This window comes from Kitasatospora sp. NPDC085464, from assembly GCF_044541955.1.
Classification (GTDB): Bacteria; Actinomycetota; Actinomycetes; order Streptomycetales; family Streptomycetaceae; genus Kitasatospora.
In genome coordinates this window covers 1-221,992 of record NZ_JBITTM010000008.1, presented here as the reverse complement: position 1 = coordinate 221,992, position 221,992 = coordinate 1, and the positions used below count along the sequence as shown (strand labels likewise).

Below are 221,992 nucleotides of genomic sequence, written 5' to 3'. Positions count from 1 at the left end.
GTCGAGGGCGACGACGCGGGTCTCCCCCTCCCCGTAGACCTTGTTCAGGCCGGTGGCGCGGGCGGCCGCCAGGCCGGTACGGACGGCGGTTGCGGGGAACGTCACGTGGACTCACTCCTGGGGATGAAAAACGGAAAATCGGACTCCAGTCCATCCTCCCAAGGCGTTCTTGTGCGACGTGTATGCCGAGCGGACGGTCGGCCCCCGCCGACCCGGCGGGGTGGCGGGGGCACTCTCCTCCTCTGGTATGACCCGGACCCCTCAGGGGCGGGGCCACGGCCGGAAGCCTTCGGCCGTCCCGGCCGGGCGATCCCGGCGGTCCCGACCGGGGCGCGGCCCGGGTCCGGCCCGGCGCCGGGCCGCTACTCCACCGCGACCCCGAAGGCCGTCGCCAGCCCCGCCAGACCGTTCGTCACCGCCCGGCCGGACGCGCTGAACTCCCAGCCGCCGCCCGAACGCCGGAAGGCACCCAGCACCATCGCACTGTCCGGCACCCCGCCGGTGGTGCCCGCCCAGTCCGCCGGACCGGCCGCACCCGGCCCGTACGAGGCGGCGACCGCCAGCCCGTGCACGTACCCCAGCGGCAGCACCGGCGGCTCCTCCTCCTCGGTGGAGACGGCGACCACCACCTCCTCGACCGCGGCCGGCAGCCGGTGCAGCTCCAGGGTCAGCCGGGCCGCCCGGGTCGGCTCGCCCGGCACCGAGCGGGTCGGGTGCAGCCGGACCGCACCGTCCGGGTCCTGCGGGCTGTTGAAGAACACGAAGTGCTCGTCGCTGAGCACCCGGCCCCCGGCGCACAGGAAGGCGGTGACGTCCAGCTCCACCGCGTCCCCGCCGGCCGTCCGGCTCTGCCAGCTCACCGTGAGCGCGGTCTCCCGCCCGGCCGGGTCGGCCTCCTGCGGCCGGGCGCCCGCGGCTGCCGGGGCGCCCCCGCCGAGCCGGCCGCGCAGGCCCTGCTCGGCCAGCAGCTGGACCAGCTCCGGGCCGCTCACCAGGGTCAACGGCTTGCCCTCGATGTAGCTGTACGAGCCGCGGCCGAAGCCAGCCGTGGTGACCAGGATGCCCTTGATCGCGCCGTGATGGCGCACGGTGGACTCCAGGTCGCGCACGGCCGTCGGCGGAACGGTCTTCTTGTAGCGCTTCGCCTGGATCACGATCTTGCCGCCGGTCACCTGGTCCAGGTCCTCGGCGACCACGTCCACCCCGACGTCGCCGCTGCGGGCCGTCGTCATCACCCGGAAGCCGCGCAGCCGGAACAGCTCGGCGATCAGGTCCTCGAAGTCCAGCGGATCCATCTCGAAGAGGTCCGGCTCGCCCTCGCCGCCGTGCCCGGCCAGGCTCCCGCCGACCGTCTCCGGCCGCCGGTCCGGCCGGACCTCGTCCAGCCGCTCCGGGCGCGCCGACAACCGGCCGCCCAGGCCCTGGAAGCACTCCACCGCGTCCACCCGGTCCAGCGCCAGCCCGGCGACGCCGGCCCGGGTCGCGGTCAGCGTCGACACGAAGCGCTCGGCCTCCCGGCCGGTCGCCGGGTCGATGCCGAGGACGAAGCCGTTCAGCACCACCGAGTCCAGCAGCCCGTCCCGGTCCGCCCGGAACAGCTCCGCCACCACCCGCAGTGCCGACTGCGCCAGGACCTGCCGGTACAGCGCCTTGCGCTCCGTCGCCGGGCGGGCCACCTCGGCCTCGCGGTCGTCCGACTTCACGTACCGCACCCGGCCGGCCGCCGGCACCACGTCCGCCCCCGGCAGCTCCCAGTTCACCACCAGCTGGCGGCCCGCCGCGTCGAAGGCCGCCACCAGCCGGTGCGGGAAGCCCTCCGGCCAGGCCGCCGAGGCGTACAGGCCCGCCGTGAAGTACTCCTGCACCGCCTCCGGCTCGCCCGCCCGCAGCCGGCGCAACAGCTCCTCGGTCCGGGCGCCGCGCTCCTCGTCCTCGCGGCGGAAGCGCTCCACCCGGGCCAGGTACTCCCGGTGGTACGCGGCCAGCCGCTGCTGCCGGTCCGCCTCCCGGGCCTGCGCGGCGTACCAGTCCTGCTCGAACCGCGCCCGGGCCTGCGCCAGGTACTGCTCGTACTGGCGCCGCACCCCCGGATTGCGGGCCTGCACCGGATCCGGCGGCGGGACGAAGTAGGCGGCGGACGCCTGGTCCGGCATCGGCACCGGCTCACCCAGCGGCCCCGGATCGAACGGCGGCACCGCGCTCGGCGCCAACAGCGCCTGCGGACCGAACGCCGGCGCGGCCAGCCCGGCCGCCAGCAGGCCCCTCAACTCCTCCACCCGGGCGTCCAGTTCGGCCGTCCGCCGAGCCGCCTCGGCCTCCCGCGACTGCTGGTACGCCCGCTGCGCCTCCCGCTCGTTGCGGGCAGTCGCCCGCTGCGCCTCGCGCTGCTCCCGCTCCCGCCGGCGCTCCTCCGCCGCCTCGGCACGCCACCGGGCCTCCTCCCGGCGCTGCTGCTGCCGCTGCGCCTCCGCCCAGATCGCCAGCACCCCGCTGCTCCGCCGCCCCGCCACGTCCACCCCTCCTGTCCGCGCCGCCTCCCGGCGGCGCCACCGACCGCGCCCGCCACAATAGAACGCGGACACCCCACCCGGCCAAGCGCCCGCGACCTGCGGGGTCGCAGCCGCGGCGGCGCTGCTGAACCCGGCACCACCGGCTCCTTCGACGACCCCGGCACCCGGACCTTCCCGCTGACACCGGCTGCCGGCAGCAACACGCTCACCGTCACCGACGACACGGGCGTCGCCCCGGACATCGACGGCATCACCGTCACCGACGACACGGGCGTCGCCCCGGACATCGACGGCATCACCGTCCCCGCCGATCCGCCCGGGGGAGGGACGGGTGCGATTTGTCGGTGGCGGCGGGTAACCTCGCTGCTCCGAGAGGGAAGGATGCCCGTGACGATTCCCCCACCGCAGCAGCCGGAACGGCCCGCCGGCTGGGTCTCCACCGGCCTGGGCTGGCAGGCGGGCCGCGCCGTGCTCGGCGCGGTGCGCGGCAGCCGGGTGCACGAGCGCGCCGTCACGCCCGGCGCGGAGGTCGGCTGGCTGCTCGGCGGGCCGCGCCGCTGCGTCGGGGCCTGGCTGGTCGGGGCGGCGGAGCGCACCCCGTGCCCGCACCACGCGGTGATCGATCCGGACGGCGGCGCGACGCAGTGCCCGGCATGCCAGAGCGTGGACCGCGGCCTCGCCCTGGCGCGGGACCAGATCCTCGACGACGGCCGCACCTACCTGCTCTACCTCGCCTGGTTCGGCGAGGGCCTGCTGAAGGTCGGCCTGACCGCCGAGCAGCGCGGCGACAGCCGACTGCTCGAACAGGGCGCGCTGGCCTACGCGTTCACCGCCAGGGGCGGCCTGCCCGCCGTGCGCCGCGCCGAACTCACCGTCGCCGCGTCGGGGTTGGCCCGTGAGCGGTACAAGTCCCGGCTCAAGGCCGAGCACTGGTGGTCGCACGGCGACGTCCCGCACCGCCGTACGGTGCTCACCGAGGCCCGCACCCGGGCGCACCGGCTGCTGGACGGCCACGCCGTGGAGCTGCTCGCGGACCGTCCGGTGGTGGACCACGTGGAGCGCTACGGCCTGGCGGCCGGCGCCCCGGAGTCCTACCGGGAGATCGCCGGTCTGGCCGACGGCGCCGTGATCGCGGGCCGGCTCCGGCCGCCGATCGGCAAGCACCTCTTCCTCGACCAGGCCGACGGCTCCGGCCCGCTGCTGCTGGACACCCGGCGGCTCACCGGCTGGACGCTGACGCCGGTGGCCGGGCGGGCGTCCGAGGGGCTGATCCTGCAGGAGCGCGTCCGCCCGCCGGAGCCGGACACCCAGGAAGCGCTGTTCTGAGCCGGCGGCGTCAGCCCAGCTTGCTGCGCAACCCGCCCGGCCCCGAGCGGGCCCGGCGCGACAGCGGCGGCCGGGACGGGCGGACGTCGCCGCGCACGACCTGGTCGGCGGCCTCGGCGGCCCGCCGGGCGAGCGCGGCGCGGGCGGCGGCCAGGGCGACGCGGGCGAGCAGCGGGTCCTCCCGGACACCGGCCTCGCGCTTGGCGCTGTGGCAGCCCGTGCACCAGACCGGCGAGGCCGGCCCGTCCGGGTACACCATCTCCTCGGGCGGCAGGTAGTGCCCACCGCACTCGACGCACTCGAAGACCAACCTCATCCGACGATCACCGTCCCGGATCCGTGGCACCGACCGCAGGGCGACCAGAATTCGTGGACCCTGGGCACCATGCTCCCTTCCTCGTCCAGTTCGACCGTTGCCTCGGTCTTCTGGGTCCCCCCGGACCCGCCGCAGCCGGAGCAGGACTGAACCTCGGGCATATGCCGTCCCTCCGTAGCGGAGCACCACCGTAGCGCGATTTCCCGCCCACGAGCACCGCTCCCGACGATCCACCACCCGTACGGGGAGCGCGAAATGGCGCCGCACGCCCCACCGGACAGGGGCGGCCCCTCGCGCGAGCACCAGCGCGAGGGGCCGACGGTCGGTGGTCCCGACCGCGTGTGGGGGAGCGTCAGCCGCGGGCGGCCCGCAGGAACTCCCGGTTCATCGCCGCGATGCTGGGCAGCGGGATCCCCTTGGGGCAGGCGGTGGCGCACTCGCCGGTGTTGGTGCAGCCGCCGAAGCCCTCGGCGTCCATCGCCGCGACCATGTTCCGCACCCGGGAGCCCCGTTCCGGTGCGCCCTGCGGGAGCACGTTGAGGTGGACGACCTTGGCGGAGGTGAAGAGCATCGCCGAACCGTTCGGGCAGGCCGCCACGCAGGCACCGCAGCCGATGCACTCGGCGTGTTCGAAGGCGGTGTCGGCGGCCTCCTTGGGCACGGGCGTGGCGTGCGCCTCGGGGGCGCTGCCGGTCGGGGCGGTGATGTAGCCGCCGGAGCCGATGATCCGGTCGAAGGCCGAGCGGTCCACCACCAGGTCCTTGACCACCGGGAAGGCGGCGGCCCGCCACGGCTCGACGTCGATGGTGTCGCCGTCCCGGAAGTGCCGCATGTGCAGCTGGCAGGTGGTGGTCCGCTCGGGGCCGTGCGCCTGGCCGTTGATGACCATGCCGCAGGCGCCGCAGATGCCCTCGCGGCAGTCGTGGTCGAAGGCGACCGGCTGGTCGCCGCGGGTGATCAGCTCCTCGTTGAGGGTGTCGAGCATCTCCAGGAAGGACATGTCCGGGCTGATCCCGCTGACCCGGTAGGTGGTCATCGACCCGGGTGCGTCCGGGCCCGCCTGGCGCCAGATGCGCAGGGTGAGGTTCATGCGTAGCTCCGCTGGGTGGGGTGGACGTGGTCGAAGTCGAGCGCCTCGCGGTGGAGGACGGGCGCCGCGCCGGTGCCGGTGAACTCCCAGGCGGCGGCGTACGAGAACTCCTCGTCGCGCCGGGCGGCCTCGCCGTCGGGGGTCTGGCTCTCGGTGCGGAAGTGGCCGCCGCAGGACTCGGCGCGGTGCAGGGCGTCCAGGCACATCAGCTCGGCCAGCTCGAAGTAGTCGACGAGCCGGTTGGCCTTCTCCAGCGACTGGTTGAGCTCCTGCCCGGTGCCCGGCACCTTGATCCGGCGCCAGAACTCCTCGCGCAGCTGCGGGATCCGCTCCAGGGCCCGGGTCAGGCCGGCCGCGTCGCGGGCCATCCCGCACTCGTCCCAGAGCAGTTCGCCGAGTTCCCGGTGGAAGGAGTCCGGGGTGCGGTCGCCGTCCACCGCGAGGATCAGGTTGAGCCGGTCCTCGACCTCGGCCGTGGTCCCGGCGAGTACCGGGTGGTCGGCGGGCACGGCGGGCAGCGGGTTGCGGGCCAGGTAGTCGTTGAGGGTGGGCGGCAGCACGAAGTAGCCGTCGGCGAGGCCCTGCATGAGGGCGCTGGCGCCGAGCCGGTTGGCGCCGTGGTCGGAGAAGTTGGCCTCCCCGATCGCGAACAGGCCCGGGACGGTGGTCTGCAGGTCGTAGTCGACCCAGAGCCCGCCCATCGTGTAGTGGATCGCCGGGTAGATCCGCATCGGCACCCGGTACGGGTCCTCGGCGGTGATCCGCTCGTACATCTCGAAGAGGTTGCCGTACCTGGCCTCGACGGCGTCCCGGCCCATCCGGCGGATCGCGTCGGCGAAGTCCAGGTAGACGCCCTGGCCGCCGGGGCCGACGCCGCGGCCCTCGTCGCAGACGTTCTTGGCGGCCCGGGAGGCGATGTCGCGCGGCACCAGGTTGCCGAAGGACGGGTAGATCCGCTCCAGGTAGTAGTCCCGCTCCTCCTCGGGGATCTCGGCCGGCGCCCTGGTGTCGCCCTGGGCCCTGGGCACCCAGATCCGGCCGTCGTTGCGCAGCGACTCGCTCATCAGGGTGAGCTTGGACTGGTGGTCGCCGGAGCGCGGGATGCAGGTCGGGTGGATCTGGGTGAAGCACGGGTTGGCGAAGTGCGCGCCGCGCCGGTGCGCCCGCCAGATCGCGGTGGCGTTGGAGTTCTTGGCGTTGGTGGAGAGGTAGAAGACGTTGCCGTAGCCGCCGCTGGCGAGGACGACGGCGTCGGCCGTGTAGCTGCGGATGTCACCGGTGACCAGGTCGCGGGCGACGATGCCGCGGGCCCGGCCGTCGACGACCAGCAGGTCCAGCATCTCGGTGCGCGGGTGCATCTCCACGTTCCCGGCGGCGATCTGCCGGGAGAGCGCCTGGTAGGCGCCGAGCAGCAGCTGCTGGCCGGTCTGGCCGCGGGCGTAGAAGGTGCGCGAGACCTGCACGCCGCCGAAGGAGCGGGTGTCCAGCAGGCCGCCGTACTCGCGGGCGAACGGCACGCCCTGGGCCACGCACTGGTCGATGATCTCCACCGACACCTGGGCGAGCCGGTGCACGTTGGACTCCCGGGCGCGGAAGTCACCGCCCTTGACGGTGTCGTAGAACAGCCGGCGGATCGAGTCGCCGTCGTTGCGGTAGTTCTTGGCCGCGTTGATGCCGCCCTGGGCGGCGATCGAGTGGGCGCGGCGCGGGGAGTCCTGGTAGCAGAACTGGACGACGTGGTAGCCCTGTTCGGCGAGGGTCGCGCCGGCGGCGCCGCCGGCCAGGCCGGTACCCACGACGATCACGGTGTGCTTGCGCCGGTTGGCCGGGTTGACCAGCTTGGCGTCGAACCGCCGCTGGTCCCAGCGCTGTTCGATCGGCCCGGCCGGGGCCCTGGTGTCGGCGATCGGCTCGCCGACGGTGTAGTCCTGGTAGCTCACTTCACCACTCCGGTCATCACGGCCACGGGGACGGACAGGAACCCGGCCGTCAGCACGAGCGCCAGGCCGTTGGCGGTCAGCTTCAGCGCCCGGTCCCGGCGGGCGTTGTTGGCGCCGAGGGTCTGCGCGGCGCTCCAGAAGCCGTGCCGGACGTGCAGGCCGACGGCCAGCATCGCGACGACGTAGAACACGTCGACGTACCAGCGGTCGAACGAGGCGACGACGTTCTGGTACGGGTGGCCCTCCTCGGCGGCCGGGTTCACGGTCAGCGTGGTCAGGTCGAGGATGTGCCAGACGATGAACAGCGCCAGGATCACCCCGCCCCAGCGCATGGTCCGGGTCGCGTAGCTCGCGCGGCGGCGCTTGTGCGCGTACTTGCTCGGCCGGGCGGCGAGGTCGCGGCGGCTGAGCTGGTAGGCCGAGACGCCGTGCAGCACGACCGAGGCCAGCAGGCCGACCCGGGCCATCCACAGGAACCACGCGTGGCCCAGGAACGGCTGCCCGATGGTGCGCAGCCAGGCGGCGTAGCCGTTGATGTCGTCCGGGCCGAAGAAGATCTTGAGGTTGCCCAGCATGTGCGCGACCAGGTACAGCAGCATGACCAGTCCGGTGACGGCCATGACCGCCTTCTTGCCGACGGTCGACCGCCACAGCGTCGCCAGGGGGGACGGATGCCGGCCCGTCCGAGTCGCGGTTGTCATGGCTGCAACGGTAGGGACGGACATCAGGGTGCGTCCAAGACATGATGCGGCTCGCGACGATAGGCACCGGCTATCGGAGCGGCCTATCCTGGCCGGGTGCAGCTCCAGCAACTCCGCTACTTCCTGGCCGTGGCCGAGACCCGCCACTTCACCCGGGCGGCCGAGGCCGCGCACGTGGCACAGCCGTCCCTCTCGCAACAGATCCGTTCGCTGGAAAGGGAGTTGGGCGCCGAGCTGTTCCACCGCACCCGGGGCAACATCGCGCTGACCGACGCCGGGGACGCCCTGCTGCCGCTGGCCCGGCGCATCCTCGCGGACACCGAGAGCGCCCGGCTGGCCGTCCAGGAGACGGTGCAGCTGCGGCGCGGCAGGGTCCGGCTCGGCGCACCGCCGAGCCTGTGCACCAGCCTGGTGCCGGACGTCCTGCGGGTCTTCCGGGACCGCTACCCGGGCGTGGCACTGGTGGTCCGCGAGGGCGGCTCGCGCGACCTGGTCCGCTCACTGGCGGCGGGCGAGCTGGACCTCGCGCTGATCATCACCCCGCCCACCGGGGAACAGGCGCCCGCCCTGGCCGTCACCGAGCTGCTGCACGAGGAGCTGGTACTGGTCTCCGCCGAGCGGCGCGCCCGGCGCAAGGCACGGGTGGCCGAGCTGCGGGACCGGCCGCTGGTGATGTTCCGGGAGGGCTACGACGTACGGGAGGCGACCCTGGCGGCCTGCCGGGCGGCCGGGTTCGAGCCGGAGTTCGCGGTCGAGGGCGGGGAGATGGACGCGGTGCTGGGCTTCGTCCGGGCCGGGATCGGGCCCGCCGTCGTTCCCGGCATGGTGGCGGCCCGTTCGGGCCTCGCGGTCACCCCGTTCGCCGGGCCGGGCCTGGGCCGCACCATCGCCGTCGCGCACGGCCACGAGGTGCCGCCCACCCGCGCCGCCGAGGCGCTGCGCTCCACCCTGCTGGCACACCTCCACGACGCCGCCCGGGCGGGCGAACTCCCGCCGGGCACCCGGCTGTTGCTGTCGTGAGGGCGGCGTGTCAGGAGGTGGTCGGCCCGTCAGGCGGGCGTGTCGGGCGGGCGCGTCAGTCGGGGGTCGGCGCGTCGCCGGAGCGCAGGGTGAGCAGGGTGATCTCGCTCGGTGCGAAGACCCGGAAGGGCGGCCCCCAGAAGCCGGTGCCCCGGCTGGTGTAGAGCTGGGTGCGCTCCCCGTGTCGGCTGAGGCCGTGCACCACGGGCTGGTCGAGCCGGACGAGGAAGTTGAACGGCCAGATCTGGCCGCCGTGGGTGTGGCCGGAGACCTGCAGGTCGATGCCGGCGGCAGCGGCCTGCGGGACGTACTTGGGCTGGTGGGCGACGAGCAGGACCGGACGGTCGGGGTCCGCTCCCGCCAGCGCGTCGAGCAGGTCGGCGCGGTGTCCGGCCAGGCCGGAGGACTCCGCCGTCACGTCGTCCACGCCGGCGAGGACGAGGGCGTCCCCACCGCGCTCCACCACGACGTGGCGGTTGTGCAGCGGCTCCCAGCCCAGGTCCGCCATGCGGTCCAGCCAGCCCTGGGCCTCGCTGCCGTACTCGTGGTTCCCGGTGACGTAGACCCTGGCCAGCCGGGCCCGGATCGTGCCGAGCGGCGCGGACTGCTCCCGGCGCTGGGCGGGCGTGCCGTCGGCGATGTCGCCGGCGTGGACCACGACGTCCGCGTCGAGGGCGTTGACGGCCTCGGTGACCCGCGCCGACCAGCCCGCCCGGTCGATCGGCCCGTAGTGGGTGTCGGCCAGCACCACGACACGCGTCCCGTCCAGGGCCCTGCCGAGTCGGGGGAGACGGACGTCCAGCCGCTTCACCCGGGGCACGCGCATCGCCTCGTGGTGTCCCCAGCCCAGGAGCCCGGCGCAGACCACGGCGACGGTCACGGCCACGGCCCTGGCCCGGCCGACGCCGCCGACGTCGAGTCCGGCCAGCACGAGGTCCACCGAGCCGCCCAGCACCGACCAGGTGAACAGCACCCAGATCATCCCGAGGCTGGTGTCCGCGATGCGCGCGGCCCGGTCGGAGCGCCGCCGGCCGTGGCCCGCGACCATCAGGAAGGGGAAGGAGAGCAGCCAGGCGGCGAACACGGCCGTGCCGGCCAGGAAGACCGGCAACGGCCAGTCGGCGCCGGAGGCGAACAGCGTCCACCACGGCGGGAGGCACAGGACCACGAGGACGAGGACCAGGACGGCCAGCCGCCGCAGCAGCGACCTCCGCGGCCGCGCGCTCCCGCTCCGGTCCGCCGCACCCGCGGCGGGCGCGGCCGGGGCCTCGGGCCGGGTGGCGGTCGCGAGGGTGTCCGGTCCTCCGCGGTGCGACCGGAGGCCCGGCTCCGACCCGATGGATTCGCTGTCCGTCACTGCGCTTCCCCTCTCACGTCCTGTCCCCGTCCTCCATCATCCGGCACGCCGTGGGCGGGGTGACCGTCCGGGTCCGCGGGCCCGCGCGGCCGGGTCGGCCGACGGGGGACGGGCCGGTCCCCGTCGACGGACGGGCCGGCTTCCTGTGCAGGGGGCGGCGACGGCCCGGGCCGCTCGACGCGCCGGGCCGTCGCGCCCGCCGGCCTCAGGCGAGCCGGTCGGGGATCGGCGCCAGGGTGTAGTTGGCCCACACGAAGGCGTCCATCTGGTGCTGGTCGCCGGACAGGTTGTGCACCCGGTCCACCTTGCCGTCGGCGTTGAAGTGCCAGACGAGCGCCCACATGGTGTCGACCTGGCCGACCCCCTGGGTGGAGAAGCCGCGGTGGATGTCGACCACGTACTCGTCGTTGGCCTCCAGGAACAGCGGCTCGGCCTGGAACCCGGCCTTGCCCAACTGGTTGAAGAAGGCCACGACCTCCTCCACGCCGCGCTTGGTGCCGGACAGTGCGTGGTGGCCGGGGATCGTCCACTCGATGTCGTCGGTGAGGACTTCCCGCATGCCGTCGAAGTCGTAGGCGGCGTAGGCGGCGAAGAACGTGCTGATGGCCGCGATCTTCGGGTTGGTGCTGGACACGATGGCGCTTCCTTGAGGTAGTGCGGAGTGTTCCATGACGTGATCGAGGCTGCCGGTCCCCGACCGGGCGGACCCGGCGGGCCTCCGGGCCTCCTGACTCCGAGCTTCTTGCCTTCGGGCTTCGTGCCTTCGGGCTGAGGTCCCTAGGCGGCCGTGCCGGGGGCCGTGAGCCGGCCGGTCGGCACGTGCTGCGGGCCGGCGGCGCCGAGGACGGGGTCGATGCGGAGAACCGCGGTCGCGGGCGCGTGATGGAACAACCGGAAGAACCGGAATGAGTGGCACAGCCCGTCGAACATGGCAATCCCCCCGTAGAAGGCCAGGTCGGCAATGCATACGCCCACTAAAGCAACAAGCGGTTGCGTTATGCTCGGGAAGTCTTGCAGACCGGCAGAATCAAGCGCAACCGACTACCGCGACGGGGAAGTTGAGGCGATGGGGGCGGACACGGCCGGGTGGGGCGACGTCAGGCCCGGAGGCCGTACGGCCCGGACCCGGGCCGCGGTGTTCGCGGCCGCGCTGCAGGAGCTGGCCGAGCAGGGCTTCGACCGGTTCAGCGCCGAGGCCGTGGCCGACCGCGCCGGGGTGCACAAGACGACCGTCTACCGGCGCTGGGGGACCAAGGGCAACCTGGTGGCGGCCGCCCTGGAGGACGTCCTGGACCCGACGTTCCGGCTGCTGCCCGACACCGCCGACCTCGACGGGTCGATGCGCGCCGTCGCCCGGGACTTCGTCGCGGCGATGGCCGGCCGGGCCGGGATCGCGACGGTACGCGCGCTGGTCTCCGGCGGCCACGCCTCGGCGGAGATCAGGGCGCTCGTCGACCGCTTCTTCGCCGCCCGGATCGCCCGGATCGACCCCGTCGTGCAGGCCGCCGTCGGCCGTGGCGACCTCCCGCCGGGCACCGACACCGCCCTGCTCGCCAAGCACGTCGCCGGCCCGCTGTACTACCGCGCCCTGGTCATGGCCGACACCCTCACCGAGGCCGACGCGGACCTGGCCGCCGCCAGCGCCCTGGCCGGGGCGCGCCTCGGCCTGTTCGCCCCGCGGCCCGAACCGGCCTGACGGCGCCCGAACCGGCCTGACGGGGCCCGTAACGGCCCGGCGCCCGACGGGGATCGGAAGTCCCGCGCTGCTCAGCCCTTCTTCCGCAGCACCAGGTACTGGTCCGGCTTGAGCAGGTCCGTGCTGTAGTGGAGCGTGCCGTCCGACTGCATCGTGATCAGCCGGTAGATCGACCGGTCGGACATGCAGTCCGAACCGGGCGAGGAGCCGGTCGCCCGGGAGGCGTAGGAGACCCGGCTCTCGTCGGCATCGGTGAGCGTCCAGGCGCCTTCGCACCAGGTGCCGGTCTTCGGCGTCTCGGCGCGGATCCTGCTCTTCTCCTCACTCGGCGCCGACTGGACGATGGTGAGGGTGACGGAGGTGACGTCCCCGTTGGCGGCCTTGCGCTCGCCGACCCACGTCCCGAGGTACTTCGCGGGGATGATGCCCGGCCCCGGGTCGGTGGGGCTCGCGCCGGGCGAGGGGCTGTCCTCGGCCGGGTCGGTGCGGTCGCCGGTCGGCTGCTCGGGGCTCTTCGAGGCCGGGGCGGAAGGCGCCGTCGTGCCCCCGGCCTGGGCGGTCCGCCCGGCGTTCTTCGCGGCGTCCGGCCGGCCGTTCTCCAGCCACTGCTCGACCAGCAGGTATCCGCCGCCCAGCAGCAGTACGGCGACCAGCACGGACGTCAGCACGCCGTAGCTCCGCCGGCCGCGTGGCCGCTGCGGGTAGCCCGGCACCGTGGCCGGTGCGGACGGCATCGGGACCGGTGCGGGGACCGGTGCGGGGACCGGTGCCGACGGGTATGCGCCGACCGGCCTGACCGGTCCTGCGGTCGGCGGGCCGTAGCCCGGCGGAGGCGGCGGACCGAACCCGGGCGCAGCGGGCACGCCGCCCCCGCCGGGTGCCGCCTTCGCCGCCTCGGCCGTCCGGGCCGCCGCCACCCCCCGCACCGCCGCTGCCTCACGGGGTGCCCCGGCCTCCTGTTCCCCCTCCAGGTCCAGCAGCCGCACGGCACTGCGCCCGACCGCCGCCGCCAGCGCGGCCGGCAGCCAGTCCCCGTGCCCCAGGCGGGCGGCGGCCGTGCCGTCGAGGTCCAGCCGTTGCCGCAGCTGTCCGGGTGTCGGGCGGACGGACGGGTCCTTGGCCAGGCAGTCACGGACGAGGGAGTGCAGCGGGCCGGTCAGTCCGGAGAGGTCGGGCTCCTCGTGCAGCACCCGGTAGACCAGGACCGGCGCGCCGACCCCGGAGCCGAACGGCATCGTGCCGGTCGCCGCGAACGCGAGCACCGCGCCGAGCGAGAAGACGTCGCCGGCCGGTCCGGCGGGCCGCCCGCTCGCCTGCTCCGGCGACATGAAGCCCGGCGAGCCGAACACCTGGCCGGACTGGGTGAGCACGGTGGTGGCGTCCAGCGCGCGGGCGATGCCGAAGTCGATCAGCCGCGGCCCGTCCAGGGTCAGCAGCACGTTCGACGGTTTGACGTCCCGGTGCACCAGCCCGAGGCCGTGCACATGGGCGAGCGCCTCGGCGAGGCCGACGCCGAGGGTGCGGACGGCCGGCTCGGGCAGTGGTCCGAAGTCCCGTACGGCGGTGGTGAGCGGGGGCCCGGCGACGTAGCCGGTGGCCACCCAGAGCTGCCCGCCGTCGGTGTCCGCGTCGAGGACCGGTGGCGTCCAGGTGCCGCCGACCCGTCGGGCGGCCGCCACCTCCTGACGGAACCGGGCGCGGAACTCGGGGTCCTCGGCCAGGTCGCGACGGACCATCTTGACGGCGACGGTCCGCCCGCCCGCGGTCCGGCCGAGGTAGACCCGGCCCATCCCGCCCGCGCCGAGCTGCCGCAGCAGCCGGTACTCGCCCACCTGCCGCGGATCGTCCGCTGCCAGCGGCTGCATGCCCACGCTCCCCTCGACGCCCGGCGCGGCCGTCCCCACCTCACGCGTCCGGACCAGACGCTATCGGTCCGGGACCACCCGTGGGACGGAATCGCGATCACGAAATGATCGTCAGATGAGCACAGCACACCCATATGTGTCGACCCCGGGGTGTCGGCCCGCATCCGTCGCCCCCGCCGCGGACCGCGGACCGCGCCCCCGTCATCGCGGCCACGGAACGCCGGAGGCCCGGGGCTGCGGTGCCCCGGGCCTCCGGTCCGGCGGGTGATCAGGCCGGCAGAGCGGCCGCTGATCAGGCCGGCAGAACGGCCTCCAGTGCGGCGATCAGCTCCTCCGACTCCGGCTCGACGCGCGGCCGGATCCGGGCGGCGACGGTGCCGTCCGGCGAGATCAGGAACTTCTCGAAGTTCCAGGAGACGTCCCCGGCCTGGCCCTCGGCGTCGGCGACCTGGGTCAGCTGCTGGTACAGCGGGTGCCGGTCGTCGCCGTTGACCTCGATCTTCTCGAACAGCGGGAAGGTCACGCCGTACGTGGTGGAGCAGAAGGTCCCGATCTCCTCGGCGCTGCCCGGCTCCTGCCCGGCGAACTGGTTGCACGGGAAGCCCAGCACGGTGAACCCGCGCCCGGCGTAGCGCTCCTGCAGGCGCTCCAGCCCGGCGTACTGCGGGGTCAGGCCGCACTTGGAGGCGACGTTGACGATCAGCAGCGCCTTGCCCTTGTGGTCGGCCAGCGAGGTGGGCTCGCCGGTGAGGGAGCGCAGCGGGATGTCGTACAGGCTCACGGTGGTGGTCCTTTCGGCAGGTTGGCAGCGGTTTCCGCCCGGGCACACGGTAGCGGCCCCGGACGGGTCAACCGTGTCGGCGCCGCCGGTGTTCCGGACGCGAAGGGGGTGTGCGGAGCGGCTCGCACGCCCCCTTCGCGGCAGGTCAGAGCGCGAGCGGCCGGATCGCCGTCGGCGCGTGCTCGGGCAGGGTGGCGAGCTCCTCGAACTCGTTGACCTTGTCGATGTCGCTACCGCTCATCGCGATGTTGGTGACCCGCTCCAGGATCGCCTCGACCACCACCGGGACCCGGAACTCGGCGGCCAGCTTCTTGGCCTCCTCGAAGGCCGGCAGCAGGCCCTCCGGCTCGGTGACCCGGATCGCCTTGCAGCCCAGGCCCTCGGCGACCTTGACGTGGTCGACGCCGTAGACGCCCAGCTCCGGCGCGTTGATGTTCTCGAACTCCAGCTTGACCTGGAAGTCGATGTCGAAGTTGCGCTGCGCCTGGCGGATCAGGCCCAGGTACGAGTTGTTGACCAGCACGTGGACGTACGGGATCCGGTGCTGCGCGCCGACCGCCAGCTCCTCGATCATGAATTGGAAGTCGTAGTCGCCGGAGAGCGCGACGATCTGGCCCTCGGGGTCGGCGGTGGCGACGCCGAGCGCGGCCGGGATGGTCCAGCCGAGCGGGCCGGCCTGGCCGCAGTTGATCCAGTGCCGGGGCTTGTAGACGTGCAGCATCTGCGCGCCGGCGATCTGGGAGAGGCCGATGGTGGTGACGTAGCGGGTCTCCGGCCCGAAGGCCCGGTTCATCTCCTCGTAGACGCGCTGCGGCTTCAGCGGCACGTCGTCGAAGTGGGTGCGGCGCTGCAGCGTGGCCTTGCGCTCCTGGGTGGAGGCGGCCCACGCGCTGCGGTCCTTGAGCTGCCCGGCGGCCTTGAGCTCGCCGGCCACCTGGACGAAGAGCTCCAGCGCGGCCTTGGCGTCGGAGGCGATGCCGAGGTCCGGGGCGAAGATCCTGCCGATCTGGGTGGGCTCGACGTCGACGTGGACGAACTTCCGGCCGGCGGTGTAGACGTCCAGGCCGCCGGTGTGGCGGTTGGCCCAGCGGTTGCCGATGCCGAGGACGAAGTCGGAGGCGAGGAAGTTCTCGTTGCCGTAGCGGTGCGAGGTCTGCAGGCCGACCATGCCGGCGTTCAGCTCGTGGTCGTCCGGGACGATGCCCCAGCCCATCAGGGTCGGGATCACCGGGACGCCGGTCAGCTCGGCGAACTCCAGCAGCAGCGCGGAGGCGTCGGCGTTGATGACGCCGCCGCCGGCCACGATCAGCGGGCGCTCCGACTCCTGGAGCAGCGCGATGGCCTTCTCGACCTGGACCCGGTTGGCGGCCGGCTTGTGGACCGGGAGCGGCTGGTAGGCCTCGGGGTCGAAGTCGATCTCGGTCAGCTGGACGTCGATCGGCAGGTCGATCAGGACCGGGCCGGGGCGGCCGGAGCGCATCAGGTGGAAGGCCTGCTGGAACACGCCGGGGACCTGCGCGGCCTCCAGCACGGTGGTCGCGGCCTTGGTGACCGGCCTGGCGATCGAGGCGATGTCGACGGCCTGGAAGTCCTCCTTGTGCAGCCGCGCGACGGGCGCCTGGCCGGTGATGCACAGGATCGGGATCGAGTCGGCGATGGCCGAGTACAGGCCGGTGATCATGTCGGTGCCGGCCGGGCCGGAGGTGCCGATGCAGACTCCGATGTTCCCGGCCTTGGCGCGGGTGTAGCCCTCGGCCATGTGGGAGGCGCCCTCGACGTGCCGGGCCAGTGTGTGCCGGATCCCGCCGGAGGCCTTGAGGGCGGCGTAGAACGGGTTGATGGCTGCGCCCGGCACACCGAACGCGACCTCAACGCCTTCGAGCTTGAGGATCTCCACGGCCGCGCGGGCGGCTGTCATACGAGGCATCGGGTCTCTCCTGCGTCGGCCCGCAGTGGCTCGGAGGGCTCATCTCCTGAATTCCACCATACGGAAGAACGGTTTCTGTATGTGGAAACAAGGTAGGACGGGGCTCCTCGGGCGTCAAGGGGGACTTCAACAGAATGTGGAAGCCCCGGGGCGCGGGGTCGGTGCGGGCGGATTCGCACGCCAGGGCGGGATCCGCGCTGGTGTGCGCGGGGAAGCGGACGTTCCGCGCCGGGAAGCGCACCCGGTGTGCAGTGACCGTGAAGGGACGGTGCACGAGTCGGCCCGCCCCGCCGCCCTGGGTACCGTCGGTGGCACGCCGGGCCCGTGACGTCCAACTGAGGCCGCGGCAGGGGGGTTCGGGAACGCCGGGGGACGGGGGAGCTCCGTCGGCGGCCCCGTCCAGGACCAGCGCGCCCGGTCCGCCGCACCCGAGTGAGGGACGCACCCCCTGACCGCGCCGACCCCCACTCGCCGCCGTGCCGCCACCCGCCGTCGTCCCGTCACTCTCCGCCGTCCCCGCTCCCGGTCCGGCGCACATCCCCTGCCGACCGGCGACCCGTGCGCGGGCGGGCGGGTGAGTGAGCGGTACGCCGACCCCGTACGGCGACCCTCCTCGTACGGCAACCCCCGTACCGCAACGGCGTGCCCGCAGCGGCGGGCGCGCGGAAGGAACGTCCCCATGCGCTGCTGCACCCCTGCCCGACCCCCGGTGGTGACCGGGTGAACCGCCCGCCGCACGGGAGCGAGGGCCCGCCGGGCCGCCCCCGGAAGAACGCGCCGCCGGGCCCGGCCCGGTCCCCGATCGCCGCGCTGCGCGCCGTGCCCTGGCGCCGGGACCTGCCCGCCTCCCTGGTGGTCTTCCTGGTCGCCCTCCCGCTCTGCGTCGGGGTGGCCCTCGCCTCCGGCGTGCCGGCCGAACTCGGCCTGGTCACCGGCATCGTCGGCGGCCTGGTGGTCGGCGCCCTGCCCGGCAGCAGCCTCCAGGTGAGCGGACCCGCGGCCGGACTGACCGTGCTGGTCGCCGACGCCGTCCGGGAGTTCGGCGCCGGCGCCCTGGGCCTGCTGGTGCTCGCCACCGGCCTGCTCCAGCTCACGATGGGCGCCCTGCGGCTCGGCCGCTGGTTCCGCGCGATGTCCGCCTCGGTGGTGCACGGCATGCTGGCCGGCATCGGGCTGACCCTCGTCTTCGGCCAGCTCTACGCGCTCGCCGACCGCCGCGCCCCGGCCACCGGGCCGGAGAAGATCGCCGGGCTGCCCGCCCTGCTGAAGGACGTCGTCACCACTGCGGCCGACCCCGGCGCCGTTGCCCTCGGTCTCGGCACGCTGCTGGTGCTGGTCGGCTGGAAGTACCTGCCGGAGCGCGCCGCCCGCGCCCTCCCCGCGCCGCTGGCCGCCGTCGGCCTCGCCGCCGCCGTCACCTCCGCGGCCGACCTGCCCGTCGCCCGGATCCGGGTCGCCGGCCTGCTCGACGTCGTCCGGCTGCCCGATCGCGACGCGCTGGGCGCCCTCGCCGGCACCGCCGGGATCGGCACGGTCGTCGCCTTCACCCTGATCGCCTCCGCCGAGACGCTGTTCAGCGCCGCCGCCGTCGACCGGATGCACCACGGACCGCGCACCGACTACGACCGCGAGCTCACCGCCCAGGGCGTCGGCAACACCGTCTGCGGACTGCTCGGCGCGCTGCCGATGACCGCGGTGATCGTCCGCAGCGCCACCAACGTCCAGGCCGGGGCGAGGACCAAGGCCTCCCGCTTCCTGCACGGGTTCTGGCTGCTGCTGTTCACCGCTCTGCTGCCCGGGGTGCTCGGACTCGTCCCGCTCACCGCACTGGCCGCCGTCCTGGTCCACGCCGGTGCCAAGCTCGTCCCGCTGCGCCGGATCGTCGCGCTCTGCCGCGGCCACCGGGGCGAGGCGCTGGTGCTCGTGGTGACGGCGGTCGCGATCATCACCACCGACCTGTTCGAAGGGGTGCTGATCGGCGTCGGGCTGGCGGTGGTCAAGTCCGCCTGGCAGACCTCGCACCTGCAGATCGCGGTGGAGGAGCTGGTGCCGCCGAACGGCCCGGCGCTGCACCGGGTCCGGCTGAGCGGCAACGCCACCTTCCTGAGGCTGCCCAGGCTGCTGGACACCCTGGAACGGCTGCCGGACGACCGGCCGGTCGAGCTGGACTGGTCCGGGCTGCGCCACCTGGACCACGCCTGCGCCGTCGCCCTCGCCTCCTGGGCCGCCCAGCACCGGGCCCGCTCCACCGCGCCGCTGGCCGTCGAACCGCCGCTGCCTTCGGTGGTCTGACGGGGCGTCCGTCTAGCCTGGTGCCCGACCCGGGTCGGGGTGACCCGGGTCAGGTCGAGCCGATTCGGGTCGAGCCGGGCCGGCCCGGCTCGACCACCGGTGCCCCGTGGACGCGAGGAGCGTGGAACTGTGGTCGCAGCCTTTTCGGTGACCCCGCTGGGGATCGGCGAGGACGTGGGGGAGGCGGTGGCCGCCGCCGTCCGGGTGGTCCGGGCGAGCGGGCTGCCCAACCGCACGGACGCGATGTTCACCAGCATCGAGGGGGAGTGGGACGAGGTGATGCCGGTGATCAAGGAGGCGATCGAGGCGGTGAAGGCCCACAGCAACCGGGTGAGCACGGTCATCAAGATCGACGACCGGGCCGGGGTCACCGACGGCCTCACCGCCAAGGTCGCCTCGGTCGAGCGGCACCTCGCGGAGGGCTGAGCGCAGCCCGCCGAGCGCGGCCGCCGAGCGCGGTTCGCCCGGGTCGGCCCGCCGGGTTCGGGCGTGCCGCGCTCGGCGCGCCGGGGTCAGCCCGAGGTCGGCTGGGCGGCCGGTTCGGCCGGGCCGGCCACGGGCGGGCGGGTGAGCAGCCGGTCCAGGGCGTACGGGCCGGAGCCGAGCACCGCGATGGCCAGGAACGCCCAGCAGAACATGACCGAGGCCTCGCCGCCGTTCTGCAGCGGCAGCAGCGCGTGCTCCTGGTGGACGGTGAAGTAGGCGTAGGCCATCGAGCCGGAGCAGAGCAGGGCGGCCGTCCGGGTGCCGGCACCGAGCAGCACCAGGACGCCGCCGACCAGCTGGATCAGCGCGGCCCACCAGCCGGGCCACTGGCCGAGCGGGACGGTGCCGCCGGCCTTGGCGCCGCCGAGGACGCCGAAGAGCGAGGCGGCGCCGTGGCAGGCGAAGAGCAGGCCGACGACGATCCGATAGGCCGTCAGCACCAGCGGCCGGGCCGTCTCGACGGCTTCGCGGGGGGTGGTGGGGACGTGAGCGGACATGCGGAACGCCTCCTGTGGGGGAAGGAGGGATGGGGCGGTAAGGGTAGCCTTGGTCTAGTCCACTTGGCAATGCTCCGTCAGGTATCGACTGCGGTCGGCGCTCACCGTTTCTTGACTGATCGTTCTGGAAACGGCTAGCGTGTGGGACATGGCGCGAACGAAGGAATTCGACCCGGACGCGGCGCTGCAGGCGGCCCTGGAGCTGTTCTGGCGGCGCGGCTACGAGGCCACCTCGATGGCCGACCTGGTCGAGGGTCTCGGCATCGGCCGGGCCAGCATCTACGCGACCTTCGGGAGCAAGCACGAGCTGTACCTGCGGGCGCTGGAGCGGTACGCCGAGCAGACCGATCCGGTCCTGCTGGCGGAACTGTCCCAGCCCGGCCCGGTGCTGCCGGCCGTGCGGGCGATGGTCCGCCGGTACGCGGCGGAGTCGGCCGGGGACGGGCGGGAGCGCGGCTGCTTCGTCACGAACACCGCCGTCGAGCTCGCCCCGCACGACCCCTCGGCGGCCCGTCGGGTGGGCGCCAGTCTCGGCCATCTGGAGACGGTCCTCACCGCCGCCCTGGTGCGGGCCGACGCTCAGGGCGAACTGCCCGCCGGGCGTGAGCCCCGGGCGCTCGCCCGGCTGCTGATGGTGCTGATGCAGGGCATGCGGGTGATGGGCAAGACCGCCGACGGCGCGGCCCGGGTGGGGGATGCCGCCGAGCAGGCCTTGACGCTGCTGGACCGGGACTGACACCGCTTGACGGGGACTGGCGCTGCTTGACGGGGGCTGACGGTGCCCGACCGGGATCGATGCTGCCCGGGCCGGGACTGACGAGAGGTTCGAAGGCCCGGTCGGACGGACTCTGCTGCCCCGATTCTGAACCGAACGATCGTTATAGGAGGGGGCTCATGGGTGTCACAGGGGGGCGCATGCGCGGCGGTCCGGCAGGCCGGTCCGGCTTCGCGCTGCTCGGCGTCGTGCAGGCGGTGCTGATCTTCACGATCATGGTCCTCACCGTGCCGCTGCCGCTGGTGGCCCGCGAGTTCGGGCTCGGGCCGTCCGGGGTGCTGCTGCTCAGCGCCGCGTACGGGCTGACCTTCAGCTCGCTGCTGCTGCTCGGCGGCCGGCTCACCGACCGCCACGGCGGCCGCCGGATGCTCCGCTGTGGCCTGCTATTGCTCGCCGTCTCCTCCATCGCCTGTGCCCTCGCACCCGACTACCCCGTCCTGCTGGCGAGCCGCCTCGTCCAGGGCGCCGGCGCGGCCCTCACGGCGCCCGCGGCGGTGGCGGTGGTCCGTGCGCTGCACCCCGAACCCGCCGCCTACCGGCGGGCGATGGCCACCTGGGGCGGCCTGTCGGTGCTCGGCGCGACGGTCGGCAGCGTGGTGTCGGGCGCGGTCGCGGCCGCGGTCTCCTGGCGCTGGCTGTTCGCCGTGCCCGTGCTGGCCGCAGTCGCCGGACTCGTCCGCTGCGGCACACTGCCCGCCGCCGCCCCCGCCGGGCGCCGCCCGGCCCTGGACCTGCGCGGCGCGCTCCTGGCCGCCACCGCCGTCTGCGCGGTGAGCTACGCCCTGGTGGCGTCCACCGACCACGGCTGGACCAGCCCCGAGGTGTACGGGCCGCTGCCCGCCGGGCTCGCCCTGCTGCTCGCCTTCGCCGCCGCCGAACGCCGCACCGCCGACCCCCTGTTGCCGCCCGGCTTCCTGGCCGACCGGCGCCGCGGCACCGCCCTCGCCGCCGTCATGGCGACCGCCGCCGGCACCGCGCTGACCTTCGTCCTGCTCTCGCTCTACCTCCAGCAGCTGCGCGGCTGGAGCGCCGCCGCCACCTCCGCCGCCTTCCTGCCGTACGCGGCCGTCCTGCTGCTGTCCGGGCGCCTGGCGGCCCTGCTGGTCCTGCGGAACGGGCCGGTGCCGGTCACCGCCGGCGGGCTTGCCGTGGCGGGCGCCGGACTCGGCCTGCTCGCCGGGCTCACCCCGGGCAGCGGGTACGCCGCCGGGCTGCTGCCCGGACTGCTCCTGCTGCCCGCCGGAGCCGCCGCCGCCTTCGCCGGAGCGGCCGTCCTCGCCACCGGCGGGGTCGGGCCCGAGCGCACCGGCCTGGCCGCCGGCGTGTTCAACACGGCCATGGAACTCGGCCCGACCGCCGGACCGGCGGCCCTGATGTCGCTCGCCGCCACCCGCCCGAGCGTGGTCGGAGGCTACGCCGCGGCCTTCGCCGCGGGCGCCCTCGGCCTGGCGCTCACCGCCGTCGCGGTCGCCACCCTGCCCCGGTCCGCCACCGCGGCGGAACCCCTGACCACCACAGCACCAGAACCCACCAACCAGATCGAGGAGTTCACCTCATGACCACGCGTTTCGCCGACAAGTCCGTCCTGGTCACCGGCGGCGGCAGCGGCATCGGGCGGGCCATCGCGCTCGCCTTCGCCCGGGAGGGCGCCCGGGTCGCCGTCGCGGGCCGGACGGCCGCCCCGCTCACCGAGACCGTCGAGCTGATCGAGCAGGCCGGCGGCAAGGCGGTCGCGCTGACCGGCGACGTCACGAACGGCGAGGACGCCGCCCGCCTGGTCCGCGAGACCGTCGAGCAGTTCGGCGGGCTGGACGTCGCCGTCAACAACGCCGGGGTGATCGGCGCGCTCGGCCCGGTCGCCGACATCGACGAGGCCGAGTGGCAGCGGCTGATCGGCATCAACGTCACCGGCACGCTGCTCGCCATGAAGCACCAGATCGGCCACCTGCGGGCGCACGGCGGCGGCGCGATCGTCAACGTGTCGTCCAACCTGGGCGCCCACCGGCGGGTCGCGGGGGTCGGGGCCTACGCCGCCAGCAAGGCCGCCGTCACCGCGCTGACCCGCGCCGCCGCGCTCGACCACATCGCCGACGGCGTGCGGATCAACACGGTGAGCCCCGGCGCGGTGGACACCCCCATGTCGGGCCGGCCCGGCGAGAGCGCCGCCGACAAGGCCGAGCGGATGCGGAACGACATCCCGGTCGGCCGGGCCGGCGCCGTGGAGGAGGTGGCCGCCGCGGTGCTGTACCTGGCCTCGGAGGAGGCGGGCTACACCGTCGGCAGCGACCTCGTCCTGGACGGCGGCTCCAGCGCCTGAGCCGTGCGGGCGGCGGCCCCGGCCCGGCCGCACAGCGCCCGGCCGCGGCCCCTGAGCCGCGGTCGGGCGGGGCTCACTCGCCCAGCCAGTCCCCGGGCACGGCCTCGTACAGCGCCTCCAGGGCCTCCGGGGTGCGTGCCCGGGCCGTCATCCAGGCGTCCTCGACCACCGAGACCAGGACGTCCGGCCCCAGGTACCAGCGGCAGCCCCGGCCGAGCGCCGGCAACTCCAGGAAACCGTCCGGAAGTTCGTCCGGCGAATCGACGAAGTCGGTCAGCTCGTCGTCCTCCAGCAGCTTCTCCGTCATCGCCATCACCGCGGCCGCCGTCGACAGGCGCTCCTCCCAGGGCTCCCAGCGCTCCCGCGACTTGTCCGCGAGGTCCGGCCGCATCACCGTCGGCGGGTCCTCGCGCTCCACGTCGTCGAGCAGCACGCCCCAGTGCGCGCAGCCCTGGTTCTCCGCCCGGTAGACCAGCGCGCCGTCCAGCACGTACAGCTCGTCCGGCGTCAGCAGCACGTCGTGGTTGCTCGTGAGGTCCGCCCGCCGCCCGAACAACCGGTACGCCTCGCGCAGCGCCGCCGGCAGCCGCAGGCCCAGCCGCCGTTCGGCCGCGTCCAGTTCGGCCTCCGCGAAGCCGTCGTCCGGCCCCAGCGGCTCGCCCCAGTACGCGGCGAAGCCCCTGACGAGTGCCCAGGCGCCCGAGCGGCTGCGCACGCTTCCGGCCATTGCGGTGCGTATGTCGAATTCCGTTTCGTCCACCCGCGCACCGTACGGCACCCCTGCGACAACGCCGCGGAAACGCTCCGCGGCCCGTCCGGGCACGACCGGCCGAATCTGACGCGAACGCGTAATCCCGGGGACACCGGTTGATCACTACGGGGTTCCCGCCGCGTCGCGTGGGCAGGACACGGTTTCGGCCGGAACCGACTTCACGAAAGGCGGACGCGCACCGCATGCCGACCGCACTGCACACCGCGCCCCGGGCGGGCCGCCGGAGCCGCTGGGGCGAACACGGGCTCGCCTGGGCCTTCCTACTGCCCTCCCTGGCGGTCTTCGTCCTCTTCATCGGCTACCCGCTGGGGCGGACGATCTACCTGAGCGGACACGCCAACGACCTCTTCGGCGCGCCCTCCCGCTACGTCGGGACGAAGCACTACACCGACCTGCTGACCTCGGCGGACTTCCGCCGCACCCTCGTCACCACCGGGCTGTTCACGCTGCTCACCGTGGTGCCCGGGGTGCTCGGCGCGCTCGCGCTGGTGCTGCTGCTGGAGAACCGGATCCGCGGCGTACGGCTGCTGCGCTCCGCCTTCGCGCTGCCCTTCGCCTTCTCGGTCGCCAGCGCGTCCGTGGTCTTCGCGGTGTTCTTCAACCCCGCCAGCGGGGTGCTGAACGGCCTGCTCTCGCACGTCGGCCTCGGCCCGGTCGGCTGGCTGACCGACACCCGGTACGCGCTGGTCTCGGTGGCCGTCACCACGGTGTGGATGAACCTCGGCTACAACGTGCTGGTGCTCTCCGCCGGCATCGGCTCGATCCCGCAGGAGGTCGTGGAGGCGGCCCGCATCGACGGCGCGTCGGGCCTGCGACTGGCGCGCTCGATCACCGTTCCGCTGCTCGGCCCCAACCTGTTCTTCCTGACCGTGGTCTCCACCGTCCACGCGCTGCAGAGTTTCGGCCAGATCCACATCCTCACCAAGGGCGGGCCGGACGGCTCCACCCGGACCCTCGTCTACTCCGTCTACGAGAAGGCCTTCGCCTACGGCTCCAGCGACTTCGGCACCGCGAGCGCCCAGGCCGTGGTGCTGCTCGTGGTCGTCCTCGCCTGCACGGCCGTCCAGTTCGGCGTCCTGGAGCGGAAGGTGCACTACGCATGACCACCATCGCCACCACCGAGGACGTCGAGCGGCCCCGACCGCGCACCCGCGCCCTCGCCGGCCGCTCCCCGCGCGACCTGCTCGGCCGCGCCGCCGTCCACCTGCTGCTCGCCGTCGCCGTCGTCACCGTGGCCTTCCCGGTGTACTACGCGATCGCCGGCGCGTTCATGGGGCCGTCCGAACTCTCCACCTACCCGCCCGCGTTGGTGCCGCACTCGGTCACCGGGCGGAACTTCTCCGGCGCCGTGGACGCGATCCCGCTGGCCCGCCAGTACGCCAACTCGGCGGTCGTGGCCACCGTCATCACCCTCGCCCAGCTGTTCACCTCGATCCTGGCCGCCTACGCCTTCGTCTTCCTGCCGCTGAGGGCGCGGGCCGCGGTGTTCGGGGTGTTCCTGGCGACGCTGATGGTCCCGTGGGAGGCCATCATCATCCCCAACTACCTCACGCTGTCCGGCTGGGGGCTCGGCAACACCTACTTCGGCCTGGTGCTGCCCTTCCTGGCCTCCGGCTTCGGCACCTTCATGCTGCGCCAGGCCTTCCGCCAGCTGCCCGGCGAACTGCGCGACGCCGCCCGGATCGACGGGGCCGGCCACTGGCGCTTCCTGTGGCGGATCGTCGTCCCGCTCAACAAGCCCGCGCTCGCGGCGCTGTCGATCTACGTCTTCCTGTCCGCCTGGAACCAGTACTTCTGGCCGCTGATCATCACCCGCACGGCGGACATGCAGACCCTGCAGATCGGTCTCACCTCGCTGCGCGACTCCGAGATGGCCGACCCCGGGCTGATCCTGGCCGGCGTCGTGCTCTCGCTGCTGCCCACCCTCGCCCTGGTGGTCTTCGGCCAGCGCTTCATCGTCCGCGGCCTCACCGCGGGCGCGGTGCGCTGACCGCCCGTACCGTCCACGCCCGTTCCCCCGATCAGAGAGAGAACCCCCGTGAAGAAGAGTGCACGCGCGCTCGCGGCCCTGCTGGTGGCCGGCCTGTCCCTGACCGCCTGCAGCTCCTCCGGCTCCGGCTCCGGCACCGGCGGCTCCAACGACGCCGCGGCGCCCGGCGCCCAGGCGCTCGACCAGGCGTCCGGCGTCACCGGCGTCGAGTTCTGGCACTCGATGACCGGCAAGAACGCCGAGGTGCTCACCGGCCTGGTCGACCAGTTCAACGCCGCGCACCAGGGCAAGATCGAGGTCAAGGCGCAGTTCCAGGGCAAGTACGACGAACTGGTCACCAAGTACAAGGCCGCGGTGCAGCAGAAGGGCACGCCCGCCCTGGTGCAGGTCTACGACATCGGCACCCGGTTCATGATCGACTCCAAGCAGACCGTCCCCGCCCAGGCCTTCGCCGACAAGGACGGCTACGCGCTGGACGACCTGGACGCCAACATCCGCAACTACTACTCCGTCGGCGGCAAGCTGCAGTCGATGCCGTTCAACTCCTCGATGCCGCTGCTCTACCTGAACACCGACGCCTTCAAGGAGGCCGGCCTCGACCCGGCGCAGGCGCCCAAGGACCTCGACGAGCTGGGCGAGCTGGCGAAGAAGCTGACCAAGAAGGACGCCGACGGCAAGACCGTCCGGTACGGCTTCGGCGCGGCCATCTACGGCTGGTTCGTCGAGCAGCTGCTGGCCGAGTCCGGCGCCATGTACTGCGACAACGACAACGGCCGCAGCAACAAGGCCGGCAAGGTCGTGTTCGACTCCGCGCAGGGCGCCCGGATCGTCCAGTGGTGGGCCGACCTGGTCAAGGGCGGCTACGCGGCCAACACCGGCCGCACCACCGACGACGCCCAGGCCGCCTTCAAGGCCGGCACGGTCGCGATGCACCTGGAGTCCACCGGCGTGCTGCGCGGCTACACCGAGGCGGCGAAGTTCGGTGTCGGCACCGCGGCCTTCCCGAAGGTCACCGCCGCCGACCAGGGCGGCCCGGTGATCGGCGGCGCCTCGCTGTGGATCAGCGGCCCCGGCCACTCGGACGCCGAGAAGCGCGCCGCCTGGGAGTTCGAGAAGTTCGTGACGGCCCCCGAGCAGCAGGCCGTCTGGCACACCGGCACCGGCTACTTCCCGGTCAACAAGAAGTCCCTGGACGACCCCAAGGACAAGGAGTGGGTGGCCAAGTACCCGCAGTTCCAGACCGCGATCGACCAGCTGAAGAGCACCAAGCCCACCCCGGCCACCGCCGGCTGCCTGCTCGGCGTGATGCCACAGGCCCGCAAGGGCGTGGAGACCGCGATCGAGCAGACCGTCTCGGGCAGCAAGTCGGCCCAGCAGGCGCTGGCCGACGCGGCCAAGGAACTGCAGCCGGCGATCGAGAGCTACAACAGCTCGGTCGGCTGAGCCGACACCGCCGCACCACCACGGTCCGGACGACGGCCCGCCCCGCGCAGCACGCGCCGGGCGGGCCGTCGCCCGTCGGGCCCGTTGCCCGTCAGGCCAAGGAAGCGAAGCAGCGTCCGTCAGGCCGTGAGCGCCTCGCCGTGCCCGCCGTCCGACGGCAGGGCGCAGGCGGAGGCGAGCTCGTCGAGCGAGAGGTCGAGCGCGAAGGCCAGCGCCGCGATGGTGAAGAAGGACGGTGTGGGTGCCCGTCCGGTCTCGATCTTGCGTAGCGTCTCGGCCGAGACGCCGGCCACCGCCGCCACCTCGACCATGCTGCGCTCGCCACGCGCCTCGCGCAGCAGCGCGCCGAAGCGCTCCCCGCGCTCGCGCTCCCACGGGGTCAGCGGAGTCCTCACCATGGCGTCGAGTCTAGGGCCCGTCTTCAAGCCCCCGCCTGCGGGCCGACGCCGGGGCACGCACCTCGCCGCGTTGTCGTCAGTCGCCGATGGCCCCCAGTCTTCGGCCGGGAGGTGCCCCCACCGCATGGACTCCATCCTCCGCCTTGCGATGCACGCACCCCAACGCTGCCCCGCCCGCCCTCCAGGCGGACGACGGGGACTTGAAGACGGGCCCTGGCCCCGTCGCGCCCGGGGCCCGCCGTCCTACTGCTCGGGCCAGGTGGGGAGGCTCGCCGGGCCGCCCGGACGGGTGGGGTTCAGCTCCAGGCAGAGGATGACGATGCTGCTCCTGCGCTCCTCGCTGTACGAGCCGAAGACCTCGTCCGGCTCCGTGTCGCAGGCGTGCTTGGCGTCACCGTCGTGGACGACCTTGGTGACCTTGTAGTCCGCGGTGGGCTTGGCGCAGTCGACGAGCTCCATCTTCGGCTTGCCGCCGCCGCCGAGGTCGTGCACGCAGTTGCCGACCTGCGCGGCCTCCGGCTCGGACTTGCTGGCGTAGTTCGACACGATCAGGCCGCCGGCCATCAGCGCGACCAGGAGGAGCGGTCCTCCCACGCGGCGGCCGAGCTTGCGGGCCCGGGAGGGCTGCTCCGGGGTGGGGGTTCCGGCGCCCCAGGGCTGCTGGGCGGCCGGCTCGGCGGGCTGCGGGGTCTCGTCGACGGGGGTGGTCGGCGGGGTCGTCACGTGGATTCCTCATGGTCAGATCATCAGATTGCGCCGCCGAACACTAGCGGATCGCGGACCACCCCGATCACCACGTCTCCGCAGGCGGGCCGCCTGCGGCTGCCTCCCGTCCCCGCCGCCGACTCCCGGGCGGAACCGCCCAGGTGATGCTCGTGCACCATCGACCGTGATACAAATACCGGTATAAGAATTGGATCCAGGGGAGTGGTCACCATGGTCGAACTCAAGTCGGACGCCGCCCTCGACGCGATGCGCGAGGCCGGGCGGGTGGTGGCCGACGCGCTCGCCGCCGTGCGGGAGGCGGCTGCGCCCGGCGTCAGCCTGGCGGAGCTGGACGAGGCGGCCCGCGGCGTGCTCGACGCCGCCGGGGCGAGCTCCCCGTTCCTCGGCTACCGCCCGTCCTTCGCGCCCGTCCCGTTCCCCGCCGTCATCTGCGCCTCGGTCAACGACGCCGTCGTGCACGGCATCCCGAACGGCTACCGGCTGCGCGACGGCGACCTGGTGAGCATCGACTGCGGTGCCGTACTGGACGGTTGGGCCGGTGACGCCGCCGTGAGCTTCACCGTGGGCGCCGCCCGCCCCGAGGACACCGCACTGATCGAGGCCACCCAGCGCGCCCTGGACGCCGGCATCGCCGCCGCCGTGGTCGGCAACCGGACCGGCGACATCTCCCACGCCATCGGCCGCGTCGTCCGCGCCGGGCGCTACGGCACGCCGGAGGGGTACGGCGGGCACGGCATCGGCCGCCGGATGCACGAGGACCCGCACGTGTCCAACACCGGCCGCCCGGGCCGGGGTTACCCGCTGCGCCCGGGGCTGGTGCTGGCCATCGAACCGATGCTGATCGCCGGCGGCCGGGACGACTACACCACCGACCCGGACGGCTGGACGCTGCGCAGCGGTGACGGCTCCCGCGCCGCCCACATCGAGCACACCGTCGCCGTCACCGAGGACGGCCCGCGCATCCTCACGCTCCGCTGAGCGCCCGCCGGCCCGGCGAGGGCCGGCACCGGGGCCGCACCGGGCCCGCACCCGGCTCGCGCAGGCCCCTAAGCTCGACGTCATGACCAAAGGCGTGATGTTCGATTTCTCCGGCACCCTCTTCCGGGTCGTCTCCACCGCGGAGTGGCTGACGGCCCACACCGCAGCCGCCGGCCCCGGCCTGCCCGCCCGGGAACAGGCCGAACTGGTCGCCAGGCTGGAGGAGTTCGGTGCGCTGCCCGGCGGCGTCCCACCGCGCCGGATTCCGGGCGGGATCCAGGAGGCCTGGGACACCAGGGACCTGACCCCCGAACTGCACCGCACCGCCTACACCGCGCTGACCCGCGCCGCCGAGCCGCCCGCCGGCCTCGACGTCGACGCCCTCTACGAGTCCCACATGGCGCCCGAGAGTTGGCGCCCCTACCCGGACGCCGGGCCCGTCCTGCGCGAGCTGCGCCGCCGGGGCGTCCCGGTGGCCGTGGTGAGCAACATCGGCTGGGACCTGCGCCCGGTCTTCCGGGCCCACGGACTGGACGACCTGGTCGACACCTACGTCCTGTCCTACGAGATCGGCGCGCAGAAGCCCGACCCGGTGATCTTCGAGACCGCCTGCGCCCGGCTCGGGCTGGCCCCCGCCGACGTGCTGATGGTCGGTGACGACCGGGTCTGCGACGGCGGCGCGACCGCGCTCGGCTGCGGCTTCCACGCCGTCGACCACCTGCCCGTCGACCGGCGCCCGGACGCCCTCGCGCCACTGGTGGCGGCACCGCCGGAGTGACGCGACCGGGGTGACGGAGGACACGAGGTGGCGCCCCGCCGCCCGGAGTAGCGTGCGGGGCATGAACGATCAGGACTTCACCACCCGCGTCACCGTCCGCGGGTACGAGACCGACAGCCAGGGCCACCTCAACCAGGCGGTCTACCTCCAGTACGCCGAGCACGCCCGCTGGGAGTACCTGCAGGCGGCCGGGATCCGCCAGGCCGACCTCGTCGCCAAGGGCGTGGGCCCGGTCGTCCTGGAGACCACGGTCAAGTACCTGCGGGAGCTGCGCGCGGGCGACTCGGTGGACGTCAGCTGCTCGTTCACCTGGCGGGACGGCAAGACCTTCCAGGTGGTGCAGCGGCTGGTCCGCGAGGACGGCGTGCTGGCCGCCGAGATCACCGGCGTCGGCGGCATCCTCGACCTGGCCGCGCGCCGGCTGGTCGCCGACCCGCGGGAGCCGCTGCGCGCGCTCGCCTCCGACCCGGCCGTGCTCGGTCTCTGACCCGCGGTCCGATCGGCCCCGCCGGGTCCCGGCCCGGGTCCGATCGGCCGCGACCACACCGTCCGTCCTCCACCGCCGGAGGCCGCACCTCGCTGCGGCCTCCATCCGGATGCCGCCTGCCCCCGGATGCCGCCTGCATCCTGACGGGGCGTCCACCCGGATGCCGTCTGCACCCCGCAGTCGGGGGTTTGCCCCACCCCCGACCGGCCCGCTGCCCGGATGGGGCCAAGAACCCTGCCACAGCAGACTCTTGGGCATGCCGAAGAACACGATCACCGTCACCGCCGCCGCGACCGCGGCCGCCGCCCTCGCCGTCACCGCGCTGACCGCCCTGCCCGCCGCCGCCGACGCCGAGCGGTCCGGCGGGGCCCGCCTCACCTGGTCCGCCTGCCAGGGGCAGGTCGACCCGCGCCAGCAGTGCGCCACCGTCACCGTCCCGCTGGACTACCGCGATCCGCACGGCGAGCAGATCACCCTCGCGGTCTCCCGCATCCCCGCCGCCAGGCCGGACCAGCGCCACGGCGTCCTGCTGACCATCCCCGGCGGGCCGGGCGGCTCCGGCCTGAACGTCCCGAGCAACGCCGCCAAGCGCCTGCCGCAGTCCGTCCTGGACCGCTTCGACCTGGTCGGCTTCGACCCGCGCGGCGTGGGCCGCTCCACCCCGGTCAGCTGCGGCCTGGACCGCTCCGACCTGTCGATGGTCAAGCTGCACTCCTGGCCCGCCGCCGACGGCACGATCGACGGGAACGTCGCCTACGCGCGCCGCGTCGCGGAGACCTGCGCCCGCAACGGCGGCCCGGTGCTGCGCAGCATCTCCACGCCGAACGAGGCCCGGGACATCGACGCCATCCGCCGGGCGCTCGGCGAGCGCCGGATCTCCGCCTGGGGCACCTCCTACGGCACCTACGCGGGCGCGGTGTACGCCACGATGTTCCCCCAGCGGACCGACCGGATCGTGCTGGACAGCAACGACGACCCGGACCCGACCCGGGTCGAGCGCGGCTGGCTCGCCGCCTACGGCCAGGGCGTGGAGGACCGCTTCCCGGACTTCGCGGCGTGGGCGGCCTCGCCCGGCAATCCGGACCGGGTCGCGGACACTCCCGAGGAGGTCCGTCCGCTCTTCCTCGACCTCGCCGCCCGTCTGGACCGCACGCCGCTGCCCTGGCCCGGCGCCGACCCGGCGGAGCTGAACGGGAACGTGCTGCGCGAGGCGATGCTGCAGAGCATGTTCGCTGACGCGAAGTTCCCCGACCTCGCCCGGCTGATGCTGGCCGGCCTCGGCCGCCGGCCGCTGCCCGCGCCGGTGACGCCGCCGGAGCAGGCGGTGCAGAACTCGATCGCCGTCGCGGTCGGCACCCTGTGCAACGACGTCGACTGGCCCACCGACCCGGCCGCTTACGCCAAGGACGTCGCCGCGGAGCGTGCCGTCCGTCCCCTCACCGCGGGCATGCCGGTGAACGTGTCGCCCTGCGCCTTCCGCCCGTTCACGCCCGCCGAGCCGGCGGTGAAGGTGACCGACCGGGGCCCGGCGAACGTGCTGCTGACCCAGAACCTGCGCGACGTCGCGACGCCGTACCGGGGTGCGCTCAAGCTGCGTGCCGCGCTGGGGGAGCGGGCCCGGATGGTCACGGTGGACTCGGGCGGTCACGACGTGTACGTGGCCAACGGGAACGCCTGCGGCGACGCGGTGGTGACGGACTACCTGGTGACCGGGCGACGCCCGGCCGAGGACGTCTTCTGCCCGGCGGGCTGAACGGACAGCTGAGCGGGGGGCCGAGCCGAAGCCGAGCGGCCGCCGAGCCGCCGTCAGGAGCCGGCCGGGGACCGGAAAGCTGGGTATTGGCTGGGGAGTTGCCGAACGGACGCTGAACGGCGGTGACGGCACGCAGGGTCAACAGGCCGTGGACGAACGGCCCTTGTCCCTGCGTGCACGTCCGTTCGACCCTCGCGAATGAGTCGAATCTGTCACGATTTTGTGACAATCCTTCGCCTGCACCCCGCCCGCAAGGTGTGTCCACGGCCTTAATGTTCGAACTATGTCACCGAAGAGCCGCCGCCGCATACCCGCCCCGGACCCGGGCGACACCTGGGTGCCGCGCCCGAGGCGCCGTGAGACCCCGCTCGGAATCCTGGGCCACGCGGCCACGTTCCTCGGCGCCAGCGTGCTCGGCGGCGTGCTGCTGGCCGGCCTGATCCTCCCGGCGGCCGGCGCGGTGGGGCTCGGGGCGAAGAACGGCGCCGAGGGCTTCGAGAGCATCCCCGACGACTTCAAGACCCCGCCGCTCACCCAGGCCACCCAGATCTTCGACGCCAACGGCGGGCTGATCGCCAAGGTCTACGAGCGCGACCGCACCGTCCTCACCGCCGACCAGATGTCCCCGCTGATCCGCCAGGCGCAGGTCGACATCGAGGACGCCCGCTTCTACGAGCACGGCGCGGTGGACCTCAAGGGCGTCCTGCGGGCCGTCACCAAGAACGCCGAGAGCGGCGCCACCGTCCAGGGCGCCTCGACCCTGACCCAGCAGTACGTGAAGAACGTCAACGTGGAGAAGGCCGGGGACGATCCGGAGGCGGTGCGCGAGGCGCAGCGCAAGACGCTCGGCCGGAAGATCCAGGAACTCCGGTACGCCATCAAGCTGGAGGAGGACCTGAGCAAGGAACAGATCCTCACCAACTACCTGAACATCACCTTCTACGGCCACCAGGCGTACGGCATCGAGGCCGCCTCGCAGCGCTACTTCAGCAAGGCCGCCAAGGACCTGACCCTCCCCGAGGCGGCGATGCTCGCCGGGCTGGTGCAGAACCCGTCGCAGTACGACCCGAAGCTGCACCCGGTGGCCGCCCAGAAGCGCCGCGACACCGTCCTGGACAAGATGGTGGAGAACAAGCACATCACCGCGGACCAGGCCAGGGAGGCGAAGGCCGCCCCGCTGGGCCTCGACTACAAAGACCCGCAGAACGGTTGCATCACCGCCAAGGCGGGCATGGGCTTCTTCTGCGACTACGTGCGCCACGTGGTCAAGCAGGACCCGGCGTTCGGCAAGAGCGCGGCCGAGCGCAAGACGCTGTGGGACACCGGCGGCCTGAACATCTACACCACGCTGGACCCGGAGAAGCAGGCCGCCGCCCAGAACGCCGTCTCCACCAAGGTGTACGTCACCGACCCGGTCTCGGCCGCGATGACGATGGTCCAGCCCGGCACCGGCAAGATCCTGGCGATGGCGCAGACCCGCCCGTACGGGCTGGCCAAGGAGAAGAACGAGACCGTCGTCAACTACAACGTGGACGCGGCGATGGGCGGGGGCATCGGCTTCCAGCCCGGCTCCAACTTCAAGCCGATCGTGGCCGCCGCGGCCCTGGAGGCCGGCCTGTCGTCGACCCAGCGGTACGACGCGCCGAACCGGATGGACTGGCCGACGATGAAGACCTGCGACGGCACCTGGAAGAACCTCGACAAGGGCAAGAAGACCGGGACGATCCCCAACGAGTCCGAGTCCGAGAAGGGCCCGTACGAGCTGAAGCAGGCCATGGCGCTCTCGGTCAACACCTACTTCGTGCAGATGGAGCAGGAGATCGGCCTCTGCGCGGTCAAGCAGATGGCCAACAAGCTGGGCGTGGCCGGCAAGGCGGACGGCTCGCCGCTGCAGGAGGTGCCCGCGCTCGGCCTCGGCACCCAGGAGGTCAGCCCGCTGACCATGGCCAACGTGTACGCGACCTTCGCCGCCCGGGGCAGCTACTGCGCGCCGATGGCGATCAACCGGATCACCACGGTGGACGGCAAGGAGGTGCCGGTGCCGCAGGCCCAGTGCAGCCAGGCGATGTCCGAGGACACCGCGGACGTGATCAACAGCGTGCTGCTCGGGGTGACCGAGAAGGGCGGCACCGCGCGGGACCTCGGCCTGGACGACGGCCGTCAGATCGCCGGCAAGACCGGCACCACGGACGAGAAGAAGTCGGCCTGGTTCACCGGCTACACGGGCAACCTGGCCGGCTCGGTCTGGCTGGGCAGCCCGGGCACCAAGGTGCCGATGCGCAACATCCGGATCGGCGGCAAGTACCAGGCCGAGGTGTTCGGCGCGACCGGCCCGGGGCCGATCTGGCAGAAGGCGATGAGCGACGCGGTCAGGAACATGCCGGAGAAGGACTTCACCACCGTCTACATCCCGGACCCGCCCAAGCGCGACCCGAACTGCAGCACCCCCAGCGGCTCGCCGGGTTCGGTGACCTGCACCGGCGCCCCCGCCACCGGCGGCTCCGGGAACAACGGCAACAACGGGAACAGCGGCAACAACGGCAACCAGGGCAAGCCGCGCGGCACCGACCAGACCGGCCGCTCCGCGCCGTCCACCCCGGCCGACCCCGAGGACCGGTAGCCGGAGCCCGCCCCCGGCCGGCCCCGCCTGAGTACCCGTACTCATGCGGGGCCGCGCCGCGTCGGCGGACGATGGCGCCATGCCGCACAGCATCCTCGGCGTCCCCGCCGTCCTCTGCCCCGCGATCGGCTACCTGACCGGCTACCTGGTGATCGGCCTCGCCGCCGCGCACGAACTGCGCGCGGGCAGGAGCACAGCCGGCGCCGTGCGGCAGTGGACGGCGGTGGTCTGGACGATGCCGGGCTTCCTGTCCGCGATGACGCTCAACCCGTTCCCGGACGGCACCGCGGCCCGCTTCCTCTCCGCCACCGCCCTCGGCGCGGCCGGCAACGCCGCGCTGCTCGCCCTCATCGCGCACGCCCTCGGGCTGGGGTGACCGGCACCGGTGGCCCCGACGGGCGGGCGTCACCCGGTCGGCACGCCTCCCGATGGAGCCGCGAGATGGCTGCCCCCGCGGCCCCGGCCTAGCGTTGACGGCAGTGTCCGCTTCTCTCGGATTGGGAACGCCCATGCACCCGTCGGCCCGAGCCCGGACGCGATGCGTCCTCGCCTGCCTGTCAGTCCTCGCCGCTCTGGGCCTGGGCCCCGTGACGGGAGCGGAGGGAGCGGAGACGCCCCCTCCGGAAGCCTCGGCCCTGCTGGTTCCCCGTGACTTCCCCACGATCCAGGCAGCCGTGGACGCCGCCGCGTCCGGCGGCACCGTCGTCGTCCAGGGCGGCACCCACACCGAGCAGGTGGTGGTCACCGGCAAGGACCTCCGGCTCGTGGGCGTCGACGGAGCGACGGTCAAGGCGCCGACGACCCTCACCCCCTACGGCACCAACACGAACACGGGCCAGCCGATGAGCGCCGTCGTGCGGATCGCCCACGGCGCACACGTCCGGATGACCGGCTTCACCGTGTCCGGGCCGATCCCGTGCGGGCCGGAGGTCGGGGGCATCACCGTACTGCAGGCCGCCGAGCTCGACCTCACGGACTCCCGGGTCACGGACATGCAGCCCGACCCGTCCTGCCCCGCCGAGCAGGCAGGCGGCAGGGGCGTCGTCTACGGCCTGCCGCCCTTCGTCCGGGTCGACGGCGCCGAGGGCAGCACCGCCTCCGGCCGGGTGGCCCGGGTCCGCATCGCCCGCTACCTGCTCGACGGCATCAACCTGGCCGGCCCGCCCGAGGCCGTCCCGCCCACCCGGGTCACCGTGCTCGACAGCGAGATCACCGGCGGCACGCCGATCCCGGCCGAGCAGTTCGGCATCGCCATCGGACAGGCGGTGGCGACCGTGACGGGCAACACGGTGGCCGACTCCGTCTGCACCGCCCCCGGTTGCGGCCCGGACCCGATCAACGACCTGCAGTCCGGCGGCATCTTCGCCGGCTTCACCCCGGCCGGCACCACCATCACCGGCAACCGGGTCTCCGGCACCGACATCGGCATCTACCAGTACGCCGGGCCGAACTGCTGCCGGATCACCGCGAACGTCCTCAAGGACAACCGGTTCTTCGGCGTCGCCATCCAGGACGGCGACGGCGGGACCGAACAGAACGTCATCACCGGCGGCCGGGTCGGCATCGGCGTCATCGCCGACTCGGCCGACACCACGGCGACCCTGCGCGGCGACGTGATCAGCGGGACGACCGACGCACCCGTCCGCGAACTCCAGTGCTGCGGCTTCACCGCCACCGCCGTCGTCAAGCCGGACTGAGCCCACTCAGGCGCAGGAAGTCGGCCCGGCGACTTCCTGCGTCCGGCCGTTCTTCCGGACGCTCCTACCGGGCCTCGACCGGTTCGCCGCTGTCCTGGTCGAGGTTGAACACCCGCCGGTAGGAGTCGGTCACCACGGTGATCTGCTCCCGCCCGGTCCAACTCGCCTCCACCAGGCGGGCGTCGTCCGGGCTCCCGCCGATGTCGGCCAGCGACCAGCGCCGCGCCCCCCAGCCCTCGCCGGCCTCCAGCAGGATCTGCCAGTGATCGCCGGGCGCCGACCCGGAGGCGTACGAGCGGTGCACCACCACCAGCGACCGTTCCGCCCCCGCCGGTGCGGTCTCCCGGCTGCGGGTCTCGGCCGCCGACACCTTGTGCGCGGCCAGCACGCCGAGCAGGAACACCACCCCGGCGGTCACCGTGACCGTGCGGGTGGCCGTCCGCAGGGCGGCGGCGCGCAGGTCGCCCAGCCAGGCGGCCGCGATCAGCGCCGCCAGCGCCGTACCGAGCAGCAGCTCCGGCCGGTTGAGCAGGTCGGCGACCAGCATCCGGCCGCCCGAGCGGCTCTCCCACTGGCCCTCGGTGTACAGCAGTACGGCGGCCAGCCCGAAGGCCGCCAGCAGCCGGACCAGGACGCGCCTGGTCCGGGACGTCCGCTTGTCCATCGTCCCCCCGTTCACGGTGTCACAGCTCGGCGAGCAGTGTGCGGCCCTCCGGCCAGTCGCCCAGTCCGGAGTCGGAGTTGAGGTGCCCGAACGCGCCCGGCTCGACGTACCGGGCGCCCCAGGCCGCGGCGAAGGCACGGGCCCGGTCGGGGGAGACCCACGGGTCGTCGGTCGAGGAGACCACGACGGTCGGGAACGGGAACGGCGCCAGCGCCACCGGGCGGAAGCCCGTCAGCTCGGACACCTCCGCGGTGTCGACGTCGGCCGGGGCGACCAGCAGCGCGCCGCGGACGGCGGCGGTGCGGTCGGCGCCGGCCGTGGCCACCCAGTGGGCCGCGGTGATGCAGCCCAGGCTGTGGGCGACCAGCACCACCGGGCCCTCGGCGGCGGCCGCCGCCACCGCCGCGTCCACCCGGGCCACCCAGTCCGCCCGCTCCGGGAGCTCCCAGTCCGCCTGCTCGACCCGGCGGAAGGACTCCGGCTCGGCGGCCTCCCAGCGGGTCTGCCAGTGCTCGGGGCCCGAATTCTGGTAGCCGGGCAGGACGAGGTAGGTGGTGCGGTCCGGCATCGGGCTCCTCCGGAGAAGGTCGGTCGTGGGCAGCAGGAGTCTAGGACGCGGTGCGTACGGTGCCGCAGCCGGGCGGCAACCGGCGCGCACTCCTCTCAACCGGCGTGCGCACCTCCGGATGCGCCGTCATGCGCCCGGTGCGCCCTGTTGCCAACGGTGCGACGGGTGCGGCACGTTGGACCGGGCCCGGGGCCGGCGCCACCACCCGCCGCCCGCACGGGACCTGACGTCCGATCACACGGAGGGATGCCGACGATGGCACCGAAGATCCTGCTCGTCACCGGGGACGCCGCCGAATCGCTGGAGGTGTTCTACCCCTACCAGCGGCTGCGCGAGGAGGGCTACCAGGTCGACATCGCGGCACCGACCAAGAAGCGCCTGCAGTTCGTGGTGCACGACTTCGTCGAGGGCTACGACACCTACACCGAGAAGCCCGGCTACAGCTGGCCCGCCGACATCGCGCTCGCCGACGTCGACCCGGCCGACTACGCGGCCCTGGTCATCCCCGGCGGCCGCGCCCCCGAGTACCTGCGCAACAACCCCGACGTGCAGCGGATCGCGCAGCACTTCTTCACCGGCGACAAGCCGGTCGCACAGATCTGCCACGGCCCGCTGATCACCGCCGCCGCCGGGGTCCTGGACGGCCGCCGCACCTCCGCCTACCCGGCGCTGGCCCCGGACATCAAGGCCGCGGGCGCCGAGTTCGTCGAGAGCGAGGCCGTGGTGGACGGCGTGGTCGTCTCCGCGCGCGCCTGGCCCGACCACCCGGCGTGGCTGCGGGCGTTCATCGAGGTCCTGCGCAAGCACGCCCCGGTGGCCTGACGCCCCGGCCCGACGCCCCGGCCCGCCACCGTCGTCGAACCCGCGGCCGGACCCGGAGCCGTCACCCCGAGACGTCTCGGGGTGACGGCTCCGGGTCCGTTCCGGGTCGCCCTCCGCCCCGTGGCGCGGGGGCGGCCGGCCCGAACTCTGGCATGGTGTCAGGAACCCGGGCCCACAACCCGGTCGACCCTCCCGTGACCCAGACCAGGGAGACCGGCATGACCGCCGCCCCGACAGCCGTCAGGACCGCTCCGACGACCGGGCGCCACCGCCCGGCCCTGCGCACCGCCGTCGTCGCCGCCGTCGGCGCGGGCCTGCTCGCCGCACTCGCCCCGGCAGCCGTCGCCCGGCCCCTCGGCCTCCCGGCCGCCGCCGGCTGCGGCGACGCCCACGGCCGGATCGCCGTCCGCCCCTCGACCGCCGACACCCCGGAACGCCGTACCGGCTGGCAGGCCGCCGACGCGGCCCTCGCCGGGATGACCGACCCCGGCTACGCCACCTCGGCCCTCGCCGCCGTGCGCCAGGACGGCCGGCTGGTCTGGCGCAACGCCACCGGCGTCGCCGACCTCACCACCGGCGAACCCGCCGACCCCCGCGGGGCCTTCCGGATCGGCAGCGCCACCAAGACCTTCGTCGCCACCACGCTGCTCCAGCTCGTCGGCGAGCACCGCCTGGACCTCGACGACCGGCTGGAGTGCCTGCTGCCCGGCATCGTCCCGAACAGCACGGAGATCACCGTCCGGCAGCTGCTCGACCACACCAGCGGCGTCGCCGACTACACCCAGGACCCGGCCTTCGACCACCAGCGGCCGGAGTGGCTCGACGGCGGCCGCTTCACGCACTACACCCTCCGGGACCTGGTCGACGTCTCCCGCCGTTACCCGCCCGCCTTCCCGCCCGGAGCGGACTGGCAGTACTCCAACACCAACTACGTCCTGATCGGCATGATCGTCGAGAAGCTCACCGGCCGCCCCTGGACCGAGGAGGTGACCCGCAGGATCATCCGCCCGCTCGGCCTCAGGGACACCTGGATGCCCGGCGGCTCGCCCGTCATCCCCGGCCCCCACGCCGACGGCTACGACAGGACGGACACCGGACCGGTCGACGTCACCCTGCTCGACCCCACGATGGCGGGCTCCGCCGGCGCCGGCATCTCCACCACCGCCGACCTGACCGCCTTCCTCGGGGCCCTGCTCGGCGGCCGCCTGCTGCGCCCGACCGAACTCGCCGCCATGCAGCAGACCACCGCCCACGGCGGGGGCCGGTCCTACGGTCTCGGCCTGCAGCGGGTGGACACCCCCTGCGGCACCTTCTGGGGCCACGTCGGAGGTGTCCCCGGCTACGTCACGATGATGCTGGGTTCGGCGGACGGCAGGCGCCAGTTCGCCGGGAACACCACCGTCTACGACATCCGGGACCAGGACGCCGCCAACGCGGCCTGGCAGAAGGTGGTCACGACCGCGCTGTGCGGCCCGCCGACCGGAACGGCCGCACCCGCACCCGCACCCGATCCCGCTCCCGACCTCGCCCTCCCGGCACCGTGACCGACCCCCTACGCTGACGGCGACACCACGGCCGACCGTCACCAGGAGGACGAGACATGGCAGAGCCGCTGATCGCCGCAGTCGGGGGCAGGGAGCCCGCCGTCGACCCGGGCGCCTTCGTCGCGCCGAACGCCGTCGTGGTCGGGGACGTGACCGTCGCCCCGGGCGCGAGCATCTGGTACGGCGCGGTGCTGCGCGGCGACGCCGAGTCCGTCAGCGTCGGCGCGGGCAGCAACATCCAGGACAACTGCACCCTGCACGCCGACCCCGGCTTCCCGCTGGTGGTCGGCGAGCGGATCTCGGTCGGCCACAACGCGGTGCTGCACGGCTGCACCGTCGAGGACGACGTCCTGGTGGGCATGAACGCCACCGTGCTGAACGGCGCCCGGATCGGCACCGGTTCGCTGGTCGCGGCCGGCGCGGTGGTGCCGCAGGGCATGGTCGTCCCGCCCGGCTCGCTGGTCGCGGGCGTCCCGGCGAAGGTCCGCCGGGAGCTGAGCGAGGAGGAGCGGACGGGCATCAAGGCCAACGGCGAGGGCTACCGACTGCTCGCCGACGCCCACCGGGAGATCGAGATCCGCTAGCCCGTCACCACCGCGGCAGGGGCGGCGGCCGGTTCCGCGACGGCGGGGGCGGGCCGCTGCCGGTCGGCCGCCCAGGCCAGCACCGCGACCAGCGCGCCCGAGGCGGCGAGGCCAGCGCCCACCAGCGTCGGCGCGGTCCAGCCGAGCCCGGCGTCCAGGGCCAGCCCGCCGAAGTAGGCGCCCTGGGCGTTGGCCAGGTTGAAGGCGCCCTGGACGGTCGCCGAGGCCAGCGTCGGCGCGCTGCGCGCCTTCTGCAGCACCAGGGTCTGCACCGCCGGCACGATCGCGAAGCCGAACAGTCCGATCAGCACCACGGTCACGGCCGCCGACCACCGGGCGTGCGCGGTCACCGCGAACAGCGCCAGGGTGGCGGAGAGCAGCACGAACGCCGCGCAGACCGTCGGCCGCAGCGCCCGGTCCGCGGCGAACCCGCCGAGCACGTTGCCGATCGTCATCCCGACCCCGAACAGCGCCAGCACCAGGGTCACGGACCCGGTGGCGTAGCCGGAGACCTCGGTGAGCAGCGGCGCGATGTAGCTGTAGCAGGCGAAGAAGCCGCCGCAGCCGAACACCACGGTGGCCAGCGCCAGCCACAGCTGCCCGCTGCGGAAGGCCCGCAGCTCGTGCCGGAGCCCGGACTGGCCGGGGGAGGGCAGCGCGGGCACCAGCCGGGCGATGGCGAGCGTCCCGGCGGCGGCGATCAGCACGACCACCAGCATGGTCGCCCGCCAGCCCAGGTGCTGCCCGAGCAGGGTCGCGGCCGGGACGCCGACGATGTTGGCCACGGTCAGTCCCGAGAACATCACCGCCACCGCGCGGGCCCGCCGGTCGGGTGCCACCAGCTCGGCCGCGGCCACCGCGCCGGCGCCGAAGAACGCCCCGTGCGGCAGCCCGGTGACCAGCCGTGCGGCGGCCAGGGTCCAGAAGTCGGGCGCGAGCGCGCACAGCAGGTTGCCGGTGGCGAACAGCCCGGCCAGCGCCACCAGCACCGCCTTGCGCGGCCGGCCGGCCGCCAGCGCGGTGAGCAGCGGCGCGCCGACCACCACCCCGAGCGCGTACGCCGAGATCAGCCAGCCCGCCTGCGGGATCGAGACGTGGAGGCTGTCGGCGACCTGGGGGAGCAGGCCCATGGCGGCGAATTCGGTGGTGCCGATGGCGAACGCGGTGACGGCCAGCGCGAGCAGCGCGAGAGGCAAGGGGGTGACTCCGGGGTGAAGCCGACGACCTGGGGAGCGCGCGGCGGACGAATTCGTTCGTCCGGCATCCTAATCCGGTCGGATGACGCCCCCGTGAGGTGCGTGTGACGCGAGGAAGTCGCCGGTGGGGCCCGCGCGCGCGAGACTGGGTGCATGTGCCGCAACATCAAGACGCTGCGACCGCCCGTGACCCCCGACGCCGGCGAGGACGACTTCCGCGCCGCCGCCCTGCAGTACGTCCGGAAGGTCTCCGGCTTCCGCGCCCCGGCCGCGCACAACCGGGAGGCCTTCGACCGGGCCGTGGACGCGGTCGCGGAGGCCACCGCCCGGCTGCTCGCCGAGCTGGAGGTCCGCGGCTCGCACGCCCGGGCCGCCGAGGTCGCCGCCGGGTGACCGGGCCGGAGCGGCCGGAGCGGACCGCGCCGTGGATCGCAACCGGCGTCCGTGGATCGGAGCGTGCGTTCGCGGACGCACGCCGACAGGGAGCAGGATCCGGTGATGAACCCCGCCATGCGTTACGCCCTCACCTTCCCCGGCACCCCGGGCACCCAGGCCCCGCAGGACGTCGTGGTGGTCAGCCGGACCAGCGCGACGGGCCCGGGCGGGCATCCGGTGTACGAGGACGAGAGCGGCATCGTCCGGGCCGAGATCAGCGACACCGGCGAGGTCCGGATGCTCGCCAGCGGCGGCCACCAGAGCCCGCACCTGCCCGTCCACGCCCACCCGCTCCCCTGACCGGCCGACCCCTGACCGGCCGACCTCGGATCGTTCGGTCCCGGATCGCCCGGTCCAGGATCGTTCGGTCCCGGGCCGTTCGGTCCCGGGCCGTTCGGTCCCGGGCCGTTCGTCTCCGGGCCGTTCGTCTCCGGGCCGATCGGGCTGCCCTGAACGGCGCCCGCGGTGATCGCCCGTCGGGCACAATGACCTCATGACCACAGCGAGTTGGCAGGGCATCGTCATCGCCGAGAGCGAGGACACCGTCGTCGTCGAGGGAAACCACTACTTCCCGGCCGAGTCGGTCCGCACGGAGTACCTGCGGCCCTCCGGGACGACCACGGTCTGCGGCTGGAAGGGCACCGCCGGCTACTACACCCTCGACGTGGACGGGCGGACCAACCCCGATGCCGCGTGGTTCTACGCCGACCCGGAGCCCGCGGCCGAGCACGTGCGCGGCCGGGTCGCGTTCTGGCGCGGGGTCGAGGTCACCGACTCGCCGGCGAGCGCCGACTAGCGTCCTCGCCCCGCGGGTACCTGATTCCCATGGCAGTCTTCCGCAGGCCGGGCCGTTCCCGGCCGACCCCCGAGCCGGACCTGGGCGAACAGCTCGCCGAACTGGTCGAGGAGGCCGAGCGGCCCGTCGGCGAGCAGCCGGCCGCCGCGTACGAGGCGCGACAGCGCGGCCGGGGCCGGGCCGTCGTGGCGCACACCGCCCGGCTGCTCGGCACCGGCGGGCGGGCCGCCCGGGGAGCGGCCCGGAGGGCGGCGTACGGCAGCAGGGCCCTCACCGAGCAGCTGCTGCAGGCCGCCCCGCGGATCCCGGTGCGCGACCTCGCCACCCTGCGGGCGCAGCACCCCGGCGCGGCCTTCCCCGAGGAGCTGGCCGACCGCCTGGTCGCCGGAGCCGTCCGGGCCTCCGGCGCGCTCGGGGCGGGCGTCGGCGCGGCCGCGATGATGCCGGTTCCGCCCGCGATGCCGGTGGAGATCGCGGCCGAGACGATCGCGGTGGCGGCCGTGGAGATCAAACTGATCGCCGAACTGCACGAGGTCTACGGCGTCCCGGCGCAGGGCACCGTCTCCCAGCGGGCCGGAGCGTACGTCGGGGCCTGGGCCAACCGCCGCGGGATCGACGCGAACCTGCTGGTCCGGCCGGCCGGCTTCGCCGCGCTGGCGATCGGCGCGGAGGTCCGCAAGCAGCTGGGCCGTCGGCTCACCCGCAGTTCCCTGCGCCACCTGCCCGCGATGACCCCGCTGCTGGTCGGGGCTGGCATCGGCGCCACCATGAACCGGCGCGAGACCCGTCGGCTGGCCGGCGAGGTCCGGGTGGACCTGCGCGCCCGCCGGCCGGCCGACCGCGCCTACTGGACCGCGGCCGCGCCGACGCCGAAGGGCGCGACGGTGAAGGGCGCGACGGTGAAGGGCGGGAGGGTGAAGGGGACGACGGCCGGGGGCAGCACGCCGACGGGCACGCCGGCGGAGGGCGCCGCGACGGAGGGCATCACGCCGCCGGAGGGCGAGGAGGCGCCGTAGGGTTCCGGAACCCCCGGCGCCTCCGCCCCCGTGGTCGGGACGTCCGACGCGGTCAGGACGCCGGCGGTGGTGGGGCCCCCGCGCCCCGGCCCGTCTTGACGCCGTTCACCATCGCCTGGTGTATTGCCCGGGCGGTGGTCTCGTCGGCGGCCGGCACCGGGCTGCCGGACACCGTGTACCAGTCCAGCGCACCGGTGTACTGGACGGTCAGCCGCGCCTCGCCGTCCACCCAGGTGGTGTGCACGGTGAGGTCGCCGGAGATCGGGCCGACCTCGGAGGTGGTGACCCCTCCGGGGCCGCTGATGATCGACTGGGTGGTCCAGGTCGCCCACGACGCGCGCGGGTCCGCGGGCGGCCGGGCCTGCCGATTGCCTTGGTCGTGTTCGGTCATGCGCCTATCCTCCCCCGCCGGTGAGTCGCCACCCGGGCAGCGACACCTGCGGTCGCGGCGACCGCCCGGTCCCACCGGGCGGTCGAGTCGGTACGGCGGCGGACGGTCAGTCGAGCCGGCCGGGTTCGTCCAGCATGGCGTCGCCTTCCGCCTGCGAGGTGTCCTGCGCGTGCAGGTTCTGCATCGAGGTGACGCCCTCCTCGGGGTCCGCAGCGCGGACGTCCTCGTCGCGGTCGGTGCTCACCTCGGACCGGTCGCTCATGTCGGTCATCGTGGGCTCCGTTTCCTCGGCCGGTCCGGGTGCGCCGAGCCGCGGGCGCGGCCGGGCCGGGTTCTCTTGCGCCCTTCCAGCCTGCCCCCGCCCCGGCGCCGGGGCCAGCCGGATGACCGGGGAACGGGGGCCGCGGGCGCCTCGGGTCCGGATCCCGACCGGGTGGGGTCACCAGGTCACGGGCAGCGACCGCATGCCGTGGATGAACGACTCGGTGCGGAACGCCAGCTCAGCGCGCGGCACCGCGAGCCGCAGGTCGGGCAGCCGCCGGAACAGAGTGGCCAGGGCGATCTGCAGCTCGGCGCGGGCCAGCGGCTGGCCGAGGCACTGGTGCACGCCGAAGCCGAAGGCCATGTGCCGCCGGGCGTCCCGGTCCAGGTCCAGCTCGTCGGCGGGTCGCCGGTCGGCGTCGCCGAACACCGCTTCGTCCCGGTTGGCGGTGGAGATCATCGCGATCACGCCCTCGCCGGCCCTGATCGTCGTGGCGCCGAGCTGCACGTCCTCCAGGGCCACCCGGGGCAGCCCGGTGTGCACGATGGTGAGGTGGCGCAGCAGTTCCTCCACGGCGCCGGGCAGCGCGGCCGGGTCCGCCAGCCTGGCGACCTGGTCGGGCCGGTCCAGCAGCAGCGCGGTGGACAGCGAGATCATGTTCGCGGTGGTCTCGTGCCCGGCGATCAGCAGCAGCAGGCCGGTGCTCGCGACGTCGCGCGCGGTCAGGTCGTCCCGGACGGCGAGCCGGCTCAGGATGTCGTCCTCCGGCTGCTCCCGCTTGCGGGCCGCCAGCGCGCTCAGGTAGTCCAGCAGCTCCTGCTGCGCCTCGAAGAGCTTCTCCAGGGTGTTGTCGCTGCTGAGCAGGGTCCGGCTGACGGCCTGGAAGAACTCGCGGTCCTCGTAGGGGACTCCGAGCAGCAGGCAGATCACCAGCGAGGGGACGGGCAGGGCGAAGTCGGCGACCAGGTCGGCCTCGGTGCGGCCGAGCGTCATCGCGTCCAGCGCCTCGTCCACGATCCGCTGGACGGCCGGTCGCATCGCCTCGACCCGCTTGACCAGGAAGTCCCCGGTGACCATCCGGCGCAGCCGGGCGTGCTCGGGGTCGTCCAGCCGCAGGAAGCTCGGGTTCGCGGCGATGATCTTCCGGCTGCCGGGGACCAGCAGCGGGAAGCTGGGGTGGCGCGCGTCCGCGCTGAACCGGCGGTCGGACAGGACGGTGCGGACCTCGGTGTAGCCGGTGGCCAGCCAGCAGGACTCGCCCCCCGGCAGGTCGGCGCGGGTGACGGCGGCGGTGGCGGCGGCGTCGGTGTACGCGGGGGGCGGGCCGAACGGGCAGCCGGCCGAGTGCGGCGCCGGGATCCGGACGGCGGTGGTGCCGGTGGTGCCGGTGGTGCCGGTGGTCGTGGGGGCAGGGGTGGTGGGTGTGGTGGGGGTGGTGGGTGTGCTCGTCAAGGTGCGGCTCCTTGCGTGGGTGTTCTCCGGTGCAGCTCGACCGCCGTGGTCCGGCGGGCCCGCTCCTCGCGGTGGGGTCGGGGCGCGGTGGGCCTGGGGTGTGGCGGGGGCACGTCGTGGTGGGGGCGCGGGCTGGTGGGGTGGTCAGTCGCCGGTCGCGGCGGGTTCGTCCTCGGTCACGGTGATCGCGCCGCCCGGGCAGAGCTGGGCGGCGAGTCGCAGGTCGGCGAACTGGTCGGGCCGGAAGGTGGTCTGACGGAGTCTCACCAGACTGTCCTGCTCGTCCTGGTCGAAGACCTCGGGAACGTTCACGACGCACATCCCGGAGCTGCAGCAGCGGTCCCGGTCGACGTTCACCCGCATGGTCGGGCACCTTTCGCCAGTGCGCCGCCGGCTGCCCGGCGGCCGCCTCTCGTTGTCATTGCCAACCTAACCGCCGCTGCTCCGTCCACGGAGGGGGCGGTGGCGGGATCCTTGAGAATGGCCGATTCGGCCCACGTCAGAACGCCCGTGCGGCGCAGCGGGTTTGAATTGACGCAACCCCGACAAGCAGTGGTTCGGCCGCCCCCGGGGCGGGTTCACGACGACAGTCCCTCGGCGGCGGCGATCTCCCGCACGGTCGCGATGGTGTCGGCCTCGGCGGCGTCCTTGTCCGGCCGGTAGCGCACCACCCGGGCGAACCGCAGGGCGAGGCCGGCGGGGTAGCGGGGGCTGCGCTGCAGACCGTCGAAGGCGATCTCGACCACCAGCTCCGGACGGACCCGTACCGTCCAGGCGTCCCGCTCGGTCTCCCGGGCGAGCAGCTCGACGGTCTGCCGGGCGAGCGTCTCGTCGGTGAGGCCCTTGAAGGTCTTGCCGAGCATCACCCAGGGGCCGAGCCCCGGCTCGCCCGCCGCCCGGGCGCCCAGGTGCAGGTTGCTGAGGAACCCGCGCCGCCGCCCGCTGCCCCACTCGGCGGCCAGCACGACCAGGTCGAGGGTGTGCCGGGGCTTCACCTTGATCCAGCCGATGCCGCGGCGCCCGGCCGCGTACGGCGCCGACGGGTCCTTCACCAGCACGCCCTCGTGGCCGAGGGCCAGCGTGTCCCGGAAGAAGGCCAGGGCCAGGTCGCGGTCCCCGGTCTCGGTGCGCGTCACCCGCAGGTCCGCCGGTGCCGCCTCGGCCAGCGCCGCCCAGCGCTCCCGGCCCGGGCGGTCCACCAGGTCCTCGCCGTCCCGGTGCAGCAGGTCGAAGAAGAAGACACTGAGCGGGACTTCGGCGCGCAGTCGCTCCGGGTCGCGCCGGGCCGCGGTGCGCGCGGCGGTCTCCTGGAACGGGCGCGGCCGCCCGTCCGCGCCGAGTGCGATCGCCTCGCCGTCCAGCACCGCCGAGCGCAGCGGCAGCGCGAGCGCGGCCTGCGCCACCTCGGGGACGCGCGCGGTGATGTCGTCCAGGCTGCGGGTGAACACCGCGACCTCGTCGCCGTCCCGGTGAACCTGCACCCGGATCCCGTCCAGCTTCCACTCCAGCGCGGCCGGACCGGTGCGCTCCAGCGCCGAGGCGACGTCCGGCGCGGAGGCGGCCAGCATCGGCCGCACGGCCCGTCCCACCTCCAGTCGGAACGCCCTCAGCGCGGCCTCCCCGCCGGTCAGCGCCGCCTCCGCCACCGCCCGGGCCGAACCCCGGAACATCAGCGCCCGCCGCACCGCCGCCGAGGGCACCCCCGCCGCCTGCGCCACGGCCTCCCCGACCACCGCGTCCAGTGCCCCCTGCCGCAGGTCCCCGACCAGTACCGCCCGCAGGAACCCCTGCTCCTCCCCGGTCGCCCGCCCGAACAGGCCGTGCAACAGCCGCCGCCGCTCGGCCTGCGCCCCGGCGCCGTGCACCCCCGCGATCCGCTCCAGCTCGTGCTCCACCTCCCGCACCCCGAGCGACGCCTCGCCGGCCGGCTCCGGCAAACCGCGCAGCGCCGCCGGCCCGACCCCGGTCCGCAGCCGCTGCGACTCTCCGGACAGCAGGGCCACCGCCGCCGGCGCCTCCACCGGCCCCAACTCCCGCAGACACCCGGCCAGCAACCCCGTCTTCGCCCGCCGCCCCGGCTCCGTGGCCACCGCCCGCGACGCCGCCGCCAACCTCTCCAGCCCCGCCACCACACCACCTCCTCCACCCAGCATCCGCGCCCCCGGCGGCCCGCGCCTCAGCAGCCCTGCGGGCGGGGTACCCCCTTGCGGCGGCCACCGGCCGCCGGCCGCACCGCCGCTCGGCGCGGCACCCGGCTCATCCGGTGAGCGCCCTCCGTCCGGTGCGCACCCTGCGGATCCGGTGAGGACCCTCCGTCCGGTGCGCACCCTGCGCATCCGGTGAGGACCCTCCGTTGCCGCACCCGACGGGTGGCGGCCCGCCCGTGGGACCGGCCCACGGGCCCACGGGGACGACCCGGTGCGGCCCGCCTTCCCAAGTGCCGGAGTGGAGTGCCGGGCCGGTGGTCTTGGCCGGAGTGGAGATCGGATGCGGGCCGACGGGGCGTCATGCTGGGCCCGCAAGCCGCCCCGACCCCGAGGAGACCGATATGAGCGACACCCCCACCGTCCGCTGGAGCGTGGGCGCGCCCGAGGCCGACGAGTTCACCGCCTGGCGTGAACTCTTCCGCGGGTACTGCGAGTTCTACCGGTTGCCGTGCCCCGAGGAGAAGGCCGAGCTGGTGTGGTCCTGGCTCACCGACAAGGACCACGAGCTGGACGGTCTGCTGGTGCGGGACGGCGACGGGACGCCGGTCGGGCTCGCCCACTACCGGCCGTTCGCCCGTCCGCTGCACGGGGCCGTCGGCTGCTTCCTGGACGACCTCTTCGTCGCGCCGGACGTCCGGGGCGGCGGGGCGGTGGACCAGCTGCTGGCCCGGCTGCGGGAGATCGCCGCCGAGCGCGGCTGGAACACCGTCCGGTGGATCACCTCCGAGACCAACTACCGGGCCCGTGGCAAGTACGACCAGGTCGCCGTTCGGACCCAGTTCCTCACCTACGACATGGCCCCGGACGCCCCGATGCGCTGAGATGGTGACCGGATCGCCGGACATTCGTTCGGACTTTCTGTTATCCGCCCGCCGCCGGGAGGTCTCCCAGGTGTCGACACTCGACCAGCCGACCCGGAACAGGAAGCGTGACCACGTGAACAGCGACGACAGGACGACCATCCTCCCGGCGACCGGTGGTGACCGAGGCGCGGGCGACGGCGGTGAGGGCGGCCGGGGCCGGTCCGGTGGCCGGGCCGCGAGGCGGGCCGCCCAGCGGCACGCCGGCCGCGGCCGGCGGGGTCGCCGCGGCGGGTTCGTGCCGGTCACCGCGGTGGTCGCGGCCGTCGCCGGCACGGGGCTGATCGCCGCGCTGGCCGGGGCCGGCTACGCCGCGTACGGCGGCAAGCAGACCGATCGGGACGTCATGGGCCAGGCGATGGCCGCCGACGTGCTGATCGCGGCCGAGATCGGCACGCACGACGGCATCCAGGTCCCCGGTGCCGGGGGAGCGAACGCCACCGCCCCGGTGCCGCCGTCCGGGGCGGCCACGACCGGTCCGGCGGCCACCCCGAGCGCCCCGGCGACGCCGACCGAGACCGCCACCCCCACCCCGACGGCGACCGCCACCGCCACCCCGACCCCCTCCGCGACCGCCGCCAAGGCGACCGCGAGCGCGACCCGGACCGCGACCCCCGCCGGGGCGGCCGCCGCCCAGCGCAGCGCGACCGGACCGGCCACCCCGGTCGGCGGCGGCGCCGCCCCCTCGGACGCCCAGGCGGTCGTGGACCTGGTCAACGTCGAGCGCGCCAAGGCCGGTTGCGGGCCGGTCACCGCCGACCCCAAGCTGGCCACCGCGGCCCAGTCGCACAGCGACGACATGGCGAACCGCAACTACTTCGACCACGCGAGCCCCGAGGGCTACCACGCCGACCACCGGATCGAGGCCACCGGCTACCGCTGGAGCACCTGGGGCGAGAACATCGCCCGCGGCCAGAAGGACCCGGCCGCGGTGATGGACGCCTGGATGAACAGCCCGGGCCACCGCGCCAACATCCTGAACTGCGCGTTCAAGCAGCTCGGCGTGGGCGTGCGGACCGGTTCCGGCGGTCCGTGGTGGACCCAGGTGTTCGCCGCACCGGCCTGACCGGCCCCCGGCCCCGGCCCCCGGCCCCGGCCCCCGGCCCCGGCCTCGGTTACGTAACCCGGCCCCCGAACCTGACCCCGGACCCCGAAACCCCGCCCCCACGACGAAACCCGGCCCCGAGCACGAAACCGACCACGAACCGATCGGACACCACCGAACCGATCCGACGACACTCCGTTCCGGCCCGATCCGCTTCCGGGCCGGGCCGATTTTCCGATTCCGCGCACATTGTTGTTATCTGATCACTCCCCACAGGTCTCCGAGGAGGCAGCGGCGGACGGAAACACGGCAAGACGGAGTGCGGACCATGAACGCTGATGTGCAGAACAGGACCGGGAGCACCCTGGTGCTCGCGGCGCAGGCCGGCGACCGGCAGGCCCAGGAGGCGCTGGTCGCCGCCTGGCTGCCGCTCGTCTACAACGTGGCCGGACGCGCCCTCGGCGGCCACGCCGACGTCGACGACGTCGCGCAGGAGACCATGATCCGAGCTCTGGACGGTCTGGACGGGCTCCGCGACCCGGACTCGTTCCGCTCCTGGCTGGTCGCCATCACCATGAACCAGGTCCGCCGCCGTCATGCCGCCGGTCTGCAACAGGCCGTCGGCGGGCTGGACGAGACCTGGGAGGTCGCCGACCCCAGGGCCGACTTCACCGACCTGACCATCCTGCGGCTCGGCCTCTCCGGCCAGCGCCGCGAGGTCGCCGAAGCGACCCGCTGGCTCGACCCCGACGACCGCGAACTGCTCTCCCTGTGGTGGCTGGAGGCCGCGGGCGACCTCACCCGCGCCGAGCTCGCCGAAGCGCTCGACCTGAGCCCGGCGCACACGGCCGTCCGCGTCCAGCGGATGAAGAAGCAGCTGGAGGCCGGCCGGGTCGTCGTCCGCGCCCTCGGCGCCTACCCCCGCTGCCCCGAACTGACCGAGATGACCGCCGGATTCGACGGCACCCCGAACTCGGTCTGGCGCAAGCGCATAGCCCGTCACATCCGCGGCTGCGCCGGCTGCGACGGCCTCGGCCGCGACCTCTTCCCCGCCGAGGGGCTGCTGGCCGGCCTCGCCCTGGTGCCGATCCCGCACGGCTCGCCGCTCCTGCTCCACTTCCAGCACACCGCGGCCGCCGTCGCCGCCCAGAGCGCCGCCGGCTCGGGCGCCGCTTCGGGCGCAGGCGCAGGCGCAGGCGCAGGCACGGGCTCGGGCGCCGGGTCCGGTACGGGAGCGGGTGCGCATGCCGGTGCCTGCGGGCACGGCGGCTGGGCCGGCACCGCCGCCCGGAAGGCCGTCCTGGCGAGCGGCGCGGCGGCGGCCGTGGCCGTGACCACCCTCGCACTGGTGTGGCCGCAGCACAGCGAGCCCCCGGCGGCGGCCGCACCGGAGCCGACCGCCCCTGCAGCCGCCCAGGACACCGCCCTGGACCTCCCGAGCGTCGCCCCCGCGCCCGTGGCGGTCGCCCCGACGCCGTTGCCCACACCGACGCCCACGGAGACCCCCACCGCGACGGCCACCCCCACGCCGACGCCCACGCAGACCCCGTCCCGTACGGTCGCCCCCGCGCCGGTCGCCAACCCGGAACGCCAGCTGGTCGACCTGGTCAACGCCGAACGCGCCAAGGTGGGTTGTGCTCCGCTGCGGATCGATCCCCGGCTGCACTCCGCCGCGCAGAAGTACTCGGACGACATGGCCGCCCGCGGCTTCTTCGACCACGTCAACCCGGACGGTGTCCGCACGGACGCCCGGATCACCGCCGCCGGCTACCGCTGGTCCCAGTGGGGCGAGAACCTCGACCGGGGCCCCACCGCCCCGGCCACGGTCGTCGCCCACTGGATGGACGGCGGCATCCACCAGTCGAACATGCTCGACTGCGGCTTCAAGGACGTCGGCGTCGGCCTGGCCACCAGCCCGACCGGCACCACCTACTGGACCCAGGACCTCGGAGCCCCGATGTCCTGACCGGACGGGGCGGCCCTGGTACGTGGAGAGACGGCGGGCGGGCGTGACTAGGCGGGGGTGACCCCGACCAGTCCGTCCGCCGACCCGGTCACGAAGCCGGTGGCGTGCCCGACGACACCACCCGCGTCGCCGACCTGGCCGGGCACCAACTCGGGCGCGCTGCTCAGCGGCCCGGGCAGACCCTCCTGACCGCCCACGGCGCTGGCGTGCGCACTCGGCGCGGTGAGGGAGGCCACGACACCCACGGCGAGCGAGGCGACGGCGAGCATGCTGCGCTTCTTCATGGCCGGTCCAACGACGCTGCGCCGGAAGGGTTACGGGGGCGGCCCACCAGGGCCGCCCCCGTACACCCTGCGACCCGGCGTGCCGACGGAGTGTCAGGCCCGGTAGAAGGTACGCCCGGAGGAGCCGGAGGAGACCGACCACACCTCGGTTATCAGCCCGCCGTCGAGCCGCAGGATGTCCGTCCCGCTGCGCGCCACCACGCCGCCCTCGCCGTCCGAGAAGCTCGCCAGGTACGGCCGGGCCACCAGCCCCGACACCGCCCCGTCGACCGACTCCAGATCCACCACCGCGACGCCCTCGGCCGCGAACCGCAGCTCCGACCGCTTGGCGTGCCACTGCCGGATCACCTCGGCCAGCCCCGCCGGCGTCCGCACCTCGTCGAAGATCTCCGAGCCCGCCTGCGTGTACCGCAGGGTGAAATCGGGCGCCATGATCTTCTCGGCCAGCGCCAGCTCGCCGTTCCACAGCGCCGTCCAGCGGTCGTAGACCTCGACGCCGAACTCCCGCAGCTCAACACCCATGAGAAATCCCCCCGTTCGCTTCCCGACCGTTCCTCGATCGTGCAGGGAACGCTAGCACCGGGCACTGACAACCGGCCGGAGCGGGCGAGGGGGCGGGCCCGGGCGGGCGGAGCGCGGCGAGGACGCGCGCAAGCTGGACGGCCCGCGCGCCGACCGGGACTCAGGCCGGGCGGCGGGCGGGCCGTGGGAACCACCATGGCCCCGGCCGTCCCCGCCGGTCAGCGGCGCGCACGCGGCGGCCGGACGCACACCGGCGCGCCGGGGCGTGCAACAGCCGCCCCAGCGGCGCCGTCAGGGCGTTCCCGGGCCCCGGGCCACCCCCGTCCCGCCCGCCACCCCGGTCCCGCCCTTCCGGACGGCGGCACCCGCGGCCACGGGCTCCGCGGCCACCACGACCGACGCGGCCCCGGTGGCCCCGGTGTCCCCGCCCTCCGCGGCCGCGCCCGGAGCGTCCCCCGCCGGGTCCACGGTCCAGTCCGGGTGTCCCGGCATCGGCGGGGTGCGCATCCCGTACAGCCAGTCGTGGAGGAAGCCGCCCAGGTTCTCCCCGGACACCTCGGAGGCCGTGCGCACGTAGTCCTCGGTGGTCGCGCTCCCGTACCGGTGCTCGCGCAGGAAGGTGCGCTCGATCCGGTCGAAGGCGTCCTAACCGACCTTCTCGCGCAGGGCGAAGAGCACCAGCACGCCGCCCGCGTAGCGTTGGCCGTCGAAGAGGTTCGCGGCGGTCGGGGAGGCGACCGGCCCGGAGTCGTGCCGCGACCGGTCGCCGAGGCGGTAGACGTCGCGCATCCGGTCGGTCAGCGTGGTGCGGCCCCGGTCGTCCGGCCAGCCGCGGTCGAAGCGGTACAGCAGGCCGTAGAAGTCGGCGTGGCCCTCGTTCAGCCAGAGGTCGGACCACCTGGCGGGGGAGACGCTGTCGCCGAACCAGGAGTGCACCAGCTCGTGCATCATGTGCGGGCCGATCTCCGTCTCCGGCCGGCGCAGGAAGTCCGGCTTGTAGAGGGTCAGGGTCTGGGTCTCCAGGCCGGTGAAGGCGAACGCGTCCGGTGCGTCGGTGTCGACCGGCAGGATGCCGTAGGCCTCGAACGGGAAGGGTCCCAGGTGGGCCTCGGCCCAGGCCAGTTGGTCGGCGGTCAGGGCCGGCGCGGGCTCCAGTTCGGCGGCCCGCGCGGTCGGGACGACGTCGCGCAGCGGCAGGCCGTGCGGGCCGGTGCGTTCGCGGACGGTGTAGTCGCCGACCGCGACCTGGACGAGTTCGGTGGCCATCGGCTGGCGGGAGACGTACCGGTGGGTGGTCCGGCCGTCGGGGTGCGGCTCGGTCCGGGTCAACTCGCCGTTGGCGACGCCCAGGAGGGCGTTCGGTGCGGTCACCGCGATGGTGAACCGGGCCTTGTCGCCGGGGTGGTCGTCGCAGGGGAACACGGTGTGGGCACTTCGGGGCTGGCCGGCCACCGCGAAGCCGTCCGGCGTGGGCACCCAGCCCGTGTGGGGCAGCGCGGCCCGCGGGTCCGTGGTGTACTCGACCGTCAACTCGGTGGTGGCGCCCGCTCGGAACGGCCCGGCCGGGGTGACGGTCAGCTTCTCGTCGTGGGTCGCGAAGTCCGCGGGGCGGTCGCCGACCCGGACGGCGTGCACGGTCAGGCCGAGCGCGTCCAGCTCCAGGTGGGCGAGGGTGCGGTCGGGCCGGACGCTGATCACGGCGGTGCCGCCCACGGTGCGGGTGTCGGCCCGGTAGTCGAAGGCCAGGTCGTACGCGAGCGCCCGGTACACCGGTGTTCCCGAGCGAGGGGAAGACCGGATCGCCCAGCCCGGCGGCACCGGCCGACGGGACGCTCGCGGACAGCAGCGCCGCGCCGAGCACCAGCGACAGGGCGAGGCCGGCGCGGGGTTTGGACAAGGGGGTCACCGCAGTTCGCGCGTGGAGCGGGTGCGGGGGCCGCCGGGACAGGAGAGCCGCGCACGGATGCTAGTGGACGGCCGGGCCGGCGGGGGGCCGATCCGCGGGATCCGACGACACACCGTCGTCGCCCGGACGGCCCACCGTGCTGGCGCGGCCCCCGGGGGCCGTCTAACGTCGGGAGTGCTTCGTCCCCTGACGGACGGGGCCACGGCCGTCGGAACTCCTGGCCAGGTCCGGCGGCCGTACTTCCATGCCCTGGTGCACCCCGTAGGCTGGCGGGCGAGACGCCGCCCCCGTACCGGATGCCAGGAGCCGCCGTGACCAGTCCAGCCTCCCGTGTCCTGGTGATCGGCGAGTGCGTCGCGGACGTCGTCCGTGCCGACGGCGTCCCGGACCGGGTGCACCCCGGCGGGAGTCCCGCCAACGTCGCGTACGGCCTGGCGCGGCTCGGCCGCCCGGCCACGCTGCTGACCGAACTGGGGCCGGACGCCAACGGCCGGCTGATCCGGGCGCACCTGGAGTCGGCGGGCGTGCGGGTGCGGGCCGCCGAGGTGGGGCGGACGCCCTCGGCCGTGGTGCGGCTGGACGGGCAGGGCCGCGCCCGGTACACCTTCGACATCGGCTGGACGCTGCCGACGGCCGAGCCGGTGCGGACCGACCTCGCGCAGCCGCCCGCCGCGATCCACCTGGGCTCGATCGGCGCCGTCACCGAGCCGGGCGCGGCCGCCGTGCTGGCCCTGGTGGAGCGGTGGCGCGGGCGCACACAGATCAGCTACGACCCCAATGTGCGCCCCGCGTTGATGGGCGACCGGGCGGAGGCCGTCCGGCGGGTCGAGCGCTGCGTGGCGCTGAGCGACCTGGTCAAGGCGAGCGACGAGGACCTGGCCTGGCTCTACCCGGGCGAGCGGCCCGAGGCGGTCGCGGAGCGCTGGCTGGCCCTCGGCCCCGCCGTGGTGGCGGTGACGCTGGGCGCCGACGGCGCGTTCGCCCGCACCGCCGAGGGCGTCCGGGCCGAGGCGGCGGCCGTCCCGGTGCCGGTCGCGGACACCGTCGGCGCCGGGGACTCCTTCATGGCCGCCTTCCTGCACACCCGGGCCGGCGGCGCCGACCTCCGGGCCTGCCTGACCCACGCGGTGACGGCCGCGGCCCTGACCGTCTCCCGGCCGGGCGCCAACCCGCCCTCGGCGGCCGAGCTGGCGGCCGCCCTCGCGGCAGGCCCGGCGGCGGAGGTCGACGCGGTGTAGCCCCGGCCGCCCCGGCGACCGAGCCCGGTGCGGCCGGCCCCTCGGGGCGGACCCACCGCTGCCCGACACCCGCGCCCGACACCCCTGCTACGCGCGGACGGTGAGCTCCTTGGCGTACCAGACCTCGGCGTACGGCCCGCTGCTGTAGGCCGGGATCTCGTGGTACCCGTGCCGGAGGTACAGCGCGCAGGCCTCGACCAGGTCGAGGCGGGTGTCGAGCACGATCCGGTCGGCGCCGAGCGAGCGGGCGGCCTCGTCGACGGCGGCGAGCAGGCGGGCGCCGCCGCCGGTGCCGCGCAGGCCGGGGCGGACGTAGACGCGGGTCAGCTCGACGGTGGTGGTGTCGAACCGGCGCAGGCCGGCGCAGGAGTGGGCGACGCCGTCGTGGCGGCCGATCAGGAACAGGCCGTCGGGCGCGACGAGGTCGTCGCTCGGGGAGCCGGCCAGGCCGGACTCCAGCTGTTCCGGGGTGCCCTCCCGCCCGAGGTGCAGGCGGTAGTAGCGGTTGGCCACGTCGTAGTAGTACTCGCGCAGCAGCTCCAGGGCCTCGGGGGTGGTCACGTCGGCGGTGGTGACGGACCAGGGGTCGGGGCGGAGGGGCGCGGTGTCGGTCATGCGCGCATGATCCGTTCCGTGCCGTCGCCGTCGCAAGCGGTTTTCCGGGGCCCCGGCGGGCCTGACGGCCCCTGGAACGGCCTGCCACGGCGGGTGGACGGCAAAGGAACGGCAAGGCGTCCGGCGCGCCGTTGCCCCGCACGGGTGATGGAGGGATTGGCGGGGGTGCCTGGCGGGGGAGCAGTGCAGCTATGGATAGACCATCAGATTGTCTGAATAATGGGGGTTTGAGGGGGAGTCAGCGACGCCGGGGCGCAGTGCGGACCGGCTTGCTGGTCACCGTCTGCCTCGGCGCCGTCATCGCCGGCTGTGCCGGTCCGGCCGGGACCGCGCGGACTGCCGGGCCGAAGGCCGCCCCGGCCGGGGCGGACGCCGCCAAGGGGGAGCCGGTGCCCGCCGTCGAGGCCGTCGGCCACGGCGCCGCCCGCCCGGCGGCGCCCCCGGTGCTGCCCGGCCTGGCCCGTCAGGAGGAGGAGGCCGGCAGCGCGGCGGTGGCCCGCCAGGAGGCGGCCGCCCGGACCGCGCTGGAGACCGCGCAGCGCTGGGGCCTGGAGCGCCCGCCGCTGAAGGCCCTGCCGCGTCCGGCGACCAGGGCCCGGCTCACCCCCGTCCAGGGCGTCAAGCTCGCGGAGGACCGCCCGCCGGTGGTCTACCGGGTGCCGACCGACGACAAGGTGGTCTTCCTGACCGTCGACGACGGCGCGGAGAAGGACCCCGCGTTCTCCCGGATGGCCGCGGAGCTGGGGGTGCCGATCAGTGCGTTCGTGTCCGACTACCTCGCCCGCGAGGACTACGGCTACTTCCGGGACCTGCACGCCCAGGGCGTGGAGATCAACAACCACACGATCAACCACCGCAACCTGAAGGTCCTGGACTACGAGACCCAGCGCCAGGAGATCTGCAACCAGCAGGACCAGCTGGAGCAGCAGATCGGCGTCCGCCCCCGGCTGTTCCGGCCGCCGTACGGCGAGTACAACGACGACACGCTGCGCGCGGCGGCCTCCTGCGGGGTGCAGGCGGTGCCGATGTGGAACGAGGAGGCCTTCCCGGACCACATGGAGTGGCGCTACGACGACCGGCAGCTGCACCCGGGCGACATCATCCTCACCCACTTCCGGGGCACCGACATCTGGAAGGCGACCATGCCGGACCTGCTGCGCAAGGTCGTCAACGACGTCACCGCGGCCGGCTTCACACTGGGCCGGCTGGACGACTACCTGTAGGCGCGCCCCCCGAGGGTCGGCTCAGCCGAGCGAGAGGGCGTCGAGGTACACCCAGGCGCCCTCGTGCCGCACGAAGCGGCTGTTCTCGGCGAGCACGCCCTCCTCGTCGCCCTCGGTCCAGTGCGCCCGGAAGGCGACCGTGCCCGCCGCGTGGAACGCCCCGCCCTCGGTGGTGGAGAGCACCTCCAGCCGGGTCCAGCGCAGCGCCGGGTCGAAGTCGACCTCGGCGGGCCGGGTGTCCGGGTGCCAGGTCCGCAGCAGGTACACCTCGTCCTGCGCGGCGAAGGCGCTGAACCGGGAGCGCATCAGCGACTCCGCGGTGGTCGCCGCCGCCTGGCCGCGGTGCAGTCGGCCGCAGCAGTCGCCGTAGGCGGCGGGCAGGCCGCACGGGCAGGGGGAGGAGGGCAGCAGCCGCGGAGCGGCGGAGCGGGGCGCGGAGCGACGTCGGGACATGCGGTCCATTCTCCCCCACCGCGACGCGACCCCCGCAGCCCGGGGCCCGGCGGAGTGCCGGGCCCCGGAGTGCGGAAGGCCGCCCCCGACGGACCGGGGGCGGCCTTCCGCGTTACGCGGGGCGCCGGAACGTGTAGTTGAACTCGGCGCTGCCGAAGTGCCCCATCATCCGGAGCCAGAGCGGCATCATCATCTCCGTCGCCCGGGCGGCCGAGATGTCCCCGAGGTCGATGATCCACTCGGCCGGCCAGCCGAAGCCGCCGAGCAGCGCGACGGTCTCGGCCTTGGCCGCCGCGTCGTTGCCGGCGATGAACAGGTTGTGCTCGCCGTTCAGCCGGCCCGGCTCCACCATCAGCTCGCAGTTGACGGTGTTGAGCGCCTTCACCACCCGGGCCTCGGGGAACTCGCGCTGGATCTGCTCGCCGACGCTGTCGGTGCTCACCGGGTCGAGCGTCACATGGCCCTCCGGGCCGAACACCAGCGGGTTGGAGACGTCGATCAGCAGCTTGCCCGCGAGGTGCTCCGCCCCGGCGGCCCGCAGCGCCGCGAGGGAGACCGTCCCGCCGGTGGCGTTCAGCACCACCTCGCCGAAGGCGGCGGCCTCGGCGAAGGTCCCGCACCCGCCGCCGGGGCCGGCCTGCGCGGCCCAGGCCAGCCCCTTCTCGTTGTCCTTGCTGCGGGAGCCCAGCGTCACCTCGTGGCCGAGCGACACCAGCTTGCTCCCCAGGGTCTGCCCGACCATGCCGCTGCCGATGATTCCGATGCGCACTGTTTCCCCGTCTCGTCGGATGGCGGCGCGTTCCTGCCGAACGTGCCGGCGACGACCATAGTTGACCGGGGGTCAGTACCGGCGGAGCGTCCGGAACACCGGTCAGGTGTTCCCCTCGATGCCGAACATCGCGACCACGGCGACCAGCAGCGCCACCCCCGGGAGCAGCGTGACCGGCACCCGGCCCCGGGGGACCAGGTACACGACCGGCCACTGGAGAACGATCAGGGCGAGCAGCGCGAACAACCCGTAGTCCGCCACGGCCAGATGGGCGCGGGTCGACGGGCAGGACGCCGGGCCGTCGCAGGAGTCGGTCATCATCTCGGCGAGACCGCGGAGGACCCCCGCCGGGGGCAGCAGCATCAGGTACACCGCGGTGGAGTTCGTCACGGCGTTCCACCACTGCCCGCGGGCGGAGCCGGTCGCGCGGCCGGAGGTGCGGGGGAGTTCGCTCATGCGGCCCATGCTGCCGTCCGGTCCGGGCCGTCGGGCAGCGCCGGAGTACTCGGTGCGCCTGGGTGCGCGTACTCAGGTGCGGGGCTCGCCGAACCAGGTGCGCAGCGCCAGGGTGAGGCCGTCCGGGTCCGCCCCGCCGACCTCGCAGGCCCAGGCCACGTAGCCGTCCGGGCGCAGCAGCAGGGCGCCGGCCGGGGGCTCCGCGCAGTCGGCGGCGATGCCGTCGACCCGGTCCTTCCAGCCCGCCGCCTGTCCGGCGAGTTCCCCGCCGGTGAGGTCGAGCAGCAACGGGCGTCCGCTGCGCGTGAGTTCGGCGATCCGGGACGGCCCGGCGGCGGTGCTGAGGGCGAGGTCGGGGACGAAGCGTCCGGCGAGCGGGTGCGGGCAGTCCGTGTCGTAGCGGATGTCGCTGCCGGCCATCAGCGCGGCGATCCGCCCGAGGTTGTCCTCGTGCGCCAGCAGCTCGCCGAACAGGGCGCGCACCGCCGTGGTCCCCGGCCCGGGGGACATCAGCGCCATCTGGGCCTGGGAGTGCATGAAGACCCGTTCGCCGACCGGGTGCCGCTCGCGGTGGTAGCTGTCCAGCAGGCCGGACGGTGCCCAGCCCCGCAGGTGGGCGGCGAGCTTCCAGCCCAGGTTGGCGGCGTCCTGCAGACCGAGGTTGAGGCCCGGGCCGCCGGTCGCGGCGTGCACGTGCGCGGCGTCGCCGACCAGCAGGACGCGGCCCTGCCGGTAGCGCTCGGCGAGCCGGGTGTTGTGGCCGACCTGGCGGCGCGGGGTGAACGGGCCGGGCGTACGGGCCGGGGCGAGCGCGAGGTCGGCGCCGGTGACGCGGCGGACGCTGGCGCGCAGCTCGTCCAGGGTGAGCGGGCTCGACTCGTCCGCCGGCGGGCCGCCCCACTCCAGGGTGGCGACCATGGTGGCGTCCGGGCCGAAGGGGGCGAGGACGAGGACGCCGTGCTCGGTGCGGGTGTGGGTGAACGGGCGGACCGGGGTGGCGAATCCGGGCAGCAGGAACTCGCCGGTGCCGGTGGTGCGCACGTCCCCGGGGAGCAGGACGTGGGCGATGCGCGAGACCGGGTCGGGCGAGGTGACCCCGGGGAAGCCGATCCCGGCCAGCTTGCGGACGGTGCTGCGCCCGCCGTCGGCGCCGACCAGGTAGCGGGCCCGCAGCTGCCCGGAGCCGTCCGGGCCCCGGTAGTCGACGGTCACGCCGGCGCCGTCCTGGGCGAGCCCGGTGACCTCGCAGCCGTGGCGCGCGGTGATGCCGAGTTCGCGGGCGCGCACCTCCAGGACCTCCTCGATCCGGTGCTGCGGCACCGGCAGGGCGTGCAGCGGGTTGTCGTCGAGCCGGTGCAGCTCCAGCGGGAAGGCGCCGAACACGAAACGGGGCACGGGCTGCGGTGCGCCGGGGCCGCCGAGCGGCTCGTACAGGCCCCGGTGGTCGAGCAGGCGGATCACCTGGCCGACCAGGCCGTTGGCCTTCTGGACCGGGGAGCGTTCGGGCAGCCGCTCCAGCACCACCGGCCGGATCCCGGCCAGTGCCAGTTCGCAGGCCAGCATCAGCCCGTTCGGGCCGGCGCCGACGACGGCGACGTCGTGGATCATCTCAAGTCCCCCTCGGACAGGACGGTTTCATCGGGCCGACGGATCGGGCAGCCCGGCCGCCAGCAGCTGCAGCGCCGTTGTGAACAGCGGCTGGAACGGCACCGGCGGATCGGCGTTCAGGTACTGGTCGTTGGCGGCCTTGACCGCGGCCATGGCGGTCGCGGCGACCAGCTTCGGGTAGAGGTCCCGGGCCGCGTCCGTCCCGGTCCTGGCGGCCACCGCGGCGGCGAGCCCGGCCTCCGCCTCCGCCCCGCCGCGCCACAGTTCGGCCTGGAGCACCGGTTCGCGCAGCAGCAGCCGCACCGCGGCGGTCCACTGCGGATCCGGTTGCTCGACCACGGGCCCGAACGGTTCGAGCAGGGCGTGGGTCAGCGCCTCCCACAGCGGCTCGGCGGCGGGTCGTTCCCGCAGCGCCGCGGCGGCCTTCCGGACGCGCTCCTGGTGGCGGGAGACGATCGCCTCGGCCTTGCTGGAGAAGTAGTTGTTGTACGTGCGCGGGGACACGCCGGCCGCGGCCGCGATGTCCTCCACCCGGACGTTCTCCAGCCCCTGCTCCACGGCCAGGCGCAGCGCCGCCCAGCTCAGTGCCTCCCGCGTGGCGGCCTTCTTCCGTTCCCGCAAGCCGGGCTGATCCGTCGTCATGGCCCTCACTGTGGTGCAAAAGATGCGTGACGCGCAAGAGTGCGCGGCGCGCAACTTTTGGCCCGCGCCGGAGGAGGGGCGGCCCGCGGGAGTCTCGGCGCGTCGCCCACCGCCCCCATCTGGTCACTGATAGTAGTTGCTTGGTTGCGGAGCGATCCGCCACGCACAGCCCACTCCCGCGCGGCCGACCAGGCGGGACGACTCGACACGAGGAGCGGTCATGGGTGGCAGGCAGCGTCCGCCGAGAGCACGGAACCCCCGCCAGGGCAGGCCCGCCGGGGCGGGCCGCCGGGCGGACTCCCGGGTGGGGCTCGCCCGCATCGAGGGCTTCCTGGCCTGGGAGGCGGAGGTCGCGGCGGCCGAGCGGGACGCCCGCGCCTTCGCCGGACAGTTCCCCTGGCTCCCGGCCGCGGAACGGGAGGGCCTCGAACAGGCCTACACCGCCGACCGGCTGCGCTACGCCGAGGAGGTCGTGGACCGCGCGGTCGAGCGCTGCCGCCGGCTGGCCGCCCGCTACCGCAGCGAATGCCGCCGGATCTGCACCCGCTGGGCGGCGCTCTGCCTCTCCGTCACCATCGCGGCGGCGCTGTTCGCCGTCGTCCCGGCGGCCCTGCGGGGCTGAGCCCGTCCGGTCCGCACGACCGACACGCAGGGCGAGGGCCCGCCGTGCCGTTGCCGGCGCGGCGGGCCCTCGCCCTGCCCGGGAGCTGATCAGTGGTGGCCGTGGCCGCTGGTGACCTCCTCGTGCTCCTCGGCGGTGGGCTTCGGGATCTGGCTGCCCCGGCCGTAGAAGCCGCGGGACAGCTTCACCCGGGCGCGGGTCCACAGACCGGTCTTGCGGACCACCCCGTTCTCGTCCACCTCCGGCGGCAGGACCCCGGGCTGCGGCTGGTCGTGCGACGTGAGGGTGTAGAGCCGGCCCGGCGACAGCGGGTCGTGGATCTCGACGTACTCGCCGTGCTGGAGGCGCTTGATGACGCCGGTCTCCCGGCCGTGCAGCACCTTCTCCTTGTCCCGCCGCTGCAGGCCCAGGCACCAGCGCTTGACGATCACGAAGACGACGATCGGCACGACGAAGACGCCGATCCGCACCGCGTAGGTGATCGCGTTGATCGACAGGCGGAAGTGGGTGGCCAGCAGGTCGTTGCCGCCGCCGGCCAGCAGGACCAGGTAGAGGCCCATCCAGGCCGCGCCGAAGGCCGTGCGGACCGGGGCGTTCCGCGGCCGGTCGGCGATGTGGTGCTCGCCGCGGTCCCCGGCGGCCCAGGCCTCCACGAACGGGTAGGACCAGACGCCCAATAGGACGAGCGGGAAGACCATCAGTGGGATGAACACCCCGAGGTTGAGGGTGTGGCCGCCCCAGACGCTGACCTCCCAGCCGGGCATCACCCGGATCAGGCCCTCGGAGTAGCCCATGTACCAGTCCGGCTGGGCGTCGGTGGACACCTGGTCGGGCCGGTACGGGCCGTACGCCCAGATCGGGTTCACCGTGGCGATCGCCGACATGACCGAGACCACGCCGAAGACCAGGAAGAAGAAGCCGCCCGCCTTGGCCGTGTAGACCGGCAGCAGCGGCATGCCGACCACGTTGTCGTTGGTCCGGCCGGGCCCGGAGAACTGGGTGTGCTTGTGGTAGAAGACCAGGATCAGGTGTGCCGCGAGCAGGCCCACCATGATCCCCGGGATCAGCAGGATGTGGACGGTGAACAGCCGCGGGATGATGACGAAGCCCGGGAACTGGCCGCCGAAGATGAAGAACTGCAGGTAGGTGCCGACGATGGGCACGGCCAGGATCGCGCCCTCCATGAACCGGATGCCGGTGCCGGAGAGCAGGTCGTCCGGCAGCGAGTAGCCCATGAAGCCGTCGAACATGCCGAGGAACAGCAGCGCCGCGCCGAAGATCCAGTTGATCTCGCGCGGCTTGCGGAACGCGCCGGTGAAGAAGACGCGCATCATGTGCGTCAGCATCGCGGCGACGAAGACGATCGCCGACCAGTGGTGGATCTGGCGCATCAGCAGGCCGCCGCGGATGTCGAAGCTGATGTCGAGCGTCGAGGCGTAGGCCTGGGACATCTCGATGCCCCTGAGCGGGACGTACGTCCCGTCGTAGATGACCTCGCTCATGCTCGGCTGGAAGAACATGGTCAGCCAGACGCCGGTGAGGATGATGATGACGAAGGTGTAGAGCGCGATCTCGCCCAGCATGAAGGACCAGTGGTCCGGGAAGATCTTGCGCAGGTTGGCCTTGGCCAGGGAGTAGATGCCGAGCCGGCCGTCGGTCCAGTCGGCCAGGGACTCGGCCGCGTTCGCGGGCTTGGCGCGGGTGCTGGTCACCGGTCCCGGCTGCGACTGCTGGTCGGCTCTCACGACGTGCTCCCCGGCGTCCTCGACGTGCCGGACCGGAGCCCCGTCGGCGGGAACGGCGGCCGGCGAAGTGTTGTGATCATGGGACCTCTCGATACGGGCCCGCCGGTCGGACCGGCGCGCGGACCTGCGCGGCCCGCTGGACCCGTTGCTCAGGGTGATGGAGCGCTTACTCTGTCATGCTGTCGGCAGGGGGCCGACTGTGCACGTCCATCGGCCCGTCCGGCCGTGCGTGTCGGTCCGGACGGGGGTTCCTGACGCCCGATCGGCTGGCCGCCGGTCGGTCCAACGGGTGCCGATGCTGCGGTCGGGTGCCACTGGAGCCGTTCGGCGCGCGCCGTGTCCCGGGGTCGCGCGGTCCGCGGCCTACGCTGCGCCAATGGTGGATCACCGTGAACTCTTCGAGGACGTCACCGAGGCCCTGGCCCGGGCCGGGTTCGACACCGCGCCGGGCGCCTCACCGCTGTGGATCGACCACCACCCCGAGGGCGTGGTGGTCGGCTGGACGCCGGGCGCGGAGCCGGACGGACCGCCCACCCGGGAGGCGCGCGCGGCGGTGAGCGGCGCGGCCGCGCTCGTGCTGCGCGAGCGCGGCTACCTGGTCGCCGAGACGGAGGCGGGCGACCTGCTGGTGCGTTGCGCCGAACCGGTGACGGTCCCGGCCGAACCGGAGCCGGTGCCCGAGCAGTGGTGGGGGTGACGGCCGGGCGGCGACGAGGGCGCGCCCTGCGTCGTCGGCGCTGACGGCGCTGACGGCGCTGTCGGCGTTGACCGGCCCAGGGCGCCGACCGAGTCGGGAAGCGCATGGAGGTTCCCATACCGAACCCTTACCTGAAGCGGGGGTGCAGTTGACCCGCGCGCCTCTAAGGTTTGCCTAAGCTAAGCCGCAACGCCCCGGACCGCCGTGTCCGGGGCGTTCGGCCGTGCCGCCCCACCGCCACCGCGGCGGGGCGAGGACAGGTGACGGCCCGGCACGGCCCGGGGGAGGAGCCCGCTGCATGTGGGATGAGGCGTTTCCCAGCTTCCTGATCGGGCTGCGCGAGGGGCTGGAAGCCGGACTGATCGTGTCGATCCTGGTCGCCACGCTGGTCCGGGCCGGCCAGAAGGGTCGTCTGCCCCAGGTGTGGACGGGCGTCGCGGCGGCCCTGGCGCTCAGTCTGAGCTTCGGCGCCGTGCTCACCTTCACCGCCGCCAACCTCTCCGGCCGCGCCCAGGAGGCGTTCGGCGGGGTGCTCAGCCTCGTCGCGGTCGGCTTCGTCACCGCCATGGTGTTCTGGATGCGCCGCTCGGCCCGCACCCTCTCCGCCGAGCTGAAGGAGAAGGTCAGGGCCTCGCTGGCGATGGGCGCCGGCGCGCTGGTCCTCACCAGCTTCCTCGCGGTCGCCCGCGAGGGCCTGGAGACCTCGCTCTTCCTGTGGACCAACGTGCGCACCGCCGGGGAGTCCACCGGCCCGCTGATCGGCGCGGCCGTCGGCCTGCTGCTCTCCACCGGGCTGTGCTGGGGCCTGTACCGGCGGGCGCTGACGATGAACCTCACCCGGTTCTTCACCGTCACCGGAGCCGGTCTGATCGTCGTCGCGGCGGGCGTGCTCGGCTACGGCCTGCGCGACCTCCAGGAGTCCGGCCTGGTCGGCGGGCGCGGCACGTACGCCTTCGACCTGAGCGGGCACCTGGACGCCGCGTCCTGGTACGCCACGCTCGTCCAGGGCACGCTCAACCTGACCGCCACCATGACGGTCCTGCAGGTCGTCGGCTACGTCGCGTACCTGGGCATCGTGATGACGATGTTCATCGAGGGCGTCCGGGGCGGTGCGGCCACGCCGGCCGCGGCACCGGCAGCGACGCCGGCCGCGGGTTCCGCTGCCGGTTCCGCGGCGGCCGCGCCCGTCGAGGGGAAGGCGGAGCCGGCCCGTGCCGGCCGTCCGCGCTGGGTGCTGCCGTCCGCGCTGGTCGCCGTGCCGGTCGTGGTGGCCGGAGCCGTGATCGCGGTCAGCGACGGCAAGCCGGCCGGCTCCGCCACCGTCACCGTCTCCGAGCGGGACTGCGGCAAGGGCTTCGGCACACCCCGCCCCGGCCAGCAGGTGTTCCAGATGCACAACGCCGGCGACAAGGTCTCCGAGGTGTACCTGGTGAACCCGGGCACCGGTGCCGTCTACGGCGAGGTCGAGGGCCTGGCCCCCGGCACCACCAGGGCCCTGACCGCCACCATCGGCGCGGGCGACTACGCCTGGCGCTGCGTGCCCACCGGCGGGAACGCCGTCACCTCCGCCGCCGTGCACATCAGCGGCGGCAGCGAGGTCAAGGCCGTCAAGCCGGTCGCCGAGGACGACCTCCAGGGCCCGCTCGACAGCTACCGGGGCTACGTCGACCAGGGCCTCGCGACCCTCATGACGCAGACCCAGAAGCTCCAGAGCGACGTGCACTCCGGCGACCTCGCCGCCGCCAGGGCCGACTGGCTCACCGCGCACCTGCAGTACGCCTCGCTCGGCGCGGCCTACGGCACCTTCGCCGACCTCGACGGCAAGATCGACGGGCGCCCCGACGGCCTCCCCGACAAGTACCGGGACCCGGGCTTCACCGGCTTCCTGCGCCTGGAGTACGGCCTCTGGCACGGCCAGTCCGCCGCCGAGCTGACGCCCGTCGCCGACGAGCTGGCGCAGAACGTCGCCAAGCTGGTGCACGACTTCCCGGCGCAGGACTTCGACCCGGCCGACCTGCCGCTGCGCGCCCACGAGATCCTGGAGAACACCCTCCAGTTCGAGCTGACCGGCGACACCGACATGGGCAGCGGCACCAACCTGGCCACCGCCCAGGCCGACCTGGCGGGCACCCAGGAGCTGCTGACCCTGCTGCAGCCGCTGCTCGACGAGCGGGACCCGCAGCTGCTGGTCCGGGTGAACGCCGGGATGAAGCGGGTCGGCGACCTCGTCGTCGCCGCCCGCACGCCCGAGGGCTGGACCCCGGTCGACCGGCTGCCCGCCGACACCCGCCGTCAACTCGACGGCGCCACCGGCCAGCTGCTCGAAGACCTCGCTCCGATCCCCGCCCTGCTCGAAATCCGGAAGGCCGCCTGATGACCGACGACACCGCAGCCGCCGGCTCCTGCCCGTACCCGCACAGCACCGTCCGGGACGCCGCCGAGGGCGCCGCTCAGGCCACTGCTGGGGCCGGTGCCCAGGCCAGGGCCCGGACCGGTGCCCAGGTCGGGGCCCAGGCCTCCGCCGGGGCCGTGTCGGAGAGCGGTTGCCCGGCCCGTCCGGCCCGGCGCAGCGTCGTCCGGGCCGCGCTGGGCGCGGGGGCCGGAGCGGCCGCGCTCGCCGGCGGCGCCCTCACGCTCGGGGCCGGCCCGGCCTCCGCCGGGGACACCCGGCAGTCGGCGAGCGGGGCCGTCCCGTTCCACGGCGCCCACCAGGCCGGGATCACCACCACGGCCCCCGCGCACGCGGCCTTCGTCTCGTGCCAGGTGATCGCCCAGGACCGCAAGGGCCTCGAAGACCTCCTCCGGACCCTGACCGAGCGGATCCGCTTCCTCACCGCCGGGGGCACCCCGCCCGACCTCGGCGTCGGCGCGCCGCCCTCGGACAGCGGCATCCTCGGCCCGACCCTCCCCACCGACAACCTGACCGTCACGGTCGGCGTCGGGGCCTCCCTCTTCGACGACCGCTACGGGCTCGCCAAGGCCAAGCCGCTCAAGCTGACGCCGATGAAGACCTTCCCCAACGACAACCTGCAGGCCGCCGAACTGCACGGCGACCTCTCGCTGCAGATCTGCGCCGACCGCCAGGACACCGTGCTGCACGCGCTGCGCGACATCACCCGGCACACCCGGGGCGCGCTGCAGATCCTCTGGCGGATCGACGGCTTCCAGAACCAGTCCCGGCCGGACGGCGCCCAGCGCAACCTGCTCGGCTTCAAGGACGGCATCGTCAACCCCGACACCGGCTCGGCCCGGGAGACGGACCGGCTGATCTGGGTGAACGGCGCGACGGGCGAACCCGCCTGGGCCGCCGGCGGCAGCTACCAGGTGATCCGGATCATCCGGATGCTGATCGAGTTCTGGGACCGCGTCACCCTCACCGAGCAGGAGAAGATGTTCGGTCGCCGCCGCGACACCGGCGCTCCGCTCGACGGCCACCGGGAGACCGACGCACCGGACTACGCCAAGGACCCGGACGGCAAGGCGATCCCGCTCGACGCGCACATCCGCCTCGCCAATCCGCGCACCGCCGACACCGACGACTCGCGCATCCTGCGCCGCGGCTTCAACTACGACCGGGGCATCGACAAGGCGGGCAACCTGGACATGGGCCTGGTGTTCTGCTGCTACCAGCAGGACGTGGTGCGGCAGTTCGAGGCCACCCAGACCCGGCTCATCGGGGAGCCGCTGGTGGACTACATCTCGCCGACCGGCGGGGGGTACTTCTTCGTCCTGCCCGGGGTGAAGGACGAGGCCGACTGGCTCGGGCGGGGACTGCTGACGTCCGTCTGGGTCTGACGTCCGGCCGGTTCCCGGGTTCGGGGGCCGGGCTCGGCGGCGCACCGGGCCCGGCCTCGGCGTCGATCGGGGCCCGGCCTCCGGGCCCGTCAGCCGCCGAGCGTGAAGCCGATCACCGCGCCGCCGCCCTCGCGGTTGGCGGCGAAGGCGGTGCCGCCGTGCGAGCGGGCCACCTCGTGCACGATCGCCAGGCCCAGCCCCGAACCGGGCAGGCTGCGGGCGGCGGTGGCCCGGTAGAAGCGGTCGAAGACCCGGTCGAGGTCGGCCTCGTCGATGCCCGGGCCGCGGTCGCGCACCTCCACCCGCGGGCCGCGCACCACCACCTCGATCGGGCCGGCGCCGGCCGGGTCGAACTTGGCCGCGTTGTCCAGCAGATTGCCCACCGCGCGGGCCAGCGCGTCCGGGTGGGCGGTGACCACGGTGTCGTCCGCGTCCACCAGGATCTCCCGGTCGCTGCGCCGGCGGGCCTGGGCGGCGGCCCCGCGGACCACCTCGGCCAGCACCACCTCGGTCGGCGGCCCGTCCGACCTGCGCTCCGCGGCGAGCGCCACCAGCTCCTCGACCAGCTGGGTCAACTCCCGTGCCTCATCGGCCAGATCGGCCATCAGAGCAGCCTGCTCGGCGGGCGGCAGCCGGTCCAGGGCGGGCAGCACGGCGAGGTTGGTGCGCAGGCTGGTCAGCGGGGTGCGCAGCTCGTGCCCGGCGTCCTGGACGAGGCGGCGCTGGTTCTCCTTGGCGGTGGCGAGCCGGACCAGCATCCGGTCGAAGGCCCGGCCGAGCCGGCCCACCTCGTCCGATCCGGCGGCCGGCACCGGGACGTCCAACCGCCCGCTCGCGGCGACCAGCTCGGCCGCCTCGGTGAGCCGCACCAGCCGGCTGGTGATCCGTCCGGCGAGCAGCCAGCCGGCTCCGCCCGCGATCAGCGCGACGACCGCCACCAGGGCGGAGGTGCGGACCCGCAGGGCGGCCAGCAACTGCTCGGTGGGGCCGACCTGCTGGATGATCTGGACGGCGCCGCGGTGGCCGCCGAGCGACACCACGCCCACCCGGAGGGTGTCCCCGTGCAGCCGGCGCAGCCCGGTCACGGTGCGGCCGGGCTCGTCGGCCCGGGCGAGTTCGAGGTCCGTCGGCGTCGACGGCAGGTCGAGCCGGGCGGTGCCGGGGAGCAGCCGGGCGTCGGGGGCGAGCGCCTGCGAGGTCACCCGGATCGGGCGCAGCAGGTCGTCGCTCAGGCCGCTGGGGCCCGCGAAGTCGCCCGGGAAGAGGGTCTCCTGCGAGGCCTGCCGGGCGACGGAGTCGACGGCCGCGCCGAAGTCGGCCGTCTCGTCGTCCGTGATCAGCCGGGCGGCGGCGTGGTAGCCGAGCGCGCCGATCAGGACCGCCACCAGGGCGGCGATCGCGGCGAAGGCGAGCGAGAGGGTGGTGCGCAGGCCCAGGCGCGGCAGGCGCGGGCGGCGCGGCCCCGGGCCGGTCACGGCTCGCGCAGCGTGTAGCCGACGCCGCGGACGGTGTGGATGAGCGGGGTCAGGCCGGGGCGGTCGAGCTTGCGGCGCAGGTAGCCGATGAAGACGGCGAGGTTCTTCGAACCGGGGCCGAAGTCGTAGCCCCAGATCCGCTCGTACAGGGTGGCCTGGTCGAGGACGGCGCCGGAGTGCCGGGCCAGTAGTTCCAGCAGGTCGAACTCGGTGCGGGACAGCTCCAGCTCCTCGCCCGCCCGCCAGGCCCGCCGGGCGGGCGGCTCGACCCGCAGGTCGGCGACGCTCAGGACCTCGGCGGTCGGGGCGTTCCGGTCACGGCGCAGCAGGGCCCGCAGGCGGGCGAACAGCTCGTTCACGTCGAAGGGCTTGACCAGGTAGTCGTCGGCCCCGGCGTCCAGCCCGGCGATGCGGTCCGGGACCTCCACCCGGGCGGTGAGCATCAGCACCGGGGTGCGGTCGCCGGCGGCGCGCAGCCGGCGGCAGACCTCCAGGCCGTTCGGCTCGGGCATCATCACGTCGAGCACCAGGACGTCCGGGCGCTGTTCGGCGAGGACGGCCAGGGTCTGGGTGCCGTTCGCGGCGATCCGCACCCGGTAGCCCTCCAGCATCAGCGCGCGGACGAGCGAGTCGCGGATGGCCCGGTCGTCCTCGGCGATCAGCACGGTGTGGGTCATGACGGAGATTGTCCCTGGCGTGCTCACGGCGGATTCGCGCGGGTCGGAGGGGATGTCGGGCGGGTGCGACCGGCCGCCTCTTCCGCGTGCTCATTCGTGGGCGTACGGTGGCCACACGGTGGCGTGCCGCCGGGTGGGCCGCCTGGTCAGTGTCGGCACGCCCTGCCGGAGGCCGCGATGGCAGACCGGATGGCCTTCTTCACCACCCCGCGCGCGGAGCGGGCGCGGCGGGACGCGCGGGAGCGGCTGGGGGACTGGCGGGAGGTGTACCGGCCGGGTGCGCTGCTGCCGGTGGTCGGCGGGCAGGCGGAGCGTTGCATGGACTGCGGGCTGCCGTTCTGCCACAACGCCTGCCCGCTGGGGAACCTGGTGCCGGAGTGGAACCAGCTGGTGGCGGCGGAGGACTGGCGGGCGGCCGCGGCCCGGCTGCTGGCGACCAACAACTTCCCGGAGTTCACCGGGCGGCTCTGCCCGGCCCCCTGCGAGAGCGCCTGCGTACTGGCGATCGACGGGGCCGCGGTGACCATCAAGAACGTCGAGCTGGCGATCGCCGACCGGGCCCTGGACGAGGGCTGGGACGGGCCGCACCCGCCCGAGCGGGTCGGCGGACGGGGCGGCGGGCGGCGGGTCGCGGTGATCGGATCGGGCCCGGCCGGGCTGGCCGCCGCCCAGCAGCTGACCCGTGCCGGGCACGCCACCACGGTGTACGAGCGGGCCGACCGGCCGGGCGGGCTGCTGCGGTACGGCATCCCGCCGTTCCGGCTGGAGAAGCACCGGCTGGAGCGGCGGCTCGACCAGCTGCGGGCCGAGGGCACCACGTTCCGCACCGGGGTGTGGGTCGGCCGGGACGTGCCGGGCGAGGAACTGCGGGCCGAGTACGACGCGCTGGTCGTCGCGGTGGGTGCGACGGCCCGCCGGGAGCTTCCGGTGCCGGGGCGCGAACTGTCCGGGGTGCACCAGGCCATGGACTACCTGACCTGGGCGAACCGGGTGGACGAGGGCGACTGCGCGGCCTCGCCGCTCTCCGCCGAGGGCCGCCACGTGGTGATCGTCGGCGGCGGGGACACCGCGGCCGACTGCCTGGGCACGGCGCTGCGCCAGGGCGCCGCCTCGGTCACCCAGTTGGACATCAACCCGCGCCCGCCGGAGCGCCGGGCGCCCGGGCAGCCCTGGCCGGTCCATCCCAAGGTGTACCGGGAGACCACCTCGCACGAGGAGTCCGGCGCCGCCGCGGCCGGACCCCGGGTCTTCGCGGCGGTCACCGTACGCTTCGAAGCGGGCCCGGACGGCCGACTGGCCGCCGTCCACCTGGCCGAGGCCGAGCCCGCCGACCGCAGCCCACGGGCCGGCACCGAGCGGATCCTGCCGGTGCAGCTGGCCCTGCTCGCCCTCGGCTTCACCGGGCCCGAGCCGGACCAGCGGCTGTTCGCCCAACTCGGCCTCGCCACCGGGCCGGAGGGCACCCTGACCAGGGATGACGGCTTCGGCACCACAGCGGAGGGCGTGTTCGTCGCCGGGGACGCCGGGCGCGGACAGTCGCTGATCGTCTGGGCCATCGCCGAGGGGCGGGCGGCCGCTGCGGCGGTGGACCGCTACCTGCGCGGGCGGACCGAACTCCCGGCGCCGATCGCGGCGTCGACCCGGCCACTCACGGCGTGAGCGTGCCGCTGGGCCCCGCGGGCCCGGGGCGTCGGTGTCGGGAGGTGGGTCCCCGGCGGTCGGAGGGCGAGGGGTCCGCTTCATGCGCTGGTCTCCGCGGCCGGTTCGGCGGCTGGTGAGGCGGCCTGTTCGGCGGTCGGCTGCATGGCCGGTTCGGACGACGGTGGCGCGGGGTGTGCGCGCTGGTCGTAACGCCAGAGCGCGGGGAGCGCGGCGGGCAGGAGCGCGGCACTGCCGAAGCAGAGCAGGCCGCCGGTCCGCAGCGCGGTCCGGATGCCCTGCCGGGCGGCGAGGCCGCCGGCCCGGAGGTCCCCCAGGGCCGGCCCGGCGGAACCGATCAGCATCTCCAACCCGGCGGCACGGCCCCGGAGTTCGTCCGGGACGGACTGGTTCCAGATCGCGCTGCGGAAGGTGTCGCCGATCCAGTGCGCGCTGCCCGCGACGACCAGGCAGAGCAGGACGCCCCACAGGCCCGGGGCGAAGGAGGCGGCAGCCGTCGCCGCGCCGACCAGGGCGGCGGAGAGCACGACCAGTCGGCCGTGCCGGTGCACCCGCTCCGTCCAGCCGCCGGTCGCCGCGGCGATCAGGCCGCCCACCGCACTGGCCGAGTAGAGCAGGCCGAGCGCCCAGGTGGCGTCCAGGTCCTCGGCCAGGAACGGGAACAGCGCGGTGGGCAGCGCGAAGACGGTGGCCGCGAGGTCGGCCAGGTAGGTGCCGATCAGGTCGGGCCGCCGGGCGGCGTACCGGGCGCCCTCGACGAACTCGCCCAGCCGGGGCTTCTCGGCGTCCCGCTCCGAGGGGACGCGACGGGTCCGGGTGAGCAGGGCGATCGAGAGCAGGAAGGTGCCGAGGTCGACCAGGAAGGCGGCCGGGACCCCGGCCGTCGCGATCAGCAGACCGGCGGCGGCGGGGCCCACCACCCCGCCGACGCTCCAGCGCAGAGAGAGCAGTGCCCCCGCCGCCACCAGCTGATCGTGCGGCACCAGCCGCGGGATCATCGCCTCGACCGAGGGCTGCTGGATGCCCTGCATTGCCGCCGCCAGCCCGGCGGCGACGTAGAGCGGCCAGACGGCGGGGGTGCCGAGCAGGGCGTTGGCCAGCAGCAGGGCGCTGAGCACGGCCAGTGCCACCTCGGAGACCAGGGCGACCGTGCGGCGGTCCGCCCGGTCGGCGAGGACGCCGCCGTAGAGGCCGAACAGGACGGTGGGCACGAGTTCCACCACGCCGACCGCACCCACGGCCCACGGTGAGCCGGTGAGGTCGGCGATCTGCAGGGGGATCGCCGTCATGGTGAAGATCGAGCCGAACAGGGTGATCGTGCCGGAGGTCCAGACCAGGCGGAAGTCCCGGGAGGACCGCCAGGGGGCGGTGTTCGGGAGCAGCCGGAACCGGAGGCGGTCGGGCGGGTCGGGCGAGCCGTGGGCGTCGGGTGTGCCGGGCGTGTCGGGGGCGTCGCGCGCATCGGGGGCGTCGGGCGTGTCGGGGGCGTCGCGCGCATCGGGGGCGTCGGGCGCGTCGGGGGCGTCGCGCGCATCGGGGGCGTCGGGCGCGTCGGGGGCGGAGGTCATACGGGGGTCGGTCCCTTCGTGGCTGTCGCCGCGACAGCCGTCCTTATCGCTGATAAGTTCCAGCTCGGGAACTTATCGGCGATAAGGTGGACCTGGCAAGCGATTAACCCGGGAGGCGAACGGATGGCGCTGCAACGCGACGAGGTGGTGCGCACCGCGCTGCGCCTGCTCAACGAGGAGGGCATCGAAGGGCTGACCACCCGCCGGCTCGCCCGCGAACTCGGCGTCCAGTCACCGGCGCTGTACTGGCACTTCAAGAGCAAGCGGGAACTGCTCGACCTGATGGCCGAGGCGATGCTCGCCGAGGCGCTCCCGCCCGACCGCGAACCGGATCCGGAGCGCTGGCCGGAGTGGATCGCCGCCGACGCCCGCGCCAAGCGCAACGCCCTGCTCGCCTACCGCGACGGCGCCCGGGTGCACGCCGGCACCCTGCCCACCGAGGAGGAACTCCCCGCTGTCGAGGCCCAGTTGAGCGCCCTCTGTCGGGCCGGGCTGCGCCCGCGCACGGCGCTGCGGCTGCTGCTGACCGTCGACCGGTACATCATGGGCTGGGTCACCGAGGAGCAGGCGTGGCAGCAGGACGCCGCGGACCGCGAGCGGCCGCCGTTCCCGGACGACGCGCTGCGTGAGCTGCCGCTGCTGCGCGAGGCGGTCGACGTGCTGCGGATGACCGACCACGACGCCGACTTCGAGTACGGGTTGCGCGTGATGATCGAGGGGTTCCGGGCCGAGATCGCCCGGGAGTCGGCCCCGTCGGCGCCCGAGGCGCCCGAGGCACCCGAGGCACCCGAGGTGCCCGAGGCGCCCGAGGCACCCGAGGTGCCCGAGGCACCCGAGGCACCCGAGGTGCCCGATTCGGGTGCGCCGGGGAGTGGGCTAGGTTGGCGTCATGACCACCCTTGATCCCCGCAGCACGGCCCTGGTCCTGATCGACCTGATGGACCGGATCGTCGCCAACCCGCTGGCACCGCGCCCCGGTTCGGACGTGGTGGCGGCCTCGTTGGAGCTCGCCCGGTCCTTCCGCGCCGCCGGTGCCCCGGTCGTCGCCGTCCGGGTCGAGCGGCCGAACGTCGCGGAGCAGCCGCCCGGGAGCGAACTGCTCGCGGAGGTCGAGGCGGTGGCCGACGAGGTGGTGGTCAAGCGCACCATCGGCGCCTTCCAGGGCACCGGGCTGCACGAGCTGTTCCGGGAGCGGGGCGTGGAGACCCTGGTGTTCGCCGGGATCGCCACCAACCTCGGGGTGGAGTCGAGCGCCCGCGCGGCCGCCGACCACGGCTACGAGCTGGTGTTCGTCGAGGACGCGATGGCCGCGCTCACGGCGGAGGAGCACCGGGCGTCGGTGGAACTGGACTTCCCGCGCCTCGGCGCAGTCGTGACGACGGGGGACCTCCGGCTGGGCTGAAGCCCGGCGGCGGCGCTCGTTGCGGAAGGCCGCTTCCCCGCGACCGCTGCTCCGCGACTGCTTCCCCGCGACCGCTGGTCCGCGACTGCGGTCCGGCTCCGCTTGACCTTGACACGGTGACAAGGCCTTCACTGTGGCCGAGGAGGTGGTCCGGATGACCATGTCGACGGAGAATACGACCACGGACACGGCCACGAGCACGGCCACGGCCACGAGCACCGCCATGGCCATGACTCCGGCCCTCCGGGCGCTGGAGCACGACGCCCCGTCGGTCCGGTTGCAGGCGGCGCTGGCGATCGGCACGACGCCCGACCCGGGGTCCGTGGGCAGGCTGATCGAGCGGTGCGCGGTCGAACCCGACTTCTCCGTGCGCGAGATGCTCACCTGGGCACTCACCCGCCACGCGGCGGGGACGACCGTCCCGGCGCTGCTCGACGAGGTCCGCTCGGAGCGTGCGCAGGCACGGAGCCAGGCCCTGCACACGCTCTCCAAGATCGGGGACCGGCAAGCGTGGCCGGCGATCACGCCTGCGCTGCTGTCCGACGCCGACGAGGAGGTGGCCCGCAGCGCCTGGCGGGCCGCGGTCGTGCTGGTGCCCGAAGGTGCGGAGCACGGGCTGGCCGTAGGGTTGGCCACGCAGCTCGGGCGCGGCGACCGCGCGACGCAGCTGAGCCTCAGTCGGGCGCTGATCGCGCTCGGGGAAGTGATGCTGCCGGTCCTCGGCGCCGCCGGGACGGATCCCGACCCCCTCGTGCGCGCGCACGCGATCGCCACGGAAGGGTTGTGGCGGGACCCGGACGCGGGATTCGAGTTCGCGATCGAGGAGGCGAAGCGCGTCGTCGCGCTCGGCGGGGCTGACAAGGAGGGCCGGTAGGCAGTGTTGATCGGTGACGTCGCGCAGCGGTCCGGGGTCAGTGCCCGCATGCTCAGGCACTACGAATCGCTCGGTCTGGTCCGGCCGTCGGGTCGGACCGACTCCGGCTACCGGGAGTACTCCGAGGAGAACATCCGGCGGATCTTCCACATCGAGAGCCTGCGCTCACTGGGGCTGTCGCTGAGCGACGTCGGACGCGCCCTCGACGATCCCGGCTTCGCGCCCGCCGAGCTCGTCGATGACCTGATCCACCGGACGCTGGACCGCATCGCGGCGGAGACGGAGCTGCTCACCCGGCTGCGGCGGATCGGTGCCGCGGAGCCGGGCGGTTGGGAGGGCGTCCTCAGGATCGTCTCGCTCCTCCAGGCACTGGAGTCGAACAACGCGGGGGCGCGGCAGCGCGCCGCGCTGTCCGCGGTCTCCGCCGCCGAGGAGACGTCCGTACCGGTGGAGGCCCTGGCCGAGGCGGTGCTGGGCGAGTCGGACCCGAACGTCGCGGGAGCCCTCCGCTGGGCCCTGGCGCAGTCGGGCGAGGATGCGGTCGCGCCGTTGGCGAAGGGGCTGGGCTCGCCCGAGGCGGCGGTGCGCGAACGTGCCGTCCGGTCCGTCGCCGAGCTCCCGACCGACGGGGCGACCGCGGTGCTGAGGGACGCCCTCGCGCACCCCGACGTCGTGGTCCGCGGGTACGCGGCCCTGGCGCTCGGCGAACGCGGAGTGGCCGACGCGGTCCCGACGCTGATCGACATGATCGTCGGGGCGAGGAACGACGCCGACGCGGCCGACGCGCTGAGCACCTTGGCGGCTGACCCCGTGTCGGCGGACCGGATCGCCACCGGGCTCGTCGACCGCCTCGCCCTCGGCACCACCGGCACGCCGGCCCGCCGACGGCTGACCCAGGCGCTCGCGGACATCCCGGGCAGCACGGCGTCACGCGCCCTCGCGGGGCTGGCCCGGGACGACGACCGCGCCGTGGCGCTCACCGCCACCTACGTGCTCACCCTGCGCGACGACGCGCCGTAGCCGCGGTGCGCCGTAGTCGCGGTGCGGGGTGGCCGGGGAGTGGGCCAGCCGTGGAGTGGGGCAGGCGCGGCGGTACAGGGGCCGGAGACTACGCCGCCCGCGGGCTCACCAGCATGCGGATGTCGTCGGCGGCCCGGAGGACGAACCGCTCGATCGGGACCACCGGGTGGCCGGGCACGGGCCGGAAGCGGAAGCGCTTGAGCAGGACGGCCAGCAGCAACAGCGCCTCGACGGTGGCCAGTCCGGCCCCCTCGCAGCCGCGCGGGCCCAGGCCGAACGGGATCCAGGCCAGCCGGGGGCGGCCGGCCGAAGCTCCCGTTGGAGTTCGACGGGCCCGCCGGAGGGCAGGGCGGCCCAGCGGTCGGCGAGTCCGGTCGCCAGGGCCGCGAAACGGGCGAAGTGCCGTTCGTGCGAGGGCCGTCCGGCCAGGACCGTGAGCAGCAGCCGGCGCCACGGGGTGTGCTCCGCGGCCGGGAGCACCTGGAGGTTTCCCGCCTCGAACAACGGGTCCAGGAAGGAGAAGAGCCGCTCCGGCCGCTCGTCGAGGTGTGCCGTGGCCTCCAGCAGCACCGGGTCGGCGATCGACACGGCCGTCCCGGCACCGGGCAGCTGGAAGCGCGCGACCGGTCCGAACTCGGCGTGCAGCCAGAGCTGGTAGGCGTGCAGCCCGCCCGCCCGCGCGATGGCGCCCACCCCGCCGTCCGGCCGGGGTTCGGGACCGGGGATCTTCATCGGACCTCCTCCTGACGACCCGTCGGATTCTGCCCGCCACCGCGCGCCACTGCTGCGGACACCGGGGCGGCGTTCCGGGCGCGTCACCCGCAGGGGTGGTCCGGAGTGATGCGCCGGACGCGGTCCGGCCGGCGGCCTACGCTGGGACGCGCCGGAACCACCACCCGGATGCTTCAGAAGGAGTCCCGTGCCGCCCTGCGACCCCGCACACGCTCCCGTAGGCGATGTGAGTGCAGCACTGCTGGTGATCGACTCCCGGCTCAGAGCCGTCTACGACGGGAAGAGCGGGACCGACCCGGAACGGCAGCGGATGGTCGACGAGATCGTCGCGTCCTTCGGCCCCACGGAGGCCGAGGAACTGCTGGAAGGCGTCTGCACGCTCATCTACATGTACATGAAATGGCTGCGATCGGCGTTCGAGGAGCACGACGAGGACGCGGTCGACCACGTGGTGCCCAGCCTGGTGGCCACGATGCGGATGATGCCGAGGACCTTCTGTGCGGAGGTGGTCCCCACGATGGCCGCGCTGCTCATCGCGGCGGGGAGCGGCCTTAGTCCGACGCTGTGGCGCGCCCAGTACGGTCCCTGGACGGAGGCCGAGATGAACCCCCTGGAGGCCACCGCGGTCCTGCTCGCCGAGTACATCAACCGGATCTCCGGCAACGGCAACGACTTCGCCATCCGGCTGGTCGGCGACGCGCTGGCCGCGCTGGACCGGGACTGACCCGGTCGGTTCGCGCAGTCGTCGCCGCCGCAGCCACCGCCGTCGCCGGCCCGCCGAGGGGCCGGTCGGCTCAGCCGTGGGTCGGTTCGCGGGTCTGCGTGTGACCCCCCGAGGTCGAGGCGCCGCTGTCGCCGCTGTCGTCGAGCGCGACGGCGGACGTCGGGGCGTGCAGGTCGTGCGCCGTCGTGATGGGCAGCAGGGCGGCGGCGACGACCAGGAGTGCGGATATCCGACGGATCATCAGTGTCCGATCAGTTGCTGGTACCTGGCCGGTGCAGCATGGCACACGCGCCGCTCGCGGAACAGGGTTCGTGGCGGTGGCGGTGGCGGTGGCGGTGGCGGGAGCGGGGGTAGCGACGTACAGGCTGTCGGACGGCATGCCGACGGATCCGGCGGCGTGGACGGACTGGCTCGCCTGCGTACGGGAGGCTCTGGCCGAGGATCCCGCGGTGATCGGGGAGCCGCCCGCGGAGGCCTGACGGGTCCGCAGTGCCGTACGGGTTCGCCGTTCCGTATGCGGGTCCGCAGTTCCGTACGGGTCCGCCGTTCCGTTCAGGCCGGGCCACCCGGAGGGAGCAGCGTCGGTACGGGCCGGCTGTCGCGGGCTGCCCTCAGGGCCTCGCGCAGGTGGCCGTTCGCGGTGGTGAGGAGCCGGGCGGCGGTGGGGGCGTCCACGTCGGCGAGCAGGAGCAGGATGGCGTCCTTGGCCCGCCCGTCGGTCGCGCCGAGGGCGTGCCTGATGCTCAGGTCGTCGGCTCCGGTGGCCTCGGCGACGATCCGGCGGGCGCGCTCGCGCAGCTTGGTGTTGGTGGCCCGGAGGTCGACCATCAGATTTCCGTACGTCCGGCCGAGGCGGACCATCACGGCCGTCGACACCATGTTGAGCACCAGTTTCTGTGCGGTGCCCGCCTTGAGCCGGGTCGAGCCGGCCAGCACCTCGGGGCCGACTTCCACCTCGACGGCCAGCTCGGCGGCGGCAGCCAGTGCCGAGCCGCGGTTGCAGGCCAGTCCGACGGTCAGGGCGCCGACGGCCCGTGCGGCCCGGACGGCCGCCACCGCGTACGGTGTGTGCCCGGAGGCGGAGATCCCGACCAGGGCGTCGGCGGGGGTGAGGGCGATCGCGGCCACGTCGGCCTCGGCGAGGTCGGGGCGGTCCTCGGCGCCCTCGGCGGCCTGGGTCACGGCCGTACGGCCGCCTGCGATCAGGCCGACGACGAGTGCCGGGTCGGTGCCGAAGGTCGGGGGACACTCGGCGGCGTCCAGCACTCCGAGCCGGCCGGCCGTTCCCGCCCCGGCGTAGACCAGCCGTCCGCCGTGCGCCATCCGGGCGGCCACCGCGTCGACCACGGTGGCGATCCGCTCCAGCTGCCCCCCGACGACGGCGGCGACCGTGCGGTCCTCGGCGTTCATCAGGCGGAGCAGTTCGGCGGTGGGCAGTTCGTCGATCGAGGCCCACTCGGGGCGGATCGTCTCGGTCGGCGGCACGGCGGGCCGGTCATGGTGGTCGTGGTTCGTCGGGGCGTGGTCCCGGCGGCCGTGGTCGGTCGGGCCGAGGCCGGTCGAGGGCCGGTCGGTTGCGTGCTTGTCCATGCGGCCAGCGTCCCCTGGTGCGAAGGGTCCGAATCCGGGCAAGCGTGGGAGGGAGGAGGTGATGGCCGTGGAGACGACCGTTTCCGAGCTGCTGGACCGGTTCGGCCGCACCTACGCGGAGGAGGCCGGGATCACGCTGCGCGACAAGCCATCGCCGCTCTACCGGCTGCTCGTCCTGACCGTGCTGTGCTCCGTGCGGATCAGCGCCGACACCGCGACGGCGGCGGCGCGCGAACTGTCGGCCGTCGGGCTGCGGACGCCGCGCGCGATGGTCGGTGCCCGACGTGGCACGCTCATCGCCGCGCTCGGCCGGGCCCACTACGTGCGGTACGACGAGAGCACCGCCACCGCGCTCGGGGAGGGCGCCGAGCTGCTGCTCGACCGTTGGCGCGGTGACCTGCGGCGGCTGCGGGAGGAGGCCGGCGGCGAGTCGGGGCGGATCGGGGAGCTGCTGCAGGAGTTCCCCCGGATCGGGCCGGTCGGGGCCGGGATCTTCCGGCGCGAGGCGCAGGCGGTCTGGCCGTCACTGCGGCCGTACTTCGACGAGCGGGTGCTGACGGAGGCCCGGACGCTGGGGCTGCCGACGAGCCCCGCGGGGTTGGCGGCGCTCGTCGGGGCGAAGGACCTGGCCCGGTGGGCGGCGGCGCTGACGCGGGCGAGCCTCGCGCACGTCGGGGCTCCCTGAGCCGCCCGGCGGCGTGCGCCGCGGCGTAGGGCCGTCGAGCCGGCGAGCCGTCGAGCTGCCGAGCCCGGCAGGGCCGTTGCGCCGTCGGGCCGTCACACCGTCAGGCCATCCAGAAGAACACCGCCGTCATCCGGCGCTCCGCCAGCTCGTTGCCGTAGTAGCCGGTGGCGCTGTGGATCAGGTTGGCGTTGTAGAGCAGCAGTTGGTTGTAGCGGTTGGGGACGCGGACGTCTTCGACGAAGTGGTCGGCGGGCACGCGGCGGGTGCCGAGAGCCTCGACGAGGTTGTTGTGCGGGGCGTCGACCACGTTGCCGCCGAGGCGGCCGCCGGGGAACTGCTGGCGGTAGAAGCTGGTGCCGGCGTCCTTGGGGGCGCCCGGGCTGAGGTAGAGCACGGCGGCGTAGCGGCAGAGCGCGCGGGAGTCGGTGTGCGGGCGGGACTCCGACTCCCCGGCGCCGACCAGCTGGACGCAGTTGTGGTTGAGCGTGCCGCCGCCCGGGGTGCTCTGCACCCAGAGCCGGGAGGCGCCGGTGGCCTTGCGGACCAGGGCCTCGACCCGGGCCAGTTCGTCGGGCTCCAGGCCCGGCATGGTGCGCAGGCCGGGCCAGGTCTCGGGGCGGTGCGGGTATCCCTCGGTCCACTCGCCGCGGGCCAGGCAGCGCTCACGGACGGCGTCCGGATCGGGCAGGACGTCGTTCAGGACCCAGTAGTCACGGCCCCGGGTGGGCTTGCGGTACGGCAGGACCGGCAGCGTGGTGGGCCTGATGGGCTGTGAGGGCATGGGCCGACGATAGAGGCGGTGATCGTCAATCTTCTGCCGTGAGCAGGTCAACCTTTCGTCAAGGGTTCTCCGTTCCGGCCGGACCGCCGGGTTCCCGTACGGCGAAGCCGCCCAGCGCGCCCTCCAGGCGGTCGTAGGCCTGCACGGCCGAGGGGCGCACCGCGGCGGCGATCGCGGCGGGCGCCTCGTCGGCCAGGACGCGACGGAGCACCTCGGTGAACACCGCCCGGTCGACGGCGGCGAGCAGCGCGGCGGCGACCCGGCTCTCGAAGCCGACGGGTCTCTCGTGCACGGCCTCGGCGAGCGCCTCGGCGAGGGCCGTCTCGCTCTGCTCGTGCACCTCGCGCAGCCGGGCGACCAGGGCGGGGCTGTCGAAGACCGTGCGGACGAACGCCGGGCCGGAGAAGCCGAGCCGGGCGTCGTGGCGGTCGATCCCGGCCAGGCAGTCGCGGCGCAGCGCGGCGAGCGCGGACTCGCCGGGCGCGCGCTCGGCGACGGCCCGGGCGAGCCGGCCGACGAGCTCCTCGTGCAGGTCGAAGAAGAGGTCCTCCTTGCGCGGGAAGTGGTTGGTGACGGTCATCTTGGCGACGCCCGCGGCGGCCGCGACCTCGGCGATGGTCGTCCGGTCGAAGCCCTGCTCGATGAAGAGCCTGGTCGCGGCGTGCGAGATCGCCTCGCGGGTGCGGCGCTTGTTGAGCTCGCGGAGGTTCGGCGTGGTCCCTGTCTCGGTCATGGCGGGGAGCCTAGCGCAGGTCAATGGGTCGGGTACAGGAATTAGGCTTGACCCAATCACTGTGTCCGTCCTAAGTTCTTCTCGGGCGGTCGGGGTGACCGCCGGGGCGACCGCCCGCCGGAGTGACATCCGGAGGGTCGGAGGGCGGTTCGCTCAAGGGCTGCCAAGGGGAGGGCGCATGACCACATCCGTCACTGCGAAGGGCCGCGGGGGAGTCCGCGCACCGGAGCCGGAGGCGATTCCGCCGGGCCTGTGGAAGATGGCCTCGGTACTCGCGCTGGGCCCGATCCTGGCGCTGCTGGACGCCACGATCGTGAACGTCGGCATCGACTCCGTCGGCCGCGATCTGCACAGCTCGATCGCGGCGGTGCAGTGGGTGGCCACCGGGTACCTGCTGGCGATCTCGTTGACCATGCCGCTCTCGGGCTGGGCCGCCGGCCGGTTCGGGGCCCGGCGGGCGTGGCTGGCCTCGGTCGTCCTGTTCGTCCTCGGATCGGCGCTGTGCGGCCTGGCCTGGTCGACGGGCAGTCTGATCGCCTTCCGGGTGCTGCAGGGGATCGGCGGCGGGATGATCCAACCGCTCGGCCAGGCGATCATCGTACAGGCGGCCGGGCCGTCCAGGGTCGGGCGCGTGATGGGCACCCTGATGCTCCCGATCAGCCTGGCGCCCGTCCTGGGGCCGATCCTCGGCGGGCTGGTGCTGGAGCACCTCGACTGGCGGTGGATGTTCCTGCTGAACATCCCGGTCGGGTTGCTGACGCTGCTGCTGGCCGCCCGCTGGCTGCCGGCCGACGAGGCGTCCGAGGCGCCGAAGCCCCGGCTGGACGTGACCGGCCTGCTGTTGCTCTCGCCCGGCCTGACCGGACTGCTCTACGGGTTCTCGACGATCGGTGACGGCGGGTCGGTCGGCTGGGCCGTCCTCGCCACGGGGGCCGTGCTGGTGGCGGTCTACGGCGGGTACGCGCTGCGGCTGGGGCGTGGCGGTGTCCGGACGCCGCTGATCGACCTGCGGCTGTTCGCCCGGCGCGGCTTCTCCGTGGCCACGGCGAACAGCTTCCTGCAGGGCGCCGCGCTCTACAGCTCGATGTTCCTGGTGCCGCTCTACTACCAGCAGGTGCAGCACGCCGGGGCGGTGGAGGCCGGACTGCTGCTCGCACCGCAGGCCCTCGGCACGGCGGTCACCGCGATGCTGGCCGCCCGAATAACCGACCGCTTCGCGCCCCGTCCGCTGATCATGATCGGTATCGCCTGCTCGCTGGTCGGCACGCTCGCCTTCACCCGGCTGGGAAGCGGCTCCGATCCCGCTCACTGGCTGATCGCCGGCTCGCTGGCGCTGCGCGGCGCGGGCATGGGAATCATCGCGATCCCCGGCCTGGCGGCGGTGTACGGGAGCGTCGAGAAGGCCCAGGTCCCGGCGGCGGCCGGCGCGGTCAACGTGCTGAACCGGGTCGGCGGGGCGCTCGGCACGGCCGTGCTGACGCTGGTCCTCCAGCAGGCGCAGCACGGTCATCCGGAGCGGCCGGGCGCGGCCTTCGGGGAGACCTTCTGGTGGGTGCTGGCCCTGTCCGCGCTGGCGATCGCACCGGCCTGGCTCTACCCGAACACCCGTAAGAACACCGATGCCTGATTAGTCGTCAGTCACGTCCTCCCGGTCCGCGGCCCTTGAGTGGCCGCCCTGGACCGACAGTCCTTCGGTCGACTGATCGACCCCTCGATCCCATGGAGGTCCCCGTGTTCACCAAGCACCCCGGTGATCTGCGCCTGCTCACCGTGCACGCGCACCCCGACGACGAGTCGAGCAAGGGCGCGGCCACCCTCGCTCGTTACGCCGCCGAGGGGGTGGAGGTCCTGGTCGCCACCTGCACCGGCGGTGAGCGCGGCTCGGTGCTCAACCCGGCGATGGACCGCCCCGAGATCCGGGCCGACCTCGCCCGGATCCGGCGTGAGGAGATGGCGGCCGCCCGGGAGATCCTCGGGGTGCGCCAGCAGTTCCTCGGTTTCGTCGACTCCGGGATGCCGGGGCCGGACGAGCCGCTGCCCGAGGGCTGCTTCGCCGCCCAACCGCTCGACGTCGCCGCCGCGCCGCTGGTCGCGCTGATCCGCGAGTTCCGTCCGCACGTGGTGATCACCTACGACGAGACCGGCGGGTACCCGCACCCGGACCACGTGATGACCCACCGGGTCACCGTGGCGGCGTTCGAGGCCGCCGCCGATCCCGCGCGCTACCCCGGGGCGGGCGAGCCCTGGCGGGCCTCCAAGCTCTACTACCACCTGGCGCTGTCCCGGGCCTGGTTCCAGGCGCTGCACGACGGCATGACGCAGCGCGGCGTCCCGTCGGCCATGGGCGAGTTGCTCGCCGAGTGGCCCGACACCCCGCCCGCCCTGGCGACCACCACCAGGATCGCGTGCGCCGAGCAGTTCGCCGTACGGGACGCGGCGCTGCTGGCGCACGCCACCCAGGTCGCCCCGGGAGTCGCGTTCATGGCCCACCCCCGGGACATCGAGCGCGAGGTCTGGCCGACCGAGGACTACCATCTGGCCCGCAGCCTGGTGCCCGCAGCCGACGAGGCGGACGGAGCGGACGAGGCAGGCGGGGCCCTCGGGGTGGGCAGGGTCGAGAGCGACCTGTTCGCCGGTCTGCGGACGCGAGAGGGGGTGGGATGAGCCCGGAGCCGGAGCCGGAGTCGGGGTCGGAGCCGGAGCCGGAGCCGGGGTCGGAGCCGGGGTCGGAGCCGGGGTCGGGGTCGGGGTCGGGGTCGGGGTCGGAGAGCATCGCGGCGTTCGTGGGTGCCGCGTTGCTTGCCGTCAGCTCAGCACTGGCCGTCGGCGAGGACGAAGTAGCTGGGGCCGGTCTGCTTGAGGGTGTGGGTGACGAAGGTGTTCCAGAGGCCCATGCTCTCGCCCGAGCCGAGCGCGTAGGTCAGGCCGCTGCGCTGGGTGGCGCGGCCGGCCAGCACCTGGTCGTAGTTGCTCGCGGTGAAACACCGGGGAGCGCTCCCGGAGGTGGTCGCGGTGACCGCCGTCGATCGGGCGCCCACCGTGCCGGTCGCGTCGACCGCCGCCACGGCGTAGCCGTAGGTCGTGCCGGCGGCGAGACCGGTGTCGGTGAACGACGGTCCGTCGGTGCCGGCGACCTGGCTGCCGTCGCGGTAGACCCGGTACGAGGCCGCACCGCTGACGGCCTGCCAGCCGAGGGTGATCGAGTTCGCCCCGGCCGGGTTCGCGGTCAACCCGGTCGGGGCGGGCAGGCCGGGGGAGGTCGGTCCGGTGCCGCCGTCCAGGCCCCAGAACTGGGCGGTGTAGTAGCTGGAGCAGATGGTGTCGAGGAAGTAGGCGCCGGTCGCCCCGCACCGGTCGTCGCCGGAGCCCGGGTGGACGGCCAGTCCGTGGCCCATCCCGCTGACCGTGAACAGTGCCACGACGGGGCGTCCGGCCGCGTCGGCGTAGAGCTCCTGGCTGGTGCCGCCCGGGAGGCTCCGGGTGCCGGTGGGCCGGGGGTCGACGCCCTGGACGTCGGTCCACTGGTCGCGCAGTTCGGTCGCGTTCACCGGCCGGACGACGGTGTCGGTGCTGCCCTGCCAGATCGCCACCCGGGGCCACGGTCCGGTGTAACCCGGGTACGCGGCCCGGACCTTGTCACCCCACTGCGTCGGCGTGAGCCCCTGGTCGCTGTTCTGGCAGCCCGAGGCAGCGCCCTGGGTGGTGGCGCAGTGGGCGGGCAGACCGGAGTCGACCGCCCCGCCGGCGAACACGTCGGGGTAGTCGGCCAGCAGGTCGGCGGTCATCCCGCCGCCCGCGGAGAGCCCGGTCACGAACACCCGCCGGGCGTCCGAGCCGTACAGGGCCTCGGCCTTGGTGACCATCTCGACCACCGACTCGGCCTCGCCGGCGCCCCGGGCGTCCTTGCCCGCGTCGAACCAGCTGAAGCAGGACAGGCTGTTGTTGGCGCTGCCCGTCTGCGGGAACACCACGGCGAAGCCGTACCGGTCGGCGAACGTGGTCCAGCCGGAGTCGCGGTAGTAGTCGGTGGCGCTCTGCATACAGCCGTGCAGGGCGACCACCAGGGGCGCGCCGGCGGGCAGCCCGGCGGGGGTGTAGGTGTACATCGCGAGGTTGCCCGGGTTCGGACCGAACCCGGTGACCTGCTGGAAGGTCCCGCTCACGGCGGAGGCGGAGGCGGTCGTGGTCGTGGCGGGGACGGTCGCGGCGGTCGCGGTGGTGGAGGCGCCGGCGGGCGCGGCGGCGGGGACGGCGAGGGCGGCAACGGCCAACAGCGCGGCGGCGAAGGGGCGCAGGGGCATTGGGACTCCTGGGTGGGGGAGGAGCGGGGGCGGATCCCGTGCAGCGTGGCGCGCCGCGCACCCCGGAGCCATGTGGTGGTCACCCGAGGGCCGCCGCCCGCGCATGGCGCGATCCGCCATGGTTCGACCATCGCGCCGGGCGCGGGTCGGGCGGAGGTTGACCCGCCTTACACCGGAAGGCACTTGAGACGGATCACCGAACCGGGCAGGTTGATCACATGACGACTTCCGAGATCGACTCCTACGAGCAGCAGCGCCCGGACGGCCAGGAGCTGCGCACCCGGACCCACACCTGGACGGCCGGCCCGCCGATCGCCGAGTACTCCCACCTGACCGGAGAGGAGATCCTGCTGGAGTGGATCGCCGGGCGGATCCCGGAGCCCTCGATCTGCAGCACCATGGGCTTCCACCTCACCGAGGTGAAGCCGGGAACGGCCGTGTTCGAGGGCCACTTCGGCGATCATCTGCACAACCCGATGAACACCGTGCACGGCGGCTACCTGGCCACCCTGCTCGACTCGGCACTCGGCTGCGCTGTGCTGAGCAAGCTGCCCGCGGGGCTGGGTTACACGACCACCCAGCTGAACGTGCACATGCTGCGGCCGCTGTTCGCGGACTCGGCGCCGGTGCGCTGCGAGGCCGAGGTGCTGCACCTGGGCCGGACGATGGCGACCGCCGAGGCCCGGGTGATCGGCACGGAGAACGGCAAGCTCTACGCGCACGCCACCACCACGTGCGCCGTCCTGGCCCCCCGTCCGGTGGTCTGACGGGTCCGAGGAGCGGGCGGGCATCCGATGGGACGACCGTGCCCCGGCCGCAGAAGCAGCCGGGGCACGAGCCGGCGCAGCCCCACGGAGCCCTGCGCGACCCCCACGGAGCCCTGCGCGACCCCTGCGAAGCCCGACGCGACCCCGGCGGAACCAGGAACCAGGAACCAGGAACCAGGAACCCGGAGCCCGGGCCGGCTCAGAGCGCCGCGAGCACCCCGCAGAGCGCGAGGAGGCCGCAGATCCCGAAGTTGACGAGCTTGTGGGCGAGGAACACCGCCGCGAACTCGCGGATGGTCGCGGTCGGCCAGTAGTACCGGGCGGTGGGCGAACCGAGGACGTGCCCGTTGACGCCGGTCTTGCGGGCGAGCAGCGCCGCCCGGAAGGCGTGGAAGTTGTTGGTGACCACGACGCACCGGTAGTCGGGCTTGGCCCGTTCCATGACGGCCTTGCTGAGGAGCAGGTTCTCCTCGGTGGTGCGCGAGCGGTCCTCCCGTTCGATGTGCTCGGCCGGGAAGCCGCGTTCGGTCAGGTAGTCGGCCATCGCGTGGGCCTCCGGCAGCTTCTCGTCCGGTCCCTGGCCGCCCGAGGTGATCAGCACAGGAGGGTTGCCCCGCGCGGCCTGCTTCTCGTACGCCTCGCGGCCCCGGTTCAGCCGGCTGGCCAGCAGCGGGGGGACGCGCTCGCCGTCGATCAGCCCGGAGCCGAGGACGACCACGAAGTCGACGTTCCGGCGCGGTCGGTGACGGCTGTACAGGAAGGCGTAGCCGACGAAGCAGACGAACAGGAACGAGACGTAGAGCACCACCAGGACGGCGGTGCCCGCCAGGACGGCGAGCCGCCGGGAGCCGGTGGCGAGGGCGGCGAGCAGCAGCAGGGTGACGGCGATGATGCCCAGCCCGGCGAGCAGGGACAGCAGGTTGGCGGGCCGCCGGCCCTCCTTGCGGATCATGGTCATCCCGTTGGCGATCAGGAACCAGACCAGGGCCACGGTGCCGAAGGCCGGCAGCAGGATGATCGCGGCCGCCACGCCCTCCACCACCAGGCTGGGTGCTCTGCGGAGTTCGGTGAGCAGGGCGAGCGAGAGGAGCGAGACGGCGATGCCGAGGAGGACGGCGTTGCTGAACCGGCGGCGGTCGCGCAGCACCCCGACTCCGAACAACAGGAAGAACAGGGCGGCCGGGGCGTAGGCGATCATGCGTCGTATCGTAGGGGGTCATTGGTATGGGCCACTTGGGACGAACGGGTCGGCCGTGCCCTCGCGGATCGCGGCCCGCCGGCCGGGCCCCGGGGGCTCAGGCGAAGCGCTCGATCGCGGCCAGGACCGCTTCCGTCATCCGCGGGCTCCCGGTGTGCCCGGACTCGTCGACGACGGTCAGGCGGGCGTCCGGCCAGGCCTTGGCGAGCTTCCAGGCGATGCCGAGCGGTGCGCCGAGGTCCAGTCGGCCGTGGATCAGCTCGGCCGGGATCCCGGCCAGCCGCCCGGCGTCGCGCAGCAGTTGGCCGTCTTCCAGGAAGGCTCCGCGCGCGAAGTAGTGCGCGGTGATCCGGGTGAAGGCCATCAGGGCGTCGGAGGGGCGGTCGGAGTACGCGTTCGGCTTGCCCAGCGCCTCGTGCGAGATGACCGCGTCCTCCCAGGCGGCCCAGGCGTTGGCGGCGGCCCGTCGGACCGTCTCGTCGGGGCTGTCGAGCAGTCGGCTGTAGGCGGCGAGGAGGTCGCCGTCCCGGTCGGCGGCGGGCAGGAAGTCCCGGAACTCCTCCCAGGGGCCGGGGATCAGCCGGCTGACGCCCCGGTAGAGCCAGTCGAGTTCGTCGGCGTCGGTCGTGGTGACCCCGCAGAGCACGATCCCGGAGACCCGATCCGGGTGGGCCTGGGCGTACGCGAGGATCAGCGTCGAGCCCCAGGAGCCGCCGTACAGCAGCCACTTGTCGATGCCGAGGTGCTCCCGCAGCCGCTCCATGTCGGCGATCAGGTGACCGGTGGTGTTGTGCTCCATCCCGGTCGACGGATCGGCGGCGTGCGGCAGGCTCTGCCCGCAGCCGCGCTGGTCGAACTGGACGACGTGGTAGCGCTCCGGGTCGAAGTACCGCCGGGCGCGCGGGTTGTGGCCGGATCCGGGCCCGCCGTGCACCACGACGGCCGGGGTCCCGGTCGGGTCGCCGGAGGCGTTCCAGTGCATCCGCTGCCCGTCGCCGACGTCCAACAGGCCCTGGGCGTACGGTTCGTAGAGCGGGTACGGGCCGGGCATCGGTGACTCCTCCGTGGTCGTACGGGCGGGCGCCCGGCGAGCCTACCCCGCAGTCCCGGTACGGGTGGGGCGGTCGGAAGCATCGGGCCGGGCCCGCCCCGGCCAGGCCCGCCCCGGTTCGACCCGGGCCGGCCCCGTCCGATCAGCGTCGTTCCGGCGGCAGCAGCGTCGCGAGGCCGTCGAGGATGCGCTCCACGCAGAACTCGAACCGGACGTCGAGGTCGGGCTCGGTGAGGTCCCCGGCCAGCTCGACCAGGTTGGGGAAGACCTCCACGGGCAGGGCGCGGAAGCGGTCGCGAACGGCGGTGACGGCGTCGAGCCGGCTGGCGCCGCCGGCCTCGGCGGCCGAGATCGGCGACTGCTCCTGCAGGACGAAGCCCTGGACGAACGAGCTCAGCAGGTAGGTCGTCAGGGCGGCGTGCGCATCGGAGAACCCGGCCTCCCGCAGCCGGTCCAGCTGGTCCTCCAGCAGCCCGAACAGGTGGGGACCGGGGGCGAGGCGGCCGGCGACGACCTTCGCGGCGTCCCGGTTGTCGTGCAGGAGCTGTCGGTGACGCCAGCAGTAGCCACGGAGCTGCACGCGCCAGTCACCCTCGCGCGGCGGGGGCTCGGCCGAGGCCATGATCGCGTCGTTGAGCAGGTCGAGCAGCTCTTCCTTGTTGCGGACGTGCCAGTACAGCGAGGCCGCCCTGACGCCGACCTCGGCGGCGACCTTGCGCATCGACAGCCCGGCGAGACCGTCCCGTTCCAGGACGCGCAGGGCCGCCTGGGCGAGGACCTCCCGGGTCAGGGCGGGCGCCCCGGGGCTCTTCTCCGGGGCGGCGGCGTCGTTCGCCGGATCGGTCGTGCCGCTCGCTTGCGTGGTCGTGCCGCTCCCTCGTGCGGTCGCGTTGTTCCCCTGCGTGGTCGTGTCGTTCTCCGCCATGGCCGTGCGGACGCCTCCCGTGCCGTCGTGGATGTCCCACTTGCAATCTAACACCGTTAGGGGCATTCTGTGGCTGTCGAATCAGCCCCTAACACTGTTAGGGGCTCTTGCTCGGGAGGGAAACCATGGACGGGTCGAGCGCCCGCCGGAGGCGGCTCGCGCTGCTCACGCTCTGCGTCACCATGTTCATGTCCATGCTGGACAACGTCATCGTCAACAACGCCCTGCCCCGCATCGGGCAGGACCTGGACACCGGGATCAGCGGCCTGCAGTGGATCGCCGAGGGTTACAGCCTGGTCTACGCGGCCCTGGTGCTGACCGGTGGCGCGCTCGGCGACCGGTACGGCCGCACCCGGGTGTTCCGCCTCGGCCTCGCCCTGTTCACGGCGGGCTCGGCCCTCGCCGCCCTCGCCGGGACGATCGGCGTGCTGGTCGGCGCCCGGATGCTCCAGGGCGTCGGGGCGGCGCTGCTCACCCCCGGCAGCCTCGCCCTGCTGCGGCACGTCTTCACCGACGAGCGCGAGCGGGCCCGGGCCATCGCCACCTGGTCCGGGGTCTCCGCGCTCGGCCTCTCGGTCGGCCCGGTGGTCGGCGGCCCGATGGTCGAGCACCTCGGCTGGGCCAGCGTGTTCTGGATCAACGTGCCGATCGGTGCGGCCGGGCTGCTGCTCGCGGTGCGCGTCCTGCCGGACATCCCGCCGCGACCGCGCCGGATCGACCTCGGCGGTCTCGCGCTGTCCGCCACCGGCCTGGCACTGCTGGTCTACGCGCTGGTCGAAGGGCCGTCCCGGGGCTGGACCGATGACCGGGTGCTCGGCTGCGGCGCCGCGTCCGCCGTCCTGCTGATCGCCTTCCTGGTACTCGAACTGCGCCTCACCGAGCCGATGCTGGAGCTTCGGATGTTCCGTGACGGGGCACTGGGCGGCGCGCTGCTCAGCGGATTCACGGTCAGTTTCGGGATGTTCGGCGCGCTGTTCTTCCTGCCGCTGATGATGCAGGGCACCCTCGGGTGGTCCCCGGCCGCGGCCGGCTACGCCGGGCTGCCGATGACCGCGATGCTGGTGGTCGCCGCGCCGCTGTCCGGCCGGCTGACCGCGCGGTACGGCCCCCGGCCGCCGCTGGTGCTCGGCCTCGCCCTGTGCGCGGCCGGCCTCGGCGGCCTGGCGCTGTACGGCGACCACGCCCGCTACCCGCAGTACCTGTGGACGCTGTTCGCGATGGGCCTCGGAATGGGGCTGACCTTCACCCCGGTGTCGATCGCGGTGATGATGCGGGTGTCCCCGGCGCAGGCGGGGATGGCCTCGGCGACCGTCAACACGCTGCGGGAGCTCGGCGGTGTCCTCGGGATCGCCGTGCTGGGCGCCGTGCTGACCAACCGGTTGACGGACTCCCTGACGGCCGCCCTGCAGCGGCTCGGCGTCCCGCCGGAGGCGGTCGGCCCGATCGCGGACGCGCCCGCCGGCGCGCTGCACGGCGCCGGCGGCTCCGGGGCGTCGGCGCCGTCGGCTCCCCTTCCCGGCCCGGTCCGGGACGCGGTGGACGGTGCGTTCATCGACGGCATCCACCTCGCCGTGCTCTGCGGCGCGGCAGCGCTCGCCGTCACCGCCGTCCTGGTCGCCGTACTGCTCGGCCGGACCCGACCGGTCGTCCCGGGCGGTGCCGTCGCCGCCCGGCGCCCGCAGCCGGCGGACTCGGCAGAGCCGGCGGACCCGCCGGAGTCGCCGGCCTCGGCGGGTTCGGCCGGGGCCCACAGGGCCGAGGCCCACGGGGCCGGGGCCCACCGGGCCTGACCGGCCGCCGTCGTGGCGGCCGGTCAGTGGATCCCCTCGACCGCCGCCTGTGCCGCGCGGGCCAGGTCGCGGCGGGCGCCCGCGCGGGTGGGCCGCGGGGCGGGCGGCGGGATCGGCGGCAGGAAGGTCACGTCGGCGACCAGCCCGCGCGCCGCGACGACCCGCGAGAGCGAGGTGAGCAGCCCGTCGTCCCCGATGAAGGCGGGGATGCTGGTGGGCCGCCCGTCCGCCAGCCGGTAGCGGATGGTCACCGGCTGGACGCAGGCGCCGGCCTCCACCGCGGCCTGGAACAGCGCGGGCCGGAAGCGACCGCTCTCCCGCCCGCACCAGGTCGAGCCCTCCGGGAAGACGATCACCGGGTGGCCGGCGCGCAGCACCTCGGCCACCGCGGTGATGGTCTGCGGCAGCGTCCGCAGCCGGTCGCGGTCCAGGAACACGGTGCCGCCCCAGGCGACCAGCGGGCCGAGCACCGGCCACCGCCGGACCTCGGTCTTGGCCAGCGACCGGCCGGGCCGTCCGGCGGCCAGCAGCGGGATGTCCAGCCAGGACACGTGGTTGGCCACCACGAGCACCCCGTCCCCGCCACCGGGCGCGGCGCCCCCGTCCCCGCCGCCGGGCGCGGTGCTCCCGGACCACCCGTACCCGGACCCGGAAGCGGACCCGGTACCGGACCCGGACCCGGTACCGCTGCCGGGCCCGGCGAGGTGGACGGTCACCCCGAGCGTGCGCAGCACGATGCGGGCCCAGAGCCGGATCAGCCGCTCCCGCCCGCCGTGAGGGATGAGGCGGACCGGCAGGCTGAGCGCCACCCCCGCCACGACCACCGCCAGACAGGCCGTCAGCCGCAGCACCCGCCGGGCGTGGGAGACCTCCGGCGAGGGGTCGGCCAGGCAGGTCTCGGGCCGGCACGTCGCCGTGGGCAGCCAGACGCTCATGACGCGGTGCCCGTGCCGGGCATTCCGGCGAGGAAGTGCCGCAGGTAGCGCGGGTCGGTGCGCTCCAGCGAGAGCAGCACGTACAGGTCGGCGCAGTCGAAGTCCGGGTCGTACGCGGGCTCCCCGCAGACCCAGGCGCCGAGCCGCAGGTAGCCGCGGAGCAGGGCCGGCAGGGCTCCCCGCTCGGCGCGCGGCACACCGGTGGAGTCCCAGCGGCGGTGCGGGGCGACCCGGTACTCGGCGGGGGCCAGGTGCTTGGCGCTGACGGTGTCCCAGACCCGGGCCGCGGTGGCGCCGCCGTCGTCGAGGCCGATCGAGCAGCAGCCGCCGACCCAGGTGTTGCCGGTGTCGGAGAGGTAGCGGGCGATGCCGCCCCACATCAGGTTGATGACGGCGCCGTTGCCCCGGTGGTCCGGGTGGATGCAGGAGCGCCCGAGCTCGACCAGACCGGGGCGGACCGGCGCCAGGGCGGACAGGTCGAACTCGCCCTCGGAGTACAGCCCGCCGGCCCGCCGGGCCGCCTCGGGGCGCAGCAGCCGGTAGGTGCCGACGACGGTGCCCTGCTCGCCCTCGCGGACCAGGAGGTGGTCGCAGTACTCGTCGAACGGGTCGACGTCCAGGCCCGCGACCGGGCTGTGCAGGACGGCGCCCAGCTCGGCGCCGAACACCTGGTGGCGCAGTCGCTGGGCGGCGCGCACGTCGTCCTCGTCGCGGGCGAGGGAAACCGTGTAGGCGGGAGTGGCGGTGGCGGTGGCGGTGGCGGTGGCGGTGGCGGTGGCGGTGGCGGTGGCCACGGCCAGGGCGGGCCGGCGGCGGGGGGCCGGGACCGCCGGGGCGTCGTGGGTGGGGGCTACTGCGGACGGAGCGTACGTGGGGACGGTGGTCATGGCGGACCCTCCAGGGCAGCACGATCGGCGGTGCCGAGGATCACCAGGGCACCGTCCCGGTCCGCAGGTGGTTGGGCATGGACGCGAACCGGTCTCGGTATGTTTTTCCGAGTCGGTTGGCATTCACGTTGCGGCCCGGCGGAGCGCAGATGTGCACCTGTTGAATGGGACCACCCGTGGCCCGCCGGTCACCTGCTCGGCACCGGGCGCTCGCCCGCAGGGGGTGGACAACGGGGGCGTACGGCTGCCTTTCCCGTACGCCCCCGCGAACCCGGTCACCCCGGTCGTTACCCCGGTCACCCCGGTCACCCCGGTCGCCCCCGTCGTCACCCCGCTCACCCCGGAGACCAGGGCCGGCCCACCCTGCTCACCCGGTGCCGCAGGGCATCCTGGCTCACCCGGTGCCGCAGGGCATCCTGCTCACCCGGTGCCCGCAGGCATCCCGCTCACATCGCCTGCCAGCCCTCCGGCTCGACGCCGCCCGGGACGGCGTCGGCCGGGCCGTACGGCTCGCGGGTGTAGACGAAGGAGCCGACGTCGAGGTGGCTGACCGTGCCGTCGGAGCGCCGGACCACCCGCAGGGTCTCGCCCGCGTAGTAGTTGTCCAGGCCGGTCCAGGTGCCGTCCGGCTCGGGCCGGAAGCGCGAGCCCCGGGTGCCGCCCGCGAGCTGGGTGAGCTCCAGGACGCCGCCGGGCCGCAGCCGCAGGACGTTCGGGGCGGCGCCCCAGTACCAGGGGCCGGTGAGCGCCAGCAGCTCCTGGTCGACCTCGGGCAGCGGCCGCCAGGGCTCCGGCAGCCGGGGCTCGTGCTCGGCGGTGAGTGCGATCAACTGGGCGGCCAGCAAAGGGGTGCTGGGGCCGCTGGTGGCGTTGGCGAGGGCGTACGCGGCCAGTCCGTCGGCCGCGCTGACCCAGAGGCCCGCCGTGAACCCGGGCATCGAGCCGGAGTGCCCGTACAGCAACCGGCCCTCGTGGCGGTGCAGTTGCAGGCCGAGGCCGAAGGCGGTGGTCCACCCGTCGTCGAGCGGGGCGACGACGGGGCGGCGCATCTCGGCGAGTGTCCCGGTGGCGAGCACCTTGTCGTCGCCCGAGGCGAGGAAGGCCGCCCAGCGGGCCAGGTCGGCGCCGGTGGACCAGAGTTGGCCGGCCGGGCCCATCAGGCCGGTGTCGGTGAGCGGTTCGGGCCGCATGACGTCGGCCCACGGGTGGACGGCGAAGCCCCCGGCGTGCGGGTGCTCGGGCAGCAGCGTGGTGCGGTCCATGCCGAGCGGGGCCAGCACCTCGCGGCGCAACACCTCGCCCCAGGGTTCGCCGCGCAGTTTCTCCACCAGTGCGCCGAGCAGCGCGTAGCCGGGGTTGGAGTAGTGGAGGAGGCGGCCGGCCGGGTGCTTGAGCGGGCGTTCGGCCTCCAGCAGGTCGGCCAGGCCGGGGCGCAGCGAGCCCTCGGTCCGCTCCCACCACGGGCCGGGGGTCTCGGCGGCGAGGCCCGAGGAGTGCGAGAGCAGCTGGGCGACGGTCGCGTCGTCGGCCGCGGTGCCGGGCAGGTGGCGGGCGAGCGGGTCGGCGAGGTCGAGCAGTCCCTCGTCGCGCAGCCGCAGCACCAGCACGGCGACGAAGGTCTTGGTGAGCGAGCCGATCCGGAACTGGACGTCGGGGGTGGGCGCGCGCCCGTCGATCATGCTGCGGGCGCCGCTCCACACCGGCTGCCCGTCCCGCACCACCCCGGCGACCACGGCGGGCGCGCGCCCCTCGGCCTGGGCGACGGCGACCCGGTGCAGCAGGGCGCGGCGGGTGACCGGCAGCAGCTCGGCGGGCAGGTCGGTCATGTGGTCTTCGAATGTCGTCGACATTGGACGGACAGTAGCCCAGTCCGGCCGCGCCTCCGACCGGATATACCGCGCCCCCGGCCGGACCCGCCGCGCCCCCGACCGGAGCAGCCACGCCCCCGACCGGACGAGTCGCACCCCCGACCGGAGCAGCCACGCCCCCGACCGGACGAGTCGCGCCCCCGGCCGGAGCAGCCACGCCCCCGACCGGACGAGTCGCGCCCCCGGCCGGACGAGTCGCACCCCCGACCGGAGCAGCCACGCCCCCGACCGGACGAGTCGCGCCCCCGGCCGGACGAGTCGCCCGTCCGGCCGGATGGCCGGCCCGCCCCGACCCGCCCCGACGCGGGATCAGCCCGGCAGCGGCGGCAGTTCCGGCCGTTCCAGCCAGGCCTCGAAGAGCGGGCCGAGCGGGGTGGTGGTGTACCGGGAGGCGTGCGCCCGCAGGTCGGCGGTGTTCACCACGCCGTGCCGGTTGAGGCTCGTCCAGTCCCGCAGCATCGCGAAGAACGCGTCGTCGCCCAGCGTGCGCCGCAGCGCGTGCACGACGAGACCGCCGCGCTGGTACAGCCGGTCGTCGAACATCAGCTTCCGGGTCGGGTCGCCGAGGGTCAGGTCCTGCGGCTGCCCGCCGAGCAGCGTGTGCGCGACGGCCGCGCGGGTGGCCGCGGCGGGGCCGCCGGCGTGCTCGGACCAGAGCCACTCCGCGTACTTGGCGAAGCCCTCGTTGAGCCAGATGTGCCGCCAGTCGGCGATCGTGACGCTGTTGCCGAACCACTGGTGGGCCAGCTCGTGCGCGATCAGCCGCTCGCGCTCCCAGCCGCCGCCGAGGTGGTTGGTGCCGAAGGTGGCGACGCCCTGCGCCTCCACCGGGACGTCCAGTTCCTCGTCGGCGAGGACGACCGCGTACTCGCCGAACGGGTACGGCCCGAAGACCTCCCCGAAGTAGCTCAGCATCTCGGGCTGCCGGGCGAAGTCCCGGGCGAACCCGTCGGCCAGCCGCTCCGGCACGTACCCGGTCTGCGGCACGGCCGGCCGGGCGGCCAGCGGCACCGCCCGGTAGTGGCCGATCGACACCGTCACCAGGTACGTCGAGGTCGGCGCGCTCTGCTCGTACACCCAGGTCGTGCTGGACGCCCGGGTGGTGCGGGTCAGCAGCCGGCCGCTCGCCACCACGGTGAACGGGGACGGCGTGGTCACCGCGATCTGGTAGGTCGCCTTGTCGGCCGGCCGGTCGTTGCACGGGAACCAGGACGGCGCGCCGACCGGCTGGCTGGCCACCAGCGCGCCCTCGGTCAGCTCCTCCCAGCCCAGGCCGCCCCACGGGCTGCGCACCGGGCGAGGGTTGCCGGTGTAGTGCACCTCGACGGTGAACGCGGCGCCCGCCGCGAGCGCCTTCGCCGGGCGGATGCGGAGCTTGCCGGCGCGGTGGGTGTAGCGGGCGGCCCGGCCGTCGACGAGCACCCGCCCGATCCGGAAGTCGGCCAGGTCGAGCGCGAACTCCGCCAGGGCGGTGTCCGCGACCGCGCTCAGCCGGGCCGAGCCGGCCAGCCGGTTGGGGCCGGGCCGGTAGTCCAGCGTCAGCTCGTAGCGGTGCACCCGGTAGCGGTGGTCGCCGCTGTTCGGGAAGTACGGGTCCGGGGCGCCGGCGGCCGCGGGGGCGTGCTTGGACTTCACGGGGACGTGCGCTTCCTGCGGGCCGGGACGGGTGGTCGTCGAGGCGGTCATGACGTCGTCTGCCACACCTCGATGGGGTTGCCCAGCCACCGCGTGTCGGCGGGGACGGACTCGGCGCGCATCACCAGCGAGGCCGGGCCCAGCGTACTGCGCGCGCCCACCGTGCTGCCGGGCAGCACGATTCCGCCCGGGCCCAGGGTGGCGCCCTCGCGGAGGACCACAGTATCCATCCGCATGATCCGGTCGTGGAAGAGGTGGGTCTGGACGACGCAGCCCCGGTTGATGCTGACGCCGTCGCCGAGGGTGACCAGGTCCGCCTCCGGCAGCCAGTAGCTCTCGCACCAGACGCCGCGGCCGACCTTCGCGCCGAGCCCGCGCAGCCACAGGTTCAGCACCGGCGTGCCCGGCACCGCGCCGACCAGCCAGGGCACCGCCAGCATCTCCACGAAGGTGTCCGCCAGCTCGTTGCGCCACACGAATCCGCTCCACAGCGGGTGCTCCACCGCCCGGAACCGCCCGACCAGCAGCCACTTCGCGACCACCGCGACCACACAGGCCACCGCACCGGCGCCCAGCAGCACCAGGCCTGACAGCAGCGCCGCGGTCAGCGGCGAGCCCGCCGCCAGCCAGGACAGCGCCGCCACCGTCAGCAGGCCCAGCGCCCCCGAGGCCAGCACCGGAACGACCCGGGCCACCTCGACCAGCCCGCGCGCCCACAGCAGCCGGGCCGGCGGCTCGTACGTCAGGCTCTGGTCGGCCTGGTCCGCCGAGCGGGGCAGCCGCATCGGGGGCATGCCCAGGTACGAGCCGCCCTTCTTCGCCTTCGCCGGGGTCGCCGACAGCACGCCCACCAGGCCGCGCTTGGGGACCGAACGGCCCGGCGCGGTCATCCCCGAGTTGCCGAGGAAGGCCCGCTCGCCGACCTTCGCCTCGCCGAGCCGCACCCAGCCGCCGCCCAGCTCGTACGGGGCGATCAGGGTGTCGTCGGCCAGGAACGCGCCGTCGCCGACCGTGGTCAGGCTGGGCAGCGCCAGCACCGTCGAGACCTCGGCGTGCCGGCCGATCCGCATCCCGAGCGCCCGCAGCCACAGCGGCGTGACCAGCCCGGCGTACAGCGGGAAGAGCACCTCACGGGCCCTGTCCATCAGCTGGGTGACCGTCCAGGCCTGCCAGCCGACCCGCCCGTGCAGCGGGTGCGTGCCGGGCACCAGGCCGATGCTGAGCAGCCGGACCAGCGCCAGCAGCTGCCCCGCGTACACCGCGCCGTACGCGAGGGTCGCGGGAAGCAGGCCGAGCAGCGCGCCGCCGAGCGCCGGGCCGAGCGCGTCGCCCTCGTGGACGAAGCGGGAGAGCACGGCGAGGCCGGCCAGGGCGGGCAGTGCCGGGAGCAGGCCGAGCACGGCACCGCTGGCGCCGTACAGCGCGGCCCAGCGGGCCCGGCGGTGCGGGCGCTCCTTGGGCCAGGTGCGCTCGGCGCGGCCCAGCTTGGCGGCGGGCGCGCCGCCCCAGCGCTGGCCGGTCGGCACCTGGCCGGTGACGCTGGAGCCGGCCACCACCTGGGCGCGCTTGCCGATCCGGGCACCGGGCAGCAGCGTCGAACGGGTGCCGACCACGGCTCCGGAGCCGACCTTGACCTGGCCGATCAGCAGCCGGTCGCCGTCCAGCCAGTAGCCGCACAGGTCCACCTCGGCCTCGACCGCGCAGCCGCGGCCCAGCTTGAGCATCCCGGTGACGGGCGGCAGCGAGTGCAGGTCGACGTCGGACGCGACCTTGCAGCCCAGCGCGCGGGCGTAGCGCACCAGCCAGGCGCCGGACAGCGAGGTGGCGCCGCTCAGCTCGGCGAGGCGCTCGGCGGCCCAGAGCCGCAGGTGGACGGCGCCGCCGCGCGGGTGGCTGCCGGGGCGCAGGCCGCGCAGCAGCAGCCGGGCGCCGCCCGCCGAGACCGCGAGCCGCCCCGCCGGGGTGTACATGGCCAGCGCGCCCGCGCCGACCCACCACCAAGAGGCGGTGGGCGCCCACGGGTAGTCCCCGAGGTGCGTGAGCAGGTTCCCGGCGGCCAGCAGGGCGACCGTCCAGCGCAGGCCGACCACCGTGAACAGCGGGATCAGCAGGAGCAGCTGCAGCAGCTTGGCCCGGGTCGGCACCAGGGTGACGGTGCGGGCCTCGGCGCTGTCGGCGGCGGTGCGCTCCAGGTGCCGGGCGAGCTTGCGCAGCGTCGGGTTCTGGTAGATGTCGAGGACGGCCGCGCTCGGGTAGCGGGTGCGCAGCAGGGTGGTCAGCCGGGCGGCGGCCAGGCTGCCGCCGCCGATCGCGAAGAAGTCGTCGCGCGCGCCGCCGACCTTGATGCCGAGGATCTCGGACCACTGCTCGGCCAGCCACGCCTCGGTGCCGTACAGCTGCTCGCCGGGGCCGGCGGTCTCCAGGTCGGGCAGCGGCCAGGGCAGGGCGGCCCGGTCCACCTTGCCGGAGGTCCGGGTGGGCAGGGTCTCCACGGTGGCGAGCAGCGGGACGAGGGCGGCCGGCAGCTCGGCGCGCAGCCGCTCGACGGCCTGCTCGCGGTCGAAGCCGTCCTGGACCACCAGGTAGCCGACCAGCAGCTGGTTGCCGCCGCGCGCGGTCCGTACGGCGGCGGCCGCGCCCGCCACGCCGGGCAGGGCCTGCAGGGCCGCGTCGACCTCGCCGAGCTCGATCCGGCGCCCGCCCAGCTTGATCTGCTCGTCGGTGCGGCCGAGGAACAGCAGGCCGGCCGGGTCGGCCTGGACCAGGTCGCCGCTGCGGTAGGCGCGCTCCCAGCCGAGCGAGGCCAGCGGGGCGTACTTCTCGGCGTCCTTCTCCGGGTCGAGGTAGCGGGCCAGGCCGACCCCGCCGATCACCAGCTGCCCGGTGCCGCCGGGGGCGACCGGCTCCCCGGCCTCGTCCACCACGGCGAGGTCCCAGCCGTCCAGCGGCAGGCCGATGCGCACCGGGCCGTCGCCGGTGAGCAGCGCGGCGCAGGCGACCACGGTGGCCTCGGTGGGGCCGTAGGTGTTCCACACCTCGCGGCCCTCGGTGACCAGGCGCTGCACCAGCTCGGGCGGGCAGGCCTCGCCGCCGAAGATCAGCAGCCGCACCTCGTTCAGGGCCTCGGCCGGCCACAGCGCGGCCAGGGTCGGGACGGTGGAGACCACGGTGATCTCCTGCTCGGCCAGCCAGGGGCCGAGGTCGGCGCCGCTGCGCACCTGCGAGCGGGGCACGGGCACCAGGCAGGCGCCGTGCCGCCAGGCCAGCCACATCTCCTCGCAGGAGGCGTCGAAGGCCACCGACAGGCCGGCCATCACCCGGTCGCCGGGGCCGATCGGCTCGTCCTGGAGGAAGAGCGCGGCTTCGGCGTCGACGAAGGCGGCGGCGTTGCGGTGGCTGACGGCGACGCCCTTGGGCTTGCCGGTGGAGCCGGAGGTGAAGATGATCCAGGCGTCGTCGGCGGGGGTGGGGCGGCGTCCGACGGCGGGCGCGCGCTCGGCCGTGGTGGCGAGGGCACGGTCGGCGCCCAGCACGGCGGCGACGCCGGCCTCGCCGAAGACCAGCTCGGCGCGCTCGTCCGGGTCCTCCGCGTCGACCGGCACGTAGGCGGCCCCGGCGGCGAGCACCGCGAGGATCGAGACGTACAGGTCGTTGGTGCCGGAGGGCACCCGCACGCCGACCCGGTCGCCGGGGGCGATCCCGGCGGCGGCCAGGCGGCGGCGCAGCTGCTCGACCTCGGCGGCCAGCGCGCGGTAGCTGAGCACGGCACGGCCGTCGTCCAGGGCCGGCTCGTCCGGGTGGGCGCGCACGGTGGCGTCCAGGACGTCCACCAGGGTGCGCGGCGCGGCGGCCGGGCGGCCCGGGAACAGGGCGCGCGGCGGCCGGGCGGTCTGCAGCGGTCGGCCGGGTTCGTTCGACTGGCTCGGTTCAGCTGTCATGGCAGCCCGTGCGCTCCTCGTCCTCGCCCCGGTCCGATCGATGCCCGGCCCTTGGGGGCGGTGGGACCACTCGCCGTAACCGGGTGACCCCACTCCGGGGCCGGAGCGGACAACCTGACCGATGGTAGCTCCGTATCTTCGGCGCTGCAGGAGGACGTGTGTGGCCAACTCGGCCGGAGGGGCGTGAATCTGACGTGACGTCAGTTCGTAACTCGGGCTCGGTCAAACCAGTGTGACGACCGGTCAGTCGAATTGACGGTTCGTCAGATCGTATTTTCGATCGTGATCCACACCACAGCGAATGTTGCTCCCTCCGGGTGGCGGGCCCGGCGTTTCGGCCGTCCGTGGGCCCCTTTCGGCCCTGCAGCCCGGTCGGTCCGGGCGCCATTCGGCCCTGCAGCCCGGTCGGTCTGGGCCCGCCACCGGGGGCGGGAGGGTCAGCAGAAGCGGTGCAGGTGCTCCTGGAGGAAGGCTTCCAGGGTACGCGGACTGCGCCCGGTGGCGAGGGCGTAGGAGCCGTCCGGGGTCTCCCGGCGGACCACGGCGAGCCGCTGGATCTCCACTACGTGGGCGGCGAGCCAGTCCGGCATCCCGGCCCGCGCGACCAGGTGGGCGTGCAGTTCGGCCGGGGCGAGGTCGACGTAGCGGACCGGGCGGCCGAGCAGCTCGCCGAGCAGGGTGGTGAGCTCCGGGTGGCTGTAGGCCCGCCCGCCGGTGAGCGGATAGGTGCGGCCCGCCAGGTCCGGACGGGTGAGGACGTCGGCGGCGAGGTCGCCGATGTCCCGGACGTCCACGTAGTTGCAGCGCGCCGAGCCCGTCGCGCCGTGCACCACCCCGGCGGCGGCGATCCCGGGCGCCAGGAGCAGCAGCTTCTGCATGAACGCGTACGGGCGCAGGACGGTGATGGTGACGTCGGAGGACCGCAGGCGCTCCTCGATCAGGTGGTGGCCGCGGGAGACCGCGACCGGGGAGTCCGGCTCGGCGGCGGGTGCGGAGACCTTCACGATGTGCTCCACCCCGCAGTCGAGGGCCGCGTCGATCGCGTTCAGCTCGTGGCGGACCTGGTCCGGGCTGTTGGCCATGGTGAGGAAGAGCTGGTGGGCGCCGTGGAAGGCGGTGTGCAGGGAGGCCGGGTCAGCGGCGTCGGCCGGGAACGGCTCGGTGAGGGCGAGCGTGCGCTCGTCCAGTCCGGCGGCCAGGCGGGCGGGGTCGCGGCTGAGCGCCCGGCTCGGGGCGCCGAGGGCGGTGAGGCTGCGCAGGGTGGCGCCGCCGGTGGCGCCGGCGGCGCCCATGATGACGATCATGACGTCTGCCTTTCGGGTCGGGGGGCGGTGCTTTGGGGTGCGGTGTGGAGCGGGTGCTGCGGTTCGCGGGTGCGGCGGCTTCCGCGCCGGCGCCAGGTGGTGATGGTGGCGGCGATGGCGGCGGAGACCGGCAGGTCGAAGGGCAGCCGTTTCGGCCACGGGCTGTCGGCGAGGGCCGGGACGTGCGGGAGCCAGCGCGCGGCGGCCAGGCCCACGGCGAGCCCCAGTGCGGCGGCTGCCAGGCCGAGGGCGGCCGCCGCCACGGCGCGCGGGGTCCGGGCGGGCCGGGTGCGGGGCGGGCGGCGGCGCAGCACGGCGCCGAGCGCGGCGGCCACGAGGGCCGAGGTGCCGCCGATGGTGGTGAGCGCGGCGACCACCAGTTGCTGCTGCCCGGTGACGGCTCCGCCGAGGCCGGCCGTCACGGCGGGCATGAGGTAGGCGACCAGGACCTCGCGCCACAGGACGAACGGCGGGGGAGCGCCGGGGGCCTTCTTGCTCATGGGTGTCCTCACGTTCGGGGTGGTTGTTCCGGTGGATCTCATTAGGCACCTAAGTATTTGTGCTTAGGTGCCTAACTAGTGGGGCTTGAGAAAGGGCGGGCCGTCGGGCGGCCCGCCTGCGGGGTGGGTCGGACGTGCGGTCGGGGGTGCGGTTCGCGCCGGTCGGGGCCGGTTCGCGAGCGGTCCGGGGTCAGTCCGCGGTCAGTGCGTCGATGCCCGTGACCACCCGGGCCAGCAGGTCCAGGAAGGTGGTGCGCTCCTCGACGGAGAGGCCGGCGACCATCGCCTGCATCCGGGCGAAGTGCTCGGGTGCCACCTCGCGCAGCCGGTCGGCGCCGCGCGCGGTGAGGATCACCACGTTGCCGCGCCCGTCCTCGGTGGACGGCCGGCGGGCCACCAGGCCCTCCCGTTCCAGGCCGTCGACCAGGCCGGTCACGGTCGCCCGGGAGACGCCGAGGCTCGCCGCGAGCCGGGAGGGCGACTTCTCGCCGCCGTGGTCCTCCAGGTCGGCCAGCAGGCGGTAGCGGCCGGTGGAGAGCCCGAAGCGGCCGAAGTGCACCTCGCCGGCCTGGCCGAGCCGGGCGCCCGCCGCCATCAGCCGGGCCGCGACCAGGACCGCCTGCGGGTCGGCCGTGAGGCCGTAGCGGGAGATCTGGCGTCGGGCCTGGTCGAGGGTGGGAGCGCCGTGGTGGGCCTCGGGATGCTGCGTCACGAGAATTAATATGGCGCCTAATCGGATGGCCCGTCAAGTGCGGGGCCGGACCTCGCCCGGGTGGCACGGAGCCGGGCAGGGGACCTACAGGGCCCGGCCGGACGGGCCCTGGGCGGCGCGGGGCGCGATCCGGGGTGTCCCCGGGGGTGGCCCGGATCCGGGTGGGCGAGAGGTGTCCGAGTCGGTCGCCTCGGCTCCGGCCGCAGGGACCCGGCCGCCCCCGCGTTGTCCGGGACGGCCACCCGCTCGACCACGGTCACGTCCCACCCCGCCGGTCGGAGCCCGATCGCGGCCGCCTGCCTGCCGCCCCCGTCCCCGGCGGCGACCGCGCGGATCGACCTCGATTGACCAATCGTCAGGTCAACCAACCGTCAAGTCGGTTCATTCACAGAATAATCTGCGGTCAACGGAATGGTGTGCGGAGAGTTTGCGCTGCCCCGAGGTCTTCACACGGAGATCTCCGACTGACAGTCTGGGGCAGCCCTTTTCAGGACCGAGGAGGTTCCTTGTCCCGCATATCCACGATGGCCGGAGCGGTCGCCTGCGCTCTCGCACTTGTCACCGGTTCCGCCGTCGCCGCGTCGGCGGCGCCGGTCGACCAGGCCCCGGGCCTGGCCGAGGCGAAGGTCGACCCCGTTGCCTGGACCCCGTGCAACCCCGACCCGAGCAAGCCGGACCCGGGCATCTACGACTGCGCCGTCTACCCCGTGCCGCTGGACTACGACAACCCGTCGGGCGAGAAGATCGGCATCGCGATGATGCGGCGCCGGGCGAGCGACCCGTCGAAGCGGATCGGCTCGCTGTTCCTCAACCCGGGCGGCCCGGGCGGCAGCGGCTACCTGTGGGCGACGACCAGCCGCTTCGGCCCCGAGGTGCAGGCGAAGTTCGACCTGGTCGGCTTCGACCCCCGCGGCGTGGCCCGGAGCAACCCGCTCAAGTGCTTCAAGACCCAGGAGGACGCCGACGCGGTCAACAACCGCATGGTCGGCGTTCCGGTCACCAAGGCCGAGGTCAACGAGACGCTGGATGCGGACCAGGACTACACGGACGCCTGCAGCAAGAATGCCGGCCCGCTGATCGAGCACATGTCGACCATCAACGTGGTGCGCGACCTCGACCGGATGCGCCGCGCCGTCGGTGACTCCCAGCTCACCTTCGCCGGCTTCTCCTACGGCACCCTGATCGGTTCGACGTACGCGAACATGTACCCGAACAAGGTCCGCGCGGTCATCATCGACGGCAACGTCGACCCCAACCTGCGCCTGCACAACGGCCTGGAGTACGACCGCCAGCGCGCGGGCGGCTTCGAGCTGGCCCTGGACGAGTTCCTGAAGCGCTGCCAGGCGGCGGGCGCCCCGCGCTGCGCCTTCGGGGAGGGCGACACCCGGGCCAAGTTCGACGAGCTCCGCGACCACCTGCGGACCAGCCCGATCACGCTGGCGAACGGCACCAAGGTGACGCTGTCCAGCTTCACCAGCGAGGTTGCAAGCGCGCTGTACTCGCAGGCCAAGCTGGCTCCGCTGGCCAAGTCGCTGCAGGCGACGTACCAGGTGCTGCAGAAGCCGAACGCCGCCACCCTGCTGGCCCCGAAGGCGAACGTCGCGGAGGAGGACGCCAACCTCCTCACCGTGAACCTGCCGCGGGCGCTGCGGGAGGCCCCGGCGGACTCCGAGTACACCGCCGACGACTCCTACATGGGCGTCAACTGCCAGGACAAGCCGTACCCGTCGAACGACCGGGTGTTCGCCAACGTGGCCAAGACCTGGGAGCAGGAGTCGCCGACCTTCGGCCGCTACCAGGCCTTCGACGCGCCCGCCTGCGCCAGCTGGCCGGCCCCGGCCCGGGACGCCGAGCGCTTCTCCGGCCCGTGGAACAAGAAGACCTCCAACACCGTGATGGTCATCGGCAACCTCTACGACCCGGCTACGCAGTACAAGTTCGCGCAGCGGATGCAGCAGGAGCTGGGCAACGCGGTGCTGGTCAGCGTCGACTCGATCGAGCACTGCGCCGTCGGCCGGAGCAAGGCGCTGAACGACCTGGTCACCCGCTACCTGGTGGACGGCACCGCGCCGAAGCCGGGCCAGCTGCTGAAGCCGGACGCGGAGATCTTCCCGGCGGTCTGAAGGCCCGGACGTGTGAGGGCCCGAGGGCGTGAAGGCCCGAGGGCCTGAGAATCCCGGGGCCTCACGAATCGAGGTGACGGTTGTGGTGGTCGGCGGGCGCCGGCCACCACAACCGTTTTCCGGCCCGGAGCGTTCCCGGAGCGTTCCCGGAGCGCTCCCGGAGCTCCCTGGACTCCCTGGACTCCCTGAACTCCCTGAGCTTCCTGAGCTTCCGGGGAAATCAGCGGAAGATCGCCGTCGAACATCCGGAGGGGCGGGGTGACGAATCGTCACACCCTCTCCCCGCAGCTCTTCCCCGGTCGAATTGCCGGGTCGGTACACGAACCAGCCGACTGCCGATCGGATCGGATTCCCGCGATTTACGCGGCCTGCTCCGCCTCCGCCTCGACGATCCGCCCGTCCCGGAGCTCGATCACGCGGTCGGCGAGTTCCATCAGCGTCGGGTCGTGGGTGGCGACCAGCACCGTGACGCCCTCGCTGCGCACCACCGCGCGCAGCAGCTCCATGATCGAGCGGCCGGTCTCCGAGTCCAGCTGGCCGGTCGGCTCGTCGGCGATGATCAGGCCCGGCTCGTTGGCCAGCGCGCGGGCGATGGCGACGCGCTGCTGCTGGCCGCCGGAGAGTTCGCCGGGGCGCTGGTTGGCGTGGTCGGCCAGGCCGACCAGCGCCAGCAGGGTGTGTGCCCGCTCCTCGCGCTCCGCCGCCGCGACCTTGCGCAGCCGCATCGGCACGCCGACGTTCTCGGCGGCGGTGAGCATCGGGATCAGCCCGAAGGACTGGAAGACGAAGCCGATCCGTTCCCGCCGCAGGGCGAGCCGTCCGTCCTCGTTCAGCCCGCCGAGGTCGATGCCGTCGAGGGAGATGCCGCCGGCGGTGGGGGAGTCCAGGCCGCCGACCAGGTTGAGCAGGGTGGTCTTGCCGGAGCCGGAGCGGCCCTTGAGTGCGGTGAGTTCGCCGCGGCCGATCGTGAAGGAGACGCCGCGCAGGGCGTGCACGGCCCGCTCGCCGGTGCCGAAGCTGCGTCGGAGATCGGTCACGGCCACCATCGGCGCGGTGGTCGTGGTCGTGGCGGTGACGGTGGCGGCCTGGTCCTGCGTCATGCGTCGTCCCCCCAGTGGGCGTGGTTGCCCGGTTCCGTTCGGCTCTACGGGTGCGGCGGCTCCGCGGGTTCAGGATTCCGGGAGCGGAATCCGTGCGGACGGAGTGTGCGCCGGTCGAAGGAGCGTGACGGAGCCGGAGTTGTGAAGTGTGCATGGCATTTCAATGGGGCATCCCGGCCGGGATGCTATCAATGATGGAATTTGCTCACTGCTTACTTGATTCGCGCAAGTCCCTTCCGTTCCTGGACTGTTTCTGACAGCATCGTCCGCTATCCGGTGATCGAATGCCGGTGATCAATGCGCCGGTGCGCCCTCGAAGTGTCCGCCCGTGGCCGATTTGTGCCCGGAACGGATCGATGGGCGGGGCCGGTCGACGCTACCGGGGACGTAATCCGGGGGAGGAACTCGATGCTCGGCTTCGTCGTGCGCAGACTGCGCGGACGACTGCCGCTGGCTGCTGCCGTCCTGCTGACGGTACTGATCACCACGGCGGTGCTGACCGCCCTGGTGACCTTCAACAGCGGCGTCGGTCAGGCGGGTCTGCGGCAAACGCTCCAGGGGCCGGGTCATGCCCGGACCACCGTGGTGGTGACCGCCGAACACGGCCTCGAAGAACGGCAGAAGGACGAGGAGGCGCTCGCCTCCTACCGGCAGAAGCTCTTCGGCGGGCTGCCCGTCCACACCGACAGCCTGCTGCGCAGCCGCTCCTACGGCCTCCCGGGCGGCGGCGACGCCGCCCCGGCCGGAAGCGCGACGGCCGGTCAGTCCGGCGCGGCCAAGGTCGACCTGACGGTCCTCGCCGACCTCGACCGCACCCGGGTGCGGCTCACCGCCGGCGCCTGGCCCGAGGCCGTCGGCGGGCCCGTCCAGTCCGCCGCTCCGCAGGTCGCCGTCCCGCAGGCCGTGTTGGCCCGTCTCGGCCTGACGGCCCAGGCCCTGCCCACGGACGTCCGGCTCGCCGACCGGGTGGACGGCAAGCCGTTGACCGTCCGGATCACCGGCACCTACCGGGCCGCCGACCCGTTCGCCCCGTACTGGCACATCGACCCGGTCGGCGGTCACGAGATCCAGACCGGCGGGTTCACCACCTACGGCCCGATGCTGGTCGACCCGAGTGCCTTCACCGCGGGCGGCCTGCCGCAGAGCAGCCGCGGCTGGCTGCTCGACGCCGACTTCGCGGGTGTCGACCAGGGCGCGGCCGAGGCCATCGGCGGCCGGGCCCAGCTCCTGGCCGACGATCTGCGGAAGACCTCCGGTCTCGCCGCGAGCACGGAACTCCCGGATGTGGTCGGTGAGTTGAGGGCCAGTCTGATGGTCGCCAGATCGACCCTGCTGATCGGCGCCCTGCAACTCGCCGTGCTCGCCGCGGCGGCCCTGCTGCTGGTCGTCCGGCTGATCTCGGCGCGTCAGGAGCGGGAGAACGAACTGCTCGCCGCCCGCGGCGCCTCCGGCAGCCGGCTCGGCGGCTTCACCGCCCTGGAGTCGGTGCTGCTCGCCCTCCCCGCCGCGGTGCTCGCCCCCGTGCTCACACCGTTCCTGGTCCGCGTCCTGGCCGGCCTCGGCCGGTCCCACCAGGTCGCCCTGGACACCCAACTGCGGTGGACGCTCTGGCCGGTGGCCCTGGTCTGCGCCGTCGGCTGCGTCGTCCTGGCCACCGTGCCGAGCCTGCTGCGCGGCGCCGGCGCCGCCCTGCGCCGCCGGGCCGGCCGCCGCCAGGCGGTGGTCTCCGGCATCGCCCGCAACGGCGGTGACCTCGCGGTGCTCGCCCTGGCCGCGCTCGCCTACCAGCAACTCGACCAGTACGGCGGCGGGCTGTCCGCCGACTCCTCCGGCGACCTCGGCGTCGACCCGCTGCTGGTCGCCACCCCCACCCTGGCACTGTGCGCGGGCACCCTGATCGTGCTGCGGCTGCTGCCCGTGGTCGCCCGGCTGGGCGCCCGGGTCGCCGCCCGCGGCGACGGCCTCGGCCCGGCCATGGTCGGCTGGCAGCTGGCCCGTCAGCCCGCCCGGGCCACCGGACCGGTGCTGCTGCTGGTGATGGCCGTGGCCACCGGAGTGCTCGCGCTCGGCCAGCACGCCACCTGGACCGCCTCCCAGCGCGACCAGGCCTCCTTCGACACGGCCGGCGGCCTGCGCGTCTCCGCCGCGCGCACCTCGCTGATGGGCCAGGGCGGCCACTACGACGCACTGCCCGGCGGCGACCGGCTGATCCCGGTCGACCGCGAGGAGCAGACGCTGTCGAACGGCACCGGCCAGATCCTCGCGGTGGACTCCGCCGCGCTCGCCGGCCGCGTCCCGTTCCGCGCCGACCTGCTCGGCGGGGCCGACCCGGCGAAGGTGTTCGGCACGCTCGCCCAGCCCGCGCCGACCGGCGCGCAGGCCGGCGTCCCCCTGCCCGGCCGTCCGCTGCGGATCGACGCCGACCTGGCCGTCCGGCAGGTGTTCGACACCAGCAGCGCGCGCCCGCCGCTCCCGTCCCCACCGGAAGTGACGCTGCTGCTGCGGGACCGCTTCGGCTACGTCCACAAGGCCCCGTTCGTCGACCTCCCGGCCAGCGGTGAGCAGCGCGTCTCGGCCCCGCTGAGCGCGCTCGTCGACGCCCCGGTGGGCGCCGTCGCCGCGCCGCTGACCCTGGTCGGGGCGACCGTCTCCTTCGGCGACCGGGTCGTCGGAGAGGTGACCGTCGGCCGACTGGCCGTCTCGGACAGCGCGGACGGGCCCGCGACCGACGTCCCGGTGCCGGCCGGCCTCTCCTGGAAGGGGGGCGTGGTCGACGGACCGACCCTGCGGCCCGGAGCCGTGCCGCCCGTCACCGTACGGCCCGAACCGGCCGACGCCGCGCGGCTGATCACCATCGGCTACGCCTCGGAGAAGGTCCCCCTGCGGGCCGTCGTCGGCATCGCGGGAGCGGAGGCGCCGAACGTCCTGAGCGGCGTCGCCACCCGGGACTACCTGAAGCTCGTCGGCGCCTCGGTCGGCGACGTCGTCCGGGTGCCGATCGCCGGCGCCGTCGTCCAGGTCAGGATCACCGGGGCGGTCCCGGCCGTGCCGGCGACCGGGCCCGACGCCCTGGTCGTCGACCTGGCCACCACCGCGCGCCTGTTGGCCGCCCAGGGCCGCAGCCTGCCCAGCCGCGCCGAGTGGTGGCTGCCCGCCGCCGCGCCGGGCGACCGCGCCCCGGCCGAGCTGGCCGCCGCGCTGCGGGCCGCCCCGGGCTCCCAGGACGTCCGGCTGTACGACGAGGTCTCCGAGGGGATGCTCAGCGACCCGGTGGGCGCCGCCCCGCAGAACGCGCTGATGGCCATCGCGCTGGTCACCGCCCTGCTCGCCGCGATCGGCTTCGTCGCCGCCGTGGCCGGCTCCGCCCACGAGCGCGCCCGGGACTCCGCGCTGCTGCTCGCCCTGGGCGCGCCGCGCAAGCAGGTCACCCGCACCGTCGCCGCCGAACAGGCGCTGCTGGTCGGACTCGGCGGGGTCGTCGGACTGGCCCTCGGCGCCCTGCTCGTCCACCTGATCGTCCCGTTCGTCGTCCTGACGCCCGCCGCCCGCCGTCCGAGGCCCGAGGCGCTGATCACGCTGCCCGTCGGCCAGGCCCTGCTGTTCGCGGCGGCGATCGCCGTCGCCCCGCTGCTGTCGGCCTTCCTCATCGGACGTCGCCGTCGAGACGTGGCCAACCGGCTGCGCCACGTGGAGGAGATGTGACCACCCAGGCCGGCACCCGCGTGCCCACCACCGACACCGCCCACCGCCCCGCCGGCTGGGTCCGCACCAGGCTGCGGGCGAACCCGCTCGCCGCGCTGCTCATGGCGGCCCTCACGCTCGTCACCGTGTTCCTGGCCGCGGCCTTCCCCCGCATCGCGGACCGCGGCGCGGACGCGGCGCTCCAGGACTTCGTCCGCCAGAAGGGCCTCGTCCAGAGCAGCCTGCAGACCACCTCCAAGGTCCTCGCCGACGACGACGCGGGAAAGCTCGACCGGGTGCAGCAGACCCTGGTCGAGACGGTCGGCCGTGAGCTCACGCCGGCCCGGTCGGGCGAGGCCTACGGCGCCCGCGCCCTGAGCCTCCGCACCATGGGCAACCCGGGGTACGCCCGGATCGCGGAGCGGGACCTCCCGGACCTCAGCCTGCTCTACCTGCACGATCTGCCGGGCCGGGCCACCCTCACCGACGGCACCTGGCCGACCCCCGCCGCCGCCGGCAGCCCGCTGCCGATCGTGATCAGCAAGAAGGCCGCCGAGACGATCCGCATCAAGCTCGGCGACGTCATCGACAACGGCGAGGAGGGCTCGGGCGTCAAGCGGACCACCGTGGTGGTCGGCTTCTACCAGGCCAACGACCCCCTGGACCCGTTCTGGGACGACCTCGGCTGTTCGGTCCGCGCCTGCCTGAGGACCGACCCCGACCACGAGCACTGGACGACCAGCGGGTTCGTCGACGGCGGCAGCCTGCCCGCGATGGCCCACTGGGGTTCGAGCGCCGAGATCTTCTGGCGGCTGCCCGTCGACCCCGCGTCGCTGCACGCCGACCGGATCGACCGCACCCGCAGCGCCATCAGCTCCTTCCTGACCGGCCGCGACGCCACCGCCCTGGTCGGCGCGACCGGGCGCACCGACCTGCACACCAGCTCCAACCTGCCGGAAATCCTCACCCGGGCGGACGCGCGCTACCGGGCCGCGCTGCCGCTCAGCGCGATCGGCCCGGCCGGCGTGGCGGGCGTCGCCACCGTGGTGCTGTTCCTGGCCGCCGCCCTCACCACCGACCGGCGCACCGCCGAGATCAGACTGCTCCGGGCCCGCGGCGGTTCCGCCGCCGGGGTGCTGCGACGGCTGATCGGCGAGGGCGCCGTCACCGTCCTGCCGGCCGCCGTGCTCGGAACGGCCCTCGCCCTGGTGCTGCTGCCCACCCCCCGCTGGGACCGCTCGGTGCTGACGGCCCTGGTCGCGACCCTGATCGCGCTGCTCGCCTTCCCGGCCCGCACGGCCCTGCTGTGGGCGCGCCGACGGGCGGAGGGCGGCCGGCGCCGACTGGTCGGCGAACTCGCCGTCCTGGCGGTCACCGCCGCGGCCGTGGCGGAGGTCCGGCGCCGGGGCGTCGGCACCGGCGCCGACGCCGGCGTGGATCCGCTGCTGGTCGCCGCCCCGCTCCTGCTCGCCGTCACCGGCGGGCTGCTGCTGGCCCGGATCGAACCGGTGCTGGTCGGCTGGCTGGCGGCCCTGGCCGGCCGGGGCCGCAGCCTGATCGGCTTCCTCGGGCTGGCCCGCGCCGCCCGTGACAGCTCGGGCCGCCGCAAGCCGTCCGTGCTGCCGCTGCTCGCCCTGCTGATCGCCGTCACCACGACCGGCTTCGGCGCCACCGTGCTCGACACCGTCGACCACGTGCGGACCCGCGCCGCGCGCATCGCCACGGGCGGGGACATCGGCGTCTCCCTCCCGGGCTACGCCGGCCTGACCGACGAGTTCACCAAGACCGCCGGCGCCCTGCCGGGCGTCCGCGCCTCGACCGCGGTCTGGGTCGAGCCCAAGACCCGCATCCTCGGCGCCGACCAGACCTACACCGAGGCCTACCTGGTGATGGTCGTCGATCCGGCGGCGTACGCCGAGATCGCCCGGACCCTGGGAGCCGGCGAGTTCGACCCGGCGAAGCTGGCCGGGGCGGCCGGCGGCCGGGACACCCCGGTGCCCGCCCTGGTCAGCCGCGACCTGGCCAAACGCCTGGCCGAAGGGTCCTCCCAGGTGCGCACGCCCAACGGCAACGACCTGCGCCTCACCGTCGCCGCGACGGTCGGCGCCACCCCCGCGCTGCCGGACCCCGGAAAGCCCTTCGTGGTCGTTCCGGCCGGCCCCGCCTGGGAGCGACTGCCGGACGCCAGGCGGGTGAACCAGTGGTTCGCCGTCGGCGACGTCGACCCCGAAGGGGTCAGGACGGCCCTGCGGGACAACAGCGGGGCCCGGCCGGTCGGCCTGGCCAAGCTGATCGCGGACGACGCCGCGGCCGGCGGCAAGGCCACCCACGGCCTGCCCGCCGGATACACCGTGCACAGCAGCCGGGAGACCGCCGCCGCCCTCGGCGACGACCCGCTGCAGCACGCCGCCGGTCGGCTGTTCTGGTACGCGGCCGCCGCCGGAGCCGGGTACGCCCTGCTCGCCGTCCTGCTCACGCTGTTCCGGGCCGCGCCCGACCGCACGGCCGTGCTCGCCCGGCTGCGCACCATGGGCCTGCGGCCCCGTCAGGGCCTGGCACTGATCGTCATCGAGGCGCTGCCGCAGACCCTGGCGGCCGCCCTCGGCGGCGGGCTGGTCGCGGTGGCGGCGGTCGCCCTCCTGGGCGGCGGCTTCGACATCTCGACGCTGGTCGGCGCCAGGGTCGGGGAGGTCATCACCCCTGCGCTGATGCCGGTGCTGCTGCCCACCGCGGGCCTGGCCCTGCTGGTCGGCCTCGGGGTGGTGCTGGAGACGCTGGTCGCCGGCCGGCGCCAGATCGCCACCGAGCTGCGGGCGGGGGAGCAGGCGTGACGGCGGAACCCGCGGCGCGGGCCGCGGCAGTGGAGAACGCCAGGAGCCGGCCCGGGCCCGGGGGCCGACGCACCGCCGGGACCGTCCGGGCCGGCGGGACCGGCCTTGCCCGCGAAACCGGCCTTGCCCGCGAAACCGTCCGAACCGGTGAAACCGTCCGAACCGGCGGAACCGTCGGTAGCAGCCAGACCGTCGAGACAGGAGACGAGCGGTGAACAGCACCCCCCAGGGGCCGACGGCCGTCGCGGCCCCCAGCCTGCAGGAACTCCGGCAGCGGGCGCTCGCCGCCGCCTCGCCCAAGGCGTACGGCGAGGGCGCGGCCATCGTCTGCGACCGGCTGGTCCGGATCTTCAGCACCGAGGGTGTCGAGGTCCAGGCGCTCCAGGGCCTGGAACTGACCATCCGGCAGGGCGACCTGGTCGCCCTGGTCGGCGCCTCCGGCAGCGGCAAGTCCACCCTGCTCACCATCCTCGCCGGCCTGGACGTGCCGACCGCCGGCACCGCCACCGTGGCCGGCTGCGACCTGCTGGAGATGTCCGCCAAGGAGCGGCTGCGCTACCGGCGCGAGGTGGTCGGCTTCATCTGGCAGCAGACCGCCCGCAACCTGCTGCCGTTCCTCACCGCCGCCGAGAACATCGCCCTGCCCATGCAGCTCCGCGGCCGCCGGTCGGGTGCCGGCGGATCGAAGCAACAGGCCGCCCGGGTGGCCGAGTTGATGGAGGCTCTGGAGATCGGCGACCTCGCCCGCCGGCGCCCCTCCGAGCTCTCCGGCGGCCAGCAGCAGCGGGTGGCGATCGCGGTGGCGATGGCCAACAACCCGCCGGTGCTGCTCGCCGACGAGCCCACCGGTGAGCTGGACTCCGAGACCGCGGGAGTGATCTTCGAGGCCTTCCGCACCGTCAACCGCGAACTCGGCGCCACCGTCGTCATCGTCACCCACGACCCGATGGTGGCGGGCGAGGTACGCCGCACGGTCGCCATCCGGGACGGGCGGACCAGCAGCGAGGTGCTGCGCCGCACCGTGACGGACGAGCACGGCGAGGAGTCGGTCAACGAGCGCGAGTACGTGATGCTGGACCGCACCGGACGGGTCCAGCTGCCGGTCAAGTTCCTGGAGGCGCTGGGCATGGAGCACCGCGTCGCGGTCGACCTCGCGGCCGACCACATCGAGGTGCGCCCGGACGACATCGCGGGGCACTGACCGCCCTCCGGCGGGTGGGTGGCGTCAGCCGTCGCCCATCCGCCGGAAGAGGCCGCTGTCCTCGGCGTCCGTCCGGAGATCGGACGGCGCCTCCGGGGCGGCACGCTCGCCGCGGGGGGCGGCCGTGCACCGGGCGAAGACGATCAGGGCACTGGCCGCCACGGCGAGGATGCCCACTGCGGTCAGGACGCGGAGCCAGGTCAAGGTCGTGCCTCCCGGGGACGGTGCGGGGAACGTTGCCCGGGAGGTATCGGCAGGTGGGCCCGCACGGTCGAGTGCCCACGGACGGTTTTCCCGCCGGGTGCCGCGCGAGAGGTCGCCCGCGTGGGCGCTCGGAGCACTCGCGGGGCGCGTCACGCCCCTTCGCACGCCCCTGCGGTGGCGGCGGCCCGGTCGGTGTCGTCGGCGCCCGTGCGGGCGTCGTCCGCGGTGCGGGCTGCGGTGTCCGTCAGGGTGCGCAGGAGGCCGAGGTCCGGCTTCCCGAGACCGTTCAACGGGATGGCGGGCAGCAGCAGGACGGTGTCCGGCGCGCACCGCGTGCCGCCGTGCTCCCGGCTCCAGCGCCGCAGTTGGTCCGCCGTCGTCCGGGAGCCGTCCGCCAGGGCCACCGCCGCGTGGACGCGCTCCAGCCGGTCCGGGTCGGTGGTCGTGAACATCACCGCCTCCCGGACGTCCGGGTGGGCGCGCAGCGGCTCCTCCACCTCGCGGGGGAACACATTGTGCCCCTCGACGATCGCCATCGGATCCCGCCGCCCGGCCACCGTCAGATAGCCGGCCGCGTCCAGGCTGCCCAGGTCGCCGGTGTGCAGCCAGCCCTCGCGCAGCACCCGGGCGGTCGACTCCGGATCGCGCCAGTAGCCGACCATCGCGGTCGGTGTCCGGACGCAGATCTCCCCGGTCCGGCCGGGCGGCAGCGGCGCACCGTCCTCGTCCAGGATCCGCACCCCGGTGTCCGGGTACGGCCGGCCGGCGGTGGACAGCAGCCGCGGGTCCAGGTGCTCGTCCGGGCTCAGCCGGGTGACCGGCCCGCACTCCGTCAGGCTGTAGGTCTGGTGCAGGACCCGGCCCAGCCGCCGGGTCGCCTCCGCCAGCCGCCGCGGCGACGGCTGGCAGCCGGTGTAGCCGACGCGCCGCAGACTGCCGGTGTCGGTCACGGGCAGCAGCGGGTGGTCCAGCAGCCGGTAGAGCAGGTGCGGCGGCAGGTGCATCCGGGACACCCGGTACCGCTCCACCGCCGCCAGCACGGACCCGGCGTCGAACCCGTCCTGCAGCACCACCGTGCCGCCCGCGGCCAGCGCGAGGTCCGCCGTCGTCCCGCCGCCGTGGCAGAGCGGCGTGCAGAGCAGGAAGGTCGAGCCGGACAGCAGCGGTGGGCGCGGCGGCCGGGCGAAGCGGCGCAGCACGCCCTTCGGCCGGCCGGTGGTGCCGCCGGTGAAGCGCACCGCCATCACGTCCTCCGGCCGGTACCGGGGTTCGAGCGGGGCGGGGGAGCAGTCGGCGGCGAGGTCCAGCAGGTCCTCCCCGAGCCCCAGCGGCGCCGGGCCGAGGGTGAGGAGGCGGGCTCCGGGCACGGCGCGCGCGATCCCGTCGGCCGCGGCCCGGCAGCGCAGCGGATCGAAGACCAGCGCCGACGTCCCGGCGAACTCGGCCAGCGCCACCTGCTCCCGGACCGGCCCGTCGGGGTACGGCATGGCCACCCGGCAGCCCAGCAGGTTCGCGGACAGTCGGACCAACAGCGCCTCCGGCCGGTTCCCGGCCAGCACCGTCACGCCGTCCCCGCGCCCCAGCCCGACCCGTGCCAGCGCCCGGGCGCCGCGGTGGACCGCGTCCAGGCAGGCCTGCGCGGTGAGCGCGGTGCCGTCCCCGGACCGGATCGCCACCCGCCCCGGATCCCGCGCCAGCCCGTCCAGTACCACCCCGGTGTACGTCGGCCCCGTCTCGGCCACGGCCCTGCCCCCTTTCTGAGGGTGCGTCAGCTTAGTGGACCGGCGGCCCCGGAGATGCACGGCGGTCGACCGGAGCCCCACGAGCACCGCCGACCGGCCGGAGTCGGGTGCCGGGTGCTCGGGAGCCGGGCGCCGGGAGCGCGGGCGCCGCACGGGTCCGGGCCCGGCCCGGCGGCGGGTGCCGCGGGGGTGGCCGGGCGGGCCGGCCGGGATTGTTAGGGTTCCCGGTCGGACGTGAACGGGGAGACCGGTGGGCAGCGGAGTGGATGCGGTCGTGGTGCCGCGCGGGGTGGTGGACCTGCGGGGCGAGGCCGGGGCGGGCTTCGTGGTGGCCTACCCGGCCGATGCCGTGGTGGTGGTGTCGGGCCTGCCGGGCGCCGGGAAGAGCACGCTGCTGCGCCGGTGGTCCGGGGCGGCGGTGCGCGCGGTGGACCCGCGGACGGTGCACGAGGCCTGCGAGGCGGTGATGCCGGCCGGCCTGCCGTACGCGGTGTACCGGCCGTGGGCGCGTCTGGAGCACTTCCGGCTGCTGCGCGCCTCGGTGCGGCGCGGCGGTCCGCTGCTGGTGCACGACTGCGGCAGCCGCGCCTGGATGCGGCGCTGGCTCGCCCGGGAGGCGGGCCGCCGGGGACGCGAGCTGCACCTGGTGCTGCTGGACGTCGGCGCGGCCACCGCGCTGGACGGCCAGCGGGCCCGCGGCCGGCACGCCTCCGCCCGGGTGTTCGCCCGCCACCACCGGGGCCTGGAGCGGCTGTTGGCCGCCTTCCCCCGGCAGGCGCGGTCGGCCGGGCCGATGCCGACGCCCGAGGCCTCGTCCGTGCTGCTGCTGGACGCGGTCTCAAGGTCCCGGGCGGCGGCGGTGCGGTTCGGCCTGGATGACGCCGGCGCCGGCCTCGGTGGAGGCGCCGGTGCCGGCGACGGTGGTGGCGGCGGGGTGCCGGGGGCGGGCTGACCTCAGCGGTGGGCGCGGCGCTCCGCCTCCGCGTGCCACCAGCCGGGCGGGGACGGTCCGTCGACGGTGGCGGAGGGCTGCTCGGGGTGGAGCCCGAGCGGGCGCAGCGCCTCGGCGGCGACCTGGACCTCGACCCGGCACTGCCGCCGGCCGTCCGGGCCGGTCCCGCAGGTCAGGCCGTAGCGCACGGCGCCCTCGGAGAACGGCATCCAGTCGATGCCCCGGTCACGCAGTCAGGCGCGGACGACGGCCGGCAGGGTGGGACGGCCGGGCGGGCTCCGGTGGGCGGCGATGGTGATCCACTCGGTGTCGGGCCCGCTCATGGGAGCCATGGTGCCACCGGTTCGGGCCGGAACGGGAGGGGACTCCCGGGGCAGGACCGGCGGTCGCGCGGGTGTTCCCAAGCCCAGGGTGCCCTCCTAGCGTGGATCCGGTGATGGTCTATCTCCTGGGGGTGGAGGACCTCGCCGTCACCCGGTGCGGGTACTCCCCGTTGCACGAGACGGTGTGCAGCCTGCGACTGCGCGGCCGACCCGGCGGGTTCCCCGAGCAACGCGGCTGGGCGGCCTCCTGGGCGCGCGACTACGCGGGCCTGGACACCGAACTGCTGGACGCCCTGGTGACGCCGAGGGGCTTCGCGCCGGACGTGCTGACCCCGCGCCCGCGCGGCTGCCGGCCCTGCATCCAGGACGAGTTGCCGCTGCTCGCCGCCGTTCCGCCCGACCGGCTGCCCGCCGGCTTCCGGACGGCCTACGCGTGCGACGGGAGCCCGCTGCCGCCGGTGCTCGACCTGCTGCTCGACGATCCGTACGCGCTGCGCGTCCGGCTGGTCTCCGCGCTCGGCGAGTACTGGACGCGCTGCCTGGAGCCCGCCTGGTGGCCGCGCGCCCGGACGGTGCTGGAGGCCGACCTCGCCTACCGGGGGCGGCGGCTCGCCGAGTGCGGCCCGGTCGGGCTCTTCGCCGACCTGGACCCGGGGGTCTCCTGGGCGGACGGCGCGCTGCGGATCCGCGGCGGCGCGCGCGGGGCGCCCGCGCCGGCCCGGCGGGAGCCGGTGGCCGGGCGCGGGCTGGTGCTGATGCCCACGCTGTTCGCCGACCGTGCGCTGTGCGAGGCCGCGTCGGGCGGCGCGCCGGTGGTGGTCTACCCGGCCCGGGGCCGCGGCACCATGGCCGAGGGGACCGAGGGGGTCGAGGGGCCGGACACCGGCGCGGCGGCGGCGTCGGCCGCGCTCGCGGACCTCATCGGCGTGCCCCGCGCCCGCGTGCTCGGCCTGCTCGACACGCCGACGACCACCACCGCCCTGGCGCAGCGGCTCGGGGTCACGCTGGGCGCGGTCAGCCGCCACCTCGGGGCACTGGCGGCGGCCGGGCTGCTGGAGCGCACCCGCAGCGGCCGGGCGGTGCTCTACCGGCTCTCCCCGCTGGGCGAGTCGCTGGCGGCCGGACCTAGCCGCTCCGGTCCGGCACCTTGACCCCATTGCGGTGTCAACTCCCTTACTACAAGCGACAATTGACCTGTACGGTCAAAGGATTCCGATGCCGTCGGCGCCCGCCTAGGTTGGGTGCCGCTCGTCCGCGCCACCGGGCAACCGGCCCGGTCGCGGTCCCATGCATCAGGGGGAACCATGCGTATCCGCACCACTGCCGCGGTGCTGGCCTCGGCCGCCGCGCTCGCCGTGCCGCTGCTGCCCACCGCCGCCTCGGCCGCCGCTCCCGCCGCACCGGCCGACCGCCTGACGCTCGGGCAGAGCGCCGCGCGCACGCCCGGGGCGGCGCCCGCGCTCGCCAGCGGCTACATCCGCATCCACAGCCTCTACCAGGTCACCCCGGGCCAGTGTCTGGACGCGGACGCCAACGCCGGCGGCAACGGCACCAAGGTGCAGGTCTGGGGCTGCAACGGCACCACCCAGCAGGAGTGGATCTCCTGGGACGACTACAGCATCGAGAGCGTGCGCTTCCGGGGGATGTGCCTGGACGCGGACACCAACGGCGGCGGCAACAACGGCACCCGGATGCAGCTGTGGCAGTGCAACGGCAGCACCCAGCAGAAGTGGTTCATGCGCGCCAACGACCTGGCGATCTACAACCAGCGGTTCAACAACAACCTGAACACCGTGGTGGACCGCGACACCAACGTGCGCGGGGACGGTGCCCGGGCGCAGCTGTGGGCGAAGAACTTCCAGTCCCAGCAGTGGTGGCAGATCACCGGCGCCTGATCCCGGGCCCGACGGCGCCTGATCCCGGGCCGGCCCGACGGCGCCTGATCCCGGGCCGGCCCACCGGCGCCTGATCCCGGGCCGGACGGCGCCTGATCCCGGGCCGGACGGCGCCTGATCCCGGGCCGGACGAACACCGTGCCGGACGAACACCGTGCCGGACGAACACCGTGCCGGACGAACGGCGGGACACCGAACGGGTGTCCCGCCGCGTCGTCGGTCGGCGCCGCCACGCCCGGCACACGTGATCACCACAACACCCGCAGCCACCTCGCGCGCTGCCAGACTGGGGCCGGCAGATTCCGTCACGGAGAGAGGCCCCACCCCGCATGCCCAGCAGCGCCGCCGTCGACAACCCGTGGTTCCGCCGGTTCAACCCGTCCGACTCCGCGCCCGCCCGCGTCGTGGTCTTCCCGCACGCCGGCGGCTCGGCCAGCTACTACCTGGGGTACGCCAACGCGCTGGCACCGTACGCCGACGTGCTCGCCGTCCAGTACCCCGGCCGGCAGAACCGCTTCATGGAGCCGCCGATCAGCACCGTGGCGGGGCTCGCCGAGGAGCTGTACCGCGAGCTGCTGGACTGGACGGACCGGCCGCTCGTCTTCTTCGGCCACAGCATGGGCGCGGCCGTCGCGTTCGAGACCGCCCGGCGGTTCGAGCGCCACGGCGTGAAGGGCCCCGAGCGGCTGTTCGTCTCGGCCGGCCGCGCGCCCTCACTGCCCCGGGACAGCGAGATGTACAAGCTGCCGGACGACGAACTGCTCGCCAGGATCGTCGAACTCGGCGGCACGGACGAACGGATCCTCGACATCCCCGCCCTGCGGGAGCTGGTCCTGCCCGCCCTGCGGGCCGACTACACCGCCATCGAGACGTACCGCTGCGCCCCGGACGCGACCGTGTCGGTGCCGATCACCGGCCTGGTGGGGGAGAGCGACCCGAACGCCACGGCGGAACAGGTCGGGCAGTGGGACCGGCACACCACCGGCGGCTTCGACCTGCGGGTCTTCCCGGGCGGGCACTTCTACCTGGCCGACCGGACCCCCGAGGTCGTCCGGCTGCTCGTCGCCCACCTGCGCGGCTGAGCCTGCCGGACCGGTCCGTACGGGTGACCGAAGCCGCCCGCTCGGCTACTGTGCGAGGTTGACGAGTCGTCAACGGACCACCGGGAGGCCGAGTTGCGCCGGATCGCCGTCGTCGGAGCCGGTCAGGCCGGCCTGCAGTTCGCGCTCGGGCTGGTGGCGGACGGGTACGAGGTGACGCTGGTCGCCGAGCGCACCCCGGAGCAGGTGCGCGGCGGGCGGGTGCTGTCCACGCAGGCGATGTTCGGACCGGCGCTGCGACTGGAGGCGGCCGCCGGGCTGGACCTCTGGGCGGACCGGACGCCGGCCGTCTCCTCCGTCGACGCGGTGCTGGCGGCGCCGCCCGCCGTACGGGCGCTGGAGTTCACCATGACGCTCGACGAGCCCGCCCGGTCGGTGGACCAGCGGCTGAAGCTGGCCGACTGGCTGGAGCTGCTGGCCGAGCGCGGCGCCCGGGTCGAGTACCGCTCGCTGGACCGGGAGGGCCTGCACGAACTGGCCCGTCGGCACGAGCTGACCGTGGTCGCGGCCGGTCGCGGCGAGCTGGCCGGGATCTTCGGCCGCGACGCCGCCCGCTCGCCCTTCGACCGGCCGCAACGGGTGCTGTCCTGCCTCTACGCGCACGGCGTCGGCGCGCCCGACCCGGCCGCTGCTCCGACCGCGCGGATGCACGCCCTGCCCGGCCTCGGCGAGCTGTACCTGCAGCCGGCGCTCACGTTCTCCGGCCCGTGCGCGATCCTGCTCTGGGAGGCGCTGCCCGGCAGCCCGCTGGACGCGTTCGGCGACGCCCCGGCGCCCGACGTCCAACTGGCCCGGATCCGCGCGCTGTTGGGCGAGTACCTGCCGTGGGAGGCGGAGCTCTGGACGGAGGCCGAGCCGACCGACGCCGGGGCCGGGCTCTTCGGCGCCGTCACCCCGACGGTCCGGCGCGCGCTGGCCGAGCTGGGCTCGGGCGTGGACGCCGTGCACGTGCTGGGCCTCGGCGACGCCGTGGTGGTGAACGACCCGATCACCGGCCAGGGCGCCAACAGCGCCGCCCGCGCGGCCGAGGCCTACCGGCGGGCAGTCGTCGAGCACGGCGACGCCCCGTTCACGGCCGACTGGATGTGCCGGACCGCCGAGCGCTTCTGGCAGCAACACGCCCGCCACACCGTCGGGTTCACGGCCACGATGCTGACCGTGCCGGACCACGTGCAGGGCGTGTTCGCGGCCGCCGCGACACACGAGGAGGTCGCCCGCCGACTCGCCAACACCTACGCCGAGCCGAGCGACCACGCCGCCTGGCTGGCCACCCCCGAGCTGACCGCCGGCTACCTCGCCTCGTTCGGGGGCCCGCGGTAGGGGCCGTCCCCGGATCGCCCGCCCGACGTCCTCCGCGCCCCCGGTCCTGGCCTGCGGCCCCGGCGCCCGGCCCCGGCCCCGGGGGTGCCACCCCCGGCGGACGGCGGCACCCCCGGCCCCGGGGGTGCCGCCGTCCGCCGGGGACCGCCGCACTTGCCGCCGGACCGTCCGTGGGACGACGCTGGAGGGAGGACGGCAACGGGTGCGGGAGGCGTCGCTCGTGGACGGACGCGAGCCCGCCGGCCGGTCCGGGCGCGGTCACCGGAGCGTGCCGCACACGGCGGACCTGCGGGTGGAGGCCTGGGCGCCGACGGCCGAGGGCTGCATCGGCGAGCTGGTGCACGCCGTCGTGGACAGCTTCGCCGACCTGGCCGGCGCGCAGGTCGTCGGCGAGCGGGCCTGCACCGTCCTCGGGGTGAGCGACGCGGACCTGCTCGCCGGGGTCCTGGAGGAGGTCATCTACCGGATGGACGCCTACGGCGAACTGCCCGTCGCGCTGGCGATCGCGCGCATCGAGGGACTGGACGGCGCCCGGACGGTGGCGGTCCGCTTCCGGATGGCCGACGCCGCCACCGCCGTGCTGGTCGGCGCCGTGCCGAAGGCCGTTTCGCTGCACGACCTCGACCTGCGCGCCGGGCCGGACGGCTGGACCTGCCTGGTCACCGTGGACGTCTGAGCGGCTGAGCATCCGAGCGGCAGGACGTCCGAGCGGCAGGGCGTCCGAGCAGCCGATGCGGGCGCGCCCGAGCACCTGAGCACCGGGGTGCCGGAGCGTCCCAGAAGCGGGAGCGGGATGAGCGAGATGCAGATCGCACTGACCGAGGCCGGCCACCACCGCTGGCGGATCGAGCCGCGCCCGCCGATGCGGGTGCCCGGGGTGGTGTTCGCCTCCGAGGCGCTGCTGCCGCAGGCCGGCGGCGACAAGGCGCTGGAGCAGGTGGCGAACGTGGCGACGCTGCCCGGGATCGTCCGCGCCTCCTACGCGATGCCCGACGTGCACTGGGGCTACGGCTTCCCGATCGGCGGGGTCGCGGCCACCGACGTCGACGAGGGCGGGGTGGTCTCGCCCGGCGGGGTCGGCTTCGACATCTCCTGCGGGGTGCGGCTGCTGGCGGCCGGCGTCACCCGGGACGAGCTCGACCACGAGCGGATCCGCCGCCTGATGGACCTGCTGGACAAGACCGTCCCGCGCGGCCTCGGCCGGGGCGGCCTCTGGCAGCTCTCCGGACCGGAGGAGCTGGACGACCTGCTGCTCGGCGGCGCCCGGTACGCCGTCGAGCACGGCCACGGCGTGCCGCGCGACCTGGAGCGCTGCGAGGACCGCGGGGTGCTGGACGGCGCGGCCCCCGGCGAGGTGAGCACCCGGGCCGTCGAGCGCGGGCTGCAGCAGGTCGGCAGCCTCGGCTCGGCCAACCACTTCCTGGAGGTGCAGGCGGTCGACCGGTTGTACGACCAGGACACCGCGGCCGCCTTCGGACTGCGGCCCGGCCAGGTCTGCGTCATGATCCATTGCGGTTCGCGCGGCCTCGGCCACCAGATCTGCACCGACCACGTGCGCGCCATGGACCGCGAACTGCACCGCTACGCGATCGACCTCCCGGACCGCCAACTCGCCTGCACCCCCGTCGACTCGCCCCGCGGCCGCGCCTACCTGGGCGCGATGACCGCCGCCGCCAACTACGGCCGGGCCAACCGGCAACTGCTCTCCGAGGCGGCCCGCCGGGCCTTCGCCACCGCGCTCGGCATCGGGCTGGAGCTGGTCTACGACGTCTCGCACAACCTCGCCAAGCTGGAGACCCACGAGGTGGACGGCGTCCCCCGGAACCTGTGCGTCCACCGCAAGGGCGCCACCCGCGCGCTGCCGCCCGGCGACCCCGACCTGCCCGCCGACCTCGCCGACGCCGGGCAGCCCGTGCTGGTGCCGGGCACGATGGGCACCGCCTCGTACGTCATGGTCGGCCTGCCGGACAACGAGGCCTTCCGTTCGGCCTGCCACGGCGCCGGGCGGGTGCTCAGCCGGCACCAGGCGCTGCGCACGGTGCGCGGCGAACGGCTCAAGAGCGACCTGGAGGCGCGCGGCATCGCGGTGCGCCCCGCCTCGTGGCGCGCCCTGGCCGAGGAGACGCCCGAGGCCTACAAGGACGTCGACGCGGTGGCCGCCGTCACCGAGGCCGCCGGGCTGGCCCGGAGGGTCGCGTGCCTGGTGCCGCTGGGCGTGTGCAAGGGGTGAAACGGCGCGGGCCGGCCCGGAACGGGCGTCCGACCGCAGCAGGAGCCCGTCCGGAGTCGCTGCCCGTCTCGTGCCGGCGCCCATCCGGTGCCGGTGCCCGTCCGTGCCGGCGGCGCCCGTCGGCCGGTCCGGGGCCGATCCGCACCCGGTTGCCCCGGCCGGGTGTCTCGACAGGCTCCGCCGCGAGCGCTTTGATGTCCGACGCACCCGTCACTGGAGGTGGGTCATGCCGGGGAACGGAACCGGGCCGGTCATCGAACTGCGGTCGCTCACCAAGCGTTACGGCGACACCGTCGGCATCGAGCAACTGGACGTGTCGGTCGAGGCCGGCGAGGTGTTCGGCCTGCTCGGCCCCAACGGCGCCGGGAAGACCACCACCCTGCGCTGCCTGGTCGGCCTGCTCGGCCCCAGTGACGGGCAGGTGCGCGTGCTCGGCCTGGACCCGGTGGCCGACCACCGACGGGTCGCCCCCTCGATCGGCTACCTGCCCGGCGAACTGCGGCTCTACCCCGAACTCACCGGGCAGCAGACCCTCGACCTGCTCGCCGCCCTCCAGGGCGCCCCGGTGCCGCGCCGGCACGAGCTGTGCGAGCGGCTGAAGCTCTCCCGCGCCGACCTCGCGCGCCCAGTGGGGGAGTACTCGCGCGGCATGAAGCAGAAGCTCGGCCTCGTCCAGGCGCTGCAGCACCGGCCCCCGGTGGTGGTGCTGGACGAGCCGAGCGAGGGGCTGGACCCGCTGGTCCAGGAGACCTTCTACGAGCTGCTCGCCGAGGAGGCCGCGGCCGGGCGGACCGTCCTGCTCTCCAGTCACGTGCTGCCCGAGGTGCAGCGCACCTGCGGGCGGGTCGCCATCGTGCGCCGCGGTCGGCTGGTGACCGTCCGCTCGGTGGCCGAACTGCGCCAGGCGCGGGCCCGCAGGGTCCGGCTGGTCTTCGCCGACGACCTGGGCGCCCGGCCGCTGGGCGCCGCCGAGCGGTGGTCCCCGCGCTGGGACGGCCGGCGGGTCGAACTGCTGGTGCCGCCGGACGAGGTGGTCCGGGCCGTGCGCACCCTGCTGGCCGAACTGCCGGTCGCCGACCTGACCGTGGAGGAGGCCGGCCTGGACGAGGCCTTCCTCGACCTCTACCGCTCGGAGGACGACCGCGGCCACGGTACGGCGGGCGACGACCGCGGCCACGGTACGGCGGGCGACGACCACCGGCCGACAGCAGCGGGCGACGGCCACCGCCCGGAAACGGAGGACAAGCCGTGAACCCGGGTACCGTCAGTCGCCGCCTCCCCCTGGTCTGGCTCGCCCTGCACCGGCGGCGCCGGATGCTGCTCTCGCTGCTGTTCGGCATGGTCGTCTTCGAGACCCTGATCGTGGTGATCGCCGGGACCATCGCGCCCGGCGACCTGTTCGGCGCCGCCCGTCGCAACCCGCCGGGCGCGTTCCGGGCCTTCAGCGGCTCCAACGGCGACGTGTCCATCGCCAGCTACCCGGGCCTGCTCGGCGCCGGGCTCACCCACCCGTTCTGGATCGCCCTCCAGCTCACCGTGATCGGCTCGCTCGGCGCCGCCGCCGTCGCGGCCGACGTCGAGTCCGGCACCATCGAGCTGCTGATGACCCGCCCGGTCTCCCGGCGCCGGCTGCTCGCCGAACGGGCCGGCGCCATGGTCGCCGCCTCGGTGCTGCTCAACGCCGCCGCCACACTGACCATCGCGCTCGGGGTCGCGTTCTCCCCGAAGCTGCGCGCCGCCGTCCCGGAGAGCGCGGTGTTCACCGCCGGACTGCTCGGCTGCGCCCTCGCCTTCAGCCTGACCGGGCCGGTGCTGGCGGTGTCCGCGCTCAGCCGGCGGCGGGCGTACGTGATCGGCGCCGCGGTCGCCTTCGGCGCGGTCGGCTTCGCGCTGAACTTCGTCGCGTTGGCCTGGTCCCCGGCCCGGCCGCTGCGCTACCTCAGCCCGTTCCACTACTACGCCCCGGGCGACGTGCTCGGCCACGGCGGCGTGCCCTGGGTGTCGCTGGGCCTGCTGATCGGCGTCGGCCTGCTCGGGCTCCTGGCGGCGTTCCGGCTGCTGGAACGGCGCGACCTGGCGATCTGAGCGCGGCGGCGGCCGGTCCGCCGGGCCGACCGCCCTGCGTGGCATGCCCGGCTGTGCCCCGTCCGGCGCACCGAGAGCACGGACCGCACCCCGACGGACCGGCCGCCGGGCGGCTCCGGCATGCTGTACCCCCGCCGACCCGGCGGCGACGATCATCCTGCACGGACGGACCGATGGACAGCAGCGACCACAGACCCGCCCCACCCCTCGGGGGACGGGGCCCGACGGCCCGACGGACGCCCTGGACGGCGGTGGTGACCGCACTGGCGGTCGCGGCATTGGCCGGCTGGGCTGCCACCACCGCCCCGGACTGGAACGGGCCGTGCGCCCCGGGTTTCCCCGGGGTGCAGGAGCTGCAGGACGACCTCCCGTCCTTCGCCTGCTTCACCGTGGGCGAACGGACGGCCACGGGCTACCGGTTGGACGTCCGGTACTCGGGCCAGGAGCACGACCGGGACGAGGCGATGGCCCTCGCCCGCTCCGAGGCGGGGGTGTTCTGGCAGCGCTTCCCCTACCCGGTGTCGAGCGTGCACATCGACACCACCGCGGCGTTCGGCGAGTCGGCGGTCAAGCAGGTCACCCTCGACGCGGGCGAGTTGACGTCCCGGTTCGGCCCGCAGCGGGTCGCGCCGGATGCCCGCTTCCCCGAGCGACCCGTCGGGCGCACCGAGATCGTGTTGTGGTCCGCCTGCGGCCTGCTGCTCGCCGTCGCGGCGGGGCTGCTGCTCCGCCGTCCACCGCAGGGCCGTTCGCCGTGGCGCCGTCGGCCGGGGCGCCGGTCGGGAGGCCGGACGGGTGGCCGGACGGACGGGCGGCCGGGGGCTCAGTAGGCCCGGGCCGCGGCCAGCAGGCGCTCGCGGACCAGCGCGACGTGCGGGTTGGCCGAGCCGGCCGGGCGCCGGACCAGATAGGCGGTGTTGATCGGCGGGTCGGCCGGCTCGTGGAGCAACACCATTGCGCCGGAAGCGAGTTCGGCCCGGCAGAGGTAGCCGGGCAGCACGCTCCAGCCCGCGCCCGCCGTCACCGCGGCGAGCACCGCCCGAAGGTCCGGCACGGTGACCGCCGCCCGGGCGTGCAGCCGCCGGTCGAAGACGTGCCGCCAGTAGCGGCGGGCGATCGGCAGGTCCTCGGCGTAGCTGAGCAGCGGCACGTCCGCCAGGGCCTCGGGCAGCTCCCGGCCGGACAGCCGCTCGGCCCACACCGGGGCGGCGACCAGCACGAACTCCTCGTCGGCCAGCGGCTCGGCCAGCAGCGTCCGGCCGCGCGGACGGCGGGTGGCGACCACCAGATCGTGCCGCCCGGCCCGCAGCTCCTCCAGCAGCGGGTCGGTCAGCCCGCCGGTCACCCGCAGCCGGACGCCCTCGGCGACCAGCGGCGCCAGCTCCGCCAGCAGGACGGTGCCCAGGAACTCCGCCGGCCCGGCCAGGTGGACCGGCTCCGGCACGCCGGAGCCGCGCCCGTCGGCGACACCCGCCAGCCGGTCCAGCGGCTCCGCCAGGCGGGCGGCGAGGTCGTCGGCGTACGGCAGCGGGCTGACCCCGCGAGCCCGGCGTTCGAAGAGCTCCCGGCCGAGTCGCTGCTCCAGCGCGCGGATCTGCGCGGTCACCGTGGACTGGGAGAGGCCCAGCAGGTGCGCGGCCGCGGTGAAGGAGCCCGCGCGGTGCACCGCGAGGAAGGTCCGCAGTTGGTTGAGGTCCAGCGGGCCGGAGCCCGGCAGCAGCCGATCGCTCATACCGCGAGCCTACGGGATCCCGATGGCTGGGCCGCCCGTGGGAGCCATCGGAATTCCGATGCCCGGCATCGCGTGGCCCATTGGTTCCCGTGGGCTCGCCCGGTCTAGCGTCGACGACGTGAGCGCCGCGGCGGGGTCGTCGCGGCGGGGACCGCATCACCGCAGCCACTGGAGGCACCCACCATGGCCGACATCCTGTTCGTCCTGACCGGCTCGGACGTCTGGACGCTGAACGACGGCACCAAGCACCCGACCGGCTTCTGGGCGGAGGAGGCCGTCGTCCCGTACCAGGCCTTCACCGCGGCCGGCCACCGGGTCACCGTCGCCACCCCGGGCGGGGTCGTCCCGGTCGCCGACCGGGCCAGCCTGACCGACCCGGGGATCACCGGGGCGCTGGAGGCGATCGACGAGTTCCGCCGGCCGCGCGTGCTGGCCGAGGTCGACCCGGCCGACTACGACGCCGTCTTCTACCCCGGCGGCCACGGCCCGATGGAGGACCTGGCGGTCGACGCCGACTCCGGCCGGCTGCTCGCCGCCGTGCTGGCCTCCGGCCGACCGCTCGGCGTCGTCTGCCACGGCCCGGCCGCGCTGCTCGCCGCCCGCACCGAGGACGGCGGCTCGCCGTTCGCCGGGTACCGGCTGACCGGCTTCACCAACGCCGAGGAGACCCAGGCCGGCCTCGCGGAGCGCGCGCCCTGGCTGCTCCAGGACCGGCTGGTCGCGCTCGGCGCGGACTTCGAGGAGGGCGAGCCCTGGGCGCCGCACTCGGTCGTCGACCGCAACCTGGTGACCGGTCAGAACCCGGCCTCCTCCGCCCTGGTGGCCGCCGGGCTGCTGGACCGGCTCTCGGCGTAGCAGCGGCGCCCCGGACCGACCCGGACGGATGAGCGGTCGGCCGTACGTGTGCGTCGTACCGTGCGTACCCACCGATCGCCCGTCCGGGTGGTGTGTTCGGGACAGGCTCCGCAGACGCCGACGGGAACGGTGGCCGCCCGCGAGCATACGGCCATGATCACGCTACGCCGTACCACCGTCGCCGCGGTCGCCGCCTGTGCCGCACTGATCGCACCGCTGCTCCCCGCCGCCGCCCAGGCCGCGCCGCTGCCCGTCGCCAAGGTCGCGGGCGGCGGCGCCGAGCACCGGGTGGACGCCTACCTGGACAGCGTCCGCAACGACCCGGAGGCGCTGCGGCGCTTCCTCTACCAGCTGCCCAAGGGCGGCGACCTGCACAACCACCTCTCCGGAGCCGTCTCCACCGAGCTGCTGATCCGGCTCGCCACCGAGGACGGGCTCTGCATCGACACCGCGACCCTCACGGCACAGGTGGCGCCGTGTTCGGCGACCGCCCGTCCGGCCGCCGACGCGGAGTCCGACCCGGACTTCCGCCGACAGGTGATCAGGGCCTGGTCGATGCAGGACTTCGTGCCCGGCGCCGAGTCCGGCCACGACCACTTCTTCGCCACCTTCGGCAAGTTCGGCGAGGCCAGCTGGCGCCACCCCGGCCGGATGCTCGCCGAGGTCACCGACAGCATGGCGGACCAGCAGCAGAGCTACCTGGAGACCATGCTCACGCCGGCCTCGGTGAGCGGCTCGGCGCTCGCCGCCAAGGTCGGCTTCGACCCCGACTTCGAGGCGATGCGCGAGAAGCTGCTCGCCGACGGCGGCATGGCGCAGGTCGTCGCCGACGCCCGCGCCGAGGCCGACCGGATGTTCGAGGAGTACGAGGACACCCAGAACTGCGACACCGACCGGCCGGCCAAGGGCTGCTCCGTCACCGTCCGGCTCATCTCCCAGGCCGCGCGCACCTCGACGCCCGCCCGGGTGTTCACCCAGCTGATGCTCGGCATGGAACTGGCCAGCCAGGACGACCGGTTCGTCGCGGTCAACCTCGTCCAGCCGGAGGACGCCCCGGCCTCGCTGGAGAACTACGACCTGCAGATGCGGATGCTGGACTTCCTGCACCCGCTCTACCCGAAGGCCCACATCACCCTGCACGCCGGCGAGTTGGTCCCCGGCCTGGTCAAGCCCGAGGACCTGCGCTTCCACATCCGGGAGGCGGTGCTCACCGGCCACGCCGAGCGGATCGGCCACGGCGTGGACGTCGTGCACGAGGACGACTCCGCCGAGCTGCTGAACACCCTGGCCGAGCGGCACACCCTGATCGAGGTGCCGCTGACCAGCAACGAGCAGATCCTCCAGGTCTCCGGCCCGGACCACCCGTTCCCGCTCTACCGGCGGCACGGGGTGCCGACCGCCCTGGCCACCGACGACCCCGGGGTCTCGCGCGGCGACATCACCGAGGAGTACCAGAAGGCCACCACCCGCTACGCGCTGGGCTACCGGGACCTGCGGAACCTGGCCCGCACCTCGCTGGAGTACGGCTTCCTGCCCGGCCGCAGCCTCTGGCAGGACCGGGACCGCTTCGAGCCCGTGTCGGAGTGCGCGTCCGACGTGCTCGGCGGCGACCACCCGAGCGCGGGGTGCGAGGCGCTGCTGGCGGCCAGCCCCAAGGCCGAGCAGGAGTGGCAGCAGGAGTGCGCCTTCCGGGAGTTCGAGGCGGCCGTGGTGCGGCACGACATCTGACGGCCGTGGAGTGGCCGCCCGTGAACTGCCCGCCGCCGGGTGACCTCCGTCGACTGCCCGTCGCCGGGTGACCGCCGTCCGCCGGGGCGTCGCCGGACGGCGGGCCGTGTCAGCGGAGGTCGTCGGCGGTGAGGGGGTGCCCCGCCCAGATCCGGCCGGAGGCCTGTTCGGGGTACCGGACGGTCTCCGAGCGGGCGTCCAGGACCCGGGTGAGTCGCCCGTCCGGCTCGAAGGCGGGCCAGCCCGGGTCCCCGGTGGTGGCGAACCGGACCCAGGACCGCTGCAACTCCTGCGAGACCCGGACGGCCTCCGGGGAGGGCGGGTCGCCCAGGAGCCGGCGTCCCGCGGGGCTGCCCAGGGTGCCGAACGCCAGCGGGACGTCCAGGGCGTGGCAGGCGCCGAACACGCCGCCCGCCGCAGGGGCGGGGAAGGTCAGTTCGAAGAGGTACGAGGTGCCGCCGGCCGCGGCGTTGGCCTCGGCGAGCCGGAGGGACGGCATCCGGAACAGCGCGTCGGAGCTCACCGTTTCGAGGAGGTCCGCGGCGGTGGCCCCCGGGTACGCGGCGCGGTACTCGTCCGGTGCGGTCGGCCACGGGGCGTACAGCTCCAGGGCGAGGCGGGCCTCCTCCTCGGTGTAGCTGCCGTGTCGGCCGCTGAGGACGCTGAACAGCCGGAACTCGTCGCGGGTGTGACCGGCCAGGAGCTCGATGCCGTCCGTCCGTCCGGAGTCGAGGGCCGACCAGGGCGTGCCGCGCAGGACCTCGCCGTCGACCACCGGGATCGTGGCGATGCCGGCCTGCGCGAGCCGCCCCCAGCGGGCGAGGTGCTGCGGGAGCGCCGTGCCGAGGTCGGTGACCGCCGCGGCCAGGCGCCAGGGGTCGACCTCGGCCAGCGCGGCGGCCGTCGGGGTGGTGCCGAGCTGCTTCGCGAGCTCGGCGGTGACCTCGGCCGCCAGCGCCGGGGTGCAGAACCGGCCAGGGACGCTGTGGGTGACGATCCGTCGGAACAGGCCGCGCGCCCCGTCCACGGTCAGCAGCGCGGCGATCGAGCCGGCGCCCGCGGACTGGCCGGCGACGGTCACCCGGTCCGGGTCGCCGCCGAACCCGGCGACGTTGCGCCGCACCCACTCCAGCGCCGCGATCTGGTCGAGGAAGCCCCGGTTGGCCGGGGCCCCCTCCAGCAGTGCGAAACCCTCCGCGCCCACCCGGTAGTTGACGCTCACCACGACCAGTCCGGCGCGGGCGAGCTCGACCGGGTCGTACATCGGGTCGTTGGCCGTCCCCGAGATGTAGCCGCCGCCCGGGAGCCAGACCAGCACCGGCAGCCCCCCGCTGTCCGGGTGCGGGGTGCAGACGTTGAGCGTGAGCCAGTCGGTGCCCGTGGACGGTTCGCCCGCGGGCAGCGGACCGGACTGCGGCGCGACGGGGCCGAACTCGAAGGCCTCGCGGACGCCGTCCCAGGGCTCGGGCGGGGCGGGGGCGGCGAAGCGGAGCGGTCCGACCGGCGGCTGGGCGTACGGGATGCCGCGGAAGACCGCGAGCCCCCGGTCCAGGAAGCCACGGACGGTCCCCTCGGTGGTGCGGACGACGGGCTGCGTGAGCATGTGGACACTCCTCCCTCGGAGCGCCGCCCGCGGGGCGTCGCGGGCGGCGCTGTTCGAGATGCTGCCACCGTTCGCCGACGCGAGGGCGGCCGATCGGAGGAGTGTCCGGGCCGAATCGGGGCGCCGGGGTGTCGAGTCGCGGCTCGGCACCCCGGGGCCGTGGCCGGGGCCGACGTGGGCGGCGGTGGGGGCGTGGGCGGGGGCGGTGGCCGGGGATGCGGGCGGGGCGGGGAGCACGGGGCGCCGGGGGCGTGGCAGGCTGACCCGGGTAGCACCGCAGCCCGCGACCAGGAGCACCACCATGGACCGACCCGCCACCTTCCGCCTCGACGCCACCGACTTCGGACACCCGGCGGGCATCCTGGCCGCCGCCGAGCGGGCCGAACGCCGGGGCATGGACCGGCTGGTGGTCGCCGAGACCGCGTACGACCCGTTCCTCCAGCTCGCCCGCGCCGCCGACCGGACCACGTCGATCGAACTCGCCACCGGCATCGCGGTGGCCTTCGCCCGCACCCCGATGACCCTGGCCTACCAGGCCTGGGGGCTGCACGCGGCCTCCGGCGGACGGGCCGTCATCGGGCTGGGCTCGCAGGTCAAGCCGCACATCGAGAAGCGCTTCGGGATGCCCTGGGACCGTCCGGCCGCCCGGATGTGCGAGTACGTGCACGCGGTGCGGGCGATCTGGCACAGCTGGCAGACCGGTGAACGGCTGCGCTTCCGGGGCGAGTTCTACACCCACACGGTGATGACGCCGGTCTTCTCGCCGGACCCGGTCCCGGCCGGCGTGCCGCGGATCCTGCTGGCGGGCGTCGGACCGCTGATGACCCGCACCGCCGGGGCGGTGGCGGACGGCTTCCTGAGCCACCCGTTCTCCTCCACCGCGTACCTGACCGAGCAGGTGCTGCCGGGGCTGACCGAGGAGCGGGCGCGGGCCGAGGCGGAGGGCGCGGTGTGGACGCAGCGCCCGTTCGAGGTCGTCGGCAACGTGCTCACCGCGACCGGCCGCACCGAGGAGGAGTTGGCGGCCAACCGGGCCGCGACCCGCGAGCGGCTCGCCTTCTACGCCTCCACGCCCGCCTACCGTCCGGTGCTGGCGCAGCACGGCTGGGAGGGCCTGCAGGAGGAACTGCACGCCCACTCGGTGCGCGGGCGCTGGGCGGAGATGGCCGCGCTGGTCGACGACGAGGTGTTCGACACCTTCGCGGTGTCCGGGCCGGTCGAGGAGGTCGCCCGGGAGATCCGCCGGCGGTACGCGGGCCTGGTCACCCGGCTCTCGGTCAGCCAGCCCGAGAGCGCCGATCCGGAGCTGGGCCTGGACGTCCTGGCAGCGGTGCGCGCCCTGGACTGACGCGCGTGCTGCGGCCGCCTGCCGCCGACTCGCCGCCCTGCGGTTCCTTGCCGTCTCGCCGTCTCGCCGTCCCTTGCCGCCTCGCGGTCCGTCCCGTGCCGGCCCGGCTGGTTCCCGGCAGACTCCGCCCGCGGCCGAACGGAACCAGGTGTGCCGCGAACGCAATCGGCCGTCGATCGGGCAGTGGACGATCAAGTCCGGGCAGATTCGTGCAACGGGTCTCCGGTGGTGAGGGCGGGGGGCAGGATCGCGATGGCAGGCCGGACCGTGCGATGGGACGTGGAGTTCCAGGCCTGTCATGTCTTGGCCATCCGTTCCCCGGCCAGCCGCTGCCGATCGTGGGGGTGCCCGCGTGTCCTTGTCCGACGACCGCCCGGCCGACTACGACCTGGCGGACTGCTGGGACCCCGTCGAGGCCGACGAGGCCGACGAGTTGGCCGACCCGGACGAGTTCCTGCGCGTCTGCGCCGAGCTGACCGGCTTCGACGTGCCCGAGCTGCGCGCCACCGGCATGGTGGACGAGCACCACCGCACGGTGCTGGCCCACCGGGTCCGCGACGAGCACGCCCTCGTCCACCTCTGGTACGTCGGCGCCTGGCCCGGCGAGGCACCCAGCTCCACCCGCGCCCACGACCAGGGCCTGGTCTGGCGGACCTTCCGGGCCACCCCGCCCGGCGCCGCCGCGCCCGGGCACGGCAGTTGGGCCGAGGCACCCCCGGGCGGTCCACCCCCGGGCGGTCCACCCGCGGTCGAGTCCTCCCCGGCCGGGACACCCCGGGCCGAGGCGCCCCGAGGCGGCGACGGCCGATGAGCGCGCGCTGGGACGCCGTCGTGGTCGGCGCGGGCTTCGCCGGCTCACTGGTCGCCCACCGGCTCGGCGCGCAGGGCTGGCGGGTGCTCGTCCTGGAGGCCGGCCTGGCCGCGCCCACCGGCGCCGAGGCCTCCGCCGCCCACCGCGCGGCCGGGGGCGGGCCGCCCACCTCGCCCTACCCGCACAGCCCCGAGGCACCGTCACCGGACGTCACCGACCTCACCGGACTGCCGGGCGGCGGCTTCACCGCCACCGGCCACCTCCGCCAGTACGGGCCGCTGCCCTACGCCAGCGGCTACCTGCGCGCCAACGGCGGCACCGGTCTGCTCTGGACCGGACTCACCCCGCGCATGCACCCCGAGGACTTCCGCACCGGCGACCTCGGGCACGGCCGCAACTGGCCGATCGGCTACCACGACCTGGAGCCGCACTACCGCGACGCCGAGCGCGAACTCGGCGTCGCCGCCGACGCCGAGGAGCAGCGCAGCGCCGTCGGACTGCCCATCCCGGACGACTACGCCTTCCCGATGCGCGCCATCCCCGCCAGCTTCCTCGACCGGCAGCTGGCCGACGCCCTCGACGGCCGCACCGTCCGCGACCCCGCCGTGCCCGGCCCCGCCCGACTCGCCGTCACCGCGACCCCGCACGCCCGCAACGGGACACCGACCAGCCCCGGCACCGCGCGGGGACCGCTCTGCGCGGGCAGCGCCGGCTGCGTCCCGGCCTGCCCGACCGGCGCCAAGTACACCCCGCTGCGCACCCAGGCCCGCTGGGCGGCCGGGGTCGAGCTGCGCACCGGGGCCGTCGTCAGCCGGGTGCTCGCCGACCCGCGGACCGGCCGGGCCACGGCCGTCGAGTACCGCTCCGGCGACGCCACCCACCGGGTGGAGGCGGACCTGGTGGTGCTCGCCGCGCACGCGATCGAGAACGCCCGGCTGCTGCTCCTCTCCGGTCTGGCCAACGGCAGCGACCAGGTCGGGCGCAACCTCATGGACCACCCGGCCCTGCTGACCTGGGGCCTGATGCCCCGCCCGGTCGGCCCCTTCCGGGGGCCGGGTTCCACCAGCGGCCTGGAGGCCTTCCGCTTCGGCCCGGGCCGCGGCCACCGGGCGCCGTTCCGGATCGAGATCGGCAACTGGGGCTGGTCCTGGGCCGGCCGGGCGCCGGAGGCGGAGGCCGCCGCGCTGCTCGCCACCGGACTGCGCGGCAAGGAGCTGCGCGAGCGCCTCGGTGACCGGCTCGGCCGTCAGTTCTCGCTCCAGTTCGAGCTGGAGCAGCCCGCCGACCCGGCCAACCGGGTCACCCTCGACCCGGAGCGGCGCGACCCGCTCGGTCTCCCCGCCCCGGCGATCCGCTACGACCTCTCCGACTACGTCCGCGAGGGCATGGCCTCCGCCCGGGCCGTCTCGGACCAGCTCTTCGCCCTGCTGGGCGCCGAGGACCACACCGCCTATCCGGCGGTCTCCTGGCCCGGCCGGCTGGAACACCGGGGAGCCGTCCACGGCTACCGCGGCGCGGGCCACGCCGGCGGCACCCACGTCATGGGCGACTCGCCCGCCACCTCCGTGGTCGACCACGGGCAGCGCTGCTGGGAGCACCCCAACCTGTACGCCGTCGGCTGCGGCTCGATGCCCTCCCTCGGCACCTCCAACCCCTCGCTCACCATGGCCGCGCTCGCACTGCGCAGCGCCGAGCGGATGCACCGGGACCTCCTGGAACTGCACCGACCCGCCCAGGTGACGTCCCCGGCCCCCTCCTCCCGCACTCCCGAACCTCCTTCGTCCTCGGAGTCCTCATGACCGGCCTGCCGCTGCCGCCCGTCCCGGAGCCCTACCACCTGCCGTTCCACTACGGTGCGCTGCACAACATCGGCGTCGACTACCTGGTCGATCGCGAGCGGGCGCGCGAACTGCTCGGCAAGCGCCACCCCGGGCTGAACGCCGCCTCCTTCGACGGCGGGGCCTGCGTGTCGCTCAACTACCAGCTCTACTTCGCCCAGTACCCGAACGGCGGCGGCATCACCCAGGAGCTGGAGATCAACCTGATCGCCCACCCGGTGTTCGCCGAGGACCGGATCCCGGTGGTCGACTACGGCCAGTACGCCCGGGGTCACGACCAGACCAAACTGCTCGGCATCGCCCGGCTGCACGTGCTCTGTGACAACCCGCTCGCCATCGACGCCGGACGCCGGCTCTACGCCGAGCCCAAGCACCCGGGCTGGTTCGAGACCACCCTGCCCTCCCTCAACGCGCCCGCCGTGCGCGAACGCTGGTCCGTCACCTGCCGCCGCGCCACCCTCGGTCCGGACGGTCTGGACCGCCACGACGAGGAACTCCTCACCCTGGACGTGAACCTGGTCGGTCTCACCCCCGAAGCGGTCAACAACACCCCGATCACCGGCTACGGCACGGACGACGAGGGCAGGCTGCTCGCCGGTCCGCTCAACGTGTACCAGCCGTACCGCTACTACGCCCTGGACGACCGCACCGCCGAGCGCGTCCGGCTCGACCTCGGCAACCCCGCCGAGGAGTCCGCCCGCGACCTCGCCCACCTGATCGCCGACGCCCCGGCCGCCGGGGTCTGGACCTACCAGTCCCCGCCGGTGGCCGCCCACAACCAGGCCTACTACGTCCGATGACGGCCGGCCGCGTCACCGCCGGCCGCCTCACCGCCGGCAGCACCGCCGTCCGCCGGGACATCGCCCACGGCCGGGTCTGGACGGCCATGCCGTACACCGTCCTCGCCGACGACGGGGCCACCCTGACCCTGACCGCCCGCCCCGGCACCGCGATGCTGGCCCCCCGAAGCTGGACCGCCTCGCTGCGCGCCGGCGACGACGCGGCCCGCAAGCTCGGCATCAGGGACCTCGCCGCCGGCCACTGGGAACTCGACCACTGGGTCTGGCGCGACACCGTGGTCCTCAGCCGTTTCACGGCCGGGGAACACTACAGCGTGCACCGCTTCCTGACCCCCGAGGGCCGACCGCTGCACTGGTACGTCAACTTCGAGCGCCCGTACCGGCGGACGGCCATCGGGATCGACACCCTCGACCTCTTCCTCGACCTGGTGATCACCCCCGACCTGTCGACGTACGCCTGGAAGGACGAGGACGAGTACGCCCAGGCCCGACGCCTCGGCCTGATCGACACGGCCACCCACCGGGAGCTGGAACACGCCCGTGAGCTGGCACTCGCTCAAGCCCTGGAGCACAGCGGGCCGTTCGCTCCCGACCCGGACACCTGGACGCTGCCGCCCCCGGGCCCGCTGCCCGTCCTGCCGACCGCCGCGCTCAGCACCCCCACCGGGTGAGCCCGGGGCCGGCCTGCTAGGGTCACGCCTCGACATGGACGACACCGACCGGATGGATGACGTCGAGGCGCTGCGCCACCTGCACGACGGCGGGGACTACCGCCGGCTGGCCGAACGGACCTCGAACCCGGAGGTGCTGCGCGAACTGGCCGTCCGAGCCGAGTTGCCGTTCGTCTGGCACGCGATAGCGCGGAACACCGCCACGCCCGCCGAGGTGCTGGTCGCGCTCTCCACCCGGCGCCACACGACCAGCAACGACAACTGCCTGCTCCAGCTGGTCGCCGCCCACCCCGCCCTCACCGGCCCGGACCTGGACGGCCTGGTGGACGTGCTGGCCGTCCGGCTGAGGGAGGGCGACCGTCCGTACGCGGCGGTGCTGGAACTGGCCCGGCGGCCGGAGCCGGCAGTCGAGCGGCTCAACTGGCTGGGACACCTGCAGGGGGCCTCGACCTCGCTGCGCCGGGGCATCACCCGGGCGCTGGCGACGCGCCCCGACCGGTGAGCGCGGCCGGATCGGTCGGCGTCGCCGGTTCGTGTCCGCCGAGCCGGTCCGGGCCTGCTTCGGTTGCCTCCGGGCCGGCCGTCGGCTTGGCCGCTGGGGGGTCTGCCGCCGTGGCAGTCGCCCTGGACCACCGTCCGGCCAGCACAGTGCCGACGACCAGCTGGAGCTGGTGGTAGAGCATCAGCGGCAGCACCAGCAGCCCCGCCTCCGGCCCGAACAGGACGGTGGCCATCGGCAGGCCGTTGGCCAGGCTCTTCTGCGAACCACACAGCACCGCCGCGATCCGGGCCGGTCGGTCGAGCCCCAGCAGTCGCGCCCCCGCCCCGGTGGCCGCCAGGGCCGCGGCGAGCAGGGCGAGGAGCACCGCGAGCAGCCCGAGCAGGGCGGTCGGCGTGGCCAGGCCCCAGATGCCCTGGGCCACCGCCGCGCTGAACGCCGTGTAGACCACCAGCAGGATCGAACCGCGATCCACCGGCGTCAGCACCCGTTTGTGACGGGCCAGCAGGCCGCCGATCCACGGCCGCAGCACCTGCCCCAGCAGGAACGGCGCGAGGAGTTGCAGCCCGATCCGCAGCAGCCCGTCGGCGGACAGCTCGGTGTGCGAGCCCAGCAGCCAGGCTGCCAGCAGCGGGGTGAGGACCAGCCCCGCCAGACTGGAGTAGGTGCCCGCGCAGATCGCCGCCGGGACGTTGCCCCCGGCGGCGCCGGTGAGCGCCACCGAGGACTGCACCGTCGAGGGGACCAGACAGAGGAACAGCACCCCGGTCTGCAACGGCCCGGTCAGCGGAGCGGGCGTGAGCAGCGCGGTGGCCGCCCCGAGCAGCGGGAAGAGGCCGAAGGTCGTGGCGAGCACCAGTCCGTGCAGCCGCAGGTGCCGCAGCCCGGCCAGCGTCTCGCGGGTGGACAGACGAGCGCCGTAGAGGAAGAACAGCAGCGCCACCGCGAGGTCGCAGGCGGCCTCGGCGGCCCGCGCCGCTCCGCCCGAGGCGGGGAACAATGCGGCCAGGCCGACCGTCCCGGCCAATGCGACCACGTACGGATCGAGCCACCGCGGCCGCAGCCCGTGCAGCCGGTGCAGCCGGTGCAGCAGGGCCCGGTGCGGTGGCCGCGGCCGGCGCGCGCGAAGCCCGTCCGCGCGCGCCTCGGGCGGCTGCTCCGGAAGAGCCGAGCCGTCGGTCACGGGCCGCCTCCCGGGACCGGGCGCAGTGCCCGCCCGGCGGCGGGCCCCGGGCCCAGCAGACCGCCCACCAGCGAGCCCGCGCCGTCGTGGTCGCTCCCCGCCGAACCGCTGCCGTTCTGGAGGTTGGCCGTGCGGTCGACCTCCAGCCACGAGTCGGCGTGGGAGTTGTCCACGACCGTGATCAGGCTGTCGGCGGCCGCGGGTACGGCGCCGACCGCGAACAGCGCGCCGACCCCCGTCAGCCCCAGCACGCCGACCCGCAGCACGCCGGTCCGCAGCACGCCGACCCGCAGCACGCCGACCCGCAGGACGGCTGCGGTCGGGGGCGGGGCGGGCCCGCGCTGCCCGGCCCTCATACCGTCACCGCCGTCAGCCCCCGGGAGCGGGAGATGTTCCGCTCCAGCAGTTCGGTGGACTCCCGCACGCCGACCTGCCGGTCCTCCTCGGCCGACGCGGGCAGCCGTCCGTCGGCGACCTTCAACCCGGCCAGCGCCTCCTCCATGGCCCGGTGCGCGGCGAACAGGCACGGCGTGCTGTAGATGGCCACGTCCACCCCCAGCTCCGTCAGCTCCGAGAGCGACAGCCGGGGGGACTTGCCGCCGGCGATCTGGTTGAACAGCAGCGGCTTGTCGCCGACCACGGCGCGGATCCGGCGGATCCACTCCTCGCTGCGCACGCCGTCGACCAGCACCACGTCGGCGTCCGTGGCGGCCAGCGCCCGGGCGCGGCGCAGGATGTCGTCCTCCTCGGTGGCGTCCGTCCGGGCGACGACCACGAGGTCCGTCCGGTTGGCGAGGACGAGCTCCAGCTTCTCCAGGTACTCCTCCAGCGGGAGGACCTGCTTGCCGTCCGCGTGCCCGCACCGGCGCGGCCGTTTCTGGTCCTCCAGGATCACGCCCGAGGCGCCGATGCGTTCGAGCCGGCGCACCACATGGCAGGCCACCTCGGGATCGACGTAGCCGTCGTCGATGTCGACCAGGAGGTGGTGCCGGGGGAACGCGCCGCGCAGCCGCTCGACGAATCCGACCATGTCCGGCCAGGCGATGAAGCCGATGTCGGGCAGCCCGTAGTAGGAGGCCGCGAAGCCGAAGCCGGAGACGAACATGCCGTTGTAGTGCTCGGCCGCGATCGAGGCCGAGTACATGTCGTAGACGCCGATCAGGGGCGTGGTGCCGGGGCCCGCGATCTCCGCCCGGAGCCGCTGCCCGGGGGCGCCCTCCATCGTGGTTCCGTGGAACAAGGCCTTCTCCTCACCTGGGATGACTTTGCCTGAACTTGGTGTCCGCTAGACCAAACTGAGGTGTCATCACTATGCGCCCTTTAATGTTCCGTGGGCAAATATTTAAAGGAGATTCACCCGTTGGAGTGAAGGTGCGGAGGCAATAGGAACATCGCCAAATACGGCCACATGTCGAATTCCATGGGTCGAACGGGTGTGAAAGGGGCGACTCACCGGGGCCGGCGGTCGGGCGGAAGCAGCGCGCCCGCGCGCTTTACGGTGCGGATGACGGGCGCCGTCTCGATCGCCCGGATCCCGTCCAGCGCGGCGATCCGGGTGGTCAGGTAGCGTCCGAGGTGCAGCGGGTCCCGGCAGTTGACGGCTGCGAGCAGGTTGGTGGGCCCGGTCGTGTGCGCCACCAACGACACCTCCGGGTGCTCCGCCAGTGCGGCGGCCGTCGCGGCGAGCCGCGAGGGCCGTACGGACATCCACAGCCGGGCCTCGGCGCGGAAGCCGAGCACCGCGGGCGGGACGTCGACCAGGAGGGTGAGCACCCCGGCCGCGCGCAGCACGGCGAGCCGGCGTCGCACGGTGGACTCCGACCAGCCGGTCGCGGTGGCCAAATCGGCGTGGCTCGCCCGTCCGTCCCGCGCCAGCAGGTCGAGCAGCGGGCGGTCGGCGGGCCCCAGCGAGACCCCGGCGGCGTCCGAGCGGTCCAGGACGTCCGAGAGGCCCGAGGCGCCGGCGGCGTCCGCGGCGTCGGTGGCTCCGGAAGCTTCGACGGGCGGGGCGAGAAGCGCGGCCTGCTCCGGGCCCAGCCGGGCGGGCCCGGCCCAACCGTTCGGCAGCACGAGGCTTTCGAGCAGCAGGTGGGCGGAGACGGCGGTGACCCGGCCGGTCCGGGGGAGCTTGTGCAGCAGCAGCGCCTCGCTCTCGTCGGCGGTCGGGGTCTGGACCGTGCACGAGATCTCGGTGCCGCCGGAGAGCAGGTGGACGTAGGCGGTGTCGGGCCGGGCGGCGAGGGCCCCGGCGATGGCGGTGGCGGCGTCGGGCGTGCACTGCACCCGGACGGTCCAGGCGTGGTACCCGAGGCGGGTGCCGTTCAGGCCGCCCACCACCCGGAGGACCCCGGCGGATCGGAGCCGGCGGTAGCGGCGGGCGGCGGTGTTCTCGGAGACGCCGAGGGCCTTGCCGATCAGACGGAACGGGGCCCGTCCGTCGATCTGCAGCGCGTGCACCAGGGCGCGGTCGGTCTCGTCCAGGGTGACGGTATCCGTCTTCATGGGCCGCCAGTGTGGCAGGTCCCGTCGCATTCGCGGGCATGCGTGGCGTGCCGACGGCCCCGGGTCGGACGGTGGGGCGTCCGAAGTGCCGGTCCTGACAAGCTCTCTGGAGGAAAGCCCCGTGCACAAGTGGTGGCCGTTGGTGGCGGTCTGTCTGGGTACCTTCCTGTTCCTGCTCGACACGACGGTGCTGATCGTCGCCCTGCCCGACATCGCGTCGGGGCTGAACGTCCAGGCGTCCGTGCTGCCGTGGGTGGTCGACGTCTACACGCTGGTGTTGGCCGTGCTGATGCTCACCGTGGGAGCGGTGGCCGACCGGTACGGTGCGCGCACGGTGTACCTGGTCGGTCTCGCGGTGTTCGGCGCCGCCTCGCTGGCCTGTGGACTGGCCCCGAACGTGGGCGTCCTGATCACCGCCCGCGGCGTGCAGGGCGTCGGCGGCGCGGCGATGGCGGTGACCGCCCTCGCCCTGCTCGGCTCCGGCTACCGGGGGCCGGACCTCGGGCGGGCGATGGGCGTCTTCGGCGCCGTGACGGGACTGGCCGCGGCGGTGGGGCCGGTGCTCGGCGGAGTCGTCACCCAGTACGCGAGTTGGCGCGCGGTCTTCTTCCTCAATCTGCCGCTCGTCGCCGTCACGGCGGCCCTGTCCCGGCGGGTGCTGCCGGTGCCCACGGGGCGTCGGACCGCCGGCGCCCGCATCGACCTTCCGGGCGCGCTCGCCTTCGCCCTGTGCGCGGGTTCGCTGACCTACGCCCTGTCGCTGCCGGGTGAATCACACCGGACCCCGGGGGGCGTCCTCGGCCTGTCGGCCGTCGTCGGAATCGCGCTGGCCGTCTTCGTCCGGGTCGAACTGCGCAGCCCCGCACCGCTGTTGGATCTGCGCCTATTCGCCCGGGCGTCGTTCTCGGCCGTGCTGACGTGTGTGGTCGCCGCCACTGCCGCGTTCGCGGCGCTCGTCTACACCTCGATCTGGTTGCAGTCCGGCCTCCGCCTCGGGCCGGTGCGCGCCGGGCTTGCGCTGCTGCCGCTCGCGCTCGCCTCCTTCGTCACCTCGCTGGTGACCGGCCGTCGACTGCACGGCCGTTCGCCGCGTGCCGTGCTCGGCACAGGACTGCTGCTGAGCGGGACCGGCTGTGCGCTGCAGGCCGGGCTGGGCGCGGACTCCTCCGCCGCCTCGCTCGCGGCGGGGCTGGTGCTGACCGGCGTCGGCGTCGGACTGTTGGGCCCTGCGACGGGTGCGGCGGTGTTCGCGGCGCTGCCTCCGGAGCGGGCGGGTGCGGCCGCCGGCGTCATGACGACCTTCCGGCAGTTGGGGCAGACCCTGGGCGTCGCGGCCTTCGGCGTGCTGTTCCGGCGGGGCGGCGGGGAGCCGTTCGAGGGACTGGAGCGGGTGCTGGTCGCCGCCGCGGCGGCCGGGCTCCTCGGCGCGGTGCTCGCCTTCGTGTTCGCGCCGAGGGCGGTACCGCGGGCGGAACCGGTGGCGCCGGCGGAACCGGGGGCGGCACCGGCGCCGACGCCCGCCCGCCCGCGCTGAGGCACGGACCGGAGCCGGCGGCCGGGCCAGGGAAGGGGCGGGGAGAGGCGGGGGTGGCGGCCCCGCCGGGGCTCAGGTGCTCGGCACCGGCGGTGCGGCGCGCCGCTCGCGCAGCGTCCGGAGCATCCGGCGGGTCGCCTTGGTGGCGACCGGCGGCAGCAGCTCCAGCGCCAGCCGGCGCGAGGCGGAGCGGTGGACGGGTGCCTTGACCTGGTAGTTGAGGCGCAGCACGGGCGTTCCGGCGATGGTGTCCTCGTCGACCGTGTAGCCCTCGGCCCGCCAGTCCCGTTCCAGCAGGACCTGGCGGGCCGCCGCGGCGTCGCCCCAGGTGCCGTAGAACTTCATCGGGGTGAGCAGCACCGGCTGCAGTCCGCCGGTGAAGACCGCCTCCCAGACCGCCGCGGAGACGCCCGGGGTGTGCTCGGATCGGTAGTCGTCCAGGGCGACCAGGCCGTTCTCGGCGAGTGCGGCCCGGGCGACGGCGATGTCTCCGGCCACGTGCTCGTACAGGTGGGAGGCGTCGACGTGGACGAACCGGCAGCTGCCCGCCGGTATCCGGCCGTCGGCCAGCACGGAGGTGGGGGCCTGGACGATCTCGGGCAGTTCGCGGTGGAAGGCGAGGTAGTTGGACTCGAAGGCGCTGCGGGTCAGCGTCTTGCGGTAGGACATGGCCATCTCGGCGGCGTTGTCGTCGTCGTCGGCCTCGGAGTCGAACAGGTCGCAGACGGTCAGCCGTTCGCCCGCCCGCAGGTGGTCGCCGAGCAGGACGGCGCTGCGGCCCAGGTAGCTGCCGAGTTCCAGGATGTCGCCGGTGACCCCGGCGGAGCTCTGGCTGGACAGCAGGTGGCCGAAGGCGGCTCGATCGAGACTGAAGAACCATCCGGGGATGTCGTCCCGCTTGAGCGGCGCGGGGCGGGCGGCTGCGGTCTCGGCAGTGGGCACGGCGGCCTCCAGGGGGACGGCGGGGCGCGGTGGCGGATCACGCCGCGGAGGGGTCGCCGAGGACGTGAGGCGGATCATCATAGCCACGCCGGGGCCCGGTGGAGCCAGGTGTGGAACGACCCTCTTCCTGTTGTCCGCTGGGCCGTCCGGGCGACCGGGGCCACTGGGGCCACTGGGGCCACTGGGCCAGGGGGGTTGTCGGGATCGCCGGGGCTAACTGGGCCGTCCGGACTGTTCCAGCTCCGCGATGGTCTCCTCCAGCCAGGCCCGCTCGGCCGCCGTGGACGCCCGGGCGACGAGCAGCATCCCGCGCCGGAACGGGTTGGGCTCGCGTTCGGCGCTGACCGGCCGGCCGTCGCCGTCGTGGAAGAAGCTGCTCGGCTCGGTCAGGAAGGCCAGGCGGCGGCGGAGGACGGCGGCCTGCCGGGGCGGGTCGGCGAGGTGGTGCAGGAACGTGACGAGCGTGAAGAAGCGCATCTGGTCGGTGATCTCGGCCTGCTCCGGGTCCGCCAGCCGTCGCAGCAGCTCGGTCCGGCCGGCCCCGGTCGGCTCCAGGGTCTGGCGCGGTGCGGCCCCGGTGCCCGGTTCGGTGCGGCGGGACAGCAGGCCGGCCTTCTCCAGCCGCGCGATGGCGGGGTAGAGCGCACCGTCGCTGACCGGGCGGACGTGGCCGGTCAGGCCGGTGATCCGGGACTTGAGCTCGTAGCCGTGCAGCGGCTGGTCGTACAGGAAGCCGAGGATCGCGAGGGTCAGCACGGCGAAGCCCTTCCGTCGGAGTGCGCCCGGTGGAGTGCCATATTACCTCTTGCCGATGTACCTCGAAACGATGTATCTCTCATCGAGGTCGCCGTTCAGGCCTCCGCCCGGGCGGTCCGGGTCGAGGTGGCGGCGGACCAGGGGAGGAACCAATGCGCGGGCACACGTCCCGACTCACGGCGCTCGCCGTACCCGTCTACGCGGAACTGCTGTCCGGAGTGATCGCCTCGGTGATCGGCACGCTCTGGGTGGCCGGCCTCGGCGGGGCCGCGGTCGCCGCCGTGACACTGGCCGGAACCGTCGAGAACCTGCTGCTCGGGCTCGTCCTGGTGGTCAGCTCCGGAACCAGCGTCCGGCTCTCCCACGCCCTCGGCGCGGGCGACCACGTCGAGGCCGCCCGGACCACCCGCGCCGCCTGGCGGCTCTGCGCCGTCGGCAGCCTCGCGCTCGCCGTCCCCGGCTTCCTGCTGCGCGACCGGCTGGCAGGCGTCTTCCTGGACGGCGAGGCCGCCGTCCGCGCCGCCGAGTACCTCACCGTCGCGTTCCCGGCGTTCGTGCTGTTCTTCGCCCAGCGCGTCGCCGACGAACTGTTCAAGGGCGCGGGCGACACCCGCACCCCGATGCGGATCGCCCTGCTCTCCAACGCGCTGCTGCTCGCCCTCGACCCCCTGCTGATCCTCGGCGGCGGTCCGCTGCCGGCCCTCGGCGTACCGGGCGCGGCGCTGGCCCTGGCCGCCTCACGGGCGATCGCCTTCGCCGTCACGCTACGACTGCGGGGACGGCGGTCGGAGTGGCGGTCGCGACGGCGGGCGGGGCGGCCGGAGCCGCGGCCGGGTGCGGCCGGGGCCACCGGAGCCGCCGGGGGAACGCGGGCGGCGGCGGTGCGGATCGTGCGTGCGGGAGCACCGTTCGGCCTGGACTTCACCGCCCGGATGGCCGTCGGCACCGCCCAGCTCGGGCTGGTCGCGGGCTTCGGCGTCGCGGCGGTGGCCGGGTACGGGGTCGGCTACCGCGTGCTGCTCGTCGTCACCATGGCCTTCTACGCGCTGCGCCAAGCCGCCGCGATCGAGGCAGCCCGCCTCACCGGCGCGGGGGAGGACGGCGCGCTGCGCTCGCTGCGCCGCGACACCGGACGCCTCGCCGCACTCGTCGGCGCCGCGGCGGCCCTGCTCTCCGCGACGCTCGCCGCCCCGCTGACCACGCTCTTCACTGACGACCGGGCGGTGGCGGCGCAGTCCGTCGGGTTCCTGCGGATGGCGGCGCTCTACCTGCTCCCGTACGCCCTGGTGGTGGCTCTCGGCGGTGCGTACCAGGCGGCCGGCGCCGGCCGCCCGGTCGTGCTCTCCGTACTGCTCGGCCTCGGTGCCCAACTCGCCACCTCGGCAGCCCTGTCGGGGCCGTGGGGAGTGTCGGGCGTGTGGCTCGGGCCGGCGGTGGGTGCGGCTCTGCAGCTCGCCCTGCTGACGGCCCTCACCCGCGACCGGGCGCAGCCGGGTTCGACGCCGGCGTCGAACCCGAGCACCGCAGCAACGCCGGACCCGAAGCCGAAGCCGCAAGCAGCACCGCTCCCGGCGGCGGCCCACGCACCACAGGAGCTCCAGCCGCTCGAATGACGCGCGACGGCGCGGACGTTCAGGGACGACCGGCCCCGCGAGCGCCGACGGGGTCACGGGCGTGCGGCGAACTCCCTTTGCCGGTCCGCTGCTCGACCCGGCAGCCGGGCCGCGAGCAGGATGCCGACAGCCGCCACCGCGGCCATCGCCAGCGTGGAGGGCGTCAGCGCAGCGCCGGGCTGCGCACGGCCGGCCGCGGTGGTGGCGAGTGCGATGCCCAGGGCGGGGCCGATGTTCAGCGCGGTCTGTTGCAGTCCGCCCGCGACACCGGCCTCGGCGGCGGCCGCGCCCCGGACCACCAGGGCGGTGGCGGTGGCCATCACCGCGCCGAAGCCCGCGCCCAGCAGCAGGAAGCAGCCGGCGATCGCGACGGTCCCGGAACCGGGCCCGAGCCGGGCGGTCAGCAGCGCGCCCGAGGTGACCAGGGCCGTTCCCGCCAGCACCACGGCCCGCTCACCGTGACGCCGCGTCACCCGGGCCGAGGTCGCCGCCGTCACGATCATCGCCACCGCGAGCGGCGCCGCCCGCAGGGCGCTCTGCAGGGGGTCGAGCCCCAGCACGTCCTGCAGGTAGTACGTCGCCGGGAAGAGCACGCCCTGGAGCGCCGCCGAGGCTGCGAGCAGGACGCCCAGCGGCGGTGCGACCGCCGGCGAGCGGAGCAGGTCGGGCGGCAGCAGCGGACGGGGGGTGCGCCGCTCGTGCCGGGCCAGGGCCAGGGCGAGGGCGGCGGCGGCCGCGAGCCCGAGCGCCGTGCCTGCCGACCAGCCGGAGTCCGGGAGGGCGACCAGGGTCTGCACCAGGCAGGCCAGGGCCAGCGCGAGCAGGGCCGCGCCCGGCAGGTCGAGCCCGCCGCCCCGGACGGCAGCCACGGGGCGTGCCGCGGCCGGCACGGCGAGGGCCGCCAGCAGCGCGGCGCCGGCCGGCAGCAGGCCGAACAGGAAGACCGACCGCCAGCCGAAGTGCGCGGTGAGCGCCCCGCCGACCAGCGGCCCGGCCGCGGCCGCGAGCCCGATCGCCGCCGTGCGCGCCGCGATCGCGCCGGCCAGCCGGTCGGCGGGCCAGGCAGCGCGCAGCATGCCGAGGGTGGCCGGCTGCAGCAGGGCGCCCGCGACGCCCTGCACCACCCGCAGGGCGATCACCCAGCCGATGCCGGGTGCGAGGGCGATCCCGGCCGAGGCCGCGGCGAAGCCCGTCACGCCGACGGCGAAGACCCGCCGGTGCCCGTAGCGGTCGCCGAGCCGGCCCGCGAACACCAGCAGGGCGGCGACGGTGACGAGGTAGCCCGTCCCGGCCCACTGCACGGCGGCGACGGACGCGTGCAGGTCGTGCTGGAGGACGGGCCGGACGACGGTCAGCGCGGTGCCGTCGAGGGCGACCAGGACGGCACCGGTGATGCTCGCGGCCAGGGTGAGCCGTCGGTGCAGCCGCGGCGTCACCGGGCGGCCGGACCGAGATGGGCGTCCAGCGCGGCGCGCAGCAGCGGTTCGACGTCCTCGCTGCCGGTGATGAGCCGCAGGCTGCCCCAGGTGCGCAGTTGGGCGAGGCCGTGCAGGTTGGCCCAGAGGGCGGCGGTGGCGACGGCCGGATCGCCGGAGCCCGGGTGCAGCTCGGCGACCAGGCCGACGAAGGTGAGGAACAGCGGCACGGTGGTGCGGCGCAGCTCCGCACCGCTGCCCTCCAGCAGGTCGTGACGGAACATCAGCTCGAACATGCCCGGGTTGGCGGCCGCGAAGCCGAGGTAGGCGCGGGCGAGCGCGTCGAGGCGGCCGCGGGCGTCGGCGCCGCTGCCGACCGCGAGGGCGTCGGCGCCGGCCATGGCGTCGGTGAGCCTGCCGAAGCCGTTCCGGGCGATGGCGGCGAGCAGCTCGCGGTGGGTGGGGAAGTAGCGGCGGGGCGCCCCGTGCGAGACCCCGGCGTGGCGGGCGATCTCGCGCAGGCCGAGCGCCTGGACGCCCCCGGTGGTCACCAGTTCGACGCCGGCGGCCACCAGTCGGGCGCGGAGGTCACTGTCCTGATCGGTCATGGACACTGTCTACCAGGCGCTCGTAGACAGTGTCTACTCGCCCCTGCGGGCAGCCCCGGGCAGAATCGGCGGCATGGACGAAGGCGGCGAGTCGGCCTGCTGGCTGGAGCGGGTGTGCCCGGAGTGCGGGCGGCTGCGCGAGCGGCCCGGACCGGCACCGTGCGAGCACTGCGGCGCGGCCGCGGACGACGCCCCGCACACGGACGACGCCCCGCACACGGACGACACCTCGTGCACGGACGGCACCCCGCGCAGGGACGACGCGCCGCCGCGGCGTTCGACCTGACGCCCGGGCGCTCCGACGCCGCCCCCGAGAAGCCCGAACCCCGGTCCGGCCGAGGGTCGGACCGGGGCGGGGCGGAGGACACGGAGCGCCACGGCCCGGTCCGTGCGTCCGCTACGGCCTGCCTACTGCGGCGGCTCGTCGCGGAACTGGTTCTTCATCTGCTCCTGGCCGGCGTCCACCTGGCCGCTGTACTTGCCCTGCGTGCGTTCGTCGACGGCGTCACCCGCCTTGTCGACGGCCTTGTCGGCCTGTTCCTCGTGGCCCTTCAGCAGGTTCTTGAGCTTATCCATCATGGACATGTGGTCACACTCCCGGATGAGACGGCCCCACTCCTCCAATATCACCGCGCATCCCCCCGCGCGCATCCCGCCGGCTGCGCGGCGGGCTTGGCAAGGCGATTCCGGTCCTGTCAAATCTTGAGTTCACGGCCCGTCGGAAGGAGTCGCCTTGAAGCTGCGCACCCGTCGCTCGACCGCCCCGCTCGACCGTTCGCCCCGGCACGACCACGCCACCCGGCCCGACACCGCCACCCCGTTACGGCGCCCCCGCACCGCCGTCACCGGGCGTCGCGCGGGCGCCGCACTGACCGTCGCCGCCCTGGTCACCCCGCTGCTGCTGGCCGGTGCCGGGAGCGCGGCGGCCGACCCGGACCCGGCGCGCAAGGGCGCCAAGCTGGCCGCCCGGCTGGTCGACGCCGCCGATGCCGAGTCCGCCCACGACACCCTGGCCGCGCTGCAGCGGTTCGCCGACCGCAACGGCGGTACCCGGGTGGCCGGTTCGAAGGGCCACGAGCAGTCCGCGCAGTACGTCTACGAGCGGGCACGGCGTGCCGGTCTCAAGGTGTCCAAGCAGGAGTTCGAGTACACCTTCTTCGAGGCCCGCACGCAGCGCCTCGACGTGCTGTCCCCGACGGCGGAGTCCGTGCCGGTGATCGCCATGACGTACTCGGTGGGCGGACCGGAGGCGGGCCTGACCGCCGAGTTGGCGGTCGCCCCGGTCAGCGCCACCACCGGTTGCGCGCCCACCGACTACCCGGCCGGCGGGTTCACCGGCAGGATCGCCCTGATCCGGCGCGGCGGCTGCAGCTTCGCCCAGAAGCAGGCCGCCGCGGCGGCGGCGGGCGCGATCGGGGCGCTCGTCTACAACAACGCCGAGGGCGACCTCAACGGGACCCTCGGGGATCCGACGGCCGGGAAGGTCCCGACCGGCGGGATCACCAGCGCGGCGGGTGAGGCCCTGGCCGCCGCGGCGGCCGCCGGGCCCGTCCGGGTGACCCTCGACATCCGCACCGTCATGGAACCGCGCAAGACCTGGAACGTCATCGCCGAGACCCGCGGCGGGGACCCGGAGAACACCGTGATGGTCGGGGCGCACCTCGACTCCGTCCCGGCCGGGCCGGGCATCAACGACAACGGCTCCGGCTCGGCGGGCATCCTGGAGGTCGCGGAGAACCTCAACGTCCACCCGGTGAAGAACAAGGTCAGATTCGCCTGGTGGTCCGCCGAGGAGTTCGGCCTCAAGGGCTCCGAGGCGTACGTGAAGTCACTCTCCGAGGCGGATCGGAAGAAGATCCGGCTCTACCTCAACTTCGACATGATCGCATCCCCCAACCACGCGCAGTTCGTCTACAACGGCTCCGGCAGCGCCGGCGGCGGCGCCGGTCCCGAGGGCTCGGCGCAGATCGAACGGGACATCACCGGCTACCTGGACGGCCTCGGCCGGCCGCACGACCCGACCGCCTTCGACGGCCGCTCCGACTACGGTCCGTTCATCGACGCCGGCATCCCGGCCGGCGGCACCGACACCGGCGCCGAGAAGATCAAGTCCCCGGAGCAGGCGGAGCGTTACGGCGGCACGGCGGGCGCCGCGTACGACTCCTGCTACCACAAGGCCTGCGACAGCCTGGGCAACATCGACATGGAGGCCTTCGACGTCAACATCGACGTGATCGCCCACGCCGTCGGCACCTACGCCTGGGACCTCTCCTCGCTGCAACGGCCCGTACCGGCGCAGTCCCCGGCCGGCAAGGCCGCGGCCGCAGCAGCCGACGCGAGCGCCGCAGGCACCGGCGGCGTGAGCGGCTGCGCCGACGAAGTGACGGCCTGACGCCCGGGTGGGCCCGCTGCCGTCCTCGGGCGGCGGGCCCACCCGCCCGCCGTAGGCGCCGCTCGCGCGGCGAACACCCTGCGTGACCTCGGCATCCGCTCCCTCCCCTCCGTCATCGCCCCTGGTGGGCGCCGGTGCGGTCACCGTAGCGGAGACCACTGACAATTCGGCCCCCGGGCCTGTACGGTGCCGCGCGGAGCGCATCCGTCGAGACCCGATGGGTGCGCCGAGCCCGGTCCTGCCACCATGGGACCGAGATCACGACACCGTGACACCCTCGGAGGAGTCAGCAACATGAGCACGCACTACGACGTCGTCGTCCTCGGCGCGGGCCCCGGCGGCTACACCGCCGCTGTCCGCTCGGCCCAGCTGGGCCTGAAGGTCGCGGTCATCGAGGCCAAGTACTGGGGCGGCGTCTGCCTCAACGTCGGCTGCATCCCCTCCAAGGCCCTGCTGCGCAACGCCGAGCTCGCCCACATCTTCACCAAGGAGGCCAAGACCTTCGGCATCAAGGTCGAGGGCCAGGTGACCTTCGACTTCGGCGAGGCGTTCCGCCGCAGCCGCTCGGTGGCCGACGGCCGGGTCAAGGGCGTCCACTACCTGATGAAGAAGAACGGCATCACCGAGTACGACGGCTGGGGCACCTTCGTCGACGACCGCACCATCCAGGTCGCGCTCAGCGGCGGCGGCTTCGACGTCGTCACCTTCGACCACTGCGTCATCGCGGCCGGCGCCACCACCCGCCTGCTGCCCGGCACCAGCCTGAGCGACCGCGTGGTCACCTACGAGGAGCAGATCCTCACCGAGCAGCTGCCGGAGAGCATCATCATCGCGGGCGCCGGCGCGATCGGCGTCGAGTTCGCGTACGTGCTGCACAACTACGGCGTGAAGGTCACCATCGTCGAGTTCCTCGACCGCGTGGTGCCGCTGGAGGACGTCGAGGTCTCCACGGAACTCGCCAAGCAGTACCGCAAGCTGGGCATCGAGGTGCTGACCTCCACCCGCGTCGAGTCGATCGACGACAGCGACGCCAACGCCAAGGTCCGCGTCACCGTCACCAAGGACGGCGAGCAGAAGGTGCTGGAGGCCGACAAGGTGCTCCAGGCGATCGGCTTCGCGCCGCGCGTCAACGGCTACGGCCTGGAGAGCACCGGCGTCAAGCTCACCGACCGCAACGCCATCGCCGTGGACGGCCGCGGCCGCACCAGCGTCGAGCACATCTTCGCCATCGGTGACGTGACCGCCAAGCTGATGCTCGCGCACGCCGCCGAGACGATGGCCGTGATCGCCGCCGAGACCATCGGCGGGGCGGAGACGATGGAGGTCGACTTCGTCATGATCCCGCGCGCCACCTACTGCCAGCCGCAGATCGCCTCCTTCGGCTACACCGAGGCGCAGGCCCGCGAGCTGGGCTACGACGTCAAGGTCGCCAAGTTCCCGTTCACCGCCAACGGCAAGGCGCACGGCCTCGGCCACCCGATCGGCTTCGTCAAGGTCATCAGCGACAACACGCACGGCGAGCTGCTCGGCGCCCACCTGATCGGCCCCGAGGTCACCGAGCTGCTGCCCGAGCTGACGCTGGCCCAGCAGTGGGACCTGACCGTCCACGAGGTCGCCCGCAACGTGCACGCCCACCCGACCCTGGGCGAGGCGGTCAAGGAGGCCATCCACGGCCTCGCCGGCCACATGATCAACATGTGACGCAGCCGTCCTGACGGCCGTCGTGCCCGCCGTGCCCCGTCGAGCTGCTGCTCGACGGGGCACGGCGCGTCGGGGCGTGCGGTCCTCAGGCCCGGCCCGCGATCAGGCCGAGCCGGCCGTCGAAGCGCCGGTAGAGCACGCGGCCGCGCCCGTCGGCGGGCTGCGCGAAGAACAGGAACGGCAGCTCGGCGCCCTCCAGCCGCTCGACGGCCTGCGCCTCGGTCAGCCGGGGCGCGCCGTGCGGACTCAGGGTGATCGGCACGGTGCGGCGGCCGGGCGGCCCGGCGGCGACGGTCCGGGCGAGGCGGTAGCCGGTCGGCCCGACGCGGTAGACGACGGCATCGGTCTCGGTCGCCGGATCGGTGAAGAGGTGGATGTCGTAGTCCATCGCGTCCATCGTCCGGGCGGCCGCCTCCGGCGAGCACCACACCAGCGCGGGCTCCTTGCGCCGGACGATCCGGGAGCCCGCGCTCGTGTCCGCGCCGGCAGCCTCGACAACCTCGGCGGTCTCGGCGGGCACGAAGACCGGGACGGCCGGGACGGCCGGGAGGACCGGGACGGCGAGCGCGGCCGTCCGGGGGCCGGGCCACGGACGCGGCGCCCACGCGCCGGTGACGGCCCGGATCCTGCCGCGCAGCGCGTCGGCGACCCGGTCGAGCGAGTCGCCCAGCCCGGCCGCGACCTCCTGCACGCGGATCCGCCGCCCGTCCACCTCCGCGTTCACCTGCGCCAGCACACCGTCGGCCACGGACGCCAGCCTGATCCGTAGCGCCTCCACCAGCGTCCCCACCCCGGGAGCCACCGCCGCGGCGGCGACCCGGGCCCGCGCCTCGGCCAGGACCTCGCCCGTCAGCCCCTCGAACGCCCTCACCGCCACCAACTCGCCCATCACCCAGGCCCTTCCACTACCGTCCGGCGCATCCGTCGATCAGAATCCCGACCCCAGAGCCTCCCCGGCCAGGGCCCAACGACCCCACCTCATGGGCCCGCCGGGCATTGACCTGCACCGCAGTCCCGGCCACGCCGGGAAGGCCGGGGTCACCCGGGCCGTCCCTCCCTCCTGTGGTCGGTCCATCCCCTCCCGCTCGGCGCCTCCCCGACCGCACCGGAGGTTGGGCCGGGCCGCGATGGGGAGCCGCCCGACCGGGGGACCGGAGGTGGAGACGATGGACGGCCCGGCACTCTCGCGTCGGGAGCTGCGGATCCTGGCCGAGATCGAGTTCGACCTGCGTGCGGACGGCCGACCGGACCGCGCCCTGCGCACCATGCGGCGCGGTCCCCGCTGGGCGCCGGGCGGCGCGCTGAGGGCCGCCGCCCGGGTGCAGCCGTCCGTGCTGTGGGTCCTGCTCGCCCTGTCGGCGGGCCTGCTGCTGGTCAGCGCCGATGCGCGCTCAGCGGCCGTCCTTGCCGCCTTCGGCCCGGCCTGGGCGGCGACGCTCGTCCTTTCGGCCGTGCGGCCGGTCGCCCGCCGCCGGGGGAGCGGGCCGTGACCGTGAGCGCCCGCCCGGGGCACGTTCGGCCCGGATGTCGCGGAGCTCGCCGATCACCGCCCAGGCGACCGACACCACCGGTACCGCCACCACCGCGCCCAGGACACCGGCCAGGACGGCGCCGCCGGTCACCGACAGGGCGATGACCACCGGGTGGATCCGGACCGACCAGCCGAGCACCAGCGGGTGCAGCAGGTGGCCCTCGATCTGGCCGATCACCACGATCAGGGCGAGCACCAGCAGCGCGATCACCGGGCCGCGGGCCGCCAGGGCGACCACGGAGGCGACGGCCAGGGCGATCGGGGAGCCGATCAGTGGGATGAGCGCCGCGACGAACTCCAGCACGGTCAGCGGCAGGACCAGCGGCACCCCGAGGATCGACAGGGCGATGCCGACCAGCACCGCGTTGGTCGCCGCGACGATCAGCACGCCGCGGGTGTAGCCGGCGAAGGTGCGCCAGGCCGCCCGCCCGGCCCGGTCCCAGACCGTACGGCTGCCGGTGGGCAGCTGCTGCTGGGCCCAGGACCACATGCGGTCGCCGGAGTGCAGGAAGAACACCGAGCAGAACACCGCGAGCGCGACGCCGGTGAGCAGTTCGACGGCCCGACCGGCGCCGCTGAGCGCCGTGCTGACCAGCGTCGAGCGGTGGGCGGCGATGAACTCGCCGATCTTGGCCCGCAGGTCGGTGACGGTGCCGGGTCTCAGGTGGAAGGGGGAGCCGGTCAGCCAGCGGTCGATCCGGCCGAGGCCGCCGCGCAGCTCGTTGCCGAGTCGGTTCCACTCGTCGGCGACGGTGGTGCCCACCAGCGTCAGGACCCCGCCGATCACCACGATGGTGCAGAGGAAGGCGAGCAGGACGGCCAGCGAGCGGGGCGTCACCCTCGCCAGCAGGTCGACCAGCGGGCGCAGCACCGAGGTGACGACCAGGGCCAGGAACAGCGCGATCAGCGGCAGTTCGAGTCGGGTCAGGACGTCCACCAACAGGTAGGCGCCGACGCCGAGCAGTCCCAGGCGCCAGGCGTACCCGGCGGCGGTCCGCAGTCCGGCGGGCACCCGTTCGGCGGAGGGCGCCCGGCCTCCGGGCGGCGCCGTCGAGCCTTCGCGGCGCGGCGTCACCCGGGGGCGGCGGCTGCCGAGCGGCACGGCCCAGCGGCCCGGTCCGGTGGAACCGGGCGGCTCGTGCCCCGGGCGGGGGCTCACCGGCGCCTCATGCCGAGGACCCGGTCATGCGGCCCGCTCGCGGCCCGCGGTGGTGACTCTGCTGTCCATGGAAGCCTCCCGGATGGAAGTCCTGCACCCAGTCTCTCCGGCGGGGCCGTCTCGCACCTGCCGTGTGCGGGGCGCACGCGGCGTCGGTCGCCCGTGTCACGGCGGCGAGCCGGGCGCGGGCGGGGCGGCCCTCGCCGCGTCGGCCGTCGGCGGGTCGGCCGTCGTCGAACCGGCCGTCGGCGGGTCGGGCGCCCGCGGGTCGGAATCCGGCGGGTCGCGAGCGGGCGGCCCGGCTCCGGCGGGCGGTGAGGAGAGCGGCCCGTCGTGCCGGTGCAGGTGCAGGACCGGGAGGAGCAGCCAGGTGCACAGGAACCAGAGCATGACGGCTCCGGCGATCCAGCTGGAGGAGGCCGAGTCGTCGGTCGCGACCCGGAGCAGGAGCAGCAGCGCGGAGCTGATGGTCAGCGCCAGCAGCACGAGCCCGGTCGTCACCAACCGGGCCGCCGCGGTCACCAGTTGGGGCTTGAGGCGGTGCCCGGCGAAGATCCGGTGGTAGGCGACCGGGGCGGCGAGCGAGCCGGTCGCGAGTGCGCCGAGGACGACGGTGGCCACGTACAGTCCCTGGTCGAAGTCGCTGAGCCCGGGGAAGCGGGCCATGAAGACCACGCTCAGCAGGAAGCCGAAGAGCACCTGGGAGCCGGTCTGGGCGACGCGCACCTCCTGGAGCAGGTCGCTCCAGCGCCGGTCCGCCCGTTCCTCGGGTGACTCCCGGCGTCCGGTCCGGTACTCGGCGGGGCCGGTCCGGCCGGTGTCCGGCGTCGTGGTCATGGGGTCGCCTCCGAGTCCTGCTCCACCGGTGCGTGTAGCCGGGCCCGGAGCGGGCAAACGCCGAGCCGGACTCCCTTGCAGCGGCCGATCACCGCGGGCTGCCGGAACAGGCGGGCGGTCCGTGTACAACCGGCCTGGTGCGGGAGGAGAATCGATGGCGCAGGGTGGGGGGAGAAGGAGGCCGTCATGGGAAGCCTCACGCACCGCTACGCGGTGACGCTCCCCGGCCCGATCGGCGGGCACGCTCCACCGGCCGTCGTCGTCGTTTACGAGACGCAGACCGTCGGGCCCGACGGAGGCCTCGTCTGGGAGAGTACGGACGGTGGGCTCCGGGTGGAGATCAGCGGCGAGGTGGCCACGGTCCTCGCCGCCCAGGGAACCGGCAGCCGACACCCCTGTCTGCTGGCCGTGCCACTGCCGTGACGAACGAGGGCCGCGACCACGGGGCGCCGCGGCCGACGGAGGACGGAGGACGGACGCCGCGGTCGAGGCCGCGGCGTCCGCCGTGACGCGTGCCGGAAGGAGGACCGGCCCGGGCGCCGACACGGGAGCTGACACGGGAGCCGTTGCGGGCGCTGACGCGGGCACCGACGCGGGAACGGGACGGGAGCCGGGACGGGAGCTGTCGGTGACGGCCGTCGTGACGGAGCAGACGGGACCGCTACCGGGCGCTGGCCGCCAGGGCCTCACGCACGGTGACCAGGCAGGGATCGCAGTACCGGTCCGGCCCGGCCGAGTCGGTGCCGTCCCCCGCCGGGACGACGCGCTGGGACGGTTCGAGGAACCGTCCGCACAGCGAGGACGACGCGTCGTCCTTCGCCACCACGTGCCACACCACGGCGGGCGGGGACACCGCCGGGTCGTGCTCGGCCCACATCTCGTACACGGCGCTACCTCCGGATCGCTGGGGCTCGGTCAGTCCATGCTCTCCGGGGGTCTTCCGAACGGCCACCGGGCCAGACCCGGTGGGATGGTTGTGAAGGACATCCCGTGAAGGACCGCCGACGAACGACACCCTGGCCGAGTACCGCCGCCGCCGGGAGGCGTGGCTGCCCTGGTTCGGGGCCGGTCCTGGGGAGGCCAGGGCGGTGAGGACGGCGAAGGCCGCTGCCCCGACGGCGAACAGCACCAGGACGACCCGGGACAGCAGGCGGCGCAGCTCAAGGTCCGAACGCGCGGTCACGGGTTCGCTGCCCCGGCGCACCGTGTCCTGCGGGCGCAGCTGGGGCGTGGTCCGGCCGGGGCCCTGCGGGGCGTGCGGGAAGTCGTGGCGCTCGCCCGCCCGGCGTCGGGTCCCGCGGAGGAAGCCCGGTCGGCGCTGTACGGCCATGGTGGCCCCCGAACGGAGTGGTCGGTCTGGGTGACCGGTCTGCTGCCGTCCGCGTCCACCCCGGCACGGCGGTGGCACACGCGCGGCCACACCCGACGTCCGCCCCCAGCAGGCCCGCTACCCGTGCAGTCGCCCGAGGCGCAGCCGTACGGCCAGTTGGGGGCCCTGCTCCTCGCGGGACTCCTCCTCCGTCGCGCAGAGCCCGGCGAGCACGCCCAGCACCCGTCGGACGTCATCGGGCGAGCCGAGCAGGTCCGCGCCGACTCCGCCTGCCAGGGCGATCGGGTGCGCAGGCCCGTCCGGGCTCCCGGTTGCGGGCGACTCCCGGGCTTCCGGCGGATCACGCGGATCGCGCGCGTCGAAGGACTGGGAGAGGCGCACCGAGACGCCGTCGGGCTGGGCTCCGGCCACCACCCGGGTGCCCTCCGAGGTCACGGTGGCAGGGTCCTCCCACGCGTTGCCGATCCTGGTCCGCCCGCGCCCGGTGTGGGTGGGGAAGGCGGCCTCCAGCGCGTCGAGCACCGCCTCCGCCGCCTGCTGCGGGCCGTCGCCGAGCCGGACGAGCACGTGTCCGGCCGCCAGGGGCAGGCCCATGGCCGCGCCTCCTCCCGGTCGGGTTCGTTCCCTTCCGTTCTACGACCGGTGGTGCGCCTCGCGCACCCCGGCCTGCCGCGACCTCAGTCCGCGCGCAGCCGGGCCAGCAGCTCCGGCAGGTCCGCCACCGAGTCGAGCACGTGGTCGGGTTCGCCGTCCGCGCGTTCCGGCGCGCCCGGGGCCGCCTTGCCGGTGCGGACCAGCACGCCGCCGATCCCGTGACGCTGCGCCCCGAGCACGTCCGACTCGATGTCGTCCCCGACCATCACCGCCTCGGCCGCCGAGACCCCCAGGTGGGTCAGGGCCGCGGCGAAGAAGGCCCCGGCCGGTTTGCCGACCACCTCGGCCCGGACGCCGGTCGCGTACTCCAGCCCCGCGACGAAGGCGCCGCTGTCCAGCCGGAGGCCCTCCGGGGTCCGCCAGTAGGCGTTGCGGTGCATGGCGACCAGGCGTGCCCCGCCGCGGAGGGCGGCGAAGGCCCGGTCGAGCGCCCGGTACCCGAACTCGGGCCCGGCGCCGCCGACCAGCACCACCTCGGCGTCCGCCGGGTCGTCCACCAGCCGCAGCGGGGCCAGGTCGTCCTCGATGTCGCCGCTGTTGAGCAGCAGGCATCGGGTGCCTGCGAGGCGTTCGGCGGTGGCGGCGGGCGCGGTGAGCACCTGCTCGATGTCGACCGGGAAGCCGTGCGCGGCGAGCGTGTCGGCGATCGAACGACGGGTGCGGGAGGTGGTGTTGGTCAGCAGCACGTACCGGACGCCGTCGTCGTCGAGCCGCCGGAGGGCTTCCACGGCGCCGGGGAGCGGCTTCCAGCCGATCGTGAGCACGCCGTCGATGTCGAGCAGTGCCGTCTGGCCTCGTCCCATGCTCCCGACCCTAACGAGCGACACCGGCTGGCGCGCTGCCGAGCCGGTGTGCAGGTCCCGGTGCGCAGGACCCGGTGGGCGGGTTCACGGCCCCTGCCCGCCCCCCGGACGCGCGAACACCGCCGGGCCCGTCGAGGGCCCGGCGGTGTCGGGTCACCGCGCGTCACACGCATCACCGCGCGTCACACGCAATCACCGCGCGTCGCCGGCGTCACCGCAGACGGCGCGCGCGGCACGGGTCGTCAGGCGCGGCGGCCGCGCCGGCGGCGGGTGACGTACACCGCGCCGCCGCCGAGCGCCAGCAGCGCCACGGCCGTGGCCGCGATCGGCAGGGTGTTGGAGTCCGCGCCGGTCGTGGCCAGCGCGGGGCCGGACGCGCCGCTGGTGGGCGCCGCGACGGCGGTGCCGCTGCCGGAGCCGTCCGTCGGGCCGGCCGGGGCGGAGGTCGAAGCACCGCCGGTGGGCCCGCCGGTCGGGGTGGCGGTGCCGGCCGGCTGGCCGGTGGCGGGGTCGAGCAGGAGGGTCGCCGGCTGCGGGTTCTTGAAGTCGAACATGCCCTCGATGGAGGCGGCGTGCTCGTCGAAGGAGAAGTCGCCGATCCGGCCGGTCTTCCAGTTGTCCTCGACGAAGCGCAGGATCGAGGTCTGGTCGGTCTGCGTGTGGTCGACGAAGTTGGCCTTGGCGAACGGGGAGGCCACCAGCAGCGGCAGGCGCGGGCCGAAGCCGCAGCGGTCGGCGTAGCCGCCCCACCCGGCGTCCTTGCCGCACTGGCCGGGGCCGTTGAGGCCGTCGTTGGCGGCGTCCCGCGAGCCGTTGACGGGCTCGGCGAACTTGTGGTCGTACCAGCCGTCCGAGTCGTCGTAGGCGATGACGACGGCGGTGGAGGCCCAGTCCTTGGACTTCTGCAGCTTGTTCAGGGTGTCCACGACGAAGTGCTGCTCGTCCAGCGGGTCGGAGTAACCCGCGTGGCCGTCCTGGTAGTTGGCGGCCTTGAGGTAGCTGACGGCGGGCAGGTTGCCGTGCTGCAGGGCGGCGTCGAAGTCGGTCAGGTCGTACTGGTGGTTGGCCTGGCCGTTGTGGCCGATCTCGTCCACGTCCTTGGGCGCCTGGTGCTTCGGGTTCGCCGTGGACTTGTAGTACTGGAACGGCTCGTGGTGCGGGTTGTAGTCGGTCTGGGAGGCGCCCACGATGTTGTCGTGCGCGGCCCCGCATACGGCCTTGCCGTCCTTGTCGCCGGTCGGCTTGAAGCCGCCCTGGAACCAGCCCCAGCTGACGCCCTTGTCGTTGAGCAGGTCGCCTATGTTCTTGCCGGTCATGACGAGCTGGTTGTGCTGGGGGTTGGAGCACTCGTCGTAGCCCGGGTCCGGGTCGTTGATGACGGTGCCGACGCCGTTGGCGTCCGGGGAGGCGACCACGTAGGCGTCGGTGGTCTTCTGGCCGGTCTTCGGGTCGACCGGGTAACCGCCGTGCAACTGCCCGGAGATCAGGTTGAGCGCGCCGGGGGTGGACGGGCCGTAGTTGGTGCCGAAGGAGTTGTCGCTCATCGCGAAGCGCTGGGCGTAGTTCCACATGCCGGTGACGGTGTTGCCGTCGTAGTAGTCCATCACCAGGCCGGGCTGGGTGAACATCGGGGCCTTGCAGCTCTCGACGTCGGTGTGCTCGACGAACTTGTCCATCTTGCCGCCGTCGAAGGCGAGTTGTTCGTCCTTGTAGGTGTGGTCCTGGTCGCAGGTGACGGCCTGGGCCGGGCTCAGCCGCTTCGGGTTGGTCCCGTTCGGGTTGTGGTGGAGCAGGTCGTCGGAGAGGCCGTCGACCTTCGGGGTGCCGGGCTTGGCGGTGAACTTCACCTTGTCGTCGGCGGTGTTGGCCGCGTTCGGGTAGGTGCCGAAGTAGTGGTCGAAGGAGACGTTCTCCTGGAAGATCACCACCAGGTGCTTGACCGGGGTGGTGGTCTGCGGGGCGTCGGCCGCGAAGGCCGCGGGCGCGCCGCCGAAGGTCGCCAGCGAGAGTGCGCCGACCAGGCCGGCGCCGTGCCGGAGCCACCGTGAGCGGGTGGGAACTGCGTGCATGGTTGGTACCTCGAACGTCATGTCATTTTCGGAGTTGGGCCCCGCCACGTGGATCTTCGGGTGGATCTTCGTGTGGATCTTGGAGTGGCGGGGCGCCATGAAGGTAGACGGGCGAGGTGAACGCAATTTACATGTGCATGTGAACCCGGAATGAACCGGGGTGGTCCGAGGGGGAGCCTTCGGGCTTCGAATCGGTTCGGGTGCGGTCGGACGGGCGATGGTTCGTCAACCGCCTTCCGGGGGCCCGGCGGTCGACCGGCCGTCAGTCGGCGAGCAGGGACTCGGCCCCGATCAGCACCAGGGCCAGTCCCTGTTCGAAGCCCTCGTCGAAGTCCACGAACATCGCCCGGCCCGCCTCGGCGGCGAGCGGGTGGGCGGCCAGCCGGTCGGCGCGGGCCTCGACGTCGTAGCCCTCGTCGCCGTCGAACGGATTGGGAGCCATGGCCTGCTCCTCGATGACGTAGCCGATGGTGTAGCTGTACGCCGTGTACCAGGCCCGGGTGGCGGTGGTCAGGGTGAAGCCGGCGTCGATCAGCAGGCGCAGCGAGGCGTCCAGGCCGGCCGCGTACGAGGTGTCGGTGAACCGGGCGCCGCTGTACACCTTGGCGCCGTCGCGGTAGCGCAGCAGCTCGGCGCGCAGGGTGCGCATCGTCGCGAGGTAGGCGTCCCGCCAGTCGCCGGCGCGCCATCCGTCGCCCGCCTCGGCGGTCCGGGCCGTCATGCGGCGCATGATCTCGGTCGCCATCTCGTCCAGCAGTGCCTGCTTGTCCTTGAAGTGCCAGTACAGCGCGGGTGCCTTGACGTCGAGTCCGGCGGCGATGGCGCGCAGGGTGAGGCCGTCGAGGCCGACCTCGTTGAGCAGCTTCAGTGCGGCGTCGACGACCTGCTTGCGGTCGAGCTTGGGGGTCTTCTGCGGGGTCACGCTTGACAGTTTAACGCCGTTAAGTGCACGCTTCCGGCATCGGCTACTTAACAACGTTAAGGGGGTTGCCGTGACTGCTCTCGGCATGCACGCGGACGTCCTGATCATCGGCGCCGGGCCCACCGGCCTCGCCCTCGCACTCGACCTCGCCCGGCACGGCGTCACCGCGCTGCCGGTCGAGCGCGGCGCGGAACTCTTCCCCGGCTCGCGCGGCAAGGGCCTGCAGCCGCGCACGCTGGAGGTCCTCGACGACTTCGGCGTGCTCGACCGGGTCCGCGCGGTCGCGGGCCAGTACCCGCCCACCCTGTTCTGGAAGGACGGTGAGCCGCAGGACGGGCAGAGCATGTACGACCCGACCGAGCCCACCGAGCCCGAGCCGTACACCGAGACGCTGATGCTGCCCCAGTGGCGCACCCAGCAGGTCCTCCACGAGCGGCTGCGCGAACTGGGCGGCGAGGTCGCGTTCGGCCGCGAGCTGGTCGCCCTCACCCAGGACGAGGAGGGCGTGACCGCCGAGTTCGCCACCGGCGCGCCGGTCCGGGCCCGCTACCTCGTCGCGGCCGACGGCGGACGCTCGACCGTCCGGCGGCTGCTCGGCATCGGGATGACCGGGGAGACGGTCGACCCGGCCCCGATGCTGGTCGCGGACGTCCGGGTGGCCGGGCTGGACCGCGAACACTGGCACGTGTTCCGGTCCGACGACGGCCTGCTGGCGATCTGCCCGCTGGGTGGCACCGAGGACTACCAGCTGGTCGCCCAGTTCCCCGAGGGGGCGGCCGTGGAGCACACCCTCGACGGTCTGCGCGCGGTGGTCGCCGCCCGCTCCCACCTGACCGCCGACCAGGTCACCGAGCTGCGCTGGGCCTCCGAGTTCCGCCCGCGCGCGGCCCTCGCCGACCGCTTCCGCGCCGGCCGGGTCTTCCTCGCCGGCGACGCCGCGCACGTCCACTCGCCGGCCGGCGGGCAGGGCCTCAACACCAGCGTCCAGGACGCGTACAACCTGGCCTGGAAGCTCGCCGCCGTCCTGGCCGGCCGCGCGGACGCGTCGCTGCTGGACACTTACGAGGAGGAGCGCCGGGCCAACGCGGCGGCGATGCTCGACCTGTCGACCCGCGTCCACCGGGGCGAGGAGCGCCGCGGCCGGGCCACCCAGCAACTCGGCCTCGGCTACCGGGAGTCCTCGCTCGCCGTGGACACCCGCCCGGACCTCCCGGAGGACGCGCTGCGGGCCGGTGACCGCGCCCCCGACGGCCGCCGGGGCGGCACCCGCCTGTTCGACGCCTTCCGCGGGCCGCACTGGACCCTGCTCGCCGTCGGCACCGACGACCCGCTGCCCGCCGTCGCCGCTCCGGTCGTCCGCATCCCCGCCTACGAGGCGTACGGGACCGGCGTGTTCCTGGTCCGGCCCGACGGCTACCTCGGCTGGGCCGGAAGCACCCCCGACGGCCTCGCGGACTACGCGGCCCGTCACGGCCTGCTCGCCGGCTGACCGGCGCGCGACGCCTCCGGTCCGGGTCGTGGGCCGGACCGGGTGCGGCGCGGGCCGCAGCGGGCGGGGACCGTCCGACGACGGTCCCCGCCCCGCCGGGTCAGTGCTTCCCCGCGTCCTTGATCTTCTCGCCGGCCTGCTTCAGGTCGCTCGTCACCTGTTCGCCCTTGCCCTTGAGCTCGGTCGAACGGTCGCCGGTGACCTTGCCGACGGCTTCCTTGGCCTTGCCGCCGGCCTTCTCCGCCATGTTGCGCATCTTGTCGTCGGTGCCCATGGCAGGCGCTCCTCTCGTCGACGGGGCGAAGTCCGCCCCGGGCCGCGTCTGCCCCGGGGGCCGGGTTCCATGCGCCGTGGTGTGCGGTCAGTTCGTCCGCGCGCCGGCCTCGGCGGCGGCCTTCAGGTCGTGCAGCCAGCCCTCCAGGCCCTGGCGCAGGAGCGCGGTGGCGGCGGGGGCGTTCGCGTCGACCTGGGGGCCGGTGTGGGTCTCCTCGGTGCGGACCAGGACACCGCCGTCGACCTCGGCGAAGTTCCACACGTGGACGCCGTCGATGTGCAGCCCCGCGGCGTCGGCCGGGCCGGTCCAGCGGATGCAGGAGCCGGGCCGCAGCTGCCGCACGGTCGAGGTGATGTCGAGGCTGGTGGCCGTGGTGGCGGGGTTCGGCGGCAGCGGGGTGGTCCACCGGAACGCGGAGCCCGGGCGCAGCGGTCCGTGGTCGAGGCGCTCGGCGGTCGCCACGGTGGCCTGCCAGGCGGGCCAGCGCGCGACGTCGGTCTGCAGTTTCCAGACGGTGCGCAGCGGCGCGTGGACGACCGTCTCGGTCCGGTACCGGACCTGCGCGTCGGGGTCGACGCCGGCGCCGCGGCAGGTGAGGGGGGTGTCGCGGTGGGAGGCGGTGGCTCCGGCGGGCGCGGCGGCGGTGCCGAGCAGGCCGAGGACGAGCGGGACGGTGAGGAGGGCGGCGCGGCGGATCGCGGACATGGGGGTCCCCTTCGCTGACGGGCCGTCGGGACGGACGGGGCGGTTCGCGAGAGCTAGATACTCATGCGTTCGTTAGAAGTTCTAACTCCCAGGCGCCCGGGGCGTCAAGGGCTTCCGTGATAACCTCTAACGAAAGCGTGAGCATGTAGTCGGACCACCGGGAGCGGGCGGACCATGGCGAAGACGGGCGCGGACACCCCGCGCGAGCGCTACCGCGCCCAGCTACGCGAGGAGGTCAAGCAGCACGCCTGGCAGCAGATCGCCACGGCGGGCGCCTCCGCGCTCTCGCTCAACGCGATCGCCAAGCAGATGGGCCTCAGCGGCCCCGCGCTCTACCGCTACTTCGCCGGCCGCGACGAGCTGATCACCGAGCTGGTCCGGGACGCCTACCGCAGCCTCGCCGACACGCTGGCCGCCGCCGACGACGACGGCGCCGACCTGGCCGGGCTCGCCCGCGCCCTGCGCGGCTGGGCCCTGGCCGACCCCCAGCGGTACTTCCTGCTCTACGGCACCCCGGTCCCCGGCTACCACGCGCCCGAGGACACCACCGCCATCGCCGACGAGATCATGCGCACCCTGCTCGACGCCTGCGCCGCGCTCGCCCCCGCTCCCGCCGACACGCCCGGAACCCCGTTCGCCGACCACCTGGCGGCCCACCGGGGCTGGGTCGGCGACCACCCCGCCACGCCCGCGGCCCTGCACCGCTTCCTGGTCCTCTGGACCCGCCTGCACGGCGTCCTGTCCCTGGAACTCGCCGGGCACTTCACCGGCATGGGCTTCCGGCCCGAGCTGCTCTTCGAGGCCGAACTGGACGGCCTGACGGCACCCCTGGCCTGACGGCGTCGCTGTTCCGGCGGCACCCGGCGGCTCAGGCCTGTCCGGGGTGCGGCTCCGGCGGCGGCGCCGGGTCCGGGAACGGCGGGACCGGCGGCGGTACCGGGTCGGGCGGCTCGCCCGGCCGGGGCGCGGGGTACGGGTGCGGGATCGGCCCGGTGTCCGGGTCCGGGGGTGTCGGGATGGTCATCGCGCACCTCCTGGTCGGGTGGTTGCGCCGCCGCGCCTACCCGGCGCGCCCCCCGCGAATCCCCGGCGGTGCTACGAGGCCTCGCCCGGATCCGGGAAGGAGTGGTGCTCGTGCGCGACCAGCCACCGCCCGTCCTCCTTGCGCAGGCCGACGGTCAGCCGCAGCCGCTGCGCCGGGCGGTCGGCGAAGTCCTGCGGGGTGCCGCAGCGCAGCAGGGCGTGCGCGAAGGCGACGTCCGCACCGGCGGTCACCTCCAGCGATTCGATCTCGAACGCGGCGCCCTGCGCCTGCCACTCGAAGAACGGCGGCCAGGTCTCCCGGTACGCGTCGAGCCCGCGCACGCCCTCGTACGGCGGCGGCACGTCGAACATCACGATGTCCGCCGCGTGGTCGGCGACGACCCCTCGGAGGTCGCCCGCATGGACCGCGGCGGCCCAGCTCCGGACCAGGTCGGCGACCTGCTCCTCGTCACTGTCGGCCATGGTCAGGATGCTACGGCCGCTCCTCGGGCCCGCGCCTGCGCACCGGGCCGTTTGCCACGGCCCCGCCACCCGGAACCGGCCCGGCTCCGCCACCGGACGACGGCACGCCGCGCCGATGGGGCGTGTACGGCCCGTCGCGCTCCGTCGGGGAGCGCGCGCCGAGCGCCGGAGTGTTCACGAAACCATCACTCCGGGTAGTTGATCAGGTGCAAAGAGTGCCAGGGGGGTGGTTCAGGGAGTCACGATGTCGGAACACGATCCGCTCGGCACGCGTGCCGGTTCGGAAGGGCCTCCGGTGCAGTCCGGCAGGGTGCCGCCGCAGCTGCCACCGCCCGCGAGCGACGCCGGGCACGCCCCGGCCGGCCCGGCGGGCCCGGGCGGCCACGACTCCGCGGGCCCCGAGGAGGACGCGGACCCCGCGGACCCCTGGCCCGACCGGATGCTGCCGCTGCTGCGCACCCCGGCGGCCGAGCGCAGGCGGGTGGCGGAGGCCCCCGGGGCGGGGCGGCCGGGCGCGGCCGAGCCGGCCCGGGTCCTGGACCTCGCCCTGCTGGTGGGGGAGCTGCTGCTGGCCAGCGGTGAGGCGGCGGAGGACGTCGAAGCGGCCATGCTCGCCGTCGCCCGGGCCTACCGCGTCCATCCGTGCGACCCGCAGGTCACCTTCACCCGGGTGGCGATCTCCTACCAGCCGGGCGCGCCCGAGCCGTCGCTGACGGCGGAGTGCTCCGTGCGCAGCCCGGCCGGGGACTACGCGCGGCTGGCCGCCGTCTTCCGGCAGGTCACCGCGATCACGGCCGGCGGCGTCCCGGTCCACGAGGCGTACGAGCGGCTGGTGGCCGTGCACCGGCGCGGTCGCCGCTACCCCGGCTGGCTGCTCCTGCTGTGCTGCGGCCTGCTGGCCGGAGCCGCGACGCTGCTGGTCGGCGGCCGCACCGACGCCCGGGCCTGGCTGGTGTTCGCCAGCGCCGTCGTCGCGGCGCTGGCGGGCGACCGGCTCTCGGCCCTGGTGGCGCGCCACGACCTCCCGGCCTTCTACCGGTTCGTGGTGGCCGCGGCCCCGGCGGCCGTGATCGGCATCCTGCTGTCGTTCAACGGGCTGCACCTGCGCGGATCGGTGGTGATCACCGGCGGACTGTTCGCGCTGCTGCCGGGCTGGCCCATGGTGGCGGCGGCCCAGGACGGCCTGGCGGGCTTCTACCTGACCGCCGCCGCCCGCCTGCTGGAGGCGCTGTACCTGATGGCCGGCGTGGTGATCGGCGTGATGACGGTGCTCTACGTCGGCGTCAACAACGGCGCGGACCTCGCCTCCCAGGACGCCCCGGCCGGGGCCGTGAACCCGCCGCTGCAGCTCGCCGCGGCGGTGCTGCTGACCCTGACGTTCGCGGTGCTGCTGAACACCGAGCCGGGCGCAGTGCCCGCGGTCATGCTCAACAGCGCGGCCGGCTGGACCACGTACGGGGTGCTGGCCAACGCCGGTGTGGAGCCGATGCTGGCCACCGGACTCGCCGCGGGGCTGGTGGGCCTGTCCGGCCAGCTGATGGCGCGCTACCGGGGTGGCCCGGTGCTGCCGCACGTCACGGCGGCGCTGGGCCCGCTGCTGCCCGGGTCGGTGCTGTACTTCGGGATGCTCGCCTTCGTCCGGGGCCGGCCGGAGGTCGGGCTGAGCGGCATCGGGCGCGCCGTGGCGATGTCGATGGCCCTCGCGATCGGCGTGAACCTGGGCCGCGAACTGGCCCGGCTCTTCCTGCCCGCCCCGCGCGCCGCCCCGCCCGCCCGCCGCAGCGGCGGCCGCCACCGCAGGTGACGGCGGGTGCGTGCCGGCCGACCGGTTGGGCGTCCGACCGGTTCGGCGTACGAACGGTTGGGCGTCCGACCGTTTGACGTGCGGCCGGCGCGGTAGACGCGCAGCTGTGAACCGGGCCGAGGACGGGCGGCGTCGAGAGGCCGCCCGTTCGACGCCCGTCCCCCTCGTCAACCCCGGGAGGCTCCCGTGATCGTGCTCGGCGTCATCCTGCTCATCATCGGCTTCGTCACCGGCATCTCGATCCTGTGGACCATCGGCCTCGTGCTGCTCCTGGTCGGCCTCATCCTGTGGGTCGCCGGGGCGCTCGGCCACGCCGTCGGCGGACGCCGCCACTACTACTGACGAGGCCGGTGATGTGACCCCCGTTCAATGCCGTGCCGGCCGGTGCGGGCGCTCGGCGCCCCGCCGGCCGGCGTCAGCGCAGCAGTGCGGCGAGCAGCTCGGCGATGGTCGGACCGGCGTCGGCCGGGTGCCGCAGCTGCTTGCCGGTCATCACGCTGTAGTGGTTGGCGCGGCCGCGCCGCTCGTGCGCGAGGTAGCCCGCCTCCTCCAGGTCGGCGATGATCCGCTGGACGGCGCGCTCGGTGAGCAGGCACCGGGCCGCGATGTCGCGCACCCGGATGCCGGGGTCGCGAGCGATCTGCACGAGGACGCGGGCGTGGTTCGTCAGGAAGGTCCACTGCCGCGCCGTGGCCGGGCCGGTTTCCACGGCCCAAGGATATGGCCGCCGGACCCGCCCCGAAAACCGGCCGCACCTCTCAGGGGCACTCCTCGTGCAGCCCGCACAGCCAGGCCAGCGCCTGGTGGGCGCCGAGGACGTACGCGTGGTCGGTGCCCTGCACGAGGGCCCGGCGCAGGCGAACGGCAGCGGCCTGGCACTCCGCCAGCAGCTGCGCCCGGCACGGCTCGGCCGTGCCGACCGCGGCGGTGGCGGTGACCGGTGCCGCGACCTGGGCCCCGGCGGCCCACCGGTACGCCCCCAGCACGCCGTGTTCGAAGCCGGTCCACGGCCGCGGGCGCCGGTTGGCCGTGTCGATCGCGGCGAACACCTCGTCCAGCGGGCGCACCCCCACGGCCGGGATCGTCTCGTCACTGGTCATGCCCGCAACCTACGTCCGCCCGGCGCCGCCGCCCCCTCCGGCGGCCCGGCGGCCGCGTGATCCACCCGAGCGGCGCAGGGCCCGGTGGCCCGGCGTCCCGGCGGTGCGGGTCAGCAGGACCCCGCCCGGTAGTCTGACCGGGTCGTGCCCGGCCGGCGAGGTGGCCGGGCCGGATGGACGGTGCGGGCCGAGGCCCGCCGTGGAGAACCTTGATGACTCGTCGTTTTGACTGCTCGGACGCGTCCGAGCGCGCAGCCGGGCTGCGCGAGGCCGTGGCCGCGGTGCGCCGCGGTGAACTCGTCGTGCTGCCCACGGACACGGTGTACGGGGTGGGGGCGGACGCCTTCGCGCCGGAGGCGGTCGCCCGCCTGCTGGCGGCCAAGGGCCGCGGCCGCAACATGCCCTCGCCGGTGCTGGTCGGCTCCCCGGAGGGCCTGGACGGCCTGGTCGAGGTGACGGACCGCGCGCGGGCCCTGGTGGCGGCGTTCTGGCCGGGCGGGCTGACGGTGGTCGCCCGTCACCTGAAGTCGGTCGAGCTGGACCTCGGCGAGACCGGCGGAACGGTCGCGGTTCGGATGCCCGCGCACCCGGTCGCCATCGAACTCCTCAACGCCACGGGCCCGTTGGCGGTCTCCAGTGCCAACCTGACCGGGCAGGACTCCCCGCAGGACTGCGACGCCGCCCAGGGCATGCTGGGCGACTCGGTGGCCGTCTACCTCGACGGGGGCCGGACCGCGGCCGCGGTGGGGTCGTCGATCGTGGACGTCACCGGCGAGGTGCCCGTGCTGCTGCGCGCGGGCGCTATCGGCGCCGAGCGGCTGCGCGAGGTCGTCCCGGACCTGCTGGAGCGCTGAGCCGCCCGGCCTGCGAGCGCAGGGCCACTCAGGCCGCGAGCGCAGGGCCGCCCGGCCCCGGACACCGCCCGGTCGGGGCGCCGCACCGCGTGGCGCCCCGGCGGGCCGGACGGCCGCCGCTAGGGTCGGCGGTGGCGCGCGGGAGTGGGCCCTCCCGTCGAGCGGGGGAGGGGGTGGCGCCGCCGCGAGGGGGGCTCGTCGGCTCCGCTGCGGAGGTTCCATGAGCGCCACGTCCACCGCGTCGCGTCGTACCCAGGCCCGTCTCCACCAGGGCAGCACGCTGCTGCGCTGGCTGTTCACCACGGACCACAAGGTCATCGGGAACCTCTACCTGGCGACCGCGTTCGGGTTCTTCCTGGTCGGCGGTGTGCTGGCGCTGCTGATGCGCGTCCAGCTGATGGGCCCCGACACCGGGTTCCTGTCGAACGAGCGCTACAACCAGATGTTCACCATGCACGGCACGGTCATGCTGCTGCTGTTCGCCACCCCGACCTTCGCCGGGTTCGCCAACGCGATCATGCCGCTGCAGATCGGGGCGCCGGACGTCGCGTTCCCCCGGCTGAACGCCTTCACCTACTGGGCGTTCCTGCTCGGCGGGCTGATGGTGCTGAGCGGCTTCCTGACCTCCACGGGGGCGCCCGCCTTCGGCTGGTTCGCCTACGCGCCGCTGAACGGGCCGGTGTACTCCCCGGGGCAGGGCGGGGACCTCTGGGCCTTCGGCCTGGTGGTGGCCGGCCTCGGGACGATCCTCGGCTCGGTCAACTTCATCACCACCATCACCTGCCTGCGGGCGCCCGGCATGACGCTCTTCCGGATGCCGATCTTCACCTGGAACGTGCTGTTCACCTCGATCATGGTGCTGCTGGCCTTCCCGGTGCTGACGGCGGCGCTGCTCTGCCTGGAGGCGGACCGGAAGTTCGGCGCACACGCCTTCGACCCGGCGAACGGCGGGGCGATCCTGTGGCAGCACCTCTTCTGGTTCTTCGGCCACCCGGAGGTCTACATCGTCGCGGTGCCGTTCTTCGGCATCATCAGCGAGATCATCCCGGTGTTCAGCCGCAAACCGCTGTTCGGCTACTACGGCATGATCGGCGCGACCATCGCCATCACCGCCCTGTCCATGACGGTGTGGGCGCACCACATGTTCGTCACCGGCCAGGTGCTGCTGCCGTTCTTCTCGATGATGTCCTTCCTCATCGCGGTGCCCACCGGGGTGAAGTTCTTCAACTGGATCGGCACGATGTGGAACGGCTCGCTGTCCTTCGAGACCCCGATGCTGTGGTCGCTCGGCTTCCTGGTGACCTTCCTGTTCGGCGGGCTGAGCGGGGTCCTGCTGGCCGCGCCGCCGATCGACTTCCACGTCTCCGACAGCTACTTCGTGGTGGCCCACCTGCACTACGTGGTGTTCGGCACGGTGGTGTTCGCCACCTTCGGCGGCTTCTACTTCTGGTGGCCGAAGCTGACCGGGAAGCTGCTCGACGAGCGGCTGGGGAAGGTCCACTTCTGGGTCCTGTTCGTCGGGTTCCAGACCACCTTCCTGGTGATGCACTGGCTGGGGGCCCAGGGCATGCCGCGCCGCTACGCGACCTACCTGGCGGTGGACGACTTCACCGCCCTCAACGTGTGCGCCTCGATCGGCTCGTTCCTGCTCGGCGTCTCCAACCTGCCGTTCTTCTACAACGTCTGGACCACCACCCGGCACGGCACCCGGGTCACCGAGGACGACCCGTGGGGCTGGGGCCGCTCGCTGGAGTGGGCCACCTCCTGCCCGCCGCCGCACCACAACTTCGAGGCGCTGCCGCGGATCCGCTCCGAGTCGCCGGCCTTCGACCTGCACCACCCGGAGGTGCCGACGGAGGAGCCGGTGGGCGGGGCGGCCGACCGTACGGGCGGGCGGGGGAGCGGGCGATGAAGGGGGAGGGCCGGCTGTTCGCCGTCATGACGGTGTTCTTCGCGGTGACCGGGCTGATCTACGGGTTCTGGGCGCAGGAGCCGGCCGGCACGGCGATCCTGGCGGTGGCGTTCCTGATGTCGGGGCTGATCGCGCTGTTCTGGTTCGTCCAGTACCGGCGGAGTGGCGGCGGCCGGCCGCAGGACCGCGGGGACGCCGAGATCGCGGAGGCCGTCGGCCCGGTGGGCTTCTTCCCGGCCCGCAGCGGCTACCCGGTGCTGACGGCGGCCGGCCTGACGGTCCTCGCCCTCGGCCTGGTCTTCGCCCGCTGGCTGGTCGTGGTGGGGGCCGTCGTGCTGGCCCTCGCCGTGTCCGGGTTCATCTTCCAGTACGGCGACGACGACGGGTGAGCCGGCGGAGCAGCCGGCGGACCGGGCCGGCCCCGGTCGGCCCGGTGGGCGGTCCGGCGGGCGCCTCGGGGTGGGCGGGGCCGGTGAGGACACCCGCGATGAACTCCGACTCCCCTTCGGTGGCGGGGAGTTCGACCCGGTCCCGGTAGAACCAGGCGCCCGCCGCGGCCCGGGCCCGCTCGCGCCGCGGCGCGAGGTCCGGGGCCGGGAGCGGGTCCGGCGTGGCCCGCGCGAGCAGGACGAACCGCTCGTCGGCGGGCAGCGGGCGGCGGTGGCCGGTGAAGCCGCCGTCGTGGCCCTGGTCGATCCGGCCGGTCTCGTCGCCCTTCAGCAGCCGGTCGCGGTCCCTGGCCTGCAGGGCCAGGCAGAGCCGCCGGGTGAGCAGGAAGGCCGCGGGCGGCAGCAGGATCAGCGCCGCCCGCAGCACGACGGTGATCGCGTTGACCGAGAGGCCGAAGACGAAGGCGATCACGTCGTTGCCGCCGGCGATCAGCAGCACGGCGTAGACGGTGATCCCCGCGACCCCCAGCCCGGTGCGGGTGGGCTTGTTGCGCGGGCGGTCGCACAGGTGCTGTTCGCCGCGTTCGGGGTCGAGCCAGCGCTCGGCGAAGGGGTAGGCGTACAGCACCGCGAAGAGCAGGCCGGGCAGCACCAGGGCCGGGAGGAGGACGTTCCACGACACCGTGTGCCCGAACAGGGAGGTCTCCGCGGCGGGCATCAGCCGCAGCGCGCCCTCGATGAAGCCGATGTACCAGTCCGGCTGGGCGCCGGCCGCGGCCACGTCGGGCCGGTAGGAGGCGTAGCGCCAGATCGGGTTGACCTCGGCGAGGAAGGCGGACAGCGCCATGATGCCGGCCACCGCGAAGGTCAGACCGACCGTACGGGTCAGGAACTGCGGGAAGAAGGGCATCCCGACGACGTTGCGGTTGGTGCGGCCGGGGGCGGCCCACTGCGTGTGCTTCAGCACCACGACCAGCGTCAGGTGGGCCCCGACCAGGGCCAGCAGCAGACCCGGCACCAGGAGGATGTGCACGGTGAACAGGCGGGGGATGACGTCGTGGCCGGGGAACTGGCCGCCGAAGGCGAAGAACGTCAGGTAGGTGCCGACCAGCGGCACCGAGAGCAGCACGCCCTCGGCGATCCGCAGCCCGGTGCCGGAGAGGGAGTCGTCCGGCAGCGAGTAGCCGGAGAACCCTTCGAGCAGGGCCAGGTTGAACAGCGTCACCCCGATGACCCAGTTGAGCTCGCGCGGCCGGCGGAAGGCCCCGGTGAAGAACACTCGCAGCAGGTGCACGCCGATCGCCGAGACGAACAACAGCGCTGACCAGTGGTGGACCTGGCGAATCATCAGGCCACCGCGCACCTCGAAGCTGATGTCCAGCGTCGAGGCGTAGGCCTCGGAGACCAGCACCCCGCGCAGCGGCAGGTAGGCGCCGTCGTAGACGACCTCGTTCATGTTCGGGACGAAGAAGAACGTCAGGAACACGCCGGTCAGCAGCAGCACGACGAAGCTGTACAGCGCGAGCTCGCCCAGCAGGAACGACCAGTGGTCCGGGAACACCTTGCGCAGCAGCTCCCGGCCCGCCTCCATGACCGGCAACCGCCCGTCCAGCCGGGTCGTGACGCGTTCACCGGCGGACGGCTCGCGCCCGTTCGTAGCCTTGGTTGCCTCCACGCAGGCAACCTAGTGCGCGGCGCTCCGCGCGGGTCGGCCGAGCGGGGCGGGTCCCGTGGCGGCCGTCGGCAGAACACCCGGATGGCGGCACCCGGGAGCTCCTCCGGGCTGCGCCCGCGGCTCCGGGCGGCCCGCGGTCAGTCGTCGGACAGCAGCCGGGCGAGCGCGGCGTCCACGTCGAGGTGCTCGGACTCCGACCCTTCGGGCACCAGGCTGAAGCAGTCCGAGAGGAAGGCCGTGACGTCCTCCTCCGGTGCGCTGAGGACGGCGTTGCCGGCGGGCCCGCACAGGGTGATCAGCACCTCGCCCGCGGGCCCCGGGCCCACCCGGACGTCACCGCTGCCGGTGGGGGCGTGCCGGCCCTCGTTCAACAGCTCGCGACTGAAGTACCAGCACACGCGGGCGTCCGCGGTCACGCACTCGCACGGGGCGATCGGGAACGCCAGACACGCCGCGTACGGCAGGTCCGGGTCGAACCGCAGTTCCGCGACCACCGGGACGTCGGGCAGCGGACTGTCGGGGAAGGTGACGGGCATCGAGTGGACGGGCATGGGCATCGCACGACCCTCCTACGGTCGCGAGCGTCGTCCCCGGGCGGGCCGACGCTCCTGTCCGGTGCCTACCCGGTGCCGCTCCGTGCAGTCGGCCTCCGCCGAACCTCCACAACGTCCTTGCGTGCGGGGGCGCCGTCGACCGCGGTCGTGCCCCGGGCGGTCAGGATCCGCACAGCCGCCCGAGCTGGGCGCTGTCCGCGTTGATGTCCGTGATCACCTGGTTGGGATCGGCCAGCACCATGCCGTTCAGGCGGAAGCGCAACTCCGAGAACTCGGCGGCCAGTCGGCGGATCGTCGAACCGACCGCGCCCTGTGCGTCCAGTCCGGCACCCATCAGGTCCTGGTAGGCCTGGCCGGCCGCGTCCGCCTGGCTGCCGCGGGTGTCGCCGGCGTTCCGGCGGTACGCGGCCAGCGCCGCCTCGGCCTCGTCGCAGCCGCCGGGCCGGACCGCCGGGAGCGGCGGTTCCGGCGTCGGGGCGGCGGTCCGGGTCCGGATCGGCGACGGGCTCGGCTCCGGGGAGGGCGGATCGGGCTCGGGGGTCGGCGTGGGCGTCGGCGTCGGTACGGGCGACGGGACCGGCTTCGGCGTGGGATCGGGGAGCGGCTCCGGCGGCTGCGGGGCCGCGGTGGTGACCACCGGGGCGGCCGCGGGCTGCGGCGCGTCCGGTGGCACCAGGTAGGCGACCAGGGCGATCAGGGTGGCCACCGCGCCCGCGATCGCGCCGACCGCGCCCCAGTCCGGGCGCCGCGCCGGCCCGGCACCCGACGCGGGCGGCTGCGCCGATTCGTCGTCCGTCATGCACCCATCGTGGGGCGCCGCGTCGGGCCCCGTCCAGAACACCGGGTGCTGACCTTCCTGAACCCGAACCCGTGTCCGGGCGGGCCGAGTTGGAGACGCGCCGGGGCCGGCTGCGGCTCCGGCCCGACCGCCTTCGGGTCAGGCGCCGGCGATCGCGGGGCGGGCCAGCCACTCCGCCCAGGAGACCTCGTGGCCGATCAGACACGGCTGACCGAACGGCCATGCCTCGGCGATCCAGCGCGGCACCAGGGCGTCCAGCTCCCGCTCCAGCTCGGAGCCGACCTGGTCGTCCACCACCCACCAGGAGATCTCCGCGTCGGAGCCGGCCTTCTGCGGCGGGTCGATGTAGACGCAGCCGAGCAGGGCCGACTCCGCCTCGTCGAACAACGCGTAGTTGAACGACTCGTGGGCGGCGATCTCCCGCTCGTGCCGGATCAGGTCGTCGAGGTCCGCCTGGTAGGTCATGGTGGCCGCGGGCCAGCCCCAGGCCTCGCCGTAGATGGACCACAGGCGCTCCCGGGAGCCCATCACGGCGGGGTAGTCGAGCTCGGTGTCCGTCCCGGCGATGGGGCGCAGGTGGTAACCGCCACCGGGGAGCGGCACGTGGACGGGGTGGACGAAATCGGCGGGCAACCAGGTCATGGGCCTGGAGGCTAGCCGAGAACCGGCCCGCGCCGCGCGGATTATCGGTCCGGGCCCCGGACCGAGCGGCCGGGATGACGCCGACCCCGCCGCCAGGGCATGATCACCGGATGACGATGATCAGGACCAGGTGGGGGCGCCTCCGGACACCGGCGGTGGCGGCCCTGGCCGTACTGGCGGCGGGGTGCGGGACGGAGCACGTGGGCGCGGCCGGTGGCGCGGGGGCGCCCACGGCGGTCGTGACGGCGGTGCCGTCGACGGCCGCGGCGGTGCCGACCACCGAGGCGGACTACCCCTGCCCCGGCGAAACGCCGACCAGGGCCCCGACCCCGACCCCGACCGCGAGCAGCGCGGCCCCGACCGGGCCGCCCGTCGACCACTACGCCGAGAACCACGGCTTCCGGGTGCCGATCCCGCTCCACGGCCGGCGCCGCTGCGACGGCCTGGACGCCGTGAAGCGCATCGAGGGCGCCCTCGAACCCCTGCGCACCCGGGGCGACTTCGCCCCCGACAGCACCCGCGGACAGCTCGCCGGGCTGGGCTACCAGGTCGCCAAGGTGAAGGTCACCCAGAACGGCCCGACCGGCATCGCCTTCCTGGTCGACGCCACCGGGTTGTGCCTGGAGGGCACGATGAACAGCGCCGCCACCACCGCGGAGGCGTTCGCGGGCTACCCGGACGGCACCAACTGCGAGGAGCCGCGCGGCGGCCACTGACCGCGTCCGTCCGCGCGGCTGCTCAACTCGCTTGCACCGCGCCGCCGTTGTCGCCCGCACCCTTGTCGAGCGACAACGGCGGATGCGCCGCCCCGGCCGCTGCCTGCACGGCCTCTGCCTGCACGGCCCCGGTCGGTGCGTCCCCGGCGGGTGCTGCCCCGGGGTCGCTCCGCTCGATGCGGTCCAGCAGTCGGGCGACGGAGTCGGTGCGCTCGCGCAGCACCGCGACCCGGGCGGCGTCGGTCGGCTCGGCGAGCTCGTCCACGGGCAGGACCGGGATGCCGCGCTTGCGGGCGGTGGCGATCAGGCTCTCGCCGGCCCGGTCGGCCAGGACGAGCGTCGCGGCGGCGAAAGCGCCCGCGTCCAGGGTGCGTCGGCGGCCGAGCAGCCCGCGGCAGACGATGCGGGCCGGGACGGTCAGCTCGTCCAGGCGCTGGTCGTCCGAGCCGCGTTCGAGGGCGGCGAGGACGACGGTGGCCAGCGCCTCGCCCGCCTTGGTGACGACCCACTTGCGGCCGGGAACCGGCGGCAGGAACTCCCGGATCCGGTCCACCTCCTGCTCCAGCGCGGTGGTGGTCAGCACCTCGAAGGCGTTGCGGGTTCGGATCTCGACGACCTTGTCCCACTCGACCTCCTCGCCGTCGAAGCCGACCTTCGACGGCCCCAGGTGAACGGCGCCGAGACCGTCGAGCAGCCCGAGCAGCTTGTGCACCACGGCCGGCGTCAGCGGGTGGCGGCCGATCAGGGTGCCCACCGACAGTTTCCACGGCTCGGTGGCCGGTACCTCCGGCGGCATGACGGAGGTCAGGGCCGTGTACGCCCACCGCCCGCCCGCCGCCGCGCCGCGTCCGCCCCGCCGTACGGCCTGCCGCCCGGCCTCGCCCAACCCGGCCGCGGCCCCCGCCGCCGCTCCCGCCGCCGCCCCGACCAGCCGTCCCAGTCCGCCCACCAGCTCGCCCCCGCGCACGTCCCGTTCCTCTCCTCACACCGCTTGTTCCGGAAGCCGCCATGCTACGGGCAGCCTCCGCCGGCCCGCCGCGGCCGTCCCCACCGTGCCGCCGTCCAACAGGCGGCCGAACTCCCGGACGCCGTCGGGCAGTACGAGCAGCGGACGCCCGACCACGGCTCCGCCGCCATCGCCGCCGCCGTCGCCGGGAGCCCGGAGCGCCTGCCGGCCGTCGCCCCCCGCACGCCGCCGCCGGCCGTCGTCCCCCGCGTACTGGCCCGCCCGTGGGCCCGCCACCCGGGTGAACAGGCGGCGCGGCACGCCGCACCGGCCGGGGCGCCGCCGGACCGGGGGTGATGATCGCCGGGTTCCCGGCCGCCCGCACCCCGGAGGCAGACATGCGGATCCTGCTCCTCGCCAGCGCCTTCAACAGCCTCAGCCAGCGCCTCCACGCCGAACTGCGGGACCGGCGGCACACCGTGGACGTCCGACTCGCCGGGGACGACGAGGAGCTGCGGGCGTCGGTCCGCCTGCTGTCGCCGGACCTCCTGCTGGCGCCCATGCTGCGCACCGCGATCCCCGCGGACGTCTGGTCGGCGCTCACCTGTCTGGTCGTCCACCCCGGCCCGCCCGGTGACCGGGGCCCCTCGTCCCTGGACCGGGCGGTCCAGGAGGGCGTCGCCGACTGGGGCGTGACGGTGCTCCAGGCCGAGGCGGAGATGGACGCCGGACCGGTCTGGGCCTGGGAGCCCTGCCGGCTGCCGGCGCTCGGGAAGAGCGACCTGTACCGCAACGAGGTCGCCGACGCCGCCGTCCTGGCCGCGCTGCGGGCCGTCGAGCGCTTCGCCTCCGGCTCGTACGCGCCGCAGCCGCAGCACGGCCCCTCCTGGCGGGAGCCGGTGCGCGTCCGCCCCTTCCTGCGCCAGGCGGAGCGCCGGATCGACTGGGCGGCCGACTCCACCGGGACGGTCCTGCGCAGGCTCCGGGCGGCCGACTCGCAGCCCGGGGTGCTCGACACGCTGGGGACCGACGAGTGGTACCTGCACGGCGGGCACCCGGAGCCGCAGCTGCGCGGGCGCCCGGGCGAGCTGATCGCCACCCGCGCCGGTGCGGTGTGCCGGGCCACCGTGGACGGCGCGGTGTGGATCCCCGAACTCCGGCGCCGGCGCGCACCCGGCGGGCCCGCGACCTTCAAGCTCCCGGCGGTGACGGCGCTCGGCGCCCTGCTGCCCCCGGTGCCGGAGGTCCCGGCGCCGCTGACGGCGGAACGGGACGGGGACCCCGCCTGGACGGATGTCGAGTACCGCGAGGAGGGCCCGGTCGGCCTCCTGCGCTTCTCCTTCCCCGGCGGCGCGATGTCCACCGACCACTGCCGCCGCCTGCTGGCGGCGTACCGCTTCGCACTCGGCCGGCCGACCTCGGTGCTGGTGCTCGGCGGGAGCCGGGACTTCTTCTCCAACGGCATCCACCTCAACGTCATCGAGGCCGCGCCGGACCCGGCCGCGGAGTCCTGGGCCAACATCACCGCGATGGACGACCTGGTCGCCGAGGTGCTGACCACCACCGACCGCCTGGTGGTCGCCGCGGTGGCCGGGAACGCGGCGGCCGGCGGGGTGATGCTGGCCCTGGCGGCGGACGAGGTGTGGTGCCGGCGGGGCTCCGTGCTCAACCCGCACTACCGGCTGATGGGGCTGTACGGCTCGGAGTACTGGACGTACACCCTGCCGCGCCGGGTGGGCCCGGCGCAGGCCGAGCGGCTGACCCGGCAGGCCGTGCCGGTGTCCGCCGCGTCGGCGGAGCGGATCGGCCTGGTCGACCGCGTCCTCGACTGCGGGCCGCAGGAGTTCGGGCCCGCCGCGGCCCACCTGGCCGGGCTGCTCGCCGCCTCGCCGCTCGCCCGGCGGCGGATCGCGGCGAAGAAGGCCGCGCGCGAGGCCGACGAGCAGGCCAAGCCGCTCGCCGCCTACCGGGAGGAGGAGCTGGCGGTGATGCACCGGCAGTTCTTCACCCCCGAATCGCCGTACCACGCGCTGCGGTCCGCGTTCGTCCGCAAGCGCCCCGTGCCCGCCGGGCTCCTCCCCGGGACGTGACCCGAACGGCCCCGCCGGCTTGCGCCCCCCGCGCCGCTCCGACGCCCGCCCCGACCGGCGTCGGAACCGGACTGTTGCTATGACTGTGTTTGAGCCATTACGTCCGGCTCCCATCCCCGAGGAGGCATCCTCATGGGTGCTGCAACAACCGACACCGACGTGGTGCACATTCTCTGGATCAACGCCGGCCTCAGCTGTGACGGCGACTCCGTCTCGCTGACCGCCGCGATGCAGCCCAGCATCGAGGAGATCGTCACCGGCGCACTGCCAGGCCTGCCCAAGGTCGCCGTGCACTGGCCGCTGATCGACTTCGAGTGCGGCCCGGTCCAGGGCGCGGACAACTTCGTCGAGTGGTTCTTCAAGGCCGACCGCGGCGAGATCGAACCGTTCGTCCTGGTCGTCGAGGGGTCCATCCCCAACGAGAAGATCAAGAAGGAGGGCTACTGGTGCGGCTTCGGCGACGACCCGGCCACCGGCCAGCCCATCACCACCAGTGAGTGGCTGGACCGGCTCGCCCCCAAGGCGACCGCCGTGGTCGCGATCGGCACCTGCGCCACGTACGGCGGCATCCACGCGATGGCCGGCAACCCGACCGGTGCGATGGGCGTGCCGGACTACCTGGGCTGGGACTGGAAGTCCAAGGCCGGGCTGCCGATCGTCTGCGTGCCGGGCTGTCCGATCCAGCCCGACAACTTCGCCGAGACGCTCACCTACCTGCTGTACCAGCTGGCCGGCTCCGCGCCGATGATCCCGCTGGACGACAAGCTGCGGCCGGCCTGGCTGTTCGGCGCCACCGTCCACGAGGGCTGCGACCGCGGCGGCTACTACGAGCAGGGCCAGTTCGCCACCGACTACGGCACCCCCGAGTGCCTGGTGCGGCTCGGCTGCTGGGGACCGGTCGTCAAGTGCAACGTCGCCAAGCGCGGCTGGACCAACGGCATCGGCGGCTGCCCGAACGTGGGCGGCATCTGCATCGCCTGCACCATGCCGGGCTTCCCGGACAAGTTCATGCCCTTCATGGACCCGCCGCCCGGCTCCCGCGTCTCCACCGGCGCCAGCAACGCCTACGGCTCGCTGATCCGCCGGCTGCGCGCGATCACGCTGGCGACCGTCGACAAGGAACCGAAGTGGCGCCACACCGGCCGCCACCTGACCACGGGTTACCGCCCGCCCTGGTGACGCCGGAGGGCCGCACGCCCCCGCGGCGTGCGGCCCCTCGCCGCCGCCCCGCCCCCTGCCCCCGTTCAGAGAAGGACACGACAACACGATGGCGACACCGACGACGAGGGCGGCCGGCGACGGCAGCGGCCTGACCGAGATGTCCTGGGACCCGATCACCCGGATCGTGGGAAGCCTCGGCATCCACACGAAGATCGACTTCAAGCAGAAGCGCGTCGCGGAGTGCTACAGCACCTCCTCGGTCTTCCGCGGCTACAGCGTCTTCATGCGCGGCAAGGACCCGCGCGACGCACACTTCATCACCAGCCGGATCTGCGGGATCTGCGGCGACAACCACGCCACCTGTTCGGTCTACACCCAGAACATGGCGTACGGGGTGAAGCCCCCGCACCTCGGCGAGTGGATCATCAACCTCGGCGAGGCGGCCGAGTACATGTTCGACCACAACATCTTCCAGGAGAACCTGGTCGGGGTCGACTACTGCGAGAAGATGGTCCGCGAGACCAACCCGGGCGTCCTGGAGCAGGCCGAGCGCACCGAGGCGCCGCACGCCGCCGACCACGGGTACAAGACCATCGCGGACATCATGCGCTCGCTCAACCCGATCGAGGGCGAGTTCTACCGCGAGGCGCTGCAGGTCAGCCGGTACACCCGGGAGATGTTCTGCCTGATGGAGGGCCGCCACGTGCACCCCTCCACCCTCTACCCGGGCGGCGTCGGCACCGTCGCCACGGTGCAGCTGTTCACCGACTACCTGACCCGGCTGATGCGCTACGTCGAGTTCATGAAGAAGGTCGTGCCGCTGCACGACGACCTCTTCGACTTCTTCTACCAGGCCCTGCCCGGCTACGAGGAGGTCGGCCGGCGGCGGGTCCTGCTCGGCTGCTGGGGCAGCCTCAACGACCCGGACCACTGCGACTTCACGTACCGCAACATGACGGACTGGGGCCGGCGGATGTTCGTCACCCCCGGCGTCGTCGTGGACGGCAAGCTCGTCACCAACGACCTCACCGAGATCAACCTGGGCATCCGGATCCTGCTCGGCAGCTCCTACTACGAGGACTGGCAGGGCAAGGAGCTGTTCGTCACCCACGACCCGCTGGGCAACCCCGTCGACCCCCGGCACCCGTGGAACCAGCACACCATCCCGCAGCCGCAGAAGCGCAACTTCGACGACAAGTACAGCTGGGTGATGTCCCCGCGCTGGTTCGACGGCAAGGAGCACCTCGCCCTGGACACCGGCGGCGGCCCGATCGCCCGGCTGTGGTCCACCGCGCTGTCCGGGCTGGTCGACATCGGCTACATCAAGGCCACCGGGCACAGCGTGCAGATCAACCTGCCCCGCTCGATGACCAAGCCCGAGGTCACCTTCGAGTGGAAGATCCCGCAGTGGAGCAACGCCCTCGAACGCAACCGCGCCCGCACCTACTTCCAGGCGTACGCGGCCGCCGCCGCCCTGCACTTCGCCGAGAAGGCGCTCGACGAGGTCCGGGCCGGGCGCAGCCAGACCTGGGAGCGCTTCGAGGTGCCGGACGAGTCGATCGGCTGCGGCTTCACCGAAGCCGTGCGCGGCGTGCTCTCGCACCACATGGTGATCCGCGACGGCAAGATCGCCAACTACCACCCGTACCCGCCCACCCCGTGGAACGCCAGCGTGCGCGACAGCTACGGCACGCCCGGCCCGTACGAGGACGCGGTGCAGAACACCCCGATCTTCGAGGAGAACTCCCCGGAGAACTTCAAGGGCATCGACATCATGCGCGCGGTGCGCAGCTTCGACCCCTGCCTGCCGTGCGGCGTGCACATGTACGTCGGCGGGCGCACCGTCCAGACCATGCACGTGCCCACCGGCCTCAGCGGGCTCACCGCATGACGGCCGAGCAGACCGGGCTGCGCGTCCAGGAGGCCCTGGACGCCCTGGCCGGCAGCGGCGCCGAGAGCGCGGGCGAGCAACTGGTCCGCGACCTGATGGAGTTCTACGGCGAGGGGCTGGCCAGGATCGTCCCGGCGCTGCCCCCGCCCGCCCTGGAACGGATGCTGGACGACCCGGCGGTGGCCGGGCTGCTGCTGCTGCACGACCTGCACCCGGAGGACGTCACCGCCCGGATCGACCGGGCGCTCGCGGCCCTGCCCGAACGGGTCGAGCCGATCGGCTTCGAGCCTGGAACCGGCGTCCTGCGGCTGCGCCGGACCGCCTCCGGCTGCGGCTGCGCGGAAGGGGACATCGAGGCCGTCCTCGCCTGCCACGCGCCCGAGGTGACGGCCGTGGAGCTGGAGCGCGCCCCGAAGCTGCTGCAGATCGGCACCCGCCCGCCGCAGGCCGCGGAGGTGCGATGAACACCCGCCGGATCTCCCGCGACGGGACCGCCCTGCTGCACCGGCTGCGCGAGCCGGCGCCCCCGAGGCCCGAGCAGTGCGGCTTCTGCGGCCGGGACCTCCCGCCCGGCCACCGCCACCTGGTGGACGTCGAGGAACGGGCGCTGGCCTGCACCTGCACCGCCTGCGGCCTGCTGTTCCAGCAGCCGGGCGCGGCCGGCGGCCGCTTCCGCACCGTGCCGGACCGCTACCTCGCCGACCCGGACGGCGGGTTGGACGAGCGGGCCTGGTCGGTGCTGGGCATCCCGGTCGGCACCGCGTTCCTGTTCCGCAACGCCCTGCTGGACCGGCTGCTCGCCTTCTATCCCGGCCCGGCCGGCGCCACCGAGAGCGAGGTGGACGAGGAGGCCTGGGAGCGCGCCCTCGGCGGCAGCCGGCTGGCCGCCGCCCTGGAGCCCGACGTGGAGGCCCTGCTGCTGCGCCGCCACGACCACCGCGTCGAGTGCTTCCTGGTGCCGATCGACGTCTGCTACGAGCTGGTCGGCCGGCTGCGGCGGTGCTGGCACGGCTTCGACGGCGGCGCCGAGGCGCGGGCCGAACTCGACGCGTTCTTCGAGCGGTTGACCGCCCGCGCCCGCCCGCTGCCCACGGCGGTGACGGCGTGACGGCGCTCGCCTTCGCCTGCACAGGCGTGCGGTCCGACCCGTACGCGGCCGTGCCGACCCTGGTCTTCCGGCTGCGGATCACCGGGCCGGCCGACACCCGGGTGCACGCCCTGGCGCTCCGCTGCCAGCTGCGGATCGAACCGGGCCGGCGGTCGTACGCCGAGCCGGAGGGCGAGCGGCTGGCCGACCTCTTCGGCGAACGGGAGCGCTGGGCGAACACGCTCAACCCGATCCAGTTCGCCACCGTGCCGCTGCTGGTGCCCGGCTTCACCGGCGAGACCGAGACCGACCTCGTGGTGCCGTGCAGCTACGACCTGGAGGTGGCCTCCGCCCGCTACTTCCGGGCGCTCGACGGCGGCGAGGTGCCGCTGCTACTGCTCTTCTCCGGCACCGCCTTCGCCGGCCCCGGCGGCTTCCAGGTCGCCCCGGTGCCCTGGGACAAGGAGGCCGCGGTGCGGATGCCGGTGCGGGTCTGGCGCGAGGCCATCGACCAGCACTTCCCCGGCTGCGGCTGGCTGCGCCTGCCGGACGACCTGATGGACCGGTTGCTGGCCTACCGCTCCCGGCGGGCCCTGCCCTCCTGGGAGGCGACGGTGCGAGAACTGCTCGCGGCGGCCGAGATCGAGGAGGTGGCCCGGTGAGCGCCTTCCCGCCCGGGATCGAGCGCGGCTTCGCGGCCGCCCGGCAGATCGCCGACGCGGTGCTGCTGGAGGGCTACGTGCTCTACCCGTACCGCGCCTCGGCGGCCAAGAACCGGCTGCGCTGGCAGTTCGGGGTCCTGGTGCCGCCCGAGTACACCGCGCAGGGCGGCGAGCACTCGCACCAGCGCACCGAGTGCGTCATGGAGGCCCGTGCCGGGGACCGGCTGGCGGTCGAGCTGCGCTTCCTGCGGGTGCAGCGGCGGACCGTCGAACAGGCGACCGCCGCCGGCGGGTTCGAGCCGGTGGAGCGGCTGGAGCTGGCCGACCGGGTGTTCACGGAGTGGGACGAGGGCGTCGAGGAAAACATCGAACTCCTCTTCCCGGTCGAGGAGTTGACCGGAGCCGGGGTGGAGCGGGCGTTCCGGTTGCCGGGCGTCGGCGAGACCGAGCTGCTGCGCGCGCACGGCACCGCCGCCGGACGGCTGGTGCGCCGCCGCGAACAGGTCGACGGCCTGGTGCGGGTGACCGTCGAGGAACTGCCCGGCCGGTACCGGGCCCAGCGGCTGACGGTGGTGGTCGAGAACGTCTCCGCCTGGATGCCGCCCCGACGGGCGAGCCGCGAGGAGGCGCTGCCGCGCTCGCTGGTCTCCGCCCACCTGCTGCTGGGGCTGGAGCAGGGCCGCTTCGTGTCGGCCACCGACCCGCCCGAGTGGGCCCGCGCCGAGGTCGAACGGTGCCGCAGCCGGCACACCTGGCCGGTACTGGCCGGGCCGCCGGGCGAGCGCGGGGTGGTGCTGTCCTCGCCGATCATCCTGGAGGACCACCCCAAGGTCGCACCGGAGAGCCTCGGCACCCTGTACGACGCCACCGAGATCGACGAGATCCTGGCGCTGCGGACGGCCGCCCTGACCGAGGAGGAGAAGCGGGAGGCCCGGGGCACCGACGAGCGGGCCGCGGCCGTGATCGACCTCGCGGAGTCCATGCCGCCCGAGGTGCTGGAGCGGCTGCACGGCGCCATCCGCGGGCTGCGCGACCTCACCGGCGGCGCCGCCGACGGGGAACAGCCCTGGTGGGACCCGGGCGACGACCCGGCGGTCGACCCCGAGCGGGACCGGGTGCAGGTCGGCGGCCACGCCGTCGGCGCCGGCAGCCGGGTCCTACTGCGGCCCGGACGACGGCGCACCGACGCCCAGGACCTCTTCCTGGACGGGCGCACCGCCGTGGTGGAGGCGGTGCTGCACGACGTCGACGGCTCGGTGCACCTGGCCGTGACGGTGGAGGACGACCCGGGCGCCGACCTGTGGCGGGCCCAGGGGCGGTTCCGCTACTTCCAGCCCGACGAGGTCACCCCGCTGGACGGCGACGACGTGCCGGAGGGGTCGTGAACAGCCGTCAGGTGCTGGTCGCCGGGGTGGGGAACATCTTCCTCGGCGACGACGGGTTCGGCGTGGAGACCGTCCGGCGGCTCGCCGGGCACCCGCTGCCGGACGGCGTCGAGGCGGTCGACGTGGGCGTGCGCGGCGTCGACCTGGCGTACCGGCTGCTCGACGGCTACCGCACCGCCGTCCTGGTGGACGCCACCTGCCGCGGCGGGGCACCCGGCACGGTCTACCTCATCGAGGCGGCCGACGAGCCGCTGGAGGCGCCGCTGCTGGACGGGCACCGGATGGGGCCGGACGCCGTGCTCGCCCTGCTGGGCACGCTCGCGGCCGGGACCGGCGGCGAGCCGCCCGGGCGGGTGCTGGTGGTCGGCTGCGAGCCGGCGTCGTTGGAGGAGGGCATCGGGCTGAGCGCGCCCGTCGCCGCCGCCGTCGAGGAGGCGGTCCGAGTGGTCCTGCGGGTCGTGGACGAGGCCACGCAGCCGGAGAGGGAGACAACACCATGCTGAGGAAACTGTTCTGCCTGGCCCTGCTGGCCGGGATCGGCGCACTGGTCTGGCAGAGCCTGCCGGACCTCAAGCGGTACCTGCAGATCTCGCGGATGTGACCCGCGCATTGCTGCGAACGGTGCAGCCCCGGGAGCGGTGGCGGCGCGGCTTCGAGCCGTCGCCGCCACCGCGCCTTGTAATGGGGCGCGCCTCGGCATCGGGGCCCGCCCGGTCGTCGGGCCCGATGCCGCCCGCCGAGGGAAAGGGACCCATGCACGAGATGTCGATCGCCGCCGCCGTGGTCGAGCAGGTCGACGCGGCCGCGCGCGACCACGGGGCCGCCGGGGTGGCGCGGGTACGGCTGCGGGTGGGCGAGCTGGCCGGCGTCGTCGCGCAGGCCCTCGACTTCTGCTTCGAACTGGCCTGCGCCGGAACGCTGGTGGAAGGCGCGGTGCTGCACACCGAGCCGGTCACGGCGCGGGCCCGGTGCCGGCCCTGCGAGACCGAGTGGGCCGTCGGCATGCCGCCGGACCTCTGCTGCCCGAGCTGCTCCGGCGGCGGCGTCGAGCTGCTGTCCGGGCGCGAGCTCCAGATCCTCGACGTCGAGTGGGCCGAGCGCCCGGACGTCCCGGCCGAACAGAAAGGCTGATGCCGATGTGCCGCACGGTCGACCTCCGTCAGGCGGTCCTCGCCCGCAACGACGACAGCGCCCGCGAGCTGCGGGCGGCACTGGCCGCCCGGGGCACGGTCGCGGTGAACCTGCTGTCCAGCCCCGGCAGCGGCAAGACCGCCCTGCTGGAGGCCGAGCTGGGGCTGGCCCGGCGGCGCGGGGTGCCGGTCGCCGCCCTGACCGCCGACCTCGCCACCGAGAACGACGCGCGGCGGCTGGCCCGTTCGGGCGCGCCGGTCAAGCAGGTGCTCACCGACGGGCTCTGCCACCTGGAGGCGCGGATGCTCGCCGGGCACCTGGACGGCTGGCTGCCGCAGGAGTGCCGGCTGCTCTTCGTGGAGAACGTCGGCAACCTGGTGTGTCCGGCCTCCTACGACCTAGGCGAGTCGCTGCGGGTGGTGCTGGCCTCGGTGACCGAGGGCGAGGACAAGCCGCTCAAGTACCCGACCGCCTTCGGGCTGGCCAACCTCGTCCTGGTGACGAAGGCCGACCTGGCCGCGGCGGCCGAGTTCGACGAGGCCGCGTTCACGGCGAACGTCCGACGGGTCAATCCCGGGGTGGAGGTGGTGCACACCTCGGCGCGCACCGGGGACGGCGTCGGGGCGCTGCTGGAGCGCGCGCTGGCGGTGCTGGACGGGGCCGAGCCGCACCGGCCGGTGATGTCGGCCGCGCCGCACGGGCACGGGCACGACGACGGGCACGAGCACGGGCACGACCACGAGCACGGGGACGGACACCGGCACGAACACGGACACGGGCCCGCGGTGGTCGGGGAGACCCCGTGACGGCCGGTCACCCGGAACTCGACCGCGAGCGACGCCGGGTCGCCGTCCGCGGCCTCGTCCAAGGGGTCGGCTTCCGGCCCTTCGTCTTCACCCTGGCCGGGGAACTCGGCCTGGCCGGCAGCGTCACCAACACCGGCGAGGGCGTGCTCGCCGAGGTCGAGGGCAACCGCGCTGCGGTCGAGGCGTTCTGCCGACGGGTGGCCGGCGACGCGCCGCCGCTCGCGCACGTGGCCTCCGTCGAGCACACCCCGCTGGCCGTCACCGGCGCGACGGGCTTCGCCATCACCCCGTCCCGCACCGATGGGCCCCGGGCCACGCTGATCCCGCCCGACGTCGCCGTCTGCGCCGACTGCCTCGCCGAACTCGCCGACCCGGCCGACCGCCGCCACCGGCACCCGTTCATCAGCTGCACCAACTGCGGCCCCCGGCACACCATCGTCACCGGCCTGCCGTACGACCGCGCCAACACCACCATGGCCGGCTTCCCGATGTGCGCGGACTGCGCCCGGGAGTACGCCGACCCGGCCGACCGCCGCTTCCACGCCCAGCCGGTCGCCTGCCACGCCTGTGGGCCGAGACTTGCGCTGACCGTGACCGGCCACGCCGACCTCGCCGACGAGGACGCCCTCACCGAGGCCCGCCGGCTGCTCGCCGCCGGGGCGGTCCTCGCCGTCAAGGGCATCGGCGGCTACCACCTGGCCTGCGACGCGCGCGACCCCGCGGCCGTCGCCCTGCTGCGGCGGCGCAAGCGGCGCGGCGACAAGCCCTTCGCGCTGATGGCCCGTGACCTCGCCACCGTCGAGGGCCTGCTGCCGCTCGGGGCCGTCGAGCGGGAACTGCTCACCGGGGCGGTCCGGCCGATCGTCCTGCTGCGCCGAACCGGCGCGGCGACACCAGGGTTCGAGGCGGTGGCCCCGCGCACCCCCGACCTCGGGGTGATGCTCCCGTACACGCCGCTGCACCACCTGCTGCTCGCCGCGCCCGGCCCGGACCTGCTGGTCATGACCAGCGCCAACCTCTCCGGCGAGCCGATCGTCACCGACGACCGGGAGGCGCTGGAGAAGCTCGCCCCGCTCGTCGACGGCTGGCTCACCCACGACCGGCCGATCCACGTGCCCTGCGAGGACTCGGTGGTGCGGGTGGTGGACGGCGAGCAGCTGCCGCTGCGCCGCTCGCGCGGGTACGCCCCGCTGCCGCTGCCCCTGCCGGTGCCCGTCCGCCCGGTGCTGGCGGTCGGCGGCGACCTGAAGAACACCTTCGCACTGGCCCGGGACGGCTACGCCTGGCTGTCCGGCCACATCGGGGACATGGACGACCTGGCCACGCTGCGCGCCTTCGACAACGCCGTCGAGCAGCTCGGCACGGTCAGCGGAGTGCGGCCCGAACTGCTGGTCGCCGACCGGCACCCCGGCTACCGTTCGGTCCGGCACGCCGAGCGGACCGCCGCCGGACGGCCGGTGCACCGGGTGCAGCACCACCACGCGCACATCGCCGCCGTGATGGCCGAGCACGGGCTGGACGGCAGCCGGCCGGTGCTCGGCCTGGCCTTCGACGGCACCGGCTACGGCGAGGACGGCGCGGTCTGGGGCAGCGAGGTACTGCTGGCCGACTACGACGGCTTCCGCCGGCTCGCCCACCTCGCCTACGTGCCGCTGCCCGGCGGGGACGCGGCGGTCGAGCGCCCGTACCGGACGGCGCTGGCGCACCTGCGGGCCGCCGGGCTGCCCTGGACCGCCGGACTGCCGCCGGTCCTGGCCTGCCTGTCGGAGGAACTCCGACTGCTGGAACGGCAGTTGGAACGCGGGCTGAACACCGCGCCGAGCTCCGGCATGGGCCGGCTCTTCGACGCGGTCTCCTCGCTCGCCGGGATCTGCCAGCGGGCCGGGTACGAGGCCCAGGCGGCGATCGAACTGGAGGCCGCGGCCGCGGAGTTCGGACCGGCTCCGGGCTACCGGTTCGGGCTGCTCGCCGGGGCGGACGGCTGGACCGCCGACCCCGGGCCGGTGCTGGCCGCGGTGGTGGCGGACGTGGTCGCGGGCCGGCCCGCCGGACTGGTCGCCGCGCGCTTCCACACCGCGGTGGCCGAGCTGTGCCGGCGGATCTGCGCGGCAGCCCGGGAGCGGTACGGCACGACCACGGTGGCGCTCAGCGGCGGCGTCTTCGCCAACGCCGTGCTCTCCTCGGCCTGCGCGCGCGGCCTCGGCGAGGACGGCTTCACCGTACTGCGGCACCGCCGGGTGCCGCCCAACGACGGAGGACTGGCGCTCGGCCAGCTGATGGTGGCCGCCCGCGCGGCGGCCGCCCGGGAGGAGTGAGAGCGGATGTGCCTGGCAGTGCCCGGCAGGGTGACGGAGATCGGCGAACGCGACGGGACCCGGATGGCGGTCATGGACTTCGGCGGGGTGGTCAAGGACGTGTGCCTGGAGTACCTGCCCGACCTGGCGGTGGGCGACTACGCGATCGTCCACGTGGGCTTCGCGCTGCAGCGGCTGGACGAGGAGTCCGCCCGGCGCACCCTCGCGCTGTTCGAGGAACTCGGGCTGCTGCAGGAGGAGTTCGGCGACCCGTGGGAGGCGGCGGGACAGTGGCAGGCGCCCGGGGAACGGCCGGCGGCGGGCGGGCCCGACGCGGCACGAGCGGCTGAGGAGGCCGGACGGTGAAGTACCTGGAGGAGTTCCGGAACCCGGAGCTGGCCGAGGGCCTGCTCGCGGACATCAGGGCCACGGTCACCCGGCCGTGGGCGCTGATGGAGGTGTGCGGCGGCCAGACGCACAGCATCATCCGGCATGCCATCGACCAACTCCTCCCCGAAGAGGTGGAGTTGATCCACGGGCCGGGGTGCCCGGTGTGCGTCACCCCGTTGGAGGTGATCGACCGCGCACTGGCGATCGCCGCCCGGCCCGAGGTCGTCTTCTGCTCCTTCGGGGACATGCTGCGGGTGCCCGGCACCGACCGCGACCTGTTCCGGGTCCGCGGCGAGGGCGGCGACGTCCGGGTGGTGTACTCGCCGCTGGACGCACTGCGGATCGCGAGGGAGAACCCGGACCGGGAGGTCGTCTTCTTCGGCATCGGCTTCGAGACCACCGCGCCGCCGAACGCCATGGCCGTCCACCTCGCCCGCAAGCAGGGCCTGCGGAACTTCAGCATGCTGGTCTCGCACGTCCGGGTGCCCCCGGCGATCGACGCCATCATGGAATCGCCGGACTGCCGGGTCCAGGGCTTCCTCGCCGCCGGGCACGTGTGCAGCGTCATGGGCACCGACGAGTACCCGGCGCTCGCCGAACGGCACCGGGTGCCGATCGTGGTCACCGGCTTCGAACCGCTGGACATCCTGGAGGGGATCCGGCGCACCGTACGGCAGTTGGAGCGCGGCGAGCACAGCGTCGACAACGCCTACCAGCGGGCCGTCCGGCCGGAGGGCAACCCGGCGGCGCGCGCCATGCTGGAGGACGTCTTCGAGGTGACCGACCGCGCCTGGCGGGGCATCGGCGTGATCCCGCTCAGCGGCTGGCGGCTCTCGCCGCGCTACCGCGACCACGACGCCGAACACCGCTTCGACGTCGCGGGGATCAGCACCCGCGAACCCGCCGCGTGCCGCAGCGGCGAGGTGCTGCAGGGCCTGCTGAAGCCGCACCAGTGCGAGGCCTTCGGCACGCTGTGCACCCCGCGCACCCCGCTCGGCGCCACCATGGTCTCGAGTGAAGGGGCCTGCGCGGCGTACTACCTCTACCGGCGGCTGAGCACGCCGGTCGCCGCGGAGGCGGTGAGCACCGTTGGCTGACACCGAGAGCCTCACCGGCGCGGCCCCCGAGGCCCCGTCCGCGCCCGACTTCTCCGGCTGGAGCTGCCCGCTGCCGCTGCGCGACCACCCCCGGGTGGTGATGGGGCACGGCGGCGGCGGGGCGATGTCCGCCGAACTGGTGGAGCACCTCTTCGCCCCGGCCTTCGGCGGGCCGGCCCTCGCCGGGCTCGGCGACTCCGCCGTCCTGGAACTCGGCGGCGCCCGGCTAGCCTTCTCCACCGACTCCTACGTCGTGCGGCCGCTGTTCTTCCCGGGCGGCAGCATCGGCGACCTCGCCGTCAACGGGACGGTCAACGACCTGGCGATGAGCGGCGCCCGGCCGGCCTACCTCTCCTGCGGGTTCATCCTGGAGGAGGGCGTGGAGATGCCCGTGGTCGACCGGGTGGCCCGGGCGCTCGGCGCCGCGGCCCGGACGGCCGGGGTCGAGGTGGTCACCGGGGACACCAAGGTGGTCGAGGCCGGGCGCGGCGACGGCGTCTACCTGAACACCGCCGGGATCGGCCTGGTGCCCGCCGGGGTCGACATCCGGCCGCAGCGGGCCGTCCCCGGTGACGTGGTGATCGTCAGCGGGCCGATCGGACTGCACGGCGTCGCGATCATGAGCGTCCGCGAGGGCCTGGAATTCGGCGTCGAGGTGCGCAGCGACTGCGCCGCGCTCGGCGGCCTGGTCGAGGCGATGCTCGCCGTCACCCCCGACCTGCACGTGCTGCGCGACCCCACCCGGGGTGGGTTGGCCGCGGCGCTCAACGAGATCGCGGCCGCCGCCGGGGTGGGGGTGACGCTCAGCGAGCGGGCCGTCCCCGTCCCGGAAGCGGTGGCCAACGCCTGCGCCCTGCTCGGCCTGGACCCGATGTACGTCGCCAACGAGGGCAAGCTCGTCGCCTTCGTGCCGCGCCGGGAGGCGGACGCCGTCCTCGCCGCGATGCGGGCCCACCCGCTCGGCGCAGAGGCGGTGGTGATCGGCGAGTGCGTCGAGGACCACCCCGGCATGGTCGTCGCCCGGACGGGCTTCGGCGGCACCCGGGTGGTGGACCTGCCGATGGGCGAACAGCTGCCGCGGATCTGCTGACGGCGCGTGCGCACCGCCGCCCCGGGGGACCGCCTCCGGGGCGGCGGTCGTGCGGGGCGGCGGTCGCGCGGAGGGCTCGCCCGGCTCCGTCCGCCGAACCCGGATACGCTGAGCACGGAGGCCCCTCGCCCCCGGTGAGGGGCGGCTCGCCCTGGTGCGGGCGGGCGGCTCGCCCGGTGAGGGCGGGCGGCACGGAGCGGTTCGGCCTGGTGCGGAGGTGCGTGGTGCCGGAGGACAGCAGACCGCGGCGGTGCGGGGGCCGATGGTCCGGAACCCACTCCCGGCCCGGTGCGCCGCCCGCGCACGGCGCCTGACGGGACACCACGACCGTGCGCACCGCGGACCCCGAGGTCGAGGTGGTCATCACCGTGCCCAACCACGGCATCGGCCTGTGGATGGTCGGCGCGTTCGTCGTCACCTTCGTGGGCACCCGCGTGATCACCCGGCTGATCCGGGCGGGCCGCGGCCCCTTCCGCAACGTCGAGGTCGGCGGCACCCACGTGCACCACCAGGTGTACGGGATCATCGCGATGCTGGTGGCCGGCGCGATGGAGTTCGCCTACCGCCCGGACACCCCCGGGGCGCAGATCCTGGCCGTGCTGTTCGGTGCCGGCGCCGCACTCACCCTCGACGAGTACGCCCTGTGGCTGCACCTGGAGGACGTCTACTGGAGCCGCGAGGGCCGCAAGTCCGTCGACGCGGCCTTCCTCGCGGTGGCGGTCGGACTGCTGCTGGTGGCCGGGTTCAACCCGTTCTCCGACACCGGCCGGGGCACCGCCGCCAACGTGGCCTTCGCCGTGCTGCTGCTGGTCGACCTGATGTTCTCCGTCGGGGCGATCCTCAAGGGCAAGACGGCCACCGGGGTGATCGGGCTGCTGGTGCCCCTGGTGTCGCTGGTCGCCTGCCTGCGCCTGGCCAAACCCGAGTCGCCGTGGGCCCGCTGGCGCTACCGGCCGGGCTCGCGCCGGGCCGAGCGCGCGCTGCGCCGCTACCCGCCCGGCCGGCGGACCCGGATGGACGCGCTGAAGGACTTCGTCGGGGGCGTCCCCAAGCAGTGAGGCCCGAGCAGTGGGGCCCGAGCAGTGGGGCCCGGGCAGTGGGGCCCGAGGAGTGGGGCCCCCGGGCGGGTGGCGCAGCGCCGGTCGGACAGCCGGTCAGCCGGTCAGCCGGCCGGGCGGCCGAGGAAGCGGTGCAGCGAGTCCGCCATCGCCCGGACGAAGCGCTCCCGGGTCTCCTCGGGCACCAGGTCGAGCGACAGGTAGGGGTTGAGGTCCTCCAGCTCGACCAGCAGCAGGCGCCCGTCCGGCGCCCGGCAGGCGTCCACCCGCTGGATCCCGTGGTCGAGGGTGTTCCAGTCCACGAAGCGCCGGGCGAAGTCGAGGTCGGCCGCGCTCGGCTCGTACGGCTCCAGCACCCAGCGGCGGTCCGGGTCGGGCGCGTGGAGGGCGTACTGGAAGGCGTCGTCCACGAAGTAGAAGGAGACCTCGTAGCGGAAGTCGATCCGCGGCTGGACCAGCAGGCCGCCCCATGCGAGGCCGTCCAGCTCCTCGCGGCCGAGGAAGCGCAGACCTATGCTGTCGGCGCCCTCCTCGGGCTTCACCGCGTAGCGGTCGGCGACGGGCAGCCGGGCGAGGTCCTGCGGCCGGTCGACGGTGGGGATGACCGGGAGGCCGGCCTCGGTGAGGTCGAGCAGGTAGCGCTTGCCGGCCATGTCGCCGCGGCCGGTGAGCGGGTTGTACACCCGGACGCCGGCGGCCACGGCCTCGGCGCGGAAGCGGGCGTACTCCTCGCGGTAGTGCAGCACCGGCCCGCTGTTGCGCACGACGACCGCGTCGAAGCGCCCCATCAGCGCCCGGGCGTCGAGCGGGTGGCACAGGGCGAGGTCGAACCACTCCCGCAGCCGGGAGGTGAGCAGGACGTCCTCGTCGCCGTAGCGGCGGCCCCGGGCCGGGTAGGCCAGATCGGTCACGTACAGCAGGCTGGGACGGTCGGGCACGGGCGCTCCCTCGGTCGGTGGCGGGGGAGCGAATCTACCGGCCGGGCGGGCGGCCGCCCGGCCGGGGGCCCTCCGGCGGGTGCGCGGGGCGGGGGCTCAGTCCTGGAAGGTCCGCTCGTTCAGCACGTCGAGGTTGCGGAAGGTCGGCGGGCCGTCGCACAGCGCCGCGACCCGGGTCGCGAACGCGGCGGTCTCCGGGCGGGCGGAGTTCTCCATCGCCACCTCGTGGGAGGGGAACTCCACGATGTCCAGGTACACGTCCTGGCCGTCGCGGTCACGGGTCTGCACGGAGCGGGTCACCAGACGGTGGCCGGCGTTCTCCTCGACCCAGCTGTCGAGCAGGGCGGTGAACTCGTCGATGCGACTCGTCCGGTACTCGATGATCTGGATGAACTTCACGTGGCGGCCTCCTCGGCTCGGTGCAGGGGCAGTCGACTGCCTCCTCCAGGGTCGCCCCGGCGGTCGTGCCCGGCCACCGCTCCCGGCGGCGCACGCGGCGTCAGAGGGTCGCGGTGTCGATGACGAAGCGGTAGCGGACGTCGCTGCGCAGGACCCGTTCGTAGGCCTCGTCGGCCTGGTCCGCGCGGATCGTCTCGATCTCGGCCGCCACGCCGTGCTCGGCGCAGAAGTCCAGCATCTCCTGGGTCTCGGCGATGCCGCCGAGGCCCGAGCTGCTCAGACTGCGGCGGTTGCCGTTCAGGGACTGGAGTTCGAGGTGCACCGGGTCCTCGGGCAGGCCGAGGTTGACCAGCGCGCCGTCGGTGCGCAGCAGGGCGAGGTAGGCGCCGAAGTCGAGCGGCGCGGAGACCGTGTTGAGGACGAGGTCGAAGGCGCCTGCGAGCTCCTCGAAGGTCGCCGGGTCGGCGGTGGCGTGGTAGTGGTCGGCGCCCAGCCGCAGGCCGTCGTCCTTCTTGCGCAGGGACTGGGACAGCACGGTGACCCGGGCGCCGAGCGCGTGCGCGAGCTGCACGCCCAGGTGGCCGAGACCACCGAGGCCGACGACGGCGACCGTCCGGCCCGGGCCGGCGTGCCAGTGCCGCAGTGGGGAGTAGGTGGTGATGCCGGCGCACAGCAGCGGGGCGGCCACGTCCAGCGGCAGGGCGTCCGGGATGCGCACGACGTAGTTCTCGTCGACGACGATCTTCTGCGAGTAGCCCCCGTAGGTGGGCTGCCCGTCGCGGCCGACGGCGTTGTACGTCCACACCGGGCCGTCGGAGCAGTACTGCTCCAGGCCGGCCCGGCAGTTCCGGCACACCCGGCAGGAGTCGACCATGCAGCCGACGCCGACCCGGTCGCCGACGGCGAACGCCGCCACGCCGGGGCCCCGGGCGGCGACGACGCCGGCGATCTCGTGGCCGGGCACCATCGGGAAGATCGCGGTGCCCCAGCCCTCGCGGACCTGGTGGATGTCGGAGTGGCAGATGCCGACGAAGGCGATGTCGATCAGGACGTCGTGCTCACCGACCGAGCGGCGGGTGACGGTCGTGCGCTCAAGCCGGGCCCTGGCGGCGGGTGCGGCGTAGGCGGCGACGGTGGTGGTCATGGCGGCTCACACCCTTCGGTGGGGATGGCCCGGGGCCGGGCCGTTCGACGGATCCGGCCCCCGCCGGCTACGGACCCCTACCGCCATTGTCGGCGCCCCGGCACCGGGCGGCTCCCGGACCTCGCGGGGCGGGCCCGGGCGGGCGGCCCGGTCCGGCGCGGATGCGCGTTGGGCCGTCGGAGTGCAGGGTGGACGGGTAGATCCGGCCACCGGTGGACGTCCGGGGAGCCGAGAACGATCGAAGGAGGCCGCCATGCCGACCAGGAAGCTCCTCGGCCGGGCCCTGGCCCTGACCGCCCTCGCCGCCCTGCCGGCCGCCGGGTTCGCGCTGCCCTCGCCGGCGGTCGCCGCCGCGGCCCCGGCCGCCGCTGCCCCCGCAGTCTCCGCCGCCTCCGCCCCGCAGGCGGTGGCGGTCGCCGTGCCGACGTCCTTCGTCGACCTGCCGAGCCGCCCGCTGCCGTCCGACCACGCGCCGCACCGGATCACCGTCACCTACCGCAACCCGACGGCGGCGGACCAGACCGTCGCCCCGCAGATCCTCGTCGAGTCGCCGGACGACGGGCCCTTCCTCACCCCGGCGAACGTCAAGCTGGAGGTGCTGAGCGGCGGCCACTGGAGGGCGGTGCCGCTGGGCAGCCAGACCGGCACGCTGTTCACCACCCTGACGTCGGCGAAGCTGGTCCTGCACAGCCACCACACCCTGACCCAGCACTACCGGATCACCGTGCTGAAGGCCTCGCCGGGCACCATCCAGCCCCGGGTGGCGCTGTACGGCTGACGCCCTCGGGCGCGGGGTTCGGGCGGTCGGTGCGGTTCACCAGTCGCGGCGGTCGGCCGGGGTGCCGAGCCCGGCGCGCAGGTGGCGGACGAGGGCGCGACGCAGCTCCCGGTCGTGATCGGTCTCCACGGAGAGGTCGAGCTGGACGATGTCCACGCCCGCCGAGCGCAGCAGCCCGATGCGGGCCGCGACGGTGGCCGGGGAGCCCGCGTAGGCGGCGGTGAGGGAGCGGCGGATGTAGGCGGCCACCTGCTCGTCGCCGTGGTCGGGGTCGGAGCGGCCGCGCTCGCGGTCGCGGTCGAGCTGGACGGCCTCGCGCCAGCGGCCGTCGGCGCCGCCGGAGGTGAGGCGCAGGGCGTCCCGGCGCAGTCGGCGGACGCGGTCGCGGGCCTCCTCGTCCGTCTCGGCGAGGACGACGGTGACGTGCCGCCAGATCCGCAGCGAACGCCCGTGGACGGCGGCCGCCGCGCGGGCCTCGGCGATCCGCCGCCGGGTGTCGGGCAGCGGCAGCGGGCCGACGGCGTACACCTGCGCGTAGCGGGCCGCGAGGTCGAGGCCCTGCGGTGAGGAGCCGCCGAAGGAGAGCAGCTCGCCGCCCGGTCCGGGACGCAGGCCGGGACGGGCGGCCGCCACCGTGTAGAACTCGCCCTCGTGGTCGATGTCGCGGTCGGCGGCCAGGTAGCGGGTGAACAGGTCGAGGTACTCCTCGGCCCGGCGGTAGCGCCCGGCCTTGTCGAGGACGTCGCCGTCGCGGGCGGTGTCGCGGTCGCTGGAGCCGATGATGACGTGCGCCGCCGCCCGTCCGCCGGAGAGGCGGTCCAGGGTCGCCAGGGTGCGGGCGGCCACGGTGGGCGCGGTGGTGCCGACCCGGTGGGCGACGGCGACGCGCAGCCGGCTGGTGGCGGCCAGCGCCCAGGAGGCCACCAGCCAGGGGTCGGGCCACGAACTGGACTGCACCACCAGGGCGCTGTCCAGGCCGTCCTCCTCGTTCTCGCGCGCGGTGCGGGCGACGTACGCGGGGTCGGCGGTGCGGTCGCGGCCGTCGGGGGCCCAGCGCAGGGCCTGGCGCTCCTGCGGGGTGCTGCCGGGGACGGGGGCGGCGCGGACCCCGCCGCGGATCTCCAGGGGCACGGGCTCTCCTCGGGGGAACTCGGACGGGAAGGTGGACGGGAAACGGTCGGGAAGTGGGGCGGGCGGGGGAGGGGCGGGTCAGCGGGCGGCCGGGCCGAGCCGGGCCAGGGTGTCCAGCAGCTTGGCCCGGCTGACGAACACCTCGGGCGGCAGCGAGACGTACAACTGGATGGTGGTGACGCCCGGGCGGTGGTAGGCCAGGATGCGCTCGCGGCACTCCTCCGGGGAGCCGCTGACGAAGAGCCCGTCGACGACCTCGTCCGGCAGGGCCTTCTGGGCGCCCTCATGGTCCCCCGAGGCCCAGAGGCGGTGCGTCTCGGCGAGCAACTCGCCGTGGCCCAGCCACTCGTGGAACTTCCGGTACGGCTCGCGGTTGAGGATCCAGGCCAGGAACGGCCGGGTGGCGCGGTGGGCGTAGTCGGTGTCCTCGGTGGGGCAGACGAAGACCTTGACCACGAGTTCCTTGCCGGGCGGCTGCGGGCCGACGGTGTCCAGGATCTTCGGCACGTCGTGCGGGAACAGCAGGTTGGTGATGGCGCCGTCCCCCTCGGTGAAGCCGAGCCTGAGCATGTTCGGCCGCAGCGCGCCCAGGATCACCTTGACCGGTTCGGCCGGCGGGTGCGGCAGCCGGTAGCCGGTGATGTCGAAGGTGTCGAACCCGCCGGTGACGTACTCGCCGCGCAGCGCCCGGGTGACGAAGCGCAGCACGTCCCGGGTGCGCTTGAACGGCTCGTCGAAGGGGATGCCGTTGATGTCGGTGACGTGCGCGGGGACGGACGCTCCGATGCCCAACAGGACCCGGCCGGGCGCCAGTTGGGCGAGCGTCGCGGCGGTCTGGGCGAGCACCGCCGGACCGCGGGTGTGCACCGGGACGATGCCGGTGGCGATCCGCAGCGAGGTGGACCACGCCGCGGTGGCGGCCAGCGGGGTGAAGGCGTCGGTGCCGCCGCCCTCGGCGCTCCACACGTCGGTGTAGCCGAGGTCGGGCAGGCGCTCGACCAGGAAGCGGTGCCGGTCGATGGTCAGGCCCGGCAGGGGCAGGGTGATGCCCCACTTGGGCGGCTCGGTCTCGGTGTGGTGGTGCGGCGGGTGCGGGCTGGTCATCGGGCGGGTTTCCGTTCTGTGGGACTCGGGGGCGGGGCTCAGCCGACCCAGACGGTGGTCAGGTCGAGGAACCAGGACTGCGGTTGGACGAGTCCGTGGACCTTCGGCGAAAGGGCCCGCGGATTGCGGTCGTTGACCACGAACAGCCAGGGCGCGTCCTGGGTGACGAGCGTGAGGGCCTTGCGGTATCCGGTCTGCCGGGCGGCCTGGTCGGCGTCGGCGGCGGAGGTGGCGAGCAGCTGGTCGACCTGCGGGTTCGCGTAGTGGCCGGTCCAGAACGGGCTCGTGGAGCCGATGAACAGCGGCAGCAGCGCCTCGGACTGGAACAGCGTGGTGGACTGGGCGACGGCGTCGGAACCGAGCGCCACCTGGCCCTTGGCCTCGGCGCCGATCAGGGTGGTCCAGTCGGTGGTGCGCAGTTCGACCTTGATGCCGACGGCGGCGAGGTCCCGCTGGAGGGCCTCGGCGATCGGCACCGGCAGCAGGTTGCCGCTGCCGCCGGTGGGCACGGTGACGGAGGTGGTGAAGCCGTTCGGGAGACCGGCCTCGGCGAGCAACTGCCGGGCCTTCGCCGGGTCGTGGGAGTAGGCGTCGCCGGCGGGGTCGTAGGCGGCGGTGGCGCGCGGCGCGGCCTGGTAGGCGGGGTCGGCGGTGCCGTGCAGCAGCTTCTCGGCGATGGCCCGGCGGTCGATGGCGTAGTTGGCGGCCCGGCGCACCCGCGGGTCGTTCCAGGGGGCCTTGGAGGTGTCCAGGATCCAGTACCACAGGTGGTCGTAGCTGTTGGTGGCGATGGTGACGCCGTCGGCCTTCAGGCTGTCGATGTCGTCCGGATTCGGGTACTCGATCCAGTTCGCGCCGCCGGAGCGCAGGGCCGCGGTGCGGGCGGCGGCGTCCGGCAGGGCCTTGATCACGAGCCGGTCGAGCCTGGGTGCGCCGCGCCAGTAGTCCTTGTTGGCGGCGAGCTCGATCTGCTGGCCCTCGGTCTGCGAGACGAAGGAGAACGGGCCGGTGCCGACCGGGTGCCGGGCGAAGTCCGCCGAGCCGGTCCTGCGGACGGCGGTGGGGCTGGCGATCAGGACGTGCGCGAGGTCCTCCGGGAAGTGGCCGTTGGGCTCCTTGGTGACCAGTTCCACGTGGTCGGCGTCGGTCTTGCGGTAGGAGGCGATGTCGCCCGCGTACTCCGCGGCGGCGGCGCCGAGGGCGTCGGTGTACTCGGGGCTGCTCTTGTCGAGGTAGCGCGCCAGGTTGAAGACCACGGCGTCGGCGTCGAAGGGGGTGCCGTCCTGGAACTTCACGCCCTTGCGGAGGGTGAAGGTCCAGGTCCTGCGGTCGGCCGCGACCTGCCAGTCGGTGGCGAGGGCGCCGGTGACCGCCGGCGGCTTGTCGGTGTCCGTCAGCAGCTCGTAGCGGGTGAGGCCCTCGTACAGCTGGAAGGAGACCAGCCGCTTGCCCTCGAATCCCGCGCCGCCGATCACGGTGTCGGTGTTGGGCAGCTTGCCGGTGGCGCCGATGACCAGGGTCCCGCCGCGGCCGGTGCCGCCGCCCGCCCCGGTGGAGCCGTCGCCGGAGCCGCCGCCGGGCCCGGCGCAGCCGGCCGCCGCGGCGAGCAGGACGGCGGCGGCCGGCAGGGCGACGGCTCTGGAGCGGGTACGGGCGGTGCGCGTCATGGTGGTTCCTCGTCAGATGTGGTCGGTGGTCAGGTGGTTCGTCGTGCGGGGGAGCCCGGGTGCGGGCGGGGCGGCGCCGGTGGCGGCGTCCAGCAGGGCCCGGGTGTACGGGTGCGCGGGGGAGTCCCAGAGCCGGTCGGCGGGGCCCTCCTCGACCACCCGGCCGTGCCGCAGCACCAGCACCCGGTGGGCGAGGCGGCGCACGACGGCGAGGTCGTGGGAGATGAACAGGTAGGCCAGGCCGGTGCGTTCGCGCAGCTCGGTGAGCAGGTCGAGCAGGCGGGCCTGCGCGGCGCGGTCCAGGGCGGAGGTCGGCTCGTCGCAGACCAGCAGGTCGGGCCCGGTCGCCAGGGCGCGGGCGACGGCCACCCGCTGCAGCTGCCCGCCGGACAGCTCGCGCGGATAGCGGGCGGCGAGCGCGGGCTCCAGACCGACCTGCGCGAACAGCCGGGCGACGGCCGCGGCACGCTCGGCGCGCGGCGTGCCGTGCAGCCGCAGCGCGAAGCCGACCGCCTCCCCGGCCCGCAGCGCCGGGTTGAGCGAGCCGCGCGGGTGCTGCGGGACGAACTGCAGCCGGCCCCGCAGCGCGCGGTCGGCCCGGCCGCGCAGCCGGTACGGGTCGCGGCCGGCGAAGCGGACGGTGCCGGAGTCCGGGGCGAGCAGGCCGAGCGCGAGGCGGGCCAGGGTGGACTTCCCGGAGCCGGACTCGCCGACCAGGCCGACGGTCTCGCCGGGGGCGACGGCGAGGCTGACGCCCTGCAGGGCCGTCCGGTCGCCGTAGCGCTTGCCGACGCGGTCCAGGGCGAGCAGGGGAGCCGTGGCGTCGTGGTTCACCGGCGGGCTCCCGGTTCGGCGGCCACCAGGGCGGCGGTGAAGGCGTGGTCGGGTCGGTGGAGCACCCGCTCGGCCGGGCCGAGCTCGACGACCCGCCCGGCCCGCATCACGGCCACCGTGCCGCCGATCCGCCGGGCCACCGCCAGGTCGTGGGTGACCAGCAGCAGGGCGATGCCGCAGTCGGCGCGCAGGGCCCCGAAGAGGTCCAGGATCCGGCCGCGGACCAGGGCGTCCAGCGCGGTGGTCGGCTCGTCGGCGATCAGCAGCTCCGGGCCGCAGCAGATCGCGAGGGCGATCGCGGCGCGCTGGCGCAGGCCGCCGGACAGCTCGTGCGGGTACGCCCGGGCGACCCGCTCCGGATCCGGGACGCCGGCGGTGGCGAGCAGCCCGGGGACGGCGGCGCGGGCGGCCCGTCGACCGGTGGCACTCCCGTGCCGGCGCAGCACCTCGGCGATCTGCGGGCCGATCCGGCGCAGCGGGTCGAGCGAGGCGCCCGGGTCCTGCGGCACGTAGCCGATCCGCCGGCCGCGGACGTCGCACAGGGCGCGCTCGTCGAGCGCCCGCAGGTCCGTCCCGGCGAGGCGGACGGCCCCGGTGACGGCGGCGCCGCGCCCGGGCAGCCCGAGCACCGTACGGGCGACGGTGGTCTTGCCGCTGCCGGACTCGCCGAGCAGCACCAGGGCGCCGCCGGCCGGCAGGGCGAGGGAGACCCCGTCGACGGCCCGGACGCCTCCCGGGTACCCGACGGACAGGCCGTCGACCTCCAGCAGCGCGCTCACCGGACCACCTGCTCCGCGGCTCGTCGCGGCGCCGCCGGGACGGCCCGCGGCAGGTGTGCGGCGCCGTCGCCGACGCGGGTGCGCAGCGCCTCGCCGAGGGTGTTGAACACCACCGAGACGGCGAGGATGACGAGGGCCGGCAGCACCGCCACCCACGGGTGGGTGAGCAGCGCGGGCCGCAGCTCGTCCAGCATCGCGCCCCACTCGGCGGTCGGCGGTGCGACGCCGAGCCCGAGGAAGGACAGCCCGGCGGCGTACACGACGGCCAGCCCCACCAGCGAGGAGGCGTACACCAGCACCACCGGCGCCACCACGGGGGCGACCTGGCGCAGCACCAGCGCGCTCCGGCCGGCGCCGCTGACCCGGGCGGCCTCCAGGTACTCGGAGCTGCGGATCCGCCGGGCCTCGGTGAAGGCGACCCGGGCGACCGCGGGGGTGAGCACCACGGACAGCGCGAGCACGGTCGCGCCCAGGCCGGGGGTGAGCAGCGAGGCGACGGCGATCGCCAGCAGCACACCGGGGAAGGCGTAGAGCACGTCCAGCGCGCGCAGCAGCGCCTGCTCGGTGAGGCGGCCCCCGAGCCCGGCCGTGATGCCGAGCAGCGTGCCGGCGACGGTCGCGACGGTGACCGGCACGAGCCCGCCGGTGAGCGAGGCGCGCCCGGCCCAGATCAGCCGGCTCAGCAGGTCGCGGCCCTGCCCGTCGGTGCCGAGCGGGTGGCCGGGGCTGCCGGGGTCGAGCAGCCGGTCCGCGAGCCGTCCGGCGGCCGGGTCGTACGGGGCGACCAGCGGGGCGGCGAGGGCGAGCAGGACGAGCAGCACGGCGAGGGTGCCGGGCACGGCCAGGCCGAGGTTGCGTCTGAGCCACGGAGTCGACACGTCAGATCCTCACCCGCGGGTCGATCGCCGCGTGCGCCGCGTCCACCAGGACGTTGACGCCGACGAACGCGACCGCCACCACCAGCACCCCGCCCTGCACCAGCGGCAGGTCGCGGGCGGTGAGCGCGTCGTACAGCAGCCGGCCGATGCCGGGCCAGGCGAACAGGGTCTCCACGAAGACCACCCCCTCCAGCAGGTAGGCGAGTTGCAGGCCCCCGATGGTCAGCAGCGCGGGCGAGGCGTTGTGCACGCAGTGCCGCAGCACGGCGGCGGGGCGCAGGCCGCGGGCGCGCAGCGAGTCGGCGAGCTCACCGGCCAGGACGGTGCCCAGCGCCGCCCGGAACACCCGCGCGGTCAGCCCGAGCGGTACGAGCGCGGCGGCGACCGCCGGCAGGACCAGGTGCCGGGCGAGGTCGGCCGGGCCGCCGGGGCCGAACACGTCGTGGGTGCCGCCGGCCGGCAGCCAGCGCAGCCCGACCGCGAAGACGGCGATCAGCAGCAGCGCCACCGAGTACTGCGGGGCGGACACCGCGAGGGTGGACAGCGCGCCGGAGATCCGGCCGCCGGGACCGCGCGGGCGCAGCGCACCGAGGGCGCCGAGCGCCACCCCGCCGACCAGGACCAGCAGGAACGCGGCCGCGGTCAGGACGAGCGTCTGGCCGAGCGCGGGGAGCAGAAGGTCGACGACCGGGCGCTGTCCCGAGACGGAGGTGCCGAGGTCGCCGGTGAGCGCGTGGCCGAGCCAGTCGGCGTAGCGGACGGGCAACGGCTGTTCCAGGCCCAGCCGTTCGGCGAGTTCCCGGCGGGCCTCGGGCGGCGCGCCCGGACCGAGGAAGGCGGCGACCGGATCGCCCGGGACGAGCGCGACGGTCGCGAAGACGACGGCGGTGACGCCGAGCAGCGTGGGGACGGCCGGCAGGAGCCGGCGCAGCAGGAACCCGGTCACCCGTCGGCCCTCCGGGACGGGGCGCCGGGCGGGCCGGCGGCGGGCCGGTGGGGTGGCGCGGGCATGGCGGTGCTGTTCCTTCCGGTCGGGGTGTCGGGCCGTCATTACGCCGTCGGGGCAAGGGCGTTCGGCCGTACGGGACGGGGGTCGCCGGCGCCGTCGGGGCGCCGTCGCGACGGCCGCGGCCGCTTGGAGGAGCGTTGCGGACGGACGGCCCGGACAGCCAGTCAGTTCCTGATGCTGTTACCCGTGGTCACAGGATCCGCGGTGGCGGGAGCGCCACTGCCGGGGCTGCCGGGGCCCGGTCCCGTCCTTGACCTGCACAAGGAACCGGACCTAGGGTTCCCGGCATGGCTATCCGGCGGACCGACTTCACCCTGGTGGGGATCGGCGGCTCGTGGCACCGCAGGTCCTTCGACGAGCTCTGTCGACCGCGCGCCGCGCGCTGACCGCCCCGGTCCACATCCGCCGCGGTCGGCGCTCCCTCCTCTCCCGGATCCGCGCCCGACGCCCGTCCGCGTCCCCGACGGATCCCCGCCGCAGCACACCGCGTCCATGGCGGCCGACCGGCCGCCGGCTAGGGGGACCGCATCGCCATGCCACACCACAGACATCCAGCCTCCGCCCCCGGAGGTGCCCGATGGCAGCAGTGAGCACCTTCGCCGGGCCGACCGCCCCGACCGGCCCGCGCGGCCGGCGGCTCCCCGCCCGCCGCAGCACCTGCGGCGGCACCGGTGCGGGGGACGTCCCCGCCACCAGCCCCGTCACCGCCCCCGCCACCGTCACCGCCACCGCCCCGGACCGGCCGCAGGCCGAGACCGACAACCCGCTGGACCTGATCGCCGGTCACCAGCTGCTGGCCGAACCGGCGCCGCCCGCCGCGGGCCGGGCTGCGGCCGGCTGCGGCTGCGGCCACCCGATGTGCGTGGACGAGGACCGCGACCGCACCGCGCTCGCCCGGGTCTTCCTGGTCGAGCGGCACTCCGTCGCCAGCGCCGGACTGCGCAGCGTGCTGGCCACCGCGCCCGGCCTGACGGTGGTCGGCTCCACCGGCGACCCACTGCGCGCGGTGGCGGCCGTGCGCCGGATCGCCCCCGACGTCGTGCTGCTCGGCCGCGGCGCCAGCCTGGAGGAGGACCTGGCGACCGTGGTGGCACTGCGCGGACCGGACGGGGCGCCCGACGCGCGGGTCCTGCTGCTGCGCCGGGCCGAGTCGACCGCCGAGGCCTCCCGGATGCTGCTGGCCGGAGCGGGCGGGTGCTTCCCGCTCGACCTGGCCGGTGAGCGGATCATCGGCGCCGTCCAACTCGCCGCGGCCGGCGCGTCGGTGTTCCTGCCGGCGCCGCCGCCCGCCCGGATCCACGCGGCGGCCCCCGTCCGGCACCTGGGTGAACTGCCGCCGCAGCGCGCCGGGTTGACCGAGCGGGAGCGGGAGGTGCTGGTCAAGCTGGGGCTCGGGCTGAGCAACGCCGAGATCGGGCGCGAACTCGCCCTGGCCGAGGCCACCGTGAAGAAGCACCTCACCCAGGCCATGCGCAAGATCGGGCAGCCCGACCGGCTGCGGGCCGCGCTCTACGCCCACCGCCACGGGCTCGCCGGGTAGTCCCGCCGCCGCCCCCACGGGGACGTCCGGACGCCCGGACGCCCGGACACGCAGACACGCAGACACGCAGTCACCGCCCGAGGGCGGGTCCCGCCGGTACGCGGGGCCCGCCCTTCGTCGTGCCCGGGGCCCGCGCTTGGTCGCGCCGGGGCCGGGCGGGTGGCGCGCGGTTCCCGGGAGGGGCGGGAAGGGCTCGCGCAGGGCGACCTTCGGAGCATCCGCACGGCGACGATCGGCGCCCCGACCGGCGCCGTTCGGGGCTACCGGGCCGCGCGGGCCGCTTCGTAGCGTGGCGGGAACGACGACGACACGACGGTCCGAAGGATCGTTCAGCCGAAGGGAGATGGCCCGATGGGGGGTGTGTCCGACGGGACCGGCGCTCCGACCGGCTCCGCTGCCCGGGCGGGCGGCGAGGCCGGCCCGCGTACGGCGGTCCTGGCAGCCGCGAGCCAACGGCACCCCGGCGCGGAGCAGCCGAGGTCCCCGTACCGGGGGATGCCGGACGCCGAGCGGTCCGCGCTCTGGCGGCAGCGGCTGCACGAGGCGGAGGCCGGCCTGACGCGGTACCTGGTGTCACGCGGGGACGAATTGCACCTCACGGACTGGTTCGTCCTGCAGTCCGAGCTCTTCGCCGACCTGCCCGGGCCGGACGCGCCGGCCGTCGAGTGGCAGCGGGTGTTCTTCCGCGACCAGGCGCTGATGGAACGCTTCCTCGTCCTGCGCTACGGCGAGCAGGTGCTCGGCGACTGGGCCCGGTCCAACGCCGAGGTGCACCGGGAGGTCGAGCCCGACCACGGCCGGGGCGCCGCCGACCCGATCCACCGGATCGCCCGGCAGGCCGAACTGTACGGCTCGCACTACGAGTTCGACGACGACACGCCGCCCGGCCCGGAGCACGCGGCGCTCACCATCACGCACTGCGCGATCTGGGACTACCGGGAGAAGGCCCGGCGCTCGGGCGTCCGGCTGACCCTCGCCTCGCCCTGCACCTACTGCACCGAGGCGCTGTCCGCGAACATCCGCGCCAAGGGCTACCGGCCGGCGCACCGGCTGACCCACGGCCCGACCGGCCACGGCTGCCGCTGGGAGTCCACGACCGCCGACGAGCCCGCGACCGCGGCTGCCGTCGAGCCCGCGACCGCGACCGCGACCGCGACCGCCGTCGAGCCCGTGACCGCGACCTCGACCGAGCCCGGGCCGCCCGCCGGAACGACCGGGCCCACCGCCACCGACGAACCCGGGGAGTCCTGAGATGTGCGGAATCACCGGCTGGATCGACTGGGACACCGACCTGCTCCACCAGGCCCGGACCGTCCGGGAGATGACCGCCACTCTGGCCTGCCGGGGCCCGGACGCGGACGGCCTCTGGCTCTCCCGGCACGCCGCCCTCGGCCACCGCCGACTGTCCGTGATCGACCCGGACGGCGGCGCGCAGCCGCTCGCCGACCGCCCCGGAGCGGACCCGACGGCCGTCCTCTCCTACAACGGCGAGCTCTACAACCACCGCGAGCTGCGCACCGAACTGGAGGCCCTCGGGCACGTCTTCCGCACCCGCTCCGACACCGAGGTGGTCCTGCGTGCCCACCTCCAGTGGGGCAGGTCGGCGCCGACCAGGTTCAACGGCATCTACGCCTACGCCCTGTGGGACACCCGGCGCGCGGAGCTGCTGCTGGTCCGCGACCACCTCGGCATCAAGCCGCTGTACTGGCACGCCCACCGCAGCGGCGTGCTGTTCGGCTCCGAGCCGAAGGCGGTGCTCGCCAACCCGCTGTTCCGCGCCGAACTGGACGCCGAGGGCATCGCCGAGCTGTTCGCGCTGCCCGCCGCGCCGAGCGCCGGCCACGGCCTCTTCCGCGGCCTGCACGAGGTCCGGCCCGGCCACCTGGTGGTCGTCACCCGTACCGCCACCCGCGAAGTCCGCTACTGGCGGCCGGAGTCCGCCGAGCACCGGGACGACGCCGCGACCACCCGGTGGACCGTCCGGGAGCTGCTCGCCGACGCCGTCGAGCGCCAGCTGATCAGCGACGTGCCGCTGTGCACCCTGCTCTCCGGCGGCGTCGACTCCAGCGCCGTCACCGCGCTGGCCGCCGCCGCCCGCGAACGGGCCGGCCAGGGCAAGATCACCAGCTTCTCCGTCGACTTCCCCGGCAGCGCCGACCGCACCCCCGACGCCTGGCGGACCACCCGCGACGCCCCCTACGTGGAGGCCGCCGCCGAGCACATCGGCACCCTGCACACCACCGTCCTGGTGCCCGACGACGACCTGCTGGACGCCCGCGACGCCGTCCTGCGCGCCCGCGACCGCCCCGGGTGGGGCGAGATGGACGCCTCCCTGCACCTGCTGTTCCGGGAGGTGCGGCGGCGCTCCACCGTCGCGCTCTCCGGCGAGGCCGCGGACGAGATCTTCGGCGGCTACCCCTACTTCCACGACACCGACGCGGTCGCCGCGACGACCTTCCCGTGGCTGCACGGCAGGGCCACCCCGGCGGACCTGCTGCGCGCGGACGTCCGGGCCGAGGTGCGCCCCGAGGAGTACACCGCGGCCGCGTACCACCGCTCGCTCGGCGAAGTGCCGCGCCTGGACGGCGAGTCGGCCCGCGACGCGCGGATCCGCGAGGTCTTCCACCTGGCGCTCACCCGCTGGCTGCCGCCGCTGCTGGACCGGGTGGACCGGGTGTCGATGTCGGTCGGCCTGGAGGTGCGGGTGCCGTTCTGCGACCACCGGCTGGTGGAGTACCTGTGGAACGTCCCGTGGGCGCTCAAGGCACCGGACGGCCGGGCCAAGGGCCTGCTCCGGGACGCCGTCCGGGACCTCCTGCCGCCGCAGGTCGCCGACCGGCCCAAGAGCGGCTACCCCTCCACCCCCGCCGTCCGCTACACCGAGGTGCTCACGGCCCGCGCGCAGGAACTGCTGGCCGACCCCAACGCGCCGGTCTTCGAGCTGGTGGACCGCGAGCTGGTCCGCCGACTGCTCGCCGAGGGCCGGCCGCTGCCCAGTCCGCGCACCGCGCCCAACCCCGTCGGCGGCCTCGACCACCTGGTCCAGGTCGACGAGTGGCTGCGCGCCTACCGGGTGGGGCTGCGATGAGCGGAGCCCTGACCCGATCCGCCGGGAACGCCACCGAACAGGACTTCCGGGCCGCCTCCCGCGGCTGGACCACCGGGGTCGCCGTCGTCACCACCACCGCCGACGAGGAGGTCTTCGCCAAGACGGTCTCCTCGTTCAGCACCCTCTCCCTCGACCCGCTGCTGGTCACCGTCGCGGTCGGCCGGCACAGCCCGCTGGTGGCCGCCGCCGAAGCCTCCGGACGCTTCGGCCTGTCCGTCCTGACGGCCCACCAGGCCGACGTGGCCCGGCGGTTCGCCACCCCCGGGGCCGGACGCGCGAGCGGCACCTTCACCGCCGTACCGATGCGGACGGCCGCCACCGGCGCGCCGCTCGTCGAGTCCGCCCTGGCCTGGTTCGACTGCCGGCTGCACTCGGCCCTCCCCGGCGGCGACCACACCATCCTGATCGGCCGGGTCGCAGCCGCGGACCGCGCCGACGGCGAACCCCTCCTCTACCACGACGGCCAGTACCGCCTCCTGGCCCCGACCCCCCTCACCACCACCGGAGTCCGCGCATGACACTGCTGGAAACCACCACCGGCCGCGGCGCGCCCGCCACCGCCCGGGGCCTGCTCACCGGCGACCGCTACCGCGCCGAACTCGACGACGGACGCGAGCTCTACCTCGACGGCCGGCGGATCTCCGACCCCGCCCGGCACCCGGCCTTCCGACCGGCCGTCGACGAGCTGGCCCGCCTGCTCGACCTCCAGCACGACCCCGACCACCGCGAACTGCTCACCTGGCAGGACCCGGACAGCGGGCTGCGCCTCGCCCGCGCCTACCAGCCCCCGCGCACCCTCGACGACCTCCGGCTCCAGCGCCGCAGCGCCGAGTTCTGGCACGCCGAAGCCCTCGGGCAGCAGGGCCGCTCACCCGCCTTCATGGCCTCCATCGCCGTCGGCGTCCACGACTTCCGGCACCGGCTCGCCGAAGCCGACCCGCGCTTCGGCGCCAACGCCGAAGCCTGGTACCGGTACTGCGCCACCAACGACCTCGTCCTCTCGCACGCCCTCGGCGACCCCCAGATCGACCGCTCCGCCGACCCGCTCGACGACCCGGACCTCGCCCTGCGCGTCATCGAGGAGAACGACCGGGGCATCGTGGTGCGCGGCGCCAAGCAGCTCACCACCCTCGCCCCGCTCGCCCACGAGGTCCTGGTCTACCTCTCCGCCTCCTTCACCGAGGGCCGCGGCGAGCAGTTCGTCAGCTGGTTCGCCCTGCCGCTCAACACCCCCGGGCTGGTCACCCTCGCCCGCGAACCGCTCGGCAGTGCCCCCTGGGGCCACGCCCACCCGCTCGGCGCGCGGTACGACGAGCAGGACGCGATGCTCTTCTTCGACGACGTCCTGGTGCCCTGGGACCGCGTCTTCCTGCTGCGCGACGCCGCCCTCGCTCGGCTCGGCCTCGGCCGGATCAACGCCTGGAGCGCCTACATCGGCCACGTCCGCTACCGGGAGCGCCTGCGCACCCTGCTCGCCACCGCCACCCTCGTCGCCGAGTCGATCGGCGTGGACGGCTTCCGCAACGTCCAGGAGGACCTCGGCCGCCTCGCCGGCTACGCCGAACTCACCGAGTACTTCCTGGACGCCGCCGAGGCCCGCGGCGGCCTCACCGACGGCGGCCTGTTCGCCCCCGGCGACACCGCCGCCTCCCGGGTCTGGTCGGCCGAGGTGGCCGGCAGCGCCGTCGAGATCGTCCGCCGGATCGGCGCCTCGGGCCTGCTCATCCAGCCCACCGCCGCCGACCTCGCCCACCCCCGGCTGCGCCCGCACCTGGACCGCTACATGCGCGGCCGCGGCATCGACGCCGAACGCAAGTCCCGGCTGTTCCGGATCGCCTGGGAGCTCACCGGCGACGGCTTCGGCCAGCGCCAGGACCTCTACGAGTACGTGCACCGTGGCGACCTCACGCGCAACCGGATCAACATCTTCAAGCGGTACGACCAGAGCGGGGCCCGCGCGCGCCTGCTGGACCTGGTCGACCGGCCCACCGGCACCGAGGAGAACGAGAAGTGAGCACGTCCGCCGTCGAGATCCAGGCCCGCACCCTCGCCGGGTACGCCGACGCCAGCCGGCTGCGCCAGGTCCAGGACCGCGACTGGGTGCTCGACCAGGTCACCGGCGCCCCCGAGACCCTGATCGACCTCGGCAGCGGCATCGGCCAGCTGCTCCAGGCCGCCCTGGAACGCTTCCCCACCCTGCGGCGCGCCGTCGGCCTGGAACGCTCCGAGCACCGCATCGACGAGGCCGCCGCCCGGCTCCGGCCGTACGGCGAGCGGGCCGCCCTGTACCGGGCCGACCTCACCGCGCCCGAACCGCTGCCCTTCCGCGCCGACGTGATCACCCAGACCTCGGTGCTGCACTGGCTCCACCCCGACGAGGAACGGATCTTCGCCTGGGCCGCCGCCCACCTCGCCCCCGGCGGCACGTTCCTGCTCACCACCTACCACCCCGCCCGGGACGAGCACGGCCTCGGCGGCGAGGACGAGCTCGTCCGCGACGCCCTGGTCGCCCTCGGCACCCCCGAGGACGAGGTGCCCGGCGCCTTCGCCCGCGGCGGGGTGCTGCCGATCGCGACCCGCACCAGGACCGTCGACGGCCTCACGGCGGTGATCGCCCCACACCTCGCCGTCGCCGCGCACCGGGAGCGCGACGCCGTCGTCACCGTCGACAGCGCCGCGCAGTACGAGCACTTCCACGCGGCCACCTTCGGCGACTACTACAGCCGACTGGTGCCGGAGGAGCAGCGCGCCGCGTTCTTCCGCGCCGTCGGCGAGAGCGCCTGGCGCCGACAGCGGGAGCGCGGACACGTCAGCCACATGGCCGTCCGGCTCTGGACGCTGACCCCCCGCTAGCCCGGATCGTTAACAGCATGTGTAGCCCGCCGCTCACCCCTGGGAGGAGCGGCGGGCTGCGCCTACGCTGAGGCCTGTCACCACCGGACCGACCTGCATGGCCGAGGAGCCCCCGTGTCAACTCCCCCCGCCGGACGGGAACTCGGCGCGTTCCTACGCGCCCACCGCGAACTCCTCAAGCCCGCCGACGTCGGGCTCACCGCCACCACCCGTCGCCGCACCCCGGGCCTGCGCCGCGAGGAGGTCGCCTCCCTCTCCGGGGTCGGCCTGGCCTGGTACACCTGGGTCGAACAGGGCAGGGTCGCCGCCTCCCGGCAGGTGCTGGAGGCCATCGCCCGCGTGCTCAGGCTGGACGACGCCGGCCTGCGGCACGCCCTGCGCCTGGCCGGGTACCACGAGCCCGCGCAGGCCGCCGGCCCGGAGGGCAGCGGCCGGATCGCCGAGGCCATCCAGCCCGTCCTCGACTCCTGGACCGCCAGCCCGGCCGTGCTGCTCGACCGGCACTTCGACCTGCGCGGCTGGAACGCCGCGTGGGCCGCGCTCTGGGGCTCGCCCGAGTGCGTGCCCGCGGACCGGCGCAACCTGATGTGGGTGATGGCCGCCCACCGGCAGGTGCGCGCGGTGCTGCGCGACTGGGAACCGCTCGCCATGAACGTCTTCCAGCACTTCCGCGCCCAGGCCGGCCCCGCCCTCGCCGACCCCCGCACCCGGGAGGTCTACCGGCACCTGGACGAGGACGCGCCGGAGCTCCGCCACTGGTGGGGGTGCCACTCGGTGGCGGAGCTGACCGTCCGCACCGTCACCGTCGAGCCGGCCGGCCTCGGACCGGTCCGGCTGACCCTGTCCTCCTTCCACCCGGTGGACGACCCCTCGGCGACGGTGCTGCTGTTCACCCCGCGCGGCGACGCCGACCGGGCGCGGATGACCGAACTGGTCGAGCATCCGTTGCGCGCGGTCGGCGGTGCGGAGCAGGAGCGCCGGGTGGGCTGAGCCCGTCGGGGCCTCAGACCTTCTCCGTGGCCGTGGTGGCCGTGGCCGTGGCCGGGGCTGTGGTGGTCGTGGTGGCGGCCGGGCTCGCCGCGCTCGCCCGGCGCAGCCCCAGGCTCACCGCCGCCGCGCCGAGCGCGGCCAGCAGGGCCAGTCCGCCGCCGACCAGCAGCGTGCCGTCCGCGACGTCGCCGAACGCGCCCACCGCCCAGGCGCCGACCCCGGTGCCCGCGTACATGGTCGAGGTCAGCCACGCGCTGGAGGTCGCGCGCAGCTCGGGGGCGACGGTGCCCGCCAGCGTCTGCTGGTCCGTCACGAAGCCGCCCGACGCCAGGAACCACACCGTCACCCCGGCCAGGGCGAGCACCAGGCCCGGACCCTTGGCCGCGACCGTGATCCCCACCGCGAGCAGGACGCCCCACAGCGGCAGCAGCGGCAGGTCGAAGCGCCCGGCGCTCCTGGCCCGGTCGCCGAGGCGGCCGCCCAGCAGCGAGCCGGCGATGCTGCCGGCGCCGACCAGCACGCCCACCAGGCCGAGTGCCTGCACCGACAGGTCGAAGCGCTGCACCAGCACCGCGCCGAGGAAGGTGTAGGCGCCCAGGTTGGCCGTGTTGAACACGGTGTTGACCAGCAGGGCGCGGCGCAGGGTCGGGTCGGCCCAGCCGGCCAGGATCGCCCGGACAGCACCCACCCGCGGCGCCCGGGCCTCGGCCGGTGCCTGTGGTGCACGGCCCCGGACCTGGCGCAGCAGCAGCGGCACGGCCGCTGCGGTGCCGACGGCCAGCGCCCAGAACGCCGAGCGCCAGCCGGCCAGCCCGGCCAGGAAGCCGCCGAGCGGCACGCCGATCACCTGGCCGCAGGAGAACAGCGCCATCCCGAGGCCCAGCGCCCGCCCCCGCACCGCCTCCGGCGCGGTCTCGGCGATGTGCGCCCAGATCGCCGGCCCGGCCGCGGCCGCCGCCAGCCCGGCCACCGCGCGGGAGACCACCAGCAGGGTCAGCCCGGTGGACAGCGCCGCCGCGGCGTTGGACAGGACGAACAGCAGGCTGCCCGCGACGAGCGTGCGGCGGCGGCCGAAGCGGTCGCTCAGCAGTCCGAGGAAGGGCGCGGCGACGGCGTACACCAGCACGTACGCCGTGACGCTGGAGGCGGCGGCCGCCTCGCTGGTGTGGACCGAGTCCGCGATGGTCGGCAGCAGCGGCGAGACCAGGAAGGTCTCCGTGCCGAACAGGAACAGCAGGAGGAACACCCCGGCGTAGCGCCACCGGTCGAAGCCCCGCGCCGACGTGTCCACCGGCGGGACGTCCTCGGCCCGGTCGGGCAGGGGCGGGTCGGAGATGCTGCTCACGGTGAAGTACCACCTTCTCGTACGGGCGCGGCCGACCCTCGGACGGCGGGCGGTAGCGGCCGCGCGACGGCTGACAGGACGTCCGATGCGGCCATCCTGCGGACCGCTCGGGCGGCCAGCCAGACAGGCGGTGATCCTGTGACTCCGGCTCACAGGCTGAGCCGCGGCGGCCTCGTGGCGGGGCGCCTCCGCCCGTGCGCTGTCGTGGGGTGTCTGGTCGTCGTGCGCTGTCGTGCCGGCCTCCGGGCGCGGGGCGCACAGCGGGGCCGGCCCGCCGGTCGTAGCGTCGGGGCGTGCCGAGCCGCCGGGGCGGCGGGTTCCTCGGCCCCCGCGACGACCACCGAACGAGGATCCGTACGATGACCACAGCCTCCCCCGACGACGCACCGGACGACCGGGCGGGCGCTCCCCGGGAACGCCGCTTCGAACCGGACCTCCGGTCGATGACCCGGATCAACCTGCGTCCCATCGCCTCACCCATGCCGCTGGGCTTCTTCACGGTGGCGATCGCCTCCGTGATGACCGGCTGCCTCCAGCTGGGGATCCTCGGGCCGCAGGCGCGCGGCGCCGTCGCGCTGTGCGTGCTGCCTGCCTTCGCCCTGCAACTCCTGGTCAGCGTCCTGGCGTTCGGCGCCCGCGACGTGATCGCGGCGACGCTCATGGGGGTGTTCGCGGGCAGCTGGCTGGCCTACGCGCTCGTCATGTTCACCGGCGCGGCCGACGGCCTGCGCGTGCTGGGCGTGTTCAACCTGGCGTTCCTCTGCTTCGGGGCGCTGATGACCGCCGTGACCCGGCCCAAGCGGGCGCTCTGGTTCGTGCTGGCGGCCTCGCTGCCCCGCTGGGCGGCCACCGGGCTCGCCGGCCTCACGGGCGCCGAGTGGCTGACGCGCACGTCCGGAGCGCTCGGTCTCCTGGTGGCGCTCGTCGCGACGTACGCGGCGTTCGCCCTGATGCTGGAGGACATGCGGGCCGAGGAGGTGCTGCCGATCGGCCGCCGCGGCCCCGCCCGCGCCGCCGTCCACGGCGATCTGGCCGTCCAGCTCCGCAACCTGGAACGCCAGGCGGGCGTGCGCCGCACGCTCTGAACGCCCGGCGCCCGGCGCCCCGCACCGCCTGCCCGGGCGGCCGCGGGGCGCACCGGCTGCGGGGCCCGGGCGGGCGAGGCTCAGCGGTCGAGGGTCATGCCGTTTGCCGGGCGAGCCGGCTGCGGACGGAGTCCAGGGTGGTGGCGATGAGGAGCGACTGCGCGAGCGGGACGAGGTGGGCACCGCTGTCGCCGTGGGCCGCGGCGTCCATCGACTCGACCATGAGGCGGTAGGGGTCCTGCGGCGGGTAGTGGCGGTGGTGGCCCTCGGCGGCGGGCGTTCCCCTGGTGGTGAGCATGCTGGGGGCCGAGCCGGCGCAGAAGGCCGGCGGGGTGAGGGTGATGGAGCCGTCCGTACCGGTGGTGGTGAAGGTCTCGGACATACCGCCGACGAGCGAGCAGCCGATCTCGGCCGTGCCCCGGCCGGGGAAGTCGAGCAGGAAGCGGGTGGCGGAGTCGGCGGAGCCGGGGTGCCAGTGGTCCTGTTCGGCCCGGACGACCCTCGGGCTCCGCCAGCCGAAGGCGGCGAGCGCGGCGGCGACGGCGTAGTAGCCGACGTCGTAGAGGGCGCCGCCACCGAGGGCCGGGTCGAGGCGGTAGTTGCCGGCGGCGGGGGCGAGGCCGTCGAACCGGGCGGTGACGGTGTGGACGGTGCCGACCGCGCCGCGGGTGATCATGGATTCGAGGTCCCGGGTGCGTGGATGCCAGCGGTTCCAGGCCGCCTCGACGAGCAGGCGTCCGGTGGCGCGGGCGGTGGCGGTCATGGCGCCCACCTCGGCGGCGGTGAGCCCGAGCGGCTTCTCGCACAGCACGTGCTTGCCCGCCCGCAGGGCGCGCTCCACCCAGGGGCGGTGGGCGCTGTTGTGGAGCGCGACGTAGACGACGTCGACGTCGGGGTCGTCCAGCAGGTCCTGGTAGTGGGTGTACACCCGGGCCGGGTCGAGGGCGCGGGCGCGCCGGGGGTCGGTCGCGGCGACGGCGTGCAGGCGGGGGCCGTCGGCCGTGTGGACGGCGGGTGCGAGGCTGGAGGCGGCGATCGAACCGGCGCCCAGGAAACCCCAGTTGGCCATGGTCAGTCCTCCTCCGGCGTGGCGGTCGGACCGCTGGCCGTCGTCGGCTCGGCGGTCGTCGCGGCGGCCAGGTCGAGGACGAGTGAGCTCCAGCCGAAGGAGCGTGCGCCGTGCCCGGCGGCGTCCTCCGGGCCGTAGCACTCCCGGGTGCCCGAGGCGGCGACGAGGGCGCAGGTGCGCGTCGCGAGCGTGTCGGCCTCCGCGCGATAGCCGCGTCGGCGCAGGCCCCAGTACAGGTACCAGTTGAGGTTGACCCAGCTGGAGCCGCGGAAGATGGCCCCGGTGCGGAACGAGGGGTCGTAGGACGGCTCGGTGGCGGCGACGCTGGGGACGGGGTGGGGGAGCCAGAACTCCCGCTCGTTCAGGAGGTGTTGTTCGATGACCCGGTGTGCGGCGGTGTCCGGCACGGAGTCGAGGAGGACGGGCAGGAGCGCACTCGCCGTGAGGACGTCGCTGCGCCGCCCGGCGACGAGGTCGAGGTCGTGGAAGGCGCCGTCGGCCTCGTCCCAGCAGTGCCGCATCAGCGCGGCGCCGATCGCGCGGGACTCCTCGGCCAGCCGGTCCGCCGTGCGCCCGTTCGGCCCGGCGGTCCGGGCGAGGCGTGCCAGGCAGGCCAGCCCGTCGGCGTACACGGTGTTGACCAGCACGTCGTTCCAGACGAACAGCCTCCGGTCGCGGAGCGGGGCCTCGGGCGTGCGGGCGGGGGAGGCGTAGGCCGTGATCAGCGACCGCATGGCGCGGTGCCAGGCGGTGTGCACGGCACCCTCGGGGACGGCCTGGATGCCGAGCGCGGCATCGTACTTGGGGCTGCTGTCGAGTCCGGACTCGTCGGGCTGGTAGATCTCCAGCAGCCCGGTGCCGGGGCTGGTCCGGTGGTCCCTGAGCCAGCGGAAGAAGGCGAGCGCCGGCGGCAGGACGCGGCGCAGCCAGAGGTCGTCGCCGGTCGCCCGGTACACCCGCTCGACGGCTCGGGCCACCACGGGCGGCGCGATGGTGACGGACCGCCACCCCTCCCAGAGGTCGATCCTGAAGTCCGCGGTGGCGCGCGGTCGGAGGTCGTCCTGCCAGAGGACCATGTGCGGCAGGAAGCCGGTGGGTGTGACCGCGCTGAGCAGGGAGCGCAGTTCGTCCCGGGCTCGCCGGGTGTCGACGTGGGTGAGGGCGACGGCGTGGAAGCTGCTGTCCCAGGCCCACTGGAAGGGGTAGCTGTCGGGGGAGGGGCAGGTGAAGTCGTAACTGCGCTGGGCCGCCCGGGAGAAGCCGGTGCGGTGGTTGCGGGCCAGCGTGTCGCGGGCCTTGGCGGAGCTCTCAGTGACGGACATGCGGGGTGACTCCCGAGGGGGACGCGTCGGCGGCGGCCGGGCGGCTTCGCCCGGCGGCGAGCAGCAGCGCGGCGAGGGGCAGCAGGCAGCCGGCGAGGCCGAAGGCCGAACGGACGCCGAGGTGGTCGGACAGGGTGCCGAGTAGCAGGGGCGCGAGCATGATGCAGGTGCTGACCGCGAGTTGGACGCGGGCCGTGGCCTGGTCGGTGCGGCCGGGCGCCGTGCTCACCGCGAGCGAGAGGGTCAGGGGGAAGAGGTTGGCGACGCCGAGGCCGCCGAGGGTCAGGCCCACCAGGGCGAGCCACGTGGTGGGGGCGAGCCACAGGGCGAGGAAGCCGACGGCGGCGACGGTCAGGGCGCCGGCCACCAGCGCGGCCGAGCGGGTGGGGCGGGTGCCGGCCGTGAGCCGGCTCCCCGCCAGGCGGCCGATCAGCTCGCCCCCGTAGAACAGCGCCAGTGCCACCGACGCCTGACTGTCCGTCAGGTGGAAGGCGCTGGTGAGCAGGGGGGCGGCGTAGTAGGCGAGGCAGAACTCGAAGCCCACGACGAGGCCGCACAGGGCGGCCCGCAGCGGGAACGCGCCGGCCGGCCGCCGGGCCTCCACCACGCCCCGGGCGGGCGCGGCGGAGGCGGCGGTCGTGGCGGAGGTGGCGGGGGTGGCGGGGCGTGGGCGCAGCGGTTCGTGGCGGAGTACCGGGTACATCGCCGCGAGCGCGAGGGCGGGCAGCACCAGGGACCAGTTCCACGACACCCCGGCGCCCTCCAGGCCGCTGACGACCAGGGGCGCGGCGAGGGCGCTGACGCTCGCGGCCGCGTTGGCCTCGACCAGGGCGCGTGCCCGGAGGGACTCCTGCGCGCCGTGGTGTTCGGCCAGCACCGCCAGCGCCGTCGTCTGCAGCAGCGCCCCGCCGACGCCTCCGAGCACCGCCGCGCCGAGTGTGACGGCGGCCGACAGCGCGGTCGCCAGCAGGAGCGAGCCCAGGGCCAGGGCGGCGAGCGCGGACCAGAAGAGCAGCCGGTGGCCCAGCCGGGCGCGGAGGCGGCGGAACAGCAGGTTGGTGAGCATCGCGCCGGCCGCGAAGGCCGTGGAGTGCAGGCTCATCAGGGCGTACGACAGCTGCAGGTCCTGGCGCAGGAGCGGCAGCAGCGGGCCGAGTGCGTACAGGAGGTAGGCGTAGACGGCCAGGCCGGCGTAGGCGGTGGCGGTCAGCCGGTCCCGGACGAAGACGGGTGTGCGGCGATCCGCACCGACCGGCACCGACGTGCCGGTCACCCCGGTATCCCGGCCTGCTCGGCGAAGGCTCCGTCGGCGGGGGCAGTGGCAGGGGCAGTGGCGGTGGTCGCGGGGGCCCCGGTGGCCGCCGCGGCCGAGCGGCGAACGTGGTCGAGCAGGACGGACGGGGCGAGCAGCGAGGTCTTCATCGAGGCGCCCCGCCCGTAGCCGGTGAACGCCTCGCGGACGGCGTCCTCGTCGTCGAGGCAGGCCCGGGTGGTGATCAGCGGGGCGGGGTCGACCAGGCCGGACTCGACCAGCCGCAGGGCGACGGCGGTGACGTGCGCGGAGCGGGCCATCGGGAACGAGCGGACGTCGAAGGGCGTGGAGAGCAGCTTCAGTCCCTTGGCCAGGATCATCCAGGTGTTGAGCCGCTGCGGGACGGCCGTCGCGCCGTAGATGACGTACGAGCCGCCGGGGCGCAGCAGGCCCATCGCGATCTCCCGGATGTCCTTGCCCGGGCCGTCGGCCTGCCCGGCGGAGCGCCGCGGTGCCGCGATGTGCGGCAGCGCGTCGAACACGTAGTCCGCGTACTGGTCGTGGTGTTCACGCACGTACGCTTCGAGCTCCGCCGCCTGGGTGTCGGTGTTGAAGGCGCGGGAGGCGCCGTGGCGCAGCGCGACGGCCATCCGGTCGCTGTTGCGGTCCAGCACGGTGATCGGGCCGGCGCCGAGGTGGCGGTGCAGCACCTGGACGGCCAGTTGGGCGCTGGGGCCGCAGCCCAGGACGACGCAGGTGTCGCCCGGTTTCGGGGGGTTGAGCAGTAACGACCGCAGGACGGAGGTCAGCGGTTCGATGACGGAGGCCAGATCCGAGGGCACGTGCGGCGGCAGGACGACGGCCGCGGCCTGGTCGGCGTCGTAGAAGTTGCGGCCGGTGTACCAGGCCGTCTCGACGCCGAGCCGGCCGGGGAAGAGCGGTCGGAGCGCCCGGTACTCGGCCATGCCGCCGAAGTCGGTCTGCCCCCAGTAGGTCACCCGGTCGCCCGGCCGGACGTCGTCCCGGAGCCGCTTCCCGACTTCGACGACCCTTCCCACGTATTCGTGCCCGGGAATGATCGGCCAGTCCTCCGGAAAGAGGTGGCCGCGGAAGTAGGAGACGTCGGTCGAGCAGATGGAAACCGCTTCGGTCTGCAGCAGGATTTCGTCCTCGCGGCATTCCGGATCGGGCACCCGGGTGCGTTCCAGTTTCCCGGGCGAGGTCATCAGGTACGCGTACAAGGTTGTTCCCTCCACGCCTGTGTTTCATTCCACCACCGGAATCGGCGGGCGGGATCGCCCGCCGATCGTGCAGTTCCCCCGCCGGAAATTCATCCTGCGTGGTTCGGTCGGCGCCGTTCGCCCCCGGGAGACGCCTCCGCGCTCAGCAATCGACCTCGAAGGCGACGTCCAGCGCGTACCTGTCGCCCACGTACCGGGTCTCGGTGAGCTCCAGGGGGAGCTCGTCCTGGTCCGTGATGAGGCGCTCCTCGACGAGCAGCGCGGTTCCCGGAGCCACCGCCAGCAGCTCCGCCTCCCGCTCGCCGGCCGTGGCGGCCCTGATGGACGAGTGTCCGCGGGTCGGTGTCCGGCCGAGCCCGACGAGCGTCTCGTGCATCGACGCCGTGCGGAAGTCGACCTCCAGCAGCGCGGCCAGGCCCTCGGGGAACACCGCCCGTTCCAGTGCGGTGGGGATCCCGTCGGCCAGCCGCACCCGGGCGACCTCCACGACCCGGGCGGACCTCCGCAGCCGCAGCCGGTGGACCTCCTCCGGCAGGGCGGCCCGGAGGCTCGCCGAAATCAGTTGTGACGAGGGCTTCCGGCCCTGTCTGCGCATTTCCTCGCTGAATCGGACAAGGTTCTCCGCGCGACGGTGGGTCGGCGGTTCCGCGACGAATGTCCCGCGCCCGGACACCCGGTACACCAGACCTTCCGTGACGAGTCGTTGAACGGCCGCCCGGGCGGTCATCCGGCTGACCCCGAAT

Annotated in this window: 211 protein-coding genes and 2 pseudogenes; 108 read left to right on the top strand and 105 right to left on the bottom strand. The window is 74.6% G+C overall.

The features are described from left to right. Positions 1–105, bottom strand: a pseudogene (locus ACIGG8_RS09750) (ABC transporter ATP-binding protein); the annotation flags it as partial. A 257-nt stretch (positions 106–362) separates the two neighbouring features. Further along, positions 363–2,510 (bottom strand): restriction endonuclease, encoded by a 2,148-nt coding sequence (locus ACIGG8_RS09745; protein WP_396546747.1) that lies wholly within the window; start codon positions 2,508–2,510, stop codon positions 363–365. Positions 2,511–2,897: 387 nt separating this feature from the next. Between ACIGG8_RS09745 and ACIGG8_RS09740 the strand changes: the two genes are divergently transcribed. After that, complete coding sequence (locus ACIGG8_RS09740; protein WP_396546746.1) at positions 2,898–3,836, top strand: DUF2797 domain-containing protein; 939 nt, start codon at positions 2,898–2,900, stop codon at positions 3,834–3,836. A 10-nt stretch (positions 3,837–3,846) separates the two neighbouring features. Here ACIGG8_RS09740 and ACIGG8_RS09735 read toward each other — a convergent pair whose 3' ends face one another. The 4 genes from ACIGG8_RS09735 to ACIGG8_RS09720 all read right to left on the bottom strand — a co-directional run bounded on the left by ACIGG8_RS09735 (position 3,847) and on the right by ACIGG8_RS09720 (position 7,883). Further along, entirely contained in the window at positions 3,847–4,152 is a 306-nt protein-coding gene (locus ACIGG8_RS09735) for a hypothetical protein (protein WP_350526379.1), read from the bottom strand. A gap of 352 nt (positions 4,153–4,504) precedes the next feature. Next, entirely contained in the window at positions 4,505–5,242 is a 738-nt protein-coding gene (locus ACIGG8_RS09730) for a succinate dehydrogenase/fumarate reductase iron-sulfur subunit (protein ID WP_396546744.1), read from the bottom strand. After that, on the bottom strand, positions 5,239–7,182 hold the full coding sequence (locus ACIGG8_RS09725; protein ID WP_396546743.1) for a fumarate reductase/succinate dehydrogenase flavoprotein subunit: 1,944 nt from the start codon (positions 7,180–7,182) through the stop codon (positions 5,239–5,241). Before ACIGG8_RS09725 ends, ACIGG8_RS09730 begins: the two co-directional genes overlap by 4 nt. Beyond that, complete coding sequence (locus ACIGG8_RS09720; RefSeq protein ID WP_396546742.1) at positions 7,179–7,883, bottom strand: succinate dehydrogenase cytochrome b subunit; 705 nt, start codon at positions 7,881–7,883, stop codon at positions 7,179–7,181. Before ACIGG8_RS09720 ends, ACIGG8_RS09725 begins: the two co-directional genes overlap by 4 nt. A 96-nt stretch (positions 7,884–7,979) precedes the next feature. Between ACIGG8_RS09720 and ACIGG8_RS09715 the strand changes: the two genes are divergently transcribed. After that, positions 7,980–8,903: a LysR substrate-binding domain-containing protein gene (locus ACIGG8_RS09715; RefSeq protein WP_350526375.1), complete on the top strand. Its 924-nt coding sequence runs from the start codon at positions 7,980–7,982 to the stop codon at positions 8,901–8,903. A gap of 55 nt (positions 8,904–8,958) precedes the next feature. Here ACIGG8_RS09715 and ACIGG8_RS09710 read toward each other — a convergent pair whose 3' ends face one another. Together ACIGG8_RS09710 and ACIGG8_RS09705 are read right to left on the bottom strand one after the other, a co-directional pair. After that, positions 8,959–10,107: a metallophosphoesterase gene (locus ACIGG8_RS09710; RefSeq protein WP_396546770.1), complete on the bottom strand. Its 1,149-nt coding sequence runs from the start codon at positions 10,105–10,107 to the stop codon at positions 8,959–8,961. 358 nt (positions 10,108–10,465) lie between these two features. Further along, positions 10,466–10,894 (bottom strand): nuclear transport factor 2 family protein, encoded by a 429-nt coding sequence (locus tag ACIGG8_RS09705; RefSeq protein WP_350526374.1) that lies wholly within the window; start codon positions 10,892–10,894, stop codon positions 10,466–10,468. A gap of 432 nt (positions 10,895–11,326) precedes the next feature. On the opposite strand from ACIGG8_RS09705, the gene ACIGG8_RS09700 reads away from it, so the two are divergent. Further along, the gene (locus tag ACIGG8_RS09700) at positions 11,327–11,956 is read left to right on the top strand and encodes a TetR/AcrR family transcriptional regulator (RefSeq protein WP_396546740.1); all 630 of its coding nucleotides are present in this window, start codon (positions 11,327–11,329) and stop codon (positions 11,954–11,956) included. Between the two features lie 71 nt (positions 11,957–12,027). Here the strand turns inward: ACIGG8_RS09700 and ACIGG8_RS09695 are convergent, their stop codons facing one another. The 3 genes from ACIGG8_RS09695 to gcl all read right to left on the bottom strand — a co-directional run bounded on the left by ACIGG8_RS09695 (position 12,028) and on the right by gcl (position 16,529). Then, the gene (locus tag ACIGG8_RS09695; RefSeq protein WP_396546738.1) at positions 12,028–13,821 is read right to left on the bottom strand and encodes a serine/threonine-protein kinase; all 1,794 of its coding nucleotides are present in this window, start codon (positions 13,819–13,821) and stop codon (positions 12,028–12,030) included. Positions 13,822–14,113: 292 nt separating this feature from the next. After that, complete coding sequence (locus ACIGG8_RS09690; RefSeq protein ID WP_396546736.1) at positions 14,114–14,602, bottom strand: glutathione peroxidase; 489 nt, start codon at positions 14,600–14,602, stop codon at positions 14,114–14,116. A gap of 145 nt (positions 14,603–14,747) precedes the next feature. Then, positions 14,748–16,529, bottom strand: coding sequence for a glyoxylate carboligase (gene gcl / locus ACIGG8_RS09685; protein ID WP_396546734.1), 1,782 nt, complete (start codon positions 16,527–16,529; stop codon positions 14,748–14,750). An 801-nt stretch (positions 16,530–17,330) separates the two neighbouring features. On the opposite strand from gcl, the gene ACIGG8_RS09680 reads away from it, so the two are divergent. Together ACIGG8_RS09680 and ACIGG8_RS09675 are read left to right on the top strand one after the other, a co-directional pair. Further along, the gene (locus ACIGG8_RS09680; RefSeq protein ID WP_396546768.1) at positions 17,331–18,821 is read left to right on the top strand and encodes a SulP family inorganic anion transporter; all 1,491 of its coding nucleotides are present in this window, start codon (positions 17,331–17,333) and stop codon (positions 18,819–18,821) included. Positions 18,822–18,950: 129 nt separating this feature from the next. Further along, on the top strand, positions 18,951–19,247 hold the full coding sequence (locus ACIGG8_RS09675) for an MTH1187 family thiamine-binding protein (RefSeq protein WP_396546732.1): 297 nt from the start codon (positions 18,951–18,953) through the stop codon (positions 19,245–19,247). An 86-nt stretch (positions 19,248–19,333) separates the two neighbouring features. Here the strand turns inward: ACIGG8_RS09675 and ACIGG8_RS09670 are convergent, their stop codons facing one another. Beyond that, entirely contained in the window at positions 19,334–19,804 is a 471-nt protein-coding gene (locus ACIGG8_RS09670; protein WP_396546730.1) for a DoxX family protein, read from the bottom strand. Between the two features lie 148 nt (positions 19,805–19,952). On the opposite strand from ACIGG8_RS09670, the gene ACIGG8_RS09665 reads away from it, so the two are divergent. From ACIGG8_RS09665 to ACIGG8_RS09655, 3 genes are all read left to right on the top strand, one after another. Then, positions 19,953–20,540, top strand: a complete 588-nt coding sequence (locus ACIGG8_RS09665) for a TetR/AcrR family transcriptional regulator (protein ID WP_396546728.1) — start codon at positions 19,953–19,955, stop codon at positions 20,538–20,540. A 158-nt stretch (positions 20,541–20,698) separates the two neighbouring features. Then, positions 20,699–22,138 (top strand): MFS transporter, encoded by a 1,440-nt coding sequence (locus ACIGG8_RS09660; protein WP_396546726.1) that lies wholly within the window; start codon positions 20,699–20,701, stop codon positions 22,136–22,138. After that, positions 22,135–22,896, top strand: coding sequence for an SDR family NAD(P)-dependent oxidoreductase (locus ACIGG8_RS09655; RefSeq protein ID WP_396546724.1), 762 nt, complete (start codon positions 22,135–22,137; stop codon positions 22,894–22,896). The genes ACIGG8_RS09660 and ACIGG8_RS09655 overlap by 4 nt, the downstream gene beginning before the upstream one ends. Before the next feature lie 73 nt (positions 22,897–22,969). On the opposite strand, the gene ACIGG8_RS09650 is transcribed toward ACIGG8_RS09655, so the two are convergent. Further along, on the bottom strand, positions 22,970–23,656 hold the full coding sequence (locus ACIGG8_RS09650; protein ID WP_396546722.1) for an SMI1/KNR4 family protein: 687 nt from the start codon (positions 23,654–23,656) through the stop codon (positions 22,970–22,972). 194 nt (positions 23,657–23,850) lie between these two features. On the opposite strand from ACIGG8_RS09650, the gene ACIGG8_RS09645 reads away from it, so the two are divergent. The 3 genes from ACIGG8_RS09645 to ACIGG8_RS09635 are packed head-to-tail and all read left to right on the top strand — an operon-like array spanning position 23,851 to position 27,101. Then, positions 23,851–24,771 carry a carbohydrate ABC transporter permease gene (locus ACIGG8_RS09645; RefSeq protein ID WP_396546720.1) on the top strand — a complete coding sequence of 307 codons (921 nt, stop codon included), beginning with the start codon at positions 23,851–23,853 and terminating at the stop codon, positions 24,769–24,771. Further along, positions 24,768–25,658 (top strand): carbohydrate ABC transporter permease, encoded by an 891-nt coding sequence (locus ACIGG8_RS09640; RefSeq protein WP_396546719.1) that lies wholly within the window; start codon positions 24,768–24,770, stop codon positions 25,656–25,658. Before ACIGG8_RS09645 ends, ACIGG8_RS09640 begins: the two co-directional genes overlap by 4 nt. A gap of 48 nt (positions 25,659–25,706) precedes the next feature. Beyond that, a complete protein-coding gene (locus ACIGG8_RS09635) occupies positions 25,707–27,101 on the top strand; it encodes an ABC transporter substrate-binding protein (RefSeq protein WP_350526362.1) in 1,395 nt (464 codons plus the stop codon). Between the two features lie 119 nt (positions 27,102–27,220). On the opposite strand, the gene ACIGG8_RS09630 is transcribed toward ACIGG8_RS09635, so the two are convergent. Further along, entirely contained in the window at positions 27,221–27,499 is a 279-nt protein-coding gene (locus tag ACIGG8_RS09630) for a helix-turn-helix domain-containing protein (RefSeq protein ID WP_396546717.1), read from the bottom strand. Positions 27,500–27,742: 243 nt separating this feature from the next. Continuing rightward, positions 27,743–28,222 (bottom strand): hypothetical protein, encoded by a 480-nt coding sequence (locus tag ACIGG8_RS09625; RefSeq protein ID WP_396546715.1) that lies wholly within the window; start codon positions 28,220–28,222, stop codon positions 27,743–27,745. Positions 28,223–28,435: 213 nt separating this feature from the next. Here ACIGG8_RS09625 and map point away from each other — a divergent pair, with 213 nt between their 5' ends. The 7 genes from map to ACIGG8_RS09590 all read left to right on the top strand — a co-directional run bounded on the left by map (position 28,436) and on the right by ACIGG8_RS09590 (position 36,538). Continuing rightward, positions 28,436–29,203: a type I methionyl aminopeptidase gene (gene map, locus ACIGG8_RS09620; RefSeq protein WP_396546713.1), complete on the top strand. Its 768-nt coding sequence runs from the start codon at positions 28,436–28,438 to the stop codon at positions 29,201–29,203. Between the two features lie 82 nt (positions 29,204–29,285). Further along, positions 29,286–29,981, top strand: a complete 696-nt coding sequence (locus ACIGG8_RS09615; RefSeq protein ID WP_396546711.1) for an HAD-IA family hydrolase — start codon at positions 29,286–29,288, stop codon at positions 29,979–29,981. Positions 29,982–30,042: 61 nt separating this feature from the next. Continuing rightward, entirely contained in the window at positions 30,043–30,468 is a 426-nt protein-coding gene (locus tag ACIGG8_RS09610) for an acyl-CoA thioesterase (RefSeq protein ID WP_396546710.1), read from the top strand. Positions 30,469–30,724: 256 nt separating this feature from the next. Beyond that, positions 30,725–32,221: an alpha/beta hydrolase gene (locus ACIGG8_RS09605; protein ID WP_396546709.1), complete on the top strand. Its 1,497-nt coding sequence runs from the start codon at positions 30,725–30,727 to the stop codon at positions 32,219–32,221. 283 nt (positions 32,222–32,504) lie between these two features. After that, positions 32,505–34,841: a transglycosylase domain-containing protein gene (locus ACIGG8_RS09600; protein ID WP_396546707.1), complete on the top strand. Its 2,337-nt coding sequence runs from the start codon at positions 32,505–32,507 to the stop codon at positions 34,839–34,841. Positions 34,842–34,920: 79 nt separating this feature from the next. Then, entirely contained in the window at positions 34,921–35,217 is a 297-nt protein-coding gene (locus ACIGG8_RS09595) for a hypothetical protein (RefSeq protein ID WP_396546705.1), read from the top strand. A 298-nt stretch (positions 35,218–35,515) separates the two neighbouring features. Next, complete coding sequence (locus tag ACIGG8_RS09590) at positions 35,516–36,538, top strand: right-handed parallel beta-helix repeat-containing protein (protein WP_396546703.1); 1,023 nt, start codon at positions 35,516–35,518, stop codon at positions 36,536–36,538. A 64-nt stretch (positions 36,539–36,602) separates the two neighbouring features. On the opposite strand, the gene ACIGG8_RS09585 is transcribed toward ACIGG8_RS09590, so the two are convergent. Together ACIGG8_RS09585 and ACIGG8_RS09580 are read right to left on the bottom strand one after the other, a co-directional pair. Next, positions 36,603–37,202 carry a hypothetical protein gene (locus tag ACIGG8_RS09585; protein ID WP_396546701.1) on the bottom strand — a complete coding sequence of 200 codons (600 nt, stop codon included), beginning with the start codon at positions 37,200–37,202 and terminating at the stop codon, positions 36,603–36,605. A 19-nt stretch (positions 37,203–37,221) separates the two neighbouring features. Beyond that, positions 37,222–37,770: an RBBP9/YdeN family alpha/beta hydrolase gene (locus ACIGG8_RS09580; RefSeq protein ID WP_396546700.1), complete on the bottom strand. Its 549-nt coding sequence runs from the start codon at positions 37,768–37,770 to the stop codon at positions 37,222–37,224. 255 nt (positions 37,771–38,025) lie between these two features. Between ACIGG8_RS09580 and ACIGG8_RS09575 the strand changes: the two genes are divergently transcribed. The 3 genes from ACIGG8_RS09575 to ACIGG8_RS09565 all read left to right on the top strand — a co-directional run bounded on the left by ACIGG8_RS09575 (position 38,026) and on the right by ACIGG8_RS09565 (position 40,720). After that, positions 38,026–38,592, top strand: coding sequence for a DJ-1/PfpI family protein (locus tag ACIGG8_RS09575; RefSeq protein WP_350526351.1), 567 nt, complete (start codon positions 38,026–38,028; stop codon positions 38,590–38,592). A gap of 218 nt (positions 38,593–38,810) precedes the next feature. Next, complete coding sequence (locus tag ACIGG8_RS09570; RefSeq protein ID WP_396546698.1) at positions 38,811–40,136, top strand: serine hydrolase domain-containing protein; 1,326 nt, start codon at positions 38,811–38,813, stop codon at positions 40,134–40,136. Between the two features lie 56 nt (positions 40,137–40,192). Further along, positions 40,193–40,720, top strand: coding sequence for a gamma carbonic anhydrase family protein (locus tag ACIGG8_RS09565; RefSeq protein WP_396546697.1), 528 nt, complete (start codon positions 40,193–40,195; stop codon positions 40,718–40,720). On the opposite strand, the gene ACIGG8_RS09560 is transcribed toward ACIGG8_RS09565, so the two are convergent. Next, positions 40,717–41,916, bottom strand: a complete 1,200-nt coding sequence (locus tag ACIGG8_RS09560; RefSeq protein ID WP_396546695.1) for an MFS transporter — start codon at positions 41,914–41,916, stop codon at positions 40,717–40,719. The genes ACIGG8_RS09565 and ACIGG8_RS09560 overlap by 4 nt on opposite strands. 153 nt (positions 41,917–42,069) lie before the next feature. On the opposite strand from ACIGG8_RS09560, the gene ACIGG8_RS09555 reads away from it, so the two are divergent. The 4 genes from ACIGG8_RS09555 to ACIGG8_RS09540 all read left to right on the top strand — a co-directional run bounded on the left by ACIGG8_RS09555 (position 42,070) and on the right by ACIGG8_RS09540 (position 44,163). Continuing rightward, positions 42,070–42,309, top strand: coding sequence for a DUF2277 domain-containing protein (locus ACIGG8_RS09555; protein ID WP_396546693.1), 240 nt, complete (start codon positions 42,070–42,072; stop codon positions 42,307–42,309). A gap of 105 nt (positions 42,310–42,414) precedes the next feature. After that, on the top strand, positions 42,415–42,651 hold the full coding sequence (locus tag ACIGG8_RS09550) for a DUF6296 family protein (protein WP_396546691.1): 237 nt from the start codon (positions 42,415–42,417) through the stop codon (positions 42,649–42,651). A 193-nt stretch (positions 42,652–42,844) separates the two neighbouring features. Further along, on the top strand, positions 42,845–43,147 hold the full coding sequence (locus ACIGG8_RS09545; protein ID WP_396546690.1) for a DUF427 domain-containing protein: 303 nt from the start codon (positions 42,845–42,847) through the stop codon (positions 43,145–43,147). A 29-nt stretch (positions 43,148–43,176) separates the two neighbouring features. Further along, a complete protein-coding gene (locus ACIGG8_RS09540) occupies positions 43,177–44,163 on the top strand; it encodes a hypothetical protein (RefSeq protein ID WP_396546689.1) in 987 nt (328 codons plus the stop codon). A gap of 52 nt (positions 44,164–44,215) precedes the next feature. Here ACIGG8_RS09540 and ACIGG8_RS09535 read toward each other — a convergent pair whose 3' ends face one another. From ACIGG8_RS09535 to ACIGG8_RS09515, 5 genes are all read right to left on the bottom strand, one after another. Further along, positions 44,216–44,554, bottom strand: coding sequence for a hypothetical protein (locus ACIGG8_RS09535; RefSeq protein WP_350520332.1), 339 nt, complete (start codon positions 44,552–44,554; stop codon positions 44,216–44,218). 106 nt (positions 44,555–44,660) lie between these two features. Beyond that, positions 44,661–44,825: a hypothetical protein gene (locus tag ACIGG8_RS09530; RefSeq protein WP_350520331.1), complete on the bottom strand. Its 165-nt coding sequence runs from the start codon at positions 44,823–44,825 to the stop codon at positions 44,661–44,663. Between the two features lie 168 nt (positions 44,826–44,993). Continuing rightward, entirely contained in the window at positions 44,994–46,175 is a 1,182-nt protein-coding gene (locus ACIGG8_RS09525) for a cytochrome P450 (RefSeq protein WP_396546766.1), read from the bottom strand. A gap of 237 nt (positions 46,176–46,412) precedes the next feature. Further along, positions 46,413–46,631, bottom strand: a complete 219-nt coding sequence (locus ACIGG8_RS09520; protein WP_350520330.1) for a ferredoxin — start codon at positions 46,629–46,631, stop codon at positions 46,413–46,415. Positions 46,632–46,846: 215 nt separating this feature from the next. Further along, entirely contained in the window at positions 46,847–48,421 is a 1,575-nt protein-coding gene (locus ACIGG8_RS09515; RefSeq protein ID WP_396546686.1) for an ATP-dependent DNA ligase, read from the bottom strand. A 395-nt stretch (positions 48,422–48,816) separates the two neighbouring features. On the opposite strand from ACIGG8_RS09515, the gene ACIGG8_RS09510 reads away from it, so the two are divergent. The 3 genes from ACIGG8_RS09510 (at position 48,817) to ACIGG8_RS09500 (ending at position 52,346) form a co-directional block, all read left to right on the top strand. Then, entirely contained in the window at positions 48,817–49,296 is a 480-nt protein-coding gene (locus ACIGG8_RS09510) for a GNAT family N-acetyltransferase (RefSeq protein ID WP_396546684.1), read from the top strand. 115 nt (positions 49,297–49,411) lie between these two features. Then, a complete protein-coding gene (locus ACIGG8_RS09505) occupies positions 49,412–50,401 on the top strand; it encodes a CAP domain-containing protein (protein WP_396546682.1) in 990 nt (329 codons plus the stop codon). Positions 50,402–50,708: 307 nt separating this feature from the next. Next, positions 50,709–52,346, top strand: a complete 1,638-nt coding sequence (locus ACIGG8_RS09500; RefSeq protein ID WP_396546680.1) for a sigma-70 family RNA polymerase sigma factor — start codon at positions 50,709–50,711, stop codon at positions 52,344–52,346. A 47-nt stretch (positions 52,347–52,393) separates the two neighbouring features. Here ACIGG8_RS09500 and ACIGG8_RS09495 read toward each other — a convergent pair whose 3' ends face one another. From ACIGG8_RS09495 to ACIGG8_RS09480, 4 genes are all read right to left on the bottom strand, one after another. Further along, entirely contained in the window at positions 52,394–52,630 is a 237-nt protein-coding gene (locus ACIGG8_RS09495) for a hypothetical protein (RefSeq protein ID WP_396546679.1), read from the bottom strand. A gap of 93 nt (positions 52,631–52,723) precedes the next feature. Further along, positions 52,724–53,152, bottom strand: a complete 429-nt coding sequence (locus ACIGG8_RS09490) for a nuclear transport factor 2 family protein (RefSeq protein WP_350520324.1) — start codon at positions 53,150–53,152, stop codon at positions 52,724–52,726. 291 nt (positions 53,153–53,443) lie between these two features. Beyond that, a complete protein-coding gene (locus ACIGG8_RS09485; protein ID WP_396546677.1) occupies positions 53,444–53,725 on the bottom strand; it encodes a hypothetical protein in 282 nt (93 codons plus the stop codon). Positions 53,726–53,797: 72 nt separating this feature from the next. After that, entirely contained in the window at positions 53,798–54,922 is a 1,125-nt protein-coding gene (locus ACIGG8_RS09480; RefSeq protein ID WP_396546676.1) for a M1 family metallopeptidase, read from the bottom strand. A 447-nt stretch (positions 54,923–55,369) separates the two neighbouring features. On the opposite strand from ACIGG8_RS09480, the gene ACIGG8_RS09475 reads away from it, so the two are divergent. After that, positions 55,370–56,296 carry a carbohydrate kinase gene (locus ACIGG8_RS09475; RefSeq protein ID WP_396546675.1) on the top strand — a complete coding sequence of 309 codons (927 nt, stop codon included), beginning with the start codon at positions 55,370–55,372 and terminating at the stop codon, positions 56,294–56,296. A gap of 87 nt (positions 56,297–56,383) precedes the next feature. On the opposite strand, the gene ACIGG8_RS09470 is transcribed toward ACIGG8_RS09475, so the two are convergent. Next, positions 56,384–56,911 (bottom strand): GNAT family N-acetyltransferase, encoded by a 528-nt coding sequence (locus tag ACIGG8_RS09470; RefSeq protein ID WP_396546673.1) that lies wholly within the window; start codon positions 56,909–56,911, stop codon positions 56,384–56,386. Between the two features lie 269 nt (positions 56,912–57,180). Here ACIGG8_RS09470 and ACIGG8_RS09465 point away from each other — a divergent pair, with 269 nt between their 5' ends. After that, entirely contained in the window at positions 57,181–58,134 is a 954-nt protein-coding gene (locus tag ACIGG8_RS09465; protein WP_396546672.1) for a polysaccharide deacetylase family protein, read from the top strand. 21 nt (positions 58,135–58,155) lie between these two features. Here the strand turns inward: ACIGG8_RS09465 and ACIGG8_RS09460 are convergent, their stop codons facing one another. From ACIGG8_RS09460 to ACIGG8_RS09440, 5 genes are all read right to left on the bottom strand, one after another. Next, entirely contained in the window at positions 58,156–58,587 is a 432-nt protein-coding gene (locus ACIGG8_RS09460) for a YchJ family protein (protein WP_396546671.1), read from the bottom strand. 112 nt (positions 58,588–58,699) lie between these two features. Next, complete coding sequence (locus ACIGG8_RS09455) at positions 58,700–59,356, bottom strand: NADPH-dependent F420 reductase (RefSeq protein WP_396546670.1); 657 nt, start codon at positions 59,354–59,356, stop codon at positions 58,700–58,702. 102 nt (positions 59,357–59,458) lie between these two features. Then, complete coding sequence (locus tag ACIGG8_RS09450; RefSeq protein WP_396546669.1) at positions 59,459–59,812, bottom strand: hypothetical protein; 354 nt, start codon at positions 59,810–59,812, stop codon at positions 59,459–59,461. A 72-nt stretch (positions 59,813–59,884) separates the two neighbouring features. Beyond that, positions 59,885–61,420 (bottom strand): FAD-dependent monooxygenase, encoded by a 1,536-nt coding sequence (locus tag ACIGG8_RS09445; RefSeq protein ID WP_396546668.1) that lies wholly within the window; start codon positions 61,418–61,420, stop codon positions 59,885–59,887. 27 nt (positions 61,421–61,447) lie between these two features. Further along, positions 61,448–62,062, bottom strand: coding sequence for a TetR/AcrR family transcriptional regulator (locus ACIGG8_RS09440; protein ID WP_350520316.1), 615 nt, complete (start codon positions 62,060–62,062; stop codon positions 61,448–61,450). Positions 62,063–62,282: 220 nt separating this feature from the next. Here ACIGG8_RS09440 and ACIGG8_RS09435 point away from each other — a divergent pair, with 220 nt between their 5' ends. Next, entirely contained in the window at positions 62,283–62,684 is a 402-nt protein-coding gene (locus ACIGG8_RS09435) for a cytochrome C oxidase subunit I (RefSeq protein ID WP_396546666.1), read from the top strand. An 89-nt stretch (positions 62,685–62,773) separates the two neighbouring features. Here the strand turns inward: ACIGG8_RS09435 and ACIGG8_RS09430 are convergent, their stop codons facing one another. Then, the gene (locus tag ACIGG8_RS09430) at positions 62,774–64,429 is read right to left on the bottom strand and encodes a cytochrome bc complex cytochrome b subunit (protein WP_396546665.1); all 1,656 of its coding nucleotides are present in this window, start codon (positions 64,427–64,429) and stop codon (positions 62,774–62,776) included. Between the two features lie 376 nt (positions 64,430–64,805). Here ACIGG8_RS09430 and ACIGG8_RS09425 point away from each other — a divergent pair, with 376 nt between their 5' ends. The 3 genes from ACIGG8_RS09425 to efeB all read left to right on the top strand — a co-directional run bounded on the left by ACIGG8_RS09425 (position 64,806) and on the right by efeB (position 68,921). Beyond that, the gene (locus ACIGG8_RS09425; protein ID WP_350520314.1) at positions 64,806–65,126 is read left to right on the top strand and encodes a hypothetical protein; all 321 of its coding nucleotides are present in this window, start codon (positions 64,806–64,808) and stop codon (positions 65,124–65,126) included. Between the two features lie 298 nt (positions 65,127–65,424). Then, positions 65,425–67,500, top strand: a complete 2,076-nt coding sequence (gene efeU / locus ACIGG8_RS09420) for an iron uptake transporter permease EfeU (RefSeq protein ID WP_396546664.1) — start codon at positions 65,425–65,427, stop codon at positions 67,498–67,500. Next, positions 67,500–68,921, top strand: coding sequence for an iron uptake transporter deferrochelatase/peroxidase subunit (gene efeB, locus ACIGG8_RS09415; RefSeq protein ID WP_396546663.1), 1,422 nt, complete (start codon positions 67,500–67,502; stop codon positions 68,919–68,921). Before efeU ends, efeB begins: the two co-directional genes overlap by 1 nt. A gap of 89 nt (positions 68,922–69,010) precedes the next feature. Here efeB and ACIGG8_RS09410 read toward each other — a convergent pair whose 3' ends face one another. Both ACIGG8_RS09410 and ACIGG8_RS09405 read right to left on the bottom strand, forming a co-directional pair. Next, the gene (locus tag ACIGG8_RS09410; protein WP_396546662.1) at positions 69,011–70,396 is read right to left on the bottom strand and encodes a sensor histidine kinase; all 1,386 of its coding nucleotides are present in this window, start codon (positions 70,394–70,396) and stop codon (positions 69,011–69,013) included. Further along, positions 70,393–71,073 carry a response regulator transcription factor gene (locus ACIGG8_RS09405; RefSeq protein WP_396546660.1) on the bottom strand — a complete coding sequence of 227 codons (681 nt, stop codon included), beginning with the start codon at positions 71,071–71,073 and terminating at the stop codon, positions 70,393–70,395. The genes ACIGG8_RS09410 and ACIGG8_RS09405 overlap by 4 nt, the downstream gene beginning before the upstream one ends. Positions 71,074–71,250: 177 nt before the next feature. Here ACIGG8_RS09405 and ACIGG8_RS09400 point away from each other — a divergent pair, with 177 nt between their 5' ends. Next, positions 71,251–72,732, top strand: a complete 1,482-nt coding sequence (locus ACIGG8_RS09400; RefSeq protein WP_396546659.1) for a glutamate synthase subunit beta — start codon at positions 71,251–71,253, stop codon at positions 72,730–72,732. Positions 72,733–72,812: 80 nt separating this feature from the next. Here ACIGG8_RS09400 and ACIGG8_RS09395 read toward each other — a convergent pair whose 3' ends face one another. Next, positions 72,813–74,300 carry an MFS transporter gene (locus ACIGG8_RS09395; protein ID WP_396546657.1) on the bottom strand — a complete coding sequence of 496 codons (1,488 nt, stop codon included), beginning with the start codon at positions 74,298–74,300 and terminating at the stop codon, positions 72,813–72,815. Positions 74,301–74,423: 123 nt separating this feature from the next. Between ACIGG8_RS09395 and ACIGG8_RS09390 the strand changes: the two genes are divergently transcribed. From ACIGG8_RS09390 to ACIGG8_RS09375, 4 genes are all read left to right on the top strand, one after another. After that, positions 74,424–75,203 carry a TetR/AcrR family transcriptional regulator C-terminal domain-containing protein gene (locus ACIGG8_RS09390; protein WP_396546655.1) on the top strand — a complete coding sequence of 260 codons (780 nt, stop codon included), beginning with the start codon at positions 74,424–74,426 and terminating at the stop codon, positions 75,201–75,203. After that, positions 75,190–75,702, top strand: a complete 513-nt coding sequence (locus ACIGG8_RS09385; RefSeq protein WP_350520306.1) for an isochorismatase family protein — start codon at positions 75,190–75,192, stop codon at positions 75,700–75,702. The genes ACIGG8_RS09390 and ACIGG8_RS09385 overlap by 14 nt, the downstream gene beginning before the upstream one ends. A 223-nt stretch (positions 75,703–75,925) precedes the next feature. Next, positions 75,926–76,576, top strand: a complete 651-nt coding sequence (locus ACIGG8_RS09380) for a HEAT repeat domain-containing protein (RefSeq protein WP_396546764.1) — start codon at positions 75,926–75,928, stop codon at positions 76,574–76,576. Between the two features lie 3 nt (positions 76,577–76,579). Further along, on the top strand, positions 76,580–77,596 hold the full coding sequence (locus ACIGG8_RS09375) for a MerR family transcriptional regulator (protein WP_396546653.1): 1,017 nt from the start codon (positions 76,580–76,582) through the stop codon (positions 77,594–77,596). Positions 77,597–77,684: 88 nt separating this feature from the next. Here the strand turns inward: ACIGG8_RS09375 and ACIGG8_RS09370 are convergent, their stop codons facing one another. Then, positions 77,685–78,050, bottom strand: a complete 366-nt coding sequence (locus ACIGG8_RS09370) for a cytochrome P450 (protein ID WP_396546652.1) — start codon at positions 78,048–78,050, stop codon at positions 77,685–77,687. A 504-nt stretch (positions 78,051–78,554) separates the two neighbouring features. On the opposite strand from ACIGG8_RS09370, the gene ACIGG8_RS09365 reads away from it, so the two are divergent. After that, the gene (locus ACIGG8_RS09365) at positions 78,555–79,052 is read left to right on the top strand and encodes a hypothetical protein (RefSeq protein WP_396546650.1); all 498 of its coding nucleotides are present in this window, start codon (positions 78,555–78,557) and stop codon (positions 79,050–79,052) included. Between the two features lie 70 nt (positions 79,053–79,122). Here the strand turns inward: ACIGG8_RS09365 and ACIGG8_RS09360 are convergent, their stop codons facing one another. Together ACIGG8_RS09360 and murQ are read right to left on the bottom strand one after the other, a co-directional pair. Further along, complete coding sequence (locus ACIGG8_RS09360; protein WP_396546648.1) at positions 79,123–79,293, bottom strand: hypothetical protein; 171 nt, start codon at positions 79,291–79,293, stop codon at positions 79,123–79,125. Between the two features lie 311 nt (positions 79,294–79,604). Beyond that, entirely contained in the window at positions 79,605–80,642 is a 1,038-nt protein-coding gene (murQ, locus tag ACIGG8_RS09355) for an N-acetylmuramic acid 6-phosphate etherase (RefSeq protein ID WP_396546646.1), read from the bottom strand. Positions 80,643–80,703: 61 nt separating this feature from the next. Here murQ and ACIGG8_RS09350 point away from each other — a divergent pair, with 61 nt between their 5' ends. Next, complete coding sequence (locus ACIGG8_RS09350) at positions 80,704–81,327, top strand: endonuclease (RefSeq protein ID WP_396546645.1); 624 nt, start codon at positions 80,704–80,706, stop codon at positions 81,325–81,327. Between the two features lie 100 nt (positions 81,328–81,427). Here ACIGG8_RS09350 and ACIGG8_RS09345 read toward each other — a convergent pair whose 3' ends face one another. Together ACIGG8_RS09345 and ACIGG8_RS09340 are read right to left on the bottom strand one after the other, a co-directional pair. Beyond that, positions 81,428–82,108: a DUF6445 family protein gene (locus ACIGG8_RS09345; protein WP_396546643.1), complete on the bottom strand. Its 681-nt coding sequence runs from the start codon at positions 82,106–82,108 to the stop codon at positions 81,428–81,430. Positions 82,109–82,166: 58 nt separating this feature from the next. Continuing rightward, complete coding sequence (locus ACIGG8_RS09340) at positions 82,167–82,841, bottom strand: TetR/AcrR family transcriptional regulator (RefSeq protein WP_396546641.1); 675 nt, start codon at positions 82,839–82,841, stop codon at positions 82,167–82,169. 178 nt (positions 82,842–83,019) lie between these two features. Between ACIGG8_RS09340 and ACIGG8_RS09335 the strand changes: the two genes are divergently transcribed. Then, a complete protein-coding gene (locus ACIGG8_RS09335; protein ID WP_396546639.1) occupies positions 83,020–84,468 on the top strand; it encodes an MDR family MFS transporter in 1,449 nt (482 codons plus the stop codon). 104 nt (positions 84,469–84,572) lie between these two features. After that, positions 84,573–85,505, top strand: a complete 933-nt coding sequence (gene mca, locus ACIGG8_RS09330) for a mycothiol conjugate amidase Mca (protein WP_396546637.1) — start codon at positions 84,573–84,575, stop codon at positions 85,503–85,505. Positions 85,506–85,651: 146 nt separating this feature from the next. Here the strand turns inward: mca and ACIGG8_RS09325 are convergent, their stop codons facing one another. Further along, positions 85,652–87,142 (bottom strand): PHB depolymerase family esterase, encoded by a 1,491-nt coding sequence (locus ACIGG8_RS09325; protein WP_396546635.1) that lies wholly within the window; start codon positions 87,140–87,142, stop codon positions 85,652–85,654. A gap of 218 nt (positions 87,143–87,360) precedes the next feature. Between ACIGG8_RS09325 and ACIGG8_RS09320 the strand changes: the two genes are divergently transcribed. After that, positions 87,361–87,909, top strand: a complete 549-nt coding sequence (locus tag ACIGG8_RS09320) for a PaaI family thioesterase (RefSeq protein WP_396546633.1) — start codon at positions 87,361–87,363, stop codon at positions 87,907–87,909. A 199-nt stretch (positions 87,910–88,108) separates the two neighbouring features. On the opposite strand, the gene ACIGG8_RS09315 is transcribed toward ACIGG8_RS09320, so the two are convergent. From ACIGG8_RS09315 to ACIGG8_RS09305, 3 genes are all read right to left on the bottom strand, one after another. Continuing rightward, positions 88,109–89,107 carry a YdcF family protein gene (locus ACIGG8_RS09315; RefSeq protein ID WP_350520294.1) on the bottom strand — a complete coding sequence of 333 codons (999 nt, stop codon included), beginning with the start codon at positions 89,105–89,107 and terminating at the stop codon, positions 88,109–88,111. Positions 89,108–89,204: 97 nt separating this feature from the next. Then, on the bottom strand, positions 89,205–90,158 hold the full coding sequence (gene pip, locus ACIGG8_RS09310) for a prolyl aminopeptidase (RefSeq protein ID WP_396546632.1): 954 nt from the start codon (positions 90,156–90,158) through the stop codon (positions 89,205–89,207). 142 nt (positions 90,159–90,300) lie between these two features. Next, positions 90,301–91,083, bottom strand: coding sequence for a TetR/AcrR family transcriptional regulator (locus ACIGG8_RS09305; protein WP_396546630.1), 783 nt, complete (start codon positions 91,081–91,083; stop codon positions 90,301–90,303). Positions 91,084–91,208: 125 nt separating this feature from the next. Between ACIGG8_RS09305 and ACIGG8_RS09300 the strand changes: the two genes are divergently transcribed. After that, on the top strand, positions 91,209–92,873 hold the full coding sequence (locus ACIGG8_RS09300; protein WP_396546628.1) for an MFS transporter: 1,665 nt from the start codon (positions 91,209–91,211) through the stop codon (positions 92,871–92,873). A 23-nt stretch (positions 92,874–92,896) separates the two neighbouring features. Here the strand turns inward: ACIGG8_RS09300 and ACIGG8_RS09295 are convergent, their stop codons facing one another. From ACIGG8_RS09295 to ACIGG8_RS09260, 8 genes are all read right to left on the bottom strand, one after another. After that, positions 92,897–93,808: a lysophospholipid acyltransferase family protein gene (locus tag ACIGG8_RS09295; RefSeq protein WP_396546626.1), complete on the bottom strand. Its 912-nt coding sequence runs from the start codon at positions 93,806–93,808 to the stop codon at positions 92,897–92,899. After that, complete coding sequence (locus ACIGG8_RS09290) at positions 93,805–94,695, bottom strand: GNAT family N-acetyltransferase (RefSeq protein WP_396546625.1); 891 nt, start codon at positions 94,693–94,695, stop codon at positions 93,805–93,807. Before ACIGG8_RS09290 ends, ACIGG8_RS09295 begins: the two co-directional genes overlap by 4 nt. A gap of 446 nt (positions 94,696–95,141) precedes the next feature. Continuing rightward, positions 95,142–96,545 carry a serine hydrolase domain-containing protein gene (locus ACIGG8_RS09285; RefSeq protein WP_396546623.1) on the bottom strand — a complete coding sequence of 468 codons (1,404 nt, stop codon included), beginning with the start codon at positions 96,543–96,545 and terminating at the stop codon, positions 95,142–95,144. Positions 96,546–96,872: 327 nt separating this feature from the next. Further along, positions 96,873–98,249 carry a M1 family metallopeptidase gene (locus ACIGG8_RS09280; RefSeq protein WP_396546762.1) on the bottom strand — a complete coding sequence of 459 codons (1,377 nt, stop codon included), beginning with the start codon at positions 98,247–98,249 and terminating at the stop codon, positions 96,873–96,875. After that, a complete protein-coding gene (locus ACIGG8_RS09275; protein WP_396546621.1) occupies positions 98,246–102,136 on the bottom strand; it encodes a Pls/PosA family non-ribosomal peptide synthetase in 3,891 nt (1,296 codons plus the stop codon). The genes ACIGG8_RS09280 and ACIGG8_RS09275 overlap by 4 nt, the downstream gene beginning before the upstream one ends. A 437-nt stretch (positions 102,137–102,573) precedes the next feature. Then, positions 102,574–103,440 (bottom strand): NmrA family NAD(P)-binding protein, encoded by an 867-nt coding sequence (locus tag ACIGG8_RS09270; RefSeq protein ID WP_396546619.1) that lies wholly within the window; start codon positions 103,438–103,440, stop codon positions 102,574–102,576. Further along, a complete protein-coding gene (locus ACIGG8_RS09265; RefSeq protein ID WP_396546617.1) occupies positions 103,437–103,940 on the bottom strand; it encodes a hypothetical protein in 504 nt (167 codons plus the stop codon). Before ACIGG8_RS09265 ends, ACIGG8_RS09270 begins: the two co-directional genes overlap by 4 nt. A gap of 190 nt (positions 103,941–104,130) precedes the next feature. Beyond that, positions 104,131–104,652, bottom strand: coding sequence for a MarR family transcriptional regulator (locus ACIGG8_RS09260; RefSeq protein ID WP_350520283.1), 522 nt, complete (start codon positions 104,650–104,652; stop codon positions 104,131–104,133). A gap of 506 nt (positions 104,653–105,158) precedes the next feature. Between ACIGG8_RS09260 and ACIGG8_RS09255 the strand changes: the two genes are divergently transcribed. Beyond that, positions 105,159–106,775 (top strand): alpha/beta hydrolase, encoded by a 1,617-nt coding sequence (locus ACIGG8_RS09255; RefSeq protein WP_396546615.1) that lies wholly within the window; start codon positions 105,159–105,161, stop codon positions 106,773–106,775. Positions 106,776–107,134: 359 nt separating this feature from the next. Here the strand turns inward: ACIGG8_RS09255 and ACIGG8_RS09250 are convergent, their stop codons facing one another. Continuing rightward, positions 107,135–107,875 carry an ABC transporter ATP-binding protein gene (locus ACIGG8_RS09250; RefSeq protein WP_396546613.1) on the bottom strand — a complete coding sequence of 247 codons (741 nt, stop codon included), beginning with the start codon at positions 107,873–107,875 and terminating at the stop codon, positions 107,135–107,137. Positions 107,876–108,283: 408 nt separating this feature from the next. Here ACIGG8_RS09250 and ACIGG8_RS09245 point away from each other — a divergent pair, with 408 nt between their 5' ends. The 3 genes from ACIGG8_RS09245 (at position 108,284) to ACIGG8_RS09235 (ending at position 115,588) form a co-directional block, all read left to right on the top strand. After that, the gene (locus ACIGG8_RS09245) at positions 108,284–111,577 is read left to right on the top strand and encodes an FtsX-like permease family protein (protein ID WP_396546611.1); all 3,294 of its coding nucleotides are present in this window, start codon (positions 108,284–108,286) and stop codon (positions 111,575–111,577) included. Beyond that, complete coding sequence (locus ACIGG8_RS09240; protein WP_396546610.1) at positions 111,574–114,387, top strand: hypothetical protein; 2,814 nt, start codon at positions 111,574–111,576, stop codon at positions 114,385–114,387. The genes ACIGG8_RS09245 and ACIGG8_RS09240 overlap by 4 nt, the downstream gene beginning before the upstream one ends. A gap of 211 nt (positions 114,388–114,598) precedes the next feature. Next, complete coding sequence (locus ACIGG8_RS09235) at positions 114,599–115,588, top strand: ABC transporter ATP-binding protein (RefSeq protein ID WP_396546608.1); 990 nt, start codon at positions 114,599–114,601, stop codon at positions 115,586–115,588. Positions 115,589–115,612: 24 nt separating this feature from the next. On the opposite strand, the gene ACIGG8_RS09230 is transcribed toward ACIGG8_RS09235, so the two are convergent. After that, positions 115,613–115,792, bottom strand: coding sequence for a hypothetical protein (locus tag ACIGG8_RS09230; protein ID WP_350520275.1), 180 nt, complete (start codon positions 115,790–115,792; stop codon positions 115,613–115,615). Between the two features lie 149 nt (positions 115,793–115,941). Beyond that, entirely contained in the window at positions 115,942–117,534 is a 1,593-nt protein-coding gene (locus ACIGG8_RS09225; RefSeq protein WP_396546606.1) for an AMP-binding protein, read from the bottom strand. Between the two features lie 250 nt (positions 117,535–117,784). Here ACIGG8_RS09225 and ACIGG8_RS09220 point away from each other — a divergent pair, with 250 nt between their 5' ends. After that, the gene (locus tag ACIGG8_RS09220) at positions 117,785–118,486 is read left to right on the top strand and encodes an AAA family ATPase (protein ID WP_396546604.1); all 702 of its coding nucleotides are present in this window, start codon (positions 117,785–117,787) and stop codon (positions 118,484–118,486) included. 2 nt (positions 118,487–118,488) lie between these two features. On the opposite strand, the gene ACIGG8_RS09215 is transcribed toward ACIGG8_RS09220, so the two are convergent. Then, positions 118,489–118,695, bottom strand: coding sequence for a hypothetical protein (locus ACIGG8_RS09215; protein WP_396546602.1), 207 nt, complete (start codon positions 118,693–118,695; stop codon positions 118,489–118,491). A 227-nt stretch (positions 118,696–118,922) separates the two neighbouring features. Here ACIGG8_RS09215 and ACIGG8_RS09210 point away from each other — a divergent pair, with 227 nt between their 5' ends. The 9 genes from ACIGG8_RS09210 to ACIGG8_RS09170 all read left to right on the top strand — a co-directional run bounded on the left by ACIGG8_RS09210 (position 118,923) and on the right by ACIGG8_RS09170 (position 128,269). Next, positions 118,923–119,960 (top strand): helix-turn-helix domain-containing protein, encoded by a 1,038-nt coding sequence (locus tag ACIGG8_RS09210; protein WP_396546760.1) that lies wholly within the window; start codon positions 118,923–118,925, stop codon positions 119,958–119,960. 153 nt (positions 119,961–120,113) lie between these two features. Continuing rightward, positions 120,114–120,704 (top strand): RICIN domain-containing protein, encoded by a 591-nt coding sequence (locus ACIGG8_RS09205; protein WP_396546600.1) that lies wholly within the window; start codon positions 120,114–120,116, stop codon positions 120,702–120,704. Between the two features lie 329 nt (positions 120,705–121,033). After that, positions 121,034–121,786: an alpha/beta fold hydrolase gene (locus tag ACIGG8_RS09200; RefSeq protein WP_350520269.1), complete on the top strand. Its 753-nt coding sequence runs from the start codon at positions 121,034–121,036 to the stop codon at positions 121,784–121,786. Positions 121,787–121,879: 93 nt separating this feature from the next. Then, positions 121,880–123,124 carry a styrene monooxygenase/indole monooxygenase family protein gene (locus ACIGG8_RS09195; protein WP_396546598.1) on the top strand — a complete coding sequence of 415 codons (1,245 nt, stop codon included), beginning with the start codon at positions 121,880–121,882 and terminating at the stop codon, positions 123,122–123,124. Positions 123,125–123,392: 268 nt separating this feature from the next. Continuing rightward, positions 123,393–123,800 carry an archease gene (locus tag ACIGG8_RS09190; RefSeq protein WP_396546597.1) on the top strand — a complete coding sequence of 136 codons (408 nt, stop codon included), beginning with the start codon at positions 123,393–123,395 and terminating at the stop codon, positions 123,798–123,800. 117 nt (positions 123,801–123,917) lie between these two features. Then, entirely contained in the window at positions 123,918–125,354 is a 1,437-nt protein-coding gene (locus ACIGG8_RS09185; RefSeq protein WP_396546596.1) for an RtcB family protein, read from the top strand. Between the two features lie 226 nt (positions 125,355–125,580). Further along, the gene (locus ACIGG8_RS09180; protein WP_396546595.1) at positions 125,581–126,606 is read left to right on the top strand and encodes an ABC transporter ATP-binding protein; all 1,026 of its coding nucleotides are present in this window, start codon (positions 125,581–125,583) and stop codon (positions 126,604–126,606) included. Continuing rightward, entirely contained in the window at positions 126,603–127,439 is an 837-nt protein-coding gene (locus ACIGG8_RS09175; RefSeq protein ID WP_396546593.1) for an ABC transporter permease subunit, read from the top strand. Before ACIGG8_RS09180 ends, ACIGG8_RS09175 begins: the two co-directional genes overlap by 4 nt. A gap of 254 nt (positions 127,440–127,693) precedes the next feature. Beyond that, positions 127,694–128,269: a hypothetical protein gene (locus ACIGG8_RS09170; RefSeq protein WP_396546591.1), complete on the top strand. Its 576-nt coding sequence runs from the start codon at positions 127,694–127,696 to the stop codon at positions 128,267–128,269. On the opposite strand, the gene ACIGG8_RS09165 is transcribed toward ACIGG8_RS09170, so the two are convergent. Next, positions 128,263–129,171, bottom strand: coding sequence for a LysR family transcriptional regulator (locus ACIGG8_RS09165; RefSeq protein WP_396546590.1), 909 nt, complete (start codon positions 129,169–129,171; stop codon positions 128,263–128,265). The two genes, ACIGG8_RS09170 and ACIGG8_RS09165, sit on opposite strands and share 7 nt — an antisense overlap. Positions 129,172–129,354: 183 nt before the next feature. Here ACIGG8_RS09165 and ACIGG8_RS09160 point away from each other — a divergent pair, with 183 nt between their 5' ends. Continuing rightward, the gene (locus ACIGG8_RS09160; RefSeq protein WP_396546588.1) at positions 129,355–130,026 is read left to right on the top strand and encodes a type 1 glutamine amidotransferase domain-containing protein; all 672 of its coding nucleotides are present in this window, start codon (positions 129,355–129,357) and stop codon (positions 130,024–130,026) included. Positions 130,027–130,179: 153 nt separating this feature from the next. Next, entirely contained in the window at positions 130,180–131,754 is a 1,575-nt protein-coding gene (locus tag ACIGG8_RS09155) for an adenosine deaminase (RefSeq protein ID WP_396546586.1), read from the top strand. 109 nt (positions 131,755–131,863) lie between these two features. Here the strand turns inward: ACIGG8_RS09155 and ACIGG8_RS09150 are convergent, their stop codons facing one another. Beyond that, a complete protein-coding gene (locus ACIGG8_RS09150) occupies positions 131,864–133,357 on the bottom strand; it encodes a carboxylesterase/lipase family protein (protein WP_396546584.1) in 1,494 nt (497 codons plus the stop codon). A gap of 301 nt (positions 133,358–133,658) precedes the next feature. Between ACIGG8_RS09150 and ACIGG8_RS09145 the strand changes: the two genes are divergently transcribed. From ACIGG8_RS09145 to ACIGG8_RS09120, 6 genes are all read left to right on the top strand, one after another. Then, a complete protein-coding gene (locus ACIGG8_RS09145; protein ID WP_396546582.1) occupies positions 133,659–134,705 on the top strand; it encodes a TIGR03617 family F420-dependent LLM class oxidoreductase in 1,047 nt (348 codons plus the stop codon). A gap of 352 nt (positions 134,706–135,057) precedes the next feature. Further along, entirely contained in the window at positions 135,058–135,516 is a 459-nt protein-coding gene (locus ACIGG8_RS09140; RefSeq protein ID WP_396546580.1) for a hypothetical protein, read from the top strand. After that, positions 135,513–137,315 (top strand): GMC family oxidoreductase, encoded by a 1,803-nt coding sequence (locus ACIGG8_RS09135; protein WP_396546578.1) that lies wholly within the window; start codon positions 135,513–135,515, stop codon positions 137,313–137,315. Before ACIGG8_RS09140 ends, ACIGG8_RS09135 begins: the two co-directional genes overlap by 4 nt. After that, entirely contained in the window at positions 137,312–138,154 is an 843-nt protein-coding gene (locus ACIGG8_RS09130; RefSeq protein ID WP_396546576.1) for a hypothetical protein, read from the top strand. The genes ACIGG8_RS09135 and ACIGG8_RS09130 overlap by 4 nt, the downstream gene beginning before the upstream one ends. Further along, positions 138,151–138,825, top strand: coding sequence for a DUF402 domain-containing protein (locus ACIGG8_RS09125; RefSeq protein WP_396546574.1), 675 nt, complete (start codon positions 138,151–138,153; stop codon positions 138,823–138,825). The genes ACIGG8_RS09130 and ACIGG8_RS09125 overlap by 4 nt, the downstream gene beginning before the upstream one ends. A 34-nt stretch (positions 138,826–138,859) precedes the next feature. Continuing rightward, complete coding sequence (locus ACIGG8_RS09120) at positions 138,860–139,327, top strand: hypothetical protein (RefSeq protein ID WP_396546572.1); 468 nt, start codon at positions 138,860–138,862, stop codon at positions 139,325–139,327. On the opposite strand, the gene ACIGG8_RS09115 is transcribed toward ACIGG8_RS09120, so the two are convergent. From ACIGG8_RS09115 to ACIGG8_RS09100, 4 genes are all read right to left on the bottom strand, one after another. Next, positions 139,293–140,417: a bile acid:sodium symporter family protein gene (locus ACIGG8_RS09115; protein ID WP_396546759.1), complete on the bottom strand. Its 1,125-nt coding sequence runs from the start codon at positions 140,415–140,417 to the stop codon at positions 139,293–139,295. The two genes, ACIGG8_RS09120 and ACIGG8_RS09115, sit on opposite strands and share 35 nt — an antisense overlap. An 86-nt stretch (positions 140,418–140,503) precedes the next feature. Then, entirely contained in the window at positions 140,504–140,863 is a 360-nt protein-coding gene (locus tag ACIGG8_RS09110; RefSeq protein WP_396546570.1) for a hypothetical protein, read from the bottom strand. After that, positions 140,860–141,729, bottom strand: coding sequence for an oxaloacetate decarboxylase (locus ACIGG8_RS09105; protein WP_396546757.1), 870 nt, complete (start codon positions 141,727–141,729; stop codon positions 140,860–140,862). The genes ACIGG8_RS09110 and ACIGG8_RS09105 overlap by 4 nt, the downstream gene beginning before the upstream one ends. Positions 141,730–141,956: 227 nt before the next feature. Next, on the bottom strand, positions 141,957–143,009 hold the full coding sequence (locus ACIGG8_RS09100) for an Lrp/AsnC family transcriptional regulator (RefSeq protein ID WP_396546568.1): 1,053 nt from the start codon (positions 143,007–143,009) through the stop codon (positions 141,957–141,959). Positions 143,010–143,130: 121 nt separating this feature from the next. On the opposite strand from ACIGG8_RS09100, the gene ACIGG8_RS09095 reads away from it, so the two are divergent. After that, positions 143,131–144,543: an MFS transporter gene (locus tag ACIGG8_RS09095; RefSeq protein ID WP_396546566.1), complete on the top strand. Its 1,413-nt coding sequence runs from the start codon at positions 143,131–143,133 to the stop codon at positions 144,541–144,543. Between the two features lie 72 nt (positions 144,544–144,615). On the opposite strand, the gene ACIGG8_RS09090 is transcribed toward ACIGG8_RS09095, so the two are convergent. Then, entirely contained in the window at positions 144,616–145,485 is an 870-nt protein-coding gene (locus ACIGG8_RS09090) for a class I SAM-dependent methyltransferase (RefSeq protein WP_396546564.1), read from the bottom strand. 213 nt (positions 145,486–145,698) lie between these two features. Then, positions 145,699–146,241: a PadR family transcriptional regulator gene (locus ACIGG8_RS09085; protein WP_396546562.1), complete on the bottom strand. Its 543-nt coding sequence runs from the start codon at positions 146,239–146,241 to the stop codon at positions 145,699–145,701. Between the two features lie 152 nt (positions 146,242–146,393). Here ACIGG8_RS09085 and ACIGG8_RS09080 point away from each other — a divergent pair, with 152 nt between their 5' ends. Then, positions 146,394–147,854: an MATE family efflux transporter gene (locus ACIGG8_RS09080; protein ID WP_396546560.1), complete on the top strand. Its 1,461-nt coding sequence runs from the start codon at positions 146,394–146,396 to the stop codon at positions 147,852–147,854. A gap of 53 nt (positions 147,855–147,907) precedes the next feature. On the opposite strand, the gene ACIGG8_RS09075 is transcribed toward ACIGG8_RS09080, so the two are convergent. After that, positions 147,908–149,290 carry an MFS transporter gene (locus ACIGG8_RS09075; protein WP_396546558.1) on the bottom strand — a complete coding sequence of 461 codons (1,383 nt, stop codon included), beginning with the start codon at positions 149,288–149,290 and terminating at the stop codon, positions 147,908–147,910. Next, on the bottom strand, positions 149,287–149,877 hold the full coding sequence (locus tag ACIGG8_RS09070) for a TetR/AcrR family transcriptional regulator (RefSeq protein WP_396546557.1): 591 nt from the start codon (positions 149,875–149,877) through the stop codon (positions 149,287–149,289). The genes ACIGG8_RS09075 and ACIGG8_RS09070 overlap by 4 nt, the downstream gene beginning before the upstream one ends. Positions 149,878–149,950: 73 nt before the next feature. On the opposite strand from ACIGG8_RS09070, the gene ACIGG8_RS09065 reads away from it, so the two are divergent. Beyond that, on the top strand, positions 149,951–150,163 hold the full coding sequence (locus ACIGG8_RS09065) for a hypothetical protein (protein ID WP_396546556.1): 213 nt from the start codon (positions 149,951–149,953) through the stop codon (positions 150,161–150,163). A 122-nt stretch (positions 150,164–150,285) separates the two neighbouring features. Here the strand turns inward: ACIGG8_RS09065 and ACIGG8_RS09060 are convergent, their stop codons facing one another. Continuing rightward, positions 150,286–150,462: an antitoxin gene (locus tag ACIGG8_RS09060; RefSeq protein WP_350524715.1), complete on the bottom strand. Its 177-nt coding sequence runs from the start codon at positions 150,460–150,462 to the stop codon at positions 150,286–150,288. Between the two features lie 283 nt (positions 150,463–150,745). Here ACIGG8_RS09060 and ACIGG8_RS09055 point away from each other — a divergent pair, with 283 nt between their 5' ends. Together ACIGG8_RS09055 and lpdA are read left to right on the top strand one after the other, a co-directional pair. Continuing rightward, positions 150,746–152,269 (top strand): M28 family metallopeptidase, encoded by a 1,524-nt coding sequence (locus tag ACIGG8_RS09055; protein WP_396546756.1) that lies wholly within the window; start codon positions 150,746–150,748, stop codon positions 152,267–152,269. 294 nt (positions 152,270–152,563) lie between these two features. Continuing rightward, positions 152,564–153,970: a dihydrolipoyl dehydrogenase gene (lpdA, locus tag ACIGG8_RS09050; protein ID WP_396546555.1), complete on the top strand. Its 1,407-nt coding sequence runs from the start codon at positions 152,564–152,566 to the stop codon at positions 153,968–153,970. An 85-nt stretch (positions 153,971–154,055) separates the two neighbouring features. Here lpdA and ACIGG8_RS09045 read toward each other — a convergent pair whose 3' ends face one another. Beyond that, on the bottom strand, positions 154,056–154,859 hold the full coding sequence (locus ACIGG8_RS09045; protein ID WP_396546554.1) for a sigma 54 modulation/S30EA ribosomal C-terminal domain-containing protein: 804 nt from the start codon (positions 154,857–154,859) through the stop codon (positions 154,056–154,058). Positions 154,860–155,136: 277 nt separating this feature from the next. On the opposite strand from ACIGG8_RS09045, the gene ACIGG8_RS09040 reads away from it, so the two are divergent. Beyond that, positions 155,137–155,460 carry a hypothetical protein gene (locus ACIGG8_RS09040; RefSeq protein ID WP_396546553.1) on the top strand — a complete coding sequence of 108 codons (324 nt, stop codon included), beginning with the start codon at positions 155,137–155,139 and terminating at the stop codon, positions 155,458–155,460. Here the strand turns inward: ACIGG8_RS09040 and ACIGG8_RS09035 are convergent. Both ACIGG8_RS09035 and ACIGG8_RS09030 read right to left on the bottom strand, forming a co-directional pair. Further along, a complete protein-coding gene (locus ACIGG8_RS09035) occupies positions 155,362–156,660 on the bottom strand; it encodes an AI-2E family transporter (RefSeq protein WP_396546552.1) in 1,299 nt (432 codons plus the stop codon). The genes ACIGG8_RS09040 and ACIGG8_RS09035 overlap by 99 nt on opposite strands. 165 nt (positions 156,661–156,825) lie before the next feature. After that, the gene (locus ACIGG8_RS09030) at positions 156,826–157,497 is read right to left on the bottom strand and encodes a DUF6328 family protein (RefSeq protein WP_396546551.1); all 672 of its coding nucleotides are present in this window, start codon (positions 157,495–157,497) and stop codon (positions 156,826–156,828) included. 186 nt (positions 157,498–157,683) lie between these two features. Here ACIGG8_RS09030 and ACIGG8_RS09025 point away from each other — a divergent pair, with 186 nt between their 5' ends. Next, positions 157,684–157,920, top strand: a complete 237-nt coding sequence (locus ACIGG8_RS09025) for a DUF6296 family protein (RefSeq protein ID WP_396546550.1) — start codon at positions 157,684–157,686, stop codon at positions 157,918–157,920. A 238-nt stretch (positions 157,921–158,158) separates the two neighbouring features. On the opposite strand, the gene ACIGG8_RS09020 is transcribed toward ACIGG8_RS09025, so the two are convergent. The 5 genes from ACIGG8_RS09020 to ACIGG8_RS09000 form a co-directional block, all read right to left on the bottom strand. Continuing rightward, positions 158,159–158,827: a hypothetical protein gene (locus tag ACIGG8_RS09020; protein WP_396546549.1), complete on the bottom strand. Its 669-nt coding sequence runs from the start codon at positions 158,825–158,827 to the stop codon at positions 158,159–158,161. A gap of 117 nt (positions 158,828–158,944) precedes the next feature. Beyond that, positions 158,945–159,421: a hypothetical protein gene (locus ACIGG8_RS09015; protein ID WP_396546548.1), complete on the bottom strand. Its 477-nt coding sequence runs from the start codon at positions 159,419–159,421 to the stop codon at positions 158,945–158,947. Positions 159,422–159,504: 83 nt separating this feature from the next. Continuing rightward, positions 159,505–160,284 (bottom strand): HAD-IIA family hydrolase, encoded by a 780-nt coding sequence (locus ACIGG8_RS09010; RefSeq protein ID WP_396546547.1) that lies wholly within the window; start codon positions 160,282–160,284, stop codon positions 159,505–159,507. Positions 160,285–160,526: 242 nt separating this feature from the next. Beyond that, complete coding sequence (locus tag ACIGG8_RS09005) at positions 160,527–162,353, bottom strand: alkaline phosphatase family protein (protein WP_350524705.1); 1,827 nt, start codon at positions 162,351–162,353, stop codon at positions 160,527–160,529. Between the two features lie 262 nt (positions 162,354–162,615). Then, the gene (locus tag ACIGG8_RS09000; RefSeq protein WP_396546546.1) at positions 162,616–163,275 is read right to left on the bottom strand and encodes a TetR/AcrR family transcriptional regulator C-terminal domain-containing protein; all 660 of its coding nucleotides are present in this window, start codon (positions 163,273–163,275) and stop codon (positions 162,616–162,618) included. An 85-nt stretch (positions 163,276–163,360) separates the two neighbouring features. On the opposite strand from ACIGG8_RS09000, the gene ACIGG8_RS08995 reads away from it, so the two are divergent. Further along, positions 163,361–164,764: an FAD-dependent monooxygenase gene (locus ACIGG8_RS08995; protein ID WP_396546754.1), complete on the top strand. Its 1,404-nt coding sequence runs from the start codon at positions 163,361–163,363 to the stop codon at positions 164,762–164,764. Positions 164,765–164,864: 100 nt separating this feature from the next. On the opposite strand, the gene ACIGG8_RS08990 is transcribed toward ACIGG8_RS08995, so the two are convergent. Beyond that, positions 164,865–165,038, bottom strand: a complete 174-nt coding sequence (locus ACIGG8_RS08990; protein ID WP_396546545.1) for a CsbD family protein — start codon at positions 165,036–165,038, stop codon at positions 164,865–164,867. Between the two features lie 87 nt (positions 165,039–165,125). Then, entirely contained in the window at positions 165,126–165,743 is a 618-nt protein-coding gene (locus ACIGG8_RS08985) for an SRPBCC family protein (RefSeq protein WP_396546544.1), read from the bottom strand. Between the two features lie 174 nt (positions 165,744–165,917). On the opposite strand from ACIGG8_RS08985, the gene ACIGG8_RS08980 reads away from it, so the two are divergent. Continuing rightward, positions 165,918–166,580: a TetR/AcrR family transcriptional regulator gene (locus ACIGG8_RS08980; RefSeq protein ID WP_396546543.1), complete on the top strand. Its 663-nt coding sequence runs from the start codon at positions 165,918–165,920 to the stop codon at positions 166,578–166,580. A gap of 31 nt (positions 166,581–166,611) precedes the next feature. On the opposite strand, the gene ACIGG8_RS08975 is transcribed toward ACIGG8_RS08980, so the two are convergent. Together ACIGG8_RS08975 and ACIGG8_RS08970 are read right to left on the bottom strand one after the other, a co-directional pair. After that, entirely contained in the window at positions 166,612–166,767 is a 156-nt protein-coding gene (locus ACIGG8_RS08975) for a hypothetical protein (RefSeq protein ID WP_396546542.1), read from the bottom strand. Between the two features lie 71 nt (positions 166,768–166,838). Further along, positions 166,839–167,249, bottom strand: a complete 411-nt coding sequence (locus ACIGG8_RS08970; RefSeq protein ID WP_396546541.1) for a nuclear transport factor 2 family protein — start codon at positions 167,247–167,249, stop codon at positions 166,839–166,841. Between the two features lie 244 nt (positions 167,250–167,493). On the opposite strand from ACIGG8_RS08970, the gene ACIGG8_RS08965 reads away from it, so the two are divergent. Further along, entirely contained in the window at positions 167,494–169,053 is a 1,560-nt protein-coding gene (locus tag ACIGG8_RS08965; RefSeq protein ID WP_396546540.1) for a threonine/serine exporter family protein, read from the top strand. A 186-nt stretch (positions 169,054–169,239) separates the two neighbouring features. Continuing rightward, positions 169,240–169,395 carry a DUF6131 family protein gene (locus ACIGG8_RS08960; protein WP_396546539.1) on the top strand — a complete coding sequence of 52 codons (156 nt, stop codon included), beginning with the start codon at positions 169,240–169,242 and terminating at the stop codon, positions 169,393–169,395. Positions 169,396–169,468: 73 nt separating this feature from the next. Here ACIGG8_RS08960 and ACIGG8_RS08955 read toward each other — a convergent pair whose 3' ends face one another. Together ACIGG8_RS08955 and ACIGG8_RS08950 are read right to left on the bottom strand one after the other, a co-directional pair. Next, a complete protein-coding gene (locus ACIGG8_RS08955) occupies positions 169,469–169,762 on the bottom strand; it encodes a helix-turn-helix domain-containing protein (protein WP_350524696.1) in 294 nt (97 codons plus the stop codon). Positions 169,763–169,811: 49 nt separating this feature from the next. Then, the gene (locus tag ACIGG8_RS08950) at positions 169,812–170,153 is read right to left on the bottom strand and encodes a hypothetical protein (RefSeq protein ID WP_350524695.1); all 342 of its coding nucleotides are present in this window, start codon (positions 170,151–170,153) and stop codon (positions 169,812–169,814) included. 212 nt (positions 170,154–170,365) lie between these two features. Between ACIGG8_RS08950 and ACIGG8_RS08945 the strand changes: the two genes are divergently transcribed. From ACIGG8_RS08945 to ACIGG8_RS08935, 3 genes are all read left to right on the top strand, one after another. Further along, a complete protein-coding gene (locus tag ACIGG8_RS08945; RefSeq protein ID WP_350524694.1) occupies positions 170,366–171,007 on the top strand; it encodes an L-threonylcarbamoyladenylate synthase in 642 nt (213 codons plus the stop codon). A 220-nt stretch (positions 171,008–171,227) separates the two neighbouring features. Then, on the top strand, positions 171,228–172,919 hold the full coding sequence (gene ctaD / locus ACIGG8_RS08940; RefSeq protein ID WP_396546538.1) for a cytochrome c oxidase subunit I: 1,692 nt from the start codon (positions 171,228–171,230) through the stop codon (positions 172,917–172,919). Continuing rightward, positions 172,916–173,308 (top strand): cytochrome c oxidase subunit 4, encoded by a 393-nt coding sequence (locus ACIGG8_RS08935; RefSeq protein WP_396546537.1) that lies wholly within the window; start codon positions 172,916–172,918, stop codon positions 173,306–173,308. The genes ctaD and ACIGG8_RS08935 overlap by 4 nt, the downstream gene beginning before the upstream one ends. Here the strand turns inward: ACIGG8_RS08935 and ACIGG8_RS08930 are convergent. The 4 genes from ACIGG8_RS08930 to ACIGG8_RS08915 form a co-directional block, all read right to left on the bottom strand. Beyond that, a complete protein-coding gene (locus ACIGG8_RS08930; protein ID WP_396546752.1) occupies positions 173,277–174,899 on the bottom strand; it encodes a cytochrome bc complex cytochrome b subunit in 1,623 nt (540 codons plus the stop codon). The genes ACIGG8_RS08935 and ACIGG8_RS08930 overlap by 32 nt on opposite strands. Positions 174,900–175,120: 221 nt before the next feature. Beyond that, the gene (locus ACIGG8_RS08925; RefSeq protein WP_396546536.1) at positions 175,121–175,540 is read right to left on the bottom strand and encodes an SsgA family sporulation/cell division regulator; all 420 of its coding nucleotides are present in this window, start codon (positions 175,538–175,540) and stop codon (positions 175,121–175,123) included. Positions 175,541–175,697: 157 nt separating this feature from the next. Beyond that, a complete protein-coding gene (locus ACIGG8_RS08920) occupies positions 175,698–176,336 on the bottom strand; it encodes a hypothetical protein (protein ID WP_396546535.1) in 639 nt (212 codons plus the stop codon). Between the two features lie 138 nt (positions 176,337–176,474). Continuing rightward, positions 176,475–176,978, bottom strand: a complete 504-nt coding sequence (locus tag ACIGG8_RS08915) for an N-acetyltransferase (protein ID WP_396546534.1) — start codon at positions 176,976–176,978, stop codon at positions 176,475–176,477. Positions 176,979–177,088: 110 nt separating this feature from the next. Between ACIGG8_RS08915 and ACIGG8_RS08910 the strand changes: the two genes are divergently transcribed. After that, complete coding sequence (locus tag ACIGG8_RS08910; protein ID WP_396546533.1) at positions 177,089–177,694, top strand: hypothetical protein; 606 nt, start codon at positions 177,089–177,091, stop codon at positions 177,692–177,694. 22 nt (positions 177,695–177,716) lie between these two features. Here ACIGG8_RS08910 and ACIGG8_RS08905 read toward each other — a convergent pair whose 3' ends face one another. Then, the gene (locus ACIGG8_RS08905; protein ID WP_396546532.1) at positions 177,717–178,661 is read right to left on the bottom strand and encodes a hypothetical protein; all 945 of its coding nucleotides are present in this window, start codon (positions 178,659–178,661) and stop codon (positions 177,717–177,719) included. A gap of 24 nt (positions 178,662–178,685) precedes the next feature. Between ACIGG8_RS08905 and ACIGG8_RS08900 the strand changes: the two genes are divergently transcribed. The 17 genes from ACIGG8_RS08900 to ACIGG8_RS08820 all read left to right on the top strand — a co-directional run bounded on the left by ACIGG8_RS08900 (position 178,686) and on the right by ACIGG8_RS08820 (position 194,782). Continuing rightward, positions 178,686–178,997 carry a hypothetical protein gene (locus tag ACIGG8_RS08900; protein ID WP_396546531.1) on the top strand — a complete coding sequence of 104 codons (312 nt, stop codon included), beginning with the start codon at positions 178,686–178,688 and terminating at the stop codon, positions 178,995–178,997. A 41-nt stretch (positions 178,998–179,038) separates the two neighbouring features. Continuing rightward, positions 179,039–180,730 carry an enoyl-CoA hydratase-related protein gene (locus ACIGG8_RS08895; RefSeq protein WP_396546530.1) on the top strand — a complete coding sequence of 564 codons (1,692 nt, stop codon included), beginning with the start codon at positions 179,039–179,041 and terminating at the stop codon, positions 180,728–180,730. 132 nt (positions 180,731–180,862) lie between these two features. After that, the gene (locus ACIGG8_RS08890; RefSeq protein WP_350524685.1) at positions 180,863–181,909 is read left to right on the top strand and encodes a hydrogenase expression protein HypE; all 1,047 of its coding nucleotides are present in this window, start codon (positions 180,863–180,865) and stop codon (positions 181,907–181,909) included. Positions 181,910–181,997: 88 nt separating this feature from the next. Next, complete coding sequence (locus ACIGG8_RS08885) at positions 181,998–183,782, top strand: nickel-dependent hydrogenase large subunit (RefSeq protein ID WP_350524684.1); 1,785 nt, start codon at positions 181,998–182,000, stop codon at positions 183,780–183,782. Then, entirely contained in the window at positions 183,779–184,246 is a 468-nt protein-coding gene (locus ACIGG8_RS08880) for a thioredoxin (protein ID WP_396546529.1), read from the top strand. Before ACIGG8_RS08885 ends, ACIGG8_RS08880 begins: the two co-directional genes overlap by 4 nt. Continuing rightward, a complete protein-coding gene (locus ACIGG8_RS08875; RefSeq protein ID WP_396546528.1) occupies positions 184,243–184,890 on the top strand; it encodes a DUF5947 family protein in 648 nt (215 codons plus the stop codon). The genes ACIGG8_RS08880 and ACIGG8_RS08875 overlap by 4 nt, the downstream gene beginning before the upstream one ends. Continuing rightward, positions 184,887–185,531, top strand: coding sequence for a DUF6084 family protein (locus ACIGG8_RS08870; protein ID WP_396546527.1), 645 nt, complete (start codon positions 184,887–184,889; stop codon positions 185,529–185,531). The genes ACIGG8_RS08875 and ACIGG8_RS08870 overlap by 4 nt, the downstream gene beginning before the upstream one ends. Further along, complete coding sequence (locus tag ACIGG8_RS08865) at positions 185,528–186,916, top strand: hypothetical protein (RefSeq protein WP_396546526.1); 1,389 nt, start codon at positions 185,528–185,530, stop codon at positions 186,914–186,916. The genes ACIGG8_RS08870 and ACIGG8_RS08865 overlap by 4 nt, the downstream gene beginning before the upstream one ends. Further along, the gene (locus tag ACIGG8_RS08860; RefSeq protein ID WP_396546525.1) at positions 186,913–187,419 is read left to right on the top strand and encodes a hydrogenase maturation protease; all 507 of its coding nucleotides are present in this window, start codon (positions 186,913–186,915) and stop codon (positions 187,417–187,419) included. The genes ACIGG8_RS08865 and ACIGG8_RS08860 overlap by 4 nt, the downstream gene beginning before the upstream one ends. Further along, positions 187,413–187,517 (top strand): DUF6893 family small protein, encoded by a 105-nt coding sequence (locus ACIGG8_RS08855; RefSeq protein WP_396546524.1) that lies wholly within the window; start codon positions 187,413–187,415, stop codon positions 187,515–187,517. The genes ACIGG8_RS08860 and ACIGG8_RS08855 overlap by 7 nt, the downstream gene beginning before the upstream one ends. Positions 187,518–187,669: 152 nt before the next feature. After that, positions 187,670–188,047 carry a hydrogenase maturation nickel metallochaperone HypA gene (hypA, locus tag ACIGG8_RS08850; protein WP_396546523.1) on the top strand — a complete coding sequence of 126 codons (378 nt, stop codon included), beginning with the start codon at positions 187,670–187,672 and terminating at the stop codon, positions 188,045–188,047. 5 nt (positions 188,048–188,052) lie between these two features. Continuing rightward, positions 188,053–188,853 carry a hydrogenase nickel incorporation protein HypB gene (gene hypB, locus ACIGG8_RS08845; RefSeq protein WP_396546522.1) on the top strand — a complete coding sequence of 267 codons (801 nt, stop codon included), beginning with the start codon at positions 188,053–188,055 and terminating at the stop codon, positions 188,851–188,853. Then, a complete protein-coding gene (gene hypF / locus ACIGG8_RS08840) occupies positions 188,850–191,168 on the top strand; it encodes a carbamoyltransferase HypF (RefSeq protein WP_396546521.1) in 2,319 nt (772 codons plus the stop codon). The genes hypB and hypF overlap by 4 nt, the downstream gene beginning before the upstream one ends. Before the next feature lie 6 nt (positions 191,169–191,174). Then, positions 191,175–191,513 (top strand): HypC/HybG/HupF family hydrogenase formation chaperone, encoded by a 339-nt coding sequence (locus tag ACIGG8_RS08835; protein WP_350524675.1) that lies wholly within the window; start codon positions 191,175–191,177, stop codon positions 191,511–191,513. Then, positions 191,510–192,634 (top strand): hydrogenase formation protein HypD, encoded by a 1,125-nt coding sequence (gene hypD / locus ACIGG8_RS08830; RefSeq protein ID WP_350524674.1) that lies wholly within the window; start codon positions 191,510–191,512, stop codon positions 192,632–192,634. Before ACIGG8_RS08835 ends, hypD begins: the two co-directional genes overlap by 4 nt. A 100-nt stretch (positions 192,635–192,734) precedes the next feature. Further along, complete coding sequence (gene hypE / locus ACIGG8_RS08825; protein ID WP_396546750.1) at positions 192,735–193,724, top strand: hydrogenase expression/formation protein HypE; 990 nt, start codon at positions 192,735–192,737, stop codon at positions 193,722–193,724. A 329-nt stretch (positions 193,725–194,053) separates the two neighbouring features. Further along, positions 194,054–194,782: a hypothetical protein gene (locus ACIGG8_RS08820; protein WP_396546520.1), complete on the top strand. Its 729-nt coding sequence runs from the start codon at positions 194,054–194,056 to the stop codon at positions 194,780–194,782. Positions 194,783–194,886: 104 nt separating this feature from the next. Here the strand turns inward: ACIGG8_RS08820 and ACIGG8_RS08815 are convergent, their stop codons facing one another. From ACIGG8_RS08815 to ACIGG8_RS08805, 3 genes are all read right to left on the bottom strand, one after another. Then, on the bottom strand, positions 194,887–195,720 hold the full coding sequence (locus ACIGG8_RS08815; RefSeq protein WP_396546519.1) for a hypothetical protein: 834 nt from the start codon (positions 195,718–195,720) through the stop codon (positions 194,887–194,889). A gap of 96 nt (positions 195,721–195,816) precedes the next feature. Further along, positions 195,817–196,119 carry a hypothetical protein gene (locus ACIGG8_RS08810; RefSeq protein ID WP_396546518.1) on the bottom strand — a complete coding sequence of 101 codons (303 nt, stop codon included), beginning with the start codon at positions 196,117–196,119 and terminating at the stop codon, positions 195,817–195,819. 100 nt (positions 196,120–196,219) lie between these two features. Further along, positions 196,220–197,263 carry an NAD(P)-dependent alcohol dehydrogenase gene (locus ACIGG8_RS08805; RefSeq protein WP_396546517.1) on the bottom strand — a complete coding sequence of 348 codons (1,044 nt, stop codon included), beginning with the start codon at positions 197,261–197,263 and terminating at the stop codon, positions 196,220–196,222. A gap of 253 nt (positions 197,264–197,516) precedes the next feature. Between ACIGG8_RS08805 and ACIGG8_RS08800 the strand changes: the two genes are divergently transcribed. Further along, positions 197,517–198,041, top strand: a complete 525-nt coding sequence (locus ACIGG8_RS08800) for a signal peptide protein (RefSeq protein WP_396546516.1) — start codon at positions 197,517–197,519, stop codon at positions 198,039–198,041. A 36-nt stretch (positions 198,042–198,077) separates the two neighbouring features. On the opposite strand, the gene ACIGG8_RS08795 is transcribed toward ACIGG8_RS08800, so the two are convergent. The 7 genes from ACIGG8_RS08795 to ACIGG8_RS08765 form a co-directional block, all read right to left on the bottom strand. Further along, on the bottom strand, positions 198,078–199,172 hold the full coding sequence (locus tag ACIGG8_RS08795) for an LLM class flavin-dependent oxidoreductase (protein WP_396546515.1): 1,095 nt from the start codon (positions 199,170–199,172) through the stop codon (positions 198,078–198,080). A 78-nt stretch (positions 199,173–199,250) separates the two neighbouring features. Further along, positions 199,251–200,276 carry an LLM class F420-dependent oxidoreductase gene (locus tag ACIGG8_RS08790; protein ID WP_396546514.1) on the bottom strand — a complete coding sequence of 342 codons (1,026 nt, stop codon included), beginning with the start codon at positions 200,274–200,276 and terminating at the stop codon, positions 199,251–199,253. 38 nt (positions 200,277–200,314) lie between these two features. Next, positions 200,315–201,943 (bottom strand): ABC transporter substrate-binding protein, encoded by a 1,629-nt coding sequence (locus ACIGG8_RS08785; protein ID WP_396546513.1) that lies wholly within the window; start codon positions 201,941–201,943, stop codon positions 200,315–200,317. 12 nt (positions 201,944–201,955) lie between these two features. Beyond that, positions 201,956–202,777, bottom strand: coding sequence for an ABC transporter ATP-binding protein (locus ACIGG8_RS08780; protein ID WP_396546512.1), 822 nt, complete (start codon positions 202,775–202,777; stop codon positions 201,956–201,958). Further along, a complete protein-coding gene (locus ACIGG8_RS08775; protein WP_350524663.1) occupies positions 202,774–203,556 on the bottom strand; it encodes an ABC transporter ATP-binding protein in 783 nt (260 codons plus the stop codon). The genes ACIGG8_RS08780 and ACIGG8_RS08775 overlap by 4 nt, the downstream gene beginning before the upstream one ends. Continuing rightward, on the bottom strand, positions 203,553–204,434 hold the full coding sequence (locus ACIGG8_RS08770; protein ID WP_396546511.1) for an ABC transporter permease: 882 nt from the start codon (positions 204,432–204,434) through the stop codon (positions 203,553–203,555). Before ACIGG8_RS08770 ends, ACIGG8_RS08775 begins: the two co-directional genes overlap by 4 nt. Position 204,435: 1 nt before the next feature. Then, positions 204,436–205,380: an ABC transporter permease gene (locus ACIGG8_RS08765; protein ID WP_396546510.1), complete on the bottom strand. Its 945-nt coding sequence runs from the start codon at positions 205,378–205,380 to the stop codon at positions 204,436–204,438. 640 nt (positions 205,381–206,020) lie between these two features. On the opposite strand from ACIGG8_RS08765, the gene ACIGG8_RS08760 reads away from it, so the two are divergent. From ACIGG8_RS08760 to ACIGG8_RS08730, 7 genes are all read left to right on the top strand, one after another. Next, entirely contained in the window at positions 206,021–206,983 is a 963-nt protein-coding gene (locus tag ACIGG8_RS08760) for a LuxR C-terminal-related transcriptional regulator (RefSeq protein ID WP_396546509.1), read from the top strand. A 351-nt stretch (positions 206,984–207,334) separates the two neighbouring features. Continuing rightward, on the top strand, positions 207,335–208,234 hold the full coding sequence (locus tag ACIGG8_RS08755) for a hypothetical protein (RefSeq protein ID WP_396546508.1): 900 nt from the start codon (positions 207,335–207,337) through the stop codon (positions 208,232–208,234). Between the two features lies 1 nt (position 208,235). Further along, complete coding sequence (asnB, locus tag ACIGG8_RS08750; RefSeq protein ID WP_396546507.1) at positions 208,236–210,071, top strand: asparagine synthase (glutamine-hydrolyzing); 1,836 nt, start codon at positions 208,236–208,238, stop codon at positions 210,069–210,071. After that, the gene (locus ACIGG8_RS08745; protein WP_396546506.1) at positions 210,068–210,610 is read left to right on the top strand and encodes a flavin reductase family protein; all 543 of its coding nucleotides are present in this window, start codon (positions 210,068–210,070) and stop codon (positions 210,608–210,610) included. Before asnB ends, ACIGG8_RS08745 begins: the two co-directional genes overlap by 4 nt. Beyond that, positions 210,607–212,106 (top strand): 4-hydroxyphenylacetate 3-hydroxylase family protein, encoded by a 1,500-nt coding sequence (locus ACIGG8_RS08740; RefSeq protein ID WP_396546505.1) that lies wholly within the window; start codon positions 210,607–210,609, stop codon positions 212,104–212,106. Before ACIGG8_RS08745 ends, ACIGG8_RS08740 begins: the two co-directional genes overlap by 4 nt. Next, complete coding sequence (locus ACIGG8_RS08735) at positions 212,103–212,945, top strand: class I SAM-dependent methyltransferase (protein WP_396546504.1); 843 nt, start codon at positions 212,103–212,105, stop codon at positions 212,943–212,945. Before ACIGG8_RS08740 ends, ACIGG8_RS08735 begins: the two co-directional genes overlap by 4 nt. A gap of 114 nt (positions 212,946–213,059) precedes the next feature. Then, positions 213,060–213,935, top strand: coding sequence for a helix-turn-helix transcriptional regulator (locus ACIGG8_RS08730; protein ID WP_350524654.1), 876 nt, complete (start codon positions 213,060–213,062; stop codon positions 213,933–213,935). Between the two features lie 13 nt (positions 213,936–213,948). Here the strand turns inward: ACIGG8_RS08730 and ACIGG8_RS08725 are convergent, their stop codons facing one another. Then, positions 213,949–215,280: an MFS transporter gene (locus ACIGG8_RS08725; protein WP_396546503.1), complete on the bottom strand. Its 1,332-nt coding sequence runs from the start codon at positions 215,278–215,280 to the stop codon at positions 213,949–213,951. A 359-nt stretch (positions 215,281–215,639) separates the two neighbouring features. On the opposite strand from ACIGG8_RS08725, the gene ACIGG8_RS08720 reads away from it, so the two are divergent. Continuing rightward, positions 215,640–216,365 carry a GPR1/FUN34/YaaH family transporter gene (locus ACIGG8_RS08720; protein WP_396546502.1) on the top strand — a complete coding sequence of 242 codons (726 nt, stop codon included), beginning with the start codon at positions 215,640–215,642 and terminating at the stop codon, positions 216,363–216,365. Between the two features lie 94 nt (positions 216,366–216,459). On the opposite strand, the gene ACIGG8_RS08715 is transcribed toward ACIGG8_RS08720, so the two are convergent. From ACIGG8_RS08715 to ACIGG8_RS08690, 6 genes and pseudogenes are all read right to left on the bottom strand, one after another. Next, positions 216,460–217,434 carry a Gfo/Idh/MocA family protein gene (locus ACIGG8_RS08715; RefSeq protein WP_396546501.1) on the bottom strand — a complete coding sequence of 325 codons (975 nt, stop codon included), beginning with the start codon at positions 217,432–217,434 and terminating at the stop codon, positions 216,460–216,462. Between the two features lie 2 nt (positions 217,435–217,436). After that, complete coding sequence (locus ACIGG8_RS08710) at positions 217,437–218,756, bottom strand: amylo-alpha-1,6-glucosidase (RefSeq protein ID WP_396546500.1); 1,320 nt, start codon at positions 218,754–218,756, stop codon at positions 217,437–217,439. After that, the gene (locus ACIGG8_RS08705) at positions 218,743–220,029 is read right to left on the bottom strand and encodes an MFS transporter (RefSeq protein WP_396546499.1); all 1,287 of its coding nucleotides are present in this window, start codon (positions 220,027–220,029) and stop codon (positions 218,743–218,745) included. Before ACIGG8_RS08705 ends, ACIGG8_RS08710 begins: the two co-directional genes overlap by 14 nt. Then, positions 220,026–221,264 (bottom strand): zinc-binding dehydrogenase, encoded by a 1,239-nt coding sequence (locus tag ACIGG8_RS08700; RefSeq protein WP_396546498.1) that lies wholly within the window; start codon positions 221,262–221,264, stop codon positions 220,026–220,028. The genes ACIGG8_RS08705 and ACIGG8_RS08700 overlap by 4 nt, the downstream gene beginning before the upstream one ends. A 127-nt stretch (positions 221,265–221,391) precedes the next feature. Next, the gene (locus ACIGG8_RS08695) at positions 221,392–221,844 is read right to left on the bottom strand and encodes a GntR family transcriptional regulator (RefSeq protein ID WP_396546749.1); all 453 of its coding nucleotides are present in this window, start codon (positions 221,842–221,844) and stop codon (positions 221,392–221,394) included. Positions 221,845–221,910: 66 nt separating this feature from the next. Then, positions 221,911–221,992: pseudogene (locus ACIGG8_RS08690) on the bottom strand (GntR family transcriptional regulator); the annotation flags it as partial.

Bases quoted from the DNA above. Each gene is read 5' to 3' on its own strand.
- ACIGG8_RS08915 (WP_396546534.1), bottom strand. From the start codon at position 176,978: ATGACCTGGTTGCCCGCCGATTTCGTCCACCCCGTCCACGTGCCGCTC.
- ACIGG8_RS09660 (WP_396546726.1), top strand. From the start codon at position 20,699: ATGGGTGTCACAGGGGGGCGCATGCGCGGCGGTCCGGCAGGCCGGTCC.
- ACIGG8_RS09270 (WP_396546619.1), bottom strand. From the start codon at position 103,440: ATGATCGTCATCATGGGCGCCGCCGGCGCCACCGGCGGCGCCACCCTG.
- ACIGG8_RS09360 (WP_396546648.1), bottom strand. From the start codon at position 79,293: ATGATCCGTCGGATATCCGCACTCCTGGTCGTCGCCGCCGCCCTGCTG.
- ACIGG8_RS08805 (WP_396546517.1), bottom strand. From the start codon at position 197,263: ATGACCACCACCGTCGCCGCCTACGCCGCACCCGCCGCCAGGGCCCGG.
- ACIGG8_RS09010 (WP_396546547.1), bottom strand. From the start codon at position 160,284: ATGGGACGAGGCCAGACGGCACTGCTCGACATCGACGGCGTGCTCACG.
- ACIGG8_RS08935 (WP_396546537.1), top strand. From the start codon at position 172,916: ATGAAGGGGGAGGGCCGGCTGTTCGCCGTCATGACGGTGTTCTTCGCG.
- ACIGG8_RS09500 (WP_396546680.1), top strand. From the start codon at position 50,709: ATGAACGCTGATGTGCAGAACAGGACCGGGAGCACCCTGGTGCTCGCG.
- ACIGG8_RS09665 (WP_396546728.1), top strand. From the start codon at position 19,953: ATGGCGCGAACGAAGGAATTCGACCCGGACGCGGCGCTGCAGGCGGCC.
- ACIGG8_RS09065 (WP_396546556.1), top strand. From the start codon at position 149,951: ATGGACGAAGGCGGCGAGTCGGCCTGCTGGCTGGAGCGGGTGTGCCCG.
- ACIGG8_RS08975 (WP_396546542.1), bottom strand. From the start codon at position 166,767: ATGACCATCCCGACACCCCCGGACCCGGACACCGGGCCGATCCCGCAC.
- pip (WP_396546632.1), bottom strand. From the start codon at position 90,158: ATGCCCGGCCCGTACCCGCTCTACGAACCGTACGCCCAGGGCCTGTTG.
- ACIGG8_RS08970 (WP_396546541.1), bottom strand. From the start codon at position 167,249: ATGGCCGACAGTGACGAGGAGCAGGTCGCCGACCTGGTCCGGAGCTGG.
- ACIGG8_RS09290 (WP_396546625.1), bottom strand. From the start codon at position 94,695: ATGACCACCGTCCCCACGTACGCTCCGTCCGCAGTAGCCCCCACCCAC.
- ACIGG8_RS09545 (WP_396546690.1), top strand. From the start codon at position 42,845: ATGACCACAGCGAGTTGGCAGGGCATCGTCATCGCCGAGAGCGAGGAC.
- ACIGG8_RS08945 (WP_350524694.1), top strand. From the start codon at position 170,366: ATGACTCGTCGTTTTGACTGCTCGGACGCGTCCGAGCGCGCAGCCGGG.
- hypB (WP_396546522.1), top strand. From the start codon at position 188,053: ATGTGCCGCACGGTCGACCTCCGTCAGGCGGTCCTCGCCCGCAACGAC.
- efeU (WP_396546664.1), top strand. From the start codon at position 65,425: ATGTGGGATGAGGCGTTTCCCAGCTTCCTGATCGGGCTGCGCGAGGGG.
- ACIGG8_RS08785 (WP_396546513.1), bottom strand. From the start codon at position 201,943: ATGACGCGCACCGCCCGTACCCGCTCCAGAGCCGTCGCCCTGCCGGCC.
- ACIGG8_RS09325 (WP_396546635.1), bottom strand. From the start codon at position 87,142: ATGCCCCTGCGCCCCTTCGCCGCCGCGCTGTTGGCCGTTGCCGCCCTC.
- ACIGG8_RS09540 (WP_396546689.1), top strand. From the start codon at position 43,177: ATGGCAGTCTTCCGCAGGCCGGGCCGTTCCCGGCCGACCCCCGAGCCG.
- ACIGG8_RS09280 (WP_396546762.1), bottom strand. From the start codon at position 98,249: ATGACCGCCTCGACGACCACCCGTCCCGGCCCGCAGGAAGCGCACGTC.
- ACIGG8_RS08715 (WP_396546501.1), bottom strand. From the start codon at position 217,434: ATGGCCAACTGGGGTTTCCTGGGCGCCGGTTCGATCGCCGCCTCCAGC.
- ACIGG8_RS09245 (WP_396546611.1), top strand. From the start codon at position 108,284: ATGCTCGGCTTCGTCGTGCGCAGACTGCGCGGACGACTGCCGCTGGCT.
- ACIGG8_RS09295 (WP_396546626.1), bottom strand. From the start codon at position 93,808: ATGAGCGTCTGGCTGCCCACGGCGACGTGCCGGCCCGAGACCTGCCTG.
- ACIGG8_RS09585 (WP_396546701.1), bottom strand. From the start codon at position 37,202: ATGGACAAGCGGACGTCCCGGACCAGGCGCGTCCTGGTCCGGCTGCTG.
- ACIGG8_RS09695 (WP_396546738.1), bottom strand. From the start codon at position 13,821: ATGCAGCCGCTGGCAGCGGACGATCCGCGGCAGGTGGGCGAGTACCGG.
- ACIGG8_RS09210 (WP_396546760.1), top strand. From the start codon at position 118,923: ATGGTCTATCTCCTGGGGGTGGAGGACCTCGCCGTCACCCGGTGCGGG.
- ACIGG8_RS08950 (WP_350524695.1), bottom strand. From the start codon at position 170,153: ATGACCAGTGACGAGACGATCCCGGCCGTGGGGGTGCGCCCGCTGGAC.
- ACIGG8_RS08965 (WP_396546540.1), top strand. From the start codon at position 167,494: ATGTCGGAACACGATCCGCTCGGCACGCGTGCCGGTTCGGAAGGGCCT.
- ACIGG8_RS09385 (WP_350520306.1), top strand. From the start codon at position 75,190: ATGACCACCCTTGATCCCCGCAGCACGGCCCTGGTCCTGATCGACCTG.
- ACIGG8_RS09735 (WP_350526379.1), bottom strand. From the start codon at position 4,152: ATGAGGTTGGTCTTCGAGTGCGTCGAGTGCGGTGGGCACTACCTGCCG.
- ACIGG8_RS09345 (WP_396546643.1), bottom strand. From the start codon at position 82,108: ATGCCCTCACAGCCCATCAGGCCCACCACGCTGCCGGTCCTGCCGTAC.
- map (WP_396546713.1), top strand. From the start codon at position 28,436: ATGGTCGAACTCAAGTCGGACGCCGCCCTCGACGCGATGCGCGAGGCC.
- ACIGG8_RS09150 (WP_396546584.1), bottom strand. From the start codon at position 133,357: ATGCTCACGCAGCCCGTCGTCCGCACCACCGAGGGGACCGTCCGTGGC.
- ACIGG8_RS09610 (WP_396546710.1), top strand. From the start codon at position 30,043: ATGAACGATCAGGACTTCACCACCCGCGTCACCGTCCGCGGGTACGAG.
- ACIGG8_RS09060 (WP_350524715.1), bottom strand. From the start codon at position 150,462: ATGTCCATGATGGATAAGCTCAAGAACCTGCTGAAGGGCCACGAGGAA.
- ACIGG8_RS08760 (WP_396546509.1), top strand. From the start codon at position 206,021: ATGGCAGCAGTGAGCACCTTCGCCGGGCCGACCGCCCCGACCGGCCCG.
- ACIGG8_RS08910 (WP_396546533.1), top strand. From the start codon at position 177,089: ATGACGATGATCAGGACCAGGTGGGGGCGCCTCCGGACACCGGCGGTG.
- hypA (WP_396546523.1), top strand. From the start codon at position 187,670: ATGCACGAGATGTCGATCGCCGCCGCCGTGGTCGAGCAGGTCGACGCG.
- ACIGG8_RS08710 (WP_396546500.1), bottom strand. From the start codon at position 218,756: ATGTCCGTCACTGAGAGCTCCGCCAAGGCCCGCGACACGCTGGCCCGC.
- ACIGG8_RS09655 (WP_396546724.1), top strand. From the start codon at position 22,135: ATGACCACGCGTTTCGCCGACAAGTCCGTCCTGGTCACCGGCGGCGGC.
- ACIGG8_RS09300 (WP_396546628.1), top strand. From the start codon at position 91,209: ATGGACGGGTCGAGCGCCCGCCGGAGGCGGCTCGCGCTGCTCACGCTC.
- ACIGG8_RS08740 (WP_396546505.1), top strand. From the start codon at position 210,607: ATGACACTGCTGGAAACCACCACCGGCCGCGGCGCGCCCGCCACCGCC.
- ACIGG8_RS09200 (WP_350520269.1), top strand. From the start codon at position 121,034: ATGCCCAGCAGCGCCGCCGTCGACAACCCGTGGTTCCGCCGGTTCAAC.
- ACIGG8_RS09315 (WP_350520294.1), bottom strand. From the start codon at position 89,107: ATGATCGCCTACGCCCCGGCCGCCCTGTTCTTCCTGTTGTTCGGAGTC.
- ACIGG8_RS09080 (WP_396546560.1), top strand. From the start codon at position 146,394: ATGCGCGGGCACACGTCCCGACTCACGGCGCTCGCCGTACCCGTCTAC.
- ACIGG8_RS09145 (WP_396546582.1), top strand. From the start codon at position 133,659: ATGGACCGACCCGCCACCTTCCGCCTCGACGCCACCGACTTCGGACAC.
- ACIGG8_RS08790 (WP_396546514.1), bottom strand. From the start codon at position 200,276: ATGACCAGCCCGCACCCGCCGCACCACCACACCGAGACCGAGCCGCCC.
- ACIGG8_RS09185 (WP_396546596.1), top strand. From the start codon at position 123,918: ATGAGCGAGATGCAGATCGCACTGACCGAGGCCGGCCACCACCGCTGG.
- ACIGG8_RS09215 (WP_396546602.1), bottom strand. From the start codon at position 118,695: ATGCCGTTCTCCGAGGGCGCCGTGCGCTACGGCCTGACCTGCGGGACC.
- ACIGG8_RS09550 (WP_396546691.1), top strand. From the start codon at position 42,415: ATGAACCCCGCCATGCGTTACGCCCTCACCTTCCCCGGCACCCCGGGC.
- ACIGG8_RS08985 (WP_396546544.1), bottom strand. From the start codon at position 165,743: ATGTCCGCGATCCGCCGCGCCGCCCTCCTCACCGTCCCGCTCGTCCTC.
- ACIGG8_RS09045 (WP_396546554.1), bottom strand. From the start codon at position 154,859: ATGGGCGAGTTGGTGGCGGTGAGGGCGTTCGAGGGGCTGACGGGCGAG.
- ACIGG8_RS09470 (WP_396546673.1), bottom strand. From the start codon at position 56,911: ATGACCGACACCGCGCCCCTCCGCCCCGACCCCTGGTCCGTCACCACC.
- ACIGG8_RS09305 (WP_396546630.1), bottom strand. From the start codon at position 91,083: ATGGCGGAGAACGACACGACCACGCAGGGGAACAACGCGACCGCACGA.
- ACIGG8_RS09645 (WP_396546720.1), top strand. From the start codon at position 23,851: ATGCCGACCGCACTGCACACCGCGCCCCGGGCGGGCCGCCGGAGCCGC.
- ACIGG8_RS09335 (WP_396546639.1), top strand. From the start codon at position 83,020: ATGACCACATCCGTCACTGCGAAGGGCCGCGGGGGAGTCCGCGCACCG.
- ACIGG8_RS08980 (WP_396546543.1), top strand. From the start codon at position 165,918: ATGGCGAAGACGGGCGCGGACACCCCGCGCGAGCGCTACCGCGCCCAG.
- ACIGG8_RS09630 (WP_396546717.1), bottom strand. From the start codon at position 27,499: ATGGTGAGGACTCCGCTGACCCCGTGGGAGCGCGAGCGCGGGGAGCGC.
- ACIGG8_RS09160 (WP_396546588.1), top strand. From the start codon at position 129,355: ATGGCCGACATCCTGTTCGTCCTGACCGGCTCGGACGTCTGGACGCTG.
- ACIGG8_RS09450 (WP_396546669.1), bottom strand. From the start codon at position 59,812: ATGAGCGAACTCCCCCGCACCTCCGGCCGCGCGACCGGCTCCGCCCGC.
- ACIGG8_RS09120 (WP_396546572.1), top strand. From the start codon at position 138,860: ATGGACGACACCGACCGGATGGATGACGTCGAGGCGCTGCGCCACCTG.
- ACIGG8_RS09510 (WP_396546684.1), top strand. From the start codon at position 48,817: ATGAGCGACACCCCCACCGTCCGCTGGAGCGTGGGCGCGCCCGAGGCC.
- ACIGG8_RS09720 (WP_396546742.1), bottom strand. From the start codon at position 7,883: ATGACAACCGCGACTCGGACGGGCCGGCATCCGTCCCCCCTGGCGACG.
- ACIGG8_RS09570 (WP_396546698.1), top strand. From the start codon at position 38,811: ATGACCGCCGCCCCGACAGCCGTCAGGACCGCTCCGACGACCGGGCGC.
- ACIGG8_RS09445 (WP_396546668.1), bottom strand. From the start codon at position 61,420: ATGATCCACGACGTCGCCGTCGTCGGCGCCGGCCCGAACGGGCTGATG.
- ACIGG8_RS09015 (WP_396546548.1), bottom strand. From the start codon at position 159,421: ATGGGCCTGCCCCTGGCGGCCGGACACGTGCTCGTCCGGCTCGGCGAC.
- murQ (WP_396546646.1), bottom strand. From the start codon at position 80,642: ATGGACAAGCACGCAACCGACCGGCCCTCGACCGGCCTCGGCCCGACC.
- ACIGG8_RS08720 (WP_396546502.1), top strand. From the start codon at position 215,640: ATGACCACAGCCTCCCCCGACGACGCACCGGACGACCGGGCGGGCGCT.
- ACIGG8_RS09320 (WP_396546633.1), top strand. From the start codon at position 87,361: ATGACGACTTCCGAGATCGACTCCTACGAGCAGCAGCGCCCGGACGGC.
- ACIGG8_RS09670 (WP_396546730.1), bottom strand. From the start codon at position 19,804: ATGTCCGCTCACGTCCCCACCACCCCCCGCGAAGCCGTCGAGACGGCC.
- ACIGG8_RS09400 (WP_396546659.1), top strand. From the start codon at position 71,251: ATGGCAGACCGGATGGCCTTCTTCACCACCCCGCGCGCGGAGCGGGCG.
- ACIGG8_RS09350 (WP_396546645.1), top strand. From the start codon at position 80,704: ATGGCCGTGGAGACGACCGTTTCCGAGCTGCTGGACCGGTTCGGCCGC.
- ACIGG8_RS09605 (WP_396546709.1), top strand. From the start codon at position 30,725: ATGCCGAAGAACACGATCACCGTCACCGCCGCCGCGACCGCGGCCGCC.
- gcl (WP_396546734.1), bottom strand. From the start codon at position 16,529: ATGCCTCGTATGACAGCCGCCCGCGCGGCCGTGGAGATCCTCAAGCTC.
- ACIGG8_RS09275 (WP_396546621.1), bottom strand. From the start codon at position 102,136: ATGACAGCTGAACCGAGCCAGTCGAACGAACCCGGCCGACCGCTGCAG.
- ACIGG8_RS09565 (WP_396546697.1), top strand. From the start codon at position 40,193: ATGGCAGAGCCGCTGATCGCCGCAGTCGGGGGCAGGGAGCCCGCCGTC.
- ACIGG8_RS09070 (WP_396546557.1), bottom strand. From the start codon at position 149,877: ATGACCGATCAGGACAGTGACCTCCGCGCCCGACTGGTGGCCGCCGGC.
- asnB (WP_396546507.1), top strand. From the start codon at position 208,236: ATGTGCGGAATCACCGGCTGGATCGACTGGGACACCGACCTGCTCCAC.
- ACIGG8_RS09600 (WP_396546707.1), top strand. From the start codon at position 32,505: ATGTCACCGAAGAGCCGCCGCCGCATACCCGCCCCGGACCCGGGCGAC.
- ACIGG8_RS09700 (WP_396546740.1), top strand. From the start codon at position 11,327: ATGGGGGCGGACACGGCCGGGTGGGGCGACGTCAGGCCCGGAGGCCGT.
- ACIGG8_RS09405 (WP_396546660.1), bottom strand. From the start codon at position 71,073: ATGACCCACACCGTGCTGATCGCCGAGGACGACCGGGCCATCCGCGAC.
- ACIGG8_RS09555 (WP_396546693.1), top strand. From the start codon at position 42,070: ATGTGCCGCAACATCAAGACGCTGCGACCGCCCGTGACCCCCGACGCC.
- ACIGG8_RS09205 (WP_396546600.1), top strand. From the start codon at position 120,114: ATGCGTATCCGCACCACTGCCGCGGTGCTGGCCTCGGCCGCCGCGCTC.
- ACIGG8_RS08925 (WP_396546536.1), bottom strand. From the start codon at position 175,540: ATGCCCATGCCCGTCCACTCGATGCCCGTCACCTTCCCCGACAGTCCG.
- ACIGG8_RS08835 (WP_350524675.1), top strand. From the start codon at position 191,175: ATGTGCCTGGCAGTGCCCGGCAGGGTGACGGAGATCGGCGAACGCGAC.
- ACIGG8_RS09105 (WP_396546757.1), bottom strand. From the start codon at position 141,729: ATGGAGGGCGCCCCCGGGCAGCGGCTCCGGGCGGAGATCGCGGGCCCC.
- ACIGG8_RS09520 (WP_350520330.1), bottom strand. From the start codon at position 46,631: ATGCGGGTGAACGTCGACCGGGACCGCTGCTGCAGCTCCGGGATGTGC.
- ACIGG8_RS08745 (WP_396546506.1), top strand. From the start codon at position 210,068: ATGAGCGGAGCCCTGACCCGATCCGCCGGGAACGCCACCGAACAGGAC.
- ACIGG8_RS09440 (WP_350520316.1), bottom strand. From the start codon at position 62,062: ATGACGACGGATCAGCCCGGCTTGCGGGAACGGAAGAAGGCCGCCACG.
- ACIGG8_RS08920 (WP_396546535.1), bottom strand. From the start codon at position 176,336: ATGACGGACGACGAATCGGCGCAGCCGCCCGCGTCGGGTGCCGGGCCG.
- lpdA (WP_396546555.1), top strand. From the start codon at position 152,564: ATGAGCACGCACTACGACGTCGTCGTCCTCGGCGCGGGCCCCGGCGGC.
- ACIGG8_RS09395 (WP_396546657.1), bottom strand. From the start codon at position 74,300: ATGACCTCCGCCCCCGACGCGCCCGACGCCCCCGATGCGCGCGACGCC.
- ACIGG8_RS09040 (WP_396546553.1), top strand. From the start codon at position 155,137: ATGGACGGCCCGGCACTCTCGCGTCGGGAGCTGCGGATCCTGGCCGAG.
- efeB (WP_396546663.1), top strand. From the start codon at position 67,500: ATGACCGACGACACCGCAGCCGCCGGCTCCTGCCCGTACCCGCACAGC.
- ACIGG8_RS08990 (WP_396546545.1), bottom strand. From the start codon at position 165,038: ATGGGCACCGACGACAAGATGCGCAACATGGCGGAGAAGGCCGGCGGC.
- ACIGG8_RS09155 (WP_396546586.1), top strand. From the start codon at position 130,180: ATGATCACGCTACGCCGTACCACCGTCGCCGCGGTCGCCGCCTGTGCC.
- ACIGG8_RS09490 (WP_350520324.1), bottom strand. From the start codon at position 53,152: ATGGGTGTTGAGCTGCGGGAGTTCGGCGTCGAGGTCTACGACCGCTGG.
- ACIGG8_RS09135 (WP_396546578.1), top strand. From the start codon at position 135,513: ATGAGCGCGCGCTGGGACGCCGTCGTGGTCGGCGCGGGCTTCGCCGGC.
- ACIGG8_RS09535 (WP_350520332.1), bottom strand. From the start codon at position 44,554: ATGACCGAACACGACCAAGGCAATCGGCAGGCCCGGCCGCCCGCGGAC.
- ACIGG8_RS09730 (WP_396546744.1), bottom strand. From the start codon at position 5,242: ATGAACCTCACCCTGCGCATCTGGCGCCAGGCGGGCCCGGACGCACCC.
- ACIGG8_RS09580 (WP_396546700.1), bottom strand. From the start codon at position 37,770: ATGCCGGACCGCACCACCTACCTCGTCCTGCCCGGCTACCAGAATTCG.
- ACIGG8_RS09530 (WP_350520331.1), bottom strand. From the start codon at position 44,825: ATGACCGACATGAGCGACCGGTCCGAGGTGAGCACCGACCGCGACGAG.
- ACIGG8_RS09340 (WP_396546641.1), bottom strand. From the start codon at position 82,841: ATGACCGAGACAGGGACCACGCCGAACCTCCGCGAGCTCAACAAGCGC.
- ACIGG8_RS09250 (WP_396546613.1), bottom strand. From the start codon at position 107,875: ATGACGCAGGACCAGGCCGCCACCGTCACCGCCACGACCACGACCACC.
- ACIGG8_RS09615 (WP_396546711.1), top strand. From the start codon at position 29,286: ATGACCAAAGGCGTGATGTTCGATTTCTCCGGCACCCTCTTCCGGGTC.
- ACIGG8_RS09110 (WP_396546570.1), bottom strand. From the start codon at position 140,863: ATGAGGGCCGGGCAGCGCGGGCCCGCCCCGCCCCCGACCGCAGCCGTC.
- ACIGG8_RS09285 (WP_396546623.1), bottom strand. From the start codon at position 96,545: ATGTCGACGACATTCGAAGACCACATGACCGACCTGCCCGCCGAGCTG.
- ACIGG8_RS08885 (WP_350524684.1), top strand. From the start codon at position 181,998: ATGGCGACACCGACGACGAGGGCGGCCGGCGACGGCAGCGGCCTGACC.
- ACIGG8_RS08875 (WP_396546528.1), top strand. From the start codon at position 184,243: ATGAACACCCGCCGGATCTCCCGCGACGGGACCGCCCTGCTGCACCGG.
- ACIGG8_RS09425 (WP_350520314.1), top strand. From the start codon at position 64,806: ATGGTGGATCACCGTGAACTCTTCGAGGACGTCACCGAGGCCCTGGCC.
- ACIGG8_RS09030 (WP_396546551.1), bottom strand. From the start codon at position 157,497: ATGACCACGACGCCGGACACCGGCCGGACCGGCCCCGCCGAGTACCGG.
- ACIGG8_RS09180 (WP_396546595.1), top strand. From the start codon at position 125,581: ATGCCGGGGAACGGAACCGGGCCGGTCATCGAACTGCGGTCGCTCACC.
- ACIGG8_RS09005 (WP_350524705.1), bottom strand. From the start codon at position 162,353: ATGCACGCAGTTCCCACCCGCTCACGGTGGCTCCGGCACGGCGCCGGC.
- hypE (WP_396546750.1), top strand. From the start codon at position 192,735: ATGGGGCACGGCGGCGGCGGGGCGATGTCCGCCGAACTGGTGGAGCAC.
- ACIGG8_RS09100 (WP_396546568.1), bottom strand. From the start codon at position 143,009: ATGAAGACGGATACCGTCACCCTGGACGAGACCGACCGCGCCCTGGTG.
- ACIGG8_RS09495 (WP_396546679.1), bottom strand. From the start codon at position 52,630: ATGAAGAAGCGCAGCATGCTCGCCGTCGCCTCGCTCGCCGTGGGTGTC.
- ACIGG8_RS09025 (WP_396546550.1), top strand. From the start codon at position 157,684: ATGGGAAGCCTCACGCACCGCTACGCGGTGACGCTCCCCGGCCCGATC.
- ACIGG8_RS08995 (WP_396546754.1), top strand. From the start codon at position 163,361: ATGCACGCGGACGTCCTGATCATCGGCGCCGGGCCCACCGGCCTCGCC.
- ACIGG8_RS08855 (WP_396546524.1), top strand. From the start codon at position 187,413: ATGCTGAGGAAACTGTTCTGCCTGGCCCTGCTGGCCGGGATCGGCGCA.
- ACIGG8_RS09130 (WP_396546576.1), top strand. From the start codon at position 137,312: ATGACCGGCCTGCCGCTGCCGCCCGTCCCGGAGCCCTACCACCTGCCG.
- ACIGG8_RS09640 (WP_396546719.1), top strand. From the start codon at position 24,768: ATGACCACCATCGCCACCACCGAGGACGTCGAGCGGCCCCGACCGCGC.
- ACIGG8_RS08800 (WP_396546516.1), top strand. From the start codon at position 197,517: ATGCCGACCAGGAAGCTCCTCGGCCGGGCCCTGGCCCTGACCGCCCTC.
- ACIGG8_RS09265 (WP_396546617.1), bottom strand. From the start codon at position 103,940: ATGAGCAAGAAGGCCCCCGGCGCTCCCCCGCCGTTCGTCCTGTGGCGC.
- ACIGG8_RS08930 (WP_396546752.1), bottom strand. From the start codon at position 174,899: ATGGAGGCGGGCCGGGAGCTGCTGCGCAAGGTGTTCCCGGACCACTGG.
- ACIGG8_RS09460 (WP_396546671.1), bottom strand. From the start codon at position 58,587: ATGTCCCGACGTCGCTCCGCGCCCCGCTCCGCCGCTCCGCGGCTGCTG.
- ACIGG8_RS09020 (WP_396546549.1), bottom strand. From the start codon at position 158,827: ATGGCCGTACAGCGCCGACCGGGCTTCCTCCGCGGGACCCGACGCCGG.
- ACIGG8_RS09380 (WP_396546764.1), top strand. From the start codon at position 75,926: ATGGCCATGACTCCGGCCCTCCGGGCGCTGGAGCACGACGCCCCGTCG.
- ACIGG8_RS08695 (WP_396546749.1), bottom strand. From the start codon at position 221,844: ATGCGCAGACAGGGCCGGAAGCCCTCGTCACAACTGATTTCGGCGAGC.
- ACIGG8_RS09575 (WP_350526351.1), top strand. From the start codon at position 38,026: ATGGCACCGAAGATCCTGCTCGTCACCGGGGACGCCGCCGAATCGCTG.
- ACIGG8_RS09390 (WP_396546655.1), top strand. From the start codon at position 74,424: ATGGCGCTGCAACGCGACGAGGTGGTGCGCACCGCGCTGCGCCTGCTC.
- ACIGG8_RS08890 (WP_350524685.1), top strand. From the start codon at position 180,863: ATGGGTGCTGCAACAACCGACACCGACGTGGTGCACATTCTCTGGATC.
- ACIGG8_RS09165 (WP_396546590.1), bottom strand. From the start codon at position 129,171: ATGAGCGATCGGCTGCTGCCGGGCTCCGGCCCGCTGGACCTCAACCAA.
- ACIGG8_RS08895 (WP_396546530.1), top strand. From the start codon at position 179,039: ATGCGGATCCTGCTCCTCGCCAGCGCCTTCAACAGCCTCAGCCAGCGC.
- ctaD (WP_396546538.1), top strand. From the start codon at position 171,228: ATGAGCGCCACGTCCACCGCGTCGCGTCGTACCCAGGCCCGTCTCCAC.
- ACIGG8_RS09595 (WP_396546705.1), top strand. From the start codon at position 34,921: ATGCCGCACAGCATCCTCGGCGTCCCCGCCGTCCTCTGCCCCGCGATC.
- ACIGG8_RS08880 (WP_396546529.1), top strand. From the start codon at position 183,779: ATGACGGCCGAGCAGACCGGGCTGCGCGTCCAGGAGGCCCTGGACGCC.
- ACIGG8_RS08755 (WP_396546508.1), top strand. From the start codon at position 207,335: ATGGGGGGTGTGTCCGACGGGACCGGCGCTCCGACCGGCTCCGCTGCC.
- ACIGG8_RS09515 (WP_396546686.1), bottom strand. From the start codon at position 48,421: ATGCTGGGTGGAGGAGGTGGTGTGGTGGCGGGGCTGGAGAGGTTGGCG.
- ACIGG8_RS09125 (WP_396546574.1), top strand. From the start codon at position 138,151: ATGACGGCCGGCCGCGTCACCGCCGGCCGCCTCACCGCCGGCAGCACC.
- ACIGG8_RS09435 (WP_396546666.1), top strand. From the start codon at position 62,283: ATGGGTGGCAGGCAGCGTCCGCCGAGAGCACGGAACCCCCGCCAGGGC.